Here is a 225747-nt window from a genome sequence, read left to right on the forward strand (position 1 = left end):
GGGCCCGGGCTCGTCCTGCTCGACGCGAGCTGCGACCACAGCCTCTCGGCGGCCGCCCGGCGTCATCCGGCGGTGCGCTCGGGCGCGGTGGTGGTGGCCGCACTGCTGCCGTCGCGGGGTGCGGGGACACACGCCGACGCGGTCGCCCTGGAGGCGGCCCGCGCGGTTCACGCCCGTGCCTCGGTGAGCCGTGCGGCCACGTAGGCGATAAGCGCCGCGGGGGTCTTCAACTCGTCGAGCTGCTCGTCGGAGATGGTGACCGGGAAGTCGTCCTGGATGCGGGTGACGAGTTCGAAGACGGTCAGCGAGTCGTATCCGAGGTCGGTGAACGTGGTGTCCAGGGACGTCTCGTCGAGGGCGGCGGCGGCCTCGCTGTCGAGGGTGTCGTCCACGAGGGTGCGGAACTCGTCGAGGGTGAAGGCGCTCACGTGGGGTCCTTTGAAGGTCGGGGCCCGAGCGCGGGGCCCGGGGGTGACCTGACCACCGTCGCCGGGGCGGCTTGAGCCCGGATCGAGCCGGGATCGAGACGCGGCGCCCAGGCTGGTGCGTGCTCGGTCCCCAAGCCCGCTGCTCTCATCGGGAGTTGACGATGTCTCAGCAGATCAGGACCGCCACCGGCGGCCACAGCAGAATCCTCGGCATCGGCGGCTACCGGCCACGCAGGGTGGTGTCGAACGACGAAATGTGCGCGCGGGTCGACTCGTCCCCGGAGTGGATCGAGAGCCGCAGCGGCATCCGCGAGCGGCGGTTCGCGCAGCCGGACGAGACGCTGGCGGTGATGGCGGTGGCCGCGGCGGGCAAAGCGCTGGCGCACGCCGGAGCCCTGCCGGACCAGGTCGATCTCGTTCTGGTGGCGAGCATGTCGAACCTGGTGCAGACCCCGCCCCTGTCGGTCCGGGTGGCCGAGGCGCTCGGTGCGCACCACGCCGCGGGGGTGGACGTCTCGGCCGCCTGCGCGGGGTTCTGCCATGCGCTGGCCCTCGCCTCGGACGCGGTGTCGGCCGGCAGCGCCAGGCACGTACTGGTGATCGGTACGGAGCGGATGACGGACATCGTCGACCCCCTGGACCGGAGCGTGTCGGTGCTGTTCGCCGACGGTGCGGGCGCGGCGGTCGTCGGCCCGTCCTCGACGCCCGGGATCGGACCGGTGGTGCGCGGTGCGGCGGGCCGCTACGAGCGGGCGCTGAGCATGAGCGCGAGCTGGGGCGAGTTCGCCGCCGACCCGGCACCGGGGCGGCGTCCGTGGATGCGCATGGACGGACGCCGGGTGTTCCGCTGGGCCATGGAGGAGGTGGCGCCGCAGGCCCGCCACGCGCTGACGGCGGCGGGCGTGGAACCGGCCGCGCTCGACGTCTTCGTTCCGCACCAGGCGAACCTGCGGATGATCGAGCTGATGGCCGAGCGGCTGGGTCTGGGGGCCGGGACCGCGGTCGCCCGGGACGTGGTGCGCTCGGGCAACACCTCGGCGGCTTCCGTGCCGTTGGCGCTGGAGACGCTGTTGACGGACGGCTCCGCGGGCAGCGGTGACACGGCTCTGCTGCTCGGCTTCGGCGCGGGGCTCAACTTCGCCGGACAGGTGGTGGAGCTGCCGTGAGCGAGCGTACGGAGACGATGCGGGCGCCGGCCGCCGAGGCGTTCCGGTCCGCGATGGCCCGCTTCCCGGCCGGTGTCGTGGTCGTCACGACCCGGGGCGCGCGCGGGGAGCCGCGCGGATTCACGGCGAGTTCGTTCTGTTCGGTGTCGCTGGATCCGCCGTTGGTGCTGGTCTGCCTGGCGAACACGGCGGACTCCTATGCGGCGTTCGCGGACTGCGGTCATTTCGCGGTGAGCATGCTGGGGCCCGAACACCGGCCGCTGGCGCAGCGGTTCGCGACGAAGGGCGCCGACAAGTTCGCGCCCGACGGCCTGTCGCACACGCCGAGCGGGCTGCCGGTGGTGGCGGGCGCGTTGGTGGAGCTGGACTGCGCGGTGGACGCGCGGCACCCGGCCGGGGATCACACGATCCTGGTCGGCCGGGTGTCGGGGGTGCGGCTGGGGGACGGTTCTCCCCTGGTCTATTACGAGCGGAATTTCCGGTCTCTGGCCTGAGAGCAGGTCAGGCGAGGGCGCCGACCGCTGCGGGCCTCGGTGCGACGCTGTCGTCGTCGAGGTCCGTGTCCCCGCTGAGCACGGCGAGTTGCAGCCGCTGCAGGCGCGCACCGGGCTCCAGGCCGAGGCCGTCCACCATGCGTTCCCGCAGTCGCTGAAAGGCGGCCAGGGCGTCCTGCCGGCGCCCGCAGCGGTAGAGCGCGATCATCAACTGGGCGTGCAGATCCTCGTGGTACGGGTACTGCGAGACCAGCGCCGACAGTTCGCTGACCGCCTCACGGTGCCGACCGAGCCGCAGGTCGCCCTCGACGCAGCGCTCGATCATGCCGAGGCGGCACTCCTCCATGCGGACCGCCTCTGAGCGCAGTAGCGGGCCGTGCTCGATGTCGGCGAGCAGGGGGCCGCGCCAGAGTTTCAGCGCCGTACGGAAGTGGCCGACCGCGCCGCTGATATCGCCCTTGAGTTCCGCGGCACGTCCGGCGGAGGCAAGGCTGCGGAATTCCCACAGATCCACCCTGCTGTTCTCCTCGACGTTGAATACATAACCGCACGGCCAGGTCATGAGCAGGTTCTGTGAGACATGCGTGACGGTGCACCCGCCCATCGACGCCAGGGACTTACGCAGTTGCAACACGTACGTCTGCAGCGTGGTGAGGGCGCTGCGCGGAGGTTCGTCACCCCACAATTCCGTGAGCAGCGAATTGACCGTCACCAGCTTGCTTTCGTTGAGCAGCAGGAGTGCCAGGACTTTACGTGGTTTACGCGCCGAGGGGATATCGCTCCGGCCATTCCAGCTGACCGACAGCGGGCCCATGAGTCGCATTTCCATAGCTTTCCTCCGTAAACGGCGTTCGCAAGCGTTCAAGCCACGGGAAACCTCTCGCTTTCAACCAGTCGCAGAGTAGGCGGCACTTCATTGAGGGAATGTTAAATGTGACCCAAGTCACGAGAAGTGGGGGTGACTGTTTCTGGACCACTAAATGCGGCCCGCCAGTGTTTCGGCGGGCCGCATCGAGGGAAGGTGGATTTTTCAGTTTCGGGGTTTTCCGGGTGCCGCGAAGGCGGCAACGACGCCGACCGCCGCGATCCCCGCGCCGACGGCGAAGGCCAGCGCGTATCCCGAGGCATATGCGTGACGCACGGCGTCGGCCGTCGGTTTCACGCCGTCGAGGAGTCCGCCGACCCGGGTCGTGGCCACGGCGGCCAGAATCGCGAGGCCGAGCGCGCCGCCCAACTGCCGGGTGGCGTTGAGGAGTCCGGAGGCCAGGCCCGCCTGGTGCGGCGGGACACCGGCGACACCCGCGATGGCGGACGCCGACATCGAGATGCCCTGCCCGGCGCCGAGCACGATCGTGGGGCCGAGGAGCGCGGCGGCGAAGGTGGCGTGCTCGTCGATCCCGGCGAGCCAGAGCAGCCCGCCTGCGGTCAGTGCCATTCCGGCCACGAGCGTGGTCCGCGCACCGACCCTGCGGACGAGCGGGGCGGAGAACTGCGCCGCGACCATGATCGAGACGGCCAGCGGCAGGTACGCGAAACCGGTGCGCAGCGGGCTGTAGTCGCGCACTTGGTGCAGGAAGAGCGTGAGGAAGTAGAACATGCTGAACAGCGCGGCGCCGCTGGTGGCCGCCACCACGTTGGCTGCGGTGACGGAGCGGGAGCGGAAGATGCCGAGCGGCATCAGGGGCTCCGCCGCGAACCGTGCCTCGATCACCACGAAGGCGCCGAGGAGCAGCAGTCCGACGACGAGCGGGACCAGTGTGCGGGCGGAGTCCCAGCCGTGCGGCCCGCTCTGCACGATGCCGAAGACGAGGACGACGAGTCCCGCGGTGACCGCGAGGGCGCCGGGCACGTCGAGCCGCTTGCCCGAGCCCTCGTGCCGCAGCTCGGTGATGACCCAGGCGACCCCGGCGAACAGCACGACCCCGATGGGGATGTTGACGAACAGGATCCAGCGCCAGGACAGCCAGTCGGTGAGGACGCCGCCGGCCAGCGCCCCGAAGGCGCCGCCCGCGCCGGACACCGCGCCCCACGCCCCGAACGCCTTGTGGCGCTGGTGGGGGTCGGTGAACGTGGTGCCCAGGACGGCGAGGGTGGTGGGAGCGATGACGGCGGCGGCCAGGCCCTGGACGGCACGGGCGGTGACCAGCGTGCCGGCGTTCTGGCTGATGCCGCCGACCAGGCTGGCGAGGGTGAACAGCACGATCCCGGTCAGGAACACGCGCCGACGCCCGAAGAGGTCGGCGATCCGACCGCCCAGCAGCAGGAATCCGGCGAAGGTGATGGTGTAGGCGTTGACGACCCACTGGAGGCTGCTGGCGCTGAAGCCCAGGCTGCTCTGGATGGCCGGCAGGGCGACGTTGACGACGGCGACGCTGAGCGTGACCAGGAACTGGGCGAGGCAGCAGACGGCGAGGACGAGCCCGAGCCGGGGTGACGCCGCGGGGCGGGCGGTCTCGGTGGTTTCCGTGACGTGAGCGGTCATCGGGGAACAGTGCTCCTTCGCAGGAGGTCGGTGAGGGTCTCGACGGGCTGGGCGCCCGACGTCACGTAGGTCTCGGCGAAGACGAAGGACGGCACGGCCGACACCCCGAGGCGTGCCGCGCGGTCCTCGTCCTCGCGCACGGCGTCCGCGTAGTCGTCGCCGTCCAGCGTCTTGCCCACCTCCGCGGCGTCGAGGCCCGATTCCGTGCCGAGCCGGACGAGGGTGTCGCGGTCGGCGAGCGAGGCGCCTTCGGCGGTGTAGGCGCGCATCAGCCGTTCCTGGAACGGCTCGGCCAGGTCCCGGTCGGCGGCGAGGTGCACGACGCGGTGCGCGTCGAAGGTGTTCACGGGGCGCGCCTTGTCCAGGTGGTACTCCAACCCCTCGGCGGCGGCGGTCGCGGTGACGCCCGCGAGGAGTTGCGCCGCGTGCTCGGGGGGAATGCCCTGGCGGCGCAGCATGCGCTCGGCGATGGTCTCGTCGATGTCCTTCGGAGTGGTCGGATCGAGTTCGAAACTCCGCCACCGCACACGCACCGAGTCACGGTGCTCGAAGTCCGCGAGGGCGGCTTCGAACTTCCGCTTCCCGATGAAGCACCAGGGGCAGATGACGTCGGACCAGATCTCCACTGTGATCTCGTTCACACGGCTAACTCTAGGTTGTCGGCTTTCTCTGAGTAAGGGCATACCTCGGGGTAAGCTCAGGTCATGGACGTAGGAGTGCAGGCAGCGCGCAAGGGGCCCGACCCGGCGAGTGACGTATTCAACAGCGACTGCCCGGGTCGCACGGTGCTCGACCACGTCACCAGCCGCTGGGGGGTGTTGATCCTGGCCTCGCTGCGCGAGGGCCCGTTGCGCTTCTACGAGCTGCGGGACCGCATCGGCGGCATCAGCGAGAAGATGCTCTCCCAGAACCTGCGGGTGCTCGGCCGCGACGGTCTGGTGGCCCGCGAGGTCGAGCCCGCGGTGCCGCCGAAGGTGTCCTACCGGCTGACGCCCCTGGGCAGCGGCCTCGCCGGGCCGCTGCAGGGTCTCCTCGACTGGGTCTCCGGCCACACGCACGACATCGTGGCGGCGCAGCGCAATCACGACGCCCAGGGCTGACTTTCGCTCAACACCGGTGCCGCGTCGACGAGTTCACGCGTGTACGGATGCTCGGGCGTGACCAGTACCTGCCGGGCCGGGCCCTGCTCGACCAGTCTCCCCGCGCGCATCACCGCGACACGGTCGCACAACTCCCGCACCACGCCCAGGTCGTGCGAGATGAGCAGCACGGCAAGACCGAGGTCGGCGCGCAGCGCGGCGAGCAGTTCCAGGATCCGGGCCTGGGCGGACACGTCGAGCGCCGAGACCGGTTCGTCGCAGACGAGCAGGCTCGGTGCGGGGGCGAGGGCGCGGGCGATGGCGACCCGCTGGCGCTGGCCGCCGGAGAGTTCGGCGGGCCGACGGTCCAGGAGCGTGCGGCTCAGCGCCACCTGGTCAAGGAGTTCGGCCACCCGGAGCCGCCGTGTGCGGCGGTCGCCGATCCCCTGCGCGCGCAGCGGCTCCTCCACGCTTCTGCGCACGCTCCAGCGCGGGTCCAGTGCGGCGTACGGGCTCTGCTGCACCAGTTGGGCGCGGTCGCCGGACCGCTCCACCGCCAGGTGGACCGAGCCCGAGGTGGGCCGGTCGAGGCCGGTCACCAGCCGGGCGGTGGTGGACTTCCCGCTGCCCGACTCCCCTACGAGACCGAAGACTTCGCCGTGCCCGACGACGAACGACACCCCGTCGACGGCCCGGTGCCCGCCCGCGTACTCCTTGGTCAGCGCCTCGACGACGAGCAGCGGCGTGGTGCGTCGGGCGGCCGGGCGGTGCGGCGGGCCCGACGCTCGGCGTGCGGCGGCGACGAGGCTTTGCGTGTAGGCGTGCCGGGGCCGCTCCAGGACGTCCGCTGCGGGGCCGCACTCGACGACGCGTCCGCCGGACATCACCGCGATCCGGTCGGCCCGCCCCGCGGCGACGGCCAGGTCGTGGGTGATGAACAGGACCGCGGTGCCCCGCTCGGCCACCAGAGCGCCGAGCCGGTCCAGGATGCGGCGCTGCACGGTGACGTCGAGGGCGCTCGTGGGCTCGTCGGCGATCAGCAGCCGGGGCCGGCACGCCAGGGCGGCGGCGATCAGGGCGCGCTGGCGCTGTCCGCCGGAGAGTTCGTGCGGGTGGGCGCGGGCGCAGCGTTCGGGATCGCCCAGGCCCGCCTCGGCCAGCAGGTCCACTGCCTGCCGCCGGGCCGCCGACCGCCCGGCGCGCCCGTGGACGCGCAGCGCCTCCGCGACCTGGTCACCGACCCGCTGCACCGGGTCGAGGGAAGCCGCCGGGTCCTGCGGCACGAACCCGACGGCGGCGCCCCGCAGGCTGCGCAGGGCGCGCTCCGGCAGGGCCACCGTGTCCTGCCCGGCCACCAGCGCCCGCCCCGCGTCGATGCGACCGCCGGGCGGGAGCAGGCCGATCACGGCGTGCGCGAGGGTGCTCTTGCCGGAGCCGGACTCGCCGACGACCGCGACGACTTCGCCCGCCCCGACCGTCAGATCCACGTCCTTCAGTGCGCGTTCGGGTCCGTACGAGACGGTGAGCCCCTGGACGTCGAGTGCCGGTTCACCGGTCCCCGTGGTCATCCCTGTCCTCCCGTTCAAGAGCCCGGCCCGCCCGGTTGGCGGCGAGGATCACGCCGGCGAGTACCAGGCCCGGCAGTGTGGTCAGCCACCACGCGGTGGCGAGGTAGTCGCGGCCGGCCGCGATCAGCGCACCCCACTCGGGTTGCGGGGGCGGGGCACCGAAGCCCAGGAAGTCGAGGGCGGCGACGTTGAGCACGGACGTGCCGAACTCGAGCGCCGCCAGCACCAGGACGGGAGCCGCCGAGTTGGGCAGGATGTGCCGCAGCAGGACGGCGCCGGGACGCACCCCGGCCAGGCGTGCCGCCGCCACGTAGTCGGCGGAACGCACCCGCAGCACCTCGGCCCGCGACACTCGGGCGATGCCCGCCACGCCGCTGACCCCGACGGCCACGGCCACCTGCACGGTGCCGAAGCCGAGGGCCGAGACGACAGCGAGGGACAGAAGCAGTCCCGGCAGCGCGAGCAGGACGTCGACACACCGCATCACCGCGCCGTCGAGCCATCCGCCGACCGTCCCCGCGACGGCGCCCAGGACCGTCCCGGCCAGCAGGCCGACCGCGACGGCCAGCAGCGCGGCGCGCAGCGAGGCGCTGGTCCCGTACACCACACGGGCGAAGACGTCCCGGCCGAGGTGGTCGGTGCCGAACCAGTGGTCGCCACCGGGTGGCAGCAGGCGGTGTACCGGGTCGGCCTCGAACGGGCCGTGCCCGGCGAACCACGCCGGGCGCACCGCCCACAGCAGGACGAGAAGCAGCACGAACAGCGACAGGGCGAGGCCGGGTTGGCGCAGGACCGCCGGCCCACGGCGTGTCCTGCGTGCGGCCGCGCCGGCCACGGCCTTCTCGTCCACGACAGCCGTCACCGGCCCTCACCCGTCCCGACCGTGGCCGCCCGCGGATCGAGCAGCGGTATCACCAGATCCACCAGGAGGCTCGCCGCCGCGGTGGCGGCGGCCGTCAGGACGACGACGCCCTGCACCAGCGGCAGGTCCTGATCGGTGACGGCCTCCACCGCCACCCGCCCCAGGCCGTCGCGGGCGAACACCGTCTCGACGAGTACCGCGCCCGACAACAGCTGTCCGGTGATCACGCCGAGCAGCGCGACCACCGGGACCGCCGCGTTGCGCAGGGCGTGCGCCAGGTGCAGCCGGGCCCTGCCCACTCCGCGGGCGCGTGCCGCGTCGGCGTACGGCTGCGCCAGCGCGTGCCGCATGCCGCGGCCGAGGACCTGGGCGAGGACGCAGCCGACGGGCAGCGCCAGGGTCACCGCCGGCTGGAGCGCGCCTTCGAGCCCCTGGCCTCCGGTCGCCGGGAGCAGCCCCCAGCGGAAGGAGATCCACTGCATGAGCAGCAGTCCGATCCAGAAGCTCGGCAGCCCCGCCCCGAGGGCGGGCAGCGAACCGGCGAGTCGGCGCAGCGGCGCCGAGCGCGGCCAACTCCCCGCCACCGCGAGGACGATGGCGACCGCGGCGGCGAGCGGCAGCGCCAGTGCGGCGACGGCCAGCGTCGGCGGCAGCGCCTCCAGAAGAGTCCGGCCCACCGACGCGCCGCTTCGCACCGAGAGCCCCAGGTCGCCGTGGAGCGCCCGGCCGAGCGATGACACGTACTGTTCGGCGGCCGACCGGTCGAACCCCAACCGGTGGCGCAGCGCGGCGAGTTGCGCCGGGTCCACCGCCGCCGCGTCCGCGCCGGACTCCCCCGCGAGCATGGTCTCCACGGGGTCGCTCGGCAGCAGGTACAGGACGGCGAACGAGAGCGTGTAGGCAGCCCAGACGACGAGAACCACCCGGGCGAGGCGCCGCACGAGATAGCGGACGAACACCGCACGGCCCATGACTCAGGCCAGCCACGTGTCGTACAGCGAGAGCCGGTTGGAGGCGTCGAGCCCGAGCCCTCGTACGCGCGTCGCGTACGCCACGGACGTCCGGGTCTCGCTGACCGGCAGCACGTAGCCGTCGCGTACGAGATCGTCCTGGACGGCGTTGAAGTCGGCGGTGCGGGCCTTCTCGTCGGCGGACGCCGACGCCGCGTGGAGCCGGTCCCTGAGGTCCGCATCGGCGACCGGGCTCTGGTCGGCGAAGACGGTGGTGAGGACATCGGGGTCGGCGCGGCTGGCGTTCTGCAGCGTGAGGTCGTAGTCCTTGGACTTCAGGGTCTGCGGGAACTGGTTGACGGTCAGCTGGCGCAGTCTCAGTTCCACGCCGATCTCCTTGTACTGCTGCTGCACCAGCTCCAGGCTCTGCTGCCGCACGAAGATGGCGTCGACGACCAGGCGTTTCCCGTTCCGGGTGCGGATTCCGTCGCTGCCCTTGCGCCACCCCGCGGCGCTCAGGAGCCGCTCGGCGCCGGCCTTGTCGTACGCCAGGTCCGAGGCGAGAGCGCGGCGGCCGGGGGTGGTGGAGGCGAGGACGCCGGTGGCGGCCGCGTCCGCGGAGCCGAGGAAGGCGGTGGCGACGGCGGTGCGGTCGATGCCCTTCTGGAGCGCGCGCCGCACGCGGACGTCGCGCAGTGCACCCCGCTCCGCGTTCACGTACAGGCTCAGCACGACCCCGGGGTCGGTGCGGGTCAGGAGCCGGAATCCGCCCTGGGTGAAGCGTTCGGCGTCCTGCGGGGCGACGGGGGTCACCGCGTCGAGGCGTCCTGCGGAGAGGCTGCCGGAGCGGGTCGTGCTCTCCGGCACGATCTGGTAGTCGACCCGCTTCACATAGGCATCGCCCTCGTGCTTCCAGCGGGTCGAGCCCCAGTGGTAGCCGCTTCTGCGGGTGAGGGAGACCGAGCTGTTGGGCCGGTAGGAGTCGAGCGTGAAGGGACCGGATCCGGCGATCTCGCCCCGGCAGCGCTCCTGCGGTGTGCGCTTGAGGGTCTTCGGCGACAGCAGGCCCAGCGACGTGGTCGACGTCGCCCTGAGGAACTGGGCGTTGGGCTTGGCGAAGACGACCGTCGCCGTGTGCGCGTCCTCGACGACGGTCTTGCGGTATCCGTCCAGGTAGACGGCTCCGCGCGAGGACGCGGCGCCGAGGCCGTGGAGGGCGTCGAGGTTGGTCTTGACCGCGGCCGCGTCGACGGCTCCGCCGTCGCTGAAGGTGGCACCCTCGCGCAGCCGGAAGGTGAACCGTGTGGCCTGGGCGTCGGTGGTCCACGATGTCGCCAGCCAGGGCACGAGTCGGCCGGTCCTCGGGTCCTGATCGGTGAGCGAATCCACCACCTGGCGGCCGATGTTGAGGCTCTGGCCGAGCGCGGACTGCTGCGGGTCCAGGCAGACGGGGTCGAAGTCCAGGGCGAGTCGCAGGGTGCCGCCGGAGCGCGGCGGCCCGGTGTACGCGGCGTCGCTCGCGGATCCCGAACAGGCGCTCGCGCCGACGGCGAGGACGAGGGCGAGAGCCACTGCGGTGGGACGGGGGTGCGGGTGCATCGCTGGTGGTACTCCTTCGGCTCCTACGGGGGAACGCCGTGTCCTCAGCGGTACGGGGCGAGCTCCCCCGCCTCGACGGCGATCGGCAGGGTGTTGCCCGTGGGCGGCAGGGCGCAGGTGGCGAACGGGGTGAACGCACAGGGCGGATTGATGGCGCGATTGAAGTCGAGGACGACGCTCCGTCCGTCGAGCACATCTCCCGCAGGCCGACAGGCGTAGAGCACGCGCGCCGCGCCGTACGAGGTCGCTCCGCTGGTCAGGTCACGGAAGGGGATGTTCAGCACACCGTCCCTGCCGCCGTAGGGCTCCAGGGTCAGTTCGCGTCCGGCGAGGGTGAAGCGCAGCCGCCCCGAGAGGGTGAACTCCCGCCGCACGGTGTCCAGTGCGGTGTCGAGGACGATGCGGCGCGGGTGCTTGTACGGCTCGTACACCGCGCGGGTCACCCACTCCGGGCGCGGCGGGTGGACGGGAACGTCGGTGAATCGGAGCAGGGTGGGTGCCCGGGGCGAGCGGACCCTGATCGCCCAGCGCAGCCGGCGGGGCCGGTCCGCGTCCTCGAAGCCGAGCACATCGATGCGCAGGTCACCGCCGGCGACCTGGACCGCGCCACCGTGGGGCGGGACGACGCCGCCCTGCCGGACGGTCCGGTCGCCGTCGACCAGAGCGCCGTCGATCCGCAGCCCCTCGCCTCGTGCAGCCCGCACCCGTACGCCGGAGTCGTCGGCCTGCCAGCTGCCGGGCACGTCGTCGAAGCGCTGGGCCTTGACGTCCAGCCAGTGCAGGGCGACCGGCGAGAGGATTCCGTACGGCTCGCGCAGTTGGGCGAGCCGGGCGGCGCGCCACTCCTGCCAGGAGGCCAGGAATGCGTCCGCCTCCGGTCCGGTCCCGGTGGTCATGACGGCTCCGTGAGCGCGGCGATGACGGCGTTCTGTCCCCGGTCGCGCCGTGCGGCGAGTACGTCGTAGGGCTCCTGCCCGAAAGAGGCGTCGGCCTGCGCCAGGAGCAGGGCGACGGTGGTCTCGTCGACGGGCGGCCGGCCGAGCCCCTCCCAGCTGCGTTCGAGGCCGTCTCCCAGGTGCGCGAACCAGTGCCGCAACCCACCGGCGCCGCCGCCCAGATGGAACGCCTGGAAGGGTCCGACCACGGCCCAGCGCGAGCCGATCGAGGCGGTGACCACGGCGTCGAGCTCGTCGACGGTGACCACGCCCTCGCGCACCAGGTGGATACTCTCGCGCAGCAGCGCGGACTGCAGCCGGTTGGCCACGAACCCGGGGACGGCGCGGCGCAGCACGACCGGTGTCTTGCCGAGGGACCGGTAGAAGCCGACGGCCCGGTCGACGAGGCCGGTCTCGGCCTGCGCCGACGCGACGACCTCGACCAGGGGCACGATGTGCGGCGGGTTGAACGGATGCCCGACGACGGCCCGGCCGGGCGTGGGGAGTTCGGCGCCGAGGTCGTCGGGCAACAACGTCGAGGTGGAGGAGAGCAGCAACGCGTCCTTCGGGGCGGCGGCCGCGATCCGGGCGAACAGCTTCTGCTTGAGCGCGAGGTCCTCCGGAGCATTCTCCTGGACGACATCGGCGCCGTCGACGGCCGCCTCGACGCTCGCCGCGAACGTGATCCGGCCGGACAGCTCCTCCGGTGCCACGGCGCCGTCGGGCAGGGTGGCCGCGTACCGCACCAGTTCCCCGCGCACATGGGACTCGGCGTCCTGCCGGGTACTGCTCACGCGGACTTCCAGGCCCCGCGCCGCGAACAGGGCGATCCATCCCAGGGCGATGGTGCCCGTCCCGATCACCGCCGCGGTCCGCTGCCGTTCAACGCTCACCGGTGCTCCTCTCGTCGGGAGCCCAGGCTGGGCGCCACGCCTCAAGGGCGGCTCGAGAGGCGATGGAGGCAGGCTCGGGACGCCTGGTTCGAGACGGACTCGAGGCCGTCTGGAGGCGCGCGGCGGACCGTGACACCCGTCATCGCCCTCTGCCCGAACACGACGAAAGGCCACCCCATGCCTGCCGAGCAACGGCAACAGCACTCCGGCCACGGTGAGTTGGGCCTACGCGCCGTGCACGCCCTGATGGCCGGGATGGACATCGGCACGATCGGGTACTTGCTCGGCCTGGACGCGACTGCTCCGGCCGAGCCCGGCGCCCGATGGTCCGATCACCCCGGGCAGGGCACCACGACCGCGGTGACCACGATCCCGCTCCCCTGGGCCCACCGCCCTTCGAAGACGCTCACTTCCCGTCCGCCGACGACCGGCCCCGCGCCTCGCACCCGCGCCTGGAACGTCCGCCATTCCGGGTCGAAAACCACCGACGCGGAGCCGAATCCCAGCGGGCCGCTCGCCAGCGGGGACCACGCCTTGTAGAGCGACTCCTTCACGCTGAACAGCAGCCGGTCCCAGCTCACACCGCCCCGCGCCCCGAGCCCCAACCGCCGTATGTGCTCGCGCTCTTCAGGCAGCGCCACCGCGTCGAGCGTCCCCGCGGGCAACGGGGCATCGGGTTCCGCGTCGATCCCGATGCCCGCGGCGTCGCTACGCCGACACACGGCTGCGGCGCGATACCCCGCGCAGTGGGTCATGCTGCCCACGACAGCATCGGGCCAGCGGGGCGCACCCCGCTCGCCGGGGATCAAGGGCCGGTAGGCGACGCCGAGTTGAGTCATCGCGGACCGGGCACAGTGCCGCACGGTCGCGTACTCCCTGCGCCGGGCGGCCACCGCGCGGGCGATGGCCGACTCCTCGTCCGGATGCAGGCGGGCATCGCGCACATCGCCGTAGGACTCCACGGCACGAACCCACGAGGGCAGCAACTCCCCGATCACGCACACCTCTTCCGGAATTCGGATCCATCTTGCGTACCGAAGCGGGCCGCAACCCTCACGACAAGAGCCTGCACGACCTCGTCGGCGAGTTGTCCACCCACAGCGACGGCTTCCGCATCCGCTGAGGTACCCACAGCGTCCGCCACCACGGCGCCGACACCAAGCGCTTCCACCACACAGTGGGCGGCCTCACCCTGGCTCAACTTCTGCGGTGAGCCGGGCGACTTGGGGCGAGCGCGTCGGCCAGTCGTGCGTGAGGGTCGCCGATGTGGTGGCGTGATCGCCCGGTGGGCCATGTGGACAGCCCGTCGTCTGCCCACCGTGGGACGATGTGAAAATGCAGGTGGGGCACGGACTGTTCAGATCCTGGCCCGCTGGCGTTCAAAATGTTGACCCCTGTGGCATCCAGCACCGCTCTCATCGCCACTGCCACTTGCTGAACCAGGGCCATCGACGCAGTGAGCGCCTCGGGCGAAACGTCGAACACGCCCTCGCAATGGTCGACGGGAACCACCAGCGTGTGTCCGGGCGCGAGTGGGTTGAGCGGTGCGATGGCGCATGCTGTGGTGCCGCGGGCGACCCACTGCGCGGTGCCTTCACTGATGAGGTGACAAAAGACGCAGTCCATGGCCCGACTCTCCTCTCTCCCCTGGCTCGGACCGCAACGGGTCGTCCGTGCCCTGGGGGCAACTCGGCGAACCTATGACTTCTTCGCGATGCTGGCGGGGGGTTCGCGCGGGTGGAGCAGCGTCGGATGGCGATGGCGCGTGCGAAGGCGCTGATCGCGCCGGTCGAGCGGAAGAATGGCTGGCAGATCGCCGAGCATGTCGGGCATGCGACGCCGGATCGGGTGCAGTGGTGCTTGATAACGCAGGTTTGAGAAGCAGGACGAAAGCCCTGCCGAAGGTATCAAGGGGGCGGGCGTCCGCTGCGCTTGCGATCGGCCGGGCCCGGCAAGCCCAGCTCGGCGAAGCGGCTCCGCCAGGTGCGCGCGGTGTCCACGTGCACGCCGACCCGCTCGGCGATCCGCTCGTTCGGTAGCCCGTGGGCCGCGTGCAGCACGATCTGCGCGCGCACTCGAAGCCGATACTCGGTCTGGTGGCCCCAGGCTGGTCGGGGATATCGGTCGGGCAGCGGCAACGGGCATGGCAGGCAAGCTGACTTCCGGAGCTGACCCGTCATCCTCGCAGTTCAAATAGGTCATCGTCGCTGAGACTGAGATCGTTCGCCGCGAGGTTCTCCTCCAGGTGTTCGAGAGAGCCGGTACCCGGAATCGCCAGGACCGTCGGCGAAGTCGCCAGCAGCGAGGCGATCGCGACCTGCGCTGTGGTCGCGCCCAGGCGTGCCGCGACCTTGCCGATCCGTTCGGCGTCGAGCGGGCCGCTGCCGACTCCGCCGCCGAGCGGGAAGTACGGCACGTACGCGATACCCGCTTCCTCGCACTCGGGCAGCAGCCCCATGTCACCGGTGTGCCGATTCTGCACCGCCGCGACGGGCGCGATCGCCCGGGCCTCGGCGAACTGGGCGGCATTGACGTTACTGAGGCCCAGGTGCTGGATCAGCCCCTCCGCGCGGAGCTTGGCCAGTACCGCGAATCGTTCGGCGATCAACTCGTCACCCGGCCCGGTCATCCCGCCGACCCGCAGATAGACCAGGTCGAGCCGGTCCAGCCCGAGCGAGCGCAGATCCGCCTCGACCAGGCCACGCAACTGATCAGCCGTCGCCTGCCCGCTCGGCACACCGTTCGGTCCGGGCAATGGCCCCACCTTCGTTGCGATCACCAGGTCGTCACGGTATGGGGTCAATGCCGTACGGATCAGCTCGTTGGCCCACACCGCGTCCCTGCCGTAGAAGCCGGCCGTGTCGATGTGGTTCACGCCCAGCTCCATGGCTCGGCGGAGCACCGCGATGCCCGTCTCGGGATCTCGCGCCGGACCGGCGAAGGTGCCCATCGCCAGGCGCATCGCGCCGAAACCGAGCCGGTTGATCGTCTGCTTCCCGCCGAGGGAGAAAGTCTTGATCGTCATGACGCTCATGGTGTCCGCCGACACGACGCCCAGCGAGCTCGTGGCAGCTTGCTGCCAGACTTGCGGGATGCGGAACGAAAAGGTGTTTTCAGTGCGAGGAGACGCAGAGTTGATCGCGCGCGCAGGTCATCTCTTCGAGTCCGCGCGGACCGAGTTCCTGTGTGCCGCCCGGGATCTCAAGACCTGGTCGCAACCGGGGGCCAGGGCTGCGGTCCGGAATCGGATGCGCGCGGCGGTTCCCGCAGACTTCATCCCTCGAAAGCTGTTCAGCCCGGTGGCACTCGCCGACGAGGAGGCCCGCGCGCACCTGCGGCGGGTGCGGAGTAAGGGCGCTCTCGTTCGGATCAGCCGTTCGCCGCTGCCGTACGAGACCATCCTCGTCGACCGGCGGGTGATGATCCTTGCCGGCCAGGAGACGCCCACCGGCCGCGAGTACACCGTGACGACGTCGCAGATCCTGGTCGACGGCGTTCACTCACTGTTCCAGGCGATCTGGGACGCCGCCGTCGATCTCGAAACCTATCTGCTCAGCGACGTCCCGCACCTCGATGCTGACGGCCGCATGATCCTCAAAGCCCTCGGTTCGGGCCTCACCGACGAATCGGCGGCCAAACGGCTCGGCGTCTCACTGCGCACCTACCGGCGGCGTGTGGCCGAGCTGATGGCCAAACTCGAGGCCGACTCCCGCTTCCAGGCCGGGCTGCGTGCAGGCGAGCTGGGGCTACCCCGCTAAAACCATAGTGATCGCAGGTCTGCCTGCCTGAGCACCCCAGACCACGGCTGTGCGTGGTGGTTGGCCCGTCCCAGCGGCAGGTGTTCGTTCTCACTGAAGGTGTCTCGTTCTCACCGAAGTTGTCGCGGTGGTGCTGCAGGTGGGACGGCTGCCGAGTCGGCGCGGAATCCGGTGGCGAGGACATGCCCGAAGCTTCGTGGCGCGGCCTGCCAATCAGGCGGCCGGTCACCGGATCGAGATGACCAAGAGTCCGGAAGGTGCCCTTCCGCGACGCTGAACTGCGAGGATGGCGCGATGGTGAGGCTGAGAAGGCACGTGTGCACAGTCGCCGCGGCGGTCGTGAGCGTCATGTCCCTGGCGTTGACCGCATGTGCGCAGAGCGACTCCGGGGTCGGCAGCGGCGACCGCGAGGCGGCGTACCAGCGCGTCATCAAGGACCCGCACCCGAGTCCTGACGCCGTCATCGAGGCGGCCGGCGCACCGGCCGGGGTGGCGCGGGCGGGCGACGGCTCCCTGCTGCTGTCGTACAACGCGCGCTACATCGGGGACGACGAGGGCCCGGCGGCGGCCGCCTGGCGGATCGTCTCGCCGGCCGGCCGCACGGTCGCGAAGCAGGCGTGGCACGCGAACGTGGAGGATCAGCCGGACCAGTACATCGGCGTGCGCGACGGCTTCGTCCGCTGGCACCGCAGCAGCCGGGGCGCGGAGAGCGCCTACGTACTCGACGTACGCGGCAAGCGGCACAAGGTCACCGCGTCGGACCGCGCGCTGAGCACCCGCCCCGACGACATCGTCCTCCGCGAGGGGAGGCCGGCTCGCTTCTACCGCCCCGCCAACCGCACCATGGCGGCCCCGGCCGGCGCACCGGAATACGTAGACTTCGCGCTGGACGAGCGCGGCTCGGTCTGGTTCGTGGACCAGTCGCGGATGCCCAACCGCGTCGTGCAGCAACGTGACGGCCGCACCCTCACCTCCTTGCCGATGCCCAAGCCGTACACCAGCGGCGGCGCCGTCACCGCGGCGGGCGGCACGACGGCGTTGGCCTTGCTCCGCGGCGGCCCCAACGGCACGGTCCAAGGCCTGATGGTGACCGCGGACGACGGCGCGCACTGGCGCAGTCTCACCGGGAACGGCATCCCCTGGCAGGACCTCAAGCTCGGATCGGTGTCCCTGGTGCTGCGGGCGCTGCCGGACGGGCGGCTGCTCGTCGGCGAGAAGGGGGGCCGCTGCTGGCTCGCCGACGACCGCTCGAACCGAGCCTTCCACCAGCTCAAGACCCCGGTGCCGTTCACCTCGTTGACCGCCCAGGGCAAGACGCTGTACGGCATCGCGGACGCGACGAAGCCGACGTACGACCTGGTGAAGGGCGAGGGGCTGTACGCCTCGGACGACGGCGGGCGCACGTGGCGGCGGCAGGGGAAGCGCGACTGACTTGTCGGGGGGCGTTGTTACGTTGGCCCGATGATGGCCGACATCCGTCCTCCATAAAGGTTGACGGTTCTCGCTGAGGCCGTCCTCGGCGCCGCCGGGCGCGGCCATCTCGACCAGCGCCCAGTCGTAGGAGCGCAGGCCCTTGGCTCCGGCCCCGCACGAGTAGCGCTCGAACGCCAGCGGGATCTGGGCGGTGAACGCGTCCACCCCCCGGATCATCAACCGCAACAACCTGTCGCGGCTGGAGATCACGCGGGAGGCTAGGTCGGAGCACCTGGATGACGAGGCTCCGGCCCCTCAGCAGGACGGCGGGGCCTGGTTGTCGTCGGATGATGTGGACCTGTTCCCCCTCACGCGCAGGCTGCGCCGCGAGGCGGCCGAGCGCCCAGGACACGAGCGCGCCAAGCCTCCTCGCCGAGATCGCCGATGCCCTGCACGAAGCCGTGCTCTCGCACTTGCAGGACCAGTTGGACTTCTACGCTCTCGAGACCGGGGCGGTCTACCGCGCCGCTGCCCGGCGGCCGGCTGCCGATCCCGGTACACGACGCGCGCGGACACGCTACGGGGGGGGCGGCCACTTGATGGCCGCGTCGAACGATTCACGAGACAGGGAGGCGTCCCAACTTTGCGGTACAGAAGGTAAGTTGTTCAGACCTTTCAACACGCGACGGGAAGGGCCCGAGGTGCGGCCCCGGGAGACCGCACTACGGTCACGCAGGAGGCAACGGATTCCGATGCGGCCGCATATCAGCAGAACATGGTGGACAGAACTGGCCGCCTATCTCGCCTTTGGATGCCTGGGCGCCGCGGCACTGTGCACGGCCCTGTCAGCTGTCTTGGCGGGAATGCCTCACGGCTGGCATGCGGCGACGACGTGGCATCACATCCTGCCCCGCTACGTGTGGCTGGTCGAACGGACAGTTCCCGTGGCGGTCGTCGTCTACGTCATGGTCCGCCTGCGTCGCGGCCGTGCGGCGCGCCGGGGCCGTCTCAGCACGGATCAACAGCTCGGGTACAGCCCGACGAACACGCCGTCGCGTTACCGCGGCCAGCACCGCTGACGGCCACACTCAGACGGACAACCGAGCCGTGAGGCTCAAGATGCTGCTCAGCCGAGGACGGTCTCATCGGCGCCGAAGCGGCTACTGCGCGGCCTCCGGAGCGGCGACGTCCCACACCATGAAGTGGAAACGTGCGCCCTCCTTTTCGACGTCGCCCATCCACTCCACAGCAGCAAGGTGGCCCGCGCTGGTCGGCAAGCAGAACCACTTCCCTTCCAAACCCCTATCCATGAAGGCTCCGCTTCGAGGGTGGCGAACAAGGGCGTCCGCCCATGTCTTGGGCGTGGCTCCGCCTGAAGGCTCGGCCACGCGTCCGCTCATGGGCGAGAAATCGTCCACACCGTCGGTCACCGCGAAGTCCGGGCTCTTCGCCGCTTTCCCGACGGTGCCGTGTTCCAGATCGGCGTAATCGCCCTCGTGCAGGGAGAAGTTGCCCGTCCTGGGAATCTTCGGCGCCGCCGTCGAGGGCGAAGGCGAGGGGGACGACGTGCGGACAGAGTCGTCGGCCGCCTCCTCAACGTCCGGATCGGTCGTCGCCGACGGCTGCGTGGTCGGCGACGATGCTGCTGTCTCCTGGGCCGCGCGACTGACCTGCTCGCGCGAGGAGGTTCCTCCAAGGCGGGCGGCCGGGGCGGCGGCAGTCCGTGTCCGTCGTGCGGTGAGCCAACGCCCTCTGGCGTGGTCTCGTGCAACTGAGAGTGCAGTCGAGCGACCGGTGACGCAGCGGCCGCTCGAGTGGCCGGTCCTGCGCCCGCTCGGCAGTTGCCGAACCCGTGCCCTTGCCTCGCTCCGTGGCTTGACGATCGGGTTCAGCAAGTGCCCGGTGGGAGCAGGAATGCCTATTCCTGGACCTGCTTGGGATCGATCGGAATCTCGCGTGCCGTGTTCTCGGCGCGCTGCTCGGCGCTCAACTGCCGTGCCGCGGTCCCGCAGCAGCGGTCGTACTGGCTCTGCCAGTCCGTCAGGAACGCGTCGTAGCTGGCCTGGCCGACCAGCTTCAGGTCCGACTCGTCGTTGTGCCAGATTCCGTTGCTCGTCCAGTTCGAGGAGCCGACGAAAACGATTCTGGAGTTGGTCGCGCCCGCGTATCCGCCGCTGACCATCATGTACTTGTCGTGCGTGTAATGCAGAGCGTTGCCGTTCGCGTCGGTACCGCGGGTGGTGTCGTGCACGTCGATATTCGGCCGGTCCTTCAGGTAACTCTGCACGCTGCTATCGACCTGGCCGGCGGTGAAAAGTATGTGTATCTTGACGCCGGTCTGTGCCAGGCTCACCAGCTTCTTCGGCAGCTCCAGATAGTTCCGGTCTCCCGGCTTACCGTGCGAGGTCCACTGATACATGGCGATATTGATCGTGGCCGGCGCCTTGATGTTGTTCAGGAAGTCGACCCAGGTGTCGCTCTTGGTGCGCGCCTTGGGCCACTGGTAGGAGGGCGGGGACAGCGTCCTGGCGGCCTGACCGCTGGTGGAGTTGTAGTAGTCGGGCACCAGGGGGCCCGGGCCGTTGAGCGCGCCCTTGGCCATGGCGGTGAAGTAGCGGACGTAGGAGTTGTACAGGTCGACGTTGCCCTTGACGGTGGCGCCGCTGTTCCACGCGGTGCTGGCCTGGGCGGAGGTGGGGTTGGCGCTGCTGACGGTCACCGTTCTGTTCGCGTCGCTCCCGCCGCTGAGCATGTAGTACTTCGCGTGCAAGGCGGAGCCGGAGTAGTGGGTCAGGCAGCCGCCCGGGCACAGCGCGGCGAAGCTGGAGGCTCGCGGGTCGTTGCCCAACTCGGTGACCATCGACTGCCAGGTCGCGTTGTCGCTGTGGGAGTCCATCAGCGCCTTGACGATGACGCCGCGCTGGTGCGCGGCTATCAGGGCGTTGGCGAAGTCCGGGCCCGGCCGCGTGCTGCCGATCGAGTACATGGCGACGCGTATGGTCTGCCCGCAGCTGGCGCTGTTGATCGATTCGATGATCGGGCCCATGACGTTCATCTGGGCGTCTGGGTCCTCCGGGTCGTTGAAGCTCGGGCCCGGTCTCGAGGTGAACGTCCGGGACTCGCAACTGAGCGGTGACTTGGCCTTCTTGACCGCCGCTTGCGCTGCTGTCGGTGACAGTGCGGTGACGGCCAGCGCGGTGATCAACGTGAGTGTCCGCTTCATGGACGGGCCTTTCGCTGGGTTGTTGACGATGACAAGTCGGGTGTTGTTGTGCTGATCGATCGATGAGTGGTCACCGGGGCGAGCCAGGCAGACGCCGTCGCGGTGCCGGCCTGTCCGGCGGTTCGGTGTGACGGGCTCGCCCGTCACCGGCCGGGTGAGCTGCCTGGGCTACGCGCTCGGTCGGCGGTGCTCGCCCCGAACATCGGGTAGCCGTCGATGTCGGCGCGGTGAGGGCGGTGTCCCAGCGGCCGCGCAAGGAGGACGCGGGGGCGGCGAGGGTCGTGCCACCGGGCAGGCCGCAGGCCGAGACGTGGAGGATCACGAGGGAACCGCTGTCGACACCGGTGCAGGCCTTCTCTTGTTCGGCGCCGACCGCCAGGTCGTCGAAGCCATCGTGGTTGACGTCGCCTCAGGCCCTGACCCGGCCGAAGCCGTCACCCGCCTCGCAGGAGCACAGCGCGCTGGTGGCGCTCCGGCCGATGGTGGTGGGCTTGGCCGACGTGATGCCGTTCACCGATCCGTACAGGGCGACGAAGTCCCCGGCGTTCTCCTGCCCGGACGCCGTGGCAGGGCCGGCGCAGAACGCGACATCGCCATCGCCATCGCCATCCGCGTAACCCTCTCCGTCGAAATCCTCCTTGCGGTGGGTCACAGAGTCGGCCGCGCCAGCCGTTCCCGCCGACGCGGCGAGGAGGCCGCCGGTCAGGGGCTCCGTCGCGGCGTTCGCTGTGGCGACGCGGATGCGTGTCGGAGGCGGGACGGGAAAGGACCTGTGCTTGGCCATGCGTTGAGCTCCTGCGGGGGACAGGGACATCCGGTGGACATCCCGCGTCGATGAGGCGCCGTTCCGTTGGCGTTTGCCCGAAGTTGTTCCAGGCGTGACCCACGGTTCGGCAAAACAGGAGACTCGCAATGGCGTCCAAGGGTTGCACGAGAAACGAGAGGCATGAATCGTTCCGGATTCGGAGGAGGCCTCAGATGCCGGGTTTGAACAGGGGTTTCGTGGTGCTGAGGTAGTGGATTGCTTCGTACTCGACGGGCAGGATGTGCCCCAATTCACCGTGGAGCCGACTGTGGTTGTACCGATCGACCCACTCGGCGGTGGCCGGCTCGACCTGGGACAGGGTTCGCCAGGGCCGCTGCGGTTTGACCAGTTCGGTCTTGTAGAGACCGATCGTCGACTCCATCAGGGCGTTGTCCGGGGCGTCCCCGACCGAGCCGATGCTCGCTGCGATGCCGGCGACGTCGAGATGTTCGGCCCGTATGAACGAGCTGTACCGGGACCCGGCCTCCGAGTGACGGATCATGTCGCCGCGGACATAGGGGTGTCGGTCACGATCGCGCTGCCACAGGGCCCTCTCCGGCGCGTCCAGGACGAGCCGGGTCTCCTTCGTGGTGGCCGCCGACCAGCCGACGATGCAGCGGGAGAAGGTGTCCACGACGAAGGCGGCGTGGACGACGCCGGTCCAGGTCGCCACGTCGGTGAAGTCCTCGAACCAGCAGCGGTTCGGCGCGTCGGCGACGAAGTCGCGGTCGACGGGGTCCGGCGCCCTGGGGTCGGCGGGGGCCCGGGATCGTGGCGATGCCCCTCTTGCCGCGGACGGCACCAGCGATGCCGAGCTCGCGCGTGAGGCGTTCGACGGTACAGCGGGCCACGGGATGACCGACCCTGCCGGTTCAGGCGCCGCCAGATCGTTCTGGCACCGTAGTCGCGGTAGTTGGTGTCGTACGCCTCCTTGACCAGGGGCTTGAGCTCGGCGTCGCGGACGGTGCGGGCCGCGGGTACGGCCTCGCATTCGTGGTGGGCGTAGTGGGTGGACGGGGCGATCTTGCAGGCGTGGTCGGTGAGGACCCGGCAGATCGGCTCGACGCCGCCGGAACGGTCCTTGTGCTCGTCGATGAACGCTACGAGCGTGTGTGTGGCCGGTCGAGTCGGCCGCGAAGAAGGACGCCTCGGCCTTGCGGATGTCGTTGGCCCGTTTCAGCTCGGCGTTCTCCTTCTTCAGCCGCTTCGGCTCGGCCGACTCCTCCATCGTGGTTCCCGGCCGGGCGCGCCGGCATCGACCTGGTCCTGGTGGACCCACTTGCGCAGCGTCTCGGTCCTGCCGATCCCGAGTTTGGACGCGACGGCCTTCCTCGCGGACCACTCGAGTTCGTCGAGGACGACCCGGCACAGCCAGGCCCTACCCGCTCGCAAGCCCACCGCGAACGAAGTGCCGTCGCCCTCTGTTCCGGCATCGCTCACGCCCTGCCCCTGAACTTCGCCGGCCCGGGACGGAGGCGTGCATCCGCGGCACGGCGACGAACCGAAGTCATCTGGCAAGGGGGGTGGGCATGGACGACCACACACCCCGGATCGGGGACGTGATGCACGACAAGAAGACGAGAAAGGTCGACGCGCCGACCGTCCGGGCGGACGATGGGGGCTCGAATCGCTCGCAGGTCGAGCGGGACGCCCGCAGCCCACTCCCGCCCGGCAACCACCAGGGAACAGAACCCCGGCTGCCGGTCCTCAACACGGTGAGCCGAGGCCGACTGCTGTGACAACAACGAAGATCGCACGCGGGATCACGCTGTCGCCCGAATGCACCGTCGCTCACCACAGCGGCTACCACGACATGCACCACTGGTGCCGTCAAACCCAGGACGTCCCGCTCCCCCACACACAGGGCATCCTTCTGACCCACCGCTGCGGATGCACCTGCCATCAGCAGGCAACCAGCAAGAACGGAACACGGTGACACCTAAGATCTGCAGGCACTGCGACGAAGAAGTCGACGACAGTCAGGCAGTCCTCGCCGGCTATCACCCGGGCAACTCCGGTCCCGCCCACCCGATCTGGGCCCACCCGCAGCACGTGCAAGCCCTCCAGGAGGACGAAGGGGCCCACACGACCCTCCTCGCCGTCCTGATCGCCCAGACCCGCACCAGCACCAGCACCTGACCAGAAAGCCCCGTGCCTCCTGCGCCGTCTCCCCTCAGTGCGGCCAGGAGGCGCGGCCCCACTCCCCTCCTTGCCTCAACGCCCCTCAGTCTGCCGTCTGTTGGGAACCGGTCCCACCGTCCGTCCCAGGGAGGACGGTTCCGGCGCTTCAGCGCGACGCCGGCCCGACGCCGCGCCCCAGAGCACCTGCGCAAGGCCCCACCCGCGAGACGACTTCCAGGGTGGTCTTCCCTCGAATCATCCGGCTTTCAGGGACTCAGTCGGCCATGCAAGAGGCATCGAGCGTGGCGGTGACGGTCTTGCCGCGAGCATCGGGCTCGGCCGTCACGCTGTCACTGAGCCGCTCGATGATCATCCAGCCGTGGCCACCCGGCACCGACGCAACCGCGCTGCGCGGCGTCGGTGGTGTGGAACTGTGGTCGCCGACACGGACAGTCAGTACCTGGCCCTCGAGACAGACCTGGAAGTCACGGACACCGCCGGCGTGCAGCAGCGCGTTGGTGACGAGTTCGCTGACGATCAGGCAGGCATCCTGCTGCAGCCGAGTGGCCCGCGAGGCAGGCAGCGTCCGCAGCAGGGGCTCGAGCACCAGGCGGACACGGCTGCGGGCGTCGGCGCAGGACAGATCAACGGTTCCAGGTGGGGGCGAGTTCGCCATCTCCAGCGTCCTTCCTGCCATGCTTGTCTGCGCGTTCTGCTTGGTCTGCGGATGCTTGCTCCGTCTGCCCGGCTTTTGCAGCGGCACACGAAATGCGTGGGGCGACAGCGGCCGGTGCGTCCCTCCAGCAATCCCTCGCGTACAGCTCGCTCCTGGCCGTGATCAAGCCGGCAGGGATGTGAAGGACGTCGTCGGTCGACGGGGTCGCGAGCAGGCGGCTGACACCGGTATGCCGTGGTCCGGCCATCCACTGCGGCCTGTTCCGGGCTGCACGGTCGGCGCGTGGTCTCAGGAGCCGGTCGAGCAGCACTCTGTCGGCGGACGTGAGGCCCGGCCGGCCCATCAGGGCTGCCAGGGGGCACAAGGCGTACCGAGTGTGTGCGGAAGCATCGATCGGTTCCGCGCGGCGCGCAGGTCGGCTGAGGCTTGTCCCGTAACTGATCTTGGCCCTGGTGAGGGCAGGGTCGGCTGCGGTGCCGTCCGTTGACCTATCCGGTGAGTACGAGGTTGTGCAGGCGGGCGCTGCCGAGGATCGCATGGTGGACGACGCCGTCGCCTTGAGTCGTCAGTCGCGCAGGATCTTCCAGCCCTTCATACGGGCGAAGGTGTGCTCGACTCGGGCACGAACCTGTTTGTGCGAGCGGTTGTGCTCCTCCTTTCAATGCGGGAGTTCCTCGGTCTCCGGCCGCAGCCAAGGACGGCTCTCGGTGGCCGGGCTGCTGTGCTTCCGGCCGGGCGTGCCCGCCCGTTTGTGTTACCGGCTGCGCCGGCATACCGGCCGCAAGGGGGAGCGTCGCTCACTGGGCGAGACGGACTATATCCGCCTGCTCGACGGCGCCCACAAATTGCTGAAGGCCCCGCTGATCGTGGTCTGGGACCGGCTGAGCGCCCACATCTCCCAGACGATGCAGGCACTCGTTGCCGAGCGGGACTGGCTGACAGCGGTCCTGCTGCCCTGGTACGCACCCGACCTCAACCCGGTCGGGGGCCTGTGGGCGCACATCAAGCGGAGCCTCGCCAACCTGGCCGCCCACACCCTCAGCGAGCTGGAGACTCCGCTCCACAGCCGGCTTAGGCGTCGTCTCATTTGGCGCTGGAGAGGGTCCTCGATACGAGTAGGGCGAGCTGACGCAGGCGCTCGTAGTACTGGGTTCCTGCGGGTTCGGTGATCTGAGGGATGACCCGGTTCAGGTCCTCGATGCACCTCTGCAGGATGCGGATGCGCTTCGGGTCGAGAGCGCCGCCGCTGTTCAGCCATGTGAGGACGCAGCCGGCGGTGTCTGCGTCGAGCAACACCATGTCTGCATCCCCGAACTCGGCACCTCGCAGGCCGGCGGGGAAAGGCGCATGGAGGTGTTCGTGCCAGAGACGGGCTGCTTTCTGCACCTGCTCAGATGATTCGCTCACTTGCACCATGCTGCCGCAGCCCCTGGTGCGATGGTCACGCCTTCAGGCGGCGGTAGCAGATGAGGGTGCAGGCGATGGCGGTGAAGGCCAGGAACGGCTCGGCCTTGCGCTCGTAGCGGCGGTGCAGGCGGCGGCAGCCACCCAGCCAGGACATCGTGCGCTCGATCGTCCAGCGATGCCGGCCCAGCCGCGTGGAGGACTCGACACCTCTGCGGGCGATGCGGTGGCGGATGCCGCGCGAGCGGAGCCATCGGCGCAGGTGGTCGTAGTCGTATCCCTTGTCCGCGTGGAGCTTGGCGGGCCGTCGCCGGCGCGGACGGCGGCGGGACCGGATCGGCGGAATGCCGCGTACCAGCGGCTCGAGCGCCTGGCTGTCGTGGAGGTTCGCGCCAGAGATCCCGACGGAGATGGGCAGACCGGTCCGCTCCATGATCAAGTGGATCTTCGAGCCTTTCTTGCCCCGGTCCACAGGATTCGGACCTGTCAGCTCCCCCCTTTCAAGGCCCGCATGTTCACCGAGTCGATCGCGCAGCGCGACCAGTCGAGGCCGCCACGCGAGCCCAGTTCGTCGAGGATGACGCGGTGCAGCTTGGCCCAGACCCGGGCGGCACTCCACTCGGTGAAACGCCGGTGCGCGGTCGGTCCCGACGGACCGAAGACTGGCGGCAGCTGCCGCCAGGTGCAGCCCGTCGTGGCCACGAAGACAATCGCGGCCAGCACCTCGCGGTCCCCGTACCGCCGCCGGCCGCCGCCCTGCGGTCGTGCCGGAGCGGGCGGGACCACCCGCTGGAAAAGTTCGCACAACTCGTCCGGCACCAAGCGCTCGACCATCACCACACAGGGCAAACTACTCAACCCACCAAATGAGACGACATCTTAGACCTCATCTCATTTGGTGAGTCTGTGCGACGATTCGTTGGCCAGTGGGAAGCCGTGAGCGGGGGCGAAGGTCGATGGAGTACGTCAATCTCGATGCGCAGGTCGGCGACCTGTCGGGCGTCTTGGACCCGGCTCGCTACCTGCGCCGCCTACCGTCGATCTCCGGTGACCTTCCGCCAGGTGCCCGGGCTTTCGCCACCGACACGGACCACTACGACTTCCGCAGCAAGCGATGTGTGAAGGACTTGACGCTCCAGGCCGTCAGGGGTGCCGGCGGTGAGGAGATGGAGGTCGAGTTCCGGCACAACTGCTGGAAGCACGACCAAGACTTGCTGATCCGCTACGCGGGAGTGTCAGGCTTCCTTATCGATCCCGTCGATGAGGACCGAGGGACAGACTTCGGGGCTGTGATTCTCGACGAGATCCTGCCGCACAGGGACGGCTGCAGCCACGAGATCGCCTGCTGGGACGGCACACTCACCATTGTCTGCCGTGACCTCCAGGCGACCTGGACTGAGACCATCTGCTCAAGCAAGGCGTAGGCGCGATAGGTCGTGGAGATCGTTGAGCGGCTGGTGCCGGGTGAGCTGTTCCAGCGGGTGGTGCCTGAAGCGCCGTCCCGACCCCAGGGCGGTGGTCGGCGTCGGCATGGCGACCGGGAGGTGTTGGCGGCGATCGTGTTCGTGGCCACGTCGGGCTGCACGTGGCAGCAGCTTCCGGCGGCCTCGTTCGGGCCGTCGGGTGCGACTGCCCACCGGCGCTTCGCGGAGTGGACGAAGGCCCGGGTCTGGGCCAAGCTGCACCGCCTGGTCCTCGATGAGCTCGGCTCCCGCGGCGAGTTGGACTGGTCGCGGTGCGCGATCGACTCGGTGAACATGCGGGCCATGAAAAGGGGGACCTGACCGGCCCGAATCCTGTGGATCGAGGCAAGTACGGGTCGAAGATCCATTTGATAACGGAGCGAACCGGGCTGCCCCTGTCCATCGGTATCTCCGGAGCCAACCTCCACGACAGCCAGGCACTCGAGCCCCTCGTGCGCGGCATCCCGCCCATCCGGTCCCGCCGCGGTCCCCGGCGCCGCCGCCCGGCCAAATTGCACGCCGACAAGGCGTACGACAACCGGCCTCTGCGCCGCTGGCTCCGCAGCAGGAACATCACGCCCCGCATCGCCCGCAAGGGCATCGAGACCTCCCAGCGACTCGGACGTCACCGGTGGACCATCGAGCGCAGCATGTCCTGGCTCGCCGGATGCAGGCGACTCCACCGCCGCTACGAACGCAAGGCCGACCACTTCCTCGCCTTCACCAGCATCGCCTGCACCCTTATCTGCTACCGGAGACTCACCAAATGAGATGACGTCTTAGAAGCCGTTGTCGTACCGATCTTGGTGAGCAAGGGTTCGAATGCGGCGGCTCGGTCGGGCGATCTTCGGTCTGTCTGTTCATGAAGACATGGCCTCTGGTGCAGCTCGGGGTTGTCGAGACTGAGCACACCAGGAGGCCCTCCCGACGGCATCCCGGCGCCTCCACCGCAGAGACGACACAACGCCTCTTCTCTGCCGCCGAAACACCGCCGCTATGCGCTGACCAGCGCAAACGCACCCGTCACTCTCGGAAGGACAGCGGCTTCTAACCGGCCCGCACGGGAATCGCGCCAGAAGTCTGGTCTAGGTTTGGCCTGTGAACCACAGCAGCTCCAAGGCCGGGGCGCCCCGCGAGCCTGACTTGCCGCATTACCAAGTGGTCCTGGCGGAGACCGACTGGGCTTCGCTCGAGACGCCTTTTGGGAACGGTGAGGACCTTCCCGGGGTACTGGCACGGTTGCTGGAGCCCGATCCCAAGGTGCAGGTCACCGCTTTGTCGGAACTGAGTGAGCTGGTCGGCCACCAGAACACCATCTACGAAGCCACCGCCCCCGTTGCCATGTATGTCGCTGGCATCCTCACCCACCCGGCGGCCATGACCCTCCGGCCGTATCGCAGCGTCCCCATCCGCGCGACATTGTTGAACTGGTTGGCTTCCACGGCCTACGACGCCTCCGACGACTTCGTAGACCGCGTTGGGCAGTACTTCCCTGGATTCCTCACCCCCGGCACCCTCGTGGCCGGCTTCCGGGACCTGCGCCCGATGCTTTACCGAGCCGTCGCGCCCTTCCTGCAGGACAGTCACGAGGACGTGCGCGCAGCCGCCGGCCTCGCCGCGCTCATCCTCGCCGAGCACCCCGCGCTCGCCCAGCACCGCGATCACCTCGCCGTGCACGCGCGCCGCATCCTGGACACCGGCAGCGACGAGCCTAACCGGCGCGTTGCCTGGAAGGCCCTGGAAGCATGGGGCCACGACGTCACCGACATTGAACCCTTCCAGGAGGAGCCCTGGAACTGCGGGCCACATAGCGATGGCCGCGGCGATCTCGAACCTCCCTTCTGACTGGTAGGCGCACGGCCCGCAGGTTCGAACGGGGGCCGGATCGGGTGAGTTCGCGGTTGGCAGAGCACGGAGGAAGGACCTCCTGAACAGCTCGTGGTTGTCGAAGCCCGAGCGCCAGGAGGCCCTGTTGTCGCAGTTGTACGTGGTCGTTCCGGTGGAGTCCAGCCTGTTCACCCCGGGCTGTGACTGTCTTGCTCACAGATTCGGGAACGCGGCCGACAGACCGGGCCGCCGGCCTTGTTACACGTCGGACATGACGGACGCGGAGTGGGCCGTGGTGCGGACGATGCTGCCGGTCCCGGCATGGATGGACGGCCGGGGAGGCAGGCCGGAGAGCTACTGCCACCGGCAGATGGTCGACGCGGTGCGGTATCTGGTCGACAACGGGATCAAGTGGCGGGCGATGCCGGCGGACCTCCCGCCCTGGGACCGGGTCTACGCGTTCTTCCGACGCTGGCGCGACAACGCTCTGATCAGGGAGTTCCACGACCGACTGAGGGAACGCGCCCGCGAGGCGGAAGGCCGGGACGCGGAGCCGACCGCGGGGATCGTGGACTCGCAGTCGGTGAAAGGGGACGCCGTGGTCGGCGCGGCCTCCCGCGGCTTCGCGGCGGCAAGTTGGTCAACGGACGCAAGCGGCACCTGGTCGTGGACTGCCTCGGGCTCGTCCTGGCGGTGCTGGTCACCCCCGCGTCAGTGACGGACCGCAACGCCGCCTGCGGGATGCTGCCCGCGCTGCGGGAATGCTTCCGCCAGCTCCGGCTGATCTGGGCGGACGGCGCCTACACCAGCGACGTCCTCACCGAAGCCGCCCACCGGCTCGGCCTGCGTCTGGACATCGTCCGACGCAGCGACGACAGCCGCGGGTTCACCGTCCTGCCCCGCAGATGGGTCGTCGAGCGGACCTTCGCCTGGCTCATGCGCAGCCGGCGGCTCGCCCGCGACTACGAACGGCGCTCCGACACCAGCGAGGCGTTCGTCCTGTGGTCGATGACCATGGTCATGAGCCGCCGCCTCGCCCGCCACGCCACCGCCGCCAGCAGCAACGGCGGAATCTCGCTCCGGCAGCGTGAACATTCCTGGCCGGCTCTCCGCCAGCCAGCCCCGCTCGACCAGCCGCTTCAGCCTGCCCCGCGCACCCTCCACCCGGGCCGGAACCGAAACGTCCCAGCCCAGGCTCACCGCCACTTGCCGCGCCGACAATCCGTCGCCGCCCGGCTTTTCGGACACGGCCATGATCCGTCGGTAGTCCGGGCCGAGAATGTCGACCTCGACCCCGTCCTTCCTGCGGACCACCACCCGCCGAGCCCTGGCCGTCGACGGGGCCGCCGCGTCGTCCACCGCCGGCTCACGAACAGGCTCAGGCTCGGACGGCCCTGAAGCCTCGGCGGGCTCGGGGCCTCCCAGCTGGGCCAGCGTCTCGAGATACTCCTCCAGGCCGATCACCCGGCGGTTCAGCACCTCTTCCGCGTCGGCGAGAGCCGCCCGCACCCGCTCGAATTCGGCACGCAGTTCCTCCACTCGCGCCAGCGTCGCCCTCTCACGGCTCTCCATCACAGCCCACATCGACGGCATCCGCCACCTCACGTCATCCACGACGAATCAGACGGCCCCAGCGTGCCCCGACAACGCGCACGTAACACCTGACCTGCGGAAACACACACATCAGATCCGGAAAAGCAACGGCCGCTTAAGGCGCTGCAATACCGGCACAGCCTCCTCGGCGGCTTCCTCACTCAGACCGGCCTCACCCTCGACAGACCTGACTGGCCCCGAAACACCTCCCGTAATGGAAGTGCACGAGACGCGTTGGGCAGGATGTACTGCAGCCCATGGCGGAATACCTTCAACGGCACAGTGATGACTGGCTGGCGTACTTTGCCGCGCGGGGCCACCGCGCCCCGCAACCGCTGGCCGCAGGTGTCGAAGGCGCGGTCTATCGACTTGACGAGGGCTTGGTGGCCAAGGTGTGGAGCGGGCGGCCGCCAACTGATTTCCGGCTGTTCCGTGAGGTTTACGAGGACATCGCCGCACACCCGCTGCCTTTTGCCACTCCGCAGATCCTCGCCTCCGAGGAGCGTGGCGGCGTGCTTGTCACCTACGAGCGCGAGCTGCCTGGGGCGCCGCTGCGCCGCGAGGCCGGGAACACGCCCCCGGCCCGGGACCTGCCAGCGCACGAGACCGACGCCCTGCTCACTGTGCTGCGCGGCCTGGCGTCCGTCCCGGGATCACCCGCAATGCGGCGGCTGACCGTCCAAGGCGACGACCGCCCGCTGTGGCACGGTCACACCCGCTTCCCCGACGCCCTCGCCGCTCTGGTCGAGCGTGCCACCCGCCGGCATGGGGACGTCCTCGCCGCGGCGGTACCCGGGTGGGCCGTGGCAGCCGAGCGGGTCACCGAGCTGTTGCGAGCCCTGCCGGACACGCGCGTCACCGCCGTCCACGGCGATTTGGTTCCGCCCAACGTCCACGTCGACGACGCCGCAGTCCCAGTGGCGGTCCTGGACTTCGGATTCTTCACCACGGCCGGCGACCCGGCGTTCGATGCGGCGGTGACGGCGGCGATCTGGGACATGTACGGACCAGACGCGGAGCACCACACAGCGGAGCTGACCAGCCTGTTCGCAACGGCACTTGGGTACGACGCAAAGGTGCTCGCGCTGTACCAGGCGGCCTATGCCCTGACCACCTACGACCTGTTCAGCCCGGACGGCAGCGACGGCCACTTCCACTGGTGCGCGGCTCTGCTGAACCGCCACACGGTTATCGACTGGACCACCTGACTGATTGATCACGACGGGTTCCACGCCTCAAGAGAGCGGACTGCCCCCGAAACGCAGAAGTCAGTACTCACCCCGGAGCAGCTGGGCGAGGCCCTCGGCCAGATCCGTCTGCCCGGTCGTCACAGCCGTCTCCATCCAGTCGGCCGTCGCCCGCAATTTCTCCAAAGTATTGCCCACCTGCGTGTGCCGGCGTTCGGAGAACTCGTGCCCTCGCAGCTTCGGCACCAGCCTCGCGGCGCCCGGGATGAAGGCCTGGCAGACCCCCATGAGATCGGCGAACTCCATATGGCGGTGCCAGTGACGTACGACCGCCACCGGATCGTTGAATGGTTCTTCTCCGTCCCCGCCACCGTGCTCCTCGGCCGCCACGACGTACAGGTCGGTCAGGGCCGTCCCGTGAAGTGGTGGCGGGTCGCGATTCGGAACGCGCGGGTATGGCCCGGAGCTTGTGCTCGCTTGCCAGGCATGCCCGGCTGCACAAGGCAGGGCCAACGTTTGAGTCCCCAAGTTGAACCGGCAGTTCGACTGGGAGCACGTGATGACTCCCACGCATGTCGGCGTGCCACCCACGGCACGGGAACCTTGGCCGGCCAGTGCGTTTCGCGCGCCGTTCCGGTCGGCCGGCCGCTCAGCTGCCGGCCAACCTCGCCGCACGGGTGGCCTCACAGGAATGAGACCACCCCCGCCCGACGAGGCGTGACCGCTCTACCGCGTCTGCCGCCTCACGATCAGCGCAGTGACCGGAGCGCCGCCAACAGTTGTGTCAGCACTCTTCACGCATTTCGGCAGCACCGCGGTCAGCGCTGCGTGTCGGCGTCATCGTCCGGAGCCAGAAGCACCGCGACGCGGCTGCTGTGCGCGACCGCGTCGCTGACCCGCGGGTTGAGGAACGCCTCGAGCGAACCGCGGTGATGCGGGCCGACGATGATGAGGTCGGCCTGCCATTCCTGCGCGGCCGAGGAGATCGTGCCGGCTATCTGCTGGGTCAGGGCATTGACGACGGTGCCCTCCGCTTCGACGCCGGTGTCGCGCAGTGCGGTGACCGCCTCGTCGAGTAGGGCCTTGGCTTCCACGTCGTCCTCCAACGTGACAACGGCCCCGAGGGTGGCGGCGGAGGCGGCGACATGCAGGACATGGACCTTCGCCCCGGTGAGCCGGGCCATGTCTCCGGCGAGGCGTACGACGGAGTGACGGGCGGGGCTGGGGTCCGCTGCGACAAGAATGCGCTGGAACATGTCGTTCTCTCTTTCGGTAAGTGCGCACCGGGGTGCGTCGGGCCGGGACGTCCAGAGACACCAGCCGGTGACGAGGTGTCCGCTGAGGCGCGGGGCCGCGCCGCCCAGGTGCCGCGATCGATCACCCACCTGAACAAACTCTCCCCACCGTCTGTTCCGCCCAGGAGCCGCCGCGGCTTTCAGGCGACGGTCCGGCATCAGCCTCCGGTGCCCTTCGAGTTCAGTAAATCCGGAGCGCCGGGCGCGGCAGAACACGGCGCGGCACCTTGTGCTCCCCCAGGCAAACGTCCGTGCGTTCCGCGGCAAAACACCGTCCCGGGCCGACCTTACGGTGAGCGAAAGAACCGCTCTTCTCAGCATTTCGGAGACCATCGTGCAACAGCGCTCCGACACCGTCACGTTCACGGCGCATGTCAGATCCCTCGACAGACCACCGATTCCCGTGCTCACGGAATTGCAGTACCGCATATCCGATCCGTACGCCGTCCGCATGTCCCTCGGTCCGCCGAGCGGACCGCGCGTTCCCTGGGTGTTCGCCCGCGAGCTCCTGTCCAACGGGTTGCAGCACGCAACGGGCAGCGGGGATGTCCTGGTGATGCCCGCGCAAGGCCACCACCCGGACGCCCTCCACGTCATCCTCAAGAACGGGCCTCGTACGGCCGTCATCGAGCTGGGGGCGACAGAGGTATCGGACTTTCTCCGGCGGACTTTCTCGCTGGTTCCCGCCGGAACGGAAAGCGCGCACTTGAACTGGGACGGCATCACTTCTCTCTTCGGGCCGATCCCCCGCCCCTGATTCTCTTCCCCCCACCGTGCACGAACAAAGCTTGCTTCCGCGTGCGCGAACTCCAAGTGTTCAACGAAAGGACTCAGTCATGCAGTTCGGGATCTTCACCGTCGGTGATGTCACGGTCGACCCGACGACCGGTCGTGCCCCCAGTGAGCACGAGCGGATCAAGGCGATGCTCGCCATCGCGCAGAAGGCGGAGGAGGTCGGTCTGGACGTCTTCGCGACCGGTGAGCACCACAACCCGCCGTTCGTGCCGTCCTCGCCGACGACGATGCTCGGCTACATCGCCGCCCGCACCGAGAACCTGATCCTGTCCACGTCCACGACGCTGATCACGACCAATGACCCGGTGAAGATCGCCGAGGACTTCGCGATGCTGCAGCACGTCGCGGACGGCCGGGTCGACGTGATGATGGGCCGCGGCAACACCGGGCCGGTCTATCCGTGGTTCGGCAAGGACGTCCGCGACGGCATCGACCTGGCCATCGAGAACTACGCGCTGCTGCGCCGGCTGTGGGACGAGGACGTGGTGACCTGGAAGGGCAAGTTCCGCACCCCGCTGCAGTCCTTCACCTCCACGCCACGGCCGCTGGACGGGGTGGCGCCGTTCGTCTGGCACGGCTCCATCCGGTCCCCGGAGATCGCCGAGCAGGCCGCGTACTACGGCGACGGCTTCTTCCACAACAACATCTTCTGGCCCGCCAGCCACACCCAGCAGATGGTGAACCTGTACCGCCAGCGCTACGCCCACTACGGGCACGGCACCCCCGAGCAGGCCATCGTCGGCCTGGGCGGGCAGGTGTTCATGCGCAAGAACTCGCAGGACGCGGTGCGCGAGTTCCGCCCCTACTTCGACAACGCGCCGGTCTACGGCCACGGCCCCTCGCTGGAGGAGTTCACCCGCGAGACCCCGCTGACCGTCGGCTCCCCGCAACAGGTCATCGAGCGGACCCTGTCCTTCCGTGACGTCGTGGGCGACTACCAGCGCCAGCTGTTCCTGATGGACCACGCGGGCCTGCCGCTCAAGACCGTCCTGGAACAGCTCGACCTGCTGGGCGAACAGGTCGTGCCGGTGCTGCGCAAGGAGTTCGCCAACCTCAAGCCGGCCACCGTGCCGGACGCCCCGACCCACGCCGCCCGGGTCGCGGCCGCCCAGGAGGCGAAGTAGAGATGAAGCTCGTCGTCGTGTCCGCGGGGCTGAGCTCCCCGTCGTCGACCCGGCTGCTCGCCGACCGGCTCGCCGCGGCGACCGTGGCGCGGGTGGACGCCGAGGTGCAGGTGATCGAGCTGCGCGACCACGCCACCGAGATCGCCCAGCACTTCGTCACCGGGTTCCCGCCCGCCCGGCTCGCCGCCGCGCTCGACGCGGTGGCGGCCGCGGACGGCCTGATCGCCGTCTCGCCGGTGTTCTCGGCCTCGTACAGCGGACTGTTCAAGTCGTTCTTCGACCTGATCGACAAGGACGCCCTGACCGGCAAGCCGGTGCTGCTCGGCGCGACCGGCGGCACCGCCCGCCACTCCCTGGTCACCGAACACGCTCTGCGTCCCCTGTTCACCTACCTGCGCGCCCTCGCCCTGCCCACCGCCGTCTACGCGGCGTCCGAGGACTGGGGCGAGGACGGCCTCGCCCACCGCATCACCCGCGCCGGCGACGAACTGGCCCGCTTCGTAAAGCCCTCCGAGGCACCCGATGTGGACACCACGGCCGCGATCGCGCCGCCCCGCTCATCGACCGGTGCCATCACCTCGGTCGACCCCAAGGACGGCTTCGGCGCGAACCTCGTCCCCTTCGAGCAGCGGCTCGCGGCGCTACGGCCCGACGAGTAGCCGCACCCCAGAGGGCACCGGCGCAGCCGCCTGCCCCTCTGCGGCCCGCCCGCCGCGGCAGCCATGACGACGACTACAAGGAGCGACAGTACGTATGAACGAGCAAGTGGATGTGGTGGTCCTCGGTCTGGGGCCGGGCGGCGAGTACGTCGCAGGCACCCTGGCCGAGGCCGGTCTGGACGTCGTCGGCGTGGAGGCCGGCCTGGTCGGTGGCGAGTGCCCGTACTGGGCGTGTGTGCCCACCAAGATGATGGTCAGGGCTGGCAACCTCCTCGCCGAGGCCGGCCGGATACCGGAGTTGGCCGGCGAGGCGACCGTGAGCGCCGACTGGGGCAAGGTCTCCAGGCGTATCCGTGACGAGGCGACCGCCGGCTGGACCGACCGCGCGGCCGTGGAGCGGCTGACGGCAAAGGGCTGCCGGCTCGTACGCGGCACGGGGCGCCTGGCCGGGCCACGTCGCGTGGCCGTGGGCGAGAGGGTCTACGAGGCCCGGCGGGGTGTCGTGCTGGCCTGCGGCACCCGTCCGGTCATACCGCCGGTGCCGGGGCTCGCGCAGACGCCGTACTGGACGAACCGGGAGGCCACGGCGGCCGAGGAACTTCCGGCGTCCATGATCGTGCTCGGCGGCGGCGCCGTCGGGGTGGAACTGGCTCAGGTCTTCGCCCGGTTCCGCTGCCACGTCACGGTGATCGAGGGGCAGGAGCGGCTGCTGGCGCATGAGGAGCCGGAGGCCGGCGAGCTGGCGGCGCAGGCCCTGCGGGCGGACGGCGTTCGGGTGCTCACCGGTGTCCGGGCCCGCGAGGTGACCCATGACGGCACCGTGTTCGCCGTCCGGACCGACGACGACAGCGCGCCGCTTCTGGCCGAGCGGCTGCTCGTCGCGACCGGGCGCCGTGCCGACCTGGCCGCAGTGGGGGTGAACACCGTGGGGGTCGACGCCACGGCTCCGGCGGTTCCCACGGACGGACGGTTGCGTGTGGCGGACGGGCTGTGGGCCGTGGGCGACATCACGGGGCGGGGTGCGTTCACCCATGTGTCGATGTATCAGGCCGAGATCGCGGTCCGGGACATCCTGGGACAGGACGGGCCTGACGCCGACTACCGGGCGCTGCCCCGGGTGACGTTCACCGATCCCGAGATCGGAGCCGTGGGTCTGACGGAGAGACAGGCGCGGGACGCGGGACTGCGGGTACGCACCGGCCTGTTGCCGCTCTCCGCCTCCACGCGCGGCTGGATCCACGGCCCGGGCAATGAGGGCTTCATCAAGCTCGTCGAGGACGCCGACCGCGGCGTGCTGGTGGGGGCCACGTCGGCGGGCCCGGCCGGTGGTGAGGTCTTGTACGGGCTGAACGTCGCCGTCCACGCCGAGGTGCCGGTGGAACGGCTGCGGGGAATGATCTACACCTATCCCACCTTCCACCGCACGGTCGGGGCGGCGCTGGGAGAACTCCACTGAGCCGAACGGGCCGTCGCCGCGCGGGGCCACGGAGCTCGGCGCCCATGCTCTGCTCACCGTCTCGTTCCAGTACGCCATTTTGTCCGGGTCCGGCACGGAGGCGGTTGTCAACACCAGGCTCAAGTTGCTCTCCGCTCAAGGAACAGGGCACAGGGGGGTGCGGCGGCCCGTGGCCGGCAGGGCCGGCCTCCTCGTCGCTCGGGCCCTGAACTCACCGTGGCTGTCTGCCGTTTCAGCGGGGGGACGGAGCCCAGGCGGACGTCGGGAGGAACTGCCCCGTGCGAATGGCCGGTCCGGGGACACGGGTGGAGGGCGTGGGTGGAGGGCGTGGGGGCGCGGGACGGAGTTCGCAGACGGGACGCGGAGCGCAGCGGGCACACGGACCTCTTCGTCCCGGGCCGGGCCGCGCTCGAGGCCCGGCCGGAACGGGAGCTAGTATGCGACCTGCGGTTATCGAACATTCTTCGCGCATCCGCTCATATTCTTGACCTTTGCGGCGAACGTCCTTCCCGCCTGGAAACGGCGGCGCTGCTGTCGGCCGACGGCCACGCCGTTGTCCCGGAACGGGGCGATCGCGGGCCGGTCGGCCGACGCCGTTGTGATGGGCGAGGGGCCGTGTGGGATCACGGTCCGGGCAGGGGGCATGGTGTCGGAACAGGTGCCGTTCGGTTCTGTTCTTCGTGAGATGCGGCAGCGGAGCCGACTTTCGATCGAGAAGCTGGCCGAGGCGTCCGGGGTGAGTGTCCGGGCGATCGGCGACATGGAGCGGGGACGGAGCCGGGTTCCGCAGCGGCGTACCGTGGCGGCGCTGACAACCGCGCTGGGACTGACGGTCACGGAGCAGGAGGCGCTGCTCGCGGCCGCGAGAGCCGGCCGGGCCGTGCCGACGGACGCCATGACCGCACCGGCGCGCCGGCTCGAGGACTTCACGGGGCGCGGTTCGGAACTCGCCCGGTTGAAAGCGGCTGCCGAGCAGGCGCGTTCGGGGGCGGGTTCGTCGGTGACGGTCGTGTCGGGACCGCCGGGGTGCGGAAAGACCACGCTGGTGGGCAAGGCGGCGGCGGACCTGGCCGACGCGTTCCCCGACGGATGCTTCACGGTGGACCTCCACGGGGTGGACGCCCCCATGGATACGGCCGAGGCCCTGCTCAAGCTGCTGAAGGCCCTGGGGGTACCGGATCGCCAACTGGCGCAGGAGGACACGCAGGGCCGGGCGGGCCTGCTGCGGGCGCTCCTTGCCGAGCGTCGGTGTCTGGTGGTCCTGGACAACGCGCGGGACGAGGCGCAGGTGCGTGAGCTGCTGCCCGGCGTCTGCCGCACTCTCGTACTGATCACCAGTCGGCGCCCGCTGACGGGCCTTGAGGACGTCGACCGTCTGCCGCTGTCGGAGATGACGGAGGGTGAGGCGGTCGCACTGCTGCGGCGGATCATCGGCCCCGAGCGAGCGGACAGGGACGCCGAAGCCGTCACGCGGGTGGCGGAGCTGTGCGGATACCTTCCCCTGGCGCTGCGGGTCGCGGGCAACTGGCTGGCCACTCGGTCCGGATGGGACGTGGACGTACTGGTCCAGCGCCTGGCCGACGAAGAGCGCCGGCTGCGCAGGCTCGCCGACGGGGACGTGCGGGTGGAGGCGGCGTTCGAGCTGTCCTACCGGCAGTTGACCGACCAGGCGGCCCGGATGCTGCGGCTGCTCGGCCTGGTTCCCGTCGCGGACATGACCGCCGCCTACGGTGCCGCTCTGACCGACACCGACGTCTTCGACGCCGAGGACGTCATGGAGGAGCTGATCGAGGCCGGGCTGCTTCAGGCCGCCTTCACCGGCCGCTACCAACTCCACGACCTTCTGCGGCTCTTCGCGCGGGACCGCCTCTCCCGTGAAGAGACACCCGACGCACGGCAGGCAGCGGAGGACCGGCTGCGTACCTGGCTGCTCGACACCGCCACCGTCGCCGGTCAACGGCTCTCGCCCGAACACGCCGTGCCACCGTCCCTGGCGCGGAACGGCAACGCCCTGGTCCGCCTGGACAGCCCCGAAGACGCCCGCGCGTGGCTGGACTCCGAGGCCACCGCCTGGCTCGCGGCACTGCGCGACGCGGCTGCCCTTGGTGACCACATCCGGATCGTGGAGACCGTCCGGGCCATGACTCGGTTCGCCGACCTGTGCGCGTTCTGGGGCCACTGGACCGAGGTCTACCGCCTGTCCAGCGAGGCCGCGGCCGCACTCGGCGACCCGGGTCCGCATGCCTTCCACCTCAACCAGCACTCCTGGGCACTGAGCTTCGAGGGGCGCTACCGCGAGGCCGTCGAACGGGCCGACGAGGCGTGGGAGTGCGCCCGTCGCGCCCAGGACCTCTCCCAGCAGGCCCGGGCGCTGTTCCATGCGTCATGGCCGCACGGACGACTCGGCGAGACCCAGGAGCGTTTCGACAAGCTCCGCGCCGCCGCGGACCTGTACGAAGCCGCCGGTGATCACGACGGCTGGGTCGCGGCCATGACGGGATACCGGTCATGTCTGCGGGAACTCGGCCGGGCCGAGGAGTCCATGGCTCTGCATGAGCGCATCCTCGCCTTCCTGGACGCACCGGACTGCCGCATCAACGGGTACGTGATCAAGATCCACCGTGCCCGCGCGATCGGCGGACTCGGCCGCGACCACGCAGCTCTGGGGCAGTGGCAGGAGGCCGTCGACCACATACGCACGGGCCTGCTGCAGCTGCAGCAGATCGGCATCCCCGGCATGGAGGCCGAGACCTTGGTGGAACTGGGCAAGGCCCTGACCGAACGGAAGGACATCGAGGCGGCTCGCGACTGCTACCGCCAGGTCCTGGCCCTCGGTGACGCGGCGGGCAGCCACGAACTGAAGGCCGCGCAGGCCCTGCTGGGCTCGCTCCCCGCAGCTGATCCGGCTGCCCCACGGCCTGGGGTGGAGGCCGGGCGTACGGCATGATGGGTCGGTGGACTTCGAGGAATTCGCGTCGTACCGGGGTGAGTTGCTCGCGTTCTGCTACCGGATGCTGGGCTCGTTCCACGAGGCCGAGGATGTGGTCCAGGAGACGCTGTTGCGTGCTTGGAAGGCCCGGGACCGGTACGACCCGGCGCGTGCGGCCGTGCGGACGTGGTTGTACCGGATCGCGACGAACGCGTGCCTGACCGCGCTGGAGGGCCGCGGGCGGCGTCCGCTGCCGTCCGGGCTGGGTGCACCGAGCGACGATCCCGCGGCCGCGCTGACACCGCTGCTGGATGTGCCGTGGCTGGAGCCGTTCCCCGATGCCCGGTCGGACGTCCAGGCTCGGGTCGATCTGGGCCTGGCGTGGGTGGCGGCGGTGCAGGTGCTGCCGGCGCGGCAGCGCGCCGTTCTGGTGCTTCGGGAGGTGCTGGGGTTCACCGCGGCCGAGGTCGCCGGGCAGCTGGCGATGTCGGTGGCGGCGGTCAACAGCGCGTTGCAGCGTGCGCGTGCCGCTGTCGCGGGGGTGGGCGGCCCTGACGCGGTGCGGGAGCCGGACGATCCCGAGGTGCGGGCCGTGGTGCGACGGTACGCGCGGGCGTTCGAGGCTGCCGACGTGCCCGCATTGGTGCGGCTGCTGACGGAGGACGCGGTCCTGGAGATGCCGCCGGTCCCGCTGTGGTTCCGGGGCAGCGCCGACTACGGCCGGTTCATGGAGCGCGTCTTCCGGATGCGCGGCACCGGCTGGGCCGTGCGGGAGGTCACGGCGAACGGGCAGCCCGCGCTGGCGGCGTACGCGCCACAGGCCGGCGGAGGGCACTGGCTGCACACCCTTCAGGTGCTGACCGTCACCGGCGGCCTGGTCGCGCACAACGTGGTCTTCGCCGATCCCGGCGTCTTCGACGCCTTCGACCTGCCGCGACAGTTGCCCTAGGGGAATCCTCAAGAAAACTTCGCGCCCAGCGATGAGTCGGGCGGGGGCCGCCGGTATGTACCGGTGAGCACTCGACCTGAACGAGAGGAACATCGCTGTGAGCATCATCGTGATCGGGTTCGTCACCCTGGACGGGATCGTGTCCGACCCCACCGGTTCGGAGGGAACCCCACGGGGCGGCTGGGCACTGCGGCACGGCCGTGAAGTCATCGACGGGGACAAGTTCCGGCTCGGCCGCACGCTGGACGAGGGCGTGCTGCTGTTCGGGCGCGAGACCTGGCAGATCTTCTCCCGCCTGTGGCCCGGACGTGAGGGGCAGTTCGCCGCGCGCATGAACGCCGCCCCGAAACTGGTCGCCTCGCGCACACTGAACGCCACGGACACCGCGGCGTGGGCGAACTCCGAGCTCCTGGACAGCGACGTCGTCGACACCGTCAAGCAGGAATCCCGCGATGTGATCGTCATCGGCAGCCTCAGCATCGTGCACCAGCTCATGGCCGAGGACCTGATCGACGAGTACCGGCTGCTGACCTTCCCCACCGTCCTGGGCACCGGCGACCGGCTCTTCCCCGACGGCGCGCTGCACGGGGAGCTGGAATGCCTGTCGGCAGAGCAAGCCGGACCCGTCGTTCTCAGCCGCTATCGCAGGGCCACCGCATGACCGCGCAGGTCGTCCTGAGCAGCCGCGGCCAAGGGCCGGACGAGCAACCCGGGAACCCGACCGGCAGACCGCCGACCACCTAATGTCCGAGCCGGTCCACGTTCCACTCCCTCGGCAGGGCCTCGTCACAGAAGACGCAGACGAAGTCCTGTTCGCGCACGATGCTGAGCTGCCGGCAGGAGGGGCAGCGCCGGAACAGCACCTCGTGCGTGAAGCCGGGCCGGCGAGCGATCCCGGCCCGGTCCAATGCCTCGGCGACGGCGGGCCACGAGCCGGCGTCCGGGCAGTAGCCGGTCGAGTGATTACTCACCTCGTCGATCGCCCACTGCCCGGACTCCTTGCGGAAGCTGATCTCGCCGACGCCCAGGACCGCTTGTCCACCGGCACACACCACGTGCTCGCGGCGGCGCGGCGAGAGACGCAGGATCCCGGTGCGATCGACGACGAAGGTGAAGGGCTCGGCCAGCTCCTCCGCCGTGCGAGCCGAGATCCGCTCGTCGAAGTCCGCCGCCGAACGTATGCCCTGTCCCTCGCGGTCGGGCCGGACGAGTTCCCTCAACTCGGCCGGCCCGACGTAGCGGTAGCTCCACCCGCGGGGCATGGTCATGCCCGTCAGCCTAGGCCCGCCCACGGTGAACAGCATCGGCTATATCCAGTGCCGCATCAGGCGTCGTTCGCCTCGTCGATGGCTACCCTGAGGACGTGGCCGATGAGCAGGACAGTGGGAGCGACTCGATCCAACACCCCTCGTGGGAACGCCCGGTGGTGGCCACCATCGCGCTGGAACTGGCCGGCCTCGCTGTCTGCGGGCTGATCGCTCTGGCGGGGTGGCCGTTCGGGTGGCGGCCCGACACCGATCTCGTCGGCTTCGTGACGGTCCTGATCGCCATCGGGCCTGCGGCCGAGTTGTACAGCGGGGCGCCCCCGCCGCGTCGGCTTGCCGTTGCCGCCGGCCTCGTTGCGCTGGCAACGGTGACACTGCTCGTGACCGCAGCAGTGAACTGGGCCTTCCCCACGCCGGCTGATCCGGGCGTCGGTATCCTCGCCGGCTACCTGGTTGCGCTGCCTGTCGGCGTGGCTGTGTTGGCTTGGTTCCTCACCAGGGCGAACGCCGCCTGATACGGCACTGGTTCCGCGCCGAAGCCGCAGTGCGCCGCGGCCGGCAGTACCCGATGCCCCACACCGACAGCCCGGACCGTGCCAGATAGGTTGTCGATCCATGGACCGACGCGCATTCAAGCTCGTTGCCGACGTACTGCTCATGCTGGTCGGATCCCTCTTGGGCATCGCCACCAACTACGCCACCGGGCAGGCGGACCATGTCCCCTTGCCGCTGCGGCTGTTGAGGGACTGGTCGGTGCCCTTGATCGGTGTCGCACTGGTGCTGCTCGTCGCGGTCCAGACGGCGTCGCACTTCCTCGACCGGCCGGCTCCGATACGTCGCGCATGGGACCGGGAGCAACCTCCGTATCCGGGGCTCGAAGCCTTCACGGAGGACGATGCGGCCGTCTTCTTCGGGCGGGATCGTGACATCGTCGACCTGGTCAGGCGGTTGCACCCGGCGGTGCCGGGACGGGCCCAGCGGTTCGTGACGGTCGTCGGGCCCTCCGGCAGCGGAAAGTCGTCACTGGTGCGCGCAGGTCTGCTGCCGACGCTGGCCCGGCGTCGGGGCCGATGGACGGTGGCGGCGCCCTTCACACCGGGCGCGGATCCGGTCGGTTCCCTGCGCCGGTGTCGGCCCCAACCGGGTGGCGTGCGACCGGCCTTGATCGTGATCGATCAGTTGGAGGAACTGCTCACGAGGTGCGGCCGCGAGGAACGGGAGGAGTTCCTGACCGCCGTACGCGAGGCGTTGCACCGTGATCCACGGTTGTGGGTCGTGGCCACCTTGCGCTCGGACTTCCTCACCGGGTTCCTGGAGTCCGGCTTCGCCGATCTGGTGCGCGAGCCGACCCTCATCGGCTCGCTCGACCGGAACGCACTGCACGAGGTCATCGAAAAACCCGCCGAGCAGGCGGGGTTGACCTTCGCGCCGGGTCTCGTGGCCCGCATGGTCGACGAATGCGGGGGCGGCGACGCGCTGCCGTTGCTCGCCTACACCCTTCAAGAGCTGTACCGGCGCGCCGGAGGATCGGGGGGGTCCGTGAGCGAGGAGGCTTACCGCGCGCTCGGCGGCGTCGCCGGGGCCCTGGCCGAGCAGGCCGACCGGATCAGGGCCGAACTCGGCGACCTGCCCGTGATGGAGACGCTCCTTCGATTCGTCACCGTGGACGGCGGTGAGGCCGCCCGCCGCCGGGTCCTGCGTGCCGACCTCAACGCACAGGAGCTCGAGATCGCCGACGCGTTCGTCGCAGGACGTCTGCTGACCAGCGACGAAGGCGTACTGGACGTGGCCCACGAGGCGCTCTTCCGCCAGTGGGCGCCGCTGCGCCGGGCGGTCGCCGCACACACCGAAGAGCTGCGCCGGCGCACCGAGCTGGAGCGGTGGGGCCAGGACTGGGACCGTAGCGGACGCCAGGACGGTTACCTGCTGACCGGGGAGCGGCTGTCGCTCGCCCGGCGTTGGATGACGCGGTCCGCGCCGGCGCTCGGCACGACGCCCCTGCTCGAGGAGTTCGTGGACCGGTCGCTGCGGGCGGACCGGTCCACGCGAGAACGCGCCGCGGACGCGGTCGCCGTCCGCGTGCTCCAGCGCCTCGACAGGGAACCGGAAGCCGCGGTGCTCGCGGCTCTGGCGGCGGTCGAGGAATGCGCGGCCACCCCCGGTGCGGTGCAGGCCCTGCACACCGCCCAGAGCGCGGCGCGGCTGCGTGCGGTGTTGCGCGGCTTCGACGCCGGCGCCTCCGGCGTGGCCTGGTCACCGGACGGACTCCAGCTGGCCGTGTCCAGCGACGACGGCACGGTCCGGGTGTGGGAGCCCGGCCGGGACGCCGGGCCGGTGGTACTCGCGGGAGACGGCGCCTGGATGCAAGGAGTCGCGTGGTCCCCCGACGGACGCGCGCTCGCGGCCGCCTGCCGGGACCGCACGGTCCGCGTCTGGTCGACCGACACCTGGACCGAGTCGGCCGTCCTGCGCCACGCCCCGACGACCGGCGAGCGCGAGGAAGGAGTCGGCGGTGTGGCCTGGTCGCCCGACGGCCGTCATCTGGCGTCCGTCGGCAGCGACTCCACCGTGCGGATCTGGGACGCCGGGACCTACACCGCGTCCACGGTGTTGCGCGGGCACCGGCGCATGGTCTGGAGCGTGACCTGGTCCCCCGACGGGGCGCAGGTAGCCAGCGGCGGCGAGGACGGCAGTGTCCGGGTCTGGGACGTGCTCAGCGGCGCCGCCGTCACCGCCATCGCCGGCCGGGGCAGCATCGAGTCGGTCCGGTGGTCGCCCGACGGTCAGCAGCTCGCCTCGGCCGACGGGGACCGTAGCGTTCGCGTCTGGGACACCCGCACCTGGGAAGCAGTGCGGGTGCTGGATTCGGACGTCATCAATTCCTTGGCCTGGTCCCCCGACGGCACGCGCCTGGCCGGTGGCGATGCGGACCGCTCAGCCTATGTGTGGAACCTCATCGGGGACCGAAGTGCCCCTGCCGGAGCGGAAGTCGAGATCCGGCTCACCGGGCACGCCGACACCCTTTACGGCATCGCCTGGTCCCCCGACGGAACGCAGGTGGCGACGGCGTCCCGCGACCGTACGGCCGCCGTCTGGGACGTCTCCCGACCCGTCAGTGTTCTCGCCGACCACGACGATGCCGTCCTCCGCGTCGCCTGGTCTCCGGACGGCACCCGCATAGCGGCCACGACTCAGGACGGCTCCGTGCGGATCCGGGACGTCACCACCGGCCGTACGGAGAGGAGTTGGCCCGCCGACGGGGCGACCGACATGGCCTGGTCCCCCGATGGCGAGCGCCTGGTGATCGCCCTGCGTGAAGGGGCCGCTCTGGTGCGTCGGACGGACGGCAGCTCCGAGCGCCTCGAACTGGACGGGCACATCGAGGAGTTGTCCCACGTCACGTGGTCGGACGACGGCACCCGCATAGCCACCGGTTCCCGCGACGGGACGGCCCGCATCTGGAACGCCGCCACCGGTGCGCCCCTCCACATCCTGCGCGGCCACCAGGACTGGGTCGCCGGTACGGCCTGGTCGCCGGACGGCCGCTACCTCGCCACGTCCAGCACCGACCGCACCGCCATCGTCTGGGACAGCGCCGACGGCACCGCCGTCGCCACCCTGCACGGCCATCTGGACTACGTCTGGAAGGTCGACTGGTCCCCCGACGGCCGACGCCTCGCCACCTGCTCCCGCGACCGCACCGTCCGCCTGTGGAACCCCGTAGACGGCACGGAACTCGCCGTCCTGAACGGGCACGAGGACCGCGTCCTGAATCTTGCCTGGTCACCCGACGGAACGCGTCTCGCGTCCGTGTCCCGGGACCACACGGTCCGGCTCTGGAACCCGGACACCGCGACGCAAACCGCTGTCCTGGGCGTCCACGCGGACTGGGTGAACGGCCTCACCTGGCACCCTGACGGCACTCGACTGGCGACCGCCTCCCACGACCGGACCGTACGCCTGTGGACGCTTGCCGATCATGACGTCGACGGCCTCCTCAGACGCGCCCGAAACGGAGTCTTCCGGGAACTCACCGCCCAAGAGCGCCGCGCCTTTCTCCTCCCGGACATCCCCTGAAAAGACGGCCTGTCCGGCACCACCGCCCCGCCCGGCAGGTCGCCGAGGCCTGCTGCATCGCACGGGGGGTGCGGCGCCGGTCAGCCCGTGGGAGTACCGATCCGGTTGCCTTCGAGTGCTGCGCGCAGCTTCCTGAAGACGTGAGCCGCGGTCGAGAGCGAGGCGCTGTCGAGCGTGCCGCCCATGAGTTCGGCCAGTTCCGCGGCGACCGTCTCCTCCGCCGCCACGACAAGTCGCGTGCCCTCGGCGGTCAAGGCCAACAGTGAGGAGCGCCGGTCGGCCGGGTTAGGCAGGCGGACGACCCACCCCTGCTTCTCCAGGCGGTCCACGCTCTTGCTGGTCGCTCCGACGCCGATGGCGAACTCGGCCGCGAGGTCCGCCACGCGCGCCCTGGGACGGTCCCGCAGGAAGCGCAGACCCTCGAACTGCGAGGTCACGATCCCGTGCCGCGCGCGGAGGCTGTCGTTCAGCGCGTTGTAGAGACGTGTCTCGCAGCGGACGAGATCAGCGAAGAAGGCCGGCAGCTCGACGGTCTCATCACTCGATTTATATTCCACGGCATATAGTGTACTGGAATGCACTCTCTCCTCCACCGTCGGACAGGAGCACAGTCATGACCAGGGCACAGCGCGACAAGGTCGATGCGATGCTGCGGCAGCCTCACCCCGCTGGACCACGACCGGTCGAGGAGATACGGGCGGGTTTCAGTGCACTGATGGATCTGATGGTCGTCCCTGACGGCATCCGAACCACACGGACGTCGCTCGGCGACCGTCCTGCCCTGCATGTCGAGCCGGAGCACGCGTCACGCGCCGGGACGATCCTCTACTTCCACGGCGGCGGCTGGGTGTCCGGCTCCCCCGAGACGGCCCTGTCACTGACGGGACATCTGGTGACCAGGACCGGATTCGCGGCGCACTCGCTGGACTACCGGCTCGCCCCCGAGCACCCGTTCCCGGCCGCCGTCGAAGACACGCTGAGCGCCTACCTCGCCCTCCTCGACCGGGGCGAATCCCCTTCCGCCATCGCGTTCGCCGGAGACTCGGCCGGCGGGGGCCTCGCCGTGACCACCTGCCTCGCCGCACGTGACGCGGGCCTCCCTCTGCCCGCCGCCGTCGTCGCGTTCTCCCCCGGTCTCGACGCCACCCGCACCGGGGACAGCATGGACACCAAAGAAGGCATCGACCCGATCTTCACGCGCAGGGCGCTCGATCACACCGGGGCCATGTACCTCGCCGGGGCCGACCCGCACCAGCCGCTGCTCAGCCCGGCCGTCCTCGCGGATCTGACGGGCTTCCCCCCGATGCTGATCCAGGTGGGCACCAACGAGATGCTGCTGGACGACTCCACGCGCCTCGCCGCACGCGCGGCGTCGGCCGGGGTGGACGTCGTCCTGGACATCACGGCCGACGTCCCGCATGTGTTCCAGGTATTCGCAGGCGTGCTGGACGAGGCGGACGAGGCCCTCGACCGCGCAGCCCTCTTCCTCAGTCAGCGCCTTCGCGCCGAGAACACGACGCGAGCATGAAGAACAGGCGCCTCACTCCCCCCTTGCCGCTCCGCCCCCTCCACACCGCGGCCCCGATCCAGAGTGGGAACCAGACCACCGGCTCCGGCAGTGCACATGCGAGCAAGAGCCACACGCGAAACAGCGCCTCGCCCACCAAGTAGCCGCCACGCTTGGCTCCCGACCGGGCTGCCCGCATCGATTCCCTGGCCATCCCTGCGACGCTACGCGGTACCTCCCCACCGCGCCTGAGTACCCCTACTCAAAGGGTCTGCCCGCTCCGCTGCACATGCGCTTCGGCCAGGAGCAGATAGCTGCTGGCCGTCCATGTGTAGGCACGGTCGCGCAGCCCGGTGCCCAGCAGGGCGTCAAAGTTCTCGGCGAAGCCGTTGGTCTCGCACAGGGAGCGGAAACGGGTGCTGATGTCGTCCGCGAGACGCACATGCCCGGCCCTGCGCAGGCCGTCCTCGACGAGAACGGTGGCGGGGGCCCAGATGGGGCCGCGCCAGTAGCCGTCGGCGAGGTAGTGCGGTGACGCGGGAAGTTCGGTGGCCAGGCCGTACGGTGTCAGGTGGGCCTTGATGCGGTCCGCCAGTGCGCTGGACACCGCTGCGGGGAGATGTTCCCCGAGCACCATGGGCATCAGGTCGAGAAGGCTGTCGCTGCTCCAGGTGTCTCCGGAGCCGACTCCTCGGGCGACGAACCTGTCCCCGTCCCAGAGCTCGTCGAGCAGTGCCGCCTGGATGTCGTCCGCGAGGGCGGACCATCGTTCCGGCTCGCCGGCCACATCCAACTCGCTGGCCAGGGACGCGAGTTCATGCAGCTGCAGGATCAGGAAGGCGGACAGGTCGGCGGAGACGATCACACGCTCCGGGTCGAAGGTGGTCGCGTTGTCCCAGCCGCTGTCGTTGCCGTGCTGATAGTGGGGCAGCGCGTCGCCCGGTGCGCGTCGTGCGGTCAGCCAGAAGTTCGTCCACCGCTCCAACCGCCCGTAGGTCTCGGCGAGTTCGGCCCGGCTCACTGCGGTGGGCAGGCGCCGGCGCAGAAGGCGGTGGGCCCAGCCGTGGATGGGCGGCTTGACGAAGTTGTACAGGATCTCGGAGTGGGTGACGGAGTCCGGGAGCGCCCCCGCCGGGTCCTGGTGGTCGAAGGGCAGGAGGAACTGGTCGCGTGCGAGGGCGGGTCGGCCGGGCGCCAGGGCGAGCGCGTTGAAGCAGTGGTCCCAGCTCCACACCTTGTCCATCCAGTGTTTGGACATGAGGACTCCGGGCCGGGTGACCAGGCCCGTGGGGCGTACGGTCGCCGACCACAGGACGTACGCGGCGAGTTCCGCGGCCGGGGTGGCGTCGGTGCGCCAGGGAGCGACCGCGTCCACGAACGCCGTGAAGTCGTCCTGCGCCCGCGCGAGCACCTCGTCGAAGGTCGCGTCGCGGCGGTAGGGCGGTCGGGCCGTCTCGTGCTCCTCCAGTGCCAGTTCCCAGCCGTCCTCGCCGGTGACGACGATGCCGCGGTCACTCCCGGCCAGCGCCTGGGTTCCCGTGGTGAGGGCGACGGTTCCGTCGAGCACCGTGATGCGGTACCGGCGTCCGGTCTCGTACGAGGTGAACACGTGCGCGTCGGCGGCCGGGTCGCGGAAGAAGTAGGTGCCGCTGAACGGGGTCAACTGTCGTGCGGCCGCGAAGAGTCCGAGGTCCAGAGCGCCACGTCCACGGATCCGTACGACGTCGGGGGTCTCGTACGCGAGGTCGACACGCCCGTGGCCGCCGATCCAGCTGAGCAGGCCGGGCCACGCCTCGACGCGGGTCTCGGCGCGGTCGGTGGTCCCTCGGTGCAGGGGGGTCAGTCGCACGACGCCGTGCATGCCGTTCTGGTGTGAGACCAGGTGGAGGTCGTCGGCACGCGTCTTCTCGGCCACGACCGGCGAGAAGCAGAACCAGGAGCCGTGGGTGCTGAACGGAATGTCGTGGACGGAGAAGGCCGGGCCGGTCGGGGCGGCAGTCATGCAGCGGGACTCGATTCTCGGGCAGGGGGCGTCCGCGTCGCGGGCAACCAACGGCGGACGACCGTACGGTGAGGTGAAGAGGTGGGCGAGGGCCTCGCCTCAGTCCTTGACGGCGCCTGCGGTGACGCCTGCGGCCACATAGCGCTGGGCGAGGACGAGGATGACCGTGGCCGGGAGCGAGGCCACGACGGCGGTGGCCATGATGGCGTTCCACTCCTGGTTGTTGTTGCCTATGTAGTGGTAGATGCCGAGGGTGATCGGTTCGTGGGCGCCGCCGTTGACGAGGGTGCTGGCGAAGATGAAGTCGGACCACGACCACAGGAACGCGAACAGGGACACCGTGACGACCGCGTTGCGGCTCATCGGCAGCACGATCGACCAGAAGGTGCGCAGCGCCCCGGCGCCGTCGGTCCTCGCCGCCTGGAGGAGTTCGCCGGGGATGCCCGACATGAAGGCGGTGAAGATGAGGACCGCGAAGGGGACGGCGAGCGTGGAGTCGGCGACGATGAGTCCGGGGACCGTTTTGAGCAGACCGAGTTGCAGGTAGACGGCGTAGAAGCCCATCGCCATGATGATGCCGGGGATCATCTGCGCGGCGAGCAGCACGAAGCTGAGGATGCCACCGCCCCGGGGGCGGAGTTTGGCGAGGGCGAATCCTGCCGGTGCGGCCAGGACGACGGTGAGGGCGACGGTGCCCAGGCCGATGACCAGGCTGGTGCCGAGGTAGGGCAGTTGTTCGTCGAGGACGGTGCGGTAGCCGGCGAGGGTGCCGTGCAGCGGGAGCAGGTCGGGTGGGCTCTTGCGCATGTCCTGGTCACGCGTGAAGGAGACGTTGACCATCCAGTAGACGGGGAAGAGCATGAGCGCGGTCAGCAGGAGGCCGACGGCCGTCTTCCATGCGGTGCGGCGGTGTGCGCGGTGGGTGACGTCGCTCATGACAGTGCCTGCTTCCGCTGGGCCCGTACGTAGACCAGGCCGAAGAGGAGGGCCGCCACCACGAGCAGGTTTCCGACGGCCGCGCCGGGGCCGAAGGCGGGCAGGAGATTGCCGAACCCGAGCTGGTAGGACCAGGTGGCGAAGGTGGTCGACGACTCCGCCGGGCCGCCCTTCGTCATGATCCAGATGATGTCGAAGACCTTGAGCGTGTAGACGAGGCCGAGGAGCAGGGTGATCGCCGAGACCGGACGCAGCAGCGGGAAGGTGATGCTCCAGAACCGGCGCCAGGGTCCCGCCCCGTCGAGCGCCGCCGCCTCGTACAGGCCGGCCGGGATGGACTGCAGTCCGCTGTAGAGGACGACCAGGTTGAACGGGACACCGATCCAGATGTTCGCGATGATCACCGAGGTGAGCGACCAGGACGGTGAGGTCAGCCAGTTGACCTGGCCGATGCCGATGGCGTGCAGGGCCGCGTTGACGATGCCCGAGTCGCTGTTGAGCATCCACGACCAGGTGGAGGCGGACACGATGAGCGGGAGCAGCCACGGTACGAGGAACAGGGCGCGCAGGGTTGCGGAGAGCCGGAAGTTCTGGTGGAAGAAGACCGCGAGCGCCAGGCCGATGGCGTACTGGAAGGCCAGGCAGACGGCGGTGAAGACGACGGTGTGCAGGAGGGCCGGGGCGAAGGTCGGGTCGTCGAGGACGGTCCGGTAGTTCTGCAGGCCGGTGAAGGGTGCGTCGCCCTGGACGAAGGAGCGGACGGTGTAGTTGCGCAGGCTGAGGTCGATGTTGCGGTAGAGCGGATAGGCGTAGAAGAGGACGAGGTAGGCGGTCACCGGGGCGAGAAAGCCCCAGGCGGCCCACTGGGTGGAGGTGGGGCGGCGCGGTTTCCCGGTCCCGGCCGGAGCGGTTGTCCCTGCTTGGGTGGCGAGCCGGCGCCGGTCCGGCAGTTGCTGTGTCATCTGGGTCATCTGCGATCCGTGGGCCGGGGCCGCTACTTCGCCGCGGCCTGGGCCGTGGACAGGGCGTTCTTCGGCGACGTCGATCCGCTGAGCGCGGACTGGACGGCCTTCCACAACTGCTCTGAGATCTTCGGGTACTTGGTTCCCAGGTCGTCGCTCGTGCGCCCCTTGGCCGACTTGACGGCATCGACCCAGGGCTTCAGCTCGGCGTTCGCCGCCACCTGCTTGTCCTGGACCTCGGCCGTGGGGGCCACGTAGGAGAGGGTGGTGTCGGTGTCGTACAGGTTCTTGGTGCTGGTCAGGCAGGTGACCAGTTTCCTGGTCGTGGCGTAGCGGCCGGTGTCCTGCTGGACGGGGACGGTGACGAACTCGCCGCCGGTCGGTGCCGCGGCCGCGCCCTGTGCGCGGGCCGGGATGGGCAGGACGCCGTAGTCGAACCCTGCCTTCTTCGCGTTGGCGAGTTGCCAGGTGCCGTTCTCCGCGAAGGCGTAGTCGCCGCTGGCGAACTCCTGCCAGCTGGTCGTCTGGGTGTTGTTGAGCACCGAGTTGGGCGCGTATCCACTCTTGAGCCAGTCCCGCCAGAGCGTGAGCGCCGACTCTCCCTGCGCGGAATCGAGCCGGGTGAGTTCGGCGCCCGCTCCCCAGAACCACGGCAGGAACTGGAAACTGCCTTCCTCCGTGCCGATCGCGGAGAAAGTGATGCCCTTCTTGCCCGCCTTCTTCACCTTGGCGAGCGCGGCCGTCAGCGACGTCCAGTCCTTGACCGTGGCGATGTCCACGCCGGCCTTCTTCAGCACGGCCTTGTTGTAGTAGAGAGCGAGGGTGTTCGCGCCGATGGGGGTGCCGTACGTCTTCCCGCCCGACTGGCCGGCGGCCAGCAGGTTCGGGTCGACCTTCGAGGTGTCCAGCTTGTTGTCGCCGGTCGTGGTGAGCACGCCGGCGTCGGCGAGGGTCGACACGACCGGGTTGTCGACGATGAGGACGTCCGGCGAGTTGCCCTGCTGCGCCGCGAGGAGGGTCTTGTTGGCGAGGTCACTGGTGTCGAAGCCGGTGCGCTTGACCGTCACACCCGCCTTGCTCCCGCACGTGTCGAGCAGCTCGGTCCAGTCCGAGCCCTTGGCGAACTGCGGGTACGGATCCCAGATCGTGTACGTGCCACTGCTCGCCCCCTGGCTGCCGGAGCTGTCCGAGCCGGAGGAGCAGGCGGTGGCGGCCAGGCAGACGGCGGTCGACAGAGCCGCGGCGGCGAGGCGGTGCCGGAAGGTGCTGTGCATGGCGGGTCCTTCGTCGTAGGGGCACGGGCGCGCCTCGGACCTGCGGGCGTGCGGGCATGCCGAAGGGAGGCGGGCATACGGAATACGCGCCTGCGGATGTGTGCGTGACGTCAGGCGTGGGGCGGTGCGGTCGCGGGCCCGGTGCTGGCCCGCAGGGAGATCGGCGGTGTGAGCAGGTGGTGCCGGGCGGGTGCCTCGGGGTCGCCCAGGCGTTCCATGAGCAGGTCGACCGCGCGGCGGCCCAGCTCCGCCGCCGGCACGTCGGCGGCGGTGAGCTGCGGTGTGACGGTCTCCGCCCAGTGGGCGGCGACGACCCCGGTGACGGAGAAGTCGCGCGGCACGTGGCGGTCCGCCCGGGCGAGCCCCCGGTAGAGGCCGCCGAGGGCGGCCTCGTTCAGCGTGACCAGGGCCGTCGTGGCCGGTTCCTCGTCCAGGATCCGCTCGACGCAGACCTGTCCTGACGCGGCGTCGTCGCCGCAGCAGTACGCACGAACGGTCAGTCCGCGCTCGGCCGCGGCTTTGGTGAAGCCGTCGAGGCCGCGGTGCGCCGACTCGTAGCCGGAGCGCAGGAGTTGCTCGGGCCGGTTCACGAAGGCGACCCGTTGATGGCCGAGGTCGGCCAGGTGGTGGACGCACGCCGCCGCGAGCGCGGTGTGGTCGAGCCCGACCCACCACCTGTCCTGCCAGCGGGCGGTGCGGCCGATGGAAACGGCCGGAAAGCCGAGGGCGGCCAGGTGGTCGGCCCGGTCGTCCTCCAGCCTGATCTCCATCAGGATCGCGCCGTCCACGCGCCGCTCCCCGAGGAGACGCTGGAAGGACCGGTCGCTGTCCACGCCGCTGGGCGAGAGCAGCACGTCGTAGTCGTAGGCCGCGGCCGCTTCGACCACACTGCCGATGAAATCCAGCTGCATGCCCGTGTAGTGGTCGCCGGCCGGCGGAAAGACCAGACCGATCGTGCTCGTCCTGCCGTTGGCCAGCGCGCGAGCACTGGCGTTGGGCCGGTAGCCGAGCTCGTCGATGACCTGCTGGATCTTGCGGCGGGTCTCCTCGGACACCGGTCGCTTGCCGGACAGCGCGTACGACACGGTGCTGCGCGAGACACCGGCCCGTCGGGCGATCTCACCGATGTTCACGACAACTCCTGGTTCAGGGACAGTGGATCGAACCGGTTCGACGGATCGTCCGTCGAACCGGTTCGCGTGAAGTGAAGGTAGGAAGGCCCTCGGGGTCTGTCAACACTCCGCACAAACACCGCAGTTGACCACGGACTATCCGACTTCTTCCCCGTGAGGGATTGCTGGCTCCGCACGCCACTGCTAGCTTCGCCGAACCGGTTCGACACGGGAACCACAGGGAAACCGCACGGGAATCACGCGGGTATCACCGAGCCGACTGCCGCTTCGCCACCATCCCGGCGCGCGTCATGGGTGCCCGCACCAGCACGTCAGCACGTTGCTGCTCTCCGACGTTCAAGCGACGTTCAAGCGACGAACACGCGACGAACACGCGACGAAGCAGTTCGGTCACGCGACTTGCGATGGCCCACCACGACTCGCCTCGCCCCACCGCCCCCGGGAACCACCGCAACTCCCCGGGGACCACCGCGATTCGCCTCGGCTCACCGCAACTCGCTTCAGCTCACTCCAAGGATTGAGGACGCGATCCATGCCATCCGCTGACAGACCCGCTCGGCGCCGCCGAGCCCCTGCCGCCGTGGCCGTTGCCCTCGGCGCGGGACTGCTGACCGCACCGGCCGCCGCCACCGCCCATGCGGCGGATCCACCGCAGCCGGCCGCACGGTACTCCTTCGACCAGGACGATCTCGCCTCGGGAAAGATCACCGACAGTTCGGGCAACGGGCGCACGGCCCAACTGGTGAATGCCGCCACCGCCGGCACGGCCGCGGGAACCGGCGGCGGCAAGGCCCTCACCCTTCCCGGAGGGGCGTCCGACTCCGACGGCGCGTACGTCCGCCTACCGCGCGAAGTCCTCGCGGGTGCGGCCGACTTGACCGTCTCCGCCCGCGTGAAGTGGAGCGGTGACGCCGCCTCCTGGCAGCGCATCTTCGATCTGGGCAGCAACACGTCGAAGTACCTCTTCACGACGCCGTCCAACAACAGCGGCGTACTCCGCACCGCCGTCACCACCGGAGGAGGCGGCGCGGAGGCCCAGGTGAGCGGCTATGCGGCGCTCCCCTCCGACCAATGGCGCACCGTCACGGTCACCCTGGACACCTCCGCCCAGCGCCTCACCACCTACCTGGACGGTGTCGCGGTCTCCTCGGCGGCCACCCGTGTCAAGGCCGGTGATCTGCTGGAGAGTTCGGCCACGGCGGCCGGGTTCATCGGCAAGTCCCTGTACCCGGACCCGCTCTTCAAGGGTGCGATCGACGATTTCACCGTCTGGCACGCCGCGCTCTCCGCGGACCAGGTGGCCAGCATGTCCGGTCGACTGCCCACGCTGCAGGACCTGTCGAAGACGTCCTTCGCCGTGCGGACGACGACCGGCACCGCCCCGACCCTGCCCCAGGCGGTCCGCGCCACCTTCTCCGACGGCTACGACCGCGACACGCCGGTCGTGTGGGACGCCGTACCGGACGAAAAGTACGCCACTCCCGGCACCTTCGAGGTCGCCGGAACGGCCGCGGGACGCGCGGTCGAGGCGACCGTCACCGTCGTCCGCGAGGGCGCGCTGACCGTCGACCTCGGTTCGGAGACCGGCGCGTTCCACGGCGGCGCGTCCGGCACCCTGTACGGCGTGTACGGCCCGGACGTCCCCACGAACAACCTCCTCGAAGGCATGGGCCTGCGCACCGTGTCCACCAAGGCACAGGACGGGCCGCAGCACCCCGGCGCCGACGCCCTCGACGTGGTGCGGCCGCTCGCGGACTCCACCGACGGCGACGTGTACATCTACATGACCGACATCCACCGCGGTTTCCCCTACGAGTGGCCGGGCGACTCCCCCAAGGAGAAGCTCGACCTGTACAAGGAGAAGATCGCCAAGCAGGTGGACCAGGTCCTGAAGCTGCCCGCGCAGTACCAGGACAACATCGTCTTCGTGCCGTTCAACGAGCCCGAGGGGAACATGTTCGGCACCGGTACCTGGAGCTACGACAAGGTCAGCTGGCTCTCCGACCCGGACGACTACTTCGCCGCGTGGGACGACGTCCACCGGCTCATCAAGGGCAAGATGCCCGCCGCCCGCATCGCAGGGCCGAACACCAGCGTCCTGTACGACCAGGTGAAGGGCTTCCTCGCGCACACCCTGGCCGCGGACACGCTCCCCGACGTGATCACCTGGCACGAGCTGAGCCACCCCGAGGCCGTGCGCGAGAGCGTCGCGAAGTACCGGACGTGGGAGAAGGACCTCTTCAAGGGCACGAAGCACGAGGGCACCCAACTCCCCGTCAACATCAACGAGTACGCCTTCAATTACCACACCTCGGTCCCCGGCCAGATGATCCAGTGGGTGTCCGCCATCGAGGAGTCGAAGGTCGACGCCGACATCGCGTACTGGAACATCGACGGCAACCTCTCCGACTCCGCCGTCCAGTCCAACCGCGGCAACGGCCAGTGGTGGCTGTTCCACTCCTACGCCTCGATGAGCGGGAACACCGTGCAGGTGACCCCTCCCGCCCCGGGCCAGAACTACACGATGCAGGGCGTCGCCACACTCGACACGAAGAAGAAGCAGGCCCGCCTCCTCTTCGGCGGTTCGCACGGCAAGGGCCACATCACGTTCGACCACATCCCGCGGGCGGTCTTCGGCAACCGCGTGCACGCCTGGGTGCGCGAGATCGGCTGGAGCGGCCAGATCGGTGACTCCCCCGGACCACGGCTCCTCACCGAGACCGACCTGAAGGTCGGTGACGACGGCGAGGTCGTCGTCGACTTCGGCGACGGCACCCTGCCGAAACTGGACGAGTCGTCCGCGTACGAGATCGTCCTGAGCCCGGCCGGGAAGGCGAACGGCACCCAGACGACGCCGGTGCGCTGGAAGGGTTCGTACGAGGCCGAGGACGCCGCCCACACCGGGTCGGGGTACTCGAAGAACGGGCCCGAGGGCTCGACCTCCGAGGTCTCGAAGTTCTACACGTCCGGCGGCTACGACGTGGGCGGGCTGCGCACCGGCTCCGACGTCACGCTCGACTTCGCCGTGGACGTGCCCGAGGACGGCACCTACGACCTGAGCGTGTTCGCCAACTCCCTCAACACCTACGCCAGGATCAAGGACGAGGGCCCCACCAACGTCTTCCTGCGCGTGGACGGAAAGGCGGACGGGGAACAGGAGTTGGACCTCCCGCTCGGCTACAAGTGGGTGGTGTGGGACCACACCGACACGAAGGTCCATCTCACCCAGGGCCGGCACACCCTGACACTCGCCGCGAAGAGTCTCGACGGCGAACGCGCCACGAAGGGCGACGCCATCGTCGACCGCCTCACCCTTTCCCTGCCGAGCGACTCGGCCTCTACGCAGGTGTACGAGGGCGAGCTGGCCTGGCTGTCCGGTGCGGCCACACCCGTCTACGACCTGCCGAAGCAGGCGGGGACCGCCGCCACCGGTTCGGGCGCGGCCCGGATCGCGAAGGGCGGCTCGGCCACGTTCTGGGTCTACTCCCCCACCGACGCCGAGCACACCCTGACCGTCGACAGCCTGGACGGCTCGGGCGCCCGCCTGTCCGTCAACGGGCATGACGTACTGCGCCTGCACCAGGGCACCAGCAAGGTCGCGGTCTCCCTCTCCGGCGGCGTCAACAAGGTCACGGTGAAGGGGAGTTCGGCCACGACACTCATCGATCGCCTCACGGTCACGGTCTCCGACAAGGCGCTGCCTTCCCACACCTACGAGGCACAGGACGCGAAGCTCGCGGGCACGGCGGCACTGACGTCGCTCTCCCGGGCCACCGACGGGACCGCGATCACGGGGATCGGCGGCGATCCCGGCAACGGCAACACGGCGACCTTCACCGTCACCGCCGGCCGGCCCGGCCTGTACGCGCTGCGCATCCGCTACTCCAACCCCGAGCAGTCGGAGGCCACCCACTACAACCCGGACCCGCTCGCCCGGCACGCCGACATCAGTGTCAACGGCGGCAAGCCGCACCGGGTCGGCTTCCCGCACAGCTTCCACCAGAACAACTTCTGGGAGCTGACCGTCACCCTCGACCTCAAGAAGGGCGAGAACACCATCAGGTTCGGCTCCGAGGAACTGCCCAACTTCGACGGCACCACGTACGCCTCCGACACCTTCCCCGGCGTACTGCTCCGCTCCCGGTACGCGCCGCTGATCGACCGCGTCACCGTGGCACCGTACGCGCGCGCTGTGCGGTGACATGAGGTCGGTGAGGTGATCCGGTGGGGGGGTTCCCGGGCCCGTGTGCACGGGGACGGGGACCCCTGCCCCATCTTCGGACGCCCGGTCGGCGATCACCGCGACCGGGCGCTTGCGGCGGGGCCGGTGAGAGGGACACCCGGGCCGCTCTGCCGGAGGCAGAACGGCGGCCGGAGCGGGCTCGACGATCACTACAGTCCAGCGTCATGACGACGATGACGACATGTGCGGTCGAGTACCGGGCCGACGGTCTGACGATGACCGGGCACCTCGCGCTCCCGGCCGGTGTCGGCCGCCGGCCCGCAGTGCTGCTCGGACCGGAGGGCACGGGGCTCAGCGACGTCGAACGCCGCCGGGCCGATGCTCTCGCCGAGCTGGGATACGTAGCGCTGGCCTTCGACCTTCACGGCGGGCGCTATCTGAGCGACCCCGAGGAGATGCTGGCCCGCTGCATGCCGCTGCTCGCCGACCCCGACCGGATGCGGGACATCGGCCATGCGGCGCTCGACGTACTGCGCGCCGAACCGCGGACCGACCCCGGCCGGATCGCCGCTGTCGGCTACGGCACCGGCGGTGCCATCGGGCTGGAACTCGGGCGCGACGGCGTCGACCTGCGCGCGATCGGCACCGTCAACGCACTGACCACGGGCCGGCCGGGCGAGGCGGCACGCATCAGCTGCCCGGTCTGGGCCGGGGTCGGTTCGGAAGACCCGATCATGCCGCCCGCGCAACGCAACGCCTTCACCGCCGAGATGCAGGCCGCGGGCGTCGACTGGCGCCTCACGGTCTACGGTGGAGCCCTGCACGCCTTCCACCACCCCTCGGTCGACCACAGCGTTCGCCCCGGCGTCGGCTACCACCCACAACACGCACGGCGAGCCTGGCGCGACGTCGTCAGCCTGCTCACCGAGTGCCTGCCCCTGTCGGAGGACCTGGGGGCATGACCGCAGGCCTCAGGTTTAAGGTCCCGCTATGGAGATCATCGAGGGCGCCGGCGTGTGGACGCACCCCACCGAGGCCGGCCATGACTGGATCGAACAACTACGGACCCCGGATCTGTCGGTGGGTACGTACTGCATCCCGGTCGGCGGGCGAGACGCCCAGAGTCCGCACACGGAGGACGAGATCTATGTGGTCACCGCCGGGCGGGCCAAGATCGAGACGCCGGGCGGGACACACGAGGTGGGTCCCGGGACGGCGATCTTCGTTCCGGCGGGTGAAGAGCACCGATTCATCGAAGTGACGGAAGACCTGACACTGCTCGTCGTGTTCGGACCCGCGTACGGCTCGCGCTCACCCACGTCTTGAGGCGTACCGCCTGGTATCGGAGAGTTCGCCCACCCGTCGGCGCCGGAGTTTCGCCCTTCAGGCAGTCCGGCGATAGATCGCCTCCCACTGGGACCACTGCCCCAGGTCCTTCGACGCACGCTGAGTCCGGTGGATACGAGGGGCGAGAACGGGGGCGAACTCGTCCGGCAGCAGCGCCATGAGCTCGGGCAGGCTGAAGAAGTGGATATCCAGGCCGGCCTTGGACCCTTGCAGATACCTGACGGTCAGCCCTCCGTCTGATGCCTCCTCAAAGACATCATGTTCGGGGTGAATGTCCGTGCCAACGGCATTGACGCGGACACAGAACAGGCCGCCCACCCTGACTCGGCCGAGGGCAGCACGCAGGTGAGCATGTGCTGTGGCGCGGTCGCCGTGCTGGAAGACCTGAATACCGATGACCAGGTCGAACATACGGTCACCGGGGAGGTCCGTGACGCCCCCGTGGAAGAGGCGCGGCGCGTCAGCCGGTGAGCGTCCGGCCAGTGAAGCCAGAGCCACCTCGGAAATGTCCAGGCCCATGAGGTTCAGTCCTGCGGCGCGCAGGGGAAGAAAGTTGCGGCCGTTGCCGCATCCCACATACAGCCCCTCTGCCTCAGGTGGAAGGCTCTGTGCCGCCTGCACGATGTCGTCGACGAATCCGACCGGCGGATCGTCCTCGTAGCGGCCCGATCGGTACTCCGCGCCCCAAGACGCCCTCTCCCTCGTATCCATCCGCGGATGCTGTCACGGCCGCCACCACGCCTCAACCACCCGACGCCGACAACCGAGGCGGAGCGCGTCGCCCGTCTCGGGCGCATCAGGGCGGAGGTTCCGAGGGGGGGTTGCAAAGCTCTTGATCCAGACGCCTAGGGCGGGCGATTAAGCTTTCGGACCGTGGTGAACACTCAGTACGAAGACCTGTTGAAGCACGTCCTCACGTCCGGAACGGCCAAGGCCGACCGCACGGGCACCGGCACCCGAAGCATCTTCGGGCACCAGCTGCGCTACGACCTCTCCCAGGGCTTCCCCCTGATCACCACCAAGAAGGTCCACCTCAAATCGATCGTCTACGAACTGCTCTGGTTCCTGCGCGGCGACTCCAACGTCGGCTGGCTCCAGCAGCACGGCGTCAGCATCTGGGACGAATGGGCCGACACCAACGGCGAACTCGGCCCCGTCTACGGCGTCCAATGGCGCTCCTGGCCCACCCCCGACGGCCGGCACATCGACCAGATCAGCCAGGTCCTCGACACCCTGCGCGACGACCCGGACTCCCGCCGCATGATCGTCTCGGCCTGGAACGTCGCCGAACTCGACAAAATGGCCCTCGCCCCCTGCCACGCCTTCTTCCAGTTCTACGTCGCCGACGGCCGCCTCTCCTGCCAGCTCTACCAGCGCAGCGCCGACCTCTTCCTCGGTGTCCCCTTCAACATCGCCAGCTACGCCCTGCTCACCCATATGATCGCCCAGCAGACCGGCCTCGAACCCGGCGACTTCATCTGGACCGGCGGCGACTGCCACATCTACGACAACCACCTCGACCAGGTCACCACCCAACTCACCCGCACCCCCTACGCGTTCCCCGAGCTCAAGCTCCACAAAGCCGACTCGATCTTCGTCTACACCTACACCGACGTCGAGATCCACGGCTATCAGCACCACCCCGCGATCAAGGCCCCGGTCGCCGTATGAGCACCAGGCTGACCTGTGGCTGATCCGGGCCCAGACACCATGCGATGCTGCCGGAATGAGTGATCACCGGGAACCTGTCATCGTCCGCTGGCCAGGTAAGGTGCCCTCCGTTCAGAGCGGGCTGTCCGCACTGCTGGCGGACTACCATCTGCGGACGCAGGCCGAGAAGGGCGAGGCCGTCGCTGATGTGGACCGGCTGCCGGATCGCTGCCGCGCAGAGGTCCTGGATCCGCGAGACGCCTTCGCCGACGATGTCGTGCTGGTGGCGTCGAGCGGGGACGACGTCGTCGGGTGCCTGGTGGTGACCGCTCCCGACGCGGGGCGCTGCGAGGTCAAGAGGCTCTGGACGGATCCCGCCTTCCGGAGCCAGGGCATCGCGTCCCGCCTGGTCAGCGCCGCGCTGGCGCATGCGGCGGACAACGGCGTCGACACCGTACGGCTGTCTGTGTGGCAGTGGCGGACCGGTGCCATCGCCCTGTACGAGCGGCTCGGTTTCACCGTCACCGCATCGTGGGACGCGCGGGATCAGCTGGTGTGCATGGAACGCGCCGTGTGAGTGACCGCAGGCCTACTGCTCTCGGCGCTCCTGCGACGTGTGCGGGTCGGGCCCGGGCTGCCTCACATTCGGGATCTCAGCACGTCGACCTCGCAGCCCGGCGCGAACGGGTCGAAACCATGCTCGACCAGCCAACGAACCGCCAGCAGGCTGCGCAACGACCACCACGCGTGGATCACATCGAGGTTGAGGTCGAGGTCGGTGCCGTAGCCGGCGATGACGTCATCGAGGTGCTCCTCGTGTCCGAGCGTGAAGGTGGCGAGGTCGTAGAGGGCGTCCCCCTGGCCCGCCTCGGACCAGTCGATGATGCCTGTGACCTCGTCGCCGTCGACGAAGACATGCTCCAGATGCAGGTCGCCGTGGGTGAACGCCGGAGTCCACGGCCGGAGCGCGGCCTCGGCGACCTGGCGGTTGCGGGTGACCAGGTCCGCGGGCAGGACGCCGTTCGTCACGAGGCGTTCGCACTCGTCGTCGAGTTCTGCCGCCAGCGTGGCAATGCTTCGGCCGGCCCGGCCGGTTCGGGGTGGCAGCGGCGCGTCGTGCAGTTTCCGGATGGCGGCGCCCGCCGCGGCCCAGGCCGCCGGCGACCCGGTCGACGGCCCGCCGAGGCGTCCCAGCGTCGTTCCTGGCAGCGCGGCGATCGCGAGCACGGGCGGCTTGCGCCACAGCACCTCCGGGGTCGGGACGGGCGCGAGAGACATCGCCTCGACCTCGGCGTCGCCACGTGCCTGATCGGGGTCCACTTTCAGAAACACATCGCCGACGCGCAGGATCGCGCGCTCGGAATGGGCGAAGACGACTTTTACCTCATCCATGGGCGCCCAGTATTCCGGGGACGATCGTCGCCGTCGCCGGGTTTCTCACCTGCGACGGCGCGGCTGACCCGTCCTGCCTGCCTCGCGGCCCATTCGCCCTTCGGGAAGGTCAGCAGGTGAAGGAGAAGTGCGCTGCGGCCTGGGTCGGCGTGGCGCCTTCGTCGTTTCCGGGGACGTCATGGACGGCGTGTGCGCCCTCGGAGCGCAGTCGGTCGGCCCCGGCGTACCGAGCCATCGCCGCGGCCGAGGCCCGGATGTCTGCCGGGGTGACGTCAGGACGGTCTCGTCCGGCCTGCTGTCGGAGGAGAGCGTCGAGGTCCGGGGTGAACCGCAGCATGGTCACCGGGGCGTCGAAGCGTCTCGCCAGGGCGATGAGGCGGGTGCGTGCCTGTGGCGTGACGTTGGTGGACTCGGCGACTGCTGTCTGTCCGGTGGCGAGCCGGGCGACGATCCTTCGGTCGCGTTCCTCGAAGACGCGGGCGTCTGCCGCGTCGGAGTCCCCCTCGGTGGGTGAGGTGCCGAAGAACTCCGCGCGGATGTCGTCGCTGGACACCACGGCGTCCTCGTCGATCTCTCGGCGCGCGATCAGAGCTCGTACGAAGCTGGTCTTGCCCGAAGCCGGCGGGCCGACCAGCACCACGAGTCCCGTCGGCACTCGGGTCGTCCGGCCGCCGCATGGGTCCCGAGCCTCGAGGTGGTGATCGCCGGCGCGGTCCAGGGCCTCTTCGCACTGCGTACGGGCATGGTGGTTCAGGCTCCGGCGCAGACGCTGCTGCTGCATCGATTCCGGTGGGTTCTTCGGCATGACCCCATCGTGCCCAACGGCACGAGCGTGCTGCGGGCCCATACCTGCTGCGGCCCCGCGCGGGGCGCCCGGCGCCACAGGGATGGCGTCCTGGTCGCCGCGCGTACGGTCTTCGCGGAGCACGGGATCTACGCCCCGATGGCGACCGTGGCCCGTCGGGCCGGGGCCGGTGTGGCGACGCTGTACCGGCATGTCCCGACCCGGGACGCTCTGTGCGGGGCGCGTTCGCGCAGCAGATGGAGACCTGCGCGCAGGCGCTCACCGACGCGCTGGCCGCCCCTGACCCGTGGCAGGGCTTCCAGCAGCTGGTCGCGACGGTCTGCGCTCCGCAACGGGCGGAACACGAGTTCCCAGCCGCGTTCGTCGCAGCCTTCCCGGACAGCACCTCGGAACACGCACAGTCCCGGCAACGGGCCGAGCGGGACTTCACCACCCTGGTCCGCGGGGCCCAGGCACCGGGCGCGCTGCACCCCGACTTTCACCCGTCCGACCTCGCCGTGGTCGCGTCGGCACACTGCGGTCTGTTGAGCGCCCTGCCCGATGACGACGCGGCGTCCCGGCGGCTGGTGGCCTATCTGCTCCCGTCGCTCCGTCTTACCGACACGGCCAACCAACCGCTGCCACCACCGAGTTCGCCGACCTTGCGCAGCCTCCCGCTGGCAAGCGACAGCCCTCAAAGGCAGCGCCCACTCAAGAACCGAGATGACCCGGTACGTACTTTCGCACCGAGATCAAGGCCGAGAAGTCGGCCGACAAAGTCACCGGCAACGGCCGTGCCGCAGCAGCGCGTGAACCAGACCGTCAGCGCGCCCGGAGCCAAAGAACCATGAGGCGCAACGGCATCACGAGCCATCAGGGGACCTTCCACAGCTGGACGTCGGTGGAAGTCCTGTCGCTCTTCGGTGCGCGTACCTCCGAGGTGGCGAGAGTTCTGCCGTCGGGGCTGAGCGCCAGCCAGTAGCGCGTGCCGTCGTCAAGTTCGGTGGCACGGCCCGATGCCACGTCCCACACCTTGAGTCCGTCCTCGCCGGTACTGACAAGAGACGTGCCGTCAGGGCTGAACTGCACGGTGGTCACGCCTTTGTCCGTGAGAGTGGTGGCGCGGCCGGTGGCGGCGTCGCGCAGCCAGATGCCACCGCTGTTCTTGCCGTAGACGCCGTCGCTACTGGCCAGCGTCCTGCCATCGGGGCTGAACGCCACCGAGGCGCTGGTGGTGGACTGGCGGGAGGCGACGACACGTCGCTTCGAGCGGTCCCACAGCCGGATTCCGGACTCGCCGGCGGCGGCGATGGATCGTCCGTCGGGGCTGAACACCGCCTCGTAGAACGACCCTTCGTGATCACCCTCCAGCGTCGTCGCGACGGGACGGCTCCGGGACAGGTCCCACAGTCGCAATTGCCCCTGCCCCGCGGTGTTCCAGTCCGAGCCGGCGACCGCCAGCGTCTTGCCGTCGGGGCTGCACCGGCCCGGGTCACGAGTCCCGACAGCCCCGTTCACTCAGCACGGGCTCAGGCGGACGACGCGACCGACGCCCGTAGGCCGAGCCACTGCTCGGCGTCCCAGCCGTGGAACCGCTCCACCTCGGTGAAGCCCAGCTTCGCTGCGACGCGCATCGAGCCGACGTTGGCCGTCTGGGTGTGGAGCACCACCGGCTCGCCGGGAAGGGCGCCGTCGAACCAGGCGAGTGCCGCCGCGCACGCCTCGGCGGCATAACCGAATCCCCATGCCCGCGGCAGAAACAGATACCCGAGATCGACCTTCCCCGCGGCAGCCGGGCGGCTGTGCCCCGGCGCTCTCCTGAGCAGGATCTCACCGATCATCGCCCCGTCGAGCTCGACGACGAAACACCCGGGCCATTGCCCAGGCACGTCCGGCACCTCGCGCTCAAGCTCATCAAGCGGGCGCGGGCCGCCAAGGTAGGTGTGCACCTCCGGCGACGCCAGCAGCTCGATGAACGCCGCGCGGTCCCGGGCCTCAGACTCACGGAGCACGAGCCGCTCCGTCCTGATCGGGGCAGGCGGCCAGGCGACGGGCCCTAACTCAGTCATGACGGGCAACCTATCGGACATCCGCGCACAGGCTTTCACCATGGTGGAAGCCAGTGGAAGCCCGCAGGGTCATGTCCGGGGTGCGGATGCGTACCAGTCCTGGAGAACACGATCGAGTGCCGCCCGGCCCACAGGTCCCCAGTTCGGCTTGCCGCCGGGGAGGCCCCGGTCCCCCGGCCAACTCGTCCCTGAGGCGCCACATCTGGTGGCCCCAGCAGCCCGCCACCTGGATCTTGTGGTGGGCCATGCCGGCCAGCGGCTGTCCGTCCGGTACCTGCATGCGCAGCAGGAACTCCGTCTCCCAGCGGGCCTCGTCGAGCACGTCGGGTACCCCGTTGTCGTTCTCCGGGATGCTCAGCAGCCCGTCGCGTAGGCCCGCGGTGTCGCCCTGGGCTCGTGAACGCTCGTAGGAATCCATCAACTGCCACGCCGCGAGCGCCCCGTTGACGACGTACTTGCCCTGGTCCCCGGCGTCGTACCAGCCGCCGCGCACATCGAGCGAGTAGGAGCAGTCGCCGGGCAGACAAGGGACGTCGGTGTCGCCCTTGTTGGGGGCGACGCCCAGATGCCCGGCCGGACGGGCGTAGGCGGCACCGGCGTAGGCCGCCTCGACCGGGGTGCCGCTGCGCGCCGGATAGAAGTAGCCGAGGGCGTCCTTGCGGAGCGCGGCGTAGGGGTTGTCGGCGATGTCGAAGGGCTGGCTGCTGTACGGGCCGACCACCAGTTTGTAACCGCTCCCAATTTTGCGGAACCCACTGAAGCCGGCGATGTGGACGTGGTCGCCGGACTCCGTGGTGGTCAGGGACTCCACTCCCGCGCCGCGCGGCTGAGCCCCGTGGAGGCGCCCACGCCACCACTGGTACACGCCTCCCTCATGCGCGGCGTGTACCTGTGATGGCGTGGGCGCGCGTCTGCGGATCCTCCCGGCCGAGCATCTCGGCGAGAGGAGTTCCGAATCGTGCGGCTGCGATGCGACGAGCCCGGACCTGGGCCCGGGTACGGGGGCGGAACTTGGCTTCCTTGCCGCAGCCGCAGGGCTCGAGACCCTCGTAACGCAGTCCGGCGTTCAGCACCACGGCCACGACGGTCCACGCCTTGGTGTCTCGGCGCCGTGGCGCCGCGAAGTCATGACCGGCGCAGAGCATGGGCTCGGCGCACCGCGGGCACGGGTTCGTGCCGGGCCCGGAATGCCGCTTGAACGCGACACGGCAGGACACGCACACGTAATGCAGCTTGTAGGGCTTCTCGGCGTAGTGACACACGAGACGACCGTACCCGCCGTGAAGGCCGCGGACGAGGCGGTTTCCATGGCGCGGCCAGGAACGGCTCGCTTCCGCCGCGCGGTTCGCCGCCTGCGCGGGATCGTGCCGAAGGCCGTCTGGGCGCCCGGTCCCACGAACCGGAACGACGCGAGGCGGAACGCGCCGTCGAGGGTGAGGCGCAGACCACGGACGCCCTCGTACGGGGTCCACGCCTCATGGGTCACCGTCGTCCGGGCGTACCGGCCCCTGGTGAACGGAACGTCGGTCCGAGACAACAGCTCTTCACCCGCCGGCTTCGACGATCGTCTCGCCCGGTCCGTCCGCTGCCCGTGCGGCCTCCGCCTCGCAGCGGACGGCGCCGGTCAGGTCGGTGGAGTGGTGGCGAGCCGGGCCCTGGCCGCCGACCACAACAGGTGGTCGGCGGGCAGTCCGCGTCCGCCGCAGCAGCCGGCGAAGGGTGACGACGACCGGCAGCGGTCCTTCGCCACCTCGCGGTCTCGGCAGATACCGGTCGGTGCCCCGCTCGGTCCTCACCGCTCCGCCCCGGTTGCGGGCCTCGGTCAGCGTCCCCGCTTCCAGAAGGCGTCAAAGCCGTCAGGAACGAGAGAGGTCACGCGCGTGTCTCCGCGATGTCCGCCATGTCTACGAGCCGCTCGAAGAAGAACTCGTGCTTGAGGAAGGACACGTCGTACTCGTGGCCGGGGGCCGGCGGGATGAGCTGCGAGGCCTGGATCAGCCGCCAGCCGTCGAGGAGGGCGGCGACGCCGGTCTCGTAGGGCGGCTCGTCGCTGTCGCCCGAGGTGGGGGTGGTGCGGCCGGTGCCGTCGTACCGGGCCCAGCCGACGACCCAGGAGTCGAGGGCGGACGTCGACAGGTAGAGGACCAGCACCTGCTGACGCAGCGTCGTGGCCGAGGTGGTGGTCGTCCTGGCGGTGCTCATGCGGCGGGCTCCTGATGCGGGCGGTTGGCGACCCTGGTCACCCAGTGGTCGAGGTCGAAGGTGTCGTCACCGGTGAGCTCGCGCCACAGCATGACGCGGTTGTAGCGCTCCAGGCGGCCGGTGGCCTGCTCGTACCACGGGAAGTGAGCGTCGAGTTCCCTGCGCACCTGCGGATCGTCGAGGTCCGAGGTGTCCCACAGGCGCCGCTGGCGTACCTGCGGGTTGAAGCGGACCTTGAACATGTAGCGAGCGACGTCGCTGTCGTTGCGGCGGCCGCCGTGCCACAGGCCGTGGTGCAGAAACACCACGGTGCCGGCCGGGCAGACGAGGCGGTCCTGGCCGCGGAGGTTCTGGTAGCGGCCGGTGTCGGACTCGTTGGTGTGCCGAAGATGGCTGCCGGGCACGCTGAGCGTGCCGCCCATCTCCAGGGTGACCTCCTGCGGGTAGTACATGAGCTGGACGTCGAACGCGTCGGGGCGTACGTCGATGATGGCGTCGGCGTGCAGCGGCTGGGCCTCGCCGCCGTGGGGCTCGCGGATGTGCACGGCGTGGTGGTCGATGGTCGGCTCCGGGCCGACCAGGCTGTGCACGGCGCCTGCCACCTGCGGGAGTTCGAGGAGCCGGGCCACGAACGAGCCCTGGTCGTACGCCTTGGAGAGTGGGGTTCCGTACGGCACGTCCGGTACGCCGGCCGCCAGGACGCCCCGCGCCTCCGCGTTCATCTCGGGCGGCACCACCGCGTCCAGACGCAGGGCGCCGCGGGCCACGAAACGGGCCATCTTCACCGAACTCAGCAGGTGCTTACCCGCCCCCGAGGTGTTCTTCGCTGTTTCTTCCATGACCGTCACGCTAGGAGCGGCGCCGGAGGAACGCGTGGGCCCTGCTCACCCTCTACTGGTCAATTTCCACTATCAGGCGATGTCGGCGGCCCGGACCGCGCGCGGGGACGCCCCCAGCTCACGGCGGCACGCCTTGTTGAACGCCTGGAGGTCCGGGATGCCCACGCTCGCGGCGACGGCGGGGATGGAGAGCGTGCTGGCCCGCAGCAGGTGCCGGGCCTGCGTCATCCTGCGCATCCGGATGTAGCCGATCACGGTCTCCCCCATGGCCGCACGGAAGAGCCGGGTCAGATGGTTGTGCGAGACACCGGCAGCCCGCGCGATCTCCGGCACGGTGAGGGGCTGCGCGAGGTGTTCCTCGACGAACGCGACCGCGGCCGCCACCGCCGCGTGCGTGGCCGGTGCCGCTCCGCCCTGCGCCGGAGCCAGTTCGGCCACCCGCCACAACGCGGCCCACACCTCGGCCACCGCCCGCGCCCGGGTGCTCGGCCAGGCGGCCAGGGCCTGCCTCAACTGGCCTTCCAACAGGGCGGCTTGGCGTCCGGCGTGCTGTACGGACGGCACGTCCCGGGACTCCCCCGCCGACCCGAGGCGCAGGTGGACGTAGAGGTGCTCGGAGCGGCCCCGGTAGCGGTAGCGGACCGGTGTGCCCGGCGGCACGAGGCTGACGCTGCCGGGGCGGATCTCGTGCGCGACACCGTCGACGGTGAGCTCGGCCTCGTAGTCGTACAGGTGGAACTGCCACAGGTCCGGCAACTGGAAGTCGTCGACGTGCCCCGCCGGGCCGTGGATGCCGACACCGATCGCGACGGGGACGGGCGGCTCGTCGAGTGGGACGAGCACGGTGGAGGAGTGCGGCGTGGACGAGGGCGGCGTGGACGAGTGCGGCGTGGACGAGTGCGGCGAGCTCATCCGGCAATGATCGCTGCTGCCTCCCGGCTCCCGCGCAGCACCGTGTACGAGCAGGGCGGGAGCGCGACGACCGGGCCGGTGACGCGGTCGTCGACGGGATCGGCGGGGGCCGGGCCGTAGCGGCCCGTGGCATGCGGCCGCGCCGCGAACGCGCTCCGGGTGAACTCGGTGTCGTCGTCCGCCCCGGCCAGGCGCAGCCGCCGCTCCGCTCCTGGTCGGGCTTCCCGCCTTGTCCGCGAACGTGACCAACCTCGTTGCGGGTATCGCCTGTTGGCCCGGTTCGACTCTCACTTCTCGACCCGATCCGGCGGGCCTGGGACCTTGGCCGCGTCGCTGGATCCCGCTGCCGGCCGCAGGCGGCGCAGCGGGGGCGGTTCTGCTGATCTCCAACCCGAGCGGGGTGTTCACCCACGTCGTGCCGTTCCTCGTCCTCATCGGCTCGCTGACGCTGCTGATGCAGCCTTGGCTTGCCGCCCTGCGTCAACGGCGCGCGGACGAGCGTCCCGCGGGGTCCCAGGGCGGGGTTCTCCCGATCGGGCTGATCACCATGTCGGTGTACGGCGGCTCCTTGGGAGCCTGTTCGAGCGGCTACGCCGACTGGTCGCCCCGGTCGGGATCGGCCTGGCCATTCCACTGCGGATCACTTCTGCGGGCTGATCGGTGCCGTCCGGCGGTGGCGTCCTCAGCGGCCGATCCTGCGGCAGGAGTCGGTCAGGGCCGAGTCGGCTCCGGTCTGTTGCGACCAGTCGCACACGAGCCCCATGTCGTAGGTGCTGCGCGGCCGCGGCTGCGGGGCGGGGTGCCGACGTTTCATCCGCTGCGGGCCGTGGTGGCGCAGGGTGTGATGACGCTGCGCTGCGCTCGTCCGCGGCGCCGCAGGTCCGGCAGCCGGACGACGCGGCACCCCCTCGTGCCGACGAACAGGAGCTCGGTGTGGCGGTCGCGCGTCAGCGTGAGCCGCCGCCCCTGGCGTCCTGCGCCTCGACGGCGCGGCTTGGTGACGCTGCTGGCGCTGGCCCGGCTTCTTCTTCGTCCGCCGCACCGTGGTGTCGAGCAGCGCCTCGCGCGCGGAGCCCGGAGTGACCTCCGACGCCTCCGGGCCCCGTCCGCCCTCCGGCACCAACTCCCGTTGCACAGCCGGTCTGTGCGGCACGGGACGACCATCGACGGTGGCGCAGCCCGTGGCACACACCAGCACAGCCAGGACAGCGGACAGGAGACGCAGACGCATCCGCCCAGCCTCCCCGATACGTGACGGCGATCACGCGCGCCGCGCCCTCGGTCACCTGGCTTTTGTGGTGTCGGGCGGCATCCGCAGGACAAGCCGCCCGATATTTCGCCGGACCCGTCACCCGACTTGAGCCTTCTCCATGACGATCTCCGCGACGCGCGAGGGCACGACATCAGTGGTGTCGATCACCTGGGCTTCCCGACGGAGCCAGGGCAGGGCACGCTGATACTCACTCAAGTGATCGAGGCGCCACTGACGAGCAGCGATGCTCTCAGGCTTGCTGTCGGTCTCGATCCGCGTGACCAGGGTGTCCTGGTCCGTGTCCAGCAGGAAGTGGTGGACGGGGACGCCGGCTTCGGTCAGACCTCCATGAATCTCCTGCCAGTACTGCTCGACCAGCACGGTCTGGGTGACCACCAAAGTGCCACCCACGTAGTCGAGAATCTGCCGCGCGGATTCCACCACGAGTCCTCGCCATGGCGGGAAATCCTGAAAGTCACGTTCCGGAACCCCAAGCACGTGCCAGAGCATCTCCCCGACCTTCTCTGCATCGAAGAGCCTTGAGTCCGGTATGCGAGAGGTCAGCTCCTTCGCGGTCGTGGTCTTGCCCGCCCCGAAGGTGCCGTTCAGCCAGATGATCACGGAGTCACCCTACGTCGATCGCCTCGACCAGCCCAGCGCCCAGAACCATGCCGCCGGCACACCCCGGTCACCGGCCGTCGCGACCTGCGGGACGCCACGTGCGGTGGATGCGGCACCAAGGCCCAGCCGAGCCAGCTTCGGACATCGCTGGGAATTTTCGGTGTGGCTGTTCGGACAGGCGCTTCTGGAGTCGGGGGCCTTCGAGGTCGAAGGCGTCCTGGGATCGCCGCTCCGCCGTGAGCCGGCATCGGGGGCGCTACGCTGCTGCGTCGTGCAGAGGACGCGTCTCGACACTGCCCGGATCCGGGCGGCTCGCCAGGTCGTCAGCAGGTCGGGCCGCGCGGGCCAGGGCGACCGAGAGCGCTTTGCGCTGCGGCGGCCGGAGTCGGAACCAGCACCCCGCGCCCCGGCACGCGTCCCTTGTCGTGAACACGGGCCGGGCCGCAGGTCGTGGCGTGCCTGGTCAGCAACCGCAGCTGTAGAAGGTCACGTCCCAGTGGTTGCCTTCGTTCGCATAGATGTTGCCCGAAGCGGCCTTGTACTGCGGAGCGCCGTCGCCGCGGAGCCCTATGTAGGTGAAGCTGTTCTTGATGTAGGACGTCACGCAGGTGTTCATGCCGAAGTCGAGTTTGTAGCCGTTCCAGTGCGAGTACGTGCCACTCGCGTGCCCGGTCTCGGTGCCCCCTGTGATGTTCAGTGCACAGCCGCTGGCCCGCTTGAGGGTCTGCGCACCCTGGGCGCTGGCCAGGTTGAGCTGCTCGAACGACGTACACGTGGAGTTGTAGCGGTCGGAGCAGCCGCCGGACGACGACCATGTGATGCCGACGGAGCTGAACATCGACGTCGCCGTGGAGTGGCTGATCTTCGTGACGGCGAACGCGTCGGTCGCGGTGGTCAGCACGCCGAAGCCGGGAGCCACGAGGGCGCCCCCGACGAGAGCGAGAGTGGTGAGCGTGGAACGCAGACGCATGAGCGAGGTCCTTCCTGCCAGTGCCTGAGTGTGGGGTGGGACAGCTGTGGTGCAGGTGGATCAGCGGGATCAGTGTCCACGGTTCACACACCCCACGGGAAGCCCGCAGCCCCAACTCCTTTACAGGCGTGGGCCCTTGACGCAGGACAAGGAATGAAAGGCCCCAGCCTCCTCCCTCGTGGGCTCCACGGCCTCCACGGCCTCCACGGCGCATGCGCCGCTGCGCGGCGCGGCGAGATCCGGAGCGAGCGCACGCAGTTCTGTCAGGTCGCTAGGCCTTCGAAGTCTCCTGACCGGAGGGCCGGCCCGGCCGCAGCCGGCGTGACCGGCACGACCGAAGGGGCGGTCACCCAAAGCCGGGTGACCGCCCCTCGCATCGGTTCGCGTACGGCTCAGCCCTTGGCGGCTTCCTTGAGCTTGGAACCCGCGCTCACCTTCACGCTGTAACCGGCGGGGATCGTCATCGCCTCACCCGTCGCCGGGTTACGGCCCTCCCGCGCGGCGCGGTGCGTGCGCTCGAAGGACAGGAACCCGGGGATGGTGATCTTCTCGTCGCCCTTGGCGACAACCTCGCCGACCGTCTCGGCGAACGCCGCCAGGATCGCGTCGGCATCCTTCTTGGTCACCTCGGCCCGCTCGGCCAGCGCGGCCACCAACTCACTGCGGATCATTCTCGTACTCCGAATCACACTTGGCACATCCCACGCCCCTGAGGAGGCGCGGAACCAGATCAAGTAGCCCATGCTGCCACCTGCCACTGACAACGCAGGACTGGCCACGCCTTGCAGTGCTCCCGACCCACCTCGTCGGGCGGCATGAAAGAGGGCCCCGCGCGGCGTGCGAAGCGGTGCGCGGGGCCCTTGAAGGATGGACGCGGTCCTGTCGCTCATCCCGCGACCGACGCTAAGGGACATCGGCGCACCCCGCATCCGCGAAGCGGACCGGGCCCACCCGTGCACGAGACGAACCCGCGCTGCACAGCGGATTCCGCCGCCGCACCGCTTCGTTTCGTTTCCTGTCCTGAGCGGCCGGTAGATGTTCGCTCAGCGGCTCGCGCCGGTCCGGCGATCTTGGCAACAGTGGGCGCAGACAGCGACAGGAGAGGTGGCACGTGCGCCACAGGAGGTGGCAGACGTGTCCCAACCGGACGGGCGGTGCGAACGGATCGGCGCTCTGCAGGACGAGATCCGGCAGTTGCAGCAGGCCATCGCCTCCCACGCCATCGTCGATCAGGCGATCGGCGTGATGATCGCGCTCGGCGGCTTGACACCGAACCAGGGGTGGCACGTCCTCAAGACGGTGTCCCAGCAGACCAACATCAAGCTCCGTCACATCGCCGAACGGATCGTGGCCTGGACGACCGGCCATCCGCTCGACACGAACCTGAGGCACGCACTGGATCTGGCCCTGACCAAGGCGGCGAATGACGAGGCGTGAGGCCGCCGTCCGCACGGCGCATCATGCCGGCGGCTCGGGCCGATCGGCTTCCGTCCGCGGTTGCAGAACCGCCGAGGAGTCCTGACACAGCCCGCTCGACAACTGACAGGCAGCGACGCGCGCCGGCAACTCCCGAGACGCCGCGTACGGGGACAACCGAGCCAACGAAGTCCGACGGAGCCACTCGCGCAGTCAAGGGCGTGCAACGCTGCAGACGGACGTGAGGAAGCGGGCGGGCTCCCGCCAGCAGGCCCGCCCCGCGCGGAGGCACGGCCGCTGCCTCCGTACACCGTCCGCAGCGCGCGATCTCGCCCATGGCGCCGGTGCGGTCAGGTCTGGCACTGGGAGGTCGCGGCGCTGGTCCAGTTGCTCCAGGCGCCTCCTGCGGGCCTGACGTGGACGCGGATCTCGACCTTGGCGTTGACGACGAAGCAGGCCCGAGTGGTGCTGCCGATCTCGATGGGGCCGGTGGTGGTACGGCGGGGAACGAGGGTGCGTCCGTTGCCGATCTTGACCCAGTGGCCGTCGGACGCCGCGCTGAAGAACGCTTCGTACTCGACGTTGGCGGCGTGGGGCCGGGTGTTGTTCAGGACGACGTGGGCTTTGATGTCGCGGATGTGGACGCGACCCTCCTTGCCCCTTTCGGCGCTGATGCAGCCGTTGGCGGCGATCCCCTGGGTGGAGACGGAGCCGCCGCAGGCGACGGCGGCGGCGTGGGCGTCGGTGGTGGGAAGCAGCAGGGAGAGCGCGGTGGCCGTGGCCAGGGCTGCGGTGCGCATCAGGCGCATGGGAAGGGAGGTCCTTTCGGTGGAGGAAGGTCGCACCTTCGGTGCCGGCACCGGGCCGTACCCGGGTGAACGCGCGCACACGACAGGTCGGCCGGTCCAGGATTTGCAACAGTTGCTCGGCCGCGTGGTGCAGCGGCTCGATCGCGCACGGATGATCAGCATGGTTCCCCTCGGCGGTACGCATGCCTTTCCTTGCGCAACTCCTATATGCACGTCCCTCACTGGCCGACGGGCCCTGCCCTCAGCGGTGTCGAAGACAATCGCCCGAATTGATGACACGCGGCGTTGCAGGGTTGTCTGCCGGTGCAGGCGTGGTCGTCCCCGTCACTCCGCCGTCTCCAGGCCGGCGTCCGCCGCCCAGGACCGCGCGACGGAACGAGCCGCCTGCGCCCAGCGGCCGGCCGGGGAGTCCGCGTCGTCGAGCAGGTCACGGTCGCGTGTGCACTCCCACTCCACCTCGCCCGCGATCGCCACCAGTTCCAGGGCCTTGTCCACGGGCAGCCCGCCGACCTGGTCCCGTACGATCCGGTCCGCGTCGTCGCACCGCTCGGGCGCCACGTGACGGACCGCGGCAAGGAAGTCCTCCGGGATCCGGCGGTTCACGCGTACGGCAGGGGTGTAGAGCACGGTGCCGGTGGCGTCGTCGGTCACGGTCAACCCGCCCAGCGGGTGCAGCACGATGGTGCGCCCGTCGTAGCGGGTCAGGGTCAACGCGACCTTCCCGGCCTCCTCGTGCACGTCGGTCACGACGCCCTGGTGGACCACGTCCCGCTCGCGCCGCCCGCCCCTTTCCTGCGCCCAGTGGTCATCGAGGACGACCCGGCGGCCCTTGAGCGACTGCCACTCGACGACAGGGTTCGGTTGTGATGCTGCGGTGCTGGTCACGGCTCCCCACGGGTGATCGTCACGGCCGGCATGGTGCGTGCTCCTACAACTACCGCGCCCGGTCCGCCGAGCCAGGACTCGGCGCTGTCCGGGGCGTGTTGCGCCGCGTCCGCCGCCCAGCGACGGTCAGGCCACGGCCTTCGGACCCGGAACGCGAGTGCTGCGCCCCGCCCCGGAGAACCGGTCCCGCCGCGGTAGGGGACGGCCCCTCTCCTCCGCCTCGCAGTCCCCTCCCCTGCGGGTCGCCGCCGGTGGCGGGTAACTGCCGTGGCACGGTTCCGCCAGGCAGAAGTCGACTCTGTGCAGGGTGCGTTGGTCGAAACTCTTGGCAGCCGTCGGGGCACTTCCTGGCATCCGACGGCTCCAGGAGGAGAGGCAACGATGACAAGAGGTACCGCGCGGCGCGGTGCGGCTCTGGTGTCGGCCGGGCTGGCGTTCGCGCTGCTGCCCGCGGCCGGCGCGCACGCCACGCCGGACAACGTGAGACCCCAGGCGGCCCCGTCGACGAAGGCCGCCCGCGCCGCTCACACGGTGACGCTGGTGACCGGTGACAAGGTGACGGTGACGGACATCGGCGGCGGTCAGCAGACCGTCGACGTCAAGCGGCCCGAGGGCGCCACCGGCCTGGTCCGCACGCAGGTCACCGACGGAGAGATACGCGTCGTCCCGGACGAGGCGGCCCCCTACCTCGCCTCCGGGAAGCTCGACGCCCGGCTGTTCGACGTGAGCGAGCTGATCCGGCAGGGTCTCGCGGACGCCAAGGCCGACGCGACCCCGCTGATCGTCACCTACTCGGGCAAGAGCGCGCGGACGGCGGCCGCCACGCCCAAGGGCGGCGAACGGACCCGCAGGCTGGGGAGCATCGCGGGCGCGGCTCTCCACGCCGACAAGGGGCGTACCTTCTGGAACGACCTGACCACCAAGGGCGGCTTCAGCGCCGGCATCGGCAAGGTGTGGCTGGACGGCCGCGTCGAGGCCGACATGGAGCAGTCCAACGCCCAGATCGGCACCCCGAAGGCGTGGGAGGCCGGTCTCACCGGCAAGGGCGTCAAGGTCGCGGTCCTGGACACCGGTTACGACGCCACGCACCCCGACCTCGCCTCCCGGGTGACCGAGTCGAAGTCCTTCATCGAGGGGCAGGAGGTCGCCGACCGGGCCGGCCACGGCACGCACGTCACCTCGACGGTCGGTGGCTCCGGCGCCGCGTCCGACGGCAAGGAGAAGGGTGTCGCCCCCGATGCCACGCTCGCCGTCGGCAAGGTCCTGTCCAACGAGGGCTCCGGCACCGAGTCGCAGATCATCGCCGGTATGGAGTGGGCCGCCAAGGACGTCAAGGCCAAGATCATCTCCATGAGCCTCGGCTCCAGCGAGGGCAGCGACGGCACCGACCCGATGGCCCGGGCCGTCAACTCCCTGTCCGCCGACACCGGCGCCCTGTTCGTCATCGCCGCGGGCAACGCCTACGGCCCCGGCACGATCGGGTCGCCCGGCGCCGCCGATTCGGCGCTCACCGTCGGCGCCGTCGACTCGTCCGACCGGCGGGCCGGGTTCTCCAGCCAGGGTCCGCGCCTGGGCGACGACGGCCTCAAGCCCGACGTCTCCGCCCCCGGCGTGGACATCCTCGCCGCCCGCTCCTCGCTGACGGAAGGTTCCGGCAGCTACACCACCATGAGCGGTACGTCGATGGCGACGCCGCACGTCGCCGGTGTCGCCGCGCTCCTCGCCCAGGCCCACCCGGACTGGACGGGCGCCCAGCTCAAGGACGCCCTGATGTCGTCCTCGAAGCAGCTGTCCGCATCGGCGTACGCGATCGGCTCGGGACGGGTCTCCGTTCCGGACGCCATCGCCGCGAAGGTGACCGCGACCGGCAGCGCCGACCTCGGTTCGTACCGCTGGCCGTACGAGAGCAACCAGCCGGTCACCCAGAAGATCACCTACTCCAACTCCTCCGACAGTGCTGTCGAGTTGGATCTCGCGGTACAGGGGGCGGCCGACGGTGTCGCGACGCTCGCCGACCCGCGTCTGACCGTTCCCGCGCACGGGAGCGCCTCCACCACCGTGACCGGCGACGGCGCGAAGGCCGTCGTCGGCACCAACAGCGGTCAGATCGTGGCCAGTTCGGGCGGCACGGCCGTCGCGCACACCGCCTTCGGTCTGGTCAAGGAGGACGAGCGGTACACGCTGACCGTCCACGTGAAGGACCGGGACGGCAACCCGACCGCGGCCAATCTCATGTACCAGCAGCTCGTCAAGGGCGCGCAGCCGCAGCCGGCGACGGTCGACGACTCCGGCACGCTCAAGCTGCGTCTGAAGCCCGGCACGTACTTCCTGGACTCGTTCCTGGACGTGCGCGGCGCCCACGGCAAGGACTCGCTCGGCAAGGCCTTCCTCTCCGACCCCGAGGTGAAGGTCGACGGGGACCGCGAGATCACGCTGGACGGCACCAAGCTGCGTGAGGTCGCCACCCGGGTCGCCAAGGACACCGACCCGCACCAGACCATCGTGCAGTACGACCGTAAGGCGGGCGGCGCCGATGTGTTCGGCATGGTGCTGCTGCCCATCAAGTACGACACGCTGTACGCCCTGCCCACCCGCCCGGTGAGCGACGGCAGTTACGCGTACCGCACCACGTGGCGCAAGGCCCAGCCGCGCATCACCGTCGACGGCGTCGACGAGGTGTGGGAGCAGCCCGGCTCCACCCTCCTGACGGGGCGCAGCACGCTCGCCCTGGTGAACGCGGGCGCCGGCGCTCCCGCCGACTACGCGGGCAAGAACGCCTCCGGCAAGGGCGTCCTCGTCCACGCCGACGGCACGCTCACCCCAGCGCAGATCGCGCAGGCCGCCCAGGACGCGGGCGCCAAGGCGCTGTTCCTCACGGACGACGCCCCCGGCCGCCTCAACACCCTCTTCTACAACGACGACCACACGGACCGGCCGCTGCAGATCGCGAGTGTCACCCACGCCGACTTCGCCCGGCTGATCGCCAAGCAGAAGCGCGGCGAGCGGATCGCGATGAACGGCGTCGAGAACGCCACGTACTCCTACGACCTGTCGAAGGGCTACCAGGGCGTGATCCCCGACCGGAGCCTGCTCTTCGCCCCGAACGCGGACGATCTCGCCACCGTCGACACCACCTTCTACGGCAGGAAGAAGACCACGGGCGACGAGTTCCGCTACTCGGTCGACCCGTCCTTCGCGGTCGCGGGCGGGTTCCAGGAGCAGTACGCCTTCCCCGGACACCGCACCGACTACGTCTCCGTCGAGCCGGGCCAGACGTGGCACGAGTCCGTCAACGTCGGCTCCCTGGAGGAGCGCAGTGGCCGGGTCGCGTACCGGGCGGGCAAGCGCACCGAGCTGAACTGGTTCAAGCCGGTCTGGCACCCCTACGGCGGCAGCGGTCTGGGCTGGGGCCAGCAACGGCGCGGCGACGCGCTGCGGTTCAACATCCCCGGCTGGGGCGACTCGGGTCCCGACCACACCGGCTTCGGCAACCCGTACAGCTCGGAGTCGGGTATGGAGCAGTACACCGAGGCCTTCGTGGACGGGCAGAGCGCGGGCCGACGGGTGGGCAGCACCGCCCAGTTCAGCGTCAGTGACGGCGCCGAGCTGCCGTTCAAGATCGTCACGGACACGGCGCTCGACCCGGCGGTGTGGGGCACCGACAGCACCTCGCACAGCGAGTGGACGTTCCGGTCGGGCACGACACCGACCGACTCGTACACCTTCCTGCCGCTGATCAACCTGAACTACGACCTCGACACGGACCTCGCCGGAGCGGTCAAGGCGGGCTCGCGCCTGCCGGTCGGCCTGTCCGCCGAGTACGTCAAGGGCGCGGCCGGCACCGGCACCCTCGGCGGCGGCACGCTGGAGGTCTCGTACGACGGCGGCAAGACCTGGAAGTCCGTGTCGCTCACCGGCACCGGCACCTCCTGGACGGGCACGCTGAGCGTGCCGCGGGACGCCGCGTCGGTCTCGCTGCGGGCGACCGCGAAGGACGACAAGGGCGGCTCGATCTCCCAGGAGATCATCCGGGCCGCGGCCGTGAAGTAGCCCGCCGGACACGGCAGTGGGCGGCCCGGGGCTCGGCGCGAGGTAGTTCCGCGCCGAGCCCCGGTGCGTTGCGCCGCGACGACGAGAACCGGTGGTGTCAGTGACGGCTCGTAGGCTGCGTCGAACTTCGACGAGGAGGTTCCATGGGCTTCTCCGGGCATCTGGTCTTCGCGCGCAGCGAGCGCCCGCTGCTGGAAGCACCCCTGTTCGGCAGTGCCGATGCAGGGCTGAGGGACAGCGTACGTGAGCGGCGGGCGCGGCCGGGCGGCTGGCAGACCTTGGCGTTGGATCACGGCGTCTGGCAGGACGAGGACCTGTGCACCTTGGTCGCTCGGACCGGCGCGCCGGCCTGCGTCGCCGATGTCTCCGAAAGCAGCATCGCCCTCGTGACCGGACTGACCACCGTCGGGCACTGCTGGCAGACCTGGCTCAACCGGGACAGTCCACGAACGTTTCCCGTGCACGGAGCAGTTCCTCGATCCGGGACTGCCGCACCGTGGTCCGAACACCAGCCGCTGAAGCCCACAGGAGAGCGGCTCCAGCGTCAGGAACTGTTCGACAAGCTGCTCGATGAACTGGGCTTCCCCGAAGTCGCCCCGCCCTCATCGCGGCCATAGGAAACGATGTCCTCTTGCCTGCTGCCGTCGGCCGCTGGGACGGGAGCCGGCCCGAGGCTCCTCCCTATGAGGGTCAGTTCGCGGACGTGGTGCCCCGTCCGACCGTCGCGGACGGCCCGGACGACGCGGTTCTGAATGAGGTCGAGGCTGATCCGGTCGGCAGGCTCCCCCTCACGGCGCGGTCTCGTCGGTCGAACTCATCCTGTACGACGGCGTGAAGGGGCGGGGACGGGCGTCGTTCGCCCTCCTTGGACGAGCGGGATGTCGGAGAGACTCACGGCGGGGCGGCCGAGCACCTTCGTCAGCACGCGCTGTTGATGATCGGTCAATGCGGCTACGAAGACCGCCGCGTCAGCGCTGGTCCGGTCGCAGGCCTCGGCCACCTCCTGGACCTTTCCAGCGCTCAGCAGCGTCCGCGAGGAGTAGGGCAGGCTCATCTTCCGGACCCCGCCGGCCGAGACACCGCGCCGCTGCACCAGCTGCACGGCGACCCGGGCACCCCGCGCCGCCAGGTCGGCAGCTGCCGATGCCATGAGCGCCTCGAAGTCCTTCTGCTTCGCCGAGAAGTAGCCAACCAGAACCACCTCGGCACCGGCGGGCGTGAACTCCGAAGCCCGGCGCCGGGCCCGCTCCGGTGGAACACGGCGGGCCGGGCGCCGGTGGCGTCGTCCGCGTTGATGCATGGACTCAGGCTAGAAGCCCGGACACCTGCGGCGACACCGTGTTTCCTCCTGCCCGGGGTGAGCCGAGGCGCGCAGAGTTGTTCGTGAAGTCACCGGTCGGCACGTCCGATTCGGGCCGTGATATCGCGTGCGACGCGGGTGGCGGCGTACTCGGTGCCCGCGACGAAACGCAGCATCGGGCCGAACGTCAACGCGGCCATGGACCCGACGACGTAGACGCCCGGGACGGTCGCCTCGAAGGTCTCGGTCAGCCAGGGGGCCTGTGAGCCCGCGACGCGGACGATGTCGCCGCGCACGTCGGGGTCCAGATAGGCGAGGGCGTCGACGTCCAGCTTGTAGCCGGTGGCGGCCAGGACGTGATCGACCTCCAGGGTGCGGGACTTGCCGCCGGGGCCCGTGATGTCCAGTCGGGCACCGTTCTCGTTGCTCCGGGCAGCCACGACCCTGCTGGCCGTACGGACCGGGAGCACGCCTTCCACCCGCTCGCGCAGCCACCAGCCGCCGGAGGGGCCGAGCGCCTTGCGGAACACGAACGCCCGCGCCGGGGCCGGTGCGCGGCGCAGTCCGCCCGGTGCGCGGCACAGCCCGGCCAGGGCCCATCCGGTGCCCAGCGGGGAGTCGGGCCGGGCCCAGCGTCGTACGGCCGCACGATGCGGGCGTGGTACGGATCCCCAGCGCACGCGGCGTTCCCGGACCAGGACCTCGACCTGGGCGCCCGACTCGTGCAGCAACGCGGCGCTCTCCAGGGCGGACTGGCCGCCCCCGACCACGAGGACGCGCTGCCCGGCATACCGGGACAGGTCCCGGTGCTGACTGGTGTGGGACACCAACTCCTGGGGTCCTGGCTCCGCTTGAGCGAGGGAGCGCAGCGGCTGCGGCACATGGGCGAGCCCGCCGAGCCCGGTCGCGATCACCACGGCGGCGGCCACGAACTGCTCCCGCTTCTCCGTCGTCACGAGGAAGTGCGGGCCGCCCTCCTCACGTGCGACATGGACGACCCGGGTGGACTCCACCTCGCCGACGTGACGCTCCTGGAACCACTGCCCGTAGTCGACGAAGACGTCGTTCGGGATCGGGGTCAGCTCGGTCAGTGGCGGCTCGCCCTGGGCGCGCCGGAAGTCCGCCAGGCGTGCGCCCGGTACGGGTGCCGACAGGTCGACCGCGTCCGGCGTCGATTTCAGGAACATGCCGGTGGCCATGCTGTGCCGCCAACTGCCCATCACCTCACCGAAGATGCGCACCGGCACCGCCGCGGCGCGCAGGTGCGCGGCCACCGAGAGCCCGTAGGGTCCCGCGCCGATCACCACCACCGGTGCGTCGTTCGATCCGTCGTGCCTGCGTGCACGCGCAAAGCGCGCACCCGGTAGCGACGTGGTCATTCGCCCCCCGACCGTTCGGCCGTGGCCTCCCCAGGCAGCACGGCATCACGGAACGCGCGCCCTCGCTTTCACTGGCGGCGCGGTTCCCCCTCCACACCCGAGTGTGCTGCCGATCCACCCCACCTCGCCACATACTGGCCAGAGCTTGACCAAAAGCTGGCGAATGCGTCCCGCCCCGTAGGGCCCGCGGGTGTGGGCCACATCTGGCTGAATGCCGGTGCGCACCCGATCGGGTGTGTGACCGATCCGGCCCGGTGAGAGCGACGGATTCCAGCCGTGCGCCCGGAATGGAAGAGGCCACGGGGCGAGCCGACGGCCGGGGGCGTTCGGCGGCAGCGACAGGTGGATGGCCCGCCGGGTATACGGCGGTCTGCGTGGCCGAGTCGATCTCGGAACGTGTCGGGCGCTGGTCGCAGCGGACGTCGCCTGTGGGTACGGAACGGCTGCTCACCGCCCGAGTGCCGCTCAAGCAGCCTCGTAGTGATGCGCCCGCCCGCCCCGCCACTTCACCCAGGCCGGGTCGTCGAGCAGCGCTTCCGCGTCGTCGAGTCCGGCTCTGCGCAGGAATTCGACGACGTCCGCGTCGCAGTGGGCGAGGCCGAGGATCTGATCGCGCGCCGTGACCCGTCGGCCGCCCGTGCCGAGGGGCGGGTGAACGACTATCGGTGCGCCGGGCATGTCTCCAGAGTGCACCGGGCCGCACACGGCCGCACCCGCGCACCGGGGCGTCAATCGAGACCGGGCAGGAGCAGCAGCGCGAGCACCGCAATCGGCGAGAGCAACATCGTCGCCACGTGCGCGAGCAGAGCTCTCGGCATCCGCAGCACGGCGAACGAGGCGACCCCCACCACCAGGCAGCCGACGTACATCTTTCCGGCAGAGTGCCACGCAGCCGTCTCCTGCGCCCGCGTGGTCGGCTCACTGCCGACGGCCCCGATGGACATGAGGAGCAGCACGACACACACCAGCAGGTCTCCGAGGACCACGATCACGGCGACGGATCTGTCCGTCCGCCCGGTCTGCCCTGAAGGACGTATGACGCTCATGGGACCGGGAGCTTATCCACTCCCGGGGCGGCCCGAGGTCACAGGCCGACGATCAACTGGATGCAGACGATCTTCACCAGGATGGCGAGGGCGAAGAGGGTGGAGTACCCGGCGTTGACGCGGCTGTCGGTGACGCGGCCGTTGGCGTAGGCGAGGATCGCCGGGTTGCCGACATAGCCGGAGAGCAGGCCCATGGTGCGTTCCCGGCTCTGCCCGAGGAGACGGGCGAACAGGACCATCAGCGCGTAGCTGACCACGGCTCCGACGGCGAGCACCGCGAGGAGCTTCAGCCCGAAGAGGGAGAACGCGTTCTCGCGGAACGAGTAGCCGGAGGTGAGGCCGACGACCGCGAGGAAGAGCAGCAGTCCGATCTGGCGCAGGGTGAGGTTGGCGCGGGTCGGCAGAGTCCACACGAGGGGGCCGGTGCGGCGCCGCCAGCCGAGGATCATGCCCATCACGAGAGGCCCTGCGCCGGTGCCGAGAGCCAGGGTGGTACTGCCGATGGTCAGTGACGGGATGCCGATGAGGAAGCCGAGCGCGAGCCCCAGTCCGAGACTGACCGCGCTGACCTCGCTGACCTTGGTCTCGGTGTCGCCGAGGTAGGTGCTGATGGCGTTGGCCTGCTCGCGGGGCATCACAACCCTGAGCCGGTCGTCGAGCTGGAGGACGAGATCGTCGTGGGCGAGCATGTCGAAGTCGCCGCGGCGCACCCGGCTGACCAGGGCACCGAAGCGTTCCTCCAGGCCCAGTTCGGCGATCGTGTGTCCGGCGAGGGCCGGGTCCGTGAGCAGGATGCGCCGGTAGTCGACCGTGTGCCGGTCCTCCAGGAGGTCGTGGTCGGCGGGCACGCCGAGGTGGCTGGTCGCGGCCCGCAGGTCGTCGTCGCCGCCGACCAGGACGACCTCGTCGCCCGGGGCCAGAAGGTCGAGGGTGCGGGCCACGACGGTGCCGCCGTCCGCGGGCCGGTGCTCGGTCGCCAGGACACGCCGCGCGGCGACTCCCGGCACCTCGGCCCAGCGGGCCTCGCGGGTCACCCGGACCGTCTGGGAGACGAGGCGCGACGGGAGACCGGAGTCGGGGTCACGGCGGGCCCGCCAGGTGCGACGGGCGGCGATCACCGCGACGAACACGATGGTGATGACCACGGCCAAGGGGTAGCCGATGGCGTACCCGACGGCCGGCTGGGTGGGATCGTCGGAGGCGGCCTGTGCCGCGGCGAGGCCGGGTGTGGTCGTGCCGATGCCGGCGTACCCGCCGGCGAGGAAGGGGCCGCTGATCCCGAAGACCTGGTGGCCGACGAGCCCGACGACGACCGCCGTGAGCGCGAGGGCCACGACGGCACCGGCCATCACCGCGAGCTGGCCGCGCAGTTCACGGAAGAACGCGGGACCCGACTCCAGGCCGACGGTGTACACGTACAGGGCGAGTCCGAGAGCCGAGATGCCCGCGGGGACCGCCGAGGCGATGTCCGGGTCGAGCGCCCCGACGAAGAGGCCCACGAACAGCACACCTGCCGCGCCCAGTTTCACCGGGCCGAACCTGACCATGCCGAGCAGCGCGCCCACCGTGATCACGGCGAAGACGGTCACCCACGGATTGTCCGCAAAGAATTGCCACACCGCCGTGCCCTTCCCCTGCTGCGAAGCACATGTCCCTGATCCGGCCATGATCTTTCACATCGGGGAGGGCCGCCATTCGGTCCGCGGGACCGAGCTTGCGGTGAAAACGGCAGTGGCCGCCTGCGCCCGGGCGAAATACAGCACCCCTGCACAAGCGGCCACCCCTGCGCACTGCACGAACGGCGATAAAAGTACGGCTTTCCCGGTCACGCGTCCGGGACGATGCCGGACTCTAGAAATAATGCTTTCGGCCGCCGACAGCCCGACCGGTGGCTCCCAGGATCCACAGAATGGCGCCGACCAGGATCAGGATCCCACCTATCGTGGTCAGAAGGCCCATCCCCACGAGCAGCCCGATGATCAGCAGAATCAAGCCAATAACAATCATCACGAATCCATTCGCCGGAACTCTACGAGTTGATTTCTACGTGCCGTTCAGCGTCAGCACACTCCGATTACCCCGACCCTCACCACGCATGCACACGAAAAAAAGAACACCGTCCGAAGACGCCCGGTGCAGATCGTGGCGCGGGATTCGTGGGGGCGCGAGCGAGGCGTGCGGGGCGGCGCGGCTGCCGGCCGTCAGGAGGCGGTCAGGAGCCCGGGGGCCAGCCGTGCTCGGTCACGTGGGCGCGCAGCAGGCCGAGGAACGCCGCGGCGGCCGCCGACACGTACCCGCCCTCTCTCCTGAGCAGCGCCGCCGTCCGCGCCGGTGGCGGCGGCACCAGCTGGACGGACGCGAGTTCCGGGCGCCGATGGGTCACGACGTCCGGCAGCAGTGTCGCCAGTCCGCCCGCACGCACCATCTCGATCAGCGCCAGCGCGGAGTCCGCCTCCACCGCGATGCGCGCGGCGACTCCGTGTGCCGCGAAGTAGTCGTCGATCCAGGACCGGGTCGCGAAGTCGTCGCTGAGCAGCGCCAGTTCCCGCTCCGCCAATTGGTCCACCGCCAGCCGTTCCTCGTGCGCGCCCGCCCGGACCACCAGGCCCAGCCGCTCGGTGTACAGCGGTTCCACCGCGATACCGGAAGCCACCGGGCCGCCGGTGAAGCCGATGCCCGCATCGAGGTCGTCGGAGAGCAGCGCGGCCTCGATGTGTTGTTGCGCCGTTTCGGTGACCGTGAGAGCCAGGCCCGGGTGCCGGTCGTGCAGCGTGGCCAGCACAGGGCCGACGAGGTAGGCGGTGAACGTCGGGGTCACGCCCAGCCGCAGCCGCCCCCGCGACAGATCGTGCACGTCCGCGAGGGCGCGCTCGGCCGCGGCCAGCTCGCGCAGGGCCCGCCGGGCGTGCTCGACATACACCGCGCCCGCGTCGGTGGGACGGACGGTGCGTCCACTGCGGTCCAGCAACTGCGCCCCAGCCATCCGCTCCAGCTGCCGCAACTGCTGCGACAGCGTGGGCTGCGAGATGTGCAGGTGCTCGGCGGCGCGGGTGAAGCTGCCGTGCTCGGTCACCGCCAGCAGATACCGCAGGTGACGCAGCTCGGGAGTAGCCATAGACACAGTCTATAGGTGTCAATCGCAGTAGGTATTGGGCTCTATAGATCCAGATCACGCACGCTGAATGTGCCGGTTCAAGAAGACTGGACGCGTCGCGGCGCAGGTGTCGCAGCGAATGCGTCGCAGCACCGGCAGAGGAGGCTTCCCATGGACTTCGCCCAGCGCACCATCGACCTGGCCCGCCGCAACGTCGAAGACGGCGGACGGCCCTTCGCCACCGTCATCGTCAAGGACGGCGAGGTCATCGCGGAGAGCGGCAACCAGGTGGCACAGACCCACGATCCGACCGCGCACGCCGAGGTGCTCGCCATCCGGGCCGCCTGCACCGCCCTGGGCACGGAGCACCTGACCGGCACCACCGTCTACGTCCTGGCCCAGCCCTGTCCGATGTGCCTCGGGGCGCTCTACTACTGCTCGCCGGACGAGGTCGTCTTCCTCACCACCCGCGACGCGTACGAGCCGCACTACGTCGACGACCGCAAGTACTTCGAACTGGACACGTTCTACGACGAGTTCGCGAAGCCCTGGCAGGAGCGACGGCTGCCGATGCGCCACGAGCACCGGGACGACGCCGTGGACGTCTACAAGCTGTGGCAGCAGGAGAACGGCGGCGAGCGCCACGTGCCGGGCGCGCCCACCTCGGCACCCCCGTCTCCCTCGTCTCCCTCGTCTCCCTGAGGTGAACGCAAGGATCGTCACGTTCCGCAAGAATCAAACAGGTTCTTGCAAATCCACATCTTAGATGCGGAAAACTCGCACGAGTCTCTTGTGGGACTGTGCCGGATCGCTCTACTGTCTCCGCACTTGAGCGCCGCTCCGCGCACCTCATCTCCCGCACGACACAAGAGAATCGAGCACCGGATGCCGTGGTACTCCGCACGCCGAAGATCCGCCCGGCTCGCCGCCTCCCTGGCGGCGGCCGCGGCCGGGCTCATGTTCACCGCCGTCCAGCCGGCCACGGCATCCGGGAACGTCGCGGGCGACGCCACACCCGTGACCCGGGCGGCGCTCGACCCGTCGCTCGTCGCGGGCCGCGGCGCCGACGTCTCGTTCGCCGAGCAGGAGGCCGAGAACGGGCGCACCAACGGGAAGGTCATCGGCCCGGACCGAACGGCGTACACGCTGCCGTCCGAGGCGTCGGGGCGCTCCGCCGTGCGGCTGAAGCCGGGCCAGTACGTCGAGTTCACGCTGCCGCGCGCGGCCAACGCGCTCACGGTGCGGTACAGCATTCCGGACGCACCCTCGGGCGGCGGCATCACGGCGCCGCTGGATCTCACCGTCGGCGGCAAGCGGCAGTCCCCGATCACGCTGACCTCGCGGTACTCGTGGCTGTACAACCAGTACCCGTTCAGCAACGACCCGCAGGCCGATCTCCTGCACCCGGACTGGTGGATCACGGAGTGCGGGTGCGTGCCGAACGCCACCACCCCGACGCCGGTCGTCGACAAGCCGTTCCGGCCCAGTCACTTCTACGACGAGCAGCGCGTCAGGCTGTCCAGGACGTACCGGGCGGGCGAGACCGTCCGCCTGACCGCCCCGGCCGGGACCAAGGCCGCCTGGACCGTCGTCGACCTGCTCGACTCGGAACTCGTAGGCGCACCCCACGTGGACCTGCGGGCCGTGAACCCGCTGCTCTACGGCGCCGACCCGACCGGCCGACGCGACTCGGCCGACGCCATCGACAAGGCGATCGCCGCCGCGAAGCGCCGGCACCTGAAGGTCTATCTGTCCCCCGGCACGTACCAGGTGAACCGGCACATCGTCGTCGACGACGTGACGATCGAGGGTGCGGGCAACTGGTACACGATCATCAAGGGGCACCAGGTCACCCTGGACAAGCCCGCTCCTGACGGGTCCGTCCACACCGGGGTCGGCTTCTACGGCAGGGACGCGGCCGACGGCGGGAGCAGGAACGTCCACCTGTCCGGGTTCGCGATCGAGGGCGACGTGCGGGAGCGCATCGACACCGATCAGGTGAACGCGATCGGCGGCGCGATGAGCGACTCCACGATCGACGGCCTGTACCTGCACCACACCAAGGTCGGCCTCTGGTTCGACGGCCCGATGGAGAACGTCCGCGTGACGCGGAACATCGTCGCCGACCAGATCGCCGACGGCCTCAACTTCCATACCGGCGTGACCGATTCACTCGTCTCGCAGAACTTCCTGCGCAACACGGGCGACGACGCGCTCGCCATGTGGTCGCAGAAGCAGCAGGACGCCCGCAACACCTTCTCCCGCAACACGGTCCAGACCCCGGTCCTCGCCAACGGCATCGCCCTGTATGGCGGTACCGACAACACGGTCACCGGGAACCTGATCGCCGATCCCGTCCGCGAGGGCAGTGCCCTCCAGATCGGCTCCCGCTTCGGCGCCGAGCCGTTCACCGGCCAGGTCCGGATCACCGACAACACGACCGTGCGGGCCGGCACGTTCGAGCTGAACTGGAAGATCGGGCTCGGCGCGATCTGGTTCTACGCCCTGGAGAAGGACATCGCCGCCGACATCCAGGTCACCGGCGACCACTTCCTCGACAACACCTACAACGCGATCATGTTCGTCTCCGACTTCCCGGTGAAGGACCGGTACAGGATCACGGGCGTGCACTTCAAGGACATCCGGGTGGACGGCACCGGCACCTCGGTGCTCAGCGCCCGGTCGGCAGGCTCGGCGTCGTTCGAGAACGTGGACGCCCGCAACGTCGGCGCGGTCGGCATCAACAACTGCGGATCGTTCAACTTCCCCGCGACGGGTTCGGAGTTCACGGTCGAGGACCGGGGCGGCAACGACGGCGGCGGCACGACCGGCCCCTGGCTGGCCGCCTGGGAGCTGCCGAACACGATCACCTGCGACGACCGCCCGCCGGTCGTCTCACCGCCCGCACCCGGCGGCTGGTGAGATCGCCTCGCACGGCAGGGAACGTCCCGTGACCAGGCACGAATCCTGACGAACGGACAGGCCGACAGCCCCGCCTCGCGTCCAGCTGTTCGCGAGGCGGGGCTGTCGGCCTTGTGCTCCGCCTCGCGTTCAGCCGTTCGCGGGGCGGGTGAGGACGAGCAGGGTCCGGGGGTCGAGCCGGAGCGTGGCGTCGGCCTTGTGCTCCGTCTCGTCCGGCATCTCGTCGGGGTTCGCGGTGTCGATCCGGGTGGTCCACGACTGTCCGTACGACGCGTCGGGCAACCGGAACTCCACCGGCTGCCAGCCGAAGTTGAGGAGCAGGAGGAACGAGTCGTCCACGACGCGGTCCCCGTCGCCGTCGGGTTCGAGGATCGCGCAGCCGTTGAGGAAGACGGTCAGCGCGTGTGCGTTCGGGTCGTTCCAGTCGTCCTCGGTCATGGTGGCGGCATCGGGGCGCAGCCAGCCCACGTCCGGCAGGCCCGGTCCGCTGTCGGGTGCCGCCTGCCCTCGGAAGAACCGGCGCCGGCGCAGCACGGGATGGTCCGCGCGCAGGGCGCCGAGGGTGCGGGTGAAGTCGAGCAGTGCCGAGCGTGTGTCGTCGAGGTCCCAGTCGACCCAGGTCAGCTCGCTGTCCTGGCAGTAGGCGTTGTTGTTGCCCCGCTGGGTGCGGCCGAGCTCGTCGCCGTGGGCGAGCATGGGGATGCCCTGGGACAGCAGTAGCGTGGCCAGCAGGTTGCGTTGTTGCCTGGCGCGCAGCGCGAGGACGTCCGGATCGTCCGTCGGCCCCTCGACGCCGCAGTTCCAGGACCGGTTCGTGCTCTCGCCGTCCCGGTTGTCCTCGCCGTTGTCCTCGTTGTGCTTGTCGTTGTACGAGACGAGGTCGCGCAGCGTGAAGCCGTCATGGGCCGTGATGAAGTTGACGCTCGCCCGGGGGCGGCGCCGGTCGCGCTGGTAGAGGTCGGCCGATCCGGTGAGCCGGGCCGCGAACTCGCCCAGGGTGCCCGTACGGGCCCGCCACACGTCCCTGACGCAGTCGCGGTACTTGCCGTTCCACTCGGACCACTGCGGCGGGAAGTTGCCCACCTGATAGCCGCCGTCGCCGAGGTCCCAGGGTTCGGCGATCAGCTTGACGCGGCTGACCACGGGGTCCTGCTGGATGAGGTCGAAGAAGGCCGACAGCCGGTCCACCTCGTGGAACTGGCGGGCCAGCGTGGCCGCGAGGTCGAAGCGGAAGCCGTCCACATGACATTCGGTGACCCAGTACCGCAGCGAGTCCATGAGCAGTTGCAGGACGTTGGGGTGGCGCATCAGCAGACTGTTGCCGGTGCCCGTCGTGTCGTAGTAGCGGCTGAAGTCGTCGTCGGCGAGCCGGTAGTACGAGGCGTTGTCGATGCCGCGGAACGACAGCGTGGGGCCGTTCTCGTTGCCCTCGGCCGTGTGGTTGTAGACCACGTCGAGAATGACTTCGAGCCCCGCCGCGTGCAGCGCGCGCACCATGTCCTTGAACTCGGTGACCTGTTCGCCGAGGGTGCCGTGGGCGGCGTAGGCGTGATGGGGCGCGAAGAAGCCGATGGTGTTGTAGCCCCAGTAGTTGGACAGTCCGCGGTCGCGCAGGAAGCCGTCCTGGACGAACTGGTGCACCGGGAGCAGTTCGACCGCGGTCACCTTCAGCGAGGTGAGGTGGTCGAGCACGGCCGGGGTGGCGAGACCGGCGTAGGTGCCGCGCAGCGCCTGCGGGACCTCCGGGTGCCGCGCGGTCAGACCACGTACGTGTGTCTCGTAGATGACGGTGTCGGCGTAGGCGTGGCAGGGCGGGGTGTCGTCGGCCCAGTCGTAGGCCGGGTCGACGACCACGCCGCACAGCCCCTGCCCGTCGGCGCCGGCGCTGCCGGTACGGTCGTGGACGGCCTTGGCGTAGGGGTCGAGCAGCAGGATGTCGGGGTCGCAGCGGTGCCCCGAGGCCGGTTCCCACGGCCCGTGGACCCGGTACGCGTACTGCTGGGGCGGTGCGATGCCGGGGACGTAGCCGTGCCACACGGTTCCGTCGACCTCGGGCAGCGCGATCGTGTGCTCGGTGCCGTCGGGGTCGAGCAGGATCAGGTCCACGCGCTCGGCCACGGCGCTGAACAGGGCGAAGTTCGTGCCGTGGCCGTCGTAGGTCGCCCCGAGGGGATAGGGGCGGCCGCCGCGGGCGCGTACCGGTGTCCCGGACGACGCTCGTCGTGCGGTCACGAAGCCCGGCCCGCGCCGAGGCCGGCCGGCACGGGGACGGCGGCCGGCAGCAGCCGTGCTTCGCTCGCCGTGGGCATCGGCCGCTTGGGCACGAGGACCTCACGGTCCCCGGTGCGGCTGCGCAGCGAGAACCAGACGATCCGCTGGGCGTTCTGCACGCAGCTGCCCCAGCCGTCGCTCATGGCCGCGATCTGCGACGAGCACCGCAGCGGGAGTCCGTGGGCGGGCGCGGTGGCCGTGCCCTCGTAGGACACCGCGCTGATGAGATGCTGCCCGGTCCACCACGCCTCGATCTCGACGCGGGTCTCGGCAGAGCCCTCGACGGCGAGTTCCAGAAGCAGGCCGAGGCCACGGGTGGCGGAACCGGCCAGTCGTTGAAGGCCCCAGTAGCGCAGGTGCGCGGCCATGATCCGCTGGACCTGTCCGACCCGTTCGGGGGCCGGCTCCACCGTGACGTGGTAGTAGCGGGGCGTTTCGTGAAGCATGATTCTCGCTCCTCACCGCGGGCCCACGATCCGTCGCCTCGGACGTCCCGTTCGCACGGAGGGTGAGCAGGGACCGCTTGAGAGTCACTGGCCAGCGTGAGCGCATTACTCCATTCGTGCAACCGGAGCGTGGTCGACCGGCGACGTTCGGTTCAACAGGACGAATCGGCAAGGGCGCCGCACCATGGGTGAGGGAGCGCCGGATGGTGACGGCGCGATTCCGCTCCGTGAACGGTGGACGGGCCGACAGGTCCGGCGTCGCGGAGCTCCGGAGGTCCGAAGGCCGATGACGCCGAACACGTCGCGTGCCGCCGGTGAACTCGACCGGTGCCTGGCGCGGTACCGCCTGTGGGAACGCCGCTTCCTGGCGCGTCCGGCCGACCCTCCGACCCACAGCGCTTTCGTACGGGCCGTCGCGGATCTGTGCCGGGCCACCGGTGAACGGTGCGGCAGGGAAGCCGCGCAGGCCGCCGAGGCGGCCGCACGTCCGCGGCCCCCGGTGCTCGACTCGCGAGGTGACACGTCATGACCGCCGTGTACGAGCGTGGTGTCCCGCTGTCCGTCGAGGACGTGCGCCCCGCCGTCGACGGTGGCAGGCGTGCGGCCAAGTCCGTGGTGGGAGAGGTGTTCCCGGTCTCCGCCCTGGTCTTCGTCGAGGGCCATTCCGTCCTCGGTGCCGAGGTCGTGCTGTGCGATCCCGAGGGGCGCGAGACGGGTCCGTGGCCGATGACGGAGTCCGCTCCGGGAACGGACCGGTGGAGCGCCGAGGTCGGCGCCGACGCGCCGGGCCGTTGGACGTACCGCGTTCGCGCGTGGAGCGACCCCGTGGCCACATGGAGGCGGGACGCCGCCGTGAAGGTGTCCGCCGGGGTGGACTGCGAGCACACCCTCGAAGAGGGCGCCGTGCACCTGGAGGGCGCACGGGCGCGCCTCACCGACCCGCGGGCGCGTGCCGCCGTGCAGGAGGCGCTGACCGCTCTGGGGGATGCGACCCTCAGCCCGCACGAACGCATGAACGCCGTGTGTTCGGCGGCAGTTCGGGCCGCTCTGGAGGCCGTCCCCGTACGCGAGAGGCTCACCGAGAGCCGGGAGCTGCCGTTGCTGGTGGAGCGGGAGCGGGCGCTGTACGGCTCCTGGTACGAGTTCTTCCCGCGCTCGGAGGGCGCCCTCGTCGAACCCGGCAGACGGCCCGTCAGCGGCACCTTCGCCACCGCGGCCCGGCGCCTGCCGGCCATCGCGGAGATGGGCTTCGACGTCGTCTACCTGCCGCCGATCCACCCCATCGGGACGACCTTCCGCAAGGGCCCGGACAACGCGCTGTCCGCAGGCCCGCACGACGTGGGTGTCCCGTGGGCGGTGGGTTCACCGGAGGGCGGTCACGACGCGATCCATCCGGATCTGGGCACGCTCGACGACTTCGACGCGTTCGTGGCGCGAGCCACGGAGCTGGGCCTGGAAGTGGCCCTGGACTTCGCGCTGCAGTGCTCGCCCGACCATCCGTGGGTGGACAAGCACCCGGACTGGTTCCATCACCGCCCCGACGGCACGATCGCGTACGCCGAGAACCCGCCGAAGAAGTACCAGGACATCTATCCGATCGCCTTCGACCAGGACATGCCGGGCCTGATCGCCGAGACGACCCGGATCCTGCGGCACTGGATGGCGCACGGCGTCCGCATCTTCCGCGTCGACAACCCGCACACGAAACCGGTCGTGTTCTGGGAGCAGGTCATCGCGGACATCAACCGCGCCGACCCCGATGTCATCTTCCTGGCGGAGGCGTTCACCCGCCCGGCGATGATGCGCACCCTCGCCGAGATCGGATTCCAGCAGTCGTACACGTACTTCACCTGGCGCAATTCGAAGCAGGAACTCACGTACTACGTCAAGGAGTTGACGCAGGAGACGGCTGCTGTTCTCCGACCGAACTTCTTCGCGAACACCCCTGACATCCTGCCCGAGTTCCTGCAGCACGGCGGCCGTCCCGCCTTCGAACTCCGCGCGGTCCTCGCCGCGACCCTCTCCCCCTCCTGGGGCGTCTACAGCGGATACGAACTCTGCGAGAACATTCCGCTCCGTCCGGGCGGCGAGGACTACCTCCGTTCCGAGAAGTACGAACTCCGGCCGCGGGACTGGGAGTCGGCGGCGCGCGAGGGACGGACGATCGCCCCTCTGCTCGCGGCGCTCAACGACGTCAGGCGACGCAGCCCCGCGCTGCGGCAACTGCGTGACGTGCACTTCCATCACGCCGACAACGACGCGGTGATCGCGTACTCGAAGCGCAGTGGTTCGAACACGGTTCTGGTGGTCGTGAACCTCGACCCGCACCACACCCAGGAGGCGACGGTCCGACTCGATCTCGAAGCCCTGGGGCTCGCACCCGGCGCGGTCTTCCGCGTGCGCGACGAACTGTCGGGCGACATCTATCACTGGAATGACACGAACTTTGTGCGGCTGACGCCGGGCACGGCGCCCGCGCACCTTCTGACCATCGGTTGAGTCAGGAAAAGAGCTCTTCCGGAACGGCATGATCCGAACGAGGGAGAACCCTCATGACGACGAACGAATTCATGCTGCCCGCCTGTCCGGACGCCGCGAGAGCGGTCGTCCGGGATCCGGAGTGGTTCAAGCGTGCTGTCTTCTACGAGGTCCTGGTCCGTTCGTTCTACGACAGTAACGGCGACGGCGTCGGCGACCTCAAGGGCATCACGGCGAAGCTGGACTATCTCCAGTGGCTGGGCGTGGACTGCCTCTGGCTGCCGCCCTTCTTCAAGTCGCCGCTGCGCGACGGCGGTTACGACGTGGCCAACTACATCGCGGCGCTGCCGGAGTTCGGTGATCTGGCCGACTTCGTGGAGTTCGTCGACGCCGCGCACCAGCGCGGCATGCGGGTGATCATCGACTTCGTCATGAACCACACGAGCGATCAGCACGAGTGGTTCCAGCAGTCCCGCTCGGACCCCGAGGGACCCTACGGCGACTACTACGTCTGGGCCGACGACGACAAGCAGTACCAGGACGCCCGGATCATCTTCGTCGACACCGAAGCCTCCAACTGGACCTTCGACCCGGTCCGCAAGCAGTACTTCTGGCACCGCTTCTTCTCCCACCAGCCCGACCTCAACTACGAGAACCCGGCCGTCCAGGAAGAGATCCTGGCCGCCCTGCGCTTCTGGCTCGACCTGGGCATCGACGGCTTCCGCCTCGACGCCGTCCCCTACCTCTACGCCGAGGAGGGCACCAACTGCGAAAACCTCCCCGCCACCCACCACTTCCTCAAACGGGTCCGCAAGGAGATCGACGCCCAGTACCCCGACGTCGTCATCCTCGCCGAGGCCAACCAGTGGCCCGAGGACGTCGTCGACTACTTCGGCGACTACGCCTCCGGCGGCGACGAATGCCACATGGCCTTCCACTTCCCCGTCATGCCCCGCATCTTCATGGCCGTACGCCGCGAATCGCGCTACCCGGTCTCCGAGATCCTCGCCAAGACCCCCGCGATCCCCTCCTCCTGCCAGTGGGGCATCTTCCTGCGCAACCACGACGAACTCACCCTCGAAATGGTCACCGACGAGGAACGCGACTACATGTACGCGGAGTACGCCAAGGACCCGCGCATGCGCGCCAACATCGGCATCCGCCGGCGCCTGGCCCCGCTCCTGGACAACGACCGCAACCAGATCGAACTGTTCACCGCCCTGCTGCTGTCCCTGCCCGGCAGCCCGATCCTCTACTACGGCGACGAGATCGGCATGGGCGACAACATCTGGCTCGGCGACCGCGACGCGGTCCGCACCCCCATGCAATGGACCCCCGACCGCAACGCCGGCTTCTCCTCCTGCGACCCCGGCCGCCTCTACCTCCCCACGATCATGGACCCGGTCTACGGCTACCAGGTCACCAACGTCGAAGCCTCCATGTCCTCGCCGTCCTCACTGCTGCACTGGACGCGCCGCATGATCGAGATCCGCAAACAGAACCCGGCCTTCGGCCTGGGCTCCTACACCGAACTCCCCTCGTCCAACCCGGCCGTGATCGCGTTCCTGCGCGAGTACAAGGACGACCTCGTCCTGTGCGTCCACAACTTCTCCCGCTTCGCCCAGCCCACCGAACTCGACCTCCAGTCCTTCAACGGACGCCACCCCGTCGAACTCATCGGCGGCGTCCGCTTCCCCGCCATCGGCGAACTGCCCTACCTGCTGACGTTGGCGGGGCACGGCTTCTACTGGTTCAGGCTGCTGCCCGCCGGTCGGCTCACCCCCCGCGTCGCTCGTCACGATTGGACCTGACGCCATGAACTCGACTCTGGCCGAAATGGACGGCGTGCGGTCGCTGGTGCTCGGCTCCTCCCTCACCGAGCTGCTGCGGCGCTGGCTGCCCGGACAGCGCTGGTACAGCGGCTCCGGGCACCGCATCACCGATGTGTCGGTGGCGGCCGCGACCGAACTGGCTCCGGACTGCTTCCATCTGCTGATCCGCGTGCAGGAGAGCACCGAAAGGGACGCCGCTCACTACCAGTTGGTGCTGGGCGCGACCCGCACTCCCCCGCCGCGGCTGCGACACTGCGTCGTGGGTCGCGTCGACGGACCCGACGGACATGAACTGGTGGTCTACGACGCGGTCCACGACCACCGGGTGGCGGTCCTGCTGCTGGACCGGATCCGGCGCGGCGGGACGACAGGACATCTCCACTTCGAGTCCTTCCCCCGCTCAGCGGTCCCCGCGGGCCTCACGCCGCGGGTCGTGAGCACCGAGCAGTCCAACACCTCGATCGTGTACGGCGATCAGCTCATCCTCAAGCTGTTCCGCCGCGTACAACGGGGCACCAACCCGGACCTGGAGGTGCCGACCGCCCTGTCGCGCTCCGGTTATCCGTGGGTGCCCGCGCCGTCGGCCTGGTTCTGCACGACGGTCCCGTTCTGGGCGACGCTCGGCATGGTCCAGCCCTTCATCTCCGGGGCCGTGGACGGCTGGACGCTGGCCCTGAACCCGGCGACCGCGCGGGACGGCTTCGTCGAGCAGGCCCACCACCTGGGCCGTACGACCGGTGAGCTGCACATGGCCCTCGCCTCGGCGTTCCCCACCCGTCCGCCCACTCCCCACCATCTGCCGCGGCTGGCGGAGGAGATGACGCGGCGCCTCGTCCACGCTGCCGCGGCGGTCCCGGCCCTGAGCCGGCACAGCCCTGCCCTGCGGGACATCTTCGCGGTCGCGTCCGAAGCGGGTGACGACCTGCCGTTGCAGCGCATCCACGGCGATCTGCACCTCGGGCAGGTCCTGTGGGCGCGCGGCCGATGGCACGTCGTGGACTTCGAGGGCGAACCCTCGCAGCCGATGGCCGAGCGGTGCGCGGACCGTTCACCGATGCGGGACATCGTCGGCATGCTGCGGTCGTTCGACTACGCCGGCCACATGGGTCGCGGCGCACATCCGGACTGGGCCGACCGATGCAGGACCGCGTTCTGCGCGGGCTACGGCGAGGCGGGTGGCTTCGATCCCCTCGCGGCAGAACCTCTGTTGCGTGCGTACGAGGCGGACCGTGCCGTCTACGAAGTGCTGTACGAGGCGTCCCACCGGCCGGACTGGACCGCTGTGCCCCTGCGGGCGGTCGCCCGTCTGACGTCGGCGCGCTGACCCCGGCTGCCCGGCCCGCTTCGATCCCCCGCAAGGAGCACCATGAGTGTCCATGTCGCCCCGGCCCCCGCCCCGCTCGCGCGCCGCTCCGCTCACGCCGCAGCGGACATCGACCCGGCCGTCCGGGTCCGCCTGGTGGACGGGGCGTTCCACGACCCGCACGCGGTGCTGGGCAGTCATCCTGTGCCGGGCGGGGTCGTCGTGCGCTGTCTGCGGCCGGGCGCGGACAGCGTGGAGGTGCGGACCGACGACGCGGTGTGGGTCCTGCCCCACACGGGGGACGGCCTGTTCGCGGGCCGGATTCCCATGGCGCCCGGCGCACCCTACCGGCTCCGGACCGGATACCCGGAGGCTGCCGTGGAGCAGGACGACCCGTACCGATTCCTGCCCGCCCTGGGCGAGTTGGATCTGCATCTGATCGGTGAGGGCCGCCACGAGGAGCTGTGGACGGCGCTCGGCGCCCACGTCATGGAGCACCAAGGGGTGCTCGGGACACGGTTCACGGTGTGGGCGCCGCGCGCACTCGGTGTCCGCGTGGTCGGCACCTTCACGTGCTGGGACGGTGCGGCCACGCCCATGCGTTCCCTCGGGCGTTCCGGTGTCTGGGAGTTGTTCGTGCCCGGCATCGGCGAGGGCGAGCTGTACAAGTACGAGATCATCGGGCCCGACGGCACACGCCGCCAGCATGCGGATCCCCTGGCACGCGGCACCGAGAAGCCGCCGGCGACCGCGTCCGTCGTACACGTCTCGCACCACTCCTGGCAGGACACGCAGTGGATGGAGCGGCGCGGTGAACGCCCCGTCCACCAGGCCCCGTTCTCGGTCTACGAGGTCCATCTGCCGTCCTGGCGCCCCGGTCTCACCTACCGCCAGCTCGCCGAGCAACTCCCCGCCTACCTCACCGACTTGAACTTCACCCACGTGGAACTGCTACCGGTGGCCGAGCACCCCTTCGGCGGCTCCTGGGGCTACCAGGTCACCGGCTTCTACGCCCCCACCGCCCGCCTGGGCACCCCCGACGACTTCAAACACCTCATCGACACACTCCACCAGGCCGGCATCGGCGTCCTGATGGACTGGGTCCCCGCCCACTTCCCGCGCGACGACTGGGCCCTGGCCGAGTTCGACGGCCGCCCCCTGTACGAACACGAGGACCCACTGCGCTCCGCCCACCCCGACTGGGGCACCCTCGAATTCGACTACGGACGCCGCGAAGTCCGCAACTTCCTCGTCGCCAACGCCCTGTACTGGTGCGAGGAGTTCCACATCGACGGCCTGCGCGTCGACGCCGTCGCCTCCATGCTCTACCTCGACTACTCACGCGAGGAGGGCCAATGGACCCCCAACCAGTTCGGCGGCCGGGAGAACCTCGACGCCGTCGACTTCCTCCAGGAGATGAACGCCACCCTCTACCGCCGGGTACCCGGCGTCGTCACCGTCGCCGAGGAATCCACCGCCTGGGACGGCGTCACCCGCCCCACCCACCACACCGGCCCCGCCGGCTTCGGCGGCCTCGGCTTCGGCCTCAAATGGAACATGGGCTGGATGCACGACTCCCTCGACTACATCAGCCACGAACCCGTACACCGCAAGTACCACCACAACGAGATGACCTTCTCCATGGTGTACGCCTACAGCGAGAACTACGTCCTGCCCATCTCCCACGACGAAGTCGTCCACGGCAAACGCTCCCTCGTCTCCAAAATGCCCGGCGACTGGTGGCAACAACGCGCCAACCACCGCGCCTACCTCGGCTTCATGTGGGCCCACCCCGGCAAACAACTCCTCTTCATGGGCCAGGAATTCGCCCAGGGCGCCGAATGGTCCGAAGCCCACGGCCCCGACTGGTGGCTCCTCGACCCCGCCTACGGAGCCGAGGCCGACCACCGCGGAGTACGCGACCTCGTCCGCGACCTGAACCACGTCTACCGCGACGCACCCGCCCTGTGGGAACGCGACACCGACCCCGCCGGATTCTCCTGGGTCATCGGCGACGCCGCCGAGGACAACGTCTTCGCCTTCCTGCGCCACGCCGCCGACGGCACCCCCCTGCTCGCCGTCTCCAACTTCTCCCCCGTCATCCGCCACGAGTACCGGCTCGGCGTCCCCGACGACATCCCCGCCTGGCACGAAGTCCTCAACACCGACCAGGCCCGCTACGGCGGCGGCGACGTCACCAACCCCGGCGCACTCCCCCGCACACCGGTCCCCTGCCACGGTCGCCGTGCGTCGATCGCCCTGTCCCTGCCGCCCCTGGCCACGGTCTGGCTGGTGCCCACAGCACTGGCTCACCCGAGAGGTGCCGAGTTCACCGTCGCCGCGCACCTCCCTTGAACCGGACAAGCGCACGGCAGACGGACTCCTCGGCCCTGCCGTCCCGGCGACATGGTCAGCCGTCGCATCCCAGGTCGGCCAGTTGCCGCGCGTACTCCTGGGCGATCGCCTTGTTCGGAGCGATCGCCTCCGCCGCCCGGTAGGCCTGTGCGGCCTCGCGGGGGCGTCCGAGCCGGCGCAGTGCGTCCGCGCGTACGGCCGGCACCGCGTGGTGTCCGGCCAGCTGCCGGTGCGTGTCGAGGCGGTCGACGGCATCCAGCTGGGCCTGTGGCCCGTCGCGCATCCCCACAGCAACAGCCCGGTTGAGCGCGACCACCGGGTTGGCCCGCAGGTCGAGGAGGCGGTCGTAGAGCTCCACGATGGCGCTCCAGTCGGTCCTGGCGGCCGTAGGAGCGAGCGCGTGTTGCGCGGCGATGGACGCCTGAAGGGCGAAAGGGCCGCCGGCCGGAGCCGCCTCGCGGGCCAGGGCCACACCCTCGGCGGCGAGTGTGTGGTCCCATCGCGTCCGGTCCTGGCGTTCCAAGGTGATGAGCCCGCCGTCGGCGTCGACTCTCGCCGCACGCCGGGAGTGCTGGAGCAACAGCAGCGCGAGCAGCCCCCGTGCCTCCGAATCGCCGGGCGCTTCGGCGGTGACGAGCCGCGCGAGCCGGATGGCCTCCTCGGCAAGCTCGTCACGTGTCGTGCTGCCGTCACTGGGTGCGTAGCCCTCGGTGAAGATGAGACAGATGACGGCGAGGACCCCGCCCAGCCGGTCGGCGCGTGCCCCGGGCAACGGTTCGCGGTAGCCGATCGCGGCCGCCGCGATCTTCCGTTTCGCCCGCAGGATTCGCTGTGACACGGTGTCCTCGCCGATCAGGAAGGCCCGGGCGATCTCGCGCGTGGTGAGACCGCCGACGGCGCGGAGCGTCAGGGCGACCCGCGATTCGAGCGGAAGCGCGGGATGGCAGCAGGTGAACAACAGCCGCAGCTTCTCGTCCCCGGGAGGCGGGGGTTCATGGCCCGCCTGCAGCGCGGCGACCTCCACGAGCTTGGCGCTCTCGGTGCTCCGGCGCCGCAGGACGTCCACGGCGCGGTGCCGGGCCGCGGTCACCAGCCACGCCCCCGGCTTGCGCGGCACCCCATCCTTCTCCCAGGCCGTCAGAGCACGGGTGAACGCGTCCTGCGCGCAGTCCTCCGCCAGTTCCCAGTCGCCGGTCAGGCGCACGATCGTGCCGAAGACGGCGCCCCACTCGGCACGGTGTGCCTCCGCGAGCGCCGCCCGCACCTGCGCCCGCGCTGTGCTCACGAGAAGTCCCGCCAGAATGCGCGCAGTTCGACGCTCCCTGACCGCGCCATGGGGCAGCGCGACAGATAGTCGAGCGCTTCCTCCCGTTCCCCGTCGATGAAGACGATGCCGGACACCGACTCGGGTACGTCCGTGTACGCGCCGTCGGTGATCAGCAACTCCCCTCCCCTGCGGCGCACCAGAGTGGCGTCCTCCACGGAACGCAGATGCTCACCGCCCAGGTACAGGCCGGCGGCGCGGCCCTCGCGGACCCATGCGGCCACCGAGGCGCGCGACGGCGTGAACGGCGGCGCGGCCGGGTCCGTCCGGACGATGCCGAGGAACCGGGAGGCCGGCTCGTCGCCCGAGTGCGGGACGTTGTCCGTGTCCGGCCCCAGTTCCAGTGGTTCGACCGGCCGGATCTCCATGCGGCCCGCGGTGGCCATGGGGTGCGACGCGGCGACCTCGATCGCCTCGTCGAGATCGACGGCCTCGATGAGGTCGTACCCGGCGATCCACTCGTTCGTCTCCGCGAACGGCCCGTCGGTGACGAGCACTTGGTTCTCGCGGACGCGGACCGTGGTCGCCTCCGCGGGAGGCGTGAGCGGCATCCCCTCGATCCGCACGCCTTGGTCACCCCACTTCTCCACCCATGCGTCGGGGGTCTCGTCGACCGGCTCCCCTGCCGGGTCGGTGGCGACGAACAGTACGTACTTCATGGCGTTCTCCTTTCGACCGTTTCACCAGGACGACGAAGAGCCTTCGCCGAATCCGACAACGGGCCGGAACTTGGCACGGTACAGATGCGAGGGGACAGGGCTCGGCTCCCGTGGTGCAGCCTTGAGCGGCCCGCAGAGCTCCCGTACCGAGTGTGACGGGCACCCGGCCGGAATCCGCGGGGCTCGTCACGATAGCTACGCGCGTTCACTGGCAAGAAACATGGAGTGGCCCCGCCGGAAATCGGAATGCGAACATCGGCGAGGCTCCCCGGAGGAAGCACGGCTCCCCTTCACGTGCTCCCCCTCAATCCGTTCGCGGCACTGCCGGGGTGCGGGAGGCAGCCCGGCCGTATGCCGTGAACGGAAGGCCGGAGCCGCGTAGTCGGCGATGCGACTCCGGCCGCCCGAGGGCAACTTGCCGAGGAACGACGGGCGTTGGGTGTACCCCCACGGCGTATATGAAACGCTACGACATATGCCAGTGCGACCTCAAGGCCGCCTTGTGGACACACGACTTCCTTCTGACAACTGCCAACGGCACGGGCAGGGACAGGTCTTTCGACTCAGGGATGCTCGACCGGCTCGTTGTCCGGGTCTCCAGGAGTCCGACGACGGTCGGGCGAGACGAATGCGGAGTGATGACGGTTCAGCAAGGGAATGGGAGTTGCATTGGATTCTGCCGGGGTGAAAGCTGGCATGCCAGGCATGCCGGAGGCGTCGAAGATGATGAGCAGCGTTGAGTTGAAGCTGACCGTGCGGGATCTGACGCACGCGGATCTGCCGGCGTGCGGCTGGGCCGGGTCCGCCCTCCATCTCACCAACGTCGAAAGGCAGTTGGAGCGCGCGCGGCGCGGCGAAGTCGACTACCTGGCAGTCTGCGCACGCGCTGATGTTCCGATCGCCAAGTGCGGGATCGACTACTGGGTCACGGACGGCGTCGGCACGCTGTGGCAGCTGGCCGTCCACCCCGCGCTGCAGTCCTGCGGCATCGGCACCGTTCTCGTCTCGGCCGCGGAAGGACGCATCAAGAAGCGCGGGCTGCGGCACGCGGAATTGAGCGTCGAGGAGAACAACCCGCGTGCCCGCGTGCTCTACGAGCGTCTCGGCTACCGCGCCTTCGACCGTCGGCCGGACGCCTGGGACGAACAGACCCTCGACGGCACACTGCGTCGCCACGAAACCATGTGCACCGTGATGCGCAAGGAACTGCCGTAGCTGCAGCGGCCCGGACGTCGCCGGCAAGCCCGTCCGGAGCCGAACCCCGCCTCTGTCCGTTCTGGAGTGCACGCCGTACTCCTCCCATCTCTGGCGGGACATCACACCCGCGCTCGCCCACACCCGCACCCGCACCCGCACGGTCGACTTCCTCGACCACCTCGGCTTCGGTCGGTCGGACCAGCGCGCGGAGCCGACGGGCGCCGCCCTGGTCCCCGCCGACTCGCCCGTACACCACACAGTCGGGCCGAGTGCGCCTGCCGCCTCACGCGCTACACCCAGCTGCCCCGCGGCGGGCGCTTCGCGGCACACGAGGAAGGTGACGGCGTCGGCGTGCTTCCACGGGTCCTTGCACGCACGCGTCCGCGTCCTTCGCTGAATGATCCGTCTCCGACCCTAGGCTGGGGTTCGTGGACAGATTCGACGGTGCGATCGCGGGAGTCGGCACCCGCTCCGGAGTGCGGCTCGTCGTCGGCATGTGGTCGGCCTCGCCGTTCGGGACGGTGACCGATGTGATGGTCGAGCGGTCCGACGGGCACCGCATTCTGATCGCGCCGACGCGGACCGTCGCCGACTACATCGCGGCCACCTACACGTTCGACGAGGTGCGGGTGGAAACCGTGGCGCTGGACCGGATCGCCCCTTCGCGCCTCGACGTCCGGGCCGAATCCCTGAACCTCTCGATCACCGTCGGCCGACGGACCGGCCTGGGACGGGTACTGGGCCTCGTCCCCCGAAGGATGGCCCGCACGGTGGCCTGGTGCCGGGTGACCGACCCCGCTGCCCGTCTGGTCCGACACGGCGTGCGGACCGTCGGCAGCGCGGGCGGCGGACGGCGCGAGTACTACTGCGCCCTCGACGAGCACCAGGTGATCGCAGCGTCGGCACGCCTGGACAACCGTGACCTCGGCCCTCTCGCACCGCTCGCCCCGCCCGTCAGGTTCGGCTTCTCGTCGGCGCCGGCCCGGCCATCGCTGGTGGACGTCACCACGCTCATCGCCGACGGCCCTCAGGGACCTGAGAACGTGTGAACCCATGCCGGGGCACCGGCCGCTGCACGATCCGGTGAAAGCGTTGGAACCGGTTGGACCGACGGAAGCGGCGGAAGCGGCGGAAGCGGCATGCAACCGTCACCGACCGGTCCCTGGCCTTTGAGACCGTTCCCGTTCAGTCGGCTTCGGGGGCGGGAGCGCCCGCGCCGAGTGCGGCAACGGCGGCTTCGGCCGCATCGGCCAGCAACCGGTCGTCGGCCCGGGTGTCCTTGGGGCCGTCTCGGCAGGTGAGGATCGCCAGCACCAGCGGACCGATCAAGCGGCGTGACGGCCGATACATGCGTCTCGGAGTCCCCGCAGGATTCGTGTCCCGAGCGAGTGTCGCCGATCCGCTCGGGAGCGGACACCGCACTACAGCGCTTGCTATCGCATACGCGTCCACTTCTTCACCCCACCCCAAAGAGTGAACTTGATCTGCGGCGGAACACGTCACACGTGACAGTGGACCGGCAACTCCTTCAGGGGACACACACGCTCCTGACCGGCTCATTGCTTCTGGAGTGCTTCGCTCCGGCTCCATCGCGCCCGCTCCCACGCGCCGCCGCACACCTCGGATCGATCACGCACTCCCGCCCTGTGTTTTCACAGAACCCGCACGCGGCGTCCCGCTGAGCATCACTATGTGACGCGTCAGAGCGGCACGGCCACGAACTGCGACCGGGTCGGTGCCGCTGGGGGGCGAACGCAGGGCAGCGGGGGCTGCCTGCGTTCGGTCAGAAGGGGACCACAACCACATGAATCGCTCCACGGGAGCGGCGGCCGTCGGTGCCGGCGCTCTGTTTCTCGCGCTCTCGCTGCCCACGGCACCCGCTTCGGCCGCCGACACCGCACCGCGCATCGACCTGCGTGTCCTGGTGGTGACCGACGGAGGCCCGGCCACCGCGGCCATCGCCGCCGAACTCGACAGCGAGGGAACGCCCTACACCACCGTCGATCTCACGCAGTCCAACCGGCCGGTGATCGACGCCGCGTTCCTCGCCGACACGGTCGGCGGCCGGGCGCGGGCCAAGTTCCAGGCGGTCGTCCTGCCCAACGACAATCCGTTCGGCGCCGGCTCGGCGGAGTCGACCGCGCTCGCCGACTTCGAGAAGAAGTTCGCGATCCCGCAAGTGGACGCGTACACGTATGCCAAGGCCGATGTCGGCGAGCAGCCACCGCAGTTCGCGGGGATTCTCGACGGCACCGAGGCTCAGGTGACGGACGCGGGCAAGAGCGCCGCGTTCGGCTATCTGTCCGGCTCGGTGCCGTTCGAGAACAACTCGCCCGACGTGGCCGAGAGCTACGGCTATCTCGCGCAGCCGGCCGCCGGCGCCGACTTCACTCCCTACGTGGAGGCGGAGATCCCCGGCACCGGCCAGAAGGGCTCGCTGGTGGGCGAGTACAAGCACGACGGGCGCCGCGAACTGGTGGTGAACTTCGTCTACAACCAGTATCAGCAGCAGTTCCGGCTGCTGGCCCGCGGCATCGTCGACTGGATGACGCAGGGCATGCACCTGGGCGCCTCGAGGAACTACTTCGCGGTCCACGTCGACGACGTGTTCCTCGCCGACGACCGGTGGAACTCCGACCTCAACTGCACACCGGGCGACGTCGACTGTCCCGGGGGCGGCGGCACACCCGACGAGATCCGGATGACCGCTGCCGACGCCCAGTACGCCGCACAGTGGTCCAAGCAGCGTGGCTTCACCCTCGACATGGTGTTCAACGGTGGCGGCAGCGAGATGTTCAAGCAGGACAACGGCGGATCCGACGCCCTGGCCGCCCAGTTGATCGCCGACAAGGCGACGTACCGGTGGGTGAACCACACCTACGACCATCCCTTCCTCGGCTGTGTGCAGGACGTCAGCACGGTGCCGTGGAAGTGCGCCACGAACGCGAACGGGACGACGCAGTGGGTGACGCAGGCGAAGATCTCGCAGGAGATCTCCGACAACCGGGGCTGGGCCCAGCGCGCCGGACTTCCGCTGAACAGAGCCGAGTTGGTCACCGGTGAGCACTCGGGTCTGAAGGTGCTGCCCCAGCAGCCCGAGGACAACCCGAACCTGTCCGGCGCCCTCAGCCTGAACGGGGTCACATCGCTGGCATCGGACGCCTCCCGCGAGAGCGAACAGCGCAAGGTCGGGCCCGCGCTCACCGTGCCGCGCCACCCGATGAACGTCTTCTACAACGCGGGCAAGGCCGCCGAGATGGTCGACGAGTACAACTGGATCTACACCTCGAAGGCGGACGGCGGCAGCGGCATCTGCGAGGGTTCGGCCACCACCACCTGCCTGTCCCAGCCGCTTTCGGCCGACGGGTACACGTCGTACATCGTGCCGCTGGAGGCACGCACCGCGTTCGGGCACGTGCTCGGCAACGACCCGGACCCGCACTACATCCACCAGTCCAACCTCGCCGAGGACCGGATCGCCTATCCGGTGCTGGACAGCGTCCTCGACAAGTACGCCTCGCTCTTCACGTCGTCCACGCCGATCGAGAACCTGCCGATGGCGCAGATCGCCACGGAGATGAAGCAGCGAGCGGCCTGGCGCGCGGCCGTGGCCGCCAACAAGGTGACGGCCTACCGGATCGGTACGACGGTGACGGTCCAGGCCCCTTCGGGTGTGGCGGTCACCGCGACGGCGCCGACCGGAACCGTGCAGCAACTCGCCCTCGGGACAAAGACGTTCGGCTCCGCCTATGCCGGGAGGCAGTCAGGCTGGGTGACACCCGCCCTCCTGCAGACCCAGGTGACACTGCGGCTGCCCAACTAGCCCCGCACCCACGAGCGAGTGAACCGGAATACACCACTGTGATGGACGCGCTCAACTCTCCCATCTCTCCCGTCCCCCCTGTGTCCCCCATCTCTCCTGCTGCTCATCTGCGCTCCGTGCCGCAGGTCACCCTGCTGACCGAAGGCACCTATCCGCACAGCCACGGCGGCGTCAGCGTCTGGTGCGACCAACTCGTACGCGGCATGCCGGAGGTTCGCTTCGACGTCATCGCGGTCACCGGCACCGGGCGCGAGGCGCTGGCCTGGAAACTGCCGCCCCACGTGTCGCCTCCGACGGTGCTGCCCATGTGGGGGCCGGCCCCGTCCGGCCCCGCGCCCCGCGGCCGCACCGCGCGCCGGATCCTGGCCGCCTACGAGCAGTTCGTCACGTCCCTGCTCGACCCGGCGGCCGAGGAGGGCTTCGGCCCCGCACTGTACGAACTCGCACGCTACGCCCACGGCGGCGCCCTCTCGCAGGTGTTGCGCGGAGACGGAGCGGTACGCGTACTCACCTCGGTGTGGCGGCGTCCCGATCTGGAGACCGCCGCGGCCCGGCCCACCCTGCACGACGCGGTCACCGCGTCGAGTCTGCTGGAACACGCCCTGCGCCCCCTGGCCGCACGCCCGCCAGAACGTGGAGTGGTGCATGCGGTGAGCGGCGGCATCGCCGCCCTCCCCGGCCTCATAGCCCGTCAACTCCACGGTGTACCCCTGCTCTTGACCGAGCACGGGGTGTATCTGCGCGAGCGCTATCTGGGCTACCGGACGGGCCCGTACGCCTGGCCGGTCAAGGCGCTGCTGCTGGGCTTCTTCCGGCTGCTCGCCGAGGAGACGTACCGCAGGGCCGCGCTGATCACTCCCGGCAATCGCTACAACCGGCTGTGGGAGGAGCGGGGCGGCGCCGATCCGGCGCTGATCCGCACGGTCTACAACGGCGTGGACCCGGCGGCGTTCCCGCCGGCCGGCCCCGAACCGGAGCGTCCCACGCTCAGCTGGGCCGGCCGGGTCGACCCGATCAAGGACCTGGAGACGCTGATCCGCGCGTTCGCCGTGGTCCAACAGAAGGTCTCCGACGCGCAGTTGAGGCTGTTCGGCGGCACTCCACGGGGCGGCGAGGGGTACCGGGAACGCTGCGAGGCACTGGCGGCCTCCCTCGGCGTCGGCGACGCGGTGCGTTTCGAGGGCCGCGTGGAACACATCAAGGACGCCTACGCGGCGGGCAACGTCGTGATGCTCTCCAGCATCAGCGAGGGCTTTCCGTTCACGCTCATCGAGGCGATGTCGTGCGGCCGCGCCACCGTCTCCACGGACGTCGGCGGGGTCCGGGAGGCGGTCGGCCCGACCGGCCTGGTCGTCCCGCCCCGCGACCCGCAGGCGATGGCGCGGGCGGCCCTGGAGCTCCTCTCCGACGGCCCGCGCAGGGCGGCGATGGGCGAGGCGGCCCGCCTGCGGGTGATCGAACAGTTCACACTGCGGCAGACCGTGGAAGCGTTCTGCGCCATCTACCGCGAGCTGGGCCAACACACGGCCGTCGGACGCGAGCCGGTCGGGGTGGCCGTATGAGCGGTCCGATCGCCGTTCCGCCGCACGGCCCCCTGGGGGACACGCTCACCGCTCGACGCGAACGCCTGGTGCGAGCGCGGAAGGGACCGGGCGGCCGGGCGTTCACCTTGCACCCGGTCCACGCCGACGACCCGGTCGACGCGCTGGCCGCCGAACTCGCCGACGACGTGGGATCCGCCGTGCACCCCTACGAGGTCGCGGCGCTCCTCGAGGCGCAAGGGCTCAGTGTCGGGCGCATTCAGCGGACGTATCGGCACTCCGATCTGTTCTCGCTGGCCGAGGACGTGTACCGGCGCGTGCCCCGTGTCCACGCGGCTCCGCCGGTGCCGGCCGACCCGTGGCGGCCCGATCACGTGCGGTGCCTGCTGCGCGGGATTCTGTTCGCGCTCCCCGGCACGGCCTATCTGCTCGCGGGCGGGCTCTGGGGCGGCGCGGCCGGGCTCCGCGGCCTGGCCGTGGCGGCGCTGGTGTCCTGGGCGTGGACACAAGGACTCAGCCACCGCGCCTACGTACGGCTCGCCGTCGGGCGGCGGGAAGCAGCACGCACACTGGCCGTGGGGGCGCCACTGGGCGCCGTCGCGGCGGCCGCCACCGGGTGGGTGGTGGCCGGGCAGGGCCCGGGTGCGGCGTTCGCCGTCGGGCAGTCCTCCTATCTCGCCGCGGGCGGCGTGCTGTTGGTCCTCGGCCACGAACGGCTACTGGCCGCGGCCCTGTTGCCCGTGACGGCCGGCGCTCTGTCCTTGCTGTGGTGGCAGCCGCCGACCGTCGTACGCACAGGCATGCTCCTGACCGGACTCGAACTCTCGGTGGCCATCGCCGCGCTCGTGCTGGTGCGGGCGCTGCGGGGCGCGCCCGAGCCGGGTCCGAGGACGCCTCTGCTGCACTCGGCGCCGTACGCGCTCTTCGGTTTCGCCGCGGGCGCGATGACGCTGTCCTTGGGTGAGGCACATCCGTACGCGGTCGTGGTGCTGACCTTGAGCATGGGCCCGGCCGAGTGGCTTCTGTATCGCTTCCGCGGCCTCGCCGTGTCCGCCCTGCGCGCCTCCGCGACCCCCGCCGGTTTCCTGCTGCGCGCCGCCGGTGCCCTGTTGCTGTGCGTCGGGGTGTACTCGACCCTGCTGGTCCTCGGCGCGCTCGCCGCCTCCGTCCCGGCCGCCGAACTGCTCACCGTGGGCGCGGTGCTGTGGACGGCCCTCCTCCTGCAGGCTTTCGGTACCGCCTGGTTGCCGGCCGCGATCACTCTGTCGGCCGCCACCACGGCGCTCGTCCTGCCCGCCGCGCTCTGCGACGCAGCCGCTGCCGGTCTCCTGCTGGTCCTCGCCCTCGTCCGGCTGGGCAGCCCGACGGCGCACGCCTGAATCCGCGGCCCGCACCTCGTCACCCGCATTCCACGCCACACTCCTGGAGTACCCATGACCACGGCACCCCTTGTCGCCGTCACCGGAGCCGAGGGCTTCATCGGCTCCCACCTCACCGAAGCCCTCGTCGCCACCGGACACCGCGTCCGCGCGATGGCCCAGTACAACTCCTTCTCCAGCTACGGCTGGCTGGAGACCCTCCCACCCGAAACCCTCGCGGAAGTCGACATCGTCCTCGGCGACGTCCGCGACCCCGGCTCCGTACACGACCTCCTCCAAGACGCCGAAACCGCCTACCACCTCGCCGCCCTCATCGCCATCCCCTACTCCTACCGCGCCCCCCACAGCTACGTCGACACCAACATCACCGGCACCCTCAACGTCCTCGAAGCCGTCCGCCAACTCGGCACCCCCCGCCTCGTCCACACCTCCACCAGCGAGACCTACGGCACCGCACAGACCGTCCCCATCACCGAGGACCACCCCATCAACACCCAGTCCCCCTACGCCGCCTCCAAAGCCGGCGGCGACCGCCTCGCCGACAGCTACCACGCCTCCTTCGACACCCCCGTCATCACCCTGCGCCCCTTCAACACCTACGGCCCCCGCCAGTCCATGCGCGCCGTCATCCCCACCGTGATCGGCCAGATCGCCGCGGGATCACGCCGCATCACCCTCGGCGACCTGCGCCCCACCCGCGACTTCACCTACGTCGAGGACACCGCCCGCGCCTTCCTCGCCGTCGGCACCGCACCCCTGGACCAGGTCGCCGGCCGCACCTTCAACGCCGGCACCGGCACCGAGATCTCCATCGGCGACCTGGTCCGCCTCATCGGCAAAGTCATGAACACCGACCTGGACATCCACGAGGACGACCAACGCGTCCGCCCCACCGGCTCCGAAGTCATGCGCCTGATCGCCGACGCCACCCGCCTGCACCACGCCACCGGCTGGGAACCCGCCCACACCCTCGAAGAAGGCCTCACCCACACCGCCACCTTCTTCAGCGACCCCGCCAACCTCGCCCGCTACAAGACCGACATCTACAACATCTGACCCCCGCTTCGGACGCCGGGTCGCACCCGCCCCACCAGACCGGCACACGACCCGCACCACACCCCGGCCCACCGACCAAGGGAGCCCGAACCCATGCACGCCGTCATCCTCGCCGGAGGCAAAGGCGTCCGCCTGCGCCCCTACACCACCGCCCTGCCCAAACCCCTCGTCCCCATCGGCGACCAGCACGCCATCCTCGAAATCGTGCTCCGCCAACTCGCCGCCGCCGGCTTCACCACCGTCACCATCGCCATCGGCCACCTCGGCCACATCATCCGCGCCTACGTCGGCAACGGCGCCCGCTGGGGCCTGCGCGTCGGCTACGCCACCGAAGACAGCCCCCTGGGCACCATGGGCCCCCTGCTCACCATGATGGACCGCCTCCCCGAACACTTCCTCGTCATGAACGGCGACATCCTCACCGACCTCGACTTCGCCTCCGTCCTCCACGGCCACCAGCAATCCGACGCACCCCTCACCATCGCCACCTACGCCCGCCAAGTCCACATCGACTTCGGAGTCCTCACCACCGACAACTCCCGCGTCGTCGCCTTCACCGAAAAACCCAAGATCGACTACCGGGTCTCGATGGGTGTCTACGGGGTGTCCCGGGCAACCCTCAGCGACTACACACCCGGACTCCCCCTCGGCTTCGACGAACTCGTCATCGACCTGCTCAAGTCCGAAACCCCGCCCCGCGCCCACAACTTCGACGGATACTGGCTCGACATCGGCCGCCCCGACGACTACGACCGGGCCAACGCCGAGTTCACCACGCACCGTTCCCTCCTGCTGAAGGGAGCGTGACGGATCCCGTGCGCATCCTCGTCCTGGGCTCCACCGGATACCTGGGCGGGCACATCGCCGAGCGGCTGCGCGCCCTGCCGGGCGTGCGGCTGCTCACCGGCGGACGCTCTCCCGACGACGACATCCGGGTCGACCTCGCCACCACCTCGCCGCGCGTGCTCGCAGCCGTACTGGAACAAGCCGCACCCGACGCGGTGGTCAACTGCGCGGGCGCCGTCGGTGGCAGCGTCCTCTCCCTGACGGAGATCAACGCGCGCGGCCCGGCGATGCTGTGCGAGGCGCTCAAGGCCGCGGCGCCGACAGTCCGGCTCATCCATCTCGGCTCCGCCGCCGAGTACGGCCCGACGATCCTCGGCGAGAGCACACCCGAGGACGCCCCGGCCGGCCCGGTCTCCCTGTACGGCGCCACCAAACTGACAGGCACCCTCGCCGTCACCGGCTCCGGCCTCGACGCAGTAGTCCTCCGCGTGACCAACCCGGTCGGCCCGGGCGCCCCCACCGCCGGACTGCCCGGCCGACTCACCGCCGAACTACGCACCGCCCTGCACCACGACCCACACGGCACCATCCACGTCGGCAACCTCTCCGCACACCGCGACTTCATCGACGTACGCGACGTGGCCACAGCCACCGCCCTCGCCCTGACCAACCCCGGACCCCTGCCACCCCTGCTCAACATCGGCAGCGGCCACGCCGTCCCCGTCCGCGACCTCGCCCACGGCCTCATCCGCGCCTCCGGATTCCGAGGCCGCATCGAGGAGACTCTGGGCGCGGTCGGCCGCTCCGTCGCGGTGCCCTGGCAACGCGCCGACACATCCCTCGCCGCACAGGAGTTGGGCTGGCGGACGGAGCACACCCTGGATGCCTCCGTGGCCGCATTGTGGGCCGCGAACGGTGTCGTACGAGCACAGCGGTGAGGGCAGTCGTCCCTCCTCGACTCCGCGCGGCGCCCACGGGCCGGCTGCACCCACGTCGCGCGACGGTCGAGGTTGAGGCGCGAGGCCATGGGGCAACCTTGTCGCGTCACTTCCCCCACTCACGACCTTAGGACACAGACAACGTGATGCGTCGCTCTGCTCTCACGCTCTTCACCGCGGCCGGCCTGGCCCTGTCCGTGCCCCTGACCGCACCGGCCGTCGCGGCGCCCGAGGCAACGGCTGCCGCTCTCCCGCCCACTGCGGTCTACGTATCCGACGGCGCCGGGAGCTCCATCAAAGGCACTCTCACCTGGTACAACCGATCAGCCGTCTTCACCGGGACACTGAAATCCGTCGGCTGCCGCCGAGTCTGGTACAGCGTGTTCGACGGCTACGCGAACCCCCTCGGCGCACGGAGCAGCAGCACTCACTGCAACACCGTGACGTCCGTGCCGGCCACCCTCCCCGCCGATGTCGTCGGTGGCGGCTCCTACGCCGGCGTGTGTCTCGACGACGCGAACGGCAAGCCGATCACGTCCTGTGGCGTGTACCCGCGCCCCCACTGACGCCCGGACCGGGGCGCGGGCCGCACATCAACCGGCGAGTTCGCCGGTGAGCTTGCCGTGGAGATCGGCACTCGGGGCGTTCAGACCGGTGATCTCGACGGTCTTGCCTCGTTGCGCGTACTTCGTCTCGATCGCGTCCAGTGCGGCCACCGATGAGGCGTCCCAGACATGGGCGGCGGACAGGTCGACGACGACCCTGTCGGGGTCATCGGCATAGTCGAACCGGCCCGTCAGATCGTTGGCGGAGGCGAAGAACAGCTCCCCGGTGACCCGGTACACGACCGTCCTGCCATCGGGGTCGAGCACGGCGCTGACCTCGGCGAAGTGGGCGACCCGCTTGGCGAAGACGACCATGGCGGTGATCGAGCCGACGACGACGCCGATGGCGAGGTTGTGGGTGGCGACCACGCAGGCAACCGTGATCACCATGACCGCGATCTCACCGGCGGGCATCCGCTTGAGGGTCTTGGGGGCGATGGAGTGCCAGTCGAAGGTCGCGAACGACACCATGACCATGACGGCGACCAGCGCGGCCATCGGGATGTCGGAGACGAGCGGACCGAAGACGATGCAGAGCACCATGAGGAAGGCCCCGGCGAGGAAGGTGGAAAGACGGGTGCGGGCACCGGACACCTTCACGTTGATCATGGTCTGACCGATCATGGCGCACCCGCCCATGCCGCCGAAGAAGCCCGTGACGATGTTCGCGATGCCCTGACCGACCGACTCGCGAGTCTTGTCGGAGTGGGTGTCGGTGATGTCGTCGACGAGCTTCGCGGTCATCAGCGACTCCATCAGGCCGACCAGTGCCATGGCGAAGGCGTACGGGGCGATGGTCGTCAGGGTGTCGAGGGTGAACGGCACATCGGGCAGGCCCGGAACCGGGAGGGACGACGGCAGGGCCCCCTTGTCGCCGACGGTCGGCACGGCGACGGCTGCGCCGATGGTGACGGCGGTGAGGACGACGATCGAGACGAGGGGCGCCGGGACCACGGTGGTGATCTTCGGGAAGAGGACCATCAGGCCCAGGCCGGCAGCGATCAGCGGGTAGACGGCCCACGGTACGTCGGTCATCTCCGGGACCTGCGCCATGAAGATCAGGACGGCGAGGGAGTTGACGAACCCGACCATCACCGAGCGGGGTACGAACCTCATCAGTTTCGCCACCCCGAGTGCTCCCAGGGCGACTTGGAAGACGCCGGCCAGGATGACCGCGGCGACCAGGTAGCCGAAGCCGTGCTCCCGGTTGAGCGGGGCGATGACCAGGGCGACGGCGCCGGTGGCCGCGGAGATCATGGCCCGGCGGCCGCCCACGACCGAGATGACCACGGCCATCGTGAACGAGGCGAACAGACCGATCGCCGGGTCGACACCGGCGATGACCGAGAACGAGATCGCCTCGGGGATCAGCGCGAGCCCGACGACGAGGCCCGCGAGGATCTCGGTGCGCCAGACCTTCGGATCGGAGATCCAGTCGGGCTTCCATCCGCGCAGGCGCGCGGCCGGGGACACAGCAGTGGCAGCGGAGGACAAGGGAAACGGAACCTGTCGTGCTCGGGCACACCCCTACAGCGGGCCGAGGTGTGCGGGAGGACGCGGAAGGGCCGGGCCGGCACCCCGCGGACGGCCCCGTGGACACGGAGCCGGAAGTCGAGGACGGACGGGACCGGGCCGCGTGGAGTCACGGCCCGCCTCACGTCCAGGGGTGAAGCCTCACGGCGGACAGGCGGCGGCGCCGGGCACCGTGGGCTCGCGCACGCTTCTCTCCTGCAACAATCGGGACTTCATCGGGGCACCATCGGCCCCGGCACAGCAAGGGCAGCGGCAGCCGCCCTCATCAGCAGCAGCAACTCTACCCTAACGTTAGGGTAGAGATCGGCGGTGCCCCTCCGGGCGGAGACCGCTGACGACGAGAAGGGCCAGAGGATCACGGGCGTGGAAGACAAGCACATGCAGATCGGCGAGGTCGCCGCGCGCACGGAGCTGTCCCTGCGCACCATCCGGCACTACGAGGAGACTGGCCTCGTCGTCCCGTCCGCCCGCTCGCAGGGCGGTTTCCGTCTCTACACCGAAGCCGACGTCGCCCGCCTCATGGTCATCCGTCGCATGAAGCCGCTCGGTTTCACCCTGGACCAGATGCGCGACCTGCTGGAGGCAACCGACCGCCTGGACGCCGGTGACGGCCTCGATCCCGACGAACGCGAAGTCCTCCTGGCACGCGTACGGACCTACGAGCAAGCCGCCACCGAACAGGTGGAGAAGCTTCGGGTCCAACTGGCCCGCGCCGAGGACTTCGCCGCCACCCTGGGCGCCCGCCTGGAGGAGAACGCATCCTCCACCGGCGCCTGAAGCGTCGACCTCATCTCGGGTCACCCCTGCGACCGGAGACCTGTCTGTGTCTCCCGTGGCTGCGGCAACCGCACCGGTAGAGGTACGCGTCCCCATGATCAGTCCCACTACGGGCGGACGTGCGACGCAGCACTTGAGCGTCGGGGACCAGCTGTAAGGCTCCGTGGGCACATGGTTTCCGGGCAGCGTGGCGGCTGCCCGGAAACCATGTGCCCACGGACCGTCAGACCCGCGCGGCCCGGCGCTCGAGCATGACCAGGGCACCGCCCGCCGCCGCCCCGACCGCTCCCGCAGCCAGGAAGCCGCGCGAAGAGCGCCAGGAGAGCACCGACCACCGGGACTGCGCCGAGAAGAGGGACCCCGTACTCAGCCACGACCCCGTCGAAATCAACGACAGCGCCGAACCGACCGAGCCGACGGACAGTGCGCTCCCGATCGAACCGAACGACAGAGCCGATCCGACGGAGCCGATGGACAGCACCGAACCCACCGAGCCGATCGACAACACAGAGTCCTGCGACCACAGAGACAGCACTGCACCCGAAAAGGAACCGCGACCCGACCGTGCCGGCAGCTTTGACATGAGGTCATTCTGCGGGACGGATACCGAACCGGCCTTGCGATTGCCCCGAGAGCCCCCGCCGGCGCGACTCCGCCGGGCGGACGGACGGTCACGCGTCCCGCAGCCCTTGAGGCGCTTCGCCGCCGTTTGCCCCTCCGCGGCTCGTCGACGACGAGCCGAGGGCGCCAAGTCTCCACGCTCCCCACACGAACCTTTCGGAGGGGTAGACCGGACTACGGCTATCGGGGAACGTGACGTCGCCCTACCCTCGCAGCCATGGGCCATTTTCGGGCACGTCCTCCCGGGCCTGTTCTCCACCGGGGTCGTACTCCCGCTACGCCCCGCTGAGGCCCGAGCGGACGTGCCGGCGGCCGTCGCCCATCGCCGACAACACCGGCGGCGGCCGCCCCCACTCGCGCAGCGGGGTCATGGCCGACGTAGTGGAGCAATGACAAGGATTTACTCCCCCTTGTGTGCCTGCTTCAAGGGACCAGGCAGGCCATCTCCACTGCGTCGAAAGAGAGTCGAATGCCCATGCTCCTGCGGGAGTCGAAGTCATGGCCCGCGTAGACGCCACAGGTCAACCGGCCGCATGCACGCTGCTACGTGGTCAAGGCTCGGACTACCGCCGGGTCGGGCCGTGGCCCGAATACGTACCGAAGCGCGGAACGGGACACTCCCCTGCTGGGCCGAGCAGGCGCACCCAGCCCGTCCGGCCGCCCGGGTTCGGAACCTGGGCGGCAGGACGGAGCGTGCGGTGCTCACAGACGGGTGCGGTGCGCCCGGCGAGCCAGGGCCACCACGAAGGCGCGCAGTGCGAGCAGTGCGGCTGCGGCGGGGCCGCCGATCAGGAGCTGCGCGTCCCCTCGGTCAGGAACCGAGAATGCGCGCCTTCTCCCGGGCGAACTCTTCATCGGTGAGCAGTCCCTGGGCACGAAGGTCTGCCAGTGCGGTGAGCTGGCTGACCCGGTCCTGGCCGCCCGCGGCCGGAGCGGGCGCCGGAGCCGGGGCCGGGGCCGGGGCGGGGGCCTGAGGTTGCTCGTACTGCTGTGTCTGGTAGGCCTGTGCCTGCCGTTGTGCGTCCCGGTCTGCGAGGCGGCGGTTGACGCGGCCCGAAACGGCGCTGGCCGTTCCGGTGATCACCGCGGTGCGGGCCATGGTGCCCAACAGGCCTGGCCGTCCGAATCGTTGAGGCATCTGGGTCGTCCCCTCGTGGTGGTGGTGCGGCCGGTGGCGTGGGTCAGTCCGCGTCGAGAGCGGCGACGGCCGTCTCGACGACTTCCCTGGGGATGCGTTCGAGCATCATGACCTCGCCGTGGGAGTCACGAATCGCCGCGCCCAGGCGAGCGGCCCAGCTGTTCTCCCAGACGACGACCGCGGCGGAGGACCCGGCCGGCAGTCCGTCGGCGATGGTCCGCAGGTCCTCGTCGCTGAGCAGGTCGAACTGGGCGCCGGTCATCTGGCCGAACGCCTCGGCGACGTCGGGATCGGTGAGTTCGGCCACCGCCGTCGCGCCGTCCTCGTCCTTGCGGACGAAGGTGATGTCCAGGACGCGCACCGTGCCCTTCTCCTGGATCTCCTTCAGGGCCGGGACGATCTCGCCGTTGAATCGGCTGCCTTCGAAGCCGATCACGGCCACGTCCACCGGACCGATGGCGTCAAGTTCTTGCGTCACAAACATCCCCTTCTGACAGGCCGGCCGAGCGCCCGCACGCCGCGCGTACGAAGCGACACACTGGGCTCTCGGCCGGCAAAGGACCGGTTCCCCGCCTCAGGCGAGGAGTTGGCTCTTGGCACGCTCGAACTCCTCGTCCGTGAGCGCGCCCGAGGCATGCAGATCGGCAAGGCGCGTCAGCTCGTCCACGGACGACGCGGCACGGTCTTGGGGTGCGGCGGCTTCGCGGACGTAGTCCTTGAACGCCGCCTGCGCCTGGCGCGCCTGTGCGGCATCGCGCTCGCTCATGCCCTTGCCACGGACGATGACGTAGACGAGGACGCCGAGGAACGGCAGGAGGATGCAGAAGATCATCCACCCTGCTTTGGCCCATCCGCTCAGGTCACGGTCGCGGAAGACGTCCGTGATGATGCGGAAGAGCAGGAAGAACCACATCACCCACAGGAAGAGGAACAACGTGGTCAGGAAGATGCCGAGAAGCGGGTAGTCATCCACCGTTTGCCTCCAGTGCGGCCGAGAGTCCGAGTCCGTCCTCTGAGCTTGGACGGCCCGCCCGGTATCGGCATCGGAGGATGGGCCGTTCGGGCACGGGGCCTGCGTTCTGCCTGTCCGTCGCGATCTTCAGGACTGCGGCGCCGGGCTCGATGCGTCCGGGAAATCGATCACCGCCCCGCCCCCGGACGATGACGACGCACGGCGGGTCAAGCCGGCGCTCCACCACTGCGTGCTCAGCCTACTGCGGGACAGGCCGCGCGACACCGTGCTCTCGGCGAGGGCTGCCCCCTCCGAGAGCCGCTGTCGGTGCGGTGACGCCGTGATGGCTGGACCGGGTGCGGACCGAGGCCCGTCGGCGCATGGTGGACGACCCGCCGCACCGTCCCGCGTCGGCTGTGGGCCGTACTGCTGCCACCCGTGGCCGGACTCACGGACCGCCGAGGAAGTGCGCGCACCGGGGACATCGGCTGGTGGCCCGCAGGGAGGTGTTTCCCGCCGTGGCAGGCAGCGGCGTCTCTTCTCCGAGCCGGGCCCAGGCCGCCAGATCGGCGCCGGGCGACCACCCCCAGCCTGCCGCCTCGGGATCGTCGGCGTAGGAGACGCAGCCACCTGGAATGTGGGCCGTGCCCGCGGTCGAGACGAGGATCCTGTCGAACGTGAAGTTCGGGCCCGCCGTCGCCCCGGCCCGAGCCGGGTCCGCCGGCCTTGAAGACTGCCCCTCATCGGGGCCGTGACAGCCCGATCCCGGGCTCGTGCCGCAGCGTGCGCACCGTTCTCCATTCCTGTCGCTCATCCTCCAGGAGTTCCCCGAACACAGTTCCGTACGACTTCTTCTTGTCGTCGGTCCGTGCCGTGGGGTGGTGCCAACACCACCCCACGATCCGGGTCTTGGCCCGACTGTCCCTCGCACGCCTGCGGAGGAGAGTTGCTTCCGGCCCCGAGCGGCCCACGCGAGCGACCTCGGGCAGCGGAAGCGACACGGAAGCGACAAACGAGCGGAGAAGCACGATGACCAGCCACTCACGACGGAACCTTCTCAAGGGTGCGGCGGCCGCGGCAGCGGGCGGGATGGTCGGCAGCGGCCTCGGGCCCGGCCTGCTCGCGCCCCCGGCGCAGGCGGACGCCGGCGCCGCGACGAACGGTGGGAGCGGGGCGACGCCCTTCCTGGAGGGGGCCTTCGCGCCGGTCACGGAGGAGTTGACCGCTTTCGACCTCAAGGTCACCGGCCGCATCCCTCGTGACCTGGACGGCCGCTACCTGCGCAACGGCCCGAACGCCCTCGGCCTGGAGGATGTCCGCGCCCACCACTGGATGCTCGGCGCCGGGATGGTGCACGGGGTGCGCCTGCGCGGCGGACACGCCGAGTGGTACCGCAACCGCTGGGTGCGCTCCTCGCAGGTCGCCGCTGAGCTGGACGAGACGTACCCGGGCCAGGTGCCCCCGGACGACTTCGCCTGCAACACACACGTGATCCCGTACAAGGGCCGCATCCTGGCGATGCAGGAGAGCGGTCCCCTTCCGTACGAGCTGGACGGCGAGCTCGGCACGGTGCGCCCGTACGACTTCCGTGGCAGCCTCCACGGCGCGTTCACCGCGCACACCAAGTACGACGCGGCGGTCGACGAGCTGCACGCGATCTCGTACTACCCCACCTGGGACCACGTGCGGCACATCATGATCGACCGGACCGGCCGGGTGGCGCGGACCGCGCGGATCCCCGTCGCCGACGCGCCGATGATGCACGACTTCGCGCTGACCGAGCGGTACGTGGTGATCGTGGACGTACCGATCACCTTCGACGCCGCCGCGGCGCAGGCGGGCGCGATCGTGCCGTACGTGTGGAACGACCACCACCCCATGCGCATCGGCCTGTTGCCGCGGTCCGGTGGCACCACGCGCTGGTTCGAGATCGACCCGGTGTACTACTCGCACACGCTCAACGCCTACGACCTGGGCGACACCGTCGTGCTGGAGTACATCGGGTTTCCCGCCCCGTTCTACGCCGCCGGCCGGGGCTCGGACGGCCCCTCGGCGACCGGGTCTCCGACGCTCGACCGCTGGACGATCGACACGCGCGCGGGGCGGGTCCGCAGTCACCGGCTGGACGACCGTCCGCAGGAGTTCCCGCGTATCAACGAGGCTCTGGTCTCCCATCAGCACCGTTATGCCTACACGGCGAGCGCGGCCGAGATGTGGCGTGCGTACGAGACCGTCGACGGGGTGCCGCCGGACGAGAAGTTCAGCAACTACCTGATGAAGCACGACATGATGCGCGGCAGCAGGCAGGTCCACCGCCTGCCCCGGGGCGCGGCGGCCGGCGAGGCCGTGTTCGTCCCGCGGCGCGGGGCGCGGGACGAGGACGACGGCTATGTACTGGCGTACGTGAACGACCCCGACCGCGGCGCCACCGATCTGCTGATCCTCGCGTCCGAGGACTTCGACGGTGCCCCGCTGGCCCGGGTCCACCTGCCCGGCCGGGTACCGCTGGGGTTCCACGGGAGTTGGATCGCGGACGCATGAGTGCGGCGGAGCCTACGACCTGTCGTCGTCCTGTGGCTCCTCCCACGAGTCCGCGCGAGGTTGCGGCGTCTGCGGCGGGTTCGGGCGCTCGGCGAGCCGACGGCGGCTCGTCCACAGCAGAAGGAGCAGCGCGACCACGATCAGCACGCCGATGATCGTGAAGATCCAACTGGTGGCCGCTCCGGCAGCCATGACGATCGAAGAGCTCATGGCCCCCGTGTACCTCGCCTGGCTTCGGGCACACCCCGCCTCCGCAGGGATCACTCGAATGCACGGCGCACCGGGAATCGGCCGGCCTCCGTGGCCGAGCCCGGCACGGTGCACCGGAGCGTGTCCCGACGCCGCGATCGCCTCGGCCGGGGCAAGATCGTCTCGCCCGGTCGAGGCCCACGGACCGACGTGTGCGCACTGGTGATTTAGCCGATGGCACCCGAGCCCGTTCCCGCCACCCTGATCCGGACCAGGTATCCCGCACACCCCCGTCAGGAGGGCTCCATGGGCTCCACCCGTCCCCCGCGCCGGCTGATCGGCGTCCTCGCGGCCACGGTCGCCGCGTTCGCGCTGTTCTCCTCGGCCACGACAGCGGCAGGCGCCGTCGACGCTCGGGCCACCACGGCGTCCGCCGCGCAGCCCGCCGCCCGGACGTCGGCGACCAGCACCCCGGTCGTCTTCGTCCACGGCTACACCGGCAGCGCCTCCAACTGGGTCACCGCGATGAGCGTCTTCCGCGCCAACGGCTGGTCCAGTTCCGATCTCTTCGCCTACGAGTACGACTCGTACGGCGACAACATCACCAACGCCAAGGGGCTCGCCTCCTTCGTCGACTCCGTGAAGGCACAGACCGGCGCGAGCAAGGTCGCCATCGTCAACCACTCGATGGGCGGGCTGGTCAGCCAGTACTACCTGAAGGTGCTGGGCGGCAACACCAGCGTCAGCCACCTCGCCTCGATCGCGGGCGCCAATCACGGCACCACCTTCGCCGGCGCCTGCCTGGTCTACACGACGTGTCAGCAGATGTACCCGGGCTCCTCGTTCATCTCCCAGATCTCCTCCGGTGACGAGACACCCGGCTCGACCAAGTACGCCACGTGGTACTCGGCGTGCGACGGCGTCATCATCCCGTACACCAGCACCAAGCTCGACGGTGCGACCAACAACAACGTGGCCTGCCAGACCCACATCGGGTATCTGACGGACGTCGTCGTCCTCGGGCAGATCGCCCGCTTCGTCGCGTCCTGATCGCTGCTTCCTGAACAGGGGCGGGCCCGGCCGGCGCGGCCGGGCCCGCACTGCGGTGCGCGGCACGGGGTTGCGGGGTCACGGAGGGACTATCGGCCGCGCCGGCGCCGGATGGGGCCGGGGCGGGTGCGCAGGCCGTCGATGATGAGGGCGTGGAGCCGGGCGGTGCGGGCTGGCGCACCGTCGTCGGGCGGAACGCGCCACAGGACGCCGATCCGGAGCGGGACGTCTGCGGGGCCAGGTCGGCCTTCAGCTCCCCTGGGGCGGCTCCGGCGCCGAGGAGGGCGTCGATGGCGCCAGGGAACGGTCCGTGGTGCGGGTCGTCGCGGCCACCGTCGGTCGCGGCCTGGATGACGTCGGACAAGCCTCCTCTTCTCCAGCCGGATGCTCCCGGCCGCCTTCGCCCTGTTCACCGCCGCGCTGCCGGCACGCCGGCTCGCCGACTTCCGAAAGCTCCACCATGCCTGACACCGGCTGCACGATCGCCGCCGTCCTCGTCGCCGCGGCCGTCACCCGGGCCGTTCGCACTCTGCCCTTCGCCGCGCCGACTCCCCTGCGGGAAATCCCCACTGTTCAGTACGTGAGCGCCCGAATGCCCGCCGGTGTCATGGTGATCCTGGTCGTCTACTCCCCGAGGGCCATGGCATGGCCCCGCGCAGGCCGGTCGGGCTGTCACGCCGCCAGGCTCAGCGCTGCCCGGCGCTCCACCCGGCTGCGCAGGGCGACGGTGACCACCGCCGCCGCGGTCCCCCCGATCAGGGCGGACCACCACAGGACGGCCGGGCCGAGTGTGGAGTAGAGGGCGACGCCCGCCGTCAGCGCGGCGAACCTGGCCGTTCCCCAGGTCCACTGAAAGGCGCCCTGGTAACGGCCGCGGGCGTCCGCCGGGGCCAGGTTGGCGACCAGGGCGGCGGCGATACCCGCCACCGTCACCTCGCCGAGCGACCAGATCACGACGGACACGGTGTAGCCGGTGACGGTGTCGGCGATCCCGGTCAGCGCCACGCCCACGGCGATCAGTACGCTGCCCGCCGCCTGGACCGGGAGCTGCGGCAGCCGCGCGAGCCGGGACGTGGCCAGCGGCTGGAGCAGCACGACGAGGGCCGCGTTGACGGCTGCCATGGCCCCGTAGACGGCGGGCGACAGGCCCGAGTCGTGGACTGCCAGCGGCAGGGCGACCTCGGTGAGGGAGTAGACGAACAGCTGGATGCCGAAGAGCGGGAGCAGCGCCAGCAGCAGCCGGTCCCGCAGGACCACGCCGTACCCGGTGCCGGACGCCTGGGCCGCGGCGGTCCCGGGAGCGGCGGGCCGGGTCTCGGGGAGCCGGACGGCGACGATCGCCGCGAAGGCGAGCATGGTGGTGGCGTCGACCGCGAACAGCAGCCAGTAGCCGTGTGCGGCGAGCACGCCGCCGAGGACGCCCGCCGCAGCGGTGCCGACGTTGACGCCCCAGCCGAACAGGGCGTACGCACGCTGCCGCCGGGCCGCGTCGACGGAGTCGGCAAGCAGCGCGTACGTGGCCGGGGAGACGGCCGCGCCCGCGGCGCTCAGCAGCAGTGCGGCGGCGGCCATCGTGGCCACGCCCGGGGCGATGAAGAGCGCGCCCTGCGCGAGGGCCGCTCCGGTCAGCCCGGTCAGCATGGTGGCGCGGCGGCCGACCCGGTCGGCGAGCAGGCCGCCGAGCGCGGGGCCGATGAGGTTGCCCGCGCCCAGGGCGCCGAGCACGTAGGTGGTCTCCGTGCCGGTCACGCCGCGGTCGGCGAGGAAGAACACGAGGAACGGTGAGATCAGGTAGCCGAGCCGGTTGATGACCGTCCCGGCGAAGAGGGTCCAGACGACGGAGGGCAGATCGCGGAAGCTGGTGAACATGCGGTCAGCCTGCGCCCGGGCCCCACTCCCCCACCATTGATTAAGATCAGCCTTAATCCAACGCGCACCACTCGGGTGCGCGACCGATGCGGGGGCACCTCTTGAAGTCCGAACTCAGCTTCTCCGCCGCCGACATGGCCCAGACCCGGTTCGCCGTGTCGCCGATGTGGGAGGTGGTCACCAGCTACCGGCTGCTGCGCGCCGACCGGGAGCGGCCGCTGCATCACCGCTGGACCGCGCAGGTCCGGCCGCGCCTGATCGAGGCTGGTCTGGACCGCGGCTGGCTGGCCACGCTCGTTCCGGCGGACGGCTATCTGGCCGACTTCCTGAACCCCACCCCCGCCTCCCCTTTTCCCACCCTTGCCGAGGAGTTGGCCGCGATCCGGCGCACCCCCGAGGAGCGGGTACACGTCGAACTGGACATGCTCGCCGTCGAGCGGGACCTTTCCCACTCCGTACGGATCCGCAGGCTGCGGCAGGATCCACAGGCCGCTCTGGAGAAGATCACCAAAGAGATCGGGCTCTACTGGGACCTCGCTCTCGCCCCCTATTGGGACCGCATCCGACGGCTCCTTGAGGCCGACCTGTTCCACCGCGCCCGGCAGGTGGCCGAGGCCGGCGCCGGGCAGGTCCTGGGTGATCTGCACGAATCGGTCACCTGGGACGCGGGGACCCTGCGCCTGGTGCGCCGCCACTGCTCGCTGACCCGCGACGAGACGGGGTCCGGCCTGCTTCTCGTCCCCTCGGCGTTCGCCTGGCCCCGGGTGCTCACCCGCTCCGTGCCGCCGGACCCGCCCCAGCTCGCCTATCCGGCCCGCGGCATCGGCACGCTCTGGGAACACCGCACGACGGGTTCCACCGAGGCCGTCGCCGCCGTCCTCGGCCGCGCCCGGACCCTGCTCCTGGCCGAACTGGACACGCCCGCCTCCACCACCGACCTCGCTCAGCGCTGCGGGCTGTCCGCCCCGGGTGCCTCCCAGCACCTCACGGCCCTGCGTGACGCCGGTCTGGTCAGCGCCCACCGCGCGGGCCGCTCGGTGCTCTACGCCCGCACCACCGTGGCGGACGCCCTCCTGTCCCGGTCCGTCGCCCCCGGGCCGTGACCCGCGCCGATCCCGGCTAGGAGCGCGCCGCCTTGCGCACCGACCGCGGGCGGTACTCCACCACGGTCAGGGCCAGCGACACGTACCGCTCGACGAGTTCGTCGGGGGTGACCTCGCCATCGGCGCGGTACCACTGGGCGATGGCGTTGCACATGGCGATGACGGTGCGCCGCGCGTCGTCCGGATAGGGCGTCAGGAACACGCCGTCGGCCAGCCCCTGCTCGATCACCTCACGGAACTGCCGGGTGCCGCGCTCCTCGTTCCTGCGGTAACGGGCGAGGTGCTCGGGCTCCAGGCTGCGCCCCTCGGTGAGCACGATGCTGCTCTTGACGGGGTGCTCGATCCGGAACCGGACCGTGGCCGTGACCAGTGCCTCCAGCCGCTCGGCCGGATCGTCACCCGCGGCCCGCAAAGCGGCATCGCAGGCGCCGAAGTAGGCGTCGAGCCCGTCGTCGAGGATGGCGACGAGCAGTTCCTGCTTGCCCTTGTAGTAGTAGTACAGCGCGGAGAGGCTGACCCCGGCCCGCTTGGCGATGTTCCGGATCGACGTCGCGCCGTAGCCCTGCTCGGAGAACTCCTCCCGAGCTGCCTCGATGATGGCTTTGTGACCTGCGGGCCGTGTGGACACGACGCTCCGATCCCCTGAGCAGCCCAGCCCGCAGCGCGACTGAACATTCGTACAACTGGCGACGCGCCGCATCGTACCGTCGCGCCCCGAGCACCATCGCGTCCCGGCGCCACACCAGGCCCCTGACCAGCGATCAAGCACGGAACCCGGCGATCATCCCGCGTCGTACTCGTGCGCGCGGCCCCCTCGCCACACGATGTGCGGCGAGTCCGACAGGACTATGTCCTCCGCGTTCTCCAAGCCGGCCCGACGCAGGAATTCGATCAGGTCGGCGTCCGTGCGCGCGAGGCCCAGGGTCGCGGGACCGACGGTGACACGGCGCCCGCCGCCCCGAGACGGACGGTGCACGACTATCACCGGGCCCATGCGTCCACCCCGCACCCGGCTGCCACCACCGACGAGGCGGGCATCACCTCCGCCCCGCGGCCCTGCGCCGCAGCTCCGCTTTGGCCGCCGGGCTCAGCCGCTCCCCGGCCAGCACCCTGGACAGATACAGGAGGCGCCGCCGCAGCGCCGTACGGCCCGGCTGCCCCGCCAGCTGCTCATAGGTCGCGGTCCACTCCTGCTGTGTCCGTACGAGGTCTTCGGTGATGGTGTTCCGCATGAGACCCAATAGAGCATGTGTTCGATTTCCTGAGCAAGTCGAAGCGCGCCTCGCGCGTGACGAACCACCTGGACACCCTCACCACAGCCCCCTGTGCGAGCGCCGACACGCCGCGGTCCGATGACTGCGGTATGCCCAACCGGTATGGCCACATCGGCGGTTTGCCCGGCGAGGCTGCTGCCCGGACGCGAGGAAGTCCGCTGTGCTAAGTTCACCGCGCCGTGCATCGCTGCGAACCGAGGAGGTGAGACCGATCAACGCTGTGACAGGTCGGGGCTCCCTCACTCGCATGGTCTGAGGAGTGCCCGCAGAGGCATCCTGAAAGGCTTGCAACGCTATGCGCTTCACCTCACGAACGTCGTCCGACGGCGTATCGGAACAGCTCTTCATCCTCGGTGAGATTCCCGGCGTGCTGTGGACGCCGGACGGCGCCACCGGCCCGCGTCCCCTGATCCTGCTGGGACACGGCGGCGGCCAGCACAAGAAGGCACCCGACATCGTGGTCCGCGCCCGCCGCTTCGTTTCCGAGTGCGGTTTCGCGGTGGTGGCGGTCGACGTGCCCGGCCATGGCGACCGGCCGATGGAGGAGACGTACCACCGGATCGCGACGGAGAACCAGGCTCGTGTGGAGGCCGGAGAGGATCTGGCTCCGCTGATCGCCGCCTTCCAGGGGCTCGTGGCGCGCCAGACCGTCCCGGAGTGGCGGGCCGTCCTGGACGCGATCCAGGACGTCGCGTACGTCGGCGCCGGTCCGGTGGGCTACTGGGGAGTGTCGTTGGGGTGCGGACTCGGCGTTCCGTTCATCGCCGAGGAGCCCCGGGTGCGCGCCGCGGTGCTGGGGCTGGGAGGAGCGGCGGCCTCGGCCGAGGCGGCCGCGCGGATCACGATCCCGGTGGAGTTCCTGGTCCAGTGGGACGATGAGCGGGTCCCGCGGGCCCAGAGCTTGGCGCTGTTCGACGCCTTGGCCTCGGCCGAGAAGACCCTGCACGCCAACCCCGGCAAGCACGGGGATGTCCCGGCCTTCGAGCTGGACAGCACGCTTCGGTTCTTCGGGCGACACCTCGGCTGATCCGGCTGATACGGCCGCTTGACGTCCGGGCGCACCGATGGGGATCCGTTCCCGATCGGTGCGCCCCGGTCCGAACCCGGCACAACCGATGGCTGATGATCACCAACTCCCTCATCAAGGGACGGCGTTGCAGGACTCCGCTACGCCGGGCGCGCCGTTCCGAGCTCACCGAGCTTGCGGTAGAAGTCGCGCGGCGGGTGCCCCTGCGCCTCCCACTCGCAGTACTGGTCTGTGGTCATCTGCTCGACACCGGGCCGGATGCGCCTCCGCGACGGAAACCCGTCTCGAACGATCGTTAAGTCAGGCCGGTACGGGGACCGCGTCCGGGCCGCGAAAGGAGCCCCTGCTGAAGATCCGGCGAGGGCTCCTTCGCACGGGTCGCGCGTTCAGCCCGTTCCGCGTACGTGCAACAGGGCTTCCTGGGTCACGGAGGCCACCAGTTCCCCCGCACGGTTCCAGAACTCGCCGTGCGCGAGGGTGCGTCCGTCGCCGCAGACGCGGCTGCGGCACTCGTACAGCAGCCACTCGTCGAGGCGGGCCGGCCGGTGGAACCACATGGCGTGGTCCAGGGAGGCGAGGGTGACACCACGGGGCCGGGGTTCGCCGTAGGGCACGAGCGCCGTGGGGGCGAGGGGCGCGTCGGAGACGTAGGCCAGGACGCAGGCGTGCAGCGCCGGGTCGTCGGGGAGCGCGCCGATGGTCCGCACCCAGGCGAGCCGGGTGATCTCCCCGGTCACCGGGCCTGCCGGTCGCGGGACCTCCCGGTACTCCAGAGCCGTGCGCAGCGGGTGGTCCGTGGGGCGGAACGCCCACGCGTTGTCGAGCCCCTCGGGTCCGGGCACGTCGGGCCGGTCCGGCTGCCGCCAGCCTCCGCCGCCCTGGGGGAGTTTGAAGGAGGCGCTCATCATGAGCGACTCCTTGCCGTCCTGCACGGCGGTGATGTGGCGCATGGAGTAGCTGCGCCCGTCCCGGACCGTGTCCACGGTGTAGCGCACGGGCCTCTGCGGGGAGAGCGCGCGCAGGAAGTAGGCGTGCAGGGAGTGCACCACACGGCCGTCGTCGCCGACGCCGCGGTGAGCGGCGGCGAGGGCCTGGGCGAGTGCGGCGCCGCCGTAGCTGCGGACGGCGGCGCGACCGGAGTGGCAGTGCCCCTCGAACACACCGGCCTCGCGCGTCTCCTGGACACTGATGTGCTCGCCCTTGCCGAGGGGGCCGAGAGCGACCGGCGGCCGCGCGTCCCCCGCTCCTGACGGCTCGCACTCGTCCACCGGTGCCGGTTCGCCGACCATGATGCCGCTCATCCGCCCATCTCTCCAGGGGGTCGAAGAGCCCACATGCAGACGGGCCTGTCCACCATCGTCCCCGCCCCCGCCAGGACCTTCACCACCACCCATGTTGAACATTCGTTAAGTTACGAGAGGGCGGTCCGGCGTGTCTACCCACCCCCCGGGCCACCACACGCACCCCCTTCCCCGCGGGCCCTATTGACGCGCGTAGCCCCGGTCGGACACTGTCGATGACCCACTGGCTCTTTCCGTCGCTCCTCCCGTCGCTCTTTCCGTCAGGAGACACCGTGCTCAGACGTCACATACGCGCCATGCTCACGCTTGTCATGCTCGCCTCACTCACGACGCTCGGCTCCGCGGTGACCACCGGCACCGCCCACGCCGACGCCTGCTACACCTGGAACCGGACCCTCGGTCAGGGCACCAGCGGTGAGGACGTGCGGCAGTTGCAGATCCGGGTCGCCGGATACCCGGGGTACGGCGGCGTCCTCGCGGTCGACGGGGAGTACGGCCCGGCGACCAAGGCCGCGGTCACCCGCTTCCAGCAGGCGTACGGACTGTCCGCGGACGGCATCGCGGGCACCCAGACCTTCAGCAAGATCTACGCATTGCAGGACAGCGACTGCACGCCGATCCACTTCACCTACGGCGAGATGAACCGCTGCAACTCCGACTGGTCGGGCGGCGCCGTGTCCGCCACGGCGGCGAAGGCCAACGCCCTGCAGCAGATGTGGAAGCTGGAGGCGCTGCGGCACGCCCTGGGCGACCGCGCCCTGACCACCAGCAGTGGCTTCCGCTCCTACTCCTGCAACAGCGCCGTCGGGGGCGCGTCCGGCAGCAACCACCTCTACGGGCGCGCGATCGACCTCGTGGGCACGCCGTCGTTCTGCGAGATCGTCAAGCAGGCCCGCAACCACGGGTTCAACGAGATCCTCGGCCCGGGGTACCCCGGCCACAGCGATCACGCCCACCTCGGCAGCCAGAGCTCGCGCTACTGGTCGGCCTCCTCCTGCGGCATCTGACGACAGCCCCCGGACTCGTACGGACGCACCGGGCACCGCCACCCGCCGCGCCGCCGGACCGCCGCGCTCTCAGAAGGCGTACCGCACACGCAGCCAGGGCGTGTGCGCGGCCAGCAGCGCCCGCAGTTCGGCGAGTGCCCGCTGCTTGATCTCGACGGCGTAGCGGACGTTCACCGCACCGTTCTGGGAACGCTTCGGCTCCTGCAGCCGCGGCTGCCAGAGCACGTCCTCGGCCTTCGGGTGCCAGCCCAGATTGACCTCGTGCAGTGCCTGATTGTGCGTCAGCATGATGACCTCTGCGGCCGCCTGCCGTTTCACCCGCGACGGCAGGACGTCGTCGAGGTGCGCGAGCAGCCCGGCCCAGTCCCGCTGCCAGTCCGGGCGCAGCACGACGGGCGAGAGGTTGAAGTGCACTTCGTAGCCCGCGTCGAGGAAGTCGGCGGCCGCGGCGATCCGGTCCGCGACCGGGCTCGTACGGATGTCCAGCAGCCGGGAGTCGTCGGGCGGCATCAGTGAGAAGCGGATGCGGGTGCGTCCCCGCGGATCGAGATCCAGCAGGTCGGGGTTGACGAACTTCGTGGCGAAGGACGCCTTGGCAGTGGGCAGCGCGCGGAACGCCGCGACGAGATCGGCCGTGTTGTCGCAGACCAGGGCGTCGACCGAGCAGTCCCCGTTCTCACCGATGTCGTACACCCACGCCTCGGCGTCGCACTGGTTGGGCTCGGGCTTGGGGCCCTGGGCCCGTACATGGCGCCGGACGTGGGCCACGATGGCTTCGATGTTGGTGAACAGCGTGATCGGGTTCGCGTACCCCTTGCGGCGCGGGACGTAGCAGTACGCGCAGGCCATCGCGCAGCCGTTGGAGGGGCCGGGGGCGATCCAGTCGGCGGACCTGCCGTTGGGGCGGGTCTCCAGGGTGCGCTTCGTGCCGAGGACGAGCGTCTCCGTCTTGATCCGGGCCCAGCGGGTCACGTTGCCGTCGTTGCCGTGCAGGGACGGGATCCGCCAGTGACTGGGCACTTCGGTCACGCGCACGCCGGGCAGGTTGGCCATGATCTGGCGGCCGCGCGGCGAGGCGAGGGCGGCGGGTTCGGCGTAGACCTCGCGCACGTCGAGCATGCGCCGGGCCGCCTCGCTCCCCCGGAATCCGCCGCGCGACGGGGCGGCAGGCAACGCGTCAGCCCAGTCGAACAGGGCTGTCTGCTCGGGCTCGTCGCCCCTCGGATCCGTCCGGGCCCCGTCCACGGTCTCCCCTTTCCCTGGCCTCGCACCGGTCGGAGTGCGAGGCAGCGTGCCGCGCCGGTGCGCGGGTGGCCAGTATCGACGGTTCACGGGCACGGGGCCGCGTCGGCACGCGTACGGCTCCCTGACGGGCCCGGTCGCCCTCGGGACGATCTCAGGGACACCCGCCACCGGGCAGCGGACCGGTGGCGTCGGGTGCGGGGGCGTGGCACCCTGACCGGCCATTCGGACGCCGTACGCGCGCCGCGCCGTCCCGGGCCGTAGTGCTCGATTCGCACAGGGGAACACCTGCGGATGCCCGTGGAACCGAACACCAGGGACAACTGGCCGACGGTCGTACCACAAGCACCACCAGGAACAACTGACCGACGGGAGAAGACTGCCCGGCATCATCGCGGGCATCGACCTCGACCGCGTGGGCGTCACCGCAGGAGGAGGGCCGGGGCGCGCCCGGTATCCGGGCTCCGGCCGGCGACGGCTGCGCCGGGCCGAACTCGCCCGGATGACCGGCGACCCGGCCGTGCCCGAGGGGCCGATGCTCTCCTACCGTTGCTTTCCTCCCGCGAAGAAGGAGGGCAGCCGGCCGCGGGGCATCATCCCGTCACCGAGGGGGGCATGGACCGCAAGACCAGGAACCGGCTGAACACCGCCCTCACCCGGTTCAGCCCCCGCAGGCCCGGACACTCGCCGCCTGGCCTACTGCAACCCGCTGATGCTCGGCGCCGTCGACTTCGAGCACCTCCGCGTCCGTGCGGGGCGGCTCGGCGACGCCGCCCTGCTGTGCGGCCGGTCCGAAGCGGACTTCAGCCCGTCCGGCGTCCGGGCCGATGACCGCTCCTGGGTCCCGTGCATCGACCACGACCTGTGCGCCACCAAGATCGCCGGTTCCTCGGCCCTCATCGACGCGCTGCTGAAGGACTCGGAGATCGAGGAGGTCCGTCCGCCCTGGGCGCACCGATGGCGAACTCCTCGGGAGACCGTCCGCCCAACCCATTGACGACCTGGAAGGCAGGGACGAAGAATGAGCGCCGCTGATCTTGACAACGTTGTCTTGTGAAAGAGGTTCCACCGATGCCGTACCCGTCCCCGCAGGTCGACCGCCGCAGATTCCTGCAACTCCTGGGCCTTTCGGGCGCATTGGCAGCCTTGCCCTCCGTCGTCGGAACCGGATCCGCCCAAGCGCTGGGCACGTCCACCGGCCCGGCCACTCCCCCGGACGACATAGCGGGCACGTACCACCGGGTCCTGCTGCAGCACACCCACTGGTCGGAGACGCAGTGGGACGAGGCGCGCGGCTATTACACGGACAAGGACTTCGGCTTCGCCGTCGTCCTCGGCCACGCGGTCCTGCTCACGCAGGGCACGTACGACGCCGATCTGGCCGGGGTGGACCGGGACACCCTCAAGGCGCGCACTCTTGCCACGATCCGGCACTTCGCGGCGTCGAACCGGCTCACGGGCGGCACCCAGTGGGGCCGCAAGCTGTTCTTCGACACCACGTTCCAGTCGTACTTCGTGCTCGCCGCGCGGCTGCTCTGGGACGACCTCGACACCGCGACGCGCACGAACGTCGACACGATCGTGCGGGAACAGGCCGCCTACACCACGCAGTTGGGCACGGCGGACGACCCCGCCTCGGGCGACTGGACACCGAACGGGCTGCAGGGCGGCTTCGTCGGCGACACGAAACTGGAGGAGATGGGCCTGTACGCGCAGACGCTGGCGCCCGCTCTGGCCTGGGCGCCGGACGATCCGCGCCGCCCCGACTGGGAGGCCGGCTTCGGGACGTGGTCGCGCAACGAGGCGGGTCTGCCCCCGGCCGACCTCGCCAACCCGGCGCTGGTCGACGGGGTCGCGGTCTCCCGGAACACGGCCCGGAACCTGTACGACACGTTCATCGTCGAGAACCACGGCTCGTTCGGCCCGCACTATCAGGAGGAGTTGTGGCGCACCTCGGGCCGCAACGCCGCGCACTTCCTGGCCGCGGGGCGCCCGCTGCCGCAGGTCCTCACCGCGCAGCCCAACGCCCAGCCGCTGTGGCGCACCCTGCTCGGAGTGATGAGCGACGCCGGTGAGCCGCTGATGCCGATGGTGAACGATCGCGAGCACCTGTACGGCCGGGACGTCATCCCGCTCGCCTTCCTGGCACAGGTCGCGGGCGACCGGGCCGCCGCCCGCGCCGAACAGGCCCTGGCCGAGCGTCTCGAGGCCTACCAGAAGTACCCGCCGCAGTACCGGCTCGCGAAGTTCTCCGGGGAGCCCAAGTACGAGCCCGAGGCCCGCGCCGAGGTCGCCATCAGCTACCTGCTGCACGTGTGGGCGGCCGCTCAGGACAACCGGGTGCGGCCGCTGTCCGAGAGCGAGTTCTTCGACCGGGCCGCCGGGGTCACGGACTTCGGCACGGGTCCGGGGCTGGTCTCGCATCAGTCGCGGGCCGCGTGGGCGGGCGCCGTCAGCAAGGCCGGTTTCGTGAAGTTCGCCTGGCAACCGGCCCACGACGACTGGCTGTTCCGGCTCAGCGGCGGTACGCCGATGTTCCTGCCGGCGACCACGGGCAAGGTGGCGCAGCGCTCGGCGCGGGTGTACACCGCCCTGCGCGACGGCTTCGACGGCAGCGCCACCCTGCTGCGCCTGGACACCGGCTACGCGGGCTTCACCACGCTGCCCTCCGGCGCCGTGGTGTACGCGACGTCCGGAACGTCGGCCGGGGAAGGGCACCTTGAGGTGCACAACCTCACCATGCCGGGGATGGCCGGGCTCGACGGCGTACGCACGTACCGCTTCGAGGAGGGCGAGGTCTCCGTGCGCGCCCAGGACGCCACCGCCTCCCCCTCGGCGGCGGCGGCACGCGTCGACGACGTCGTCTTCTCCAGAACGACGGTGCGGCACCTGCGCATGCTCGGCGTACGCCCCGACCCGACGTACGGCTACTCGCTGTACGCCTTCGAAGCACGCGACGGCGCGGACGGCACCGATCTGGCGCGCGGCGGGAAGGCCACCGCGTCCTCGTACGACCCGGGCAAGGGACCCGAGCTGACCGTGGACGCCGACCAGACGACCCGTTGGGCGGTCGCGAAGGCCGAACGCCCGCGCACCGACAGCTGGTTGGCCGTCGATCTGGGCGCCGGGCACGACGTCGACCGGGTGACGCTGCGCTGGGAGGCGGCCGCCGGGCGCGCCTACCGGGTGCAGGGGTCGGCCGACGGGGAGCGCTGGGAGGACCTCGCCGTCTGGCCCACTCCCGACGTGAGCAGCCGGGGCGGCTGGCTCGACATCGACGGCCGGGCCGGGCTCGTCGTCCGCGGCTCGGAGCATCCGCTCGCGGTGTACGGCGACACGGTCCTGGCGGCCGACGGGCCGGCCGCGCCCGTGGTCGTCGAGGGCCACCCGCAGGCGTCGGCGACGGAACTGCGCGCGCTCGCCCGTCAGGCCGGCCCCACCACGGAGAACACCGCGGTGCGGGCGGCGTTCACCGAGGACCATCTGAGCCTGTTCAACCTCTCCGGCGACGCGGTCACCACGACCGTGGCCGTGCCGCAGTCCGGCGCCCGGCGTGTGGTGTTCCAGGGAGAGCAGACGCTGACCGGCGACGGCACGTTCTTCAAGGCCGAACTCGGCGCCGGTGAGGCGCAGTTGCTGGCTCCGCGGTGCACTGTGGCACCGGCCTCCGGTGCGGGGCGGCTGCCGGACGGGCTGCGCGTGACGGTGGTGGACGGAGCCACCGTGCGCCTGTCCGGGGCCGGTTGCCGGGTGCGTGTCGAGGGACAGCAGCACCGCGGCACGACCGCTGTGGTCGTGCCCGGCCGCGAGACGACGGTCCGGCTGCCCGGCGCGACCGCGTACCCCCTTGACGATCTCGCGCTCGGCCGCCGCGTGTTCCCCACGAGCCCGCTGCCGTCCGGCATGTCCGACCCCTCGGCCGCGGTGGACGGGGATCCGGCGACCGCGTGGCGGCCCGGCCCCGACGGGCGCATGGTGGTCGACCTGGGCGCCGGCGTGCCGGTGCGCACGGTCGAGGCGACGTGGACGGTGGGCGGCGCACCGGCCCTCGTCGTCGAGGTCAGCGACGACGGCGTGCAGTACCGACGCGCGGGCCGGACCGGTGGGCGCGGTCGCGTCCGCTCCCTGGACCTCAGCTCCGGCACCTCGGCGCGGTACGTCGCGGTGCAGGTCGACGGGAAGCTCCCTGCGCAGGCCAGGATCAGCGGGCTGACCGTTCGCTGATCCCCGCGGAAGGACGTGAGGGACCCGGCCGCGCGGCGGTCCGGGTCCCTCACGTCCTTCGGCGACGGCATCCCCGCGGCCGTGCCCCTTGCCTCCGGGCTCGGCCGACGCGGGCGCCGCGCCACTTCACCTCCGGTCCGGGATCGCTTCACTTCCGGTCGGGGCCGGCTCGTGTGCCGCCTCGCCGCCCTGCCGACGCGTCACCAGGAGGACTTCGTCACGCCCGGCAGATGTCCTGCATGGGCGTGAGCCCGCACGTTCACGCGGGACAGGCCGAACCGGCGCAGATGCCCGCGGGGACGGCCGTCGACGCTGTCGCGGTTGCGCACGCGGGTCGCGCTGGCGTCCCTGGGCTGTCGGTTCAACTCCGCCTGCGCGGTGGCCTTCTCCTTGTCGGACGTCCGCGACGAGGACAGGACGGCCTTGAGTTCGGCGCGCCTGCGGGCGTGCCGGGCCACGACCTGGCGGCGCTTCTCGTTCTTGACGATCTTGCTGGTCTTCGCCATCAGACGCGCTCCCCACGAGCCCGGATCCGGGCGACGGCGGCCTCGACGCCCATCACGTCCACCGCCTTGATCGCTCGGGCGCTCAGCCGCAGCCGGACGTACCGGCCTTCACCGGGCAGCCAGTAGCGCTTGCTCTGGATGTTGGGGTCGAAGCGGCGCGAGGTGCGCCGGTGGGAGTGCGAGATCTTCTTGCCGAAGCCCGGCCGTGCGCCGGTCAGTTGGCAGTGAGCGGACATGTGTGGTGCTGCCTTTCTCTCCATCGCCCTAACGATAATGACAATCGTTGTCGTATAGTACCTGCCACGGCCCGCGAGGACGTCCCGCGGCCGGAACACCGAACCGCTCCCCCGTCCCCTCCCGCACTCCCTCAAGGAGCACCCGTGAAGCCCGGAATCCACCCCGACTACCGCCCGGTCGTCTTCCGCGACAAGGCCGGTGACTTCGCCTTCCTCACCCGCTCGACCATGACCAGTGACCAGAGCGTCGAGTGGGAGGACGGCCGCACCTACCCGGTCGTCGACGTCGAGATCTCCTCGGCGAGCCACCCCTTCTACACCGGTACGCAGCGCGTCCTGGACACGGCCGGCCGCGTCGAGCGGTTCGAACGCCGCTACGGGCGCGGGAGGGGCCGGCGATGAGCGCCCCTGAGCCGATGCCCGTGGTGGTGGTCGGCGGCCTGCACGCCGACGCCCGCCGTGCCACGGTGGAGCGCCTGCTGCATGAGGTGCCCGACAGCGTGGCCCTCCTGCACGACCTGTCGGCGGGCCCGGCAGGAGAGGTACGCCGCAGCGTCCGCGACGCGACGGGGGAGCTCTCCCGGGGCGAGACCCCGTTGGTCAACGACTGCGCCTGCTGCGCCTTGCGCGAGGATCTCGTCCCCGAGCTGGAACGGCTGGCCGAGAGCGGACTCACCCGTCTCGCCGTCGTGGAACTGTGGGACTCCGTCGAACCCCGCGGCATGGCCGAGGTCGTCGCCGCGGACGGCGCAGGTCTCTTCCGGCTGACCAACGTGGTGACGGCCGTGGACCCGTCTCTCGTACTGGCCTGCCTGTCCAACAGCGACGACCTCTCCGACACCGGGCTCGCCGCGGCCCCCACGGACCGGCGCACCGTCGCCGACACCTTCGCCCGGCAACTGGAGTACGCCCCTGTTCTCGCGGTCGCCGACAGCCCCGGCACCGGACTCGACGACCTCGCGCTCCTGCGTCAGTTGCACCCCACCGCCGTGCAGATCCCCATCGGGTCGGGGACATGGGCGGCGGCCGCTGTCGCCGGGTTCGACGTGAACGCGGCGGCGACAGCCCAGCATCCGGCCTGCGCACGGCTCCCCCACGACTGCCACGAGCACGGCGTCAGCACCCTCGTCTGGCAGCGCCGGCGCCCCTTCCATTCCGGACGCCTCTACGAGGCGCTGGAGGACCTGTGCTGCGCGGCGGCCCGCAGCCGCGGCCGGTTCTGGCTCGCGGACCGGCCCGACAGCCTGCTCGCGTGGGACGCCGCGGGCGGCGCCCTGTGCGTGGAGAGCGCGGGTCCCTGGATGGCCGCGCTGCCGGACGCGGCCTGGGAGTTGATGCCGGCCGAACGCCGCACCGCCGCCGCCCTCGACTGGCACCCCGAGCACGGTGACCGCTGCCAGCACCTCGTCTTCACCTCCCCCGGCCTTGACCGGGACGGGCTGGTGTCCCTGCTCGAATCCTGCCTGCTCACCGATGCCGAACTCGCCGCCGGACCACAGGACCTTCCCCGCCCCACCGGCTTCGACGAACTCCTCGACTTTGCCGCCTGACCCGCACGGCCCACCCGCCTTCCCCACAGCCCGCATCTCCCGACAGGAAGACCCCATGCCCCTTAGCTTCAGGTCCGCACCCGTCCGCAGGAACAGGCCCAACCCGCTCGACGCGGCGGGCATCACCTCCATCGACTACAAGGACACGGACCTGCTGCGGAAGTTCCTCTCCGACCGCGGCAAGATCCGCAGCCGCCGCATCACCCGAGTCGGCCGCCGACAGCAGCGCCAGATCGCCGCGGCCGTCGAGAACGCCCGCGAGATGGCCCTGCTCCCCTACGCCGGCCGCTGACCCGCTCTCCACCACGTCCCCGAGAAGAAGGGCCTCTCCTCATGGCCGTACCCAAGCGCAAGATGTCACGCAGCAACACCCGCCACCGCCGCGCCCGGTGGAAGGCGAGCACGCCCGCTCTCGCCCCCGTCACCGTCGACGGAGACTCCTACCTGGTGCCGCAGCGCCTGCGGAAGGCGTACGAGCGTGGCCTCCTCCGCCCGGACGGCTGACCCGCGAACGGCAGTCGGCCGCGGCCGGCGCCGACGGGGCCCGGCTCATCCCGACGTGGCCCCCGGGCGTGCCGGGACCGCCGGCCGATGTGCCCGCCCGGATCGCGGCGACCGCTCCCGCACCGAGGACAGCGCCCGTCGGCCCCGGCACGCCCCATCGACGCAGCCGCCCGGGGCCGACGGCGGGCGGCTGCGGGGCAGGGGGCGGCCCGGCCGGCATCGGAGGAACGGGCGGCGGAGGCATGCTCCCGATGGCGTCCTTGGCCTCTCACCGGACCTCGCGCCGACGGCGGGTACCGCGGTTCGTGACCAGCCAGACCACTCCGTGGATGACGGCACCGGCCGCCCAGAAGAACACGATGGTTCCGGTGCCCGGCAGGGTGCCCACGTCATGGCCCGTCGCGCAGGCGTCGGTGGTGCGGGCATCGCCTTCGCTGCTCGCGGCATTGATGCCGACGATGAGCCACACCAGCATGACCACGTTGGAGAGCAGTCGGCAGTTTCCTCCACGGTTCCGGTACCGAAGGGGGTGCCGGTACCAAAGGGGGTGCCACCGTGGGGCATCCGGTCAGACTTCACGCTGAGTCCCCTCCCCGGGAGCGATCAAGGGAGTTCACCGAAATAAATCCAGGCAATGTGCTCCTTTCCGTCCCGGTGACCCCGCCCACCTCCGAGAGCGTGTCACTCTCCGCTACCTTCGGAGCCTGCACATTGAGCAACGGGGGATCACATGACCGGCCGAGCGATGTCCAGGAACGAGACGTGGACCAGCGGGCGCGAGACTTCGGAAACAAGCCCCTTGTCGAACGACAGGATTCCGCTGCGATCGGGAGTCGAGCCGCGCAGCCGCACAACACCGTCACCGGCCGCACGCCAGAGCGCGACCAGCGGCAAGGATCGGCGAGATACGCGGTCACCCTCGTCGCAGCGGGAGCCGGGGCGCCAGGAGTCGGCTCGGCGCAGCACCGCCTCCGCCGCCTCCGATACGACGCGGTCCCGCGGCCGCACTCTGCAGCCGTCGGCGACCGCGACAAGCGCTCCGCGCGACGTGGCCGCCCCTTCCTCCCCTGCGCGGTCCGGATCCGCCGCTTCGGAGGTGCGCGTGTACTTCTTCGGTGCCATCAAGGACAGCCAGGTGGCGATCGGCAACGGCGCGGTGACGCAGACCTGGGTCCGCAGCTTCTCCGAGGCCTGTCCGAGCGCTGCGGCGGCACCGGATTCCCCGTCGCCGAAGGGCGCTGCCTCGCCCGGACAGACCGTCCGTCCGGACTCGTCCGCACATCGTCTGACGATCGATTCCGAGGCGACGACGGAGCCGGCGCCGTCCACCGCCGAGGGGTTCTGCCGCGGTTACCTGCTCCCCATGCTCGACGAACTGCAAGGCCGCATGGCGGAGTTGGAGCTGACCGCGGAGGACCAGAACGCCTTGGCCCGCATGGTCCGCGCGCTGCGCCGCACCTTGCGCACCAGCCCGATCGACATGGCCGCGGTCACCGCGGGTCTGACCGGCATCCGTGCTGTGCTGGAGCCACGACGGGAAGGCGTCGCGTCTGTCGCAACCGGCCTGCGCGACGACGTCCAGCGGGGAGTGGCTCGGTGACCGGTCCTGCGAGTCCTCAGTTCCACGGTGATGTCAGCGGAAGCCAGATCGCCATCGGCAACCACGACGTGTCGCAGTGGCAGCACGTGACGCATGCGGGTTCTCCCGCCGTCGCTCCGTCGGAGGCGGTCCGCGCCTTCCTGGCGGCCCTTGAGCAGCTCGGCCTGCGTGAGCAGGAAGAAGAGGCGGCGCGCCGCGACGCGGAGGCCGCTCTTGACGAGGCTTCCCGACAGGAGCCCGACGCAGGCCGGTTGCGCCGCCTGCTGGGGCGGATGCAGGCCGTTCTGGTGCCGATCGCGGCGGGGGCGGCCGCGGGCGCCGCCACCGGCGTGAGCACCGGGACGGCACAGCTGGCGCAGACCGTCCTCACCGATCTCCAGCAGGCCCTGCCCTGAGACCGCGCCTGACCGTCACGGCGTCGACGCCCTGGACCTGTGGACGGGAATCCCGGCGGCCGGGCCCAGAACGCGAGCGTCCCGTCCGTGCCGACGGGCCAGGGGTTCGACGAACTGTCCCCCCGCTCGGCCGCGGCGCCCAGGCGGTCAGGCCCGCCTCCCCCGCCACCACTTTGCGCCGGGCGGACAGCGGCCGTTGATCCCTCCGCCGCCCGTCAAGACGCGACAGCGGGCGATGCGGAGAGCCGGTCCGTCGTGCTGTCCGGTGCCAAGGCAGGCCCGGCGGGCGATGGCGACAGCGGCGGCCACACGGCGCGCCACGGCGCCGCCTCCTCGAACGCGGCGCACACGTCCAGGAGTTGGCCGTCACCGAGGTGGCGGCCGATCAGTTGCGCGCCGACCGGCAGACCGTCACGGGTGTGGCCCGCGGGCAGTGAGGCGGCGGGCTGACCGGTGAGGTTGGCGAGCGGGGTGAACGAGGTCCAGTGGTCGGTGCGCACCATCCGGCCGTCGATCAGCTCGGGCCCCTGGATGCCGACGGGGAAGGCGGGAACGGCCGCTGTCGGCGTGAGGATCAGGTCGTACGTCGACATGATCCGGGCCGTGCGGTTGGCGACGGCCTTGCGGACGAGGCCCGCGTCGGTGAACTGTTCCGCCGTCCACGGGGCGCGCAGCAGCGCCGTCAGGTGGGGTGACATCGCCGGGCCGAGCCGGTCGGCCAGCGCGCGCATGCCCGTCAGGTCGGTCTCGGCCGCGACGATCGCCCCGAACGCCTCGCTGAAGTCGGGGAGTTCGAGGTCGACGAGGTCGACGGCCGCCCCGAGGTCCCGCTCGAAGACGTGCGCCGCCGCGTCGACCACCCGGCGCACCTCCGGGTCGACGGCGACCCGGCCCAGATCGGGGCTGTACGCGATGCGCAGCCGCCCCGCCGGACGGCGCCGCGTCCACTCCACGTCCGTACAGGGGATGGAGTGCCGGTCACGCGGATCGGGGCCCGCGAGCACCGACAGCATCAGGGCCGCGTCGGCGACGGTGCGGGTGAGGGGCCCGATGTGCTCGACGGACTCCCAGCCGGACACGCCCGGATACCGTTCGTCGCGGCAGCCGGGGTACACGGGCACCCGCCCCATCGACGCCTTGAACCCGAAGATCCCGCACAGTGCCGCGGGCACCCGTACCGACCCTCCGCCGTCGCTGCCGAGGGCGACGGGTCCGAGCCCCGCCGCGACGGCCGCCGCCGAGCCCGCGCTGGAGCCGCCCGGTGTGCGGGCCGTGTCCCACGGGTTGCGGGTGGGCGGGAAGAGCGGGTTGTGTCCGGTGGCGCTGTAGCCGAACTCGGTGGCGTTGGTCTTGCCGAGCACGATCGCTCCGGCGCCGACCACCCGTTCCACGACGATGTCGTCCTCGTCGGGCACGAAGTCGGCGTAGGCGTGCGAGCCGGAGGTGGTGCGGATGCCCTTGGTGGCGATCAGGTCCTTCACACCGAGCGGCACTCCGGCGAGCGGGCCGGTCTCCCGGCCGGCCGCGACGTCGTCGGCCACCCGCAGCGCGGCGGCGCGGGCGAGGTCGGGCGTCGGCGTGCAGAAGGCGCCCAACGCGTCGTCCACCGCGGCGGTTCGGGCGAGTACGGCGTCGGTGACCTCGACCGGTGACAGCGCTCGCGCCCGGACCAGGCCGACGATCTCGGTGGCGGACAGGCGGCAGATCTCGTCGGCGTCGGCGGAGTGCATACGGTGGCCTTTCGACGGCGGGGTGAGGTGCGTGGGTGCGGTGGCTCAGGGGGTGCGGGCCGGGACCGCGGGCTCGGGGAGCGGCTGGGTGCTCGGTCGGCGTCCGGCCGCCGCGTACACCGCTGCCGCGACGACGATCCCGAACAGCGGGTCCACGGAACCCGGCAGCAGGTAGTGGGCGAGGCCCGCGACGAGGGCCCCGGCGGCCCAGGCGCCGAGTGCGCTCCAGCGGACGTCGCGTGCCTCGCCGGTGCGGCCGCGGCGGCGCAGGTACTGGTCCGTGATGAGGACGGCGCCGATCGGCGGTACGAAGACGCCGAGCAGGTTCAGCCAGTCCACGAAGTGCCCCCACACGCCGGTGAGCGCGAACAGCAGCCCGAGAACACCGAGTCCGAGCGCGAGCGGGCGCATCCGCGCCGGGGTGAGCGCCGACCAGCCGACGGCGCCGTTGTAGAGGCAGTGCGAGGCGACCGAGCCGAGGTTGACGAAGACGAACACCACGGCGACGGCGGTGAGCAGCGGCCCGTGCCCGGTCAGCAGCGACAGGAACCCGCCGCCGTCGGTCGCCGGGTCGGCCGAGCCGCCGATGGCGACGACGACGCCCCCGACGGCGTACGCGAGGAAGTTGGCGAGCGGGAACGCGAAGAACGTGGCGGCGACCGCGCTGCGCCCGTCGCGCGACCAGCGGGTGAAGTCGGCGGTCATGGTGCCGGAGTCGGCGAACCCGGCGATCACGATGGCGACGGCGCCGCCGAATCCCAGGCCGCTGCTTGTCCCCTGGTAGGAGAAGGCGTCGCCGAACGAGGCGTGCGCGGTGCCGTATCCGACGGCGACCACGGCCAGGATCACGAACAGCGGTGTGGCGATGGCCCCGACGAGCGCGAGGGCCCGGATGCCCGCCACCGTCAGCAGGGTGTACAGCGCGCAGCCGAGTACCGCGCCCCACACCGGGCTCCAGCCGAGCGTGTCGTGCAGCGTCGATCCGGTCAGTCCGATCTGGAAGCTGAACCAGCCGATGACGACCGTGGCGAGCAGCCCGGCCGCGGCGATCCGCCCACGCCGGCCGAACGTGTCGGCGGCCTGCAGCGCGAAGTTCTTGCCGGTGCGGCCCGCGTAGTGGCTGAGCGCGCCGACGTAGCCGAACAGGACGAGGTTGCCGACGAGGATCGCGAGGAGGCCCGCGACCAGGCCCAGGTCGTAGACGATGACGCCGCCGAAGACGGCGTTGCCCAGGTTCATCGGGAAGCCGAACCAGACGGCGGCCACCGATGGCAGGCTCTTGCGTGCGGACTGCGGGACGGGTGCGTGCTCGTACTCTTCTGCGCCGGCCATCTGCCCCTCCACAAGGGCTCCTTGAGCCCGTTGGTATACCGTAACGACGGTGAACCTAGGAGGCGTTTGTTACGCGGGAGGGCGCCTCATGTTTCTTCCAGGACGCCCTTGGACGTGGCCGCGTTAACGTCGGCGGCCACGTCGGCCGTCCGCCCGCACGGAGTGGGACCGCGGGCACCGCGCCTGCCTCGGCTGCGCGAGGACGCCCACGTCATCAGGGGATGTCCGGCCGGCCGCCGGAACCGGGCGGCGGCGGACCGCTCCGCACTGAGCCCCCGCCACAACGGTGGCCTGCGGGCGGAGTTGCGGGCGGGCGTCGCGTCGCCGGCGATACCGCTCATTCGGACTGGTCCCGTCCTCTGCCCGGACGCTGCGGGCGGCCTCATCATGGGGCCGTGCAGATCGCCGGACTCATTGCCACGTTCGTGGCGACCATCTACGCCGTCCTCGCCTATCACCGCCCGCCGAGGCGGAACGGCGACGACGACAGAACGCCTGGGCCTCAAAACCCTGCTCCCCCGCCACGTCCGACACCTTCGCGTCGCACCACCGGACAACTGTGGCGCCCTCGCACGCGTTCTCAGCGCGTGGGGTGCCTCTTCCTCGTGTTCGCGGCACTGTCCCTGATCTTCACGCCGACATGGATCGCGGCAGCCTGCCTGCTCGTCGCCGTGATCGCCTTCGGCACCCACCTGCGGGCTCGCGGGCGTGGACCGCACGGTTGAGCCCGCTCACGTCTTCCCGAAGCGATGAGCCCCGGGCCCGAATCCGTCCCTCGCTGAAGCAGGAGAGAAGCCCTACGTGGCCGATTCCGGCCCGCTCCGCGATCTCCCGAAGCGCAGACCGGCGGGAAGCGACCGTGCAACGTGCCGTCCGTCGCTGTCCGTCAGCGTGATCCTGCGGCCACGAGTGTCGCGGTCAGGGGTTCGAGTTCGGCGGTCAGCTCGTCGAGCTCGGCCGGGGACAAGGCGTTGTACGGCGCGGCGGCGAGCTCGTCGGTCAGGTCTTCGATGCGCTGCTTGGTCTCGCGGCCGGCGTCGGTGAACCGGCCGTCGGTGTCGACGAGCCCGCGTTCGCGCAGGCCGTCCATCACCTCGGCCAGCCGTTTCCCGGGCAGGTGGTGGATGCGGCCGAACGACTCCGGCGGGTGGATGCCCATGTCCAGCGCGGAGAGCACGTGGGCCTCGGTGCCGCCGATCCGCGCGCCGACGAGGGCGGCGACATGCCCGTCGCAGCGGTGCTCGCGCAGCATGGTGGCGGAGTGCCACAGCCGCGCGACCGGGTCGTCCGGCACGGCAAGGGAGCGCATCCCCGCGTACATCACCCGGCCTTCGGTGGGCGCACTCGTCGCGGCCTTGGTGGTCAGGTCCGCGGCGCGCACCAGGCCCGCGGATCCGGCGAGTTCGTCGCCGAGGATCCGGCGCAGGGAGGCGGCGCTGCCCCGTACCCGGGCGGCCACGGACGCCTCGGGTGCGATCGTCTCCCATGCGCTCGGGATGTGCCGTGCGACTTCCCCTTCGGCGAAGCTGTAGAAGGCCGCGTGCACGACCTGGGCCGGTACTCGCCCCAGGGGCGCGGCGCGGCTGGCGAAGTAGCCGTCCCAATAGGTGCGGTGGCCGAGCGCCGCCAGTTCCTCGTTGCACTCGTCGGCGAAGAACGTGACCAGGCAGATCGGTTCCAGGAGCTGGAACATACGTCGGGCGACAGGTGTCATGACGCCCCATCATGCCCGCCGCCACGCCTGTGGAGGAGCCAACGCCGGAACACTCGATCGGGTGACTTCCCGGGCTTCCCCGTCCTGACCGTGCGGTTTCCCGACAGCGAGCGGGACGGAATGCCCGGTCATTCCTCCGGGGAGGCGTTCGACGCGGTGCACCGGGAGCGGTACCCGCGGCTGCTCGCCCGAGCCGCGATGGTGTGTGGCGCCCGGCCCGCACTGGCCTAGGACGCCGCACAGGAAGCATGCGTGCAGTACCGGCGCCGGACGAACAACCCCGTGCATCCCGGTGCGCAACCGCGGTTCCCGGCCGGCCGCTCAGGACCGTCGGCGCGCCCCCGCTCCCAGCTGGGCGGTGACGTCGCGCGGGGCGAGGGAGGTGTGGTCCGCGGAGCACTGGACGGCGACGCGGACCGGGGCGCCGCAGTCGGTGTGCCGTATCTCCAGGACGGGGCCTTCGGGGTCGGGGGCGTGCGTCTCGCCCCACTGTCCGAGCGCCAGCAGGACGGGCCACAGGTCCCAGCCCTTGCCCGTCAGCTGGTACTCGTTGCGGGCGCGACGGCCCGGCTCGCGGTAGACGACCGTCTCCAGGACGCCCGCGGCGGTGAGGCTGCGCAGCCGGTTACTGAGGACGGCCTCCGACAGGCCGATGTGGCGGTGGAAGTCGTCGAACCGGCGCACCCCGTTGACGGCGTCGCGCAGGATCTGGAGCGTCCACTTCTCCCCGACCACGTCGAGTGCGCGCTGGACGGGGCAGTTCTCGGTGCTCGTCTCCAGCCACTCCATCGCGTCATCGTAGCCCGCTGGCTTCGCCATTGACAGTCAGCTGAGCGTTCGCTTAGCTTCTTCCGGCTTCATCTAACTTCACCAACAAAAGTCAGAGAGAAGGCGCCGGACCATGGGCCGCACACGTACGTACAGCTGGGACGATCCCGCCATCCCGGCGCAGGCCGCCGGCACCATGACCGGCCTCGACTTCCTGCGCGAGGTGCAGGCGGGACGGATCGCCGCGGCGCCGGTCGGCCGCACCCTCGATTTCACGCTCGACGAGGTGGAGCACGGCCGGGCGGTCTTCTCGCTGGTGCCCGGGGAGGAGCACTACAACCCGATCGGGAGCATGCACGGCGGGGTGTTCGCCACGCTCCTGGACTCGGCTGCCGGATGCGCCGTCCAGTCCACCCTCCCCCAGGGCATGGCGTACACCTCGCTGGATCTGACCGTGAAGTTCCTGAGGCCGGTCACCGTGGACACCGGCCGGGTGAGGGCCGTCGGCACGGTGCTCAACGGTGGCCGCAGGACCGCGCTCGCGCAGGCGCAGCTGATCGACGCGCAGGACCGCCTGCTCGCCCATGCCACCAGCAGCTGCATGCTCTTCCCGGTGTCGGCCTGAGAGCCGGATCAGAGATTGATCATGTGTCCGGTGAGGCCGTGGAACGCCTCCTGGAGCGCCTCGCCGAGGGTGGGGTGGGTGTGGACGTTGCGGGCCAGTTCGGCAGCGGTGAGGTCCCATTTCTGCGCGAGGGTCAGCTCGGGGAGGAGTTCGGCGACGTCGGCGCCGATCATGTGTCCGCCGAGGAGTTCCCCGTGCGCCGCGTCGGCGACGAGCTTCACGAAGCCGGCCGGTTCACCGAGCCCGTGGGCCTTGCCGTTGGCGGTGAACGGGAACTTGGTGACCAGCACCTCGTGGCCCTCGTCGCGGGCCTGCTGCTCGGTCAGACCGAACGAGGCCACCTGAGGCTGGCAGAACGTGGCGCGCGGCATCATCCGGTAGTCGCCGAGTTCCATGGTCTCGACCCCCGCGATGGTCTCCGCGGCGACGACCCCCTGCGCCTCGGCCACGTGGGCGAGCTGGAGCTTGGCGGTGACGTCGCCGATCGCGTACAGGTGCGGCACGGAGGTGCGCATGAAGGCGTCGATGTCGACGGCACCGCGCTCGGTGAGGGCGACGCCGGTGTTCTCCAGGCCGTATCCGGTGGTGCGGGGTGCGAAGCCGACGGACATGAGGACCTTGTCGGCGCGGATGCTCGCCCGCTCCCCCCTGGCCGGGGTGTAGGTGACGGTGACGGACTTGCCGTCGTCCTCGACCGTCTCCACCTTGGTGGAGGTCAGGATGGTGATGCCCAGCTTCTTGTACTGGCGGGCGATCTCCTTGGACACCTCGACATCCTCGTTCGGCAGGGCGCGGTCGAGGAACTCGATGACCGTGACCTCGACGCCGTAGTTGCGCAGGACGTAGGCGAACTCCATGCCGATCGCCCCGGCGCCGACGACGACGATGGACGCGGGCAGTGCGCGGCTGAGGATCTGGGACTCGTACGTGACGACGTTCTCGCTGAGCGAGACCCCCGGCAGCAGTTTCACGGTGGAGCCGGTGGCGATGATCGCGTCGTCGAAGGTGACGGTCTGCGTGCCGCCTGCGGTGAGGGCGACCTCGATGGTGCGGGCGTCGGTGAAGGTGCCGTGGCCGTCGATCTCGGTGATGCCGTTCTTCTTCATCAGGAAGTGCACGCCCTTGACCCGGCCGTCGGCGACCGTACGGCTGCGGTCGTACGCCGCGCCGTAGTCGAACGTCACCTCGCCCGAGATCCCGAACTGGTCGGCCTGGCGGTGGAAGATGTGCGCGAGTTCGGCGTTGCGCAGCAGCGCCTTGGACGGGATGCAGCCGACGTTCAGGCAGACACCTCCCCAGTACTGCTTCTCGATGACGGCGACGGACTTGCCGAGCTGGGCGGCCCGGATGGCGGCGACGTAGCCACCGGGGCCCGCACCGAGGACGACGACGTCGAAATGCGTGCTGCTCATGGGGACCTCCGGGTCCGAGATGCTGCGGGTCTGGGCCTGTGCATTCAAGTGGATCAGCGGCGCCGCTCGCCCGCTTCCTCGTTCAACGCGGCGCGCGCTGTGGCGAGGATCTCCTCGGAGAGCGGGTCGCCCTGGGTGGCGCGGGCCAGGACGAGTGCGCCGAGGAGGGTGCACAGAGAGGCGACGCCGTCCTGGTCGTCGGTGGCGAGCCGGTCGGCGAACGCGCGTACGCCGTCGGTGTAGACACGGCGGGCCTCGCTCCCCCCGGCCTCGCGGGCGATGTCGGCGGCGAGCCCGGCGACGGGACAGCCCGCACCCGCGTCGTCCCGGTGCTCGACGGAGAGGTAGGCATCGACGAACGCGCGCCGGGCGGGGTTGCGCCCGCCCGTCCCCTGCTCCGCCGCGGCCTCGTAGCGCCGGGCGAGTTCACCGAACGCGTGGGCGGTGGCCTCGTCGACGAGGGCCTCCTTGGAGGCGAACTGCTTGTAGAAGCCACCGTGCGTCAGACCCGCCGCCTTCATGAGTTCGGCGACGCTGACATGGGTGCCCTGTTCCCGGAAGAGCCGGGAGGCGGTCTCCACGACCCGTCGACGGTTCTCCTCGGCCTGCTCCCGCGATACCCGGCCCATGAGCCACCTCCCATTTGGATGTCGAGCGGAATCTATTCTAGGGTGAGCTTTAGATGTCGAGCGTAATCTAAATACGCTCGGAGAGTCGCGAGGAGCCGACATGGAACTGAAGAACGCGGTCGCTGTGGTCACCGGCGCCAACCGGGGGCTGGGCCGCCACCTCGCCGCCCGGCTCGTGGACAGCGGAGCCACGGTGTACGCGGCGGCCCGCCGCCCCGAGACGGTGGATCTGCCGGGCGTGCGTCCGCTGCGCCTCGACGTGACGGACGCGGATTCGGTGCGGGCCGCGGCACTGGCCGCCTCCGACGCGACGCTGCTCGTCAACAACGCGGGCCTGTCCACGGGTGCCCGGCTGCTCACGGACGATTTGGACGCGGTGCGCCGGGAGATGGAGACCAACTTCTTCGGCCCGCTCGCCGTGACCCGGGCCTTCGCCCCGGTCATCGAACGCAACGGCGGCGGCGCCGTACTCAACGTCCTGTCCGTCCTGTCCTGGCTGCACCCGGCAGGGCTCGGCTCCTACGCGGCCTCGAAGGCAGCGGCCTGGGCCCAGACCGATGCCGTACGGGAGGAACTCGCGCCCCGCGGCATCGCGGTCTCGGCGCTGCACGTCGGTTACATGGCCACCGACATGGCCGCGGGCGTCCCCGACGACCAGAAGTCCGACCCCGCCGACGTCGCCGCCCAGGCCCTGCGCGGCATCGAGGCGGGTCTGCCCGAGATCCTCGCCGACGACCTCTCCCGGCAGGTCAAGCAGCAGCTGTCCACCGTGCCGCGGCCGGTCTGAGACCGGGTGGGGCACGGGCGGGCCCGATGATGTCGATGCCCGCTTACTCCTCGTCCGGCCAGATCTGGTGGCAGTGCAGCACGACGTGGTCGCCCTCGGCCAGGGCCCGTTTGAACGTGACGCTCTCGCCCTGATAGTGCGCCGCCATGCGTTCGAAGTAGTCGACGAAGGCCTGCTTGCCGTCACCGACGTGCGGGTTGTGCTGGATGTAGGAGCTGCTCCCCACGTACAGGTCGAGGGCCTCGGCAGGACGACACTGGTTGAACCTGAGGTCGTAGAACGCCTTGGCCGTGGCCTTGTTCTTCCCGGGGTCGCTCATGAGCGCAGCCGTACGGGCGCTCGCCGTGGGCCGCGCGGCGTCGCGATGGCCGCGCTGGCTGGCCTGACGCCTGACGGCCCTGTGCCGTGTACGCGTTGCTGCCGCCGGGTCGTTCATGCGATAGCTGCCCCTCAGGCGAAGACGCGCAGCACCCCGCCTGGATGTGGCTATCGCTATCGCGGTCAGCACGTTGGTCACGGCCCCGAGGGTGCTGAACGCGCTCACAAAGAGCGCAATTCGTGGGGGGGGGTGGTCATGACACCAGGTTGTCCCAGAGCGTCTGCGCCGTAACGGGATCGGGGGAAGGCCGACGGCGTACGACCGGTTGTCCCCGGACCGTGCCGGATGGCAGGCGCCGAGGCCCGATTCGGCCTCTGAGCCGACCATGACCGCCGACCAGCCAGCCGGCCTACCCGTCCACGTCCCCGGATTCCGTCAACGACTCGGGCTCAACGCTCGGGATGCTGCCCGGCTCCCAGCCAAGAGCCTCTTCGAATCGACGCGCCACGAACGCAGTCGGCGTCCGCCCTCGCCCAGCCTCGTGGGACCTGATGGTCGCTTCACTCAACTCGGTGCGACGAGCCAACTCCCGTGGAGAGATGCCCTCGCTTTCCCTGAACTCGATCAGAGCCTTCGCCAGTCGCTCAGATTCTTCACTCATGGACAGAGCTTTCCGCACCTCGCTTGGCGAAGCCAGGGCTCCGCGCTCCTGCTCGTCCGGTGGGCGTGGGAGGGCGCCCTCTACCGGTCCGCCCGCCTACGACGGCGCCGAATCCGCTCCCCCAGCTCCCCACCGATCAGGAGGCAACCCGCCATGACCCCGAGCCCCGATGGGTCGCCCGCATCGAACACCCACCGCGCAACTGCCCACACCAGCACGCCCCACACCGTCGACAGTGCGAGCACCATTGCCAACCGCCGAATCCACCCCATGACCACCAAACTCTCCCGTGGCTCGCCACGCACGTCCTGTACGGCGGGCCGAGACCGAGCGCGACGCCTCGTACCGCGAGCGCGCACACCTCGTCGCCCTCCGCTCCGCCATGACCACCGGCGCCGTCATCGCCCCGGCCAACGACCCGGAATCGCCCCTCTCAGCGCCGCCGGTCCTCTGGCCACGCAAAGAGACGGTGACGACGGCCGAACTCCACCGCCCGCTCGTTGAACCGTCGACGCAGCCACGTCATCCACATCACCAACGGGGTCGCGACCACCCCTGCCCCCAGCGCCAGCCACCAACCGATGCCGCTGAAGCGCCAGACCAGGACCAGGACGACGTAGATCGCTACCGCGCTCAGGACGTACCGCGTTCTCCTCGAAAGATTCATTCGGACCGAATACCCCCGCTCTTGCGAACACAACGAAGGGGCGCGCCCAGTTGGGCTCCTTCTGCCGCCGACTCCGCGGCTACCTCGCCCACCTCGAAAGCGCCGAGCAGCGGGTGGGCTTCCTTCATATTGATCTTCGCCGGTAGATCGTCTGGCGTGGCCGATGTCTGTTTGCACCGGCCGGAATATGCACTCACGGTCGTCGGTTGCAGCGGAACGTGCACCATCCTCACGAGCCGCCCAGCGGCATACACCCGCTGCTTGCCAGGCGCTTCAGTCCCTACCTGTTCGATCCGTCGGCGGTGGTCGACGACCAAGCCCTCGGACTGCTGCTGGAAGCCGCGCGGTGGGCGCCATCGGCGGGGAACTCCCAGCCGTGGGGCTTCTTCATTGGCAGGCCTGGTGAGCCGGAGCATGACCGGCTGATCCCTCACCTTGCACCGAGCTCGGCCCGCTGGGCTACGGATGCGAGCCTGCTCGTCGTCACGCTGACGCGCCGACACGTAGATGGAACCCAGCTGTTGTACTCCGAGTTCGCGGCCTACGACCTCGGCCAGGCCGTCGCCCACATGACTGTTCAGGCTCAGGCCATGGGACTCGCCGCGCACCAATTCCGAGCCTTCGACCTGGAAGGGCTCACCAAGGAGCTGGCTCCGAATCCGGGCTGGGTGATCGTCTCCATGATCGCGCTGGGCAAGGCAGCTGACAGCCCCTCAGAGCTCCGTGACCGGCGTAGCGCCGCGCACTTGCGCTCTGCTCCCTGGTCGCCGACGGAGTAGGCGACGGGTCGGAACCGGGTCGCGATGTCAGTGGGCTGGGTTAGGTTCGCTGGTCGCCGCCCTGACGACTGAGTGTGATCCGCTGGCGGAGGACCTGGTCTTCGCGCTTGTTCACGCCCTGTTTCCGGTTCCGTGACGGGGCCGACCTGGTGCCGCCGGCTGGGGTCTGACCGCGGATCAGGCGGCTCGTACTCGTGCCGGAGAGTCGGGCGAGCACCGGCTGACGGTGCGGCGCCGCGCTCACCGGGCAGACAGCGGCTGCGGTTCCGGCACGGCCAGCTCCGTCAGCAGATGCGCGTACTTCTCGGGCCGGGTCTCGAAGTCGACCCGAGCGACGATCCCGGCCGGATCCGCGTCGGGACCGCGCAGCAGGTCGATCGACGTCTGAGCGAACTTGTCGACGGAGCCGCGCTGTTCGACCGTGGCGAGCAGTCGACGCAGCTCGCCCACCGCGTACTTGGCCGCTTCGCGTTCCTTCGCGTCCGCTCGTAGCATCTGCCGCTGGTCGGCCGCGGGCTCGGCCCTCTCCAGCAGGGGGCCGAGCAGGGCCGCCAACTCGGTCGCGCTCTGTACGGTGGCCCGGCCCTCGGGACCGACCCGGACCAGCACGCTCAGCGCGTTGAGCAGGTCGGCGACGCGCGGGTCGGACCGCTCCAGGAGTTCCCGGCCCGCGCCGGCCCGCACCGCACCCTCGGCCAGCACCTGCGCCGCGGCGGTCAGCCGCTCTGCCGCGCCCGGCTCCACACCGGGCATCCGCGACAGCACCGACGTCCCGGCATCGAGCACGTCCCGCGCGGTCCGTGTGCCGCACCGCCGCAGTTCCGCAGCGTCGAACCCACCGTCCGTCGCGTGCCGCAACTCCTCGATGGACACTCGGCCGAGGGCCTCGTCCACCAAGGACTGCCGCAACGGCTCCCATGCCGCACGCACCGCGTCCACGGCCCGCGCGTGATCCTGCGCGAGTCGACTCGCGACCTGCTCCAGGCACCGTGCCGTACGGACGACCGCGGGACTGGCACCGCTGAGCCGGTACAGCGAGCGGATACTGCCGCCGGTGACCCCCACGATGAGCACCACGAGCGACAGCCCGACCAGGTCGTCCGAGAGGTCCATCGCGTTGCCGCGCTCCGCGTCTCCTTGGCCGAGGACGAAGAGGTCGCCCTTGCGGAAGCCTTCGGTCACCATCCATCCGGTGTCCCAGCCGTGGCCGGTGTCGGGATCGTAGGCCCGGCCCTTGAGCAGAGAGTCCCGGTCGGGGTCGCACTGGTAGTGGCCCTTGCGCCGCTCCTTGGCGTAGGGGTCGGCCCAGGAGACGGTGCAGCTCCCGTCGGCCTTCTCGCTCAGCACGGTCAGGTCGACCTGCTTCGTCTCGGGATCTTCCGGAGCCGTCGCATAGACCACGAACGAGACCCCGAAGACGACCAGCCCCAGCGCGACCACCCATCGGAAGAACGGCACATGTGTCACTCGACCCCACCCCCGATCCGCACGTTGTTGCGTGCGCAACTATTTCAGGGTGCAGAAGATCAGGACAAGTCCGCGAAGTCGAGATCGCGCTGCCCGGACGGCGCCGAGGTCACATGCTCCGCCGGGCGGCCTGGGCACGTGCGGGCAGCGCCTGCGCGAGCGCGTCCACGGTCACGCCCACCACGGCTCGCAGCTGCGCCGGGCTCGCTCCGGATCGGCTCATGACGGCGAGCGACTGGTTCACGGCCGCCGCGTGCACGGCGAAGGCGTCGGCGTCCCCGTCGCTCATCCCGCCGGCCTTCAGCGCGGTACGCAGTCGCTGACACTGGGCGCCGAGTGCCCGCTCGGTGTGCGCGGCGACGGCCGGGCTGAGGACGGGAATGCCCATGGCCGACTGGGCGACCAGGCATCCGTCGGGCAGGTCGGGATCGGCGATGCGGTCGAGCGTGACGTCGAAGAACGCGCGGACGGCCGCGACGGCGTCGCAGGCCGCGTCCGCCAGGGCGGCGTCGTACTTCCCGCCGTAGCGCGCGGCGTAGCGATCCAGGCAGCGCAGGAACAGCGTGTCCTTGTCGCCGAGCGAGGAGTAGATCGAGCTGCGGTTCAGGCCGGTGGCCCGCGACAGGTCGTCGAGCGAGGTGTCGGCGTACCCCGCGTGCCAGAACTGGATCATCGCGGCGTCGAGCGCCGTATCCATGTCGAACTGCTTCTTGCCTGCCACGTGGCACGTCCCGCCGGTGTCGGTGTCGGTGTTCCGGATGCTGTCCCAGATCTTATCTTGAACTAGTCAGTTCAAGATGTGTTAGCTTGCGGGCCAGGCCGTGACCGGGGCTCACAACGAACCGGGACACCGCGGCGGACATCCCCGCCATCGCCGCCTCCCCCTGCTCCGCCGCGTTCCGCCCCCGGGCGAACCGCCGGACCAGCACGTTCCGACCCCTTGGAAGATCACATGAGCGTCTCCGCAGACCACCCCGTCCACGGCCTGCCCCTGCACGGCCTCACCGGCTTCACCCACCACTGGGTCGACGCGGGCGGCATCCGCCTTCACGCCGTCGAAGGCGGCCGGCCGACCGGTCCGGCCGTCGTCCTGCTCGCCGGGTTCCCGCAGACCTGGCGGGCCTGGCGCAAGGTCATGCCGCATCTCGCCGACCGGTTCCGTGTCATCGCGATCGACCTGCCGGGCCAGGGCCACTCCGAACGCCCGGCGCGCGGCTACGACACTCACACGGTCGCCGCCCACGTCCACGCCGCCGCGACAGCACTCGGGGCGCCCACCTACTGGCTGGCCGCGCACGACATCGGCGCCTGGGTCGCCTTCTCCCTCGCCCTCAACCACGAGAGCGATCTGCACGGACTGGCCCTGCTGGACGCCGGGATCCCCGGCGTCACCCTCCCGGACTCGATTCCCACCGACCCGGCCCGCGCCTGGAAGACCTGGCACTTCGCGTTCCACCTCGTGCCCGACCTGCCGGAGACCCTGCTCGCCGACCGCGAACGGGAGTACGTCAGCTGGTTCCTGAGGGCGAAGGCCCTGGACCCCGGCGCCTTCGACGACGCCGACCTCGACCACTACGCGGCGGCCCTCGCCGCCGACGGCGGCCTGAGCGCCTCCCTCGCCTACTACCGGGACGCGGCCGAGTCGGCACGCAGGAACCACGAGGCGCTCGGCCGACGGCACTTGACCCTGCCCGTCCTCGGCATGTCCAGCAGCCACGGCTCCATCCCGGACATGGCGGCCTCCCTCGGCCCGTGGGCCGACAACACCACCTCCGTGGTCGTGCCCGACGCCGGGCACTTCATCCCCGACGAACAGCCCGAAGCCGTCGCTGCCGCGCTGACCGGGTTCATCGCCGGCGGTGATCCGTCCGGCCCGTCTCACGGGGTGACGCCGTCGCGCTCGCGGTCCACCCGGCCGGTGTCCTGACGCGGGAGACCCGCTGACGGCGGACGCTTTCCGCCGCGGCGGCCGGGCCGCGCGGGCCGGCCGAGGACGACTCCGGCCAGGACCAGGACCAGCCCGCACAGTTGCTGCCCGGCCAACGGCTCCGCGGCGAGGGCCGTACCGAGCAGCACGCCCGTGACCGGGTTGAGCAGGCCGATCAGCCCCACGGTCCCGGCGGGCAGATGCCGAAGGCCGGTGAACCACGCCACGAAGGCCAACGCGGTCGCGATCAGCGCGACGTAGGCGAACGCGAGCAGCGCCGACGGGGAGAGCGCGGGAGGACGGCCCTCCGCGACCGCGGCGACGGGCAGCAGGAACAGACCGCCCGCCGTCAACTGCCAGGCGGTCGAGGCGAGTACGTCCACGCCGGCGCTCCACCGCTTGGTGAGGAGGTGACCGAAGGACGAGACCAGCAGCGCGGCAGCCGAGGCGAGGATGCCGGGCACGCTGGTCCCGTCCGTGCCCGTGAACAGCATGAGACACACCCCGGTGAGCCCGATCACGGCGCCGCCGAGGTGGGCGGCGCGGGGCCGCTCGGACACCACAGGCCAGGCGATGAGCATCATCGCCAGCGGGGACACCGCCATCACGGTCGAGGCGATGCTCGTCGCGAGCAGTTGCGAGGCGACGTAGACGAGCACGAAGAACACGCTCACGTTGAGCAGCCCCAGCACGGCGGACCGCCACCACCACGTGCCGCGCGGGCGCTGCCTGCGGACCGCCAGCAGGACCAGGCCGGCGGGCAGCGCCCGGAACGCGGCTCCGTACAGCGGGCTTCCCGCCGGGAGGAACTCGTGCGTGACGTAGTAGTTGGCCCCCCATGCCACCGGCGCGACCGCGGTCAGCGCCACCCAGCGTGCATTAGCTTCCATGGAAGACAATATAACTTCCCGGGAAGCTATGCTGGTGGCATGGAAGAACGGCACTCCCTGGACCGCGTGGCCCGCATCCAGGCCGACTGGCGCCGCGAGCGGCCCGACCTCGACACCTCCCCACAGGCGGTGATCGGCCGGCTGCACCGCCTGGCGGACCGGCTCACCGAGGAACTCCGCCTCGTCTACGGCCGGTACGGACTCAGCGAGGGCGAGTTCGACGTGCTGTGCGCGCTGCGCCGCGCCGGCGAGCCGTTCGAGCGGGCACCGGGCGAGCTCGCCGCCCACACCATGGTCACCACCGGGGCGATGACCAAGCGCATCGACCGCCTGGAGCGGGCCGGCCTCGTCACCCGCCGCCGTTCCGCCGACGATCAGCGCGGCCGCATCGTCGCCCTCACCGGCCCCGGTCGCGAACTGATCGACGAGGCGTTCACCGACCACATGCGCAACGAGCGGCGCCTGCTGAATCTCCTGACCCCCACCGAGGCCGCGGCGCTCGAACCACTGCTCACGACGTGGCTCTCCCGCATCGACCGGCCCGAACCGGCCGCGCCCCACTGACCGGACCCCGCGCCCTGCGAAGAGTTGCGACGAGCGTCCAGCAAGTTTGTGACGCATATGCCAAACTGCTCCAGGCGTCGGCACGTTCCCCCGTGGCGGCGTCGGCCACCCCAACAGAGCGTTCGCCCTTGCCGACGCGGATCGATGGAGCCTCGTTCGTGTGACAGCCTCCCTGATATCCCCCGGGGCTCAGTGGCTGGCCCACTGCCACTCCAGGCCAGGGCACATCCAGGAGCAGTGGGAACTCACCCTGACCGCCCGGATACCGGTGGGGATCCGCTTCGATGTGCTGAGCATGCTGCAGCCGCTGGCCCTGACCCTGCTCTGGGAGCTGGCCGCCGAGGCCGAGGGGATCCCCGTCCTGGAGGAACACGCCCAACGCCCCGCCTTCCACTTCCTCGTACGCCCCGGCGGCATGGACGGCTGGCCGCACTCCCCCGACACGACGATCCTCACCCGCGGCGCGATGTTCACCGTGCCCTCCCCCGCGGACGATGCCGTCGTCGGTGCCCAGCAGCACGGACTGCTGTGGCGCACGGCCCCCGACGGCACCGGACGGGTGGCCGACCCCGACGTCCTGCGCGCCGCGCTCGCCCGGGCCCGCGACCCCGAACGCCAGGCCGCCCGGGTCCGCGCCGCACGCTCCGACTTCTGGGGCTCCCGGCACACGAGGTGAGAGCCCCGGGCCCCTACTTGGTCGTGTGGGTGGGGTAGACCTCGACATCGGTGTAGGCGCCCTTGATGTCCCCGGCGCCCTCGGGCCACGCCAGGCTCACGGTGTGGGTCTCGTTCGGAGGCGTCACCAGGATGTCGGTCGGGGACGCGAGGCTGCTGCCGCTGCTGTCGATGGCGTAGGCGAGGTCGAAGACGGCGGCGTCGCCGGGCTTCAGGGTGGTGATGCGCGGCTGGGCGTTGCCGCGCGCGATGGGGTTCGAGGTGTGGTCGACGTCCTTGATGTCGACGCCCGGGAAGCCCGTGGCGGAGCAGGTGGTCGAACCCCGGTTGATCATCGTGATGTCGATCCGGCCGGTCTCCTTGTCGGGAGCGGCGTCCTGGGCGTCGATGGCCAGGTCCTGCGTCTTGCAGAACGTGACCTTGGCGCCGGCATTGGTGGCGCCGCCCGCGGCATCGTTCGTCCCGCCGGAACTCGGCTTCGCGTCACCGGCCTGTGCACCGCCGGAGCCCGAACCGCTGTCCGACGTCGAGCCGCCGTTCGCGGCGGGGGACGAGGACGACGAGGCCGACGGCGCGGACGAGGAACCCTGGGAGGACGCGTCGCCGCCCGAGCCGTCGTTGTTGTCGCAGGCGGTGAGCGACAGGGCGGCGACGACGGAGATGGCGGCCAGGGCGGTGAGGCGCGTGGACTTCATGCTGTTCCCCCGGAAACGGTGCGGTGCGGTGCGGTGCGTGCGGTCGGAAGTATTTGTATCCCGCAGCGAGTCACAGGCGGTTCCTCGCTTTGTCCTCGTTCTGTCACCGGCGCCGGGGCCTCACCGGCCGCGCCGCAAAGGCGCGTCGAGAGTCAGCAGCCCGTCACCGGTCGACCGGCGACACGCGATCGAACCCGGTCACGCGCAGGATCCGCCGCACCGACCCCTCCAGGCTGCCGGCCAGGTCGATCACGGTCTCCATGGAGTCGGGCGGCAGGTCCAACTCCCGTTACCAGGAATGCAGATGACGCTCGGTGCGGCCCACCACGTCCGCGCACGTTACGGACAGCCGTAGGGACTGCCCCCGAAGCCGTCCATGCCAGGGGCCGTCGTGAGCAGCACTGTCCCGTGCGACGTCGCCTGCGTCTCGGGCGAGGTGAAGCGGGGTGCAATTCTTGGTCATGAGTTTCTGTGCGACCGCTGTTCGAGCCGGGTGTGCCGCCTAGCATGTGCCCGTCACACACGGAACGACCCGGGAGGCCCGGATGTCGAGGTCCGGCCCCGGGCGGCGCAGGGCGCTGTGGTCGGCCGGTGCGGTCGCCGTGCTGGGCTGTCTGGTCGGCGGTCTGGTCGCCGTGCTCCCGGGTTCGCACACGCACGACGGGGCGGCGAGCGCTGTGCGGCGTACGGGCGTGGAGGTGTCCGCGGGGCACTGCGGCCGCGGCTGGGACGCGCCGGCGTCCGGGCTTCAGGTGTTCGCGCTGCACAACACCACCGGTGCGGCGGCCGAGGTGTTCCTGGAGGACCCCCACAGCCACGCCGTGTTCGGTGAGGTGGAGGACATCGGTCCCGGCACCACGCGGGAGCTGACCGTGCGCCTGGGCAAGGGGGCGTACGCGTTCACGTGCGTGCCCGAGGACACCGACGCGGTCACCGGACCCACGGTCCGGATCCGCACCGGACGTTCCGGCCCGGCCGCGGCGCCGGTCACCGAGCACGACCTGATCCCGCCCGCCCTCGCCTACCAGAAGTGGGTCGCCGCCGGGCTCGACAAAGTCGTCCGGCTGACCGGAACCCTCCGCGGCGCCGTCGACCGGGGAGATCTGGGCGCCGCCCGCGCGGCCTGGCTGCCCGCGCATCTTCAGTACGAGCGCATGGGCGCGGCCTACGACGCGTTCGGAGACGCCGACGGGGCGATCAACGGCATCGACGCCGGGCTGCCCGACGGCGTGCACGACAAGGACTTCACCGGCTTCCACCGTGTCGAGTACGGGCTGTGGCACCACCAGTCGGCCCGCCGACTGCGGTCCCCCGCCGGGGCGTTGCTCAAAGCGGTGACCGCACTGCGCGACAGCTGGGCGCAGGCGCGGATGGATCCGGCGCAGCTCGGGTTGCGGGCGCACGAGATCCTGGAGAACACCGTGCAGTTCGAACTGACCGGCCGGACCGACTACGGCAGCGGCTCGAACCTGGCCACAGCGCGCGCCAACATCGACGGCACCCGCGAAGTGCTGTCCCGGCTGCGCCCCCTGCTCACCAGCCGCTACCCCGAACTCACGGACCTGGAGCAGGCGTTGGGCAGCGCCGGACAGTTGCTCGACGGGCTGCGACACCACGGCCGCTGGACCCCGGTCGGTTCACTGGGCCGCGCCCGGCGCGAACACGTCGACGCCGCGTTCGGCGATCTGGTGGAGCGGCTCGCTTCGGTGGCGGCCCTGTGCGATCCGCGCAGGACGGTATGAGCGGCGCGCACGTGCCGGTCACGCCGCGCAGGAGACGGGCCGGCCCGTCTCCTGGGGGCCGCGGCCGTCCCCGCCTGTCCGCCTCTCCCCCAGCACCTCGGAGCACCGTATGAATCCGTCCGACACAGCGACCGGTGGCGTCGGGCGGCGACGGCTGCTGCGCGGGGCCGCCCTCGTCGGCGCGGGCCTGGCCACCGGCGGCGCCGCCGAACCCGCGCAGCGGGACGGGGCGGCGAAGGTCGCCTCCGTCGCCCCGTTCCACGGGGCGCGGCAGGCGTCCGTCGTCGCGGCGCCCCGCCGGGCCACCGCGCTCGTCTCGTTCGACGTCACCGCCGAGAACCGCGCCGAACTGGGCGACGTACTGCGGACGTTGACGCACCGGGCCCGGTTCCTCGCCACCGGCGGGCTGCCCGATCCCGCCGGGGTGACGGCTGCGCCCGCCGACTCCGGGATCCTCGGCGAGCGGGTGCCGGGCGGTGCGCTCGCGGTCACCGTGGGCGTGGGGGCGTCGCTCTTCGACGAACGCTACGGCCTTGCGCGGGACAAGCCGACGCGGCTCACCGCGATGCCGGTGTTCCCCGACGACGACCTCAAGTCCGCGTGGTGCCACGGCGATGTGAGCCTGCAGCTGCACGCCGACGACCGCGACACCGTGCTGCACGCGCTGCGCGACATCGCCCGGCACACCCGTGGCGGCCTGCAGGTGCGCTGGCGCATCGACGGGTTCAGCTCGCCGCCCCGCCCCTCGGGGACGCCCCGCAACCTGATGGGGTTCAAGGACGGCACCGCCAATCCCGACTCCGCCGACCGCCGCGCGATGGAGCGCCTCGTCTGGGTCGGCAAGGGCGGCGGTGAGCCCGCGTGGGCGGTCGGCGGCAGCTATCAAGTCGTGCGCCTGATACGGATGCTGGTGGAGTTCTGGGACCGGGTCTCGCTCAGTGAGCAGGAGCGGATGTTCGGCCGGGCGCGGGAGACCGGGGCGCCGCTCGACGGGAACGCCGAGCACGACACACCGCGCTTCACCGACGACCCCAAGGGCGACGTGATCCCGCTCGACGCACACATCCGGCTCGCCAACCCCCGCACCCCGGGCACCGCGCAGCAGCGGATCCTGCGCCGCGCGTACAACTACGACCTGGGCACCGACGCCAACGGCAACCTCGACATGGGGCTGCTGTTCTGCTGCTACCAGCAGGACGTACGGCGGCAGTTCGAGACCGTGCAGAAGCGGCTGGCGGGCGAGCCGCTGACCGACTACATCTCCCCCTTCGGCGGCGGCTACTTCTTCGCGCTGCCCGGGGTGCGCGACAAGGACGACTGGTACGGGCGCGCCCTGCTGGCGTGACGGCGGCCTGCTCCGCCACGAAAAGGTTCCGCGTACAACTAGTCAATTGCTGGTCAAGATTCAACCTGCTTCATCCGAACCGGTGTTCACTCAATCGCCACCGCTACTGCGCCGGCACGCCGTTCGAACCGCGAAGGATCCGGGAGCGGACCGCTCTGGGAAGACATCGGCCGGAGGATGAACACGCATGGCCAGCAAGGGAAGCAGAGCAGCGATACGGAGCGTGGGGGCACTGGCGGGTGCCGCCGCGCTCACGGTCCTCGGTGGCGCCGCGCCCTCTTGGGCCGCGGCCCCCGGGGGCCAACCCCACCAGCACGGCGCCGGGACGGCGACCCCGATCAAGCATGTGGTCGTGCTGTTCGACGAGAACATCTCCTTCGACCACTACTTCGGTACGTATCCGCAGGCCGCCAACACCGACGGCACGAAGTTCAGGGCGTCCAGGCGGACCCCGAAGGACATCGACACGCTGGCGCACGCGGGGCTGCTCAAGGAGAACCCCAACCAGTACGCGCCCAAGCGGCTCGCCTCCTCGCAGGCGATGACCTGCGACCAGAACCACTCCTACGGGCCGGAGCAGTACGCGTACGACGGCGGCAAGGCCGATCAGTTCGTGCAGAACACCGAGGTCGACAAGTGCAGCGGCGGCCTGTTCGGCGAGCCGGGCCTGGTCATGGACTACTACGACGGCAACACCGTCACCGGCCTGTGGAACTACGCCCAGAACTATGCGATGAGCGACCGCTCCTACAGCTCCAACTACGGTCCCTCCTCGCCCGGCGCGATCAACCTGATCTCCGGCAACACGCACGGCATCGTCTCCACCGACCCGACGTCCGGCACGGAGAACCCCCGGCAGACCGCCACCCCGGACAAGTACGTGGTCCAGTCGCCGGACGCCGAGGGCGTCGGCACGATGATCAACGACCCGGACCCGGCGTACGACGACTGCTCGGGCAAGGACCACACCTCCACCAGCGCGCTCGGCGCGATGCAGGGCAGGAACATCGGTGACCTACTCAACTCCCGTGACGTGTCGTGGGGTTGGTTCCAGGGCGGCTTCCGGCCGTCGAGCGCGTGGAACGGCGAGTCCGGCTCGTACGCGAAGTGCGACACCGCGCACGCCAATGTCGGCGGCGCCTCGGTGACCGACTACAGCCCGCACCACAATCCGTTCGCGTACTACAAGTCGACGGCGAACCCGCACCACCTGGCGCCCAAGAGCGTCTCGGAGATCGGGCACGACGGGCAGGCCAACCACAACTACGACCTCACCGACTTCTCGGCCGCACTCACATCCGGGAACCTGCCGGCCGTCAGCTTCCTGAAGGCCGGTTCGTACCAGGACGGGCACGCCGGTTACTCCGACCCGATCGACGAGCAGCACTTCCTGGTGAGCCAGATCAACGCGATCCAGAGCTCGCCGCAGTGGAAGTCGACCGCGGTCGTCGTCGCCTACGACGACTCCGACGGCTGGTACGACCACGCGTACGTGACACCGCGCAACGGCTCGAACGACACCGCGGCCGGTTCCAACGGCAAGTCGTTCGACGCCCCCGCCTGTCAGAGCGCGCCCGCGGCCGAGGGTGGCTACCAGGACCGCTGCGGCCCCGGCACGCGTCAGCCGCTGCTGGTGATCTCCCCGTACAGCAAGGTCAACAAGGTCGATCACCGGCTGACCAACCAGGCGTCGATCACCCGCTTCATCGAGGACAACTGGCGCACGGACCGCATCGGCGACCACTCCTTCGACGCCTCCGCGGGCTCGCTGTCCGGTCTGTTCGACTTCAGGCACCCCAACGACAAGCAGGTGCTGCTCAACCAGGACGGTTCGGTGCGGTCGGTCGGCGCGATCCACGAGGTCGCCCCGGTCGCCGCGCACATCACTCCGGGCCCGGCGATGGAGAACACGGCCGCCACGACCGACTCCGGCCTTCCGGCCCTGTCGGTCGGTCTCGGTGTGGGCGCTTTGCTCGCCACCGGTGCCACCGGGACGTACCTCACCCTGCGGCGCAGGCAGCGCACCACCGCCTGATCCGCACCCCGAACTGCTCGGCACGGCCCCGCGCTCCCGGGGCCGTGCCGAGCGGCATTGCGCGCGTCCGCCCCCCCTACACGGAGTACGTTCCGCGGCTGACGACGCGTATCAGTTGCGCCTCCGCGAGGTGGGACAAGTCGGTCCTCGCGGCCCTGCGGTCGGCGGGACTTCCGTTGTCCGCCTTCAGGCCGAACGCCTTGTAGGCGGCGCCGGCCCGCTTGTCGTCCCACTTGCCACCGGCGTAATGCATCAGCGCCAGCAGATGCAGCGCCCTCGGAGCGTCGGCCGCCAGGACCGACGGGGCCGGTGCCACGGGCGGCGGCGCCGAAGCAGCCTCCGGCGCCGGCGCCGCCAGCGCGAGCACCGCATGGGTCAGCGCTTCCAGCAGACGCTCGGTACGCTCGGCGCCTTCCGCCTTCTCTCCGTTCTGCAACGCCTCGATCGCGGCCTGCTCCTGAACTGAACGTTCGGACACGACGCCCCCTTCACATCGTCGGATTCGGCGACGGCATCCTTCCCAACGGGCTTGCGCGGGAAGCCGGTTGGCTCAGGGACGTCGACGTAGGGGGCCAGGGCGCGCCCGGCGCGTGCGCGTCGTGCCCAGGAGGGCGAGGACGCCTTGGTCAGGGCCGTGCGCAGCTCACTCGTCGAGTCCGGCAGGGCGAGACGTTCTCATACCGCGCGGCGGCGGAGCGGACCGGGTTCATGGCCGCCTGTTCGTGCGGCCATGACCCGTTTCGCGTGGTGGGGAGCTACGGAATCACGGTGGTGGGGCCGTTGTCCCCGCTGATGTCCTCGCCGTACAGCGCCTTCGACGAGGGGGCGCCGATGTCCGTCGGGTTCAGGGCCACAGAGTTCGAGGCCGTCAGACCGCCGGTGGCGCCGCGCAGCTGCCACACCGCGCCGCCGTTCACGACGGAGCCGAGGTTCTCGCCGGGGGCGCCGGCGATCAGGTCCGCCTTGTTGTCGCCCGTGACGTCGACGAGGCGCAGTGCCGCACCGAACACGTCGCCGGATTCGGCGACGCCCGGTACTCCCGTCGTGTCCTGGTGGAACGCCTGGGCGCCCGTACCGGTGAGTCCGCCCTTGCCGCCCTTGAGCAGCACCACGGCGCCGGCCTTCGCCTTCGAGCCGATGGCCTCGCCGGGGACGCCGACGGCCAGGTCGGGGTATCCGTCGCCGTTCGCGTCACCGGTGCCGAGGCGGCCGCCGAACTGGTCGCCCTTCTCGCTGGCGCCGGGCACGCCGGACGTGCTCTGCGTGATCGTCTTCGTACGGGTCTTGCTCGGGCCGGTCGGCGAGCCGTAGTAGATCTTGACGGTGCCGGGGTCGGTGTCGGTGCCCTCGGTGAGTTCGCCCGGCCAGACCCGGGTGGCGAGGTCGGCGTAGCCGTCCTTGTCGAAGTCGGCGACGGCGGTCGTGGCGGCGGAGGGCAGTGCGGTCGGGGTGGTCGACAGGCCGCTCTTGGTGCCGGGCCAGAGCTTGCCGCCCTCGGCGTGGTTCTCGTAGACGTAGAACGTCGCGAGGTCCTCGATGCCGTCGCCGTTGAAGTCGCCCGCCGCGGTCTCGTTGATGAAGTTGTCGGTGCTGAACACCTTCACCTGCTGCTCGCGGGCGGGAGTGCCGTCGCGGTGCAGGGGACCGTAGAGCACGTCGTGGTAGTCGTAGTCACCTCCGTTCTTCATGAACAGGTCGGTGTGCCCGTCGCCGTCGAAGTCACCGGCGGTCAGGTCGTCACCGACCTCGCCGCCCGTCGGGGTGGCGATGCGGACGGCGCCCTGCCCGGAGATACCGGCCTTGCTGCCCCACAGGACGATCACCGATCCGTAGGCGTCGGCCTGAGGTGCGCTGCCCAGAGCGGTCACCGCCAGATCGGTCAGACCGTCGCCGTCCAGGTCGCGGGCGATGAGCGCGTAGCCGAACTGGTGGTCGTCGCCGGAGGCGCCGGGCACGCCGGCGGTGTCCTCGGAGATGACGGTGGTGTGCGTGGCGTCGATGCCGTGCGCCGAGCCGTAGTTGATCGTGATGTAACCGGCCCAGGTGTGGCCGCCGACCTTCCCTCCGGGCGCGGCGACGGCGACGTCCTGGTATCCGTCTCCGTTGAAGTCCTCGCGCACGGTGGTGGCGGGGGTGGCCGCGGACGAGACGCCCGCGGCGAGCGGTACGCCGGCCGACCCGATCAGGGCGGCGGCCACGGCGGTCGAAATGGCGGGGCGGCGGATGCCCACGGTTCCTCCTTAGGGGCGCGTGCGGCAGGTGGGCCGCGTGCGCTGATGCGAATACATCTGCGAGACGCGTGGAAACGCTCGATGGTTGCGCGGCGAACGGGACTTGAACGCGAGTGCTCCCCTCCCCCGCTCCCGGTCCGGGGGCGGCGGGGAGGTCGTCGTACGAACTCCGAGTCCCGCCGCGTCAGGTGGTGCGCCCGAGCGGGAACAGGTTGTCCGGTCGTCACTGTTGCACCGTCGAGGGGCCGGTCCCGTACCGGTGGGGCCGCGCGCGTCGCGTGTCGTCCGCCCCGGCACGAACCGACCCCGGGGGCATGCGCCCCACGATGTACGTACTGAATTGCTCTTCGCAGGAGGATGTTTCCGTGACCGACCGTCCCTTGACGCTCATGGCAGTGCACGCCCACCCCGACGACGAGGCGACCGGAACCGGAGGTGTCCTCGCCCGGTACGCGGCGGAGGGGATCCGCACGGTTCTGGTGACCTGTACCGACGGCGCTTGCGGTGACGGACCGGGAGGCGTCAAGCCCGGTGATCCCGGGCATGATCCGTCGGCCGTCGCCGCGATGCGCCGGCAGGAGCTGGAGGCGAGCTGCGGCGTCCTCAAGGTCAGTGATCTGGAGATGCTCGACTACGGCGACTCCGGAATGATGGGCTGGCCCAGCAACGACGCCCCCGGCGCGTTCTGGCAGACCCCCGTGGAGGAAGGCGCCGCGCGCCTCGCGGAGCTGATGCGGCACTACCGTCCCGATGTGGTCGTCACCTATGACGAGAACGGCTTCTACGGGCACCCGGACCACATCCAGGCGCACCGCATCACGATGGCGGCGGTGGAGATGTCCGGGCTGACGCCGAAGGTGTACTGGACGACGATGCCCCGCTCCGGCATGCAGCGATTCGGCGAGATCATGCGCGAGTTCATGCCGGACATGCCCGAGCCCGACCCGGCCGAGGCCGAGGCGATGGCGAAGATCGGGCTGCCCGACGACGAGATCAGCACGTGGGTGGACACGACGGGGTTCAGCGGCCAGAAGTTCGACGCGCTGGCCGCGCACGCCAGTCAGGGGGAGAACATCTTCTTCCTCAAGATGGGCAAGGAGCGGTTCGGCGAGCTGATGGGCATGGAGGCGTTCGTGCGGGTGCAGGACCCGACCGGCGCCCCTCTCCCCGAGAACGATCTCTTCGCCGGGCTGCGCTGACCCGTCCGTCGGTGAACCGGGTCCGGTTCAGGCCAGGCCCAGTTCCCGCTCGCCCAGTGACCTGAAGCTGCGTTCGACGTCGGCGGCCGTCACCTCCGTGAGGACGGCCGGGTGCCAGGCGGGTGCGCGGTCCTTGTCGATGATCTGGGCGCGGATGCCCTCGGGCAGATCGTGCGTGTCCAGGGCGGCGCACGTCACCCGGAACTCCTGGTCCAGGGCCTGTTCCAGGCGGTCCATGTCCGCCGCGCGGCGCAGGGAGGCCAGGGTGGTCTTCACGGCGGTGGGGGATTTCGACAGGATCGTCTCGGCGGCCTCCTTGGCCGCCGTCTCTCCGGAGGCGAGGAGCCGGTCGACGATCTCCTCGACGGTGTCGGCGGCGTAGCAGGCGTCGATCCAGGGCCGCTGCTCGGCGAGCCGCCCCTCGGGGGCCGCGACGGCGTGGCGGGCGACGGCCTCGGGTGCGGGCAGCCGCGCGAGGTCGGTCCGCAGGTCGTTCAGCGAGGCCGACGGTACGTGGTGGTCGGCCAGTCCGCACAGGATCGCGTCGGCGGCGCCCGCCGCCTCGCCGGTCAGCGCCAGATGGGTGCCGAGCTGCCCCGGTGCGCGGGCCAGGAGGTAGGTGCCGCCGACGTCCGGGACCAGGCCGATGGTGACCTCCGGCATGGCGACGCGGGAGCGCTCGGTGACCACGCGGATGCCGCCGTGCGCGGACAGGCCGACGCCGCCGCCCATGACGATGCCGTCCATGAGTGCGACGTACGGCTTCGGGTAGTGCGCGATCCGGGCGTTGAGGCGGTACTCGGCGCGCAGGAACGCCTCGGACGCAAAGTGGTCGCCGCTGCGGGCGTCGTCGTGGAAGAGCCGGATGTCGGCGCCGGCGCACAGGCCGCGCTCGCCCGCCCCCTCGATCACGACCGTCGCCACGCCCGGATCGTGCGCGAAGTCGTCGAGGGCCGCCGCGATGCGGCGCAGCATGGGGGGCGTCAGGGCGTTGAGCGCCCGGGGGCGGTTGAGCAGGACACGGCCCGCGTGGCCGTCGACGCTGGTCAGCACGTCACCGGCGGAGTTCTCTGCGGAGTCGGGGGAGGGCATGACGATCCTTCCGGGCAAGATCACGACCCTGCCATCCCTATCATTCCGGGCGGTCCCGGCCGACTCCGCCTGCGGCCGGGCGCCGCGACGTCACCCGTCGGTCCACGGGACGTCGGCCCGCTCGGGCGCGCCCAGCATGTCCGTCAACACGTCGACGACCTCGTCCACTTCGGCGTCGGCCAGGTCGTCGAACGCCCCGGAGTGGCGGGCCAGCAGGACGCCGGAGACCGCCGCGACCAGGATGTCGGCGCGCAGGCCCGGTCGGTCGCGGCCCTCCTGTTCGAACCGGATGCGCAGCGGTGTCACGAGGCGATCGTGCAGGGCCGCGCGCGTGGCCTGCTGGGCGGCCGCGTCCCGCAGCGGCTCGACGGCGACCCGCAGCAGGGGGACCGGGCCGCGGCGCTCCGCGCGCCGGGCCACGTCGCGCAGCCGGGTGGCGGTCAGCAGGTCGTCGGGCGCGTCGTCGCCGTGTTCGGCTCGCAGTACCTCCACGTACAGCAGCGGCTTGCTGCCGAAGTAGCGGGCGATCAACGACGCGTCCACACCGGCCCGTTCACCGATCTCGCGGATGGTGGTGCGGTCGTAGCCGCGCTCCGAGAACAGGGCCGTCGCCGCGGCCAGCAGTGCCTCCCTGCTGCGGGCGGAGTCGCGGCGCGGCTGCGGGCCCGCCGCGCTCACAGTCCGCTCCGGGTGGCCGGTGAGGGCGCCGGGTCCACCGCGCCCGCGGGGGTGGCCCGCACCGCTGCCACCACGGACGGCCGCGGCCGCAGCCCGCCCCGGGTGAGGGCCACGGCGAGGACGCCGGTGACGGCGAAGGCGGCGCAGCCGACGAGGCCCGCCGTGCGGTAGCCGTCGTTGCCCGGCAGGCTCGCCCCGGGGGCGGTCGCGGCCTGGAGCACTACCGCGCTGAGCGCGCTTCCTGTCGAATAGCCGATGTACTTCACGACCTGATTGAAACTCATCGCGCTGCCCGTCTCCGCCGCCGGCACCCCGGCGACGATCAGACCGGGGGTCACCGCGAAGGTGACGCCCACGCCCAGACCGGCGAGCGCCATCATCGTGCCGATGCCCCACAGGCTGGAGCGGGCGAGCAGGAAGCAGACCAGGGAGCCGAGGGAGAGCAGGCAGCCGAGCGGCAGCATCCGGCCGGGCGTCGCGGCCCCGCCCAGCAGGCCCACGAGGCGGCCGGTGACGAGGCTGGCCGCGGAGAACGGCACCAGAAGCAGTCCCGTGACCACGATCGAGGCGCCGAAACCGTATCCGGCGGAGTCCGGGGTCTGGACGTAGCGGGTCACGAGGGCGATGAGGAGGTACGTGCCCACGCCGCCGACCATCGTGGTCAGGTTGGCGACGAGGACGCCGCGGTCCTTGACCTGCCGCACCTGGACCAGCGGGTGGCTGCTGCGCAGCGAGTGCCCCACCCAGCCGGCGAGCAGCAGCACCGCGGCGGCGGCCAGGGCGATCAGCGGGAGGGAGCCCCAGCCCCAGCGCTCCCCCTCGGCCAGCGCCATCAGCAGTGCGGCCATGCCGCAGGCGAGGAGCAGGGCGCCGGGCAGGTCCATGCGCACGCCGGGGCGCAGCGGTGCGCGGGGCACCACGAGCACGGCGGCGGTGAGGGCGGCCGCGGCGGTGGCCGCCGCGAACCAGAAGCCCGCGTACATGCCCAGGTACTCGGCGAACATGCCGGTGATCGGATACCCGAGGCCGATCCCGGCCGCGGTGGTCAGCGACAGCGTCGCCACCGCCGAGCGGGCCCGTGCGGCGGGCAGCGCGTCACGCGCCGTGGCGATGGCGAGCGGGACCAGGCCCATGCCGACGCCCTGGAGGGCGCGGCCCACCAGCAGACAGGCGAAGCCCAGCGGCAGCGCCGCGAGGAGACTGCCGACGAGCACGAAGGTGAGGCCGCCCAGGATGACCCTCTTGCGGTGCGGTCCGTCGCCGAGCCGCCCCATCACCGGTGTCGCGACCGCGCCGACGAGCATCGTCACCGTCAGTGCCCACTGCGCCGTCGAGACCGCCACGTGGTCCTCGGCGGCGATGGTGGGGATGAGCGGCGCGCCCAGGCTGCTCACCACGGCGACCAGCATGCCGAGCGAGACGAGGACGGGGACCAGGGCCCGGGGGTGGCGGAGCACCGGAGCCACGGGATCGGTGGTCGTGGGCGCCGGTATGGAGGGCTGCACGGAGGGCTTTCCCCTTCTTGTCATCAGTCGATGTCATCACATGATGACATGGCCGATGCGGCGCTCCTGCCGCGCTCGGGTGCTACGTCCGGTCCAGCTGGGCCGCGGCGCTCGCCAGCAGGGTGTCCAGGACGAGCGGGTAGGCGCTCCGGTTCATGCGGTCCGCCAGCAGGTGTGCGGTCGCGGCGATGTGGGGGTGGGTGGCGGCCGGCAGCCTTGCGTAGGTGGAGTTCCACATCTCCTCGTCCGTCTCGCGGGCCCGGTCGGTGAGGGTCAGCGCTCCGGCGTCCAGGGCCGCGAAGGCCAGGGTGAGGTCGATGAACGCGTGGTACGTGCGCACCGCCACCGGGTCGGGGAACCCCGCCGCGCGCAGGATGCCGAGGATCGTCTCGTCCGCGGCGATCTCGCGGGGGCGGCCGGTGACGCGGCTGGCGGTGAGGACGGCGGCCTGGGGGTGCGCCAGGTAGGAGGCGTGGACGGCGCGGCCCAGGGCGCGCAGGTCGGCCTGCCAGTCGCCGGTGGCCCGCCAGGCGTCGAGCGCCCGCCCCATCAGCTCCTCTCCGATGGCGCGCGTGAGGTCGTCGAGCCCGGCGAAGTAGCGGTACAGGGTGCTGGGGTCGGCGCCGAGCGCGACGCCGAGCCTGCGGACGGTCAGTCCGTCGCTGCCGTGTTCGCGGAGCATCCGCAGCGCCGTGTCCACGATCAGCTTCTCGGACAGGACCGTGCCGTTGCGGGTCGGCCTGCGCCTGCGGCGCGCCTCCTCCGGAACCACCTTCTTCGCCATGCCGGGCCCTCCCGTCGCACCGCTCTTATGCCAACGGCGTTGACCTTAACGCGCGTCGTCGCGTTCCCTCAGGTCACCCCGCGGACTCCGCCGTCGGGGCCCTGGTGATCGAAAGGTGTGTGGCATGCGCGTACTTCTCGTGGGTGCGGGCGGCGTGGGAACCGCCGTGACCCGGATCGCGGCCCGCCGCGACTTCCTGACCCACATGATCGTGGCCGACTACGACGTGGCGCGCGCCGAGGCCGCCGTCGCCGCGCTCAAGGAGCACGAGGGCCGATTCAGCGCCCTGCGCCTGGACGCGTCCGACGAGGACGCGGTGCGCCGCGTCCTCGTCGAGGAACACTGCGACGTCCTGCTGAACGCGACGGATCCCCGCTTCGTGATGCCGCTGTTCGACGCCGCGCTCGCGGCGGGCACCCACTATCTCGACATGGCGATGTCACTGTCCGCCCCGCACGCCACGGCCCCGTACGAGCAGTGCGGCGTCAAGCTCGGCGACGCCCAGTTCGAGCGGACCGCGGCGTGGGAGAGGGCGGGGCGTCTGGCGCTCGTCGGCATGGGCGTGGAACCGGGACTCTCGGACGTGTTCGCCCGGTACGCGGCCGACGAGCTCTTCGACCGGATCGAGGAGATCGGCGTGCGCGACGGCGCGAACCTCACCGTCGCCGGCTACGACTTCGCGCCGTCCTTCAGCATCTGGACCACCATCGAGGAGTGCCTCAACCCGCCGGTGGTCTACGAGAAGGACCGCGGCTGGTTCACCACCGCCCCGTTCAGCGAGCCGGAGGTCTTCGACTTCCCCGCGGGCATCGGCCCGGTGGAGTGCGTGAACGTGGAGCACGAGGAGGTGCTGCTGATCCCCCGCTGGGTCGACGCCCGGCGCGTCACCTTCAAGTACGGCCTGGGCGACGACTTCATCGGCAAGCTGAAGACCCTGCACGAGCTGGGTCTCGACGCGACGGCGAAGGTGACGGTGCCGGGCCCGGACGGCCCGGTGCAGGTGTCCCCGCGCGACGTGGTCGCCGCCTGCCTCCCCGACCCGGCCGGCCTCGGCGACCGGATGACGGGCAAGACCTGCGCGGGCACCTGGGTCAAGGGCACCAAGGACGGGGCGCCGCGCGAGGTGTACCTCTACCACGTCGTCGACAACGCGTGGTCGATGCGCGAGTACGGCTCCCAGGCCGTGGTCTGGCAGACCGCCCTCAACCCGGTCGTCGCCCTCGAACTCCTCGCCAGCGGCGCCTGGTCGGGCAGCGGCGTGCTCGGTCCCGAGGCGCTGCCGCCCCGCCCGTTCCTCGCGCTGCTGGAGGAGTACGGCTCGCCGTGGGGGCTGCGCGAGGAGCGCTGAGGCGGCCGGCCGTCAGCGGGCCGACCAGCCGCCGTCGATGACGAGGTCGGTGCCGGTCATCGCGGCCGCCTGCGGGCCGCACAGGAAGGCCACCGCCTCGGCGACCTCGTCGGGTTCCACCAGGCGCTTGAGCGCGGCGGACTCCAGCAGCACCGAGTCGACGACCTCGGCCTCGCTGATGCCGTGGGCGCGCGCCTGGTCGGCGATCTGGCGGTCGACCAGCGGGGTGCGTACGTAGCCGGGGTTGACGCAGTTCGAGGTGACGCCGTGCGGGCCGCCCTCCAGGGCCACGACCTTCGACAGTCCTTCGAGGCCGTGCTTGGCGGCCACGTACGCGCCCTTGAACCGGGAGGCGCGCAGCCCGTGGACGGACGAGACGTTGACGACGCGGCCCCACCGCTGCGCGTACATGTGCGGCAGCGACGTACGGATGATGCGGAACGGGGCCTCCAGCATGATGCGCAGCATCAGGGAGAAGCGTTCCGGGTCGAACTCGTGCAGCGGCGCGACCTGTTGGATGCCGGCGCAGTTCACGACGATGTCGGCCGGCGGGACGACATCGTCGAGGGCGTCGAGGTCGGACAGATCGGCGGCGATCGCCTCTCCCCCGGTCGCGTCGGCGACGGCGCGTACGGCCCGCTCGTCGCGGTCGAGCCCGATCACGTGTGCGCCGGAGCGGGCCAGCCGCAGGGCGGTGGCACGACCGATGCCGCTGCCCGCTCCGGTGACCAGCGCGCGGCGGCCGGCCAGGTCGGGGAGTACGGGCGCGGGCAGGGACGTGGACACGGGGGATGCTTCGAGGTGAGAGCTCACCTGACTGCCTTTCCAGGAGGGACGGGTCGGACGACGGGAACGGTGGGGTGCGCTACGCCAGGTAGTCGTGGACCGGTTCGGCGCGCGGCAGCGTGAGGTCGGTGAGGACGTGCGTCGCGCCGACGATCTCCAGGACCGGCAGGTCGGCCAGCGGCGCCAGCGCGTGCTCGAACAGCTGGAGGCGGGCCGGGCCCGTCCAGGCACCGCGGATCGTCAGGTCGGTGATCTGCGAGCGGACCAGTTCGCAGATGCGGGGCCTGCCGTCGTAGCCCGGGATCGTCTTGAGCATGTACGTGGGCGCGGCGATCTCGGCGCGCGCCTCCCGCTCGCCGATCGGGGTGTGCTTGAAGCCCATGGTCGCCGTCGCCACCCGCAGCGATCCGTAGTCGAGGGTGCCGACCAGGGTGTCGGAGTCGGTGTACAGGCGCGGCGCGCCCGCCTTCTTCGGGTAGGCACTCGCCTCGCGCCCCAGGGCGATCGCCGGGGCGTTGTCGAGGTACATGGAGTGGATGTAGTCGGCCGGTTCGCCCTGATGGCGCACGCGCAGCACTTGCCCGGACTCGGTGTAGTCGCCCAGGCCGCTGCTGTCCGGCATGCGGATGACCTCGAAGCGGACCAGTGGTTCGTCGACGTCGAGGGGTTCGGGGACGACCGCGCGGAAGGCGTCGGGGTCGGTGCGGTACGTGATGTTGAGGTACTCCGGGCCGACGAACCGGTACGGGCCGTGCGGGTAGGCCGGGCCGTTCACCGGGGTGGAGGAGGTGCCGAGGATGGTGCCGATGTCCATGGTTCGCCTGTTCGTGCGGCGCGCGGAGGGTGCGGCCGGGCGGTCTCGCGCCGCAGGCCGCCCGATGTGCTCGCCTTCGACGCTAGGCAGCCCGGCGTGGCGACGGAAATACGCGGCGGCCTGCTTTTATACAGTTGACGCATGAATGCGGAACTGCGGGATCTGCGCTGGTTCCTGGTGCTGGCCGAGGAGGAGCACTTCTCCCACGCGGCCGACCGCTGCCGGGTTACCCAGCCCACACTGACCCGGTCGCTGGCGCGTCTGGAGGCGGCGCTGGGGGTGCGCCTCGTGGACCGCACGACCCGCAGCGTGCGCCTGACCGAGCCCGGCCGGCGGCTCCGTTCCGAACTGGCCGTGCTGCTGCCGCGGCTGGACTCCGCGCTGCGCTCCGTCAGCGCTCACCCCAACCTGCGGCTCGGGTTCACGTGGCTGTTGCCGAGCGGGCTCGCGCGTCGGCTGATCACCGAGTTCGAGCAGGACTCCGGCGGGCGTCTGGAGCTCATCCGGCGTGACGAGCGCACGGCCGGTGTCACCACGGGGCACACGGATGCCGCCGTGATCCACGGCAGGCCGCCGGCCGAGGACGGCCTGCGGGTCGTGGAGCTGGGGGTCGAGACGCGGGTGGCCGCGGTCGGCGCCCACCATCCCCTCGCCCGCCGCCGACGGCTGCGCTGGGCCGAGCTCGCCGAGCATCCCCTCGTCGTCAACAAGCTGAGCGGCACGGTCGGCCCCTCCCTGTGGCCGTCCGGCGCGCGGCCCGAGGTGGCGGTCACCTGTCGCACGTACGACGAGTGGATCGAGATGGTGGCCGCGGACCGTGGTGTCGGCGTCCTCCCCCGGTCCGCGCGCTCCCACCCGCACCCGGGCGTCCGCTACATCTCGATCGCCGACGCGCCCACGGTCCCCCTGGTCCTCGTCACCCCGGTACGCGCGCCGCACCCGCTCACCGATCACCTCGAACGCATCGCGCTCGCGGCGGCCCGCGAGTCCGCCCTCAGCAGGTCGCACGACTGAGGTATTGAACGCGTTCAATTTTGATGTCAGGATCCCCTCTGCGTACCTGTGAGGGGGAAAGATGGAGTTCATGGACATGCGCCGGCGGCTCTCGGGCACCGGACGGCCGGCCAGGACGTTCGCGGCCGTCCTGGCGTGGGTGTGCGTGGTGGCCGTCGGCCCGTGGGTTCCGGCACGCGCGGGCGTCGCCGACCTGACGGGCGTCACCGTTCTGTTGGGCATGCTGCTGGGCGGCGCGGTTCCCTCCCTGCTCCTGGGCCTGTTTCTCGGGCGGGCCCGTGCCTGGGAGACGCTCGGGGCGTGCGTCGCCGCAGGGGTCTTCCTCTGGGCTGTCGACTTCACGGTCTTCGGTGACCCCGACGTGCACGCGGCGCCGGGAGCGGCCGTGGCTCTCACGGTGCCCCCGGCCCTGGTTCTCGTGGTCGCTCCCCTGGCGGCCGGCGCCCTCGTTTCAGGGCGGTACTGCCCTCATTCGCTTCCGTCGCGCCGCTGACCACCGCGTTCGGTCACCTGTGGGCGGTGACGGTGCCGGTGCGGGGAGCGAGGTGATAGGTCCAGCCGTGGGTGTGTGCGCTCTGGTGGGCGTTGTCCAGAGCGGCGACGCGGACGCCCTTCAGGGTGACCCACGCCTGCCACTGGGTGGGCGAGAGCCGGGTGACGTGGGCGACGGCGCCGCTGGGCAGTGGCACGCTGCGGGTGGCGCCGATGGCCTGCCGCGCGGCGGCGTGCCCCTTCTTCTCGTGGCCCTTCTTTGCGTGGCCTTGCTTTGCGTGGCCCTTCTTTGCGTGGTGCTGCATTTCGTGGTGCTTGTTCTCGTGGTGCTTGTCGGTGCCGGGCCTGGCCACGTCGGACTCGCTGTGCCAGCCGGACGCCTCGATCACGCCGACGAAACCGTTGGCCTGGTTCAGCTCATAGGTGTTGCCGTGCACGCGAGCGGAGGCGTGGGACGGGTCGAGGGCGGCGATGCGGGTCCCGTCGTGCGTGATCCAGGCCTGGTAGTGACCGTCTCCGAGACCCGTGACGTGGGCGACGCTTCCGTCGCTGAGCTGCATGTCCTGCGTACTGGACGGACCGGGGCCAGTGGCCGCGCCGGCGGAGGTGGCGAGGGCGGTGGCGGCACCGAGGCCCAGGACGGCGGAGGTGAGCGTCATACGGATACGGCGAGCGTTCGACATGTCTCTGCGACCTTCCGAAAAAGCGAAGCTGTCGAGTAATGGACACCACGAAGCTAAAGCCGCTTTCCATACGGAATACCTCTGAAAGGTAACAGCGGTACCGCATTTCCTGAGGAAGGGACTTCATTCCCGCGCATCGCTCAATGCGCCGGGACATCGGGCCGTGCCGTTGGTCCCTCGATCCCCCTGGGATGCCTAATCTCCTTGGATCGGTGGTTCCAGCGTCTTCTCCCCGGCCGCCAGGTGTTCCAGGACCTCTCCGAGTTCCTCGCAGGCCTGCTGCACCGCGCGGCGGGTGGCGCGCTGTTCCGTGACCAGGGAGGACAGCAGCAAAGCCGTCAGTGCCGCGGCTCCGTTGAACGCCTGCAGTTTGACCATGACCTCGACGTCGGTCAGGTTTCTGAATGCACCGCGCTGCATGTTCGCCGCGAAGGTGGTCAGCACGGACGCCGACAGGGCGCACAGCATGCTTCCGGCCAGCTGGAAGCGGAGTGCCGCCCAGATCAGCAGGGGGAAGACGAGGAAGAGCATGCTCGCGTCGCTGAGCACGGCCACCGGTATGAGGGCGAGCGCCGCGAGGCCCAGGCACAGGGCTTCTTTCCAGCGTCTGAACGAGAACCGGCCGGTGACGCCCAGGAAGAGGACGAGCAGCAGCGGGGTGACGAGCAGGACGCCCATGGCGTCGCCGACCCACCAGGCAAGCCACACGGACCAGAACTCACCCGTGTCGAGGTCGCCGCTCCACAGTTGCGGTGCGACACCGAGGGTGGCGCTGATCAGCATGGCGCCGAATCCGCCGATGAAGACCAGGCCGAGCCCGTCGCGCAGGCGTGAGATGTCGAGCCGGAAACCCACCCGGCGCAGCAGCAGACAGGCGCACAGCGGTGCCACGGTGCTGCCCGCGACGGTGATCAGCGCGCTGGAACCAGGAGTGGTGAGCGAGGCGATCACGAGGAGCGAGCCGAGGGCGACGCCGGGCCAGACGCCCACGCCGAACAGCAGCATCGCGGCGAGGGCGACCCCGGTCGGCGGCCACATGGGGGTGACGACCACGCCCTGGACCACCAGCTGACCCAGCAGACCGAGACGGCCGGCCACGAAGTAGCAGACGGCCACGGCCAGTGCCTTCAGGGCCACTTTCATGGGCCGCCGGAAGCGTCTCCACCGAGTAACCGACACATCAGCCATGAGACACCGGCCGCCGCTCGTCGGCCATGCGAGCGCATCCGCTCAGACGGATCCGCCGTCGTGCCCGACGACGAGGACGGCGGCATCGTCCTCGTGACCGACCAGGTCCGCCAGTTTCATCACGCCGCTCGCGAGAGTGTCGACGCCCAGGCTCGCCGCGGCGGTGATCTCGGCGAGCCGCCGCACCTGCCGCAGGCCGTCGTCGAGGCTGAGCGACGGGCCCTCGACCACGCCGTCGGTCGGCAGCACGAACACGCCGCCGACGGTCAGCCGCTGGCACGCGACGGGGTAGGTGGCGCCGTGCAGCACGCCGAGCGGGGGTCCGCCGTCCTCGTCGGCGATGCCGGAGCGGCCGTCCGCCGTGGCCCACACATGGGGAATGTGCCCGGCGCGTGCGCACTCCAGGACGCGGGTGGCCGGATCGAGCCGCAAGAACGTGCAGGTGGCGAAGAGGTCGGAGTCCAGGGAGACCAGGAGGTCGTTGGTGCGGGCCAGCAGTTCTCCCGGGTCCCCGGTGACGGAGGCCAGTGCGCGCAGGGCCACCCGCACCTGCCCCATGAACGCGGCCGCCTTGATGTTGTGTCCCTGCACGTCTCCGACGGACAGGCCGATGCGGCCGTCGGCCATGGTGAAGGCGTCGTACCAGTCACCGCCCACGTTGAGGCCGTGGTTAGCCGGCATGTAGCCCACGGCCAGCCGGACGCCGGGCGGGCGCGGCAGATCCCGGGGCAGCATGCCGCGCTGCAGCGCCACCGCCAGCTCGACGCGGGAACGCTGCGTCTCCGCGAGTTCCCGCGCTCGGGCGGTCAGCGCGCCGAGTTCGGCCAGCAGATCCTCACCGTCCTCGGGGGACGTGCTGCGAAGCATCGATCGCCCCCGTTCCACGCGGGCTCCTCCCCCTACCCTGCCCGGAGGTGGCCGCTGCCGCATCTCGTCGGCCCTCCGGCGTTCCGACAGGAGCCCGCCGAACCGGCCTCAGAACCAGCGCACTCTCTCTTCCGGTCTTCCCCGGAGCTGGTTGGCCCCCCACCGTCCGACGACGTGCGGTGCGCCGCGGTCAGGCGCGGGCCGGGGCTTCCTCGGCCGAGGCGGCGTCGGCGGTCTCGGCGTCGTCGGCCTTGCGCAGCGCCGGGATCAGTGTCGCGACCGCGGCCGAGGCCAGGGCCACGCCGCAGCCGATGACCAGGCCGGTGCGGAACCCGCCCTCGGAGGCGAAGGTGTAACCGCCCATGGAGACGGTCATCTGCGACAGGACGACACCGATGACGGCGGAGCCGATGGTGGTGCCGAGCGAGCGCATCAGCGTGTTGAAGCCGTTCGCGGCGGCCGTCTCGGCGACCGGCACCGAGCTCATGATCAGCGCGGGCATGGAACCGTACGCGAGGGCCACACCGCTGTTGATCACGATTCCGGCGATCATGATGCCCCAGGCCGTGCCCATCAGCGGGATCGCGACCGCGTAACCGGTGGCTATGACGAGCGCGCCGGAGATCAGCGCGAACTTCGGACCGCGGGCATTGATCAGCTTTCCGCCGAGCGGCGAGATCAGCATCATCATGATGCCGCCGGGCGCGATCCACAGACCGGCCGCGAGCATCGACTGACCGAGGCCGTAGCCGGTTGCCTCGGGGAACTGCAGGATCTGCGGAGCGATCAGCATGAACGCATACATGCCGACGCCGATGAGGATCGAGGAGGCGTTGGTGAACAGGACGCGCGGGCGGGCCGTGGTGCGCAGGTCGACCAGCGGGTCACGGGTGCGCAGCTCGTAGAAGCCCCAGACCGCGAGGGCCACGACGGCGACCGCGAACAGGCCGAGCGTGATGCCCGAGCCCCAGCCCCAGTCGGCGCCCTTGGAGATGGCGAGGAGCAGCGAGACGAGTCCGATGGCCAGGCCGACGGCGCCGGGGGCGTCGAAGCGCTGCCCCTTGGCGGCGGCCGGCACGTCGGGCACGATGCTGAAGATCATCACACCGATGATCAGGGCGAGCACGGCTGAGCCCCAGAACAGCACCCGCCAGTTCGCGTACTGGGCGACGGCCGCGGCGAGCGGCAGGCCGATCGCTCCGCCGATGCCCATCGAGGCGCTCACCAGGGCGATGGATCCGCTCAGCTTCTCAGTGGGCACCACGTCGCGCAGCAGGGCGATGCCCAGCGGCACCATGCCCATGCCCATGCCCTGCAGACCGCGGCCGACGATCATCGGCACGACGGACGAGGCCAGCGCGCACACCACCGAGCCGATGATCAGCGGGACGACGCAGACCAGCATCATGCGGCGCTTGCCCATCAGGTCGCCGAGGCGCCCGGAGACCGGTACGCACACACCGGCGACGAGCAGCGTGACCGTGATCACCCACGCGGCGTTCGACGACGACGTGTTCAGGATCTGCGGCAGTTCCGCGATGAGCGGGGTCACCAGCGTCTGCATGATCGCGGCGACGGTGCCGGCGAGCGCGAGGGTGGCGACGACTGCGCCCGCCCGACTGCTCGACTGGGGGGCATCCATAGCAGGACTCCTCAAGTTCTCTGTCTCTTCCATCTGTCCGGCCCGAACTTCTTTATGCATCATACACATCCAATGCATCGTGCATATTTCATGCATGAGGCACATGGTTGACGCGGATCCGGCCATGGACACGGAGCGCCGGGGCTGCAGCACCCTGCGGTACGGTCGACCTGGGAGGACGCACATTCATGGACAAGCCATCGCACCTGGTCGAGTTCGAGCACATGGTGCTCGGGCGGCATCAGTTCGGCAGCGACAAGCGCCGCCGGCAGCTCGACCGGCTCGAGCGCAGCACGTACATCATCCTGAGCCGGATCCAGGTGCAGGGCCCGATGTCGATCGGCCAGATCAGCGAGGCCTTCCAGCTCGACACCTCCACCGTCAACCGGCAGACCGCCCATGCGATGCGGGCCGGGCTCCTCGAGCGGATCGCCGACCCCGAGGGCGGGATGGCCCGTAAGTTCCGGCTGACCGAGGAGGGCGAGCGGCGCCTCGACGCGGAGCGCGCACAGCACGTCACCGAGCTCGACAGGGTCTTCGAGGACTGGTCGGCCGAGGACGTCGAGCACTTCGCGCACTACCTGCAGCGGTTCAACACGAGCATCGAGCGGCTCAGCGGACAGCCCTGGCCGCGCGACTGAGGCGGCTCGCGCGTCTTCATTTCTCCGGCGGTTGCGGCTACACACGGACCTGACCACAGGGCCGCTTCCACCAGGGAGTTGACGGTGCATGGCCGAGCACGACGCGGATTTCTCGGGACGCGAGGGGGTCGCGCTGGTTGCGGGCGGAACGGGCGGCATCGGCGCAGCGGTCGTCCGGACGCTGGCCCTGCGGGGCAGCACGGTGCTGTTCACGTACCGCTCCAACGGCGCCGGGGCGGTCGCCCTCACCGAGGAGCTGTCCGCGAGAGGGGCCGACGTGCATGGCGTACCCGCCGACCTCGCCGACGAGACACAGGCCGCGGCGGCCGTACAGGCGGCGCTCGACCGTTTCGGCGCGCTGCACACCCTCGTCCACGCGGCCGGTCCGCACGTGCCGATGGTGCATCTGAGCCGGGTGCCCCCGTCCCTGCTGCGCGAGCAGCTGCACTCCGACGCACTCGCGTTCTACCAGCTGGTGCATCCGGCGCTCGCCGCGCTGCGGGACAGCGCGGGCAGCGTGGTCGCCGTGACGACCGCCGCCACCCACCGCTATCCGGTGCGCGACGGCCTGTCGTCAGGACCCAAGGGCGCGGTGGAGGCGCTGGTGCGGGCGCTCGCCGCCGAGGAAGGTCGTTACGGGGTCCGGTTCAACTGCGTCGGGCCCGGCATGCTCACCGACGGCATCGCGGCCCGGCTCATCGCCGACGGGGATCTGGACGAGGACGCTCTCCAGGTCACCCGCCGCAACATTCCGCTGCGCCGGTTCGGCAGCGCCCAGGACATCGCCGAGGCGGTCGCGTTCCTGGCGTCGGACCGGGCCGGATTCATCACCGGACAACATGTCGCGGTCGACGGCGGCTACACCGTCTGATCCGCGCCGCCGCGTGCCTCCCACCCCAAGCCGCGCCTTCCCGGCCGTCAGGATCCGTCGGCCGCTCCCGACACGACCGTGGTCACGGGTGTCCCTGCCTCGATCGTGCGGCTGACCGTGCACAGCCGGTCGTGCGAGGTCTTCACGGCACGGGGCAGGATCGCACGGGCACGGTCGCCTGACGGACCCTCCGGGAAAGCGACGGCGAAGACGACCTCCAGGTCCGTCAGGCGGTTGCCGCTCCCGTCCTCGATCTTGTTGCCGTTCACCGTGATCGAGAAGGTCGTCGGTTCGGTGTGTCGCGTGGTGGCGACCTCGACGTCAGCGGCGGAGCAGCCGCCGATCGCGGCGAGGAGGAGCTCGACGGGGGTGAAGTCGCTGTCGCCGCCGGTGCCGAAGGTGACGGTTCCGCCGCGGGCGTTGGTGGCGGTGAACCGGCCGGCTCCGGCCCGCTCGACGGTGACGGTGCGCAGCGAGGCGTTGCTTTCGTTGTCAGTCATGACCCCGACATTAATCTCGCCGATCACGAATGCCGTGCAGGCCCCGCTCGGTCCGGAGCGACCGGACACCGGCAGTGCGCCTCACGGTGGTGACAGAAGGCGCCACGGCGTCGCGCGCTTCGTTCACGATCACCGCACGGACGCGTGATTCACGCGAGATGACACTTGATTCAATCGCCGGGAACCGGCAGTCTGCTCGCATCAGCAATCCGGATCATGGTTCCGGTCGGCGAGAGGTGCTTCATGGACGAGATCGACCGGGCCATCCTGCGGGAGCTGCAGGTGGACGGCCGGATCCCCTACGCCGATCTGGGGCCCAAGGTGGGCCTGTCGCCCTCGGCCGCACGGCTCCGGCTGCAGCGCCTGATCGACGCCAAGGCCGTACAGGTCGTGGGGGTGACCGACCCGATGACCATGGGCCGTCAGACGATGGCCCTGCTCGGTCTGCACATCGACGGTGACCCCCGCGCGGTCGCCGACGAGCTCTCGCGGCACGACGAGGTGGTGTACGCGGTCCTGACCGCCGGGACGTTCGATCTGTTCGTCGAGGTCGTCTGCGCACGGCCCCACGACCTGCTGGACTTCGTCAACGACGTCGTGCGGGAGGTCGAGGGCGTCACGTCCGTGGAGAACTTCCCCTACTTCGGGATCCACACCCACCGCTTCCTGTGGCACGTGGACTGAGCGCCCGCGCGCTCCGACCCGCTCCCGCCGCCCCGCACCGCGCACCTGCCGAGGACCCCGCCATGCCGCACACCGAGCACCGCACGATCGACTTCTTCGCCGAGGACGCCCTCCCCGCCCCGCGGACCACACCGGCCGAGGCCGCGGACATGGCCCGTCAGAGCCTCGGGATCGACGCGACCGCGCAGGCGCTGGGAAGCCAGCAGGACGCCAATTTCCTCTTGCAGGGAGAGGGCGGGGCCGCCCTGGCGGTCCTGAAGATAGCCAACCCGGCTTTCGGCCCCGTGGAGATCGAGGCGCAGGACACCGCTGCCGACCTCATCGCCGCGGCCCACCCCGGTCTGCGGGTCGCCACCGTCCTGCGCCACCCCGACGGCACGCCCCGCCGCACCATGGTGGACAGCGACGGCAAGCCCGCCGTCGCCCGGCTGCTGCGGCATCTGCCCGGCGGGGCGCTGTCCGGGCCGCGGCACCTGTCCCCCGGCACGGTGGCCGCGATGGGCACCGTCGTCGCCCAGGTCAGCACCGCCCTGCGCGACTTCCGCCACCCGGGCCTCGACCGGGTCCTCCAGTGGGACCTGCGGCACGCCGACCGGGTCGTCGCCGCGCTCGCCGGGCACGTCACGGAACCCGAACGCCGGGCCGCCGTCGAGGAGGCCACCGCCGAGGCGTGGGAGCGGGTCCAGAAGGTCGCCGCCGCGCTGCCTCGGCAGGCCGTGCACCTGGACCTCACCGACGACAATCTGATCCGGCGCCCCGACAGCCACGTGCCCGAGCCCGACGGGGTCATCGACTTCGGCGACCTCACCACGAGTTGGGCGGTGAGCGAGCTCGCCGTGTCGCTCTCCTCGATGCTCCATCACGACGGCATGGAACCGCGCCACGTGCTGCCCGCCGTCCGCGCCTTCCATGCGCTGCGACCGCTGTCCCCCGCCGAGGCCGACGCACTGTGGCCGCTGCTCGTCCTGCGCGCCGCGGGCCTCGTCGTGAGCGGACGGCAGCAGGCCGCCGTGGACGCGGACAACGTCTACGCCACGTCCGCACTCGACCGCGAGTGGCGCATCTTCGAGCAGGCCGTCCGTGTGCCGCTGCCGGTGATGACCCGGCTCGTCAGGGACGCGATCGGTCTCACCGAAGCCCCTGTCACGATCGGCGCCCCGGAACTCCCCCTCCTGCGCGACCTCCCGACCGACAGCATCGCCGTACTCGATCTGTCCACCGACTCCGACGCGATGGACGACGGGGCGTGGCTCGACGCCGATACGGAGGAGGTCCGCTCGGCGGCCGCGCTTGCGGACGGCGCGTCCGCGACCGTCACCCGGTACGGGCAGCCGCGACTGAACCTGGCGCCCGCCCTGACCGCGCGCTCGGCGGCGACGGTGCCCACCGGCATCGCCGTGCGACTCGGGGCGGCGACGGTGCTCCAGGCCCCTGCCGGGGCGGAGGTCCTCTCCGCGGGCCCCGGGCTCCTGGAGCTCACCCACGGCGGGCTCGTCCTGACCGTCTCGTTCTCCGCGGCCTCGCCCCTGGTCACCGCGGGTGCGACGGTCCGGGCGGGCGACGACCTCGTCCGCCTTCCCGCCGGCTGCCGGGTCGACGTCACGCTGCGCACCTCGGACAGCCCGGCCGTTCCCGCCCTGGTGCGTCCCGAGTACGCCGCCGGCTGGCTTCCGCTCACCGCCGATCCCGCCCCGCTGCTCGGCCTGCCCGCCACCGACCGGACGGAGCGCACCGATCTGCTGGAGCGGCGCGGCGCCGTGTTCGCGACGGTGCAGGAGCACTACTACGCCGACCCGCCCCGGATCGAGCGGGGCTGGCGCCACCACCTGCTGTCCACCGACGGCCGCGCCTACCTCGACATCGTCAACAACGTCACGCCGCTCGGCCACGCCCACCCCCGCGTCGAGCAGGCGGTCACCCGGCAGTTGAGGCGGCTGAACACCAACTCGCGGTTCCACTACGCCTCCGTGGTGGAGTTCACCGAGCGGCTCGCCGCACTGCTGCCCGACCCGCTGGACACGGTGTTCCTGGTCAACTCCGGTTCCGAGGCGGTGGATCTGGGGCTGCGCCTCGCCATCGGCACCTCGGGGCGGCCCGACGTGGTGGCCGTGCGCGAGGCGTATCACGGCTGGACCTACGCGTCGGACGCCGTCTCCACCTCGCTCCAGGACAATCCCAACGCCCTGTCCACCCGGCCGAGTTGGGTGCACACCGTGGACTCGCCGAACTCCTACCGGGGCCGGCACCGTGGCGCCGACGCGACGCGCTACGCGCCGGAGGCCGTCGCGGTGATCGACGCCATGGCCGCCGCCGGGAAGCCCGCCGGGGCGTTCATCGCCGAGACCTTCTACGGCAACGCCGGCGGGGTGGCCCTGCCCGAGGGGTATCTCGCCGAGGTGTACGCGGCGGTCCGGCGCCACGGCGGCCTGGCCGTCGCCGACGAGGTCCAGGCCGGCTACGGGCGGCTCGGGCACTGGTTCTGGGGGTTCGAGCAGCAGCGGGTGGTCCCCGACATCGTCTGCGTCGCCAAGGCCATGGGCAACGGGCATCCGCTCGGTGCCGTCATCACCTCCCGGGCGGTCGCCGACCGCTACCGCGAGCAGGGCTACTTCTTCTCGTCCACCGGAGGCAGCCCCGTCTCCAGCGTCGTCGGCCTCACCGTCCTGGACGCCCTGCGCGACGAGGACCTCCAGGGCAACGCGGTCCGGGTCGGCGGACACCTGAAGCGGCGGCTGGAGGAGCTGGCGGACCGCCACCCCGTCGTCGGTACCGTCCACGGCTCGGGCCTCTACCTCGGCCTCGAACTCGTCCGGGACCGGGCCACGTTGGAGCCCGCCACCGAGGAGACCGCCGAGCTGTGCGAGCGGATGCTCGACCTCGGAGTCGTCGTGCAGCCCACCGGCGACCACCTCAACATCCTGAAGATCAAGCCGCCGCTGTGCCTCGACACGGCCGCCGCGGACTTCTTCGCCGACACGCTCGATCTGGCGCTGACCCAGCTCGGTCACGCCGGCTGACCCGTCGATGTTCCCGGACAGCCGGCCAGCGGGCCCGCCCGTCGAGCGTCGCGCGGGGCCGCCGGAAGACGGGCTCCGAACCCCACGCCCAGGGGTACAACGGGGCCGTGTACTGGACGACTTCGAGCTCCGCAGGCTCCGGCCGGGGCGTCACGCGGCGCCCTTCGTCACGGACAGAGTTCCGTCCTCGACGGGCAGCGGTGCAGCGAGTGTCACGCCGCCGAGCACCGCCGCCATGTCGGCCTCGACGCGACACCACACCCCGGGCAGGCTCGTCGCGGCGCCGGGGTACCGCAGACCGGCCACGGATTCGCCGCACAGGGTGAGCAGTTCGCCGTCGACCGCGCGGCTGACAGCCTCTTCAATGTCGCTCCCCACATGGTTGCGGGAACATCGTCGCAGGTGAGAGGCGATGGACACCTCTTGACATCCTTTTCGGGAGCGGCCTAGCGTCCGGGCATGAGCGACTCGCTGACCACTCCTGGCGAAGGTTTCCATCCCCATCTCCACGACGCCCCGGCGGCCGCCTCCGCGCCGCTTCGTGCGCGACTGCACCACATCCGCGCCGACGCCCTCGACGGCGACACCGCGCAGTCCGGGGGCATGCGCCGCTTCGCCGCCGTGAGCGGACGCACCGTGGGCTCCGAGAAGCTGTGGATGGGTCAGACCCATGTCGCCCCGGCGACCGCGTCCTCAGATCACCACCACGGCGAGTCCGAGACCGCCATCTACGTGGTCGGCGGACACCCTGAGTTCGTCTTCATCGACGACTCCGGTGACGGCGAGGAGGAGATCCGGCTCCGTACCTCCCCCGGCGACTACATCTTCGTCCCGCCCTTCGTCCCGCACCGCGAGGAGAACCCCGATCCCGCCGAGGAGGCTGTGGTCGTCATCGCCCGCAGCACGCAGGAAGCCATCGTGGTGAACCTGCCCAAGCTGTACGCGCTCGGGGGCGAGCAGGGCTGAGGCCGCCGCACGGCGTCCGGCGGCGTGGAGACGTACCGGGCTCAGGCGCCTTCGGGCCCGTCGGGCGACGGTTCGACGAACCACCAGGCAGCCGAGTCACCGGGCCTTTCGTCGCCGGTGAAGTCGCCGTCCGAGGAGCCTCGATGGGAACGGGGCCAGGGGTCGGACGATGCGGGACGTCACTCCTTGAGCGCGGAAGGCGAAGAAGACGATCGCGACCGGAACGGTCGCCAGGAGCGCGGCGGTGAGCTTCAGCGGGTACTGGGTACCGACGCCGAGGCCGCCGGAGACGAACTGCGCGAGCCCCGTCGTCAGGGTGGCGTGGTCGGCGGACTGCGTGGTGACGACGAAGTGGGTGAACTCGTTCCAGGAGCCCTGGAAGGAGAGGATCGTCAGGGTGATCAGGGCCGGGCGTGCGATCGGGAGGACCACGGACCAGTAGGTGCGCAGGACGCCGGCGCCGTCGGCGCGGGCCGCCTCCTCGATCTCGCGCGAAGAACTGCGGACGCCGTGCAGGGACCGGCTCGCCCGCCGCACCGCACACGCTGCGTGGCGGGCGAGCACCCCACCCGGGCGACGGTGGCCCTGGCACACCACGGGCTCCGGGGCGCACCTTTCGGCACGGCCGCCGCACCCTCCAGCCACGGGCTCCCCAGCCGCGTCCCGTGAGCGGCCGTCCAACCATGGGGCGTCGGCACACTGAATATCGGGCGCGCATGGCCGCCCTACCCATGTCGGGCCCGGCACCGGCACATCGATGATGCACGTCACACCCCGTATCGAACCTTCCCCGGAGTCGATCACCGTGACAGAGCCGCATTCCCCGTTCCGCACCACGACAGCCCGCCGCCTCACCAGAGGCCTCCGCCACTGGGCCACCGCGGCCGTGGGGGCCCTCGCCCTCACCACCGGGCTGGTGGCCACCGCTCCCCAGGCGTCCGCCGCGGACCTGACCCAGGTCACCTCGTTCGGGTCCAACCCCGGAAACCTCTCCATGTACACCTACGCGCCGGACGGCCTGCCGGCCGACGCGCCGCTCGTCGTCGCCCTGCACGGCTGTACGCAGAGCGCGAGCGACTACTACTCCCACTCCGGCTGGCCGAAGTTCGCCGACAGCTACAAGTTCGCGCTGGTCCTCCCGCAGACCAGCAGCGCGAACAACGCCAACTCGTGCTTCAACTGGTTCCAGTCCGGCGACAGTTCACGCGGCCAGGGCGAGGCCCTCTCCATCAAGCAGATGGTCGACAAGGCCGTCGCGCAGTACGGCAGTGACACCAGGCGCGTGTACATCACCGGCCTGTCCGCCGGTGCCGGCATGACCGCGAACATGCTCGCCGCCTATCCGGACGTCTTCGCGGGCGGCTCGATCGACTCCGGTCTGCCCGCCTCGTGCGCGACCAGTACGTCCGCCGCGTACACCTGCATGTACAGCCCGCCGGACAAGACGCCCGCCCAGTGGGGCGACCTGGTGCGGGCGGCCGCCCCCGCCGGGACCACTTCCTGGCCCCGGGTCGCGATCTGGCAGGGCACCTCGGACACCACCGTCGCCCCGGCGAACGCCACCGAGCTGCGCGACCAGTGGACCGATGTGTGGGGCATCGGCCAGACGCCGTCCAGCACCGAGAGCCTCACCGGGGGCACCACGCTCAGCGTCTACGACGACACCGCGGGCAAGCCGGCCGTCGAGGTCTACTCGATCTCCGGTATGCAGCACGGCCTCGCCGTCGACCCCGGCAGCGGCGCCGAGCAGTGCGGCACCACCGGCACCTACTACCTGGACACCATCTGCTCCAGCTACCAGACGGCCCGCTTCTGGGGCCTCGACGGGACCGGGGGCGGCGGCGAGACCCCGGGATCCCTGCCCGCGCCCACGGGACTGACCGTCTCCGGCACCACCGACACCACCGCCTCCCTGAAGTGGAACGCGGTGGACGGCGCCGCCTCCTACGCCGTCTACCGGGGCGGATCGAAGGTGGGCACCACGACGTCGGCCTCCTACACCGACACCGGGCTCGCCACCGGCACGACGTACGGGTACACGGTGGCCGCCGTCGACTCCGCGGGCGCCGTCGGCACCGCCTCCGCATCGGTGTCCGCGACCACCACCGGCTACACACCCACCTGCCACACCGCGAGCAACTACCAGCAGACGGTGGACGGCCGCGCCCATCAGAGCGGCGGCTACACCTACGCGAACGGCTCCAACGAGGCCATGGGCCTGTGGAACACCCTCACCACCCACACCCTCAAGGAGACCGCCCCCGACTACTACGTCGTCGCGGACTCCGGCTGCTGAACCACGGGCATCCGCACGCGGCCCCGGGGGGATGCCCTCCGGGGCCGTACCCAGGGCGCCGCGGCCGGACGGGAAACCCGGCGGCGCTACTGCGCCCACAGATCCCTGATGTGCCCGATGTGCCGGGTCATCACCTCGCGGACGGTCTCCTCGTCGCGGGCCAGCAACGCGTCGAAAATCTCCAGGTGTTCCTCGGCCGAAGCGGGCAGCTTCCCGTCGTCGAAGAGGGCCGTCAGACCGTACAGCCGGGACCGTCGGCGCGGATCGAACCGGGCGGCCAGGGCGGGCTCCGAGTAGATCTCGCCGGGCCGCAGTTCACCGGCGATGAGCGCGGCGCGCAGGGCGTCGACGACACGCTCGCGGTAGCTGCTCCGGGTTCCGCCGAGGGGCGGGTCAGTCCTGCTCCGTCGCCTCCTCGGCGTTCCGCCAGACGGTGAGGTCGAGGGTGATGTAGGTGCTGGGGCTGTTGGCGCCGGAGCGGCCGCGGTAGGTCACGACGCCGATGTGTCCCGCGTCGCTGCGCACACAGATCTGGGACCCGTTGGAGAGCTGATCGAGGTTGATCTTGTCCGTGAAGCGGGTCTCGTCGCGGCAGGTCTTCAACGAGCCCTTCTCCGCGTTGTTCAGCAGGACCAGCTTGCCGTTGTCGGTGCCGACCTTCGGGTCGCTGATGCCGGTCGAGTCGAACGAGAAGTAGAAGTCGCCGCCCGCGTACATGGCGCCGGTGTCGCCGCCGTCGATCGGCTTGGGCGGGTTGTCAGCGAGCTGGAGGTAGTAGTCGCCGGTCAGGTTGATGTTCTTGTACGAGGCGGGCTTCGGGTCGGGCCGCTTCTGGCCGCCGCCCTTGGCGGACCCGGCCGAGCCGCTCGTACCGCTCGACGTGGACGACGAGGAGTCGCCCGAGCCGCCGTCGGGGAGCAGCGCGCCGATGACCCCCAGCACGAAGAGGCCGCCGATGACGGAGAGGGCGACGATCAACCCCGTGCGCTTCTTCGGGGGCGGCGGCACGGCACCCCACGGACGCGGGCCGACCCCCGGGTGCGGGGCGCCCATCGGCCCGTGGTGGCCGACCACGGGCGTCCGGTACTGCGGGTGCTGCGCGTGCTGGGGGTGCATCCCGTGCGGGACCGGCGGCGGGGTCTGGCTGAAGGCCGTGGGCGCGTACGGGGACGGGCCGGTGTGCGGCGCGGCGGTGGTGGGCGGATGCGGCACCGCGCCGGCCACGGGCGGCGGTGTGGCGGACGCCTGGGTCGGGGCGTGCGAGACGTGCCCCGCCCCCGGCGGGGGCGTGCCGGCCGCCTGGGTCGGCGGGTACGGCACGGCGCCGGCCACCGGTGGCGGGGTCGCGGCGCCGGAGGTGGGCGGCGGGGTCTGCACCGGGGCGGGCATCTCGGACCGGTCCACGAGCGCGGTCGCGAACGACTGCGGCAGCCAGTCCTCGCCCTGTCGCAGCGGGCTGGACGCCACCTCGTGGCACCGCTCGATGACCTCGGCCGAGGACGGACGGTCGGCCGGGTCGCGGCTCAGGCAGGCGGACACCAGCGGGCGCAGCGTGTCCGGGAGCCGGCTCAGATCGGGGTCCTCGTGGACGATTCGGTAGAGGACCGCGTGCGAGGGCCCGTCGCCGTACGCGGGCGCCCCGATGGCGGCGAACGCCATGATCTGGCCGAGTGCGAAGATGTCCGTCGCCGGGCTCACGACGCCCGACATCGCCTGCTCCGGCGCCATGAAGGCGGGCGTGCCGACGGTCACCCCGCTGCTGGTCAGCGAGGTGGCGTCGGCGGCGCGGGCGATACCGAAGTCGATGACCCGCGGGCCGTCGGACGCCAGCAGCACGTTGCCGGGCTTCAGGTCCCGGTGCACGATGCCCGCGCCGTGGATGACCTGGAGCGCCTCCGCGACCCCCACGGCGAGCAGCAGGGTGCTGCGCACCGGCAGGGCGCCGTGCTGGGCGACCGCGTGCGCGAGCGACGGGCCGGGCACGTAGGCCGTGGCCAGCCAGGGCGGGTTGGCCTGGGTGTCGCAGTCGATCACCGGTGCGGTGTAGAGGCCCTGTACGCGCTGGGCGGCGTGCACTTCCTGCTCGAAGCGCCTGCGGAAGTCGGGGTCCTCACTGAACTCCGGCCGGATCACCTTCAGGGCGAGCGGACGGCCGCCCGGCGTGTACGAGAGATACACCTTGCCCATGCCGCCCGCGCCGAGCACGGCCGCCAGCCGATAACCGCCGACGACAGGCGGGTCCTCCGCCTTGAGAGGCTGGAAAGGACTCTGCGCAGGTGTCGTCATGACGACACATCCCCCTAGTCATTGGCGACGGCACCGAGTACCGGGACTCCGAAAATCGACAAGAGCGTACCGCGCCTTCCGGAATCACAGCGTCGACTCTCGCGTCCCGGCGCACCGCGGGAACGCGTAAGAGATGACGTTCCGTCAATAACCTTTGCAGACAGGGACGTTGAGCTCTATCAGCGTGAAGGCGCGGTCAACTGCTGGACGGACTTGAGGACCTGCTCCGCTCCGCTCCCGGTCGCCATGTGCCGGGCGCATAGAGCGGCGGCCCGTGCGTAGGTCTGCTGCCGCACGACGTGGTCGGGTGCCGCGGCGAGGCGTTCGGCGGTGAGCGAGCGGAAGGGGATGGGGGCAGCGGCATGCCGAGGGCGGCGACCCACCGGGCCCAGAACGACTGGTCCGCGGTGACCGGCCCTGCGATCCAGGCGGCGCAGGCGGCTGGCGTCAGGGAGCAGCAGGGGCCGGCGCCTGCTCCAGCCAGGCGCCGTTCCGCATGACGACGCGGCCGCTCAGCCCGGGCACTCCACGCCGGCGCGGACCGCCTTCGGCGCGATGCGCGGACACATGTGGGGACGGTCCTCCGTGCGCGGATCCCACCCGAACTTCGCGGCGAACGTGTCCGCCGCGGCCTCCGGCGCGTCCTGGTCCGTGAGGCACCTCGCCGTCCCCCGGACCAGGACGACGTCGAAGGTGTCCGGCAGCGACAGGCGCACGCGGGGGCCCACCCGGACGTTCCGTACCGTCGCGGACGCCGCCCCCCGTGCACACCCAGACCGCCTCTCGTCCCACACGAACCACAAAGGGACCTGTTGCGGGCCGTGTTCGGGGTGAGCGGTCGCCTCGCGGACGTCCCGCTCCGCGGCGAGACGATCAGCTGTCTCACGTATGCGCTCGGCCGTGGAACGGCGAACGGCTGCTGTGCTCTGCGCGGTCACCGACGCTGACCGGCAGGATCGCCGAGCGCATCGGGCCGCGGCCCTACGCCTCCCGGCCGAGCAGGTCAAGGCGTTCGGCGTCGACCGAGCCCTCGTCGGCGTAGTAGAGGACCAGCAGCTCGCGGGCCTGCGGGCGGACCAACTTCTCGTAGTGCAGGTCGAGTTCACCGACGGCCGGATGGTGGAATCGGGTGCGGCCGGTGTCGCGGCGGCGGACCTCGCGGCGGGTCCACAGGGTGCTGAACCGCTCGCTGGCGACGGTGAGTTCGCCGATCGTCGCGAGCAGCTCCGCGTCGGCCTCGTCGACGTCGATCATGGCGCGCAGACCGGAGACCGCCTTGGCCGTCATGTCGTCCCACTGCGGATAGAGGCTGCGCATCTCCGGTTCGAGGAAGGCGGCTCGCAGAGGGTTGCTGCCGACGGCGAAGAAGGGGCACAGGAGCACAGCGAGCCGGTTCGCGGCGACGACGCGTCCGCCGGCTCCCTGGACATAGGCGGCGGTCCGCGGCCAGCTGTCCAGCAGGGGTTGCAGACCGGCCCGGTCCGTACCGGCCCGGCCGCGCGGCCGACGAACGGGCGGCGCGGGATGGGCCAGGCGGTGCAGGTAGGCGACGGCGTCCTCGTCGAGCTGGAGAGCCGTGGCCAGGGCGGTGAGGATCTGGTCCGAGGGGTTGAGGTTGCGGCCCTGTTCCAGACGCAGGTAGTACTCGGGGCTGATGCCGGCGAGCTGGGCGACCTCTTCGCGCCGCAGTCCGGGAACCCGGCGGCGCGGCCCGGCGGGCAGCCCGGCCTGCTCCGGGCCGATCTGTCCGCGCCGGGCCCGCAGGAACTCGCCCAGGGTGTCGGCCGTCTCACGTGGCATGCGGGTGACGCTAACCGGTCAGCAGTCCGAGGCGCAGCAGGCTCTCCGCCGTGGCCACGACGGCGTCCTCGTTGGAACGCGGCGACCAGTCCAGCTCCTTGCGGGCCTTGGCGTTGGAGGCGTGGCGCACCACGCCCAGCTGCGGCACCGTCTCCCGCAGCGCCGGTCTCACCGTGGCGAGCAGGCGCAGCAGCCAGGCCGGGGCGGTGCCGGCGGGAGCCTGGGCGGCGGCCTCGCCGAGGCGTGCGCGCAGCGCCAGGGCGATACCGTGGAAGGAGATCGGCTCGCCCGCGAGCGCCAGGTAGCGCTGTCCGGCCGCCTCGGGCGCCGTCATGGCGCGCAGATGCAGGTCGGCCGCGTCGCGGACGTCCACCGTGTTGGTCCAGATCGGCGGTGCGGACCGCATCCCTCCGGTCAGCATCGCGTGGACGATGCGGATGGACGCGGAGTAGTCCGGTCCGAGGACCGGCCCGAAGATCCCCACCGGGTTGACGACCGTCAGCTCCAGGCCGTCTCCCTCGCGCTCGGCGAAGTCCCAGGCGGCCCGTTCGGCCACCGCCTTGGACTTGATGTAGGCGGAGACGCCGGGCCCGTCGGTCCGGGTCCAGTCGTTCTCGTCGAACGTCCGCCCGGTCCTGCCGTGGCCGTAGCCCACCGCCGCGAAGGAGGAGGTCAGCACCGTGCGCCGGACGCCCGCGTCCCGGGCGGCGCGCAGCACCCGCAGGGCGCCGTCCCGGGCCGGCACCACCACCTCGTCCTCGCTCCCGGGCCGCGCCCCGGGGAACGGGGAGGCCACGTGCAGGACGTATTCGGCTCCCGCCACGGCCCGGTCCCAGCCCCGGTCGGCGGTCAGATCCGCCTCCACGTAGGAGACGCCGTCCACGTGCGGGGCACCGGCCACGGTGAGCATCCGCTCGACGTCGGGCCGCCGCTCCAGCGAGCGCACCGTCGTCGTGACCGTGTGCCCCGCGGTCAGCAGCCGCGCGATGGTGTGGGATCCCAGGAATCCGGTTCCGCCTGTGACGAGTACATGTGCCATGCGTTCATGGTCGGCGGCCCGGCCGGCGTGTTCCAGACTCCGCCGACACCAGTACTCCCAGGGACAGGCTCGGCGTGATGTGCGCCGCCCCGGTCCGGCTCCGGCCCCGCGCCGCCGAAACACGGTATCTGTGGTGCCGTGTCAGGCATCCACGCCGAAGAGGCATCGCTGGGACCAGGACCGGCCCGGGCTCTGCTCAAGGGGGCTCTGGCCGATCCCCTGCACCTGCCCGAGCTGCTCGCCTCGTTCGCCGGACGCCGGCTCGGCCCCCGGGCCGCCGCGTCCCTGCAGCGGGCCTACCGGGGTCATCCCGACGCGAGCCGGGCGGAGTTGGGCGCCGTGGTCGTCTCCCGGGGCGGCCGCGCGGTCATCAGCGAAGGGGCGTTCGTCGGAGGCCCCTTCCTGCTGCTCATCCCCTTCGCCTTCTGCGCCGCGCTGCTCGCCCAGGCCCGGCTGGTCATGGAAGTCGCCGGACTCGACGGCCGTGACCCCCGTGATCCGGAGCGGGCCGTCGAACTCCTCGTGCTCCTCGGCGTCCACCCGGACGAGGAACACGCCCGCACGGCGCTGGCCCGTGCCACGTCGGCACGCGCGGCAGGCGACCGGGGGCGCGTCGCCGCGCTGGCGGACATCACCGTGCGCATGGCCCGCCTGCTCGGCCTGCTCACCCCGGCCGACGCGCAGGGGTCCGCGGGAAGGCTGCGCCGCGTCGCCGCGCGCGTCGGCAGCTGGCTGCTGGCCGTGTCGGTGTTCCTGACCGGGCTGGTCGTGCCGCTGGTCTGGCTGCCGTACATGGCCTTCTCGTACCGCCGGTCCACGCACCGGCTCATGCGCCGGGCCACCGGCTACTACGGCGTCGAGATCGAGTGGCGCGCCGCCCACTCCGCACGACCGCTGGTGGCGGGCGCGGCCCACGCCCTCGTCTCGGTCCTGGTACCCGTCGCGCTGACGACGGTGGTGCTCCTGGCCGACATCCGGATCGCGGGGAGTCACACGCTCGCCTTGGTCGTCCTTCTGCTCGTGGGCACCGTGGCGGTGGGGGCCGTGTGGCATCTGTGGCGACGCCGCCGACGGCCGGTCGGCGTCTAGCATTCGGCGCCGGCACGAGCACCCGGCACCGCGGCTCAGCCCGAGGCCGTCGCCGCCACACCCCCGAACCCGATCAGCGCGACGCCCGTGGTCCGCCCGAGCGCACGGCCGGCACGCGGCCTGGTCAGGACGTGGCCGGCGCGGGACAGCAGGAACGCGCAGCCGCCCAACCAGGCGACCGTCAGGGCGACATGGAGGAGGACGAGGAGTGCCATCCCCCACGCCTCGGGCAGGTGGGGCGGGGCCGCCGCGGGCAGCAGGCCGGTGGAGAAGACGGCGATCTTCGGGTTGAGGATGTTGGTGAGCAAGCCCGTCCGCCACGGACCCCCGGCGGCCGGACGAGCGGCGGCGCCGGCCGGTGGCGGGGCCGCCCGGCGGTTCTGCCACAGCGCCTGCGCCCCCAGGAACACCAGGTACGCGGCGCCGAGGAGGCGCACGGTGAGCGAGGCCGCGGGCGAGGCGGCGAGCACGGCCGCCAGGCCCGCCACGGTGAGCACGCCCCGGAACAGCAGCCCGCTCGCGATCCCGCCCACCGTTCGCAGGGCGCTGCGCGGACCGGCCACCAGGGCCCTGCGGGTCACGATCGCCAGGTCGGGTCCGGGCACGACGGTCAGCAGACCGAGGACACAGACCGCGGTCAGAAGAGGAGTCAGCACGTCCCGGCCCGCTCGACGGTGGTGGCGTGCGGGTTCGCGGCCGGGCCCTCGGTGCTCAGCAGGACGACCACCGAGGTCGGACCGAGGCCCAGTGCCGTACGTCGTTCAGCGGCGCCGTCCCCGCGGAGCGCGGCCCGCGACCCGGCCAGCGCGGCGGCCCCGCAGGGTCCCGAGGCGACCCCGAGGGCGGCGAGGTCCACGGCGGCCCGGGCGCTGTCGGTGTCGCCGACGGCGGTCGCGGCGTCCAGGCCGGCCCGCAGGTGGGGCCAGGCGATGCTGGAGGGGGTGCCGCAGTTGAGGCCGGCCATGGTGGTCTCGCCGGGGGCGACGGTGACGGGTTCGTCGCGGGTGAGGCTTTCCAGGATGCAGGCCGCGGCCCGGGGCTCCACGGAGAGCAGCGCCGGGGCGTGCCCCGAGGGACGGCTGCGGTAGTGGGTGACGACGGCCTGGGCCAGTGAGCCAACGCCCACGGGAACGGCGACGAGGTCGGGGCCGCCCGCGACCGCGGCGGCCGACAGCTGTTCGTCGATCTCGGCGCAGAGGGTGGAGTAGCCCTCGACGATCCAGCCAGGGACGCGTTCGTAACCTGCCCAGGCGGTGTCCTGCACCAGCACGGCACCCGGCGCTTCGGCCTCCCGCGCCGCCCGGCGCACCGCCTCGTCGTAGGGTCCCGCGACCTCGGTGACCTTGGCGCCCTCGTCGGCGATGGCGGCCGCGGCCCGCGGATGCACGCCCTGCGGCACGAACACGTGCGCGTCCTGCCCGAGCAGCCGGGCCGTGCGGGCGACGGCGCGGCCGTGGTTGCCGTCGGTGGCGGTGACGAGGGTGACCGGGGTCGCGTCGCCGCCGTTCGCGGTGCGTTCCGCGAGGGTGCGGTGCACCGCCCAGGACGCGCCGAGCGCCTTGAAGGCCGGCAGGCCGAGCCGGCTCGACTCGTCCTTGACGAAGACTCGCCCCACCCCCAACTCGGTTGCCATCGAAGGGAGTTCGGTGAGGGGGGTCGGCGTGTGGCCGGGCAGCGCGGTGTGGAAGTCCCGCACCTCGGCGGGCGCGGGCTCGCACCGCCAGCGGCGGGCGCCGGGGCGCACGAACCACGGGAGCGTCGGCGGCGTACGGAAGGACACAGGGTTCTCAGACACCCCTTCACCCTGCGACAGCCGCCACTCATCGGTCCAGCGAATGTTTCCGACGTATACCATTCGGCTGAGCCGACCATTACCTGATGCCGCTCCGGTGGCGAGGAGAGCGCGCCGCCATGTTCGACCTGCACCGACTGCGTCTGCTGCGCGAGCTCAAGCACCGCGACACGCTGGCGGCCGTCGCCGCGGCCCTGAACTACGCGCCCTCCTCCGTCTCGCAGCAGCTCTCGCAGTTGGAGGCCGAGGTCGGCGTGCCCCTGCTGGAGCCGGTCGGGCGACGGGTACGGCTGACCGAGCAGGCGGAGATCCTGGTCGCCCACACCGAGGCGGTGCTCGAACGCCTCGAACGCGCGGAGGCGGACATCGCCGCCTCCGCGACCGATCTGACCGGGACGCTGCGCATCGCCTCGTTCCAGACGGCGGCCCTGGCCCTCGTCCCCACCGCGCTCGGCTCGCTCCGCGACGCCCACCCCCGTCTGCGGGTCCACGTCACCCACAGAGAGCCGGAGAAGGCCCTGCCCGCCCTCCAGGCCCGCGACTTCGACCTCGTCCTGGCCGAGGAGTACCCGGGGAACCCCAACCCCCGCCCCGCCGAGCTCGAACAGGAGGATCTGCTCGACGACCCCCTGCTGCTGGCCGTGCCGCCCCATGTGCGGGTACCGGACACGGACAGTCCCACGAAGACGCTGCGCTCACTGGCGGACCACCCCTGGGTGATGGAACCCGCGGGCACGGCCGCGCGGCACTGGGCCATGACCCTGTGCCGCAACGCCGGCTTCGAGCCCGACGTGCGGTTCGAGACCACCGATCTCCTGCTCCACCTGCGGCTCGTCGAGGAGAACCACGCCGCCGCGTTCCTCCCCGACCTGGTGTGGAACGGCCGGCCGGCGACCGTCACCCTCCGCCCGCTCCCCCGCGGCCAGCGCGGCCGTCGTATCTTCACCGTCGTACGCCGTGGCGCGAGCCGGCATCCGGCGGTGCGGGCGTGCCGGGCGGCGCTGCGACGGGCCGCGACGGACGGCGCCCAGCCCTGAACGGGCAACGTCACGTCCTGCGTGGCCGCCCGTGCCCCCCGACAGCCGCAGACCCTCGTCGGACGGCGAACCGGTCCTGCTTGCGTCCTGCGGGGACGGGGTACCAGGGCTTCATGATCACCGACACCTCCACGTCCTCGGGCGGCTTCGTTCCGCCCGACGTCGACGTTCCGGCCCTGACCAAGGTGCTCGACGGCGAGTACGCCGAGATCCGCGACCTCGTGCGGACGAACCTCACGCGGCACGCCTCCGTCCTGGAGGAGGCCGAGGAACTCGGCATCGACGCGTTCCGGGAGCGGGTGCGCGAGCTCGCCGTCGAGCTGGCGGCCACCGGCCAGACCGGCATGGGTTTCCCGAAGGAGTACGGAGGCGGCGGTGACATCGGCGCCTCGATCGCCGCGTTCGAGACGCTCGCGTTCGGCGATCTGTCGCTGCTCGTGAAGGTCGGCGTGCAGTTCGGTCTCTTCGGGGGCGCGATCCTGCAGCTCGGCACCGAGCGGCACCACAAGGCCCACCTTCCGGATCTGATCACCGGGAAGCTGATGGGCTGCTTCGCGATGACCGAGACCGGGCACGGCTCCAACGTCCAGGCGCTGGGGACCGTGGCGACGTACGACGCCGGCACCCAGGAGTTCGTCATCACGACGCCGGACGACGGCGCACGCAAGGACTACATCGGCAACGCCGCCCGGCACGCACAACTGGCCGTCGTCTTCGCCCAGTTGAAGGTGGGCGAGCGGTCCGAGGGCGTGCACGCGTTCGTCGTGCCGATCCGGATCGGCGGCGCGGTGGCGCCGGGCGTCTCGATCGAGGACGACGGCCGCAAGATGGGCCTCAACGGCGTCGACAACGGACGGATCCGGTTCGACGGCGTACGGGTGCCGCGCGAGGCGCTGCTCAACCGGTTCGCCGACGTCACGCCCGAAGGCGTCTACGAGAGCCCGATCGAGAACCCCGGGCGCCGCTTCTTCACCATGCTCGGCACCCTCGTGCAGGGCCGGGTCAGTGTCGGCGGCGGCGCGATCAACGCCTCCAAGGTCGCACTGGCGATCGCCGTCAAGTACGCGGCGCGGCGGCGGCAGTTCGAGGCGACGCCCGACCACGGGGAGCAGTTGCTCCTCGACTACGGCATGCATCAGCGCCGGCTGCTGCCACTCCTCGCCCGCACCTACGCCCTGCACTTCGCCCAGGACGTGGTCCGCACCCACCTGCACGAGGTGTTCTCGGGCGAGCGGGGCGACGAACAGGCGCGGCGCGAGCTGGAGTCGCGTGCCGCCGGGACCAAGGCGCTCGGCACCTGGCACGCGACCCGCACGATCCAGGAGTGCCGCGAGGCGTGCGGCGGCGCCGGGTATCTCGCCGTCAACCGGTTCGCCGCGCTCAAGGCCGACAGCGACGTCTTCACGACGTTCGAGGGCGACAACCACGTCCTCCTGCAGCTCGTGGCCAAGGGCCTCCTGACCAACTACGCCCATGAGTTCGAGGACATGGACCAGCTCGGAATGGTCCGGTTCGTCACCGGGCAGGCCGTGGAGACGGTCATCGAGAGGACGTCGGTCCACAAACTTCTCGAACGGGTACGCGATCTGCTGCCCGGCGGCGACGAGTGGGACCAGGAGGCCGGTCTGCTCGACTCGGAGTACCAGCTCGCCATGGTCCGCCACCGCGAGGAGCACATGCTCGCCGGACTCGCCCGCCGGCTCAAGCGCGGCGTCGACCGCGAGCAGGATCCCGGTGTCGTCTTCTCGCGCGTGCAGGACCATGTCATCGCGGTGGCCCGCGCGCACGTCGAGCGGCTGGTCCTGGAGGCGTTCGTCGAGCGGGTGCGCACGCTGCCCGAGAGCGGGAACAAGGTGGCGCTGAAGGTGTTGTGCGACCTGTTCGCGCTGTCCACCATCGAGGCCGACCGCGCCTGGTTCATGGAGCACGGCCGGCTGACCGTGCAGCGCTCCAAGGCGATCAGCGGCGAGGTCGACGGTCTGTGCCGCAGGATCAGGCCGCTCGCCGTCGACCTCGTCGACGCGTGGGGCATCCCGCCGCGGATGCTGCGCTCCCCCGGTCTGGTGGGACCGCCGTCGTAGACTCCCGCGCATGTCCGACATCGAGGCGATCCGCCGCGCCAAGTACATCAGCCTGACCACCTACCGGAAGGACGGCACCGCCGTGGCCACGCCCGTGTGGCAGGTGGGCGGGGCCGACGGCACGCTGCTCGTCGTGACGCCGGCGCACGCGTGGAAGGTCAAGCGGATCCGGAACAACGGCGCGGTGACGGTGGCCGTGTGCACCGTCCGCGGTCATGTCGCCCCCGGCGCCGCCGTGTTGTCCGGCAACGCGCGGCTGCTGGACGAGGCGGGGACCGCGGACGCGCAGCGGCTGCTCGCGAAGAAGTACCTGTCGTCGCGGATCGGCAACGGGTTCCTGAAGCTGTTCCGGGTACGCAGGAAGCCGATGGCCGGCATCGCGATCACCCTCTGATCAGCACGGGTGCCACAGGGGGGCAGGAACGTTCGAGAGTGTTCCGAATCAGTCTCCGGCCACCGTTTTCGGCATATGCCATACCGGGGGCCGGGAAAGCCCCTAGGGTTCCCGCGAGGGCCAAAGGACCCGCCCTCGTCTCTCGTTGAGGAGAACCCGTGACCAATGTGGAAGTGTCCCTCAAGACCCTGCTGACCGAGGTCGAGGGTGCACTGGGGGCCGCCGTCGTGGATTACACGAGCGGCATGGCCCTCGGCACCCTGGGCGGCGGAAAGGAGCTGGACCTGACCGTCGCCGCGGCAGGCAACACCGATGTGATCCGGGCCAAGATGCGCACCATGGAGCTGCTCGGCATCAAGGAGAACATCGAGGACATACTCATCACGCTCGGCGGCCAGTACCACCTGATCCGCCCCGTCGCCGGACGCACGGGGAACGGCCTGTTCCTGTATCTCGTCATCGACAAGGGCCGGTCCAACCTCGCCATGGCGCGGCATCACCTCAAGCGCACCGAGGAGCAGTTGGAGGTCTGAGCCCTCAGCTCTTTTTATTTGCCCGGCACTTGAAGAATTCTTCAAGTCTCCATCTCTGCATCCGTCGAACTCTCGGATCCAGAGGCCCCGGCCGGGAAGGATGAGACGGCACAGCGAGCGCGGCGGCGGGCGAGGCCGCCGCGCCCCGTCTCCGCACCCCGCACCCCGAGTCAGGGAAGTGAGCCATCCCGTGCAGGCGCCCCTCTACCAGGTCAAAGCAGAGTTCTTCCGCATGCTCGGGCACCCGGTCCGGATACGCGTTCTGGAGCTGCTCCAGAACGGTCCGGTCTCCGTACGCGATCTGCTGATCGACATCGACATCGAACCGTCGAACCTCTCCCAGCAGCTCGCCGTCCTGCGCCGTTCCGGCATCGTCGTCTCCACCCGCGAGGGCTCGACCGTGACCTACGCCCTGGCGGGCGGGGACGTCGCGGAACTCCTGCGCGCCGCACGCCGGATCCTCACCGAGCTGCTCGCGGGGCAGAGCGCGCTGCTGGCCGAGCTCCAGGACACCGATCAGCCCGAGCAGCCCGCACCGCACTGACCGGGGCCATGTGCCCCTCAGAGCCTGTCTTTGAACCCCCGCCTGCGCCCCGACGCCCGGCGCAGCAGCCGGCCGATCTCCGGGTGGAAGACGTCGTGGTGACCGCCCAGCGGCAGGTCGGGGGAGCTCACGACCTCGGAGACGTCGATGTTCAGGTAGGGCGTGGCATGGTGCAGGTCCAGCTCCGGCAGACCCTTGAGCGTCGCGGGCGCGGGCCCTTCGACGCCTTGCAGCCCGTCGAAGCCGAGGGCGCCCCACTTGCGTCCGAGGGACACCAACTCGGCCGAGTCGCCGATCATCTGGGCGGACAGCGGGTACATGACGCCGAGGTGGGAGTCGAGATGCGAGAACGTGCAGAGCAGCGGTCCCGCCACCAGGCGTTGCAGGCTCCACAGTGCGCCGTGGCCGGAGACCTGCTGCGGCAGGCTGTCGGCGAACGCGAAGTGTGACATCTCGGCCTGCAGCAGGGTGAGCGAGGACAGCAGCACCGGTTCCGCGTCGCCGTTCTCCAGGCCGCGCAGCGCGAATCCGGCGAGCCGCCCGCCCAGTCCGTGCCCGACGAGGTGCAGGCGGACCCCGTTGCCCTCCGCCAGCTGGGGCAGGCAGCGGCCGAGACCGTACTGTCCGACGAACCCGGCGCGGCGGCGCAGCACATGCCGTACCACCTGCCGGAAGAGTTCATGGGCGCCGTTCCACAGGTCGCCGAAGTCGGCGGCGCGGGCCTGTTCGCCCAGCGGGCCGCCCGCCGCGACCGTGCCGGCCCGGCCCACGCGGTCGCTGAGCGGCCGGGCGGGGCGCGGCCCCGCGATGCGGGCCTCGGGGAGGGTTCCCCCCTCGGACGCTTCGGGCCCTTCGGTGCCGGAGGCGTGTCGCGCCGGCCGGCCGTGGTGTGTGCCCCGGGCCCGGCGCAGGTCGTCGAGCGCGCCCGCGAACTCGGCGCACACGGTGCGGGTGTCCTCGAACAGCATGAGCGGGTCCGACTGCGGAAGGATCTCGCCCATCGTGTCCGCGGCGAAGGCGGCGACCGGGTCCTGCAGGGGCAGTTCCGCGAGTCGGCGCAGGGCCGTGCCCAGGTCGTCGAGGGCCGGTTCGTAGTCGGGCCGGTCGTGCAGCAGCCCGATGATCTCGTGCAACGCGTCCGCGCGGTCGGGCAGCCGGCGCAGCAGGTCGTCGGCCGTGTCGGCGCCGACTCCGTGGGACTCGTCGGGTTGATCGGCGCCGGGCAGGCCCTCGTCGCGGAAGCACAGCGACGGCCAGTGCACGCCGAGCACTCCGGCCTCGCCCGGGGCGTCGCTCCACGCATCGGCGAGCAGCTCGCGGTACGCGCCGTCCACCGTGCGGCTCATCGCGTCGTCGTTGTGGGCCCCATGGGCCAGGACGTACAGCTCGCGGACGCCGCTGTCCCGCACGGCCTCCCGGATCCGGTCGACCGCACCCGCCTCGAAGGCGGCCGCACCGTCGAAGCCCAGGGCACCAAAATCGTGGAACGCGACCGATCGCGGCATGGCTCACTCCTGTGGGGCGCCGCGGCGCGCGGCGGTGTGCGGAAAAGACGGACCGACCGCCCGTCTCGCGAGGAGGTTCACGTGCCCGGCGCGCCGTGGGGCACGCTCGGGCGAGGCGGATGTACGGCGTTTCTACGCCACCGCGACGCGCACGCGCAGACGCCTTGCGCGCCCCGGCACAACCCTGTTGCGCGCCGTCCACGCGCCCCGTGCACGGTGATCTTCCTCGCACGGCGGCGGATGTGTGAATCCCTCATGGCGGGTAGTGGGGCAGGACAGCACATCCGGTACGAAGGGAGACACACCCCCATGGCTCAGCAGAGCACTCCGAAGTACACCGTCCCCGGCCTCACCGTGGACCAGGCCGGAGAGCTGATCGAGATTCTGCAGATGCGGTTGCACGCACTCAACGACCTGCATCTGACGCTGAAGCACATTCACTGGAACGTCGTCGGTCCGCACTTCATCGCCGTGCACGAGATGATCGACCCGCAGGTCGACCGGGTGCGGGCGATGGCGGACGACGTCGCGGAGCGGGCCGCCGCCCTCGGCGGGATCAGCCAGGGCACGCCCGGCGCGCTCGTGGCCGCCCGCACCTGGCAGGACTACAGCGTGGGCCGGGCCGACGCCATCGCCCACCTCGGGGCGCTCGACGTCGTCTACACCGGCGTCATCGAGGACCTGCGCAAGGCGATCGAGCTGGCCAACCGGATCGACACCGCCACGGAGGATCTGCTCATCGGTCAGCTGCGCGAACTGGAGCAGTTCCAGTGGTTCGTCCGCGCCCATCTGGAGACGGCGGGCGGTTCGCTGCGCACCGGCTCCGCCACCACCGAGGAGGAAGCGGCACGCCGCGCCGTCAACTAGCGTCCCTCCAGGCCCTGTTCGCGAGTGAAACCGGTCACGCAGTGCCTCGGCCGTACATAATCCGCGGCACAGAGGGCATGTGGACGTCCCGTTCCCCAGCGAGAGCAGGTGCCTCCATGCTGATGCCCGATGCCGCGTTCGTCCGTACGCTGCTGAGCCGCTACGCCGACCTCCAGATGCGCCACGTCGAACGCCCCTCGCGGGAGACGCGCGCCCAGCTGGACGACGTGACCTACACGCTGTGCGTGTGCACCGGGACCCGGACGATCCGGGACGCCCTGGCCGCCGCCGACCAGGTCCTCGCGCAGGCGGCGGCCAGGACGGACGGCGCCTCGCACGCCGCCTGAACCGGCACGGGGGCACAGATGTTTGCACGAGCGGGGCCGGGGCACTCGTGGTGCGACCCTGTCGTTCTCCGACACGGGGTCCAGTGGTGCAGGGGGCGCGTCCTGGGACGAGGGCGCGCCCCCGCTCTCATGCCGTGCGGAGTTCCCGGACACCACGGCACACGTGCTGCGGACGAACGGAAGGGCCCCTCGACTCCAGCTTTCCGAAGCGGAGTCGAGGGGCCCTGTCCGTGCGGTCAGACGCGTCCGCCGGTCAGCCGGGTGAGCGGTCCGTGACTGCCGCGCTCGGCGCGGCGGCCCGCCATGTAGGAGGTGGCCGCCAGGGCCGTGGCACCCGCCGTGACGCCGGCCGCGACGATCTTGCGGTGCTTGAGGACGGCCCAGGCCGTCGTCGCCGCGGAGACCGCCTGGCCCGCGGCCGATGTCACGGTGGAGCGGGCGGTGTCCAGTGCGGCGCCGGCCGTGGCGGCCGCGCGAGCTCCCTGGTCACCCGCCGTCCGGGCCGCTCGGGCCCCTTCGTCACCCGCCGTCCGGGCGGCGCGGGCCGTCTGGGTACCCGCCTCCTCCGCGGCGCCTGCCGCCTTGTCCGCGGTCTTCTTCGCTGCCTTCGCCGCGGCCGGTCGCCCCGTCCTCGTGGTGCGCCCGGCCCCTTCTGCGTTGTCGTGTGTGTTCGCCATGGTGTGCGAATAGCCGGATCCGGCCGGAGCAAACAGACTCACCATTCCACGGCCGTCGAGCGGCCGAGGTACCAGACCGGAGCGGGGTCGTCGACCGCCAACTCCCAAAACCCCAGCCGGTCGTAGAACGCCCTGGCCGGGGTGTTCGCCTGCACCATGCACAGGTGGACGGCCGGCACGCCGTGCCTCTCCAGAGCTTGGAGGAGGGTGCGCATCAGGGTGCGGCCGTGCCCCTGACCCTGCCAGGGCGGGAGGAGGTCGATGTGCAAGTGGGCGGGGAATGCGGCCAGTTCGTCTCTGACCATGCGCTCGGGGGTGTGCAGCAGCCCGATCATCTCGTCGCTCGGCGTGCGGGCCGGGCCGTCCGGGGCCGGGTACCGGTCCGCGACCTCGGGCAGCCACTCTTTGCGGTAGCGGCCGGCGAACGCGGGGGTGTCCGGGACCCCCAGGACGTATCCGACGGCGTTCCCGGTCCCGTCGTCGAGGACGAAGGCGAAGTCCGGCTCCAGATGGGCGTAGGGGTGGGCGAAGATCGACGGCATCAGGGCGGGATCGGGGTACAGGGCAGAGGAGTCCTGGCCCTGATGAGCCGTCATGACGCATATGTGGGCCAGGGCTTCACGGTCCGAGGCCCGGTACGGGCGGACGAAGGGTGCGGTCTTCATACGCCGCACGATGCCAGCATGGGAGCGCTCCCGCAGCGAAATCGCCCCACCGGTCCCGGCGGCGCCGGGACCCTGCGCCGATCGTGGTTCAGTCGGCGACCTTGCTGCGGTTCTGGTAGAGCAGATCGGCGTACTCGGGGTGGCGGGCGATCCATCCGCTGTAGAACGGGCAGACGGCGAGGACGCGCAGCCCGGCCTCCCGGGCGTCGTCGAGCGACCGGCGCACCAGAGCGCCGCCGATGCCCTGCCCCTCGTACGCGGGCTCCACCTCGGTGTGCACGAAGGCGATGAGTTCGGGTGTCCTCAGATAGTCGGCGAAGCCCGCGAGGCTGTCGCCCACGCGGGCCTCGTAGCGGTTCGCCCCCGTCGCGTCTGTCACCTCTGCGGTCATGCGGCCAGGGTACGAGCGCCGCGCGGGACCCGCATGTCGCGCAGGGCGCCGTCACCGGTGCAGGCGTCGACCGTGGCGCCGTGGACGGGGCGACGGTGGTGCGGCGGAACGTTCCGCCGCACCACCGTCGATGTGCCGCTCAGTCGAGGAAATCGGCGACCATCTCGGCGAACTCGTCCGGGCCGGCCAGCCGGACGCCGAGGCTCTCGGCCTTGGCCCGCTTGGAGCCCGCGCCCTCGCCCGCGACCACGAGGCTGGTGTTCTTGGAGACGCTGCCCGAGGACTTGCCGCCGGCCCGCTCGATCAGCTCGTTCATCTGGTTGCGCGACAGCTTCGCCAAGGGGCCCGTCATCGCTCCGGTGACCACGACCTTCAGGCCCGCGAGCGGTCCCCCGTCGGCCTGCGGGGCGTCCGGATCGTCCGGGGCGTCCTCGGCGGCGGGCGGTGTGGCGCCCGGTTCGGTCATGGACAGGCCGGCCGCGGCGAGCCGGTCGATCTGCTCGGCCAGCTCCGCCAGTTCGGCGACGATCACCGGGGCCTTCTCCGCGCCGATGCCGTCGACGCGCTGCATCGCCTCCGCGTCGGCGGCCCGGATGCCGTCCATGGTGGCGAAGTACCGGGCGATACGGCGGGACATGGACCGGCCCGTGGCGCGCACACCCAGGGCGCACAGCACCCGCGACAGCGGCTGGGCCTTGGCCGCTGCCAGCGCCGCCATCAGGTTGTCGGTGCTGGTCTCCCCCATCCGCTCCAGGGAGAGGAGCTGGTCGCGGGTGAGCCGGTCGAAGAGGTCGGGCAGGCTGCCGACCAGGCCCGCCTCGACGAGCTGGACGACGCGGGTGTGGCCCAGGCCCTCGATGTCGAGCTGGTCACGCCCGGCCGCGTACGTGATCGAGGCGACGACGTGGCAGTTGCGGCCGCGCTCGCAGCGCCAGCGCTGCTCGCTGGTGTCGATGCCCGAGCCGCACTGCGGGCACTCGGTGGGGAAGACGATCTCCCGCTCGTCGCCGGTGCGCAGGTGCGCGACGGGTGCCTCGATGCGGGGGATGATGTCGCCCGCCTTGTAGACCATCACCTGGTCGCCGATGAGCAGGCCGCGGCGGGTGATGTCGGCGGGGTTGTGCAGGGTGGCGTACGTGACGGTGGAGCCGTCGATCTCGACCGGTTCGAGGACGGCGCGCGGCGCGATGATGCCCGTACGGCCGACGTTCCACTCGACGTCGAGCAGCTTGGTGATCTTCTCGACGGCGGGGAGCTTGAAGGCGACCGCCCAGCGGGGCGCCCGGGAGCCGGAGCCCGCGGCGACCTGGTCCGCGGCGAGGTCGGCCTTGACCACGATGCCGTCGATGCCGAACGGAAGGTCGGCGCGGAGGGCTGCGATCTCCTCGACGCGCTCGACCACCGCGGCGACGGTGGTGACGACGACGCCGGGCACCTGGGTGCTCGCCGGGGTGTTGACGCCCCAGGCGGCGGCACGGTCCAGGAGGGCGCCGTGGGCCAGCTCCGGCAGCTCGGCGGCGAGGTCGGGAGCGGTGCCGGGCAGCGGCAGCACTCCGTAGCCGAAGAAGGTCATCGGGACCGTGTAGGCCCGGTCCTTGGCGCGCAGGGTGCCCGCCGCCGCGTTGCGCGGGTTCGCGAAGGGGTCGCCGCCGTGTTCGGTGCGCACAGCGTTGGCGTACTCGAACTGGGCGGTGGTCATGAGGACTTCGCCGCGCACCTCGATCGTGACCGGCTCGGTGAGCCGGTCGGGCAGGCCCTCGACGGTGCCGATGGCGTGCGAGACGTCCTCGCCCGCGGTGCCGTCGCCGCGCGTGACGAGCCGGGTGAGGCGACCGTCCTGGTAGCGGGCGGCGATCGCGAGGCCGTCCAGCTTCGGCTGCACGTTCCACTGCGCCACCTCGCGGCCGATCCGGCGCTCCAGGGACGCGGCCCAGGTGGTGAACTCCTCGCCGGAGAAGACGTTGTCCAGACTCAGCATGGGCACGGTGTGCGGGACGTCGCCCTCGACCGCGCCGCCCGCGACCTTGCCCGAGGGTGAGTCCGGCAGGACCTGCTCGGGGCGCTCGGTCTCGTACGCGGTGATCGCCCGGACGAGACGGTCGTAGGCGTCGTCGTCCAGGGCGGAGGTGCCGCCGTCGTAGTACGCGGCGGCGGCGCTGCGCGCGTCCCGCACGGCCTGGGCGTAGGCGGCGGCGTCGGGCAGGCCGGAGGGAACGGCAGAAGTCGTCGTCATGGCGTTCATCCTGCCTGGTGCCACTGACAATGACGGGTCGTCAGACCGGGGACAGATCTGCGTCCCGGCCGCGCGGCACGGTCGCCGTCTCCCGGGTGAGGGCCAGGACGGCGATGTCGTCGGCGAGGTGGTGGGTCCAGTCGTGGACGTCCCGGTCGAGGTGGCTGACCAGGGCGCCGGGTTCGGCTCCTGCGGCTCCTTCGAGGCGCTGGGCGAGGGGGTAGAACTCGCCGGAGGAGTTGCGGGCCTCGCTGAGCCCGTCGGTGTGCAGCAGCAGTGTCTCGTCGGGCGCCAGACGGACGGTGTCCGGGCGGGGCCGGTCGTCGCCGAGGACGCCGAAACCGAGCGGCAGCAGGGCGGGGACGGCGATCTCGCGGACGCTGCGCGCGGAGACGGCCAGCGGGGCGAGGTGCCCGCAGTTGACCAGGTCGACGGTGTCGCCGTCCGGGCCGTGCTGGAACAGCAGGGCGGTGGCGAACAGTTCCTCGTCGCCGCGGGCGGCCGCGGCGCGGACGAGCTGGCGGTCGAGCCGGGCCGCGAGCTCGCCGAGGTCGGCGACCTCGTGGGCCTGGCTGCGGAACGCGCCGAGCACGTCGGTGACGGTCTGGACGGCCTGCATGCCCTTGCCACGGACGTCGCCGACGAGAATGCGGGTGCCGTAGGGGGTGTCGACGGCTTCGAGGAAGTCGCCGCCGATGCCGGTGCCCGCGGTGGCGGGCCGGTAGAGACCGGCCAGGCGCAGCCGGCCGAGGCGGGCCGGTATCGGGTGCAGCACCGCGTGCTGGAGCGCGCCCGCGGCCTGCTGGGTGCGGGTGTGCCGTTCGGTCTGCTGCCGGCGCAGGAAGGTGAGCACTCCGGCGAGGGTGCCCAGGGCGAGGACGGTGACGACGGTCCCCGGCCGCTGTGCCACCTGGGGGCCGGCGAAGCCGCGGATCAGCAGGTACTCCAGAGCCGCGACACCGGCGACCGCGGCGGCGACGGCGGGCCGCCCGACAGCGAGGGCGGCGACGGCCACGACGGCGACGGCCACCCACAGCAGTTCCCCCGTGTCGAGGGGCAGGGTCCCGGCGTGCAGGACGGAGGTGGCGGGCATGGCCTGGGCCGCCGCGGTCCCGAGGATGACGGCGGTGGGGTGGAGCGCGGAGAAGGCGCCGAGGCGGGAGTGCGGCAGCGCGGCGAGGAACCCTGCCATCTGCGGGGCCTGGGCGAGCATGACGCCGAAGCCGATGAGGGCGGACATCGCGCAGCACATGAGCGTGGCGGCGCCCGCGCCCATCGGGACGCCGTGCAGCAGGGCGAGGCCCACCGCCGCCAGCGGAAGTCCGAGGGAGCAGCCGGTGAGCGGCGTGAAGAGGGTGCGCCGGGCAAGCAGGCAGGCGGCGGCGCCGCCGAGGCCGAACGCGGACACGGCGAGGACGCCCTGGGTGGGGGTGCCGCCGCCCGCGATGACCAGAGCGGGCAGGGTGAGGGCGACGACGATCTGGGTGAAGCCGACGACGACGCCCGCGGCGAGCGCGGTGCCGGGCTGGCGCAGAGAGCCGGCCGTGGCGATGCGGCGGCGCCTGCGGGAGCAGAGCAGTCCGAGGGCGGCCGCGGCGGCGGTGGCGCCCAGCAGGGCGAGCACCAAGGGGTCGGTCCACCCGCGCGCGGGGGCGAGATGCAGTCCGGCGGTCAGCAGCGCCGCGGCGCCCAGGCAGCCGGAGAAGACGACGTCCAGGCAGGTCGAGGCGCCCGCGACGGGCGTCTCGGGCACGATCCGCCGGACCGCGAGAACGCCCGCGACAGCGAAGGCCGCGAAGAGCAGGGAGACGGTCCGCCACCCCAGGGCGGACACGATCGAGGCCGCCGCGTTGACGGCGGCGAAGAAGGTCAGCGACATCACGGCGAGCCAGGTGCCGATGATGCGGCGCAGCCTGCCGGGCAGCGAGAGGGAGGGGAGGTAGGCGAGGCAGGTCACGAAGACGGCGGAGGCGGCCATGGTGACCAGGACGCGTCCGGCGACGTACACGGCGGGCTGGGCGACGCAGGCCACGAACAGGGATCCGGCGCCGAACGCGGCCAGGGACCAGATCAGGACCCGGCGCCTGCCGAGCCGGTCGCCCGCACGGCCCGTGACGAAGAGGGCGACGATGCCGCCGACGGCGCCGAGCACCTCGGACGCGGCCAGGGACTCCCGGCCGATGCCGAGGTCGCTGACGAGGGTGGGCCGTGCGGCGGCGCGGAGCACCGGTCCGACGACGTACACCGCCGCCAGCGCGGCGAGGACCGCGTAGACCGGGCCGGGCGCGCGGTCGGCGGCGACGGCCCGGCGTGCGCCGTCCGGCCCGCGTTGTTCTGCTCGTTCGACGACCATGCCACTCGCCACGGAACCGCCTCTTCCTTCCCTCGTGCCCTCCCCTGCCTCTCGTCCTTCCGGTGGTGCGGGCTCGACCACGCACCCCTCAGGAATTGCCCACTTTCGAGGCGATATATTCGTTTCGCTAAGTTTCAAGGTCTAAAGTCCCGAGGCGCCCCGCCGAACGGCCCCTCGGTGCCTCCGTATCCTGCTTGCGTGCCCTCCCCGCTCCAGGACGCCACGTTGCGCCAGCTCCTCGCCCACGACGAGGACGGTGTGCTGGAACTCGTCGTCGCCCCGTCCGGCTCCGACGTACCGGTGCGCGGGGTGGTGATCGGCGACGAGGACACCGGCCGGTCGCACGCGGGGCGGATCGTGCTCGCCACGGAGCCGGTGCGGGACATCACGGCCTCGGTCGAGCGGGTGCACGAGGTGGCCCGGCGCGGTGCCTGCGCCCTCGTGTTGCGGGACGCGGGCGCGGCGGCGGTGCCCGGCGAGATCGTCGAGGCGGCACGCGCGAGCGGGCTCGCGCTGCTGGTGCGGGCCTCGTGGGCGGACTGGGCGGACACCGTCGAACTCATCCGTTCCGCCCGCGCGTTCGCCGCGCTGGGCACCGGTGACCGCCTCGTCGGGGACATCGCGGGCGGCGGACTGGCGGTGCTGGCAGCCGAGGTCGCGCGGTACTGCGGCGCCTCCCTCACGGTCGAGGACACCCAGTTCCGGGTCCTCGCCCACTCCGCGACCGGCCCCGACGCCGATCCCGTGCGCCGGTCGACGATCCTCGGCGGCAAGGTCCCCGACTGGCGGGTCGCCGAGCTGCGGCGGGCCGGTCTGCTGCGGGCCCTGTGGAGTTCCCGGGACGTCATCCACCGGGCGGCGGACGACAGCGGTCCCGAGCGCCTGATCGTCGCCATCCGCAGCGGCGGCGAGATGCTCGGCTCGATCTGGGCGGCGGCCGACGGCGACGGGTTCACGCCCGAGGCTCCGGAGGCCCTGCGCCGGGCCGCCGAGGTCGCCGCGCCGTACCTGCTCCAGCACCGGCTGCGAGTCGACGCAAAGCGGCGCCGCGAGGAGCACGCCGTGCGCGGCCTGCTCGCGGGGGACGGCGACGGCCACACCCATCTGTGGACTCTGGGGCTGACCCCCGACATCCCGTGTGCGGTGCTGGTGGCCGAACAGGACGAGCCCACCGCGCCCCTGCCCGAGCGGACGTTCCAGGCCCTCGCGCTCCAGGCGCAGGCCCATCGGCCCACCGCGCGGTACGTGCGGGAGAGCCGCCGGCTCACCGTGCTGCTGCCCGTCCCGGACGGCCGCGACCGGGACGCGGCCACGCTCGCCCGCGACCTGGCCTCCCTGGCCGCCGCGCTGCCCGACGCCCCCGTCGTCCGGGTCGGCGTGGGGCCCGTCGTGGGCTCGGCGCTGGACGCCGCCGCCTCGGCCGACGAGGCGCTGCTGATCGTGCGCGCGCTGCGCGAGCGCGAGGCCCGCGCCCTGGCCGCGCCCGGCGCCGAGCCCCCGCCCCGGTACGCCGGCCCGGCGGACGTCCGGCAGAGCGTGGCGGTGCTCCGCGTCCTGGACGCGGTACGTCCGCTGTGGGAGCGGCACGACGGCCCGGTGCACGACATGATCGCCGCGGACCTCGCCGCCGGGGGCGAGCTGGTCCGCTCGCTCACCGCCTATCTCGACGCGGCGGGCGACGTCCCGCGCGCCGCACAGCGCCTGGTCCTGCACCCCAACACCCTTCGTTACCGGCTCAAGCGGGTGCGGGACCGGTTCGGCCTCGATCTCGACGACCCGGACACCCGGCTGATCATCACCCTCGCCGTCCGGCTCGCCACCGCGGACGACCACCTCGGCGGCCAGGCGGTCCGTCCCGGTTGATGGTGATGTTCGGCGGCACGGACAAAGATCCGCCGTCGCTTTGGCCCCGGGGACGAAGACGGGCCCGGACGTCTGCGGCGAGGCTCGTCGCGTCCCCGTTCCCCCGACGAAGGCCGCCCCCGTGACGTTGCACCACGACATCCTCCCGGATCCGCACCTCACCGACAGGCGCGTGACGGCCGTGCTGCGCCGGGCGATCGGCCTCGGCCTGGTCGGGGACGAACAGCCCGTGGCCGGGTTCCTCGACATCGACGGCATCCGTACGTCCGTCGCCGCCCTGCACACCGCGTTCTCCTCCGTCCCCGACACGCTGCACACCTTCGCCGTGAAGGCCTGCTCCCTGGTCCCCGTGCTGCGGCTGCTGTGCGAGCTGGGCCTGGGGTGCGAGGTGGCCAGCCCCGGCGAACTGCGGCTCGCCCTGGACGCCGGATGCAGGCCGGAGCGCATCGTCCTCGACTCGCCCGCGAAGACCCGCGCGGAGATCGCCGAAGCGCTCGCCCTGGGAGTCGCGCTCAACGCCGACAACCTCGACGAACTGAGCCGCATCGACGCGCTGCGGCCGATGGACAGCGCCTCCGTGATCGGGCTGCGCGTCAATCCGCAGGTCGGCTCCGGCTCCATCGGCGCGATGAGCACGGCGACGGCCACCTCCAAGTTCGGGGTGGCGCTGCGCGACGCGGGCGGGCGCCGACGCGTCGTCCGAGCGTTCACGGAGCGTCCCTGGCTGACCCGGCTGCACGCCCACGTCGGCTCCCAGGGCTGCCCGCTGGAGCTGATCGCCGAAGGTGTCGCCGAGGCGTACCGGCTCGCCGAGGAGATCAACGAGGCGGTCGGGCGACAGCAGGTCACCAGTCTCGACATCGGCGGCGGCCTGCCCGTGAACTTCGCCGACGACGCGACACGTCCCACGTACGAGGACTACACGCGGGCGCTCGGCGCCGCCCAGCCGGACCTGCTCGGCGGACGGTACGCGCTGGTGACCGAGTTCGGCCGGTCGCTGCTCGCCAAGAACGGCTTCATCGCGGCCCGCGTGGAGTACGCCAAGGAGGCGGGCGGGCGGCGGATCGCGGTGACCCACGCGGGCGCGCAGACCGCGACGCGCACGGTGCTCATGCCGGGCGCCTGGCCGCTGCGGATCGAGGCGTTCGACGCGCAGGGCGACCCCAAGCAGGGCGCTGACGTGCCACAGGACATCGCGGGACCGTGCTGCTTCGCGGGCGACGTCGTCGCCGACGGGCGGTCGCTGCCCCCACTCGTCGAGGGCGACTTCGTCGTCCTGCGCGACACCGGCGCCTACTACTTCTCGACCCCCTGGGCCTACAACTCGCTGCCCCGGCCCGGTGTGCACGGGTACACGGCGGACGGCGCGGGACAGGTGCGGTTCGCGCCGGTCAGGGACGCCCAGACCCTCGACGAGATCGCGGCCGAGAGCGGCGCCGGGCACGCCGACCGGCTCACCTCGCTCATCGCGACCGCCCCGCGCTGACCGTCCGGACATCCCGCCCCGCCCTTCGACGTGCCGAGGATCCGCCATGCCCCCGTCCCCCGCGGCCGCCGCCGCTGCCCTCCGCTCCCGTCCCCTGCGCCGCACCCTGGCACCGGGCGCCGTCGCGCTCGCGCTTCTGCTCAGCGCGGCGGTCGGCACGACCACCCGGGCCCCCTCCGTCTGGGGCCTGCTGCCGATCGCGCTCTACGCCGTGCTCGCGCTCACGGGGCTCGATCTCGTGCTCGTCACCGGCGTGGCGCTGCTCAGCGCCGTCCTGGTCGCCCTGCCGTCCCCGGGCCGGGCCGGTGACGTACTCGCCGGGTCCGTGACCGACCCCGTCACGGTCATCGGCCTGATCATCGTGCTCGGGGCCGCTGCGGGCGAGGTGCTGCTGCGCACCGGTGTCGCCGACACGCTGGTGCGCGCCGTCCTGCGCGTCGCCGAGGGCCGCGGCACCACGGTCCTGATGTACGGGATGATGGCGGCCTGCATGATCCTGGTGGCCGGGCTCGGCACGCTCGCCGGAGCGCTCGCCATCGCGGCGCCGCTGCTGGTGCCGGTCGCCGCGCGGGCCGGGTTCACCCGGTCGGCGACGGCGGCCACGATGTTCCTCGGTGGCTGCGCGGGGCTCGCCCTCGCCCCGTTCGCCGGCTCCAACATCGCCATCATGAACACGGCCGACGCCGGCTACCTCACGTATCTGGCCGTCGGCGCCGGCCCGCTCGCCGTGCTGTCCCTGCTCCTCGCCGCCGTGGTGGTGCCCTGGGTGCAGCGCCGCAGTGCCGCCCGCGGCGACCACTACCGGCCCGAGGAGGTCGGCGAGGAGCGGCGGTCCGACGTCCCACCGCGCGAGGCCGCCCGGACCCGGCGCGCCACGTGGGTGTTCGTCGCCGCGCTCGCCGCCACCGTCTGCTGCGCCGCGGTCACCAAGGCGGGCACGACGTTCCCGCTGCTCGCCCTGCCCCTGCTGATCGTGGTGACGGCGGCGGCCGCCGGGCTGACGCCGCGCCGCGCGGTGGGCGCGGCGCTGACCGGCGCGCGCCGCATGCTGCCGATGCTGCTGCTGTTCTGGATGCTGGCGGCGCTGTTCGGCTTCATCGATCTGCTGCACCCCTACGACGTGGTCCTGGACCGGTTCGGTCCCGGCCTGCGCCATATGGCTCCCCTGCCGTTCGCGCTGGCGGTGGCGGCGCTCGGCTGGGTGGGGGTGCCGGGTGCGACGGCGGCCCAGGTGATCCTCATCGGCGAGGTGTTCGGGCCGCTCGGCGACCAGTTGGGCCTCACTCCCGCGGCCTGGACCGTGATCCTGCTGTGGGCCTCCAAGGCGGACACCTACGGCCCGCTGCCCAACGCCAACATGGTCGGCGCCATGGGCATGGCCCGGGCCGACCGGCTCCCCTACCTCCTCGGCACCGGATGGGCGCTGCTCGTCCCGGCGTGCGCGCTGTACACGGCCCTGCTCGCTCTGATCCTGTGATCCCCCAGCCGCACCCGCCCGCACCGCCCGCGTCCTCCAGGAAGTGAACCGCCATGCCCGATCCCACCGCCCCGTACGACGTCCTGATCACCGGCGGTGCCGTACTCGACGGCACCGGCTCCGCCCCGCGCCGTGCCGACGTCGGCGTGCTCGACGGCCGGATCGTCCACGTCGGCGCCCTGGACCCCGCGCGCACGGCCGTGACGGTCCTCGACGCGACCGGGCTGATCATCACTCCCGGCTTCATCGACCTGCACTCCCACGCCGACTTCTCCGTCCTCGCGATGCCGGACGCCGAGGCGTGTCTGCGGCAGGGGGTGACGACGGTGGTCACCGGCAACTGCGGTCTGTCGCCGTTCCCCACGGCGGCCGGTGAGGCGGCGGACGGGAGCGGTCCCGGGACCCTGGCCGGCGCCCAGTGGACGGATCTGGACGCGTTCGCCGCGGCCGTGGACGCCGCCCGGCCGGCCGTGAACGTCGCCCCGCTCGTCGGTCACGGCGCCCTGCGCACCGCGGTGACCGGCGCCGCCCGCACCCCGGCCGGGCCCGCCGAACTGGACGCCATGCGTGCCCTGCTGGCGCGCGCCGCCGACCAGGGCGTCTTCGGCCTGTCCACCGGGCTGATCTACGCGCCCGGTTCGTTCGCGACGACGGACGAGATCGTCGCGCTGGCCACCGAGGCGGCCGGGCGCGGGCTGCTCTACGCGACGCACATGCGCGACGAGGGCGACCGTCTCGTCGAGGCCGTCGAGGAGGCCGTCGCCGTCGCCGAGGCGTCCGGGGTGCGGCTGCAGATCTCGCACCTGAAGGCCATGGGGCCCGCGAACCACGGCAAGGTCGTCACCGCCCTCGGGCTGATCGACGCGGCCGCGGCCCGCGGCCTGGACGTGGCCTGCGACGTCTACCCGTACACCGCGTCGTCGACCCGGCTGACCTCGCGGCTGCCGGACTGGGCGATGGACGGCGGCCCGAGCGCGCTCGTCGAGCGGCTCGCCGATCCGGCGGCCCGGGAGCGGATCCTCGACGATCTGCGGCCCGCCGTGGGGCGGACGTTCCTGCCCGAGGGCGTCGTCCTGGCCATGCTGGGACCGGGCCGCTACAGCGACCGGATCGGCGCCAGCATCGCCGACATCGCCCGCGACGAGGGCACCGAGCCGGCCGCCGCGGTCCTCGACGTCCTCGCCGCCCACCAGGGCGAGGTCATGATCGTCAACCATGCCATGGCGGAGGCGGACGTCGAGACCGTGCTGCGCCACCCCGACGCGGCCGTGGCCAGCGACGGCTGGGTGCTGCACGCACCGGGCGACGGCCACCCGCACCCCCGCAACTTCGGGACGTTCGCCCGCGTCCTCGGCCGGTACGTGCGCGAGCGGGAGACCCTCGGACTCGCCGACGCGGTACGGAAGATGACGCAGCTCCCGGCGTCCCGGCTGCCCCTGCCGGACCGGGGCACGCTGGCGCCCGGCCGGATCGCCGATCTCGTCGTCCTCGACCCGGAGCGGGTCGCGGACACGGCGACGTTCGCCGACCCCTGGCAGTACGCGACCGGCGTCCGGGACGTCCTGGTGCGTGGCGAGTTCGTACTCCGGGACGGTGCCGCGACGGGCGCCCGACCGGGCCGCACGCTGCGCCGCTGAGGCGGCACGGCGCCCGCGGTCAGGCGTCCGGCACGACGAAGTCGCACCACACCGCCTTGCCCTCGCCGCGCGGCTCGACGCCCCAGCGCGACGCCAGGGCCTCCACCAGGAGCATGCCGCGCCCGGAGGTCGCCGTCTCCCCCGGTGTGCGGCGGTGCGGGCGGGCGCTGGAGCGGTCCTTGACCCACAGGCGGACCGCGCGCGGCGGCCCGGTGAGCACTTCCAGGGTGAGCACGGCGCCGCCCTCGGTGTGCATGAGGGCGTTGACCAGCAGCTCCCCGGCAGCGACCTCGACGTCGTCGGCCATGCCGCCCAGGCCCCAGGCGGTGAGGTGCTCGCGCAGCGCGGCCCGTGCGTCGGAGAGCCCGTCGGGGTCGGCCTGATGGACGTAGCGGTGGATGCGCGGCGCCTGTTCGGTGCCCGAGTCGGGGACACGGCGCAGGACGAGCAGGGCGACGTCGTCTCCGCTGCCCCACTTCTCCCACAGGGACCGGGAGAGGTGGTCGGCGACCTCCTCGGCCGTGTGCGGCCCCTCGCTCAGCGCGGTGGCCAGGGCGCGCATGCCGGCGTCGACGTCGCTGCCCGGCTCCTCCACGAGGCCGTCGGTGCACAGCACCAGGGTCTCGCCGGGGACGAGATCGAGCCGGGTCTCGGGGAACTCGTCCTGCTCGAACTCGGTGGCCAGACCCAGCGGCAGTCCGCCGCGCAGCCGGGGGATGCCGACCCGGCCGTCGGTGTGCCGCACGAGCGGGGGCAGATGTCCGGCCCGCACGGCGCGGACGATCCCGGTCGCCGGGTCGAACTGCGCGTACGTACAGGTCGCGAACCGTTCCGTGTCCAGTTCGGCCAGAAAGCGGGAGGCCCGTGACAGCACGGCGGAGGGCGGGTGCCCCTCGCCGGCGAACGCCCGCAGCGCGATGCGGAGCTGGCCCATGATCGCGGCCGCGTGGGTGTCGTGTCCCTGGACGTCGCCGACGACCACGCCGACACGGCCCCGCGGCAGCACGATGACGTCGTAGAAGTCGCCGCCGACCTGCCGGCCGCCCCAGGCGGCGTGGTAGCGCACCGCGAGCTCGGTGTCGCGGACCTGGGGGATGTCCTTGGGCAGCATCGTGGCCTGGAGGCTGCGGGCCAGATCGCGTTCCTCGTCGAAGAGGATGGCCCGCTGGAGGGACTGGGCGACGATGCCGGACAGGCCGATGCACAGGTTGCGGTCGGCGTCGGAGAACTCGCGGCGGCCGCGGTAGAAGAGGCCGAGGCCGCCGATGGCACGGTCCTGCGCGACCAGCGGCAGGAACGCCGCGGAGTCCAGTTTGAGCCGGTCGATGTAGGGACCGAGCCGCTGGAACCGGTCGGCGAGGTGGGGCAGGTCCACGACGAACCGGGGCCTGCGGTGCATGACCACCTCGGCGAGCGGCAGCGAGTCGTCGATCTGGTGCAGTTTGAGCTCGTCGAGCAGCTGCATCGACTGCCCCACCAGGGCGATCAGCTTGAGCTCGTCGCCCTCGACCAGGCCGAGGACCAGTCCGTCGGCGGCGAACCGGTCGAGGCCGCTGGCGCCGGACAGGACGGCCACGACGTCGTCGACGGTGACGGCCCGGGAGAGCGCCTCGGTGGTGCCCTGGACCATGAGGGCGACGCGGCGGCGCTTCGCGTCGACCCCGTCGAGCCCGGCCAGCTCGGCCGGTTCGTGCGGGGCGGCGCGCAGGATGCCGACGACGCGGACGGCACGGCCCTCGGCGTCCCGCAGGACGTGCCCCGAGGCGTGCGTGAGGCGGGAGGTGCCGTCGCCCAGGCTGACCTGGAAGTACACGCCGTAGCTGTCGCTGCCGGTCTCGACCGCCTCGTTGACGACGGACGTGACCCGCACCGCCTCCTCGGGAGGGATCCGGCGCCGCAGCGACTCCGCCGTGCCCCGGAACTCCTCCGCGGGCAGGTCGAGAACGGTCAGGCAGTTGTCGTCGAGGTGGAGCGCGCCGCTTTCGAGGTCCCACTCGAAGCTGCCCATCCCGGTCAGGCGCAGGCGCTCTTCCAGTCCGATGTCCGGCTCGTGTGCAGGGCCCATGTGACTCTCCGGTTAACTGCTCCGCCACCATATCGGCCGGGTGCCGACCGCGCTCGGCGGCGACCGCGCTCCCGAGCTGCGCATCCGGGCGCGTCGTACGCCGGGTCCGGGGCATCCGGAGTGCATGGGTATCGACGCGACAGCACAGCGCGCGACGTACGAGGTACGTCGCATCACCGGCGGGCGCATCGCCCGTGGCACGGCTCGGGCCGGGTTCGTGGCGCGGGGCCTCGTGTATCTGCTGATCGGGTTGCTCGCTCTGCGGATCGCCTTCTCCGACGGCGCCTCGCAGCAGGCGGACCGGGGCGGCGCCCTCGCCGAGGTGGCGCGGCAGCCGTTCGGCCTGGGCCTGGTATGGGCGATCGGGGTGGGATTCGCGGGGCTGGCCGTGTGGCGGCTCTCGCAGGCCCTGACGCGGGGCGAGTCGGTGGGGCACCGGCTGCTGGCGGCGGGCCGGTTCGTCTTCTACGGCGTGGTCGGCTGGTCGGTGATCGCGTTCGCGGCGGGCAACCGGTCGAGCGGCAGCGGTGACACCGACCGGCAGTCGAAGGACCTCACGGCGACGGCCCTGGACCATACGGGCGGCGTGTGGCTGGTGGGGACCGTGGGCGCCGGGTTCGTGATCGCGGGCGGCTGGCTGGCGGTGCGGGCGGTGCGCCGCGCGCATCTGCGCCGGCTGCGGACGTCGGAGATGTCCCGCAGGGTGCGGCGCGTCGTCGACGTCCTCGGGACGGTGGGCGGCACGGCGCGCGGTGTCGTGTGCGCCGCGGCCGGTGTCTTCGTGATCGTGGCGGCGGTGCGGCGCGAGCCCGGCAGGGCCAAGGGCATGGACGACACGCTGCGTTCCTTCGCCCACACTCCGGCGGGTCCGTGGCTGCTGGTCGCGGTGGCGGTGGGGCTCGCGGTCTTCGGGGTGTTCTCGTGCGCGGAGGCACGGTGGCGACGGCTGTGACCGGGTGGTGCGTACGGGCGTGTCGCGCGGGTCAGTAGTGATCCGCGGTGCCGAGGTACTGCTCGGCGAACGCGGCGGCGGCGAGCGGTGAGGTGAACAGGCGGCGCAGCCGGGCCAGGCTGGTGCCGGTGCGGAACGGGTCCCCGGTCGCCGCCCCGTGGTACACCTCCGACAGCCACTGGGAGAACTCCTGGTAGTCCCAGACCCGGCGCAGGCAGACCTGCGAGTAGCCGGCGAGCGCCGCCCCGTCGGGGTCCGCGCCGGTGAGGCGGGCGGTGAGGGCGTCGGCGAGCAGGAAAGCGTCGTACAGGGCCAGGTTGAGGCCCTTGGCGGCGATCGGGGCGACTAGGTGGGCGGCGTCCCCGGCGAGGTACAGCCGCCCGGCGGCCATGGGTTCGACCACGTAGTCGTGCATGTCCAGGACGCGCTTCTCGATGATCGGCCCCTCGCTGAGGGGTGCGGCGCCGTCCGCGGCCAGGCGGCTGCGCAGCTGGGCCCAGATCCGGTCGTCCGGCCAGTTCTCCGGGTCGTCGCCGGGCGGGCACTGGAGGTAGAAGCGGGTGAGCTCGGGGCTGCGCGGCATCTGTCCCGCGAAGCCGTCCGGGTGCACGCCGAACAGGACGGTGTCCGCGGAGGGTGGGGTCTCGGCGAGCAGGGCCAGCCAGCCGATGCCGTAGTCGTGGCGGGCGACGCGGAAGCGGCCTTCGGGCAGCGCGGCCCTGCTGACGCCGCGCGCCCCGTCGCAGCCCGCCACGTAGGCGCAGTGGATGCGGCGCCGCCGGCCGGTGCCGGGGCAGGTGTAGGAGACGGCGGGCCGGTCGGAGTCCAGGTCGTGCAGTTGTACGTCGCGCACGCCGAAGCGGATGTCGCCGCCGCGGACGTCTGCGTACGCGCGCACCAGATCGGTGACGAGGAGCGGCTGCGGATAGACGAAGTGGTGACTGCCCGTCACCTTCTGGTAGTCGAAGCGATGTTGCTCGCCCTCGAAGCGGAAGGTGCAGGCGGTGTGCCGCTCGGCTCCGGTGAGGAGGGTGGTGACGAGGCCGCGCCGGTGGAGGGCGCGCACCGCCCACTCCTCGATGACGCCCGCGCGCGGCCGGTGCTCGATGAAGTCCCGGGTCTCGCACTCCAGGACCACGCAGTCGACGCCGGCCGCGCGCAGGACGCCGCCGAGGGCGAGTCCGGCGGGGCCCGCGCCGACGACGACCACCGAACTGCGTTCCGTGGCAGGGGTGTCGGGCTCGTCGGGTGCGGTCACCCGGCCAGTATGGCGGTGCGGGCGGCCGTCACGTGGCGAGATCGACGCGGGTGCCGAGGCCGCGTTCCCCGGCGAGGTCGATGAGCAGCCGGGCCACGGCGAGATCCTGGAGGCCGACGCCCACGGAGTCGAACAGGGTGAGGTCGGTGTCGGCGGTGCGGCCCGGTGCGGTGCCCGCGAGGACGTCGCCGAGCTCGGTACGGAAGTCGTCCTCGGCCAGGGCTCCTTCGGCGAGCGGGATGAGCACCTCGCCGGATTTCGTCCGGGCGGTGTCGTAGGCGTCGACGACGACGCGGCAGCGCCGGACCGCTTCCGTGTCGAGTTCACGGTGGTCGGGGCGGGGCGGGGCGCCGACCGCGTTGAGGTGCTGACCGGGTGCCAGCCAGGCGCCCTCGACGAGCGGTTCGCGGGACGGGGTGAGGGTGCACAGCACGTCGGACGCCTCGGTGACGGCGCGCGGGTGGTCCATCACCTGTGCGGGGAGCCCGAGTTCGGCGCCGATCCAGGCGGCCAGGTCGTGGGCGCGGTCCTGGGTGCGGCCCCACAGCACGATCTGTTCGTAGGGGCGGCCGGGCAGCAGGGCGCGCACGTGGGCGCGGGCCAGCGGCCCTGTGCCGATGAGGCCGAGGGTGGCGGCGTCGGCGCGGGCCAGCGCGTCGGTGGCGACCGCGGTGGCGGCGGCGGTACGGACACGGGTGAGTTCCGCGCCGTCGAGCAGGGCGAGGCAGGCCCCGGTGTCCGCGTCGGCGACGAGGACGGTGGACCGTTGCACGGGCAGCCCGCGGTCCCGGTTGCCGGGCAGGTCGGCGAGGAGTTTGACGCCGGCGAGGCCGTCACTCGCCGACGCCGCGGCCATGGCGACGAACGTGCCGTCCGTGTCGGGAAGTTGCAGCGCCGGCGGTGCGGGCAGGACGGCCCGGCCGAGGGCCAGGTCACGGTGTGCGGTGGCGACGGCGGCCGCCACCGCCTCGGTCCGGTCGGCGAGCAGGTCGCGGATGGTGGAGCGCGTGAGAATCAGAGTCATGGTGCCGATACTCCTGACATGCGGGTGCTGTTGTCCGGCGGGGAGGGGCGGGTCAACTGCCGCGCACGAAGGGGACGGTGAGCCCCGAGGGCGCGCGGCTGCGCCCCACCAGGCCGCTGACGGCGAGGAGCGCGAACACGTACGGAAGGGTGACGAGCAGGGGCGCGGACAGGTGCAGGCCGAGGGCGGGGGCCGCGAACTGCAGGGACTGGGCGAGGCCGAAGACGAGGCACGCCAGCAGCGTCGGCCAGGCCCGCCAGCGGCCCGCGATGACGGCGACGACCGCGAGGTAGCCGATGCCGCCGGTGATGTTGTCGCTGAAGGCGTGCACCTCGGACAGGGCGAGGTGGGCGCCCGCGAGGGCGGAGGTGACGCCGGTGAGCAGGACCACGGCGTACCGGATCGGCCGCACGGGCAGTCCGCACCGGTCGGCGGTGAGGGCGTCCTCGCCGACCGCGTCGACGGCGAGACCCCAGGTCGTACGGCGGCTCAGGGTGACGGCGAGCAGCGCGGTGACGGCGAACGCCGCGTAACCGAGGACGGTCTGTTCGAAGAGCGCGGGCCCTAGTACGGGGATCGAGTGCAGGCCGGGCACGGGCAGCGGGGCGAAGCCGGGCAGCGCCTTGTCCTGCGCCCCGTCGCCGAACAGCAGCCGGGAGCCGTAGGTGGTCGCGCCGAGCGCCAGGGCGTTCGCGGTGATGCCGGTGACGATCTGGTCGGCGCGCAGGCTGACGCTCAGCAGCGCCTGGAGCGCGGCGAAGAGGAGACCGGCCGCGAGTGCGGTGAGCACCCCGACACCCGCGCTGCCCGAGGCATGGGCTCCCGCGGCGCCCGCGAAGGCGCCGGTGAGCATCATGCCTTCGACGGAGAGGTTCAGAACTCCCGCGCGTTCGCTGAGGAGTTCACCCGAGGAGGCGAGCAGGAGGGGCAGCGCCATGCGGACGCCGCCGGAGGCGAGTTCGTCGACGACGGCGCTCATGCGGTGCTCCTCGTGCGGCGGTGGGTGATGAGCATGGCCGCGGCGATGAACAGGACGAGCAGGCTCTGCACGATCTGCACGGTCTGGGCCGGTACCTGTGCGGCGAGTTGGAGGTTGATGCCGCCGCTGGTGAGGAAGCCGAACAGCAGGCTCGCGGCGGCGACGGCGGTCAGCGAACCCCGGGCGAGGAGTCCGACGACCAGGCCGGAGAACCCGTAGCCGGAGGAGAAGTTCTCCGCGAGCACGTACGGCGCGGTGGCGACCAGCGCGGCGCCCGCGAGGCCCGCCAGTCCCCCGGCGAAGACGAGCGAGCCGCCCTTCAGGCGGGCGACGGGCAGTCCGAGCCGGGCGGAGGCGGCGGGCGAGTGGCCGACCGCGCCGAGCCGCACCCCGGTCCCGGTGTGCCGCAGCACCAGACCCACGCCCACGGCGAGGACGGCGGCGATGACGACGACGACGGTGGCGGGTGACTCGGGGCCGCCGATCAGAGGCAGTTGGGCGCCGGCCGGCAGCGGCGCGGACTGCGGCAGCGTCTCCGACGAGGTCACGGGCTGCCGCAGCAGCCCCTCCTCGTGGACGCACACGGCGACCAGGCCGACGCCGACGAAGTTCAGCAGCAAGGTGGTGATCACTTCGCTGGTGCCGCGCCGCACCGTGAGCCAGGCGGCGACACCGGCCCACGCGGCGCCGCCGAGGAACCCGGCGACGAGGACGAGCGGCACACCCACCGCGCCGGGCACGGAGCCGGGCAGGGCGAGGCCGACGGCGGCCGCGGCGGTGCCGCCCGCGCAGAGCTGCCCCTCTCCGCCGACGTTCACCAGGCCGGCCCGGTGGGCGACGGTGAACCCGGTGGCGATCAGGGCGAGCACGGCGGCGGAGTTCAGCGAACTCCCCACGGCGTACGCCGATCCGAACATCCCCTCGTCCAGCGCGGCCCAGGCGGTGGCGGGGTCGGCCCCCGCCGCGACGACGAGCAGCACGCCGACGCCGAAGGCGCCCAGGGCGGCGAGCACGGCGACGGTCACGGGGTGCCGGGCGAGGTCGGAAAGAGACGGGGGGAGGAGCCAGGGGCGGGCTCCTGCGGACGGGGGCGAGGGCGGGGACGGGGGTGGGGGCGAGGTGGGGGTGGTGGCGGTCATGGGGTCCTCGGTGGTCTGGGCGAGCGGACAGCGCGGCGCGGGAGGGCGGCTTGTCGCGGGCTTGCGCCGGGCGAAAGGGGCCGGGGCGGTGCGGCGCGGCCGTGCGGGAGCCGGGTGACAGGGTCGGCACCGCGGCGTCACGGCGCAGGGTGGTCACGCAACGGCAGGGGGCGATGCCGGCCCGGTCGCCGGCCGACCGGTTCGGCGTGGGGCGGCGCGCCCGACGACGACGCGGAGCGTCCGGAGCCCCGCCCTTCCCCCCGGCCGCCTCACGACGCGACCTCCACCCGTGGCCCCGCCCCCACCATCAGCTCCCCTATCCGCTCGCGCGCAGCGGCATCGCGCGGGTTCACGGGGCCGAGCAGGTGTCCTCGGTAGGCAACGAGGATGCGGTCGCTCAGGGTGAGGAGTTCGTCGAGTTCGGCGGAGACGAGCAGGACCGCCGCGCCGCGTGCCGCCGCTTCCCTGATGCGGGCGTGGACGGCGGCGACGGCTCCGATGTCGAGGCCGCGGGTCGGCTGGGCGGCGGCCAGGGCGATCAGCGGATCGAGCGCCAGCTCCCGCGCCAGGACGACCTTTTGCTGGTTCCCGCCGGAGAGGGAGGTCATCGGCGCCTGCGGTCCCTGCGCCCGGATGCCGTGTGCGGCGATGACCTGTTCCGTCGCCCGTGCGAGCGCGGCGCGGTCGAGGACGACGCCCCACTTGCGGAACCGGCCGAGCCGCCCGAGGTGAAGGTTCTCGGCGATCGACAACTCCGGTACGCAGCCCTCGTGATGGCGGTCCTCGGGGACCACGCCGAGCCCGGCCCGGGTGCGGGCGGCGGGTCCCGCGCCGGTCACGTCCTGTCCGTCGAGCACGATGCGGCCGCTGTCCGGAGCCGACGATCCGCCGAGCACGGACATGAGCTCGCTCTGCCCGTTGCCCTCGACGCCGGCGATGCCGACGATCTCGCCCGGGCCGATGGCGACGTCGACACCGTCGAGGGCGTGGGTGCCGTCGGGACGGCGGACCACGACTGCGGCCAACTCCAGCGCGGGTGGGCCCACTTGGACTTGCGTGCGCTCGGGCCGGGCGGACGGTTCGGCCGGGCCCACCGCCCCGAGGAGCCCCGCGTCGAGCGAGTCCGCCGCGCGCCCGATCATCAGCGGCACCAGCTCGCTCGGGCCGAGCCGTGTCAGGGGGCCGCCGCCGGCCACGCGTCCGCCGCGCAGCACGGTGGCCTCGTCCCCCGCGCGTACGGCCTCGCCGAGCTTGTGCGTGACGAGGACGACGGCGCCGCCCGCCGCGGCGATACGGCGGCAGGTGGCGAGGAGGGCGTCGGTCTCGGCGGGGCCGAGGACGCCGGTCGGCTCGTCGAGGAGGAGCAGACGCGGTGCGCGCAACAACGCCTTGACGATCTCGACCTGTTGGCGTGCGGCGACGGGGAGGTCCGCCACGACGGCGTCGCGCCGGACGTCGAGGCCGTACTCGTCGCGGACCCGGGCGAGTCCGCCCTCCAGGTCGGGCAGGCGCAGCAGCCGCAGGTTCTGCTCGACGGTCAGGGTCGCGACGAGGCTGAAGTGCTGGTGCACGAGGGCGATTCCGGCGGCGAGCGCGTCGGCGGGGCGGCGCGGCGCGTACTCCTGGCCGTAGAGGTGCAGGGTGCCCGCGTCCGGGACGAGCGAGCCGCCGATCGCGTGGCACAGGGTCGATTTGCCCGCGCCGTTCTCGCCGAGGACGCAGTGCACGGTGCCGGGCCGCACGTCGAGGTCGATGCCGTCCAACGCCCGTACGCTGCCGTAGGACTTGGTCAGCCCGGTGATCCGCAGTGCGGGTGCCTGGTCGGTCATCGGGTGGTGATCTCCCCGGACGCGATCTTCGCCTTGACGGCGTCGAGCTTCTTGGTGACGGCGGCGTCCGCGTCGCACAGCACGATGTCGTTGTGCGGGGTGGCGAAGGTGAGACCGAAGTGGACGGCCTCCGCCTTCCAACTCCCCTTCACCAGGTGGCCGGTGGCGTACTCGATCTCGGCGCCGATGTCGGTCTCGACGTATCCGGCGTAGGTCTGGTCGGTGCCGCAGTCGTGGGCGATGGGTCCGCCGAGGAGGTGTCCACCGCGGCCCGCGGCGGCCTGGGCGATGCCCTTGTGGC

Annotated in this window: 212 protein-coding genes and 10 pseudogenes (2 of these 222 running past the window's edge); 97 read left to right on the forward strand and 125 right to left on the reverse strand. The window is 71.1% G+C overall.

Going from position 1 to position 225747, the window contains the following annotated elements; translation table 11 throughout:
* Positions 1–204, forward strand: partial view of an acyltransferase domain-containing protein gene (locus tag J3486_RS15470; RefSeq protein WP_207820884.1) — the 3' portion only. The gene continues 792 nt to the left of window position 1, outside the view; only the last 204 of its 996 coding nucleotides appear in the window; the start codon falls outside the window, past its left edge; it ends in the stop codon at positions 202–204.
* Here J3486_RS15470 and J3486_RS44955 read toward each other — a convergent pair.
* A complete protein-coding gene (locus tag J3486_RS44955; protein WP_207820885.1) occupies positions 168–428 on the reverse strand; it encodes an acyl carrier protein in 261 nt (86 codons plus the stop codon). The genes J3486_RS15470 and J3486_RS44955 overlap by 37 nt on opposite strands.
* Before the next feature lie 161 nt (positions 429–589).
* On the opposite strand from J3486_RS44955, the gene J3486_RS15480 reads away from it, so the two are divergent.
* A complete protein-coding gene (locus tag J3486_RS15480; RefSeq protein ID WP_207820886.1) occupies positions 590–1594 on the forward strand; it encodes a beta-ketoacyl-ACP synthase 3 in 1005 nt (334 codons plus the stop codon).
* Positions 1595–1611: 17 nt separating this feature from the next.
* Positions 1612–2088, forward strand: coding sequence for a flavin reductase family protein (locus tag J3486_RS15485; protein WP_207821242.1), 477 nt, complete (start codon positions 1612–1614; stop codon positions 2086–2088).
* A gap of 7 nt (positions 2089–2095) precedes the next feature.
* On the opposite strand, the gene J3486_RS15490 is transcribed toward J3486_RS15485, so the two are convergent.
* The 3 genes from J3486_RS15490 to J3486_RS15500 form a co-directional block, all read right to left on the reverse strand.
* Complete coding sequence (locus J3486_RS15490) at positions 2096–2917, reverse strand: AfsR/SARP family transcriptional regulator (RefSeq protein ID WP_207820887.1); 822 nt, start codon at positions 2915–2917, stop codon at positions 2096–2098.
* 201 nt (positions 2918–3118) lie between these two features.
* Positions 3119–4570, reverse strand: a complete 1452-nt coding sequence (locus tag J3486_RS15495) for an MFS transporter (protein WP_207820888.1) — start codon at positions 4568–4570, stop codon at positions 3119–3121.
* Positions 4567–5211 carry a DsbA family oxidoreductase gene (locus tag J3486_RS15500; RefSeq protein WP_207820889.1) on the reverse strand — a complete coding sequence of 215 codons (645 nt, stop codon included), beginning with the start codon at positions 5209–5211 and terminating at the stop codon, positions 4567–4569. The genes J3486_RS15495 and J3486_RS15500 overlap by 4 nt, the downstream gene beginning before the upstream one ends.
* Before the next feature lie 63 nt (positions 5212–5274).
* Here J3486_RS15500 and J3486_RS15505 point away from each other — a divergent pair, with 63 nt between their 5' ends.
* Positions 5275–5670, forward strand: a complete 396-nt coding sequence (locus J3486_RS15505; protein WP_207820890.1) for a helix-turn-helix domain-containing protein — start codon at positions 5275–5277, stop codon at positions 5668–5670.
* On the opposite strand, the gene J3486_RS15510 is transcribed toward J3486_RS15505, so the two are convergent.
* From J3486_RS15510 to J3486_RS15540, 7 genes are all read right to left on the reverse strand, one after another.
* A complete protein-coding gene (locus J3486_RS15510; protein ID WP_207820891.1) occupies positions 5652–7217 on the reverse strand; it encodes an ABC transporter ATP-binding protein in 1566 nt (521 codons plus the stop codon). The genes J3486_RS15505 and J3486_RS15510 overlap by 19 nt on opposite strands.
* A complete protein-coding gene (locus J3486_RS15515) occupies positions 7198–8079 on the reverse strand; it encodes an ABC transporter permease (protein WP_307804822.1) in 882 nt (293 codons plus the stop codon). Before J3486_RS15515 ends, J3486_RS15510 begins: the two co-directional genes overlap by 20 nt.
* Positions 8076–9050, reverse strand: coding sequence for an ABC transporter permease (locus tag J3486_RS15520; protein WP_207820892.1), 975 nt, complete (start codon positions 9048–9050; stop codon positions 8076–8078). Before J3486_RS15520 ends, J3486_RS15515 begins: the two co-directional genes overlap by 4 nt.
* A 3-nt stretch (positions 9051–9053) precedes the next feature.
* Complete coding sequence (locus tag J3486_RS15525) at positions 9054–10628, reverse strand: ABC transporter substrate-binding protein (RefSeq protein WP_207820893.1); 1575 nt, start codon at positions 10626–10628, stop codon at positions 9054–9056.
* 44 nt (positions 10629–10672) lie between these two features.
* The gene (locus J3486_RS15530) at positions 10673–11524 is read right to left on the reverse strand and encodes a DUF1684 domain-containing protein (RefSeq protein WP_207820894.1); all 852 of its coding nucleotides are present in this window, start codon (positions 11522–11524) and stop codon (positions 10673–10675) included.
* Entirely contained in the window at positions 11521–12456 is a 936-nt protein-coding gene (locus J3486_RS15535; protein WP_207820895.1) for a 3-hydroxyacyl-CoA dehydrogenase NAD-binding domain-containing protein, read from the reverse strand. The genes J3486_RS15530 and J3486_RS15535 overlap by 4 nt, the downstream gene beginning before the upstream one ends.
* Before the next feature lie 332 nt (positions 12457–12788).
* Positions 12789–13454, reverse strand: a complete 666-nt coding sequence (locus tag J3486_RS15540; protein ID WP_207820896.1) for a 4'-phosphopantetheinyl transferase superfamily protein — start codon at positions 13452–13454, stop codon at positions 12789–12791.
* A gap of 23 nt (positions 13455–13477) precedes the next feature.
* Here J3486_RS15540 and J3486_RS15545 point away from each other — a divergent pair.
* Positions 13478–13654 (forward strand): annotated as a pseudogene (locus J3486_RS15545) (transcriptional regulator); the annotation flags it as partial.
* Here the strand turns inward: J3486_RS15545 and J3486_RS15550 are convergent.
* Positions 13654–14088: pseudogene (locus J3486_RS15550) on the reverse strand (HIT family protein); the annotation flags it as partial. The pseudogenes J3486_RS15545 and J3486_RS15550 sit on opposite strands and share 1 nt — an antisense overlap.
* A 96-nt stretch (positions 14089–14184) precedes the next feature.
* Between J3486_RS15550 and J3486_RS44100 the strand changes: the two are divergent.
* A pseudogene (locus J3486_RS44100) lies at positions 14185–14310 on the forward strand (IS701 family transposase); the annotation flags it as partial.
* A 53-nt stretch (positions 14311–14363) separates the two neighbouring features.
* On the opposite strand, the gene J3486_RS44960 reads toward J3486_RS44100, so the two are convergent.
* Entirely contained in the window at positions 14364–14531 is a 168-nt protein-coding gene (locus J3486_RS44960) for a helix-turn-helix domain-containing protein (protein WP_207820898.1), read from the reverse strand.
* Positions 14532–14632: 101 nt separating this feature from the next.
* On the reverse strand, positions 14633–15481 hold the full coding sequence (locus tag J3486_RS15560; RefSeq protein ID WP_207820899.1) for an oxidoreductase: 849 nt from the start codon (positions 15479–15481) through the stop codon (positions 14633–14635).
* Positions 15482–15548: 67 nt separating this feature from the next.
* Here J3486_RS15560 and J3486_RS15565 point away from each other — a divergent pair, with 67 nt between their 5' ends.
* On the forward strand, positions 15549–16214 hold the full coding sequence (locus J3486_RS15565) for a response regulator transcription factor (protein WP_207821244.1): 666 nt from the start codon (positions 15549–15551) through the stop codon (positions 16212–16214).
* Positions 16215–16562: 348 nt separating this feature from the next.
* The gene (locus J3486_RS15570) at positions 16563–17645 is read left to right on the forward strand and encodes a hypothetical protein (RefSeq protein WP_229378134.1); all 1083 of its coding nucleotides are present in this window, start codon (positions 16563–16565) and stop codon (positions 17643–17645) included.
* Between the two features lie 1900 nt (positions 17646–19545).
* Here J3486_RS15570 and J3486_RS15575 read toward each other — a convergent pair.
* From J3486_RS15575 to J3486_RS15590, 4 genes and pseudogenes are all read right to left on the reverse strand, one after another.
* Positions 19546–20850, reverse strand: coding sequence for a phosphatidylserine/phosphatidylglycerophosphate/cardiolipin synthase family protein (locus J3486_RS15575; protein WP_207820901.1), 1305 nt, complete (start codon positions 20848–20850; stop codon positions 19546–19548).
* A gap of 70 nt (positions 20851–20920) precedes the next feature.
* Positions 20921–21247, reverse strand: a pseudogene (locus J3486_RS45205) (hypothetical protein); the annotation flags it as partial.
* A 12-nt stretch (positions 21248–21259) separates the two neighbouring features.
* Positions 21260–21634, reverse strand: coding sequence for a hypothetical protein (locus J3486_RS15585; RefSeq protein WP_207820902.1), 375 nt, complete (start codon positions 21632–21634; stop codon positions 21260–21262).
* Positions 21635–21824: 190 nt separating this feature from the next.
* Positions 21825–22883 (reverse strand): IS3 family transposase, encoded by a 1059-nt coding sequence (locus J3486_RS15590; RefSeq protein ID WP_307804823.1) that lies wholly within the window; start codon positions 22881–22883, stop codon positions 21825–21827.
* Between the two features lie 301 nt (positions 22884–23184).
* On the opposite strand from J3486_RS15590, the gene J3486_RS15595 reads away from it, so the two are divergent.
* Both J3486_RS15595 and J3486_RS15600 read left to right on the forward strand, forming a co-directional pair.
* Positions 23185–23394, forward strand: coding sequence for a hypothetical protein (locus tag J3486_RS15595; protein ID WP_207820904.1), 210 nt, complete (start codon positions 23185–23187; stop codon positions 23392–23394).
* Between the two features lie 193 nt (positions 23395–23587).
* Entirely contained in the window at positions 23588–23794 is a 207-nt protein-coding gene (locus J3486_RS15600) for a hypothetical protein (RefSeq protein ID WP_207820905.1), read from the forward strand.
* Between the two features lie 256 nt (positions 23795–24050).
* Here the strand turns inward: J3486_RS15600 and J3486_RS15605 are convergent, their stop codons facing one another.
* Positions 24051–24539, reverse strand: a complete 489-nt coding sequence (locus tag J3486_RS15605; protein WP_207820906.1) for an ATP-binding protein — start codon at positions 24537–24539, stop codon at positions 24051–24053.
* A gap of 401 nt (positions 24540–24940) precedes the next feature.
* Positions 24941–25110 (reverse strand): annotated as a pseudogene (locus J3486_RS15610) (IS5/IS1182 family transposase); the annotation flags it as partial.
* Positions 25111–25189: 79 nt separating this feature from the next.
* Between J3486_RS15610 and J3486_RS44110 the strand changes: the two are divergent.
* Positions 25190–25621 (forward strand): transposase, encoded by a 432-nt coding sequence (locus J3486_RS44110; RefSeq protein ID WP_307804847.1) that lies wholly within the window; start codon positions 25190–25192, stop codon positions 25619–25621.
* Here J3486_RS44110 and J3486_RS15620 read toward each other — a convergent pair.
* Positions 25536–25859 (reverse strand): hypothetical protein, encoded by a 324-nt coding sequence (locus tag J3486_RS15620; protein ID WP_229378199.1) that lies wholly within the window; start codon positions 25857–25859, stop codon positions 25536–25538. The genes J3486_RS44110 and J3486_RS15620 overlap by 86 nt on opposite strands.
* Positions 25860–25893: 34 nt before the next feature.
* Positions 25894–26690 (reverse strand): IS5 family transposase gene (locus tag J3486_RS15625; protein ID WP_374194736.1). Its coding sequence is split into 2 segments (ribosomal slippage): positions 25894–26348 and positions 26348–26690, totalling 798 coding nucleotides; the frame shifts between segments, so codons are not numbered across the junction.
* A gap of 122 nt (positions 26691–26812) precedes the next feature.
* Between J3486_RS15625 and J3486_RS15630 the strand changes: the two genes are divergently transcribed.
* The 5 genes and pseudogenes from J3486_RS15630 to J3486_RS15660 all read left to right on the forward strand — a co-directional run bounded on the left by J3486_RS15630 (position 26813) and on the right by J3486_RS15660 (position 31947).
* Complete coding sequence (locus J3486_RS15630; protein ID WP_207820908.1) at positions 26813–27280, forward strand: hypothetical protein; 468 nt, start codon at positions 26813–26815, stop codon at positions 27278–27280.
* A gap of 18 nt (positions 27281–27298) precedes the next feature.
* A protein-coding gene (locus J3486_RS15635; RefSeq protein WP_307804848.1) for an IS5 family transposase occupies positions 27299–28089 on the forward strand; the annotation gives its coding sequence in 2 pieces (ribosomal slippage) (positions 27299–27625 and positions 27628–28089; 789 coding nt in all).
* Between the two features lie 328 nt (positions 28090–28417).
* A complete protein-coding gene (locus J3486_RS15640; protein WP_207820909.1) occupies positions 28418–29164 on the forward strand; it encodes a hypothetical protein in 747 nt (248 codons plus the stop codon).
* 253 nt (positions 29165–29417) lie between these two features.
* A pseudogene (locus tag J3486_RS45210) lies at positions 29418–30184 on the forward strand (IS5 family transposase); the annotation flags it as partial.
* An 812-nt stretch (positions 30185–30996) separates the two neighbouring features.
* The gene (locus J3486_RS15660) at positions 30997–31947 is read left to right on the forward strand and encodes a phosphotransferase family protein (RefSeq protein ID WP_207820910.1); all 951 of its coding nucleotides are present in this window, start codon (positions 30997–30999) and stop codon (positions 31945–31947) included.
* 60 nt (positions 31948–32007) lie between these two features.
* Here J3486_RS15660 and J3486_RS44695 read toward each other — a convergent pair whose 3' ends face one another.
* Together J3486_RS44695 and J3486_RS15670 are read right to left on the reverse strand one after the other, a co-directional pair.
* The gene (locus tag J3486_RS44695; protein WP_207820911.1) at positions 32008–32316 is read right to left on the reverse strand and encodes a DUF6192 family protein; all 309 of its coding nucleotides are present in this window, start codon (positions 32314–32316) and stop codon (positions 32008–32010) included.
* A 428-nt stretch (positions 32317–32744) separates the two neighbouring features.
* Positions 32745–33182 carry a universal stress protein gene (locus tag J3486_RS15670; protein ID WP_207820912.1) on the reverse strand — a complete coding sequence of 146 codons (438 nt, stop codon included), beginning with the start codon at positions 33180–33182 and terminating at the stop codon, positions 32745–32747.
* Positions 33183–33513: 331 nt separating this feature from the next.
* On the opposite strand from J3486_RS15670, the gene J3486_RS15675 reads away from it, so the two are divergent.
* The 7 genes from J3486_RS15675 (at position 33514) to J3486_RS15705 (ending at position 41794) form a co-directional block, all read left to right on the forward strand.
* Positions 33514–33978, forward strand: coding sequence for an SsgA family sporulation/cell division regulator (locus J3486_RS15675; protein ID WP_207820913.1), 465 nt, complete (start codon positions 33514–33516; stop codon positions 33976–33978).
* 79 nt (positions 33979–34057) lie between these two features.
* On the forward strand, positions 34058–35140 hold the full coding sequence (locus tag J3486_RS15680) for an LLM class flavin-dependent oxidoreductase (protein WP_207820914.1): 1083 nt from the start codon (positions 34058–34060) through the stop codon (positions 35138–35140).
* 2 nt (positions 35141–35142) lie between these two features.
* Positions 35143–35799 carry a CE1759 family FMN reductase gene (locus tag J3486_RS15685; RefSeq protein WP_207820915.1) on the forward strand — a complete coding sequence of 219 codons (657 nt, stop codon included), beginning with the start codon at positions 35143–35145 and terminating at the stop codon, positions 35797–35799.
* 94 nt (positions 35800–35893) lie between these two features.
* The gene (locus tag J3486_RS15690) at positions 35894–37255 is read left to right on the forward strand and encodes an NAD(P)/FAD-dependent oxidoreductase (RefSeq protein WP_207820916.1); all 1362 of its coding nucleotides are present in this window, start codon (positions 35894–35896) and stop codon (positions 37253–37255) included.
* 643 nt (positions 37256–37898) lie between these two features.
* A complete protein-coding gene (locus J3486_RS15695; protein ID WP_267878197.1) occupies positions 37899–40202 on the forward strand; it encodes a helix-turn-helix domain-containing protein in 2304 nt (767 codons plus the stop codon).
* 7 nt (positions 40203–40209) lie between these two features.
* Positions 40210–41133 carry a sigma-70 family RNA polymerase sigma factor gene (locus J3486_RS15700; protein WP_207820918.1) on the forward strand — a complete coding sequence of 308 codons (924 nt, stop codon included), beginning with the start codon at positions 40210–40212 and terminating at the stop codon, positions 41131–41133.
* A gap of 97 nt (positions 41134–41230) precedes the next feature.
* A complete protein-coding gene (locus J3486_RS15705; protein ID WP_207820919.1) occupies positions 41231–41794 on the forward strand; it encodes a dihydrofolate reductase family protein in 564 nt (187 codons plus the stop codon).
* 79 nt (positions 41795–41873) lie between these two features.
* Here the strand turns inward: J3486_RS15705 and J3486_RS15710 are convergent, their stop codons facing one another.
* Positions 41874–42401 (reverse strand): hypothetical protein, encoded by a 528-nt coding sequence (locus J3486_RS15710; RefSeq protein WP_229378082.1) that lies wholly within the window; start codon positions 42399–42401, stop codon positions 41874–41876.
* A gap of 95 nt (positions 42402–42496) precedes the next feature.
* On the opposite strand from J3486_RS15710, the gene J3486_RS15715 reads away from it, so the two are divergent.
* A complete protein-coding gene (locus J3486_RS15715) occupies positions 42497–42913 on the forward strand; it encodes a hypothetical protein (RefSeq protein ID WP_207820920.1) in 417 nt (138 codons plus the stop codon).
* 100 nt (positions 42914–43013) lie between these two features.
* Complete coding sequence (locus tag J3486_RS15720; protein WP_207820921.1) at positions 43014–46475, forward strand: AAA family ATPase; 3462 nt, start codon at positions 43014–43016, stop codon at positions 46473–46475.
* An 80-nt stretch (positions 46476–46555) separates the two neighbouring features.
* On the opposite strand, the gene J3486_RS15725 is transcribed toward J3486_RS15720, so the two are convergent.
* Positions 46556–47032 (reverse strand): MarR family winged helix-turn-helix transcriptional regulator, encoded by a 477-nt coding sequence (locus tag J3486_RS15725; protein WP_207820922.1) that lies wholly within the window; start codon positions 47030–47032, stop codon positions 46556–46558.
* A gap of 56 nt (positions 47033–47088) precedes the next feature.
* On the opposite strand from J3486_RS15725, the gene J3486_RS15730 reads away from it, so the two are divergent.
* Positions 47089–48003 carry an alpha/beta hydrolase gene (locus J3486_RS15730; RefSeq protein WP_207820923.1) on the forward strand — a complete coding sequence of 305 codons (915 nt, stop codon included), beginning with the start codon at positions 47089–47091 and terminating at the stop codon, positions 48001–48003.
* A gap of 241 nt (positions 48004–48244) precedes the next feature.
* Here the strand turns inward: J3486_RS15730 and J3486_RS15735 are convergent, their stop codons facing one another.
* The 5 genes from J3486_RS15735 to J3486_RS15755 form a co-directional block, all read right to left on the reverse strand.
* The gene (locus J3486_RS15735) at positions 48245–49984 is read right to left on the reverse strand and encodes an amylo-alpha-1,6-glucosidase (RefSeq protein WP_207820924.1); all 1740 of its coding nucleotides are present in this window, start codon (positions 49982–49984) and stop codon (positions 48245–48247) included.
* Between the two features lie 99 nt (positions 49985–50083).
* On the reverse strand, positions 50084–50920 hold the full coding sequence (locus J3486_RS15740) for a carbohydrate ABC transporter permease (protein WP_207820925.1): 837 nt from the start codon (positions 50918–50920) through the stop codon (positions 50084–50086).
* The gene (locus J3486_RS15745) at positions 50917–51891 is read right to left on the reverse strand and encodes a carbohydrate ABC transporter permease (RefSeq protein ID WP_207820926.1); all 975 of its coding nucleotides are present in this window, start codon (positions 51889–51891) and stop codon (positions 50917–50919) included. Before J3486_RS15745 ends, J3486_RS15740 begins: the two co-directional genes overlap by 4 nt.
* Positions 51892–51914: 23 nt before the next feature.
* Positions 51915–53156 carry an extracellular solute-binding protein gene (locus J3486_RS15750; RefSeq protein WP_207820927.1) on the reverse strand — a complete coding sequence of 414 codons (1242 nt, stop codon included), beginning with the start codon at positions 53154–53156 and terminating at the stop codon, positions 51915–51917.
* Positions 53157–53266: 110 nt separating this feature from the next.
* On the reverse strand, positions 53267–54289 hold the full coding sequence (locus J3486_RS15755; RefSeq protein ID WP_207820928.1) for a LacI family DNA-binding transcriptional regulator: 1023 nt from the start codon (positions 54287–54289) through the stop codon (positions 53267–53269).
* Positions 54290–54869: 580 nt separating this feature from the next.
* Between J3486_RS15755 and J3486_RS15760 the strand changes: the two genes are divergently transcribed.
* The 3 genes from J3486_RS15760 (at position 54870) to J3486_RS15770 (ending at position 59798) form a co-directional block, all read left to right on the forward strand.
* Positions 54870–58490 carry a LamG-like jellyroll fold domain-containing protein gene (locus J3486_RS15760; RefSeq protein ID WP_207820929.1) on the forward strand — a complete coding sequence of 1207 codons (3621 nt, stop codon included), beginning with the start codon at positions 54870–54872 and terminating at the stop codon, positions 58488–58490.
* A 206-nt stretch (positions 58491–58696) separates the two neighbouring features.
* Positions 58697–59434, forward strand: coding sequence for a dienelactone hydrolase family protein (locus J3486_RS15765; protein WP_207820930.1), 738 nt, complete (start codon positions 58697–58699; stop codon positions 59432–59434).
* A gap of 28 nt (positions 59435–59462) precedes the next feature.
* Complete coding sequence (locus J3486_RS15770; protein ID WP_207820931.1) at positions 59463–59798, forward strand: cupin domain-containing protein; 336 nt, start codon at positions 59463–59465, stop codon at positions 59796–59798.
* Positions 59799–59855: 57 nt separating this feature from the next.
* Here the strand turns inward: J3486_RS15770 and J3486_RS15775 are convergent, their stop codons facing one another.
* Positions 59856–60530: a bifunctional 2-polyprenyl-6-hydroxyphenol methylase/3-demethylubiquinol 3-O-methyltransferase UbiG gene (locus J3486_RS15775; protein ID WP_207820932.1), complete on the reverse strand. Its 675-nt coding sequence runs from the start codon at positions 60528–60530 to the stop codon at positions 59856–59858.
* 162 nt (positions 60531–60692) lie between these two features.
* Between J3486_RS15775 and J3486_RS15780 the strand changes: the two genes are divergently transcribed.
* Together J3486_RS15780 and J3486_RS15785 are read left to right on the forward strand one after the other, a co-directional pair.
* On the forward strand, positions 60693–61490 hold the full coding sequence (locus J3486_RS15780) for a thymidylate synthase (RefSeq protein ID WP_207820933.1): 798 nt from the start codon (positions 60693–60695) through the stop codon (positions 61488–61490).
* A gap of 55 nt (positions 61491–61545) precedes the next feature.
* Positions 61546–62046, forward strand: a complete 501-nt coding sequence (locus J3486_RS15785) for an N-acetyltransferase (protein ID WP_207820934.1) — start codon at positions 61546–61548, stop codon at positions 62044–62046.
* 62 nt (positions 62047–62108) lie between these two features.
* Here the strand turns inward: J3486_RS15785 and J3486_RS15790 are convergent, their stop codons facing one another.
* Both J3486_RS15790 and J3486_RS15795 read right to left on the reverse strand, forming a co-directional pair.
* The gene (locus J3486_RS15790) at positions 62109–62861 is read right to left on the reverse strand and encodes a phosphotransferase family protein (RefSeq protein ID WP_207820935.1); all 753 of its coding nucleotides are present in this window, start codon (positions 62859–62861) and stop codon (positions 62109–62111) included.
* A gap of 109 nt (positions 62862–62970) precedes the next feature.
* The gene (locus J3486_RS15795) at positions 62971–63666 is read right to left on the reverse strand and encodes an ATP-binding protein (protein ID WP_229378084.1); all 696 of its coding nucleotides are present in this window, start codon (positions 63664–63666) and stop codon (positions 62971–62973) included.
* 27 nt (positions 63667–63693) lie between these two features.
* Between J3486_RS15795 and J3486_RS15800 the strand changes: the two are divergent.
* A pseudogene (locus J3486_RS15800) lies at positions 63694–64352 on the forward strand (TetR/AcrR family transcriptional regulator); the annotation flags it as partial.
* Between the two features lie 166 nt (positions 64353–64518).
* Here J3486_RS15800 and J3486_RS15805 read toward each other — a convergent pair.
* From J3486_RS15805 to J3486_RS15850, 11 genes and pseudogenes are all read right to left on the reverse strand, one after another.
* The gene (locus tag J3486_RS15805; protein WP_207820937.1) at positions 64519–65163 is read right to left on the reverse strand and encodes a WD40 repeat domain-containing protein; all 645 of its coding nucleotides are present in this window, start codon (positions 65161–65163) and stop codon (positions 64519–64521) included.
* An 11-nt stretch (positions 65164–65174) separates the two neighbouring features.
* Positions 65175–65714, reverse strand: a complete 540-nt coding sequence (locus J3486_RS15810) for a GNAT family N-acetyltransferase (protein WP_207820938.1) — start codon at positions 65712–65714, stop codon at positions 65175–65177.
* A gap of 69 nt (positions 65715–65783) precedes the next feature.
* Positions 65784–65888 (reverse strand): annotated as a pseudogene (locus J3486_RS44125) (aminoglycoside phosphotransferase); the annotation flags it as partial.
* Positions 65889–65931: 43 nt separating this feature from the next.
* Positions 65932–66579, reverse strand: a pseudogene (locus J3486_RS15815) (glycoside hydrolase family 9 protein); the annotation flags it as partial.
* 7 nt (positions 66580–66586) lie between these two features.
* The gene (locus J3486_RS15820; protein ID WP_207820939.1) at positions 66587–66976 is read right to left on the reverse strand and encodes a hypothetical protein; all 390 of its coding nucleotides are present in this window, start codon (positions 66974–66976) and stop codon (positions 66587–66589) included.
* Positions 66977–67586: 610 nt separating this feature from the next.
* Positions 67587–67916 (reverse strand): hypothetical protein, encoded by a 330-nt coding sequence (locus J3486_RS15825; RefSeq protein WP_207820940.1) that lies wholly within the window; start codon positions 67914–67916, stop codon positions 67587–67589.
* A complete protein-coding gene (locus J3486_RS15830) occupies positions 67913–68755 on the reverse strand; it encodes a phytanoyl-CoA dioxygenase family protein (protein WP_207820941.1) in 843 nt (280 codons plus the stop codon). Before J3486_RS15830 ends, J3486_RS15825 begins: the two co-directional genes overlap by 4 nt.
* Positions 68756–68827: 72 nt before the next feature.
* Positions 68828–69667, reverse strand: a complete 840-nt coding sequence (locus J3486_RS15835) for a helix-turn-helix transcriptional regulator (RefSeq protein ID WP_207820942.1) — start codon at positions 69665–69667, stop codon at positions 68828–68830.
* Between the two features lie 1348 nt (positions 69668–71015).
* Positions 71016–71540, reverse strand: a complete 525-nt coding sequence (locus J3486_RS15840) for an AAA family ATPase (RefSeq protein ID WP_207820943.1) — start codon at positions 71538–71540, stop codon at positions 71016–71018.
* Positions 71541–72003: 463 nt separating this feature from the next.
* On the reverse strand, positions 72004–72510 hold the full coding sequence (locus J3486_RS15845) for a hypothetical protein (RefSeq protein ID WP_207820944.1): 507 nt from the start codon (positions 72508–72510) through the stop codon (positions 72004–72006).
* A gap of 392 nt (positions 72511–72902) precedes the next feature.
* Positions 72903–73181 (reverse strand): HU family DNA-binding protein, encoded by a 279-nt coding sequence (locus J3486_RS15850; protein ID WP_207820945.1) that lies wholly within the window; start codon positions 73179–73181, stop codon positions 72903–72905.
* A gap of 463 nt (positions 73182–73644) precedes the next feature.
* Here J3486_RS15850 and J3486_RS15855 point away from each other — a divergent pair, with 463 nt between their 5' ends.
* Positions 73645–73947, forward strand: coding sequence for an ANTAR domain-containing protein (locus tag J3486_RS15855; RefSeq protein WP_307804825.1), 303 nt, complete (start codon positions 73645–73647; stop codon positions 73945–73947).
* Between the two features lie 329 nt (positions 73948–74276).
* On the opposite strand, the gene J3486_RS15860 is transcribed toward J3486_RS15855, so the two are convergent.
* Positions 74277–74726, reverse strand: coding sequence for a hypothetical protein (locus J3486_RS15860; protein ID WP_207820947.1), 450 nt, complete (start codon positions 74724–74726; stop codon positions 74277–74279).
* 333 nt (positions 74727–75059) lie between these two features.
* A complete protein-coding gene (locus J3486_RS15865; RefSeq protein ID WP_207820948.1) occupies positions 75060–75620 on the reverse strand; it encodes a hypothetical protein in 561 nt (186 codons plus the stop codon).
* A 381-nt stretch (positions 75621–76001) separates the two neighbouring features.
* Between J3486_RS15865 and J3486_RS15870 the strand changes: the two genes are divergently transcribed.
* Positions 76002–79670, forward strand: coding sequence for a S8 family serine peptidase (locus J3486_RS15870; protein WP_207820949.1), 3669 nt, complete (start codon positions 76002–76004; stop codon positions 79668–79670).
* Between the two features lie 143 nt (positions 79671–79813).
* Positions 79814–80287, forward strand: a complete 474-nt coding sequence (locus J3486_RS44130; RefSeq protein ID WP_229378085.1) for a hypothetical protein — start codon at positions 79814–79816, stop codon at positions 80285–80287.
* 197 nt (positions 80288–80484) lie between these two features.
* Here J3486_RS44130 and J3486_RS15880 read toward each other — a convergent pair whose 3' ends face one another.
* The 7 genes from J3486_RS15880 to cynR form a co-directional block, all read right to left on the reverse strand.
* Positions 80485–80970, reverse strand: coding sequence for a hypothetical protein (locus J3486_RS15880; protein WP_229378086.1), 486 nt, complete (start codon positions 80968–80970; stop codon positions 80485–80487).
* A gap of 89 nt (positions 80971–81059) precedes the next feature.
* Positions 81060–82280 carry an NAD(P)-binding domain-containing protein gene (locus J3486_RS15885; protein WP_307804826.1) on the reverse strand — a complete coding sequence of 407 codons (1221 nt, stop codon included), beginning with the start codon at positions 82278–82280 and terminating at the stop codon, positions 81060–81062.
* Positions 82281–82814: 534 nt separating this feature from the next.
* Positions 82815–83027 carry a hypothetical protein gene (locus J3486_RS15890; RefSeq protein WP_207820951.1) on the reverse strand — a complete coding sequence of 71 codons (213 nt, stop codon included), beginning with the start codon at positions 83025–83027 and terminating at the stop codon, positions 82815–82817.
* A gap of 50 nt (positions 83028–83077) precedes the next feature.
* On the reverse strand, positions 83078–83395 hold the full coding sequence (locus tag J3486_RS15895) for a hypothetical protein (protein ID WP_207820952.1): 318 nt from the start codon (positions 83393–83395) through the stop codon (positions 83078–83080).
* A 38-nt stretch (positions 83396–83433) separates the two neighbouring features.
* A complete protein-coding gene (locus J3486_RS15900) occupies positions 83434–84984 on the reverse strand; it encodes a TrkA C-terminal domain-containing protein (RefSeq protein WP_307804827.1) in 1551 nt (516 codons plus the stop codon).
* Positions 84985–85246: 262 nt separating this feature from the next.
* On the reverse strand, positions 85247–85402 hold the full coding sequence (locus tag J3486_RS44135; RefSeq protein ID WP_229378088.1) for a hypothetical protein: 156 nt from the start codon (positions 85400–85402) through the stop codon (positions 85247–85249).
* Positions 85403–85607: 205 nt separating this feature from the next.
* On the reverse strand, positions 85608–86510 hold the full coding sequence (gene cynR, locus J3486_RS15910; RefSeq protein ID WP_207820954.1) for a transcriptional regulator CynR: 903 nt from the start codon (positions 86508–86510) through the stop codon (positions 85608–85610).
* A gap of 150 nt (positions 86511–86660) precedes the next feature.
* Here cynR and J3486_RS15915 point away from each other — a divergent pair, with 150 nt between their 5' ends.
* Both J3486_RS15915 and J3486_RS15920 read left to right on the forward strand, forming a co-directional pair.
* Positions 86661–87191, forward strand: a complete 531-nt coding sequence (locus J3486_RS15915) for a nucleoside deaminase (RefSeq protein ID WP_207820955.1) — start codon at positions 86661–86663, stop codon at positions 87189–87191.
* A 183-nt stretch (positions 87192–87374) separates the two neighbouring features.
* Complete coding sequence (locus tag J3486_RS15920; protein WP_207820956.1) at positions 87375–89411, forward strand: glycosyl hydrolase family 28-related protein; 2037 nt, start codon at positions 87375–87377, stop codon at positions 89409–89411.
* A 129-nt stretch (positions 89412–89540) separates the two neighbouring features.
* On the opposite strand, the gene glgX is transcribed toward J3486_RS15920, so the two are convergent.
* Together glgX and J3486_RS15930 are read right to left on the reverse strand one after the other, a co-directional pair.
* Positions 89541–91643 carry a glycogen debranching protein GlgX gene (gene glgX / locus J3486_RS15925; RefSeq protein ID WP_207820957.1) on the reverse strand — a complete coding sequence of 701 codons (2103 nt, stop codon included), beginning with the start codon at positions 91641–91643 and terminating at the stop codon, positions 89541–89543.
* A complete protein-coding gene (locus J3486_RS15930; RefSeq protein WP_207820958.1) occupies positions 91640–92128 on the reverse strand; it encodes a pep a2 in 489 nt (162 codons plus the stop codon). The genes glgX and J3486_RS15930 overlap by 4 nt, the downstream gene beginning before the upstream one ends.
* A 286-nt stretch (positions 92129–92414) precedes the next feature.
* On the opposite strand from J3486_RS15930, the gene J3486_RS15935 reads away from it, so the two are divergent.
* The 5 genes from J3486_RS15935 (at position 92415) to glgB (ending at position 100096) form a co-directional block, all read left to right on the forward strand.
* On the forward strand, positions 92415–92657 hold the full coding sequence (locus J3486_RS15935) for a DUF5133 domain-containing protein (protein WP_207820959.1): 243 nt from the start codon (positions 92415–92417) through the stop codon (positions 92655–92657).
* Positions 92654–94627, forward strand: coding sequence for an alpha-1,4-glucan--maltose-1-phosphate maltosyltransferase family protein (locus J3486_RS15940; RefSeq protein WP_207820960.1), 1974 nt, complete (start codon positions 92654–92656; stop codon positions 94625–94627). The genes J3486_RS15935 and J3486_RS15940 overlap by 4 nt, the downstream gene beginning before the upstream one ends.
* A gap of 71 nt (positions 94628–94698) precedes the next feature.
* The gene (gene treS / locus J3486_RS15945) at positions 94699–96417 is read left to right on the forward strand and encodes a maltose alpha-D-glucosyltransferase (RefSeq protein ID WP_207821249.1); all 1719 of its coding nucleotides are present in this window, start codon (positions 94699–94701) and stop codon (positions 96415–96417) included.
* A 4-nt stretch (positions 96418–96421) separates the two neighbouring features.
* Complete coding sequence (locus J3486_RS15950) at positions 96422–97762, forward strand: phosphotransferase (protein ID WP_207820961.1); 1341 nt, start codon at positions 96422–96424, stop codon at positions 97760–97762.
* Between the two features lie 42 nt (positions 97763–97804).
* On the forward strand, positions 97805–100096 hold the full coding sequence (gene glgB, locus J3486_RS15955) for a 1,4-alpha-glucan branching enzyme (protein ID WP_207820962.1): 2292 nt from the start codon (positions 97805–97807) through the stop codon (positions 100094–100096).
* Positions 100097–100151: 55 nt separating this feature from the next.
* Here glgB and J3486_RS15960 read toward each other — a convergent pair whose 3' ends face one another.
* Entirely contained in the window at positions 100152–101381 is a 1230-nt protein-coding gene (locus tag J3486_RS15960; RefSeq protein ID WP_307804828.1) for a sigma-70 family RNA polymerase sigma factor, read from the reverse strand.
* Positions 101378–102079 carry a YciI family protein gene (locus J3486_RS15965; RefSeq protein WP_207820963.1) on the reverse strand — a complete coding sequence of 234 codons (702 nt, stop codon included), beginning with the start codon at positions 102077–102079 and terminating at the stop codon, positions 101378–101380. Before J3486_RS15965 ends, J3486_RS15960 begins: the two co-directional genes overlap by 4 nt.
* A 726-nt stretch (positions 102080–102805) precedes the next feature.
* Between J3486_RS15965 and J3486_RS15970 the strand changes: the two genes are divergently transcribed.
* Both J3486_RS15970 and J3486_RS15975 read left to right on the forward strand, forming a co-directional pair.
* Entirely contained in the window at positions 102806–103294 is a 489-nt protein-coding gene (locus tag J3486_RS15970) for an N-acetyltransferase (protein WP_207821251.1), read from the forward strand.
* A 410-nt stretch (positions 103295–103704) separates the two neighbouring features.
* Positions 103705–104325: a hypothetical protein gene (locus J3486_RS15975; protein ID WP_207820964.1), complete on the forward strand. Its 621-nt coding sequence runs from the start codon at positions 103705–103707 to the stop codon at positions 104323–104325.
* Positions 104326–104461: 136 nt separating this feature from the next.
* On the opposite strand, the gene J3486_RS15980 is transcribed toward J3486_RS15975, so the two are convergent.
* Positions 104462–104626, reverse strand: a complete 165-nt coding sequence (locus J3486_RS15980; protein ID WP_207820965.1) for a hypothetical protein — start codon at positions 104624–104626, stop codon at positions 104462–104464.
* A 454-nt stretch (positions 104627–105080) separates the two neighbouring features.
* On the opposite strand from J3486_RS15980, the gene J3486_RS15985 reads away from it, so the two are divergent.
* From J3486_RS15985 to J3486_RS16015, 7 genes are all read left to right on the forward strand, one after another.
* Entirely contained in the window at positions 105081–107099 is a 2019-nt protein-coding gene (locus J3486_RS15985; protein ID WP_207820966.1) for a hypothetical protein, read from the forward strand.
* 116 nt (positions 107100–107215) lie between these two features.
* Positions 107216–108661: a GT4 family glycosyltransferase PelF gene (pelF, locus tag J3486_RS15990; RefSeq protein ID WP_307804849.1), complete on the forward strand. Its 1446-nt coding sequence runs from the start codon at positions 107216–107218 to the stop codon at positions 108659–108661.
* On the forward strand, positions 108658–110019 hold the full coding sequence (locus tag J3486_RS15995; protein ID WP_207820968.1) for a hypothetical protein: 1362 nt from the start codon (positions 108658–108660) through the stop codon (positions 110017–110019). Before pelF ends, J3486_RS15995 begins: the two co-directional genes overlap by 4 nt.
* Before the next feature lie 54 nt (positions 110020–110073).
* Entirely contained in the window at positions 110074–111075 is a 1002-nt protein-coding gene (locus tag J3486_RS16000) for a GDP-mannose 4,6-dehydratase (protein WP_207820969.1), read from the forward strand.
* A gap of 93 nt (positions 111076–111168) precedes the next feature.
* On the forward strand, positions 111169–111882 hold the full coding sequence (locus J3486_RS16005; protein ID WP_207820970.1) for a nucleotidyltransferase family protein: 714 nt from the start codon (positions 111169–111171) through the stop codon (positions 111880–111882).
* A gap of 8 nt (positions 111883–111890) precedes the next feature.
* Positions 111891–112799 carry an NAD(P)-dependent oxidoreductase gene (locus J3486_RS16010; RefSeq protein ID WP_207821252.1) on the forward strand — a complete coding sequence of 303 codons (909 nt, stop codon included), beginning with the start codon at positions 111891–111893 and terminating at the stop codon, positions 112797–112799.
* A gap of 146 nt (positions 112800–112945) precedes the next feature.
* Complete coding sequence (locus J3486_RS16015) at positions 112946–113365, forward strand: hypothetical protein (RefSeq protein WP_207820971.1); 420 nt, start codon at positions 112946–112948, stop codon at positions 113363–113365.
* 27 nt (positions 113366–113392) lie between these two features.
* Here J3486_RS16015 and J3486_RS16020 read toward each other — a convergent pair whose 3' ends face one another.
* A complete protein-coding gene (locus J3486_RS16020) occupies positions 113393–114877 on the reverse strand; it encodes a SulP family inorganic anion transporter (protein WP_207820972.1) in 1485 nt (494 codons plus the stop codon).
* A 438-nt stretch (positions 114878–115315) separates the two neighbouring features.
* Here J3486_RS16020 and J3486_RS16025 point away from each other — a divergent pair, with 438 nt between their 5' ends.
* Positions 115316–115714, forward strand: a complete 399-nt coding sequence (locus J3486_RS16025) for a MerR family transcriptional regulator (RefSeq protein WP_229378154.1) — start codon at positions 115316–115318, stop codon at positions 115712–115714.
* A 223-nt stretch (positions 115715–115937) separates the two neighbouring features.
* On the opposite strand, the gene J3486_RS16030 is transcribed toward J3486_RS16025, so the two are convergent.
* From J3486_RS16030 to J3486_RS16045, 4 genes are all read right to left on the reverse strand, one after another.
* Positions 115938–116297, reverse strand: coding sequence for a hypothetical protein (locus tag J3486_RS16030; RefSeq protein ID WP_207820974.1), 360 nt, complete (start codon positions 116295–116297; stop codon positions 115938–115940).
* Positions 116298–117146: 849 nt separating this feature from the next.
* A complete protein-coding gene (locus J3486_RS16035) occupies positions 117147–117434 on the reverse strand; it encodes an SHOCT domain-containing protein (protein WP_374194725.1) in 288 nt (95 codons plus the stop codon).
* Between the two features lie 82 nt (positions 117435–117516).
* The gene (locus J3486_RS16040; protein ID WP_307804829.1) at positions 117517–117951 is read right to left on the reverse strand and encodes a DUF6325 family protein; all 435 of its coding nucleotides are present in this window, start codon (positions 117949–117951) and stop codon (positions 117517–117519) included.
* 96 nt (positions 117952–118047) lie between these two features.
* Positions 118048–118446, reverse strand: a complete 399-nt coding sequence (locus J3486_RS16045; RefSeq protein WP_207820976.1) for an SHOCT domain-containing protein — start codon at positions 118444–118446, stop codon at positions 118048–118050.
* Between the two features lie 1008 nt (positions 118447–119454).
* Between J3486_RS16045 and J3486_RS16050 the strand changes: the two genes are divergently transcribed.
* Entirely contained in the window at positions 119455–120966 is a 1512-nt protein-coding gene (locus J3486_RS16050) for a carotenoid oxygenase family protein (RefSeq protein WP_207820977.1), read from the forward strand.
* A gap of 12 nt (positions 120967–120978) precedes the next feature.
* Here the strand turns inward: J3486_RS16050 and J3486_RS16055 are convergent, their stop codons facing one another.
* On the reverse strand, positions 120979–121176 hold the full coding sequence (locus tag J3486_RS16055) for a DUF6479 family protein (RefSeq protein ID WP_207820978.1): 198 nt from the start codon (positions 121174–121176) through the stop codon (positions 120979–120981).
* Positions 121177–121461: 285 nt separating this feature from the next.
* Here J3486_RS16055 and J3486_RS16060 point away from each other — a divergent pair, with 285 nt between their 5' ends.
* Positions 121462–122205 (forward strand): triacylglycerol lipase, encoded by a 744-nt coding sequence (locus J3486_RS16060; RefSeq protein WP_207820979.1) that lies wholly within the window; start codon positions 121462–121464, stop codon positions 122203–122205.
* 672 nt (positions 122206–122877) lie between these two features.
* Here J3486_RS16060 and J3486_RS16065 read toward each other — a convergent pair.
* Positions 122878–124074, reverse strand: coding sequence for an MFS transporter (locus J3486_RS16065; RefSeq protein ID WP_207820980.1), 1197 nt, complete (start codon positions 124072–124074; stop codon positions 122878–122880).
* Between the two features lie 101 nt (positions 124075–124175).
* Between J3486_RS16065 and J3486_RS16070 the strand changes: the two genes are divergently transcribed.
* The gene (locus tag J3486_RS16070) at positions 124176–125177 is read left to right on the forward strand and encodes a DUF5937 family protein (protein WP_229378092.1); all 1002 of its coding nucleotides are present in this window, start codon (positions 124176–124178) and stop codon (positions 125175–125177) included.
* Positions 125178–125193: 16 nt separating this feature from the next.
* Here J3486_RS16070 and J3486_RS16075 read toward each other — a convergent pair whose 3' ends face one another.
* The 3 genes from J3486_RS16075 to J3486_RS16085 all read right to left on the reverse strand — a co-directional run bounded on the left by J3486_RS16075 (position 125194) and on the right by J3486_RS16085 (position 126409).
* Positions 125194–125805: a TetR/AcrR family transcriptional regulator gene (locus J3486_RS16075; protein WP_207820982.1), complete on the reverse strand. Its 612-nt coding sequence runs from the start codon at positions 125803–125805 to the stop codon at positions 125194–125196.
* 153 nt (positions 125806–125958) lie between these two features.
* Positions 125959–126171 carry a hypothetical protein gene (locus J3486_RS16080; RefSeq protein ID WP_207820983.1) on the reverse strand — a complete coding sequence of 71 codons (213 nt, stop codon included), beginning with the start codon at positions 126169–126171 and terminating at the stop codon, positions 125959–125961.
* 43 nt (positions 126172–126214) lie between these two features.
* The gene (locus J3486_RS16085; protein WP_207820984.1) at positions 126215–126409 is read right to left on the reverse strand and encodes a hypothetical protein; all 195 of its coding nucleotides are present in this window, start codon (positions 126407–126409) and stop codon (positions 126215–126217) included.
* A gap of 337 nt (positions 126410–126746) precedes the next feature.
* Between J3486_RS16085 and J3486_RS16090 the strand changes: the two genes are divergently transcribed.
* Positions 126747–127478 carry a dienelactone hydrolase family protein gene (locus J3486_RS16090; protein WP_207820985.1) on the forward strand — a complete coding sequence of 244 codons (732 nt, stop codon included), beginning with the start codon at positions 126747–126749 and terminating at the stop codon, positions 127476–127478.
* A gap of 140 nt (positions 127479–127618) precedes the next feature.
* Here J3486_RS16090 and J3486_RS44145 read toward each other — a convergent pair whose 3' ends face one another.
* On the reverse strand, positions 127619–127717 hold the full coding sequence (locus J3486_RS44145) for an acyl-CoA dehydrogenase family protein (protein ID WP_229378094.1): 99 nt from the start codon (positions 127715–127717) through the stop codon (positions 127619–127621).
* Between the two features lie 147 nt (positions 127718–127864).
* Positions 127865–128779 (reverse strand): acyl-CoA thioesterase II, encoded by a 915-nt coding sequence (locus tag J3486_RS16095; protein ID WP_207820986.1) that lies wholly within the window; start codon positions 128777–128779, stop codon positions 127865–127867.
* A 272-nt stretch (positions 128780–129051) separates the two neighbouring features.
* On the opposite strand from J3486_RS16095, the gene J3486_RS16100 reads away from it, so the two are divergent.
* Positions 129052–129786 (forward strand): D-Ala-D-Ala carboxypeptidase family metallohydrolase, encoded by a 735-nt coding sequence (locus J3486_RS16100; RefSeq protein ID WP_207820987.1) that lies wholly within the window; start codon positions 129052–129054, stop codon positions 129784–129786.
* Positions 129787–129855: 69 nt separating this feature from the next.
* Here J3486_RS16100 and J3486_RS16105 read toward each other — a convergent pair whose 3' ends face one another.
* Complete coding sequence (locus J3486_RS16105; RefSeq protein WP_374194726.1) at positions 129856–131031, reverse strand: spore photoproduct lyase family protein; 1176 nt, start codon at positions 131029–131031, stop codon at positions 129856–129858.
* A gap of 709 nt (positions 131032–131740) precedes the next feature.
* On the opposite strand from J3486_RS16105, the gene J3486_RS16110 reads away from it, so the two are divergent.
* Both J3486_RS16110 and J3486_RS16115 read left to right on the forward strand, forming a co-directional pair.
* Complete coding sequence (locus J3486_RS16110; RefSeq protein WP_207820988.1) at positions 131741–132025, forward strand: hypothetical protein; 285 nt, start codon at positions 131741–131743, stop codon at positions 132023–132025.
* Positions 132026–132099: 74 nt separating this feature from the next.
* Positions 132100–135252, forward strand: a complete 3153-nt coding sequence (locus J3486_RS16115) for a discoidin domain-containing protein (RefSeq protein WP_207820989.1) — start codon at positions 132100–132102, stop codon at positions 135250–135252.
* Positions 135253–135452: 200 nt separating this feature from the next.
* Here J3486_RS16115 and rpsN read toward each other — a convergent pair whose 3' ends face one another.
* The gene (rpsN, locus tag J3486_RS16120; protein WP_207820990.1) at positions 135453–135758 is read right to left on the reverse strand and encodes a 30S ribosomal protein S14; all 306 of its coding nucleotides are present in this window, start codon (positions 135756–135758) and stop codon (positions 135453–135455) included.
* Positions 135758–135994: a 50S ribosomal protein L28 gene (rpmB, locus tag J3486_RS16125; RefSeq protein ID WP_207820991.1), complete on the reverse strand. Its 237-nt coding sequence runs from the start codon at positions 135992–135994 to the stop codon at positions 135758–135760. Before rpmB ends, rpsN begins: the two co-directional genes overlap by 1 nt.
* 144 nt (positions 135995–136138) lie before the next feature.
* Between rpmB and J3486_RS16130 the strand changes: the two genes are divergently transcribed.
* The 4 genes from J3486_RS16130 to rpmF are packed head-to-tail and all read left to right on the forward strand — an operon-like array spanning position 136139 to position 138048.
* Entirely contained in the window at positions 136139–136396 is a 258-nt protein-coding gene (locus J3486_RS16130) for a type B 50S ribosomal protein L31 (RefSeq protein WP_207820992.1), read from the forward strand.
* Positions 136393–137544 (forward strand): GTP-binding protein, encoded by a 1152-nt coding sequence (locus tag J3486_RS16135; protein WP_207820993.1) that lies wholly within the window; start codon positions 136393–136395, stop codon positions 137542–137544. Before J3486_RS16130 ends, J3486_RS16135 begins: the two co-directional genes overlap by 4 nt.
* Before the next feature lie 55 nt (positions 137545–137599).
* Positions 137600–137836, forward strand: coding sequence for a 30S ribosomal protein S18 (gene rpsR / locus J3486_RS16140; protein ID WP_207820994.1), 237 nt, complete (start codon positions 137600–137602; stop codon positions 137834–137836).
* 41 nt (positions 137837–137877) lie between these two features.
* A complete protein-coding gene (gene rpmF, locus J3486_RS16145; protein ID WP_207820995.1) occupies positions 137878–138048 on the forward strand; it encodes a 50S ribosomal protein L32 in 171 nt (56 codons plus the stop codon).
* 268 nt (positions 138049–138316) lie between these two features.
* On the opposite strand, the gene J3486_RS16150 is transcribed toward rpmF, so the two are convergent.
* Both J3486_RS16150 and J3486_RS16155 read right to left on the reverse strand, forming a co-directional pair.
* The gene (locus tag J3486_RS16150; protein ID WP_207820996.1) at positions 138317–138523 is read right to left on the reverse strand and encodes a hypothetical protein; all 207 of its coding nucleotides are present in this window, start codon (positions 138521–138523) and stop codon (positions 138317–138319) included.
* A gap of 251 nt (positions 138524–138774) precedes the next feature.
* Entirely contained in the window at positions 138775–139170 is a 396-nt protein-coding gene (locus tag J3486_RS16155) for a hypothetical protein (RefSeq protein ID WP_207820997.1), read from the reverse strand.
* On the opposite strand from J3486_RS16155, the gene J3486_RS16160 reads away from it, so the two are divergent.
* Together J3486_RS16160 and J3486_RS16165 are read left to right on the forward strand one after the other, a co-directional pair.
* Positions 139151–139648, forward strand: coding sequence for a hypothetical protein (locus J3486_RS16160; RefSeq protein WP_207820998.1), 498 nt, complete (start codon positions 139151–139153; stop codon positions 139646–139648). The two genes, J3486_RS16155 and J3486_RS16160, sit on opposite strands and share 20 nt — an antisense overlap.
* Complete coding sequence (locus tag J3486_RS16165; protein ID WP_207820999.1) at positions 139645–140043, forward strand: hypothetical protein; 399 nt, start codon at positions 139645–139647, stop codon at positions 140041–140043. The genes J3486_RS16160 and J3486_RS16165 overlap by 4 nt, the downstream gene beginning before the upstream one ends.
* 215 nt (positions 140044–140258) lie before the next feature.
* Here the strand turns inward: J3486_RS16165 and J3486_RS16170 are convergent, their stop codons facing one another.
* The 4 genes from J3486_RS16170 to J3486_RS16185 all read right to left on the reverse strand — a co-directional run bounded on the left by J3486_RS16170 (position 140259) and on the right by J3486_RS16185 (position 145608).
* Complete coding sequence (locus J3486_RS16170) at positions 140259–141773, reverse strand: amidase (RefSeq protein ID WP_207821000.1); 1515 nt, start codon at positions 141771–141773, stop codon at positions 140259–140261.
* A 45-nt stretch (positions 141774–141818) separates the two neighbouring features.
* Positions 141819–143105, reverse strand: a complete 1287-nt coding sequence (locus J3486_RS16175) for a cytosine permease (protein WP_207821001.1) — start codon at positions 143103–143105, stop codon at positions 141819–141821.
* An 886-nt stretch (positions 143106–143991) separates the two neighbouring features.
* Positions 143992–144819 (reverse strand): MarR family transcriptional regulator, encoded by an 828-nt coding sequence (locus tag J3486_RS16180; RefSeq protein WP_207821002.1) that lies wholly within the window; start codon positions 144817–144819, stop codon positions 143992–143994.
* Positions 144820–145140: 321 nt separating this feature from the next.
* Positions 145141–145608 (reverse strand): helix-turn-helix domain-containing protein, encoded by a 468-nt coding sequence (locus J3486_RS16185; RefSeq protein ID WP_207821003.1) that lies wholly within the window; start codon positions 145606–145608, stop codon positions 145141–145143.
* Between the two features lie 112 nt (positions 145609–145720).
* On the opposite strand from J3486_RS16185, the gene J3486_RS16190 reads away from it, so the two are divergent.
* Positions 145721–146212, forward strand: coding sequence for a PaaI family thioesterase (locus J3486_RS16190; protein ID WP_207821004.1), 492 nt, complete (start codon positions 145721–145723; stop codon positions 146210–146212).
* An 8-nt stretch (positions 146213–146220) separates the two neighbouring features.
* On the opposite strand, the gene lpdA is transcribed toward J3486_RS16190, so the two are convergent.
* Positions 146221–147624, reverse strand: coding sequence for a dihydrolipoyl dehydrogenase (gene lpdA / locus J3486_RS16195; protein WP_207821005.1), 1404 nt, complete (start codon positions 147622–147624; stop codon positions 146221–146223).
* Positions 147625–147677: 53 nt separating this feature from the next.
* Positions 147678–148253, reverse strand: coding sequence for a TetR/AcrR family transcriptional regulator (locus J3486_RS16200; RefSeq protein WP_207821006.1), 576 nt, complete (start codon positions 148251–148253; stop codon positions 147678–147680).
* A 100-nt stretch (positions 148254–148353) separates the two neighbouring features.
* Here J3486_RS16200 and J3486_RS16205 point away from each other — a divergent pair, with 100 nt between their 5' ends.
* Positions 148354–149040, forward strand: coding sequence for an SDR family oxidoreductase (locus tag J3486_RS16205; RefSeq protein WP_207821007.1), 687 nt, complete (start codon positions 148354–148356; stop codon positions 149038–149040).
* Positions 149041–149083: 43 nt separating this feature from the next.
* On the opposite strand, the gene J3486_RS16210 is transcribed toward J3486_RS16205, so the two are convergent.
* From J3486_RS16210 to J3486_RS16220, 3 genes are all read right to left on the reverse strand, one after another.
* A complete protein-coding gene (locus tag J3486_RS16210; protein ID WP_207821008.1) occupies positions 149084–149359 on the reverse strand; it encodes a nuclear transport factor 2 family protein in 276 nt (91 codons plus the stop codon).
* A gap of 409 nt (positions 149360–149768) precedes the next feature.
* Positions 149769–150020, reverse strand: coding sequence for a helix-turn-helix transcriptional regulator (locus tag J3486_RS16215; RefSeq protein WP_207821009.1), 252 nt, complete (start codon positions 150018–150020; stop codon positions 149769–149771).
* 433 nt (positions 150021–150453) lie between these two features.
* The gene (locus J3486_RS16220; RefSeq protein WP_207821010.1) at positions 150454–150687 is read right to left on the reverse strand and encodes a hypothetical protein; all 234 of its coding nucleotides are present in this window, start codon (positions 150685–150687) and stop codon (positions 150454–150456) included.
* Between the two features lie 218 nt (positions 150688–150905).
* Here J3486_RS16220 and J3486_RS16225 point away from each other — a divergent pair, with 218 nt between their 5' ends.
* The gene (locus J3486_RS16225) at positions 150906–151466 is read left to right on the forward strand and encodes a nitroreductase family protein (protein ID WP_207821255.1); all 561 of its coding nucleotides are present in this window, start codon (positions 150906–150908) and stop codon (positions 151464–151466) included.
* 240 nt (positions 151467–151706) lie between these two features.
* Here J3486_RS16225 and J3486_RS16230 read toward each other — a convergent pair whose 3' ends face one another.
* Both J3486_RS16230 and J3486_RS16235 read right to left on the reverse strand, forming a co-directional pair.
* The gene (locus J3486_RS16230; RefSeq protein ID WP_207821011.1) at positions 151707–152933 is read right to left on the reverse strand and encodes a hypothetical protein; all 1227 of its coding nucleotides are present in this window, start codon (positions 152931–152933) and stop codon (positions 151707–151709) included.
* Positions 152934–153042: 109 nt separating this feature from the next.
* Positions 153043–153654, reverse strand: a complete 612-nt coding sequence (locus tag J3486_RS16235; protein WP_207821012.1) for a TetR/AcrR family transcriptional regulator — start codon at positions 153652–153654, stop codon at positions 153043–153045.
* Between the two features lie 231 nt (positions 153655–153885).
* Between J3486_RS16235 and J3486_RS16240 the strand changes: the two genes are divergently transcribed.
* Complete coding sequence (locus tag J3486_RS16240; protein WP_207821013.1) at positions 153886–154860, forward strand: alpha/beta fold hydrolase; 975 nt, start codon at positions 153886–153888, stop codon at positions 154858–154860.
* Here J3486_RS16240 and J3486_RS16245 read toward each other — a convergent pair.
* Positions 154812–155750: an EamA family transporter gene (locus tag J3486_RS16245; RefSeq protein ID WP_207821014.1), complete on the reverse strand. Its 939-nt coding sequence runs from the start codon at positions 155748–155750 to the stop codon at positions 154812–154814. The two genes, J3486_RS16240 and J3486_RS16245, sit on opposite strands and share 49 nt — an antisense overlap.
* 39 nt (positions 155751–155789) lie before the next feature.
* Here J3486_RS16245 and J3486_RS16250 point away from each other — a divergent pair, with 39 nt between their 5' ends.
* Together J3486_RS16250 and J3486_RS16255 are read left to right on the forward strand one after the other, a co-directional pair.
* Positions 155790–156314, forward strand: coding sequence for a MarR family winged helix-turn-helix transcriptional regulator (locus J3486_RS16250; RefSeq protein ID WP_207821015.1), 525 nt, complete (start codon positions 155790–155792; stop codon positions 156312–156314).
* A 160-nt stretch (positions 156315–156474) separates the two neighbouring features.
* Positions 156475–156990 (forward strand): hypothetical protein, encoded by a 516-nt coding sequence (locus J3486_RS16255; protein ID WP_207821016.1) that lies wholly within the window; start codon positions 156475–156477, stop codon positions 156988–156990.
* Positions 156991–157003: 13 nt separating this feature from the next.
* On the opposite strand, the gene J3486_RS16260 is transcribed toward J3486_RS16255, so the two are convergent.
* Positions 157004–157684: a DUF4232 domain-containing protein gene (locus J3486_RS16260; RefSeq protein WP_207821017.1), complete on the reverse strand. Its 681-nt coding sequence runs from the start codon at positions 157682–157684 to the stop codon at positions 157004–157006.
* Between the two features lie 545 nt (positions 157685–158229).
* Here J3486_RS16260 and J3486_RS16265 point away from each other — a divergent pair.
* The 3 genes from J3486_RS16265 to J3486_RS16275 all read left to right on the forward strand — a co-directional run bounded on the left by J3486_RS16265 (position 158230) and on the right by J3486_RS16275 (position 162806).
* Positions 158230–159426, forward strand: coding sequence for an EfeM/EfeO family lipoprotein (locus J3486_RS16265; RefSeq protein ID WP_207821018.1), 1197 nt, complete (start codon positions 158230–158232; stop codon positions 159424–159426).
* Between the two features lie 109 nt (positions 159427–159535).
* Positions 159536–160771 (forward strand): iron uptake transporter deferrochelatase/peroxidase subunit, encoded by a 1236-nt coding sequence (efeB, locus tag J3486_RS16270; RefSeq protein ID WP_207821019.1) that lies wholly within the window; start codon positions 159536–159538, stop codon positions 160769–160771.
* A 187-nt stretch (positions 160772–160958) separates the two neighbouring features.
* On the forward strand, positions 160959–162806 hold the full coding sequence (locus J3486_RS16275) for a phospholipase C (RefSeq protein WP_207821020.1): 1848 nt from the start codon (positions 160959–160961) through the stop codon (positions 162804–162806).
* A 76-nt stretch (positions 162807–162882) separates the two neighbouring features.
* Here J3486_RS16275 and J3486_RS16280 read toward each other — a convergent pair whose 3' ends face one another.
* A complete protein-coding gene (locus J3486_RS16280) occupies positions 162883–163284 on the reverse strand; it encodes a hypothetical protein (RefSeq protein WP_207821021.1) in 402 nt (133 codons plus the stop codon).
* A gap of 277 nt (positions 163285–163561) precedes the next feature.
* Entirely contained in the window at positions 163562–165037 is a 1476-nt protein-coding gene (locus J3486_RS16285; protein ID WP_207821022.1) for an FG-GAP and VCBS repeat-containing protein, read from the reverse strand.
* Positions 165038–165402: 365 nt separating this feature from the next.
* Between J3486_RS16285 and J3486_RS16290 the strand changes: the two genes are divergently transcribed.
* On the forward strand, positions 165403–166236 hold the full coding sequence (locus J3486_RS16290; protein ID WP_207821023.1) for a PIG-L family deacetylase: 834 nt from the start codon (positions 165403–165405) through the stop codon (positions 166234–166236).
* A gap of 27 nt (positions 166237–166263) precedes the next feature.
* Here J3486_RS16290 and J3486_RS16295 read toward each other — a convergent pair whose 3' ends face one another.
* From J3486_RS16295 to J3486_RS16310, 4 genes are all read right to left on the reverse strand, one after another.
* On the reverse strand, positions 166264–167328 hold the full coding sequence (locus tag J3486_RS16295) for an enoyl-CoA hydratase/isomerase family protein (protein ID WP_207821024.1): 1065 nt from the start codon (positions 167326–167328) through the stop codon (positions 166264–166266).
* A 90-nt stretch (positions 167329–167418) separates the two neighbouring features.
* Positions 167419–168006 (reverse strand): TetR/AcrR family transcriptional regulator, encoded by a 588-nt coding sequence (locus J3486_RS16300; protein WP_207821025.1) that lies wholly within the window; start codon positions 168004–168006, stop codon positions 167419–167421.
* Positions 168003–169511, reverse strand: coding sequence for an MFS transporter (locus J3486_RS16305; protein ID WP_307804830.1), 1509 nt, complete (start codon positions 169509–169511; stop codon positions 168003–168005). Before J3486_RS16305 ends, J3486_RS16300 begins: the two co-directional genes overlap by 4 nt.
* A gap of 82 nt (positions 169512–169593) precedes the next feature.
* Positions 169594–170295 carry a TetR/AcrR family transcriptional regulator gene (locus tag J3486_RS16310; protein ID WP_207821027.1) on the reverse strand — a complete coding sequence of 234 codons (702 nt, stop codon included), beginning with the start codon at positions 170293–170295 and terminating at the stop codon, positions 169594–169596.
* A gap of 124 nt (positions 170296–170419) precedes the next feature.
* Between J3486_RS16310 and J3486_RS16315 the strand changes: the two genes are divergently transcribed.
* Positions 170420–171643, forward strand: a complete 1224-nt coding sequence (locus J3486_RS16315; RefSeq protein WP_207821028.1) for a saccharopine dehydrogenase family protein — start codon at positions 170420–170422, stop codon at positions 171641–171643.
* A 12-nt stretch (positions 171644–171655) separates the two neighbouring features.
* Here the strand turns inward: J3486_RS16315 and J3486_RS16320 are convergent, their stop codons facing one another.
* A complete protein-coding gene (locus J3486_RS16320; protein WP_207821029.1) occupies positions 171656–172429 on the reverse strand; it encodes a 3-hydroxybutyrate dehydrogenase in 774 nt (257 codons plus the stop codon).
* Positions 172430–172508: 79 nt separating this feature from the next.
* Complete coding sequence (locus J3486_RS16325) at positions 172509–173243, reverse strand: acetoacetate decarboxylase (protein WP_207821030.1); 735 nt, start codon at positions 173241–173243, stop codon at positions 172509–172511.
* Between the two features lie 141 nt (positions 173244–173384).
* Between J3486_RS16325 and J3486_RS16330 the strand changes: the two genes are divergently transcribed.
* Together J3486_RS16330 and J3486_RS16335 are read left to right on the forward strand one after the other, a co-directional pair.
* On the forward strand, positions 173385–174257 hold the full coding sequence (locus J3486_RS16330) for a LysR family transcriptional regulator (protein WP_207821031.1): 873 nt from the start codon (positions 173385–173387) through the stop codon (positions 174255–174257).
* Between the two features lie 61 nt (positions 174258–174318).
* Entirely contained in the window at positions 174319–174750 is a 432-nt protein-coding gene (locus J3486_RS16335; protein ID WP_207821032.1) for a hypothetical protein, read from the forward strand.
* Positions 174751–174763: 13 nt separating this feature from the next.
* Here the strand turns inward: J3486_RS16335 and J3486_RS16340 are convergent, their stop codons facing one another.
* The 4 genes from J3486_RS16340 to J3486_RS16355 form a co-directional block, all read right to left on the reverse strand.
* A complete protein-coding gene (locus J3486_RS16340; protein WP_207821033.1) occupies positions 174764–175432 on the reverse strand; it encodes a hypothetical protein in 669 nt (222 codons plus the stop codon).
* Between the two features lie 195 nt (positions 175433–175627).
* The gene (locus J3486_RS16345; protein ID WP_229378097.1) at positions 175628–176575 is read right to left on the reverse strand and encodes an MASE1 domain-containing protein; all 948 of its coding nucleotides are present in this window, start codon (positions 176573–176575) and stop codon (positions 175628–175630) included.
* 87 nt (positions 176576–176662) lie between these two features.
* Complete coding sequence (locus tag J3486_RS16350) at positions 176663–177487, reverse strand: PP2C family protein-serine/threonine phosphatase (protein WP_207821035.1); 825 nt, start codon at positions 177485–177487, stop codon at positions 176663–176665.
* A 190-nt stretch (positions 177488–177677) separates the two neighbouring features.
* Positions 177678–179198 carry an MFS transporter gene (locus J3486_RS16355; RefSeq protein WP_374194727.1) on the reverse strand — a complete coding sequence of 507 codons (1521 nt, stop codon included), beginning with the start codon at positions 179196–179198 and terminating at the stop codon, positions 177678–177680.
* A gap of 119 nt (positions 179199–179317) precedes the next feature.
* On the opposite strand from J3486_RS16355, the gene J3486_RS16360 reads away from it, so the two are divergent.
* Both J3486_RS16360 and J3486_RS16365 read left to right on the forward strand, forming a co-directional pair.
* The gene (locus J3486_RS16360; RefSeq protein WP_207821037.1) at positions 179318–179770 is read left to right on the forward strand and encodes a MarR family winged helix-turn-helix transcriptional regulator; all 453 of its coding nucleotides are present in this window, start codon (positions 179318–179320) and stop codon (positions 179768–179770) included.
* Positions 179771–179858: 88 nt separating this feature from the next.
* A complete protein-coding gene (locus J3486_RS16365) occupies positions 179859–180641 on the forward strand; it encodes an SDR family NAD(P)-dependent oxidoreductase (protein ID WP_207821038.1) in 783 nt (260 codons plus the stop codon).
* Between the two features lie 47 nt (positions 180642–180688).
* On the opposite strand, the gene J3486_RS16370 is transcribed toward J3486_RS16365, so the two are convergent.
* Positions 180689–181141 carry an OsmC family protein gene (locus tag J3486_RS16370; protein ID WP_207821039.1) on the reverse strand — a complete coding sequence of 151 codons (453 nt, stop codon included), beginning with the start codon at positions 181139–181141 and terminating at the stop codon, positions 180689–180691.
* A 243-nt stretch (positions 181142–181384) separates the two neighbouring features.
* On the opposite strand from J3486_RS16370, the gene J3486_RS16375 reads away from it, so the two are divergent.
* Both J3486_RS16375 and J3486_RS16380 read left to right on the forward strand, forming a co-directional pair.
* On the forward strand, positions 181385–181825 hold the full coding sequence (locus J3486_RS16375; protein ID WP_207821040.1) for an Lrp/AsnC family transcriptional regulator: 441 nt from the start codon (positions 181385–181387) through the stop codon (positions 181823–181825).
* Positions 181826–181887: 62 nt separating this feature from the next.
* On the forward strand, positions 181888–184842 hold the full coding sequence (locus J3486_RS16380) for an aminotransferase (RefSeq protein ID WP_207821041.1): 2955 nt from the start codon (positions 181888–181890) through the stop codon (positions 184840–184842).
* Between the two features lie 150 nt (positions 184843–184992).
* On the opposite strand, the gene J3486_RS16385 is transcribed toward J3486_RS16380, so the two are convergent.
* Positions 184993–185262, reverse strand: a complete 270-nt coding sequence (locus tag J3486_RS16385) for a hypothetical protein (RefSeq protein WP_207821042.1) — start codon at positions 185260–185262, stop codon at positions 184993–184995.
* A 39-nt stretch (positions 185263–185301) separates the two neighbouring features.
* On the opposite strand from J3486_RS16385, the gene J3486_RS16390 reads away from it, so the two are divergent.
* Positions 185302–185808 carry a cupin domain-containing protein gene (locus J3486_RS16390; RefSeq protein ID WP_207821043.1) on the forward strand — a complete coding sequence of 169 codons (507 nt, stop codon included), beginning with the start codon at positions 185302–185304 and terminating at the stop codon, positions 185806–185808.
* A 96-nt stretch (positions 185809–185904) separates the two neighbouring features.
* Here the strand turns inward: J3486_RS16390 and J3486_RS44970 are convergent, their stop codons facing one another.
* On the reverse strand, positions 185905–186345 hold the full coding sequence (locus J3486_RS44970) for an ABC transporter permease subunit (protein WP_307804831.1): 441 nt from the start codon (positions 186343–186345) through the stop codon (positions 185905–185907).
* Between the two features lie 268 nt (positions 186346–186613).
* Between J3486_RS44970 and J3486_RS16400 the strand changes: the two genes are divergently transcribed.
* The gene (locus tag J3486_RS16400; RefSeq protein WP_374194728.1) at positions 186614–188104 is read left to right on the forward strand and encodes a PHB depolymerase family esterase; all 1491 of its coding nucleotides are present in this window, start codon (positions 186614–186616) and stop codon (positions 188102–188104) included.
* An 86-nt stretch (positions 188105–188190) separates the two neighbouring features.
* Here the strand turns inward: J3486_RS16400 and J3486_RS16405 are convergent.
* The 6 genes and pseudogenes from J3486_RS16405 to J3486_RS16430 form a co-directional block, all read right to left on the reverse strand.
* Positions 188191–188496, reverse strand: a pseudogene (locus tag J3486_RS16405) (FCD domain-containing protein); the annotation flags it as partial.
* A gap of 1 nt (position 188497) precedes the next feature.
* A complete protein-coding gene (locus tag J3486_RS16410) occupies positions 188498–190390 on the reverse strand; it encodes a serine/threonine-protein kinase (protein ID WP_207821044.1) in 1893 nt (630 codons plus the stop codon).
* A 179-nt stretch (positions 190391–190569) separates the two neighbouring features.
* The gene (locus J3486_RS16415; protein ID WP_207821045.1) at positions 190570–190773 is read right to left on the reverse strand and encodes a hypothetical protein; all 204 of its coding nucleotides are present in this window, start codon (positions 190771–190773) and stop codon (positions 190570–190572) included.
* A 129-nt stretch (positions 190774–190902) separates the two neighbouring features.
* Positions 190903–191328, reverse strand: coding sequence for a pyridoxamine 5'-phosphate oxidase family protein (locus tag J3486_RS16420; RefSeq protein WP_307804832.1), 426 nt, complete (start codon positions 191326–191328; stop codon positions 190903–190905).
* A 43-nt stretch (positions 191329–191371) separates the two neighbouring features.
* Entirely contained in the window at positions 191372–192190 is an 819-nt protein-coding gene (locus tag J3486_RS16425; RefSeq protein WP_207821046.1) for a helix-turn-helix domain-containing protein, read from the reverse strand.
* A gap of 10 nt (positions 192191–192200) precedes the next feature.
* Complete coding sequence (locus J3486_RS16430; protein ID WP_207821047.1) at positions 192201–193229, reverse strand: aldehyde reductase; 1029 nt, start codon at positions 193227–193229, stop codon at positions 192201–192203.
* A gap of 138 nt (positions 193230–193367) precedes the next feature.
* Between J3486_RS16430 and J3486_RS16435 the strand changes: the two genes are divergently transcribed.
* A complete protein-coding gene (locus J3486_RS16435) occupies positions 193368–194318 on the forward strand; it encodes a hypothetical protein (RefSeq protein WP_207821048.1) in 951 nt (316 codons plus the stop codon).
* A 35-nt stretch (positions 194319–194353) separates the two neighbouring features.
* Here the strand turns inward: J3486_RS16435 and J3486_RS16440 are convergent, their stop codons facing one another.
* Together J3486_RS16440 and J3486_RS16445 are read right to left on the reverse strand one after the other, a co-directional pair.
* A complete protein-coding gene (locus J3486_RS16440) occupies positions 194354–194974 on the reverse strand; it encodes a LysE family translocator (RefSeq protein WP_207821049.1) in 621 nt (206 codons plus the stop codon).
* On the reverse strand, positions 194968–196113 hold the full coding sequence (locus tag J3486_RS16445; RefSeq protein ID WP_307804833.1) for a diaminopropionate ammonia-lyase: 1146 nt from the start codon (positions 196111–196113) through the stop codon (positions 194968–194970). The genes J3486_RS16440 and J3486_RS16445 overlap by 7 nt, the downstream gene beginning before the upstream one ends.
* 116 nt (positions 196114–196229) lie before the next feature.
* On the opposite strand from J3486_RS16445, the gene J3486_RS16450 reads away from it, so the two are divergent.
* From J3486_RS16450 to J3486_RS16470, 5 genes are all read left to right on the forward strand, one after another.
* Positions 196230–197147, forward strand: coding sequence for a LysR substrate-binding domain-containing protein (locus tag J3486_RS16450; RefSeq protein ID WP_207821051.1), 918 nt, complete (start codon positions 196230–196232; stop codon positions 197145–197147).
* Positions 197148–197260: 113 nt separating this feature from the next.
* On the forward strand, positions 197261–199228 hold the full coding sequence (locus tag J3486_RS16455) for an acyl-CoA dehydrogenase family protein (protein WP_207821052.1): 1968 nt from the start codon (positions 197261–197263) through the stop codon (positions 199226–199228).
* A 10-nt stretch (positions 199229–199238) separates the two neighbouring features.
* The gene (locus J3486_RS16460; protein ID WP_207821053.1) at positions 199239–199622 is read left to right on the forward strand and encodes a PPOX class F420-dependent oxidoreductase; all 384 of its coding nucleotides are present in this window, start codon (positions 199239–199241) and stop codon (positions 199620–199622) included.
* Between the two features lie 158 nt (positions 199623–199780).
* On the forward strand, positions 199781–200155 hold the full coding sequence (locus J3486_RS16465; RefSeq protein ID WP_207821054.1) for a hypothetical protein: 375 nt from the start codon (positions 199781–199783) through the stop codon (positions 200153–200155).
* Positions 200156–200345: 190 nt separating this feature from the next.
* Positions 200346–200699: a helix-turn-helix transcriptional regulator gene (locus J3486_RS16470; protein ID WP_207821258.1), complete on the forward strand. Its 354-nt coding sequence runs from the start codon at positions 200346–200348 to the stop codon at positions 200697–200699.
* Between the two features lie 17 nt (positions 200700–200716).
* On the opposite strand, the gene J3486_RS16475 is transcribed toward J3486_RS16470, so the two are convergent.
* A complete protein-coding gene (locus tag J3486_RS16475; protein ID WP_207821055.1) occupies positions 200717–202204 on the reverse strand; it encodes a hypothetical protein in 1488 nt (495 codons plus the stop codon).
* 309 nt (positions 202205–202513) lie between these two features.
* On the opposite strand from J3486_RS16475, the gene J3486_RS16480 reads away from it, so the two are divergent.
* Entirely contained in the window at positions 202514–203071 is a 558-nt protein-coding gene (locus J3486_RS16480) for a Dps family protein (protein WP_207821056.1), read from the forward strand.
* A gap of 116 nt (positions 203072–203187) precedes the next feature.
* Positions 203188–203418: a DUF5133 domain-containing protein gene (locus J3486_RS16485; RefSeq protein WP_207821057.1), complete on the forward strand. Its 231-nt coding sequence runs from the start codon at positions 203188–203190 to the stop codon at positions 203416–203418.
* 236 nt (positions 203419–203654) lie between these two features.
* Here the strand turns inward: J3486_RS16485 and J3486_RS16490 are convergent, their stop codons facing one another.
* The 5 genes from J3486_RS16490 to J3486_RS16510 form a co-directional block, all read right to left on the reverse strand.
* Positions 203655–204095 (reverse strand): hypothetical protein, encoded by a 441-nt coding sequence (locus tag J3486_RS16490; RefSeq protein WP_207821058.1) that lies wholly within the window; start codon positions 204093–204095, stop codon positions 203655–203657.
* Between the two features lie 38 nt (positions 204096–204133).
* A complete protein-coding gene (locus J3486_RS16495; protein WP_207821059.1) occupies positions 204134–204760 on the reverse strand; it encodes a GNAT family N-acetyltransferase in 627 nt (208 codons plus the stop codon).
* A gap of 88 nt (positions 204761–204848) precedes the next feature.
* Positions 204849–205151, reverse strand: a complete 303-nt coding sequence (locus tag J3486_RS16500; protein ID WP_207821060.1) for a GNAT family N-acetyltransferase — start codon at positions 205149–205151, stop codon at positions 204849–204851.
* 139 nt (positions 205152–205290) lie between these two features.
* Complete coding sequence (gene ligA / locus J3486_RS16505; protein ID WP_207821061.1) at positions 205291–207384, reverse strand: NAD-dependent DNA ligase LigA; 2094 nt, start codon at positions 207382–207384, stop codon at positions 205291–205293.
* A 40-nt stretch (positions 207385–207424) separates the two neighbouring features.
* Positions 207425–209749: an MFS transporter gene (locus J3486_RS16510; RefSeq protein WP_207821062.1), complete on the reverse strand. Its 2325-nt coding sequence runs from the start codon at positions 209747–209749 to the stop codon at positions 207425–207427.
* A 186-nt stretch (positions 209750–209935) separates the two neighbouring features.
* On the opposite strand from J3486_RS16510, the gene J3486_RS16515 reads away from it, so the two are divergent.
* From J3486_RS16515 to J3486_RS16530, 4 genes are all read left to right on the forward strand, one after another.
* Positions 209936–211600, forward strand: coding sequence for a CdaR family transcriptional regulator (locus J3486_RS16515; protein WP_207821063.1), 1665 nt, complete (start codon positions 209936–209938; stop codon positions 211598–211600).
* A gap of 121 nt (positions 211601–211721) precedes the next feature.
* Entirely contained in the window at positions 211722–213086 is a 1365-nt protein-coding gene (locus J3486_RS16520; RefSeq protein WP_207821064.1) for a diaminopimelate decarboxylase, read from the forward strand.
* 46 nt (positions 213087–213132) lie between these two features.
* Positions 213133–214563 carry a Na+/H+ antiporter NhaC family protein gene (locus J3486_RS16525; protein ID WP_207821065.1) on the forward strand — a complete coding sequence of 477 codons (1431 nt, stop codon included), beginning with the start codon at positions 213133–213135 and terminating at the stop codon, positions 214561–214563.
* 53 nt (positions 214564–214616) lie between these two features.
* Positions 214617–216200, forward strand: coding sequence for an amidohydrolase family protein (locus J3486_RS16530; protein ID WP_207821066.1), 1584 nt, complete (start codon positions 214617–214619; stop codon positions 216198–216200).
* A gap of 19 nt (positions 216201–216219) precedes the next feature.
* Here the strand turns inward: J3486_RS16530 and J3486_RS16535 are convergent, their stop codons facing one another.
* A complete protein-coding gene (locus J3486_RS16535) occupies positions 216220–218265 on the reverse strand; it encodes a SpoIIE family protein phosphatase (RefSeq protein ID WP_207821067.1) in 2046 nt (681 codons plus the stop codon).
* Positions 218266–218389: 124 nt separating this feature from the next.
* On the opposite strand from J3486_RS16535, the gene J3486_RS16540 reads away from it, so the two are divergent.
* Positions 218390–219217, forward strand: a complete 828-nt coding sequence (locus J3486_RS16540) for a DUF1206 domain-containing protein (protein ID WP_207821259.1) — start codon at positions 218390–218392, stop codon at positions 219215–219217.
* A 31-nt stretch (positions 219218–219248) separates the two neighbouring features.
* Here the strand turns inward: J3486_RS16540 and J3486_RS16545 are convergent, their stop codons facing one another.
* The 6 genes from J3486_RS16545 to J3486_RS16570 all read right to left on the reverse strand — a co-directional run.
* Positions 219249–220475 carry a 4-hydroxybenzoate 3-monooxygenase gene (locus J3486_RS16545; protein WP_207821068.1) on the reverse strand — a complete coding sequence of 409 codons (1227 nt, stop codon included), beginning with the start codon at positions 220473–220475 and terminating at the stop codon, positions 219249–219251.
* Positions 220476–220503: 28 nt separating this feature from the next.
* Complete coding sequence (locus tag J3486_RS16550; protein WP_207821069.1) at positions 220504–221499, reverse strand: ornithine cyclodeaminase family protein; 996 nt, start codon at positions 221497–221499, stop codon at positions 220504–220506.
* A 52-nt stretch (positions 221500–221551) separates the two neighbouring features.
* On the reverse strand, positions 221552–222478 hold the full coding sequence (locus tag J3486_RS16555; RefSeq protein ID WP_207821070.1) for an ABC transporter permease: 927 nt from the start codon (positions 222476–222478) through the stop codon (positions 221552–221554).
* The gene (locus J3486_RS16560) at positions 222475–223617 is read right to left on the reverse strand and encodes an ABC transporter permease (RefSeq protein WP_207821071.1); all 1143 of its coding nucleotides are present in this window, start codon (positions 223615–223617) and stop codon (positions 222475–222477) included. Before J3486_RS16560 ends, J3486_RS16555 begins: the two co-directional genes overlap by 4 nt.
* Positions 223618–223886: 269 nt before the next feature.
* Positions 223887–225446 carry an ABC transporter ATP-binding protein gene (locus J3486_RS16565; protein ID WP_207821072.1) on the reverse strand — a complete coding sequence of 520 codons (1560 nt, stop codon included), beginning with the start codon at positions 225444–225446 and terminating at the stop codon, positions 223887–223889.
* A protein-coding gene (locus tag J3486_RS16570) for a BMP family ABC transporter substrate-binding protein (protein ID WP_207821073.1) crosses the window boundary here: on the reverse strand, positions 225443–225747 show its 3' portion. 703 nt of this gene lie beyond the right edge of the window; 305 of the gene's 1008 nt are visible here — the last part of the coding sequence; its start codon lies beyond the right edge, outside the window; the stop codon is at positions 225443–225445. Before J3486_RS16570 ends, J3486_RS16565 begins: the two co-directional genes overlap by 4 nt.

The sequence above is a fragment of the Streptomyces sp. VRA16 Mangrove soil genome, from assembly GCF_017377775.1.
Taxonomy (GTDB): Bacteria; Actinomycetota; Actinomycetes; order Streptomycetales; family Streptomycetaceae; genus Streptomyces.

Coding starts and splice junctions, on each gene's coding strand:
- J3486_RS15480 (WP_207820886.1), top strand. CDS start 590: ATGTCTCAGCAGATCAGGACCGCCACCGGCGGCCACAGCAGAATCCTC.
- J3486_RS15485 (WP_207821242.1), top strand. CDS start 1,612: ATGCGGGCGCCGGCCGCCGAGGCGTTCCGGTCCGCGATGGCCCGCTTC.
- J3486_RS15490 (WP_207820887.1), bottom strand. CDS start 2,917: ATGGAAATGCGACTCATGGGCCCGCTGTCGGTCAGCTGGAATGGCCGG.
- J3486_RS15495 (WP_207820888.1), bottom strand. CDS start 4,570: ATGACCGCTCACGTCACGGAAACCACCGAGACCGCCCGCCCCGCGGCG.
- J3486_RS15505 (WP_207820890.1), top strand. CDS start 5,275: ATGGACGTAGGAGTGCAGGCAGCGCGCAAGGGGCCCGACCCGGCGAGT.
- J3486_RS15510 (WP_207820891.1), bottom strand. CDS start 7,217: ATGACCACGGGGACCGGTGAACCGGCACTCGACGTCCAGGGGCTCACC.
- J3486_RS15520 (WP_207820892.1), bottom strand. CDS start 9,050: ATGGGCCGTGCGGTGTTCGTCCGCTATCTCGTGCGGCGCCTCGCCCGG.
- J3486_RS15525 (WP_207820893.1), bottom strand. CDS start 10,628: ATGCACCCGCACCCCCGTCCCACCGCAGTGGCTCTCGCCCTCGTCCTC.
- J3486_RS15530 (WP_207820894.1), bottom strand. CDS start 11,524: ATGACCACCGGGACCGGACCGGAGGCGGACGCATTCCTGGCCTCCTGG.
- J3486_RS15560 (WP_207820899.1), bottom strand. CDS start 15,481: ATGACGATCAAGACTTTCTCCCTCGGCGGGAAGCAGACGATCAACCGG.
- J3486_RS15565 (WP_207821244.1), top strand. CDS start 15,549: ATGCGGAACGAAAAGGTGTTTTCAGTGCGAGGAGACGCAGAGTTGATC.
- J3486_RS15570 (WP_229378134.1), top strand. CDS start 16,563: ATGTCCCTGGCGTTGACCGCATGTGCGCAGAGCGACTCCGGGGTCGGC.
- J3486_RS15575 (WP_207820901.1), bottom strand. CDS start 20,850: ATGAAGCGGACACTCACGTTGATCACCGCGCTGGCCGTCACCGCACTG.
- J3486_RS15585 (WP_207820902.1), bottom strand. CDS start 21,634: ATGGCCAAGCACAGGTCCTTTCCCGTCCCGCCTCCGACACGCATCCGC.
- J3486_RS15590 (WP_307804823.1), bottom strand. CDS start 22,883: ATGGAGGAGTCGGCCGAGCCGAAGCGGCTGAAGAAGGAGAACGCCGAG.
- J3486_RS15595 (WP_207820904.1), top strand. CDS start 23,185: ATGGACGACCACACACCCCGGATCGGGGACGTGATGCACGACAAGAAG.
- J3486_RS15630 (WP_207820908.1), top strand. CDS start 26,813: ATGGAGTACGTCAATCTCGATGCGCAGGTCGGCGACCTGTCGGGCGTC.
- J3486_RS15660 (WP_207820910.1), top strand. CDS start 30,997: ATGGCGGAATACCTTCAACGGCACAGTGATGACTGGCTGGCGTACTTT.
- J3486_RS15670 (WP_207820912.1), bottom strand. CDS start 33,182: ATGTTCCAGCGCATTCTTGTCGCAGCGGACCCCAGCCCCGCCCGTCAC.
- J3486_RS15680 (WP_207820914.1), top strand. CDS start 34,058: ATGCAGTTCGGGATCTTCACCGTCGGTGATGTCACGGTCGACCCGACG.
- J3486_RS15685 (WP_207820915.1), top strand. CDS start 35,143: ATGAAGCTCGTCGTCGTGTCCGCGGGGCTGAGCTCCCCGTCGTCGACC.
- J3486_RS15690 (WP_207820916.1), top strand. CDS start 35,894: ATGAACGAGCAAGTGGATGTGGTGGTCCTCGGTCTGGGGCCGGGCGGC.
- J3486_RS15695 (WP_267878197.1), top strand. CDS start 37,899: ATGGTGTCGGAACAGGTGCCGTTCGGTTCTGTTCTTCGTGAGATGCGG.
- J3486_RS15710 (WP_229378082.1), bottom strand. CDS start 42,401: ATGACCATGCCCCGCGGGTGGAGCTACCGCTACGTCGGGCCGGCCGAG.
- J3486_RS15720 (WP_207820921.1), top strand. CDS start 43,014: ATGGACCGACGCGCATTCAAGCTCGTTGCCGACGTACTGCTCATGCTG.
- J3486_RS15730 (WP_207820923.1), top strand. CDS start 47,089: ATGACCAGGGCACAGCGCGACAAGGTCGATGCGATGCTGCGGCAGCCT.
- J3486_RS15735 (WP_207820924.1), bottom strand. CDS start 49,984: ATGACTGCCGCCCCGACCGGCCCGGCCTTCTCCGTCCACGACATTCCG.
- J3486_RS15740 (WP_207820925.1), bottom strand. CDS start 50,920: ATGAGCGACGTCACCCACCGCGCACACCGCCGCACCGCATGGAAGACG.
- J3486_RS15745 (WP_207820926.1), bottom strand. CDS start 51,891: ATGACCCAGATGACACAGCAACTGCCGGACCGGCGCCGGCTCGCCACC.
- J3486_RS15750 (WP_207820927.1), bottom strand. CDS start 53,156: ATGCACAGCACCTTCCGGCACCGCCTCGCCGCCGCGGCTCTGTCGACC.
- J3486_RS15765 (WP_207820930.1), top strand. CDS start 58,697: ATGACGACGATGACGACATGTGCGGTCGAGTACCGGGCCGACGGTCTG.
- J3486_RS15770 (WP_207820931.1), top strand. CDS start 59,463: ATGGAGATCATCGAGGGCGCCGGCGTGTGGACGCACCCCACCGAGGCC.
- J3486_RS15775 (WP_207820932.1), bottom strand. CDS start 60,530: ATGGATACGAGGGAGAGGGCGTCTTGGGGCGCGGAGTACCGATCGGGC.
- J3486_RS15785 (WP_207820934.1), top strand. CDS start 61,546: ATGAGTGATCACCGGGAACCTGTCATCGTCCGCTGGCCAGGTAAGGTG.
- J3486_RS15790 (WP_207820935.1), bottom strand. CDS start 62,861: ATGGATGAGGTAAAAGTCGTCTTCGCCCATTCCGAGCGCGCGATCCTG.
- J3486_RS15795 (WP_229378084.1), bottom strand. CDS start 63,666: ATGCCGAAGAACCCACCGGAATCGATGCAGCAGCAGCGTCTGCGCCGG.
- J3486_RS15810 (WP_207820938.1), bottom strand. CDS start 65,714: ATGACTGAGTTAGGGCCCGTCGCCTGGCCGCCTGCCCCGATCAGGACG.
- J3486_RS15825 (WP_207820940.1), bottom strand. CDS start 67,916: ATGAGCACCGCCAGGACGACCACCACCTCGGCCACGACGCTGCGTCAG.
- J3486_RS15830 (WP_207820941.1), bottom strand. CDS start 68,755: ATGGAAGAAACAGCGAAGAACACCTCGGGGGCGGGTAAGCACCTGCTG.
- J3486_RS15835 (WP_207820942.1), bottom strand. CDS start 69,667: ATGAGCTCGCCGCACTCGTCCACGCCGCACTCGTCCACGCCGCCCTCG.
- J3486_RS15845 (WP_207820944.1), bottom strand. CDS start 72,510: ATGCGTCTGCGTTCCACGCTCACCACTCTCGCTCTCGTCGGGGGCGCC.
- J3486_RS15850 (WP_207820945.1), bottom strand. CDS start 73,181: ATGATCCGCAGTGAGTTGGTGGCCGCGCTGGCCGAGCGGGCCGAGGTG.
- J3486_RS15860 (WP_207820947.1), bottom strand. CDS start 74,726: ATGCGCACCGCAGCCCTGGCCACGGCCACCGCGCTCTCCCTGCTGCTT.
- J3486_RS15870 (WP_207820949.1), top strand. CDS start 76,002: ATGACAAGAGGTACCGCGCGGCGCGGTGCGGCTCTGGTGTCGGCCGGG.
- J3486_RS44130 (WP_229378085.1), top strand. CDS start 79,814: ATGGGCTTCTCCGGGCATCTGGTCTTCGCGCGCAGCGAGCGCCCGCTG.
- J3486_RS15880 (WP_229378086.1), bottom strand. CDS start 80,970: ATGCATCAACGCGGACGACGCCACCGGCGCCCGGCCCGCCGTGTTCCA.
- J3486_RS15890 (WP_207820951.1), bottom strand. CDS start 83,027: ATGCCCGGCGCACCGATAGTCGTTCACCCGCCCCTCGGCACGGGCGGC.
- J3486_RS15895 (WP_207820952.1), bottom strand. CDS start 83,395: ATGAGCGTCATACGTCCTTCAGGGCAGACCGGGCGGACGGACAGATCC.
- J3486_RS44135 (WP_229378088.1), bottom strand. CDS start 85,402: ATGATTGTTATTGGCTTGATTCTGCTGATCATCGGGCTGCTCGTGGGG.
- cynR (WP_207820954.1), bottom strand. CDS start 86,510: ATGGCTACTCCCGAGCTGCGTCACCTGCGGTATCTGCTGGCGGTGACC.
- J3486_RS15915 (WP_207820955.1), top strand. CDS start 86,661: ATGGACTTCGCCCAGCGCACCATCGACCTGGCCCGCCGCAACGTCGAA.
- J3486_RS15920 (WP_207820956.1), top strand. CDS start 87,375: ATGCCGTGGTACTCCGCACGCCGAAGATCCGCCCGGCTCGCCGCCTCC.
- J3486_RS15930 (WP_207820958.1), bottom strand. CDS start 92,128: ATGCTTCACGAAACGCCCCGCTACTACCACGTCACGGTGGAGCCGGCC.
- J3486_RS15935 (WP_207820959.1), top strand. CDS start 92,415: ATGACGCCGAACACGTCGCGTGCCGCCGGTGAACTCGACCGGTGCCTG.
- J3486_RS15940 (WP_207820960.1), top strand. CDS start 92,654: ATGACCGCCGTGTACGAGCGTGGTGTCCCGCTGTCCGTCGAGGACGTG.
- treS (WP_207821249.1), top strand. CDS start 94,699: ATGCTGCCCGCCTGTCCGGACGCCGCGAGAGCGGTCGTCCGGGATCCG.
- J3486_RS15950 (WP_207820961.1), top strand. CDS start 96,422: ATGAACTCGACTCTGGCCGAAATGGACGGCGTGCGGTCGCTGGTGCTC.
- glgB (WP_207820962.1), top strand. CDS start 97,805: ATGAGTGTCCATGTCGCCCCGGCCCCCGCCCCGCTCGCGCGCCGCTCC.
- J3486_RS15965 (WP_207820963.1), bottom strand. CDS start 102,079: ATGAAGTACGTACTGTTCGTCGCCACCGACCCGGCAGGGGAGCCGGTC.
- J3486_RS15970 (WP_207821251.1), top strand. CDS start 102,806: ATGAGCAGCGTTGAGTTGAAGCTGACCGTGCGGGATCTGACGCACGCG.
- J3486_RS15980 (WP_207820965.1), bottom strand. CDS start 104,626: ATGTATCGGCCGTCACGCCGCTTGATCGGTCCGCTGGTGCTGGCGATC.
- J3486_RS15985 (WP_207820966.1), top strand. CDS start 105,081: ATGAATCGCTCCACGGGAGCGGCGGCCGTCGGTGCCGGCGCTCTGTTT.
- J3486_RS15995 (WP_207820968.1), top strand. CDS start 108,658: ATGAGCGGTCCGATCGCCGTTCCGCCGCACGGCCCCCTGGGGGACACG.
- J3486_RS16000 (WP_207820969.1), top strand. CDS start 110,074: ATGACCACGGCACCCCTTGTCGCCGTCACCGGAGCCGAGGGCTTCATC.
- J3486_RS16005 (WP_207820970.1), top strand. CDS start 111,169: ATGCACGCCGTCATCCTCGCCGGAGGCAAAGGCGTCCGCCTGCGCCCC.
- J3486_RS16015 (WP_207820971.1), top strand. CDS start 112,946: ATGCGTCGCTCTGCTCTCACGCTCTTCACCGCGGCCGGCCTGGCCCTG.
- J3486_RS16025 (WP_229378154.1), top strand. CDS start 115,316: ATGCAGATCGGCGAGGTCGCCGCGCGCACGGAGCTGTCCCTGCGCACC.
- J3486_RS16030 (WP_207820974.1), bottom strand. CDS start 116,297: ATGTCAAAGCTGCCGGCACGGTCGGGTCGCGGTTCCTTTTCGGGTGCA.
- J3486_RS16035 (WP_374194725.1), bottom strand. CDS start 117,434: ATGGCCCGCACCGCGGTGATCACCGGAACGGCCAGCGCCGTTTCGGGC.
- J3486_RS16050 (WP_207820977.1), top strand. CDS start 119,455: ATGACCAGCCACTCACGACGGAACCTTCTCAAGGGTGCGGCGGCCGCG.
- J3486_RS16055 (WP_207820978.1), bottom strand. CDS start 121,176: ATGAGCTCTTCGATCGTCATGGCTGCCGGAGCGGCCACCAGTTGGATC.
- J3486_RS16060 (WP_207820979.1), top strand. CDS start 121,462: ATGGGCTCCACCCGTCCCCCGCGCCGGCTGATCGGCGTCCTCGCGGCC.
- J3486_RS16065 (WP_207820980.1), bottom strand. CDS start 124,074: ATGTTCACCAGCTTCCGCGATCTGCCCTCCGTCGTCTGGACCCTCTTC.
- J3486_RS16080 (WP_207820983.1), bottom strand. CDS start 126,171: ATGGGCCCGGTGATAGTCGTGCACCGTCCGTCTCGGGGCGGCGGGCGC.
- J3486_RS16085 (WP_207820984.1), bottom strand. CDS start 126,409: ATGCGGAACACCATCACCGAAGACCTCGTACGGACACAGCAGGAGTGG.
- J3486_RS16090 (WP_207820985.1), top strand. CDS start 126,747: ATGCGCTTCACCTCACGAACGTCGTCCGACGGCGTATCGGAACAGCTC.
- J3486_RS44145 (WP_229378094.1), bottom strand. CDS start 127,717: ATGACCACAGACCAGTACTGCGAGTGGGAGGCGCAGGGGCACCCGCCG.
- J3486_RS16095 (WP_207820986.1), bottom strand. CDS start 128,779: ATGAGCGGCATCATGGTCGGCGAACCGGCACCGGTGGACGAGTGCGAG.
- J3486_RS16110 (WP_207820988.1), top strand. CDS start 131,741: ATGCTCGGCGCCGTCGACTTCGAGCACCTCCGCGTCCGTGCGGGGCGG.
- J3486_RS16115 (WP_207820989.1), top strand. CDS start 132,100: ATGCCGTACCCGTCCCCGCAGGTCGACCGCCGCAGATTCCTGCAACTC.
- rpsN (WP_207820990.1), bottom strand. CDS start 135,758: ATGGCGAAGACCAGCAAGATCGTCAAGAACGAGAAGCGCCGCCAGGTC.
- rpmB (WP_207820991.1), bottom strand. CDS start 135,994: ATGTCCGCTCACTGCCAACTGACCGGCGCACGGCCGGGCTTCGGCAAG.
- J3486_RS16135 (WP_207820993.1), top strand. CDS start 136,393: ATGAGCGCCCCTGAGCCGATGCCCGTGGTGGTGGTCGGCGGCCTGCAC.
- rpsR (WP_207820994.1), top strand. CDS start 137,600: ATGCCCCTTAGCTTCAGGTCCGCACCCGTCCGCAGGAACAGGCCCAAC.
- rpmF (WP_207820995.1), top strand. CDS start 137,878: ATGGCCGTACCCAAGCGCAAGATGTCACGCAGCAACACCCGCCACCGC.
- J3486_RS16150 (WP_207820996.1), bottom strand. CDS start 138,523: ATGCTGGTGTGGCTCATCGTCGGCATCAATGCCGCGAGCAGCGAAGGC.
- J3486_RS16155 (WP_207820997.1), bottom strand. CDS start 139,170: ATGGCACCGAAGAAGTACACGCGCACCTCCGAAGCGGCGGATCCGGAC.
- J3486_RS16170 (WP_207821000.1), bottom strand. CDS start 141,773: ATGCACTCCGCCGACGCCGACGAGATCTGCCGCCTGTCCGCCACCGAG.
- J3486_RS16175 (WP_207821001.1), bottom strand. CDS start 143,105: ATGGCCGGCGCAGAAGAGTACGAGCACGCACCCGTCCCGCAGTCCGCA.
- J3486_RS16180 (WP_207821002.1), bottom strand. CDS start 144,819: ATGACACCTGTCGCCCGACGTATGTTCCAGCTCCTGGAACCGATCTGC.
- J3486_RS16185 (WP_207821003.1), bottom strand. CDS start 145,608: ATGGAGTGGCTGGAGACGAGCACCGAGAACTGCCCCGTCCAGCGCGCA.
- J3486_RS16190 (WP_207821004.1), top strand. CDS start 145,721: ATGGGCCGCACACGTACGTACAGCTGGGACGATCCCGCCATCCCGGCG.
- lpdA (WP_207821005.1), bottom strand. CDS start 147,624: ATGAGCAGCACGCATTTCGACGTCGTCGTCCTCGGTGCGGGCCCCGGT.
- J3486_RS16200 (WP_207821006.1), bottom strand. CDS start 148,253: ATGGGCCGGGTATCGCGGGAGCAGGCCGAGGAGAACCGTCGACGGGTC.
- J3486_RS16205 (WP_207821007.1), top strand. CDS start 148,354: ATGGAACTGAAGAACGCGGTCGCTGTGGTCACCGGCGCCAACCGGGGG.
- J3486_RS16210 (WP_207821008.1), bottom strand. CDS start 149,359: ATGAGCGACCCCGGGAAGAACAAGGCCACGGCCAAGGCGTTCTACGAC.
- J3486_RS16215 (WP_207821009.1), bottom strand. CDS start 150,020: ATGAGTGAAGAATCTGAGCGACTGGCGAAGGCTCTGATCGAGTTCAGG.
- J3486_RS16220 (WP_207821010.1), bottom strand. CDS start 150,687: ATGAATCTTTCGAGGAGAACGCGGTACGTCCTGAGCGCGGTAGCGATC.
- J3486_RS16240 (WP_207821013.1), top strand. CDS start 153,886: ATGAGCGTCTCCGCAGACCACCCCGTCCACGGCCTGCCCCTGCACGGC.
- J3486_RS16245 (WP_207821014.1), bottom strand. CDS start 155,750: ATGGAAGCTAATGCACGCTGGGTGGCGCTGACCGCGGTCGCGCCGGTG.
- J3486_RS16250 (WP_207821015.1), top strand. CDS start 155,790: ATGGAAGAACGGCACTCCCTGGACCGCGTGGCCCGCATCCAGGCCGAC.
- J3486_RS16260 (WP_207821017.1), bottom strand. CDS start 157,684: ATGAAGTCCACGCGCCTCACCGCCCTGGCCGCCATCTCCGTCGTCGCC.
- J3486_RS16265 (WP_207821018.1), top strand. CDS start 158,230: ATGTCGAGGTCCGGCCCCGGGCGGCGCAGGGCGCTGTGGTCGGCCGGT.
- efeB (WP_207821019.1), top strand. CDS start 159,536: ATGAATCCGTCCGACACAGCGACCGGTGGCGTCGGGCGGCGACGGCTG.
- J3486_RS16275 (WP_207821020.1), top strand. CDS start 160,959: ATGGCCAGCAAGGGAAGCAGAGCAGCGATACGGAGCGTGGGGGCACTG.
- J3486_RS16295 (WP_207821024.1), bottom strand. CDS start 167,328: ATGCCCTCCCCCGACTCCGCAGAGAACTCCGCCGGTGACGTGCTGACC.
- J3486_RS16310 (WP_207821027.1), bottom strand. CDS start 170,295: ATGGCGAAGAAGGTGGTTCCGGAGGAGGCGCGCCGCAGGCGCAGGCCG.
- J3486_RS16315 (WP_207821028.1), top strand. CDS start 170,420: ATGCGCGTACTTCTCGTGGGTGCGGGCGGCGTGGGAACCGCCGTGACC.
- J3486_RS16325 (WP_207821030.1), bottom strand. CDS start 173,243: ATGGACATCGGCACCATCCTCGGCACCTCCTCCACCCCGGTGAACGGC.
- J3486_RS16330 (WP_207821031.1), top strand. CDS start 173,385: ATGAATGCGGAACTGCGGGATCTGCGCTGGTTCCTGGTGCTGGCCGAG.
- J3486_RS16335 (WP_207821032.1), top strand. CDS start 174,319: ATGGAGTTCATGGACATGCGCCGGCGGCTCTCGGGCACCGGACGGCCG.
- J3486_RS16340 (WP_207821033.1), bottom strand. CDS start 175,432: ATGTCGAACGCTCGCCGTATCCGTATGACGCTCACCTCCGCCGTCCTG.
- J3486_RS16345 (WP_229378097.1), bottom strand. CDS start 176,575: ATGAAAGTGGCCCTGAAGGCACTGGCCGTGGCCGTCTGCTACTTCGTG.
- J3486_RS16350 (WP_207821035.1), bottom strand. CDS start 177,487: ATGCTTCGCAGCACGTCCCCCGAGGACGGTGAGGATCTGCTGGCCGAA.
- J3486_RS16355 (WP_374194727.1), bottom strand. CDS start 179,198: ATGTGTATGATGCATAAAGAAGTTCGGGCCGGACAGATGGAAGAGACA.
- J3486_RS16360 (WP_207821037.1), top strand. CDS start 179,318: ATGGACAAGCCATCGCACCTGGTCGAGTTCGAGCACATGGTGCTCGGG.
- J3486_RS16365 (WP_207821038.1), top strand. CDS start 179,859: ATGGCCGAGCACGACGCGGATTTCTCGGGACGCGAGGGGGTCGCGCTG.
- J3486_RS16370 (WP_207821039.1), bottom strand. CDS start 181,141: ATGACTGACAACGAAAGCAACGCCTCGCTGCGCACCGTCACCGTCGAG.
- J3486_RS16375 (WP_207821040.1), top strand. CDS start 181,385: ATGGACGAGATCGACCGGGCCATCCTGCGGGAGCTGCAGGTGGACGGC.
- J3486_RS16380 (WP_207821041.1), top strand. CDS start 181,888: ATGCCGCACACCGAGCACCGCACGATCGACTTCTTCGCCGAGGACGCC.
- J3486_RS16390 (WP_207821043.1), top strand. CDS start 185,302: ATGAGCGACTCGCTGACCACTCCTGGCGAAGGTTTCCATCCCCATCTC.
- J3486_RS16410 (WP_207821044.1), bottom strand. CDS start 190,390: ATGACGACACCTGCGCAGAGTCCTTTCCAGCCTCTCAAGGCGGAGGAC.
- J3486_RS16425 (WP_207821046.1), bottom strand. CDS start 192,190: ATGCCACGTGAGACGGCCGACACCCTGGGCGAGTTCCTGCGGGCCCGG.
- J3486_RS16430 (WP_207821047.1), bottom strand. CDS start 193,229: ATGGCACATGTACTCGTCACAGGCGGAACCGGATTCCTGGGATCCCAC.
- J3486_RS16450 (WP_207821051.1), top strand. CDS start 196,230: ATGTTCGACCTGCACCGACTGCGTCTGCTGCGCGAGCTCAAGCACCGC.
- J3486_RS16455 (WP_207821052.1), top strand. CDS start 197,261: ATGATCACCGACACCTCCACGTCCTCGGGCGGCTTCGTTCCGCCCGAC.
- J3486_RS16460 (WP_207821053.1), top strand. CDS start 199,239: ATGTCCGACATCGAGGCGATCCGCCGCGCCAAGTACATCAGCCTGACC.
- J3486_RS16475 (WP_207821055.1), bottom strand. CDS start 202,204: ATGCCGCGATCGGTCGCGTTCCACGATTTTGGTGCCCTGGGCTTCGAC.
- J3486_RS16480 (WP_207821056.1), top strand. CDS start 202,514: ATGGCTCAGCAGAGCACTCCGAAGTACACCGTCCCCGGCCTCACCGTG.
- J3486_RS16485 (WP_207821057.1), top strand. CDS start 203,188: ATGCTGATGCCCGATGCCGCGTTCGTCCGTACGCTGCTGAGCCGCTAC.
- J3486_RS16490 (WP_207821058.1), bottom strand. CDS start 204,095: ATGGCGAACACACACGACAACGCAGAAGGGGCCGGGCGCACCACGAGG.
- J3486_RS16495 (WP_207821059.1), bottom strand. CDS start 204,760: ATGAAGACCGCACCCTTCGTCCGCCCGTACCGGGCCTCGGACCGTGAA.
- J3486_RS16500 (WP_207821060.1), bottom strand. CDS start 205,151: ATGACCGCAGAGGTGACAGACGCGACGGGGGCGAACCGCTACGAGGCC.
- ligA (WP_207821061.1), bottom strand. CDS start 207,384: ATGACGACGACTTCTGCCGTTCCCTCCGGCCTGCCCGACGCCGCCGCC.
- J3486_RS16525 (WP_207821065.1), top strand. CDS start 213,133: ATGCCCCCGTCCCCCGCGGCCGCCGCCGCTGCCCTCCGCTCCCGTCCC.
- J3486_RS16530 (WP_207821066.1), top strand. CDS start 214,617: ATGCCCGATCCCACCGCCCCGTACGACGTCCTGATCACCGGCGGTGCC.
- J3486_RS16535 (WP_207821067.1), bottom strand. CDS start 218,265: ATGGGCCCTGCACACGAGCCGGACATCGGACTGGAAGAGCGCCTGCGC.
- J3486_RS16540 (WP_207821259.1), top strand. CDS start 218,390: ATGGGTATCGACGCGACAGCACAGCGCGCGACGTACGAGGTACGTCGC.
- J3486_RS16550 (WP_207821069.1), bottom strand. CDS start 221,499: ATGACTCTGATTCTCACGCGCTCCACCATCCGCGACCTGCTCGCCGAC.
- J3486_RS16555 (WP_207821070.1), bottom strand. CDS start 222,478: ATGAGCGCCGTCGTCGACGAACTCGCCTCCGGCGGCGTCCGCATGGCG.
- J3486_RS16560 (WP_207821071.1), bottom strand. CDS start 223,617: ATGACCGCCACCACCCCCACCTCGCCCCCACCCCCGTCCCCGCCCTCG.
- J3486_RS16565 (WP_207821072.1), bottom strand. CDS start 225,446: ATGACCGACCAGGCACCCGCACTGCGGATCACCGGGCTGACCAAGTCC.